Raw genomic sequence first — 184,964 nt, 5'->3', positions numbered from 1 at the left:
TTTGTTTAGTTAAACAATGGCTTTTCTTAACTATTTTTAATCTTTTTTATAAGTGGCTGGTATATCGGTTTTTAACTTTTGAAGTTTTCTACCCTTTGTGGGAATTTGGATGTTTTCCGGGGTTTTATGTGGTTTTGCCGCCAAGGCGCTAAGGTTGCTCTTTCTTTTTTTATCAGAGTTATTGGGGTTTGAAAAGTCTCTGAGCTCGTTTCTTTGCTGGTTTTTATCTCGCGCAAAGACGCAAAGGCGCTAAGTTTTCTCTTTTGACGGGTTTGTTTCTTATGAAAACTACTGCCCTAGCCCCGATAGTAACGGAAATCCTTTTGCTTTTTAAAGGAAAAAGCAAAAGATTGTAGTGCATAGCGGGAAATAGCTCCTAATCTTTATTAAATTCCAAAATGCTTCTCCCGAAGCCTCGGGACGCTCAGCTAGACAAATTACTTCTCCTTATATATAGGTGCAAAAATAAACCCGACAGCTTTGGAAAACTGTCGGGTTGTGTGAATTATTTTACTCTTATATATAGTATGCAAAACACACCTTATATATAGGTATAGATAATTAGTTTAAAGCGTCGATTACTTCTTTGGTGATTTGGATGCTTTTTAGTTTTTTCTGATGATCAAAAATTGGACTAGTGACCATTAACTCATCTATTCTTGCGTAATCAATGAACTTTTTAAGATCGACTATTAATTGTTCTTTGTTTCTAGTAAAAGTACAAGCTGTCATTTGATTGACATGAAAACGTTCTTCTTCGCTCATAATATCATCCAGAGACGGAACTGGCGGCTGTAAACCTTTACGATCGTTACGAATCAGGTTAAGGAACATTTGATATAAACTAGTCGATAGAAATTCGGCTTCTTCATTCGTGTCTGCGGCAACGATATTGACACACGCCATTGTTTTTGGCTTGTCTAAAACTGCGGAAGCCTGGAAATTTTCGCGATAAAACTCAAATGCCTGAATCATTTGGCGTGGCGCAAAATGTCCGGCGAATGCATAAGGCAAGCCATAAGCTGCAGCAAGGGCAGCACTTTCCATACTTGAACCTAAAATCCAGATGGGAATATTTGTTCCTTCGGCTGGGAAAGCACGAACTTTTGCTGTGGCATTTTCTACTGAGAAATAATCCTGAAGCTTGGTTACATTTTGTGGAAATCGCTGCGCTTGCTCAAAAAAGTCTTTTCGGATTGCTTCGGCTGTTGGCTGATCTGTTCCCGGTGCTCTACCTAATCCTAAATCAATTCGGTTTGGGTAAAGTGTTTCTAAGGTTCCGAATTGTTCGGCTACTATTAAAGGAGAATGGTTCGGCAACATGATTCCGCCTGAACCTACGCGGATGTTTTTTGTCTGACTGGCGATGTAACCTATCAAGACTACCGTTGCCGAACTGGCCACATGTGCCATATTATGATGTTCAGCCAGCCAAAAACGCTTGTATCCTAATTGATCTGCGAGTTGCGCTATGTCTTTTGTTTTTTGAAATGTTTCGGTAGCATTACTATCTTGTGTAATAATTGCTAGTTCTAATATAGAGACTGAAATTGGGTTTTTCATGAAATTTTTTGATTTGCACAAAATTAATTCATTTATAGAGATGTCTTTTCTTTTCTAGTGTTAATAGAATTATAATGTTTTATTTTATCACTAAAACTATAAGTAATAAGCACTTCTCAATAATTAATTATTGTTTTACGATAATTAATTATACATTTGCAATAACAAAACTAAAATTAAGCGCAAATGAAAACCACTTACTTTGTTTCGAAAATACTATTTTACGTTACGCGATTTCTGTCTATTGTATATTTTACATTATCACTTTATTCTTTGCTAACTTTAAGTACAGGATGGTTTTTGAATTTTCAAGATAATGGAAAGTATTTTCAGATTTATTACCCTTTTACAGAACATCCATTAATGTTGGGCGATTACAATCTTCCTTATATTATTTTTGAATTTCTGTCGCCTTTGAGTCTTTATGGGCTTTTCTTTTTACTGATTAGTAATGTGTTTAAAGTGTTTTTTCAGCCTAAATTATTTACTCAAAATGGTATTAATCACTTAAGGCGATTTTATTTGGTTAATTTATTCTTACCCAGCATTGTTATTTTTCTAGCTTCTATTTTTGTTTCGCTGGATAATGAGGTTTCTATTTTTATTGTTTTACATTTTATGCTTGCAATATTTGCTTATTTTTTAGCCGCTATTTTTAAACAGGGATTAAACCTTCAAAACGAACAAGACTTATTTATATAATCATGCCAATAATTGTAAACGTTGATGTCATGCTTGCCAAACGCAAGATGCAAAGTAAAGAGTTGGCTGAAAAACTAGGAATCACGCCTGCCAATTTATCGATACTTAAAACCGGAAAAGCCAAAGGTATCCGATTTGATACTCTGGAAGCTATTTGTAAAATATTAGATTGCCAGCCTGGTGATATTTTAGAGTACATAACCGAATAAGCCTTTTTTAAATCTCAATTAAAAAAACCGACTCTTTGATGTCGACAGGAATTCTATTGCCTATTTTTTTTCAAAATAATCATTACAATCAATCATTAAATCAATCAAAAAATGAACAGTTTATCAATCAAAAACCTCAGCAAAACGTATGAGAACGGCACACAAGCTCTAAGCAATGTGTCACTGGAAATCACTAACGGAATGTTTGGCTTGTTGGGCCCAAATGGTGCCGGAAAATCAACTTTAATGCGAACAATTGCTGCTTTGCAGGAACCAACTTCCGGAAGCATTGCCTTTAACGGGGTTAATATTCTTGAAAACCCAATGTTTATCAGAGAAAATCTGGGCTATCTGCCTCAGGAATTTGGCGTTTATCCTAAAATTTCGGCGTATCGTTTGTTAGATCATTTGGCGGTTTTAAAGGGAATCGTGAATAAACAGGAAAGATACGATCAGATTATGGCTTTGTTACAGCAAACCAATTTATTGCAACACAAGGATAAAGCGGTTCACTCCTTCTCTGGCGGAATGCGTCAGCGCTTTGGTATTGCACAGGCTTTGCTTGGAAATCCGAAGATTATTATTGTCGACGAACCTACAGCCGGGCTCGATCCTGAAGAACGAAATAGGTTCAACAATCTTTTGAGTGAAATTGGCGAGAGTATTATTGTGCTTTTATCGACTCATATTGTTGAAGATGTTCGCGATCTGTGCACTAGAATGGCTATTATATCGGATGGAAAATTGATTTTGGAAGGGAATCCGAATGAAGCCATTGATTTATTGAAGGGAAAAATTTGGGTGAAAGCGATTTTTAAAACTGAATTAGCAGAATATCAAACCAATTTTAATATTATTTCCTCTAGCTTAAATTCTGGTAAATTGAATATTCATGTTTTTTCAGATCAGCAGCCTGATTCTGATTTCAACTTGATTTCGCCTGATTTAAGCGATGTATACTTTAGTGTTTTGTCTAATCAACTTAAAAGATAACGTTATGCTTTCAAAATTAATTCAATTTGAATGGCATAACAGTACCAGAAACTGGAGCTTTTATGCCACATTTTTAGTTTATTTAGTTTTAGGATTTTTTATGAGTGCTTTTGCCAATTTTTCGTTTTCAGGCGCTTACAAAAACAGTCCCTATGTGCTGACTTACGCCATTGGTTTGATTTCTTTGACCACGATATTCTCAATAACACTTCAAGTTGCTCAGAATTTTATCAAAGAATATGAAACCAAATTCGACACAATTATCTTTACCACTCCTATTTCTAAGTTCCATTATTTAAGCAGTAAATTTATTATTGCTCTTGGAATTGCTGTTGTTTCTTTTGGCGTATTTATCGTTGGAATGCTGATTGGACATTTAATGCCTTGGCTTTCTCAGAATGAAATTGGTCCGTTTTATATCATCAATTATTTATGGCCGTATTTGGTTTTGGTGATTCCGAATATACTTTTATGCCTTTCTATTTTAACAACTTTGGCTTGGTTAACGCGAAGTAAACTTTTAATTTACGTTGGTGGTTTCCTGATTTATATTTTATATATCGCAGGTTCGCTGTTCTCCAACTCTCCTATTTTTGCCAATGCCTCTCCTTCGTCTGCAGCAGCGATGTCTTTTGCAGCCAAAATAGATCCGTTTGGGTTGGCGGCATTTTTAGAGCAAACAAGATATTGGACTTCAATTCAAAAGAATACTAATCTTCTAGAATTATCAGGCAATTTTTTATTGAATAGAATTCTCTGGTTATGCATTTCTTTTCTGTTATTATTTCTTTCTTATAAATTGTTTTCTTTCCGAAAAACGAAAACTAAAAAGCTAAAACCAATTAAGATTAATAAAACTGAACCTCTTTCATTTTCTACAGAAACTCCAAAAAACATCGAATTTAAAACTTTCAGACATAATTTTCTGGTTTTAAAAAGCTTCATTAAAATGGATGTTTCTTTGATTTTAAAAGGAATTCCGTTTCTATTGATTGTTCTTTTATTTTCAGGATTGCTTTTAATTGAAATTTCTGATGAGATTGATGGAGGAATCAGATTGGCACAAAACATTACCAATACAGCTTTGATGATTACTACAATTATGGATCGTTTGCCGTTTATTCTCATTATCATCTTGCTTTTTTATAGCAATGAATTGATAAACCGAAGCGAAACGTCACGATTTGAAATGCTGGAAAACACAACTCCTTATCAACAAACGGTCGTTTTGGTTTCTAAAATCATTTCGCTTTTTACAATTCCGCTTATTATAATTGCTTTGAGTATTTTAATTGGTTGTAGTTTTCAAATCCTTCATGCAAATGCTCCTATAGAATTTGGACTTTATCTTTCGCTATTTTATTATTTGGGTTTACCGATTTTATTGATTTCGATTTTGATCATTTTTATTCAGACTGTTATTCCAAATAAATATTTAGGTCTTTCGGCAGCGACTATTATTATTGTTTTAATAAGTACAGGAATTGGGGAGCAACTCGGGATTTCTCATCCATTATTTAGATTTGGAGGTGCTTTTAAAAGGGAATATTTTGATTTGAATGGTTTCGGAAAATATACTATTCCGTTTCATGTTTCGATGTTATACAATTGCGGATTAGCTTTAATTCTATTAATCTTGACTGGAATATTATGGAAAAGAAATGCTTCTATTCTAAAATCTTTCCGAAGACATTCGTTTAATTCAATTCAGAAAGCGATTTTTACTTTTGGAACTGTTCTTTTTATTGGTTTTGGAAGTTATCTCTTTTATAAAACTAATATTGAATATCCTTATATTACTGAAGTAGATCAAAACAATTGGAGCGAACAATATGAGTTGAAATTTAAAAAATATACCCATTTACCTCAACCTACAATAACTTCCGTTAAAAGTAATGTTGCTTTATTTCCATCTGAAAATCGTTATGAGGTGTCTGGGACGTATGAACTAATCAATAATTCTGAAAAACCAATTGATAGTTTACTCTTATATATAGATCGAAATTCGAAACTAACGTCAATTGAAATTCTGAATGTTAAAAAATTAAGCGATGTTTCTGAATTTAATCATTATTGGTTTCTTTTAGCAAAACCGCTTTTACCAAAGCAAAAAATGGAAATTTCCTTTTCGTTTGAATCAAGTTGGTCACCGTTTAAAGGGCATACTTCTTTTAATTCGATTATAGAAAATGGTTCTTTTATGCGAATGAGTCGTTATTATCCCTCTTTTGGTTATCAGGATTCTAATGAAATTGAAAGTAAAAAAGAACGTTTAAAAAGACAATTGAAGCCTCAAAGTCCGCTAAAAAAATTGGAAGACAAATCGCAAATTCCATACAATTTTATTAATTATGATGCTATTGTTTCTACTTCTCAAAATCAAACTGCAATTGGAGTTGGAGATTTAATTGGAAAATGGACCAAAAACAATCGCAATTATTTTCATTATAAATCACATGGAAAGATTCCGTTTCGGTTTGCATTTTCTTCTGCCGAATATCAAATTCAAAAAACAAGTTATAAAGGAATTGCAATTGAAGTGTATTACGACAAAAGGCATTTTAGAAATGTTCCGAAACTGATAAAAGATCTACAAAATACTTTGGATTATTGTCAAACCAACTTTGGCAAATATCCCTATAAAACGATTCGTTATGCCGAAGTTTCTGCTTTTTCCGATGGTTTTGCTGCAACTTCTTATCCTTCGACGGTTTATATGAAAGAGAATTTCGGTTTTTACAGTGATTTAAATCATCGTGACAAGGAAGATGTTATCAATCAATTAACGGCGCATGAATTGTCGCATGAATGGTGGGGAAATGCACAAATTAGTCCGGAGCAAAAAGAAGGAAGCTGGATTTTGACCGAAACTTTAGCACAATATACTGAGCTGATGCTTTATGAAAAAGAACATGGTTTAGAGAAAGGTCTGGAAACTTTAAAAATTCATCTCGACTTGTATTTAAGCAGCCGAAGTTATGATCCTGAAACGCCTCTTTATAAAACAAATTATGACACTCCGCATTTACCATATGATAAAGGAATGCTTGTAATGCATCAATTGCGAATGTTAACAGGAGAGAAAACGGTGAATTTAGCTTTACAGCATTTCTTAACTCATTATAAGTATCCAAATCAAATTCCGGATTCTGAAGATTTACTGAATGAGATTTATTTGGTAACGGATCAAAAACTACATTATAAACTAGATGAAATGTTCAAACAAATTATTACATATTCGTCTAATGTTGTTTCGGTTGAAAGCAATAAAAAGAATGGTTTTTATGAAGTTTCGTTTAAAGTCAATTCTGAAAAATATGCTGAGAATTCGACCGGAAAACGAAAGCTGATCAAAAACGATTCTGTAATAGATATTGGTGTTTATGATGAAAACGGAAAATTATTTTCTTATCCGTTTCCGATAAAAGATAATTCAGTTAAAGGAAAAATTAAACTCAAAACCAAACCTCAACTTATTGTTATTGATCCTTATTTGAAGAATATCGATACTTTTTATAAAGACAACCAAAAGGAAATTAATTAAAAGTTTTTTTGCCAGGAATTTCAAGAATTTTCCCGAATTATTTTTTGCCACAGATTAGAATGATTCTCACAGATTTATTATTAATTTTATTAAATCTGTCGAATGCTGCTAAACAGAAATTAGATAAAATTCTTGAAATTCCTGGCAAAAAAACTATTCTTACTTCAACTGAATCGTAATTAATTTATGATTGGTTTTTCCGTCGCTTGAAACTTTAAAATCTGGTGAATTAGATTCTATTTTAAGATTTGAATTGTTTGCTGAGCCAAAAAAATTCCGTTGATAAGGAGAAAAGAAATCAATAAAAACGTTTTCATTTGGGCTTGCGGTATTTTCATTTGAAATATCTGATTTAGAGTCTCTAAAGATACATTTCTTTGAAAAATTATGTTCCAAAAAATGATATTTCAATAGTTTAAAATTGCATTTAACGATATATAATAATTCTTATTGTACAAAATGCAAGGAGTTCTTTTATAATCAATACTTTACAAATAAGGCATGTAGTTTGTTATTTTCTAAATATTCAAAAAATCTCAAACCACTTATTATGTACCTATCTAATACAAAAACCATTGTGTTTATTACGGGAGCATTTGTGAGCCATTCTTGCTGGCAGGAATGGATAGTTTTTTTTGAAAATAAGGGCTATAAAACTGTTGCGCCACCATGGCCGTACAAAAATGAATTGGCAGAAACTTTAAGAAGTGATCATCCAAATTCTAAAATTGCTCAACTGCGATTAAAAATCTTAATTGATTACTATACTGAAATTATCGAAAAACTGTCTGAAAAACCCATCCTAATTGGGCATTCTTACGGAGGTCTTTTGACCCAATTATTAATTCACAAAAAATTAGCCGCCACAGGAGTATGCATTCATTCTTTTCCTCCAAGAGGTGTTATCACAACAAGATTCTCTTTTTATAAAGCAATATGGAAACCTTTGAGCTTTTTTTCTTCTACAAAAAAGACGCATTTAATGTCCTTTAAAGAATGGCAATATGCTTTTACAAACGGAATGTCTTTTGAGGAACAAAAAGAATCTTATGAAAAATTGATGATTCCGGAATCTAAACAAGTAATACGTGATGTATTATCAAATTCAGCTAAAATTAATTTTAAAAAAGCCCACGTTCCAATACTTTTTTTATCGGGATCTAATGACAATATTATACCATCATCACTCAATTATTCTAATTTTAAGAAATACAAAAACGTGCATTCTATAACGTGTTATAAAGAATTTGAAAATAGGAACCATTTTGTTCTAGGACAATTGGACTGGAAAGAAACTGCTGATTTTATTGTCAATTGGCTGGAGAAAATCAGTTTAATTTAATTCTCTTTTGATTTCCAGTTTTTTGATTTTTGAATTTAATGTTGAAGGATGTATGTCCAGAATTTCTGCTGCACCACCAGTTCCTGATATTTTTCCGTTGCACTTTTTCAGGATGTACAAAATATAATCTCTTTCGTTTTCCAGAATAGTTTTGATCGAAAATGACTCGTTTACCTGATCAGGATGCATTTTTGAAGATGACGAAAATTCGATTTCTTTAATTGTGTTCCCGTCCGTCAATAAAATTGCGCGTTGTATCACATGTTCTAATTCTCTAATATTTCCCGGCCAGTTGTAATTCATGATTTGCTGTAAAGCATCTTCTGAAAATACAGGAGCTTTTCGCCCCATTTTCTCACTATAAACCTGAGTAAAATAGTTTGCTAATTCCGGAATATCTTCTTTTCGTTTTTTTAATGGCGGAACTAAGATTGGAAAAACATGCAGACGATAATACAAATCCATTCTAAATCGTCCGGCAGCAACTTCCTCTTCTAAGTTTTTATTGGTGGCGGCAATAATTCTAACATCAACTTTTAGAGGTGCTTTTCCACCAATACGTTCGATTTCTCTTTCCTGCAAAACGCGCAATAGTTTAACCTGAAGTTCTAATGGCATTTCTCCTATTTCATCTAAAAAAATAGTTCCACGATCGGCCAATTCAAATTTACCAATTCGTCTGTCTAAAGCTCCGGTAAAAGCACCTCTTTCGTGTCCGAAAAGCAATGATTCTGCAAGATTTTCAGGAATGGCCCCACAATTTATAATGACCAAGGGTTTGTCTTTTCGAGGAGAAAGTGCATGAATACTTTGAGCGATTTTCTCTTTTCCTGTTCCGCTTTCGCCCAAAACTAAAACGGAAGTATCTGAAGGAGCTACTTTTCTAATATGGTCAAAAACAGTTATCATCTGACTGCTGTTTCCTATTATTCCCTCAAAGCCAATTATTCTTTTTTCAGAAGCTGAACTTTTACTTATTGTTTCTTTTTTTACTTTTTCACCCATATTCAAAACTTCTCCTGAATTGGCTTTATTGATAAACTGGATTAAATTATTCTCTAAATTTGATAGCAGTTTTAAATTTTCACCTGAATATATATTAAAATTTCTACTGTAAAAAGTAAAATAAAATTTTTGAGCTGATGCGATTGTAATTGGGAAAACCAAATACGATTTGATTCCGAAATTATGAGCAATTAAACTTTTTATTGGTGCTTCCTGAAAATTATTAATCAAAGATTCTTCGCTATATATAATAGGCTTTGCATCAGGTTTTGATTTTTTATAAGTCTCATTTAATTCTTTTACCGAAACATCTGCTATTTTAGATAGTTTTTCGGGACTTATAATCTGGTAATCGTCTATGTTTTTACGTATAATACCCAAATTGTCATAACTTTTCGTATTCAGAAAACCAACTTCTAAGTAATCAAACGAAATAAAGGATTGTATTTTTTTTGCCAACAATAACAATGCATCTTCCCATTTCAAATCAGAATTTACAATTTCATTGATACCATTCTGAAGTTGTAATTGCTGCATCAACTGCGATTCTAAACTATATTCCTGACGATAAAAAGCAATCTCAAGCGTGGTTAAAACATCTTGCTCTCTAAAAGGTTTTACGATAAATCCGTATGGTTGTGTCGTTTTTGCCTGATCTAAAATACTTTTGCTGGAATTGGCCGAAATAAAAATGAATCCAATATGCTTTTCTTTTAAAATCTGAGCCAATTCGATTCCGTTTCGGGTTCCTTTTAGCATAATATCCAAAAAGACCAAATCAGGTTTTTCGCTTTCAATTTGTTCTAATGCCTTATCAACAGAACGTGCAATTCCAGTCACTTCATAATTTGCTTTTTCGAGTATTAATTGCAAATCATGCGCTTCAATAAATTGATCTTCAACAATTAAAATTCGCTTTTTAAATGTTGTTTTAGATACATTATTTATTCCGCCGGAATTCGTTTTCATAATTATAGCGTTTTGGCATTATATTAATCTTATATATTGGCATAAAATTAGTTAATTTTATGAAGCAAAACCTTAATTTCTTTAAATTTAAATCATAAAAAAACGCTTTTATGTGGATTTTACTGATATTGTTCAAAACACTTAAAAGCCTTTATTTTATATTTGTTTACCACAAGACCTTAACAAATTTAATCCTGAGCAAAATATGAAACAATTCTATTTTTTATATTTTTTATTCTTTCTCATATTTCAATCCTGGGCACAAACTTCGCCTTCAGTAACTAAATATGACTTAAAGAAAAAAAGGCTTTTGATTCAGGCTTCTTCCATCTATTTATACAACTCAAATCAGGGTGCAATTGATGTAGACAGTTCTGTTGTTTTGGCTTGCAAAGCTTATAAATTACCGGTTTCTTTAGCTTACGACGAAGGATTTAATGATGGTTCTTATTTAATTGGAAAGGATTTAATCGAAAAAGGAGATACTAATTCGGTAAAACGTCTTCTGGCAAAATCAAAAGGTGAGGATCAAATTAAACTATTGATGCAATTAGGTAACTTTTACCTTTTTAAGCCGGGAACAAAACCAGAAGATTTACAAAATGCCTTCTTATATATCAAAAAAGCAGTTGATGCAAGTAATTTCCTTAAACTAAAAAATTGGCAACATCAAAGTTTATTGTTGTTAGGCAAGTATTATTTTCAAGCAAATAATCAACCCGAAGGAAAAAAATACTTCTCTCAAGTTATTAATGAATGTCGAAAACAGAATGATAAACTTGGCCTTGCAGATGCTCTCGATGCATATGGAACTCTATTGTCTAATTTCGATCCTGAAAAAGAGAAAACACTTCAGGAAGCCATTTCTCTTTATGCCACATTGGGATTAGAAGAAAAAAGAATAGAAAACTACATGAAAATTACCACCATCTATTTTTGGACGGGAAGAATCGATGAGGCTAAAAAAAGATTGTATCAAAATTTAATCGATTTGAAAAAAATTGGTTTCACACACCAGCAATTTGCAGAAACAACCATTGTATTTATCGAATTGAATCAGCGTAACTTAAAAAGCGCTTTGTACTATGCCCTAAAAACTATAAAAAGGATGGATGCTGAAAAAGATTATACTTTAGGCGATATTTTTTACATGCGTTTGGGAGATGTATACAATACAATGGGACATAGTGAGGAAGCATTGGAACTGTATAAAAAAAGTATCGAAATAGGGCAGCAAACTTTAAATAGCGGTACCTGGTATAAAAGCTTTTTTAGTGCTGTTACAGCTCTATCCTTAAAGGGAAAAAATAAAGAAGCTCTTGATTATATTAATTCAATGACTGCACAATATCCGCCAAAAATTGTTTTTGATAAAATGTCTGTTGCTTTCATTAAAGCTAATTGTTATAATGGTCTGAAGAATAACGCACAAACCGAAAAATATTTTAAGGAAATGGACTATTATGCACAACAGTTAACTGCTCCTGAAACCTTTAGAGAAATTGTTTATGAATATACTTTGATGGCTTTGTTTTATGCTAATACAAATCGCCCACAAAAGGCCAAATTCTATACTGATAAAGTCTATACACTTTGTAAAGCCAATAATAAAACCTACAATTCAGAAGTGTTTCAGATTTTATTGTTCAAAACAGATTCTATTAACGGGAATTATAAAGGTGCTTTAACACATTTCCAAAATTACAAAAAGCTGAGTGACTCAATTATTGGCAACACTAAGAATAAACAAATCGAAGAGTTAAAAATTGAATATGAGACTAAAAATAAAGAAGAAAAAATCAAGCTTTTAAACGATCAGTCGAAATTGCAGGAGAGTGAATTACAAAAATCAAAACTCTTGAATACTTTATCGATTTGGAGTTTGATTTTACTGCTAATTACGATTGGTTTGCTGTATAATCGATATCGTCTAAAACAACGAAATCATGCTAAACTTGAAATAAAAGAAAAAGAAATCAAACATAAAAATGCTAATCTTAGACATTTACTCCATGAAAAAGAATGGCTTTTGAAAGAAATTCATCATCGTGTAAAAAATAATCTTCAAACCGTAATAAGTTTATTAAACTCACAATCGGCTTATTTGGATAATGATGTGGCGTTATCAGCGATAAAAAACAGTCAGCATCGAATTCATTCCATGTCTCTGATTCATCAAAAATTGTATAATTCTGAGAATATTTCGACGATAAATATGCCAAATTATATCAGAGAATTGATCGAATATTTGAAAGAATCCTTCAATCTTGGGCAAAGAATTCGGTTCGAAATAAAAATAGATCCTTTAGAGTTAGATGTTGCACAAGCAGTTCCGCTTGGACTTATTTTGAACGAAGCTATTACCAATTCAATCAAATATGCTTTTCCAGAGGATCGAAGCGGAATGATTTTTATTACTCTTGAAGCAACTACAGAAAATCGATATTTATTGACAATATCTGATAACGGAATTGGTATTGATGCAGATTTTAGCAGTAAGAAAATCAATTCGTTCGGGATGAGTTTAATAAAAGGTTTGAGTGATGATCTGGATGCTGAATTTTCAATGGAAAACAATAACGGAACGATTTTGAAAATTGAATTTTCACAAGAATTTCCAATCAATCAAAAAAGTTGAATGATTTAAAACCTAAATTTGTATCTCGAAAACAAATTTCGATTCAAGACTTTCCCTCAAATGACACATAAAATTTTAATTATAGACGACGAAGAAAAGCTCAGAAGTCTGTTGGCACGAATTATAAAATCAGAAGGATTTGAAGTTTTTGAAGCCAAAGATTTGAAATCTGGTTTTAAGAAACTCGAACAAACAGATATTGATGTTGTTTTATGTGATGTAAAATTGCCTGACGGAAATGGTGTAGATTTTCTGCAGAATATAAAAGGAAGTTTTCCATTAATTGAAGTTATTTTATTGACTGCTTTTGGGAATATTCCGGATGGTGTTCAAGCCATGAAAAATGGTGCTTTTGATTATATCGTAAAAGGCGATGATAACGACAAAATTATTCCGCTTTTATACAAAGCCGTCGAAAAAGCGCATTTGCAGAAAAAAGTGCAGCAATTAGAAAAACGTATTGGCGATAAATATTCCTTCAATACTATTATTGGAAAATCAAAAGGAATCGAACAAGTTATTGATCTTGCCAAAAAAGTCGCCAAAACCGATTCAACTGTTTTGCTTACCGGCGAAACCGGAACCGGAAAAGAAGTTTTTGCTCAAGCTATTCACGAGAACAGCAATCGTGTTGGAAAATCCTTCGTGGCTTTAAACTGCAGTACTTTCAGTAAAGAAATTCTCGAAAGTGAACTATTCGGACACAAACAAGGTGCTTTTACCGGAGCCTTAAAAGATAAAAAAGGTTTTATTGAAGAAGCCAATGGCGGAACTTTATTCCTTGATGAAATTGGAGAAATGCCAATAGAGTTACAGGCAAAATTACTCCGTGTTTTAGAAACCAGCGAATATATCCCGATTGGTGATACAACTCCAAAAAAATCAAATTTCAGATTAATTGCCGCAACAAACAGAGATTTAAAAATAGAAAGTGAGGAACACCGTTTTCGTTCTGACTTATATTTTCGTTTGAATATTTTCGAAATTACACTTCCGCCTTTACGCGAAAGAATAAAAGATATTGGTCCACTTACTCATTCATTTGTCAAACAATTTTCTGAAAAAACGAATAAAAAAACCTTAGATATTGCTGATGATTTTCTTCAGAAACTAGAAAATTATTCATGGCCGGGAAACATCCGTGAACTTAAAAATGTTATCGAAAGATCTGTAATATTAAGCAACGGCACGATTTTAACTTCAGATGTTTTGCCTTACGAAATGCAGCATCAACCTGAAAAACCAACAAAGTCTATGTCGGCTTTCTCTATGCAAAGTGTGGAAAAACTTCATATTCAGAAGGTTTTAAACTATACGAAAGGTAATAAAGCAGAAACGGCCAGATTGTTGGAAATTGGTATTGCTACTTTATATCGAAAGTTAGAAGAATATAACTTATAGCACGATCCTGCAAGGTTTTGAAAACCTTGCAGGTATTCTAATTCCTCAAAACTGTTCGTATATAGATTATTTAAAATTTAAACCTGCAAGGTTTTGAAAACCTTGCAGGATCGTTAATAGCTGAGACAACCTTATCATTTCAATAAAAGCTTATCATTTTGATAGGCTTTTTTTATGCCTGATTTTTGGCATAAAACTACATTCCTTTTATTTACAACACTTTAGCACCACTCTTATTTTTTCGGAACATATTTTGGCATAAGTGAGATGAACAAAAAAATTCATTCTCATGAAAAATCAAGTCACCTCAATCTACAAACAAGCTGAACGCTTTGCCGAAATTACCAAAAAATCTATCATTTCCGGTAATATCGTAAGAGCAAAAAAATGTCTGGCACTTGCTGAACGTTTATTTATTACCGGAAGTATCGAAACTAAAAATGCCATTTCTAATGTGTACGTTTTCTCGGTTTCTTCTTTTATGGAAGTACGTCACTGTAATATTTCACATCTGTTTCCTCAAACGCTTAAAGCGGAATATATCAAACAAATTAATACATCAGGCGTATAAAAGTTTAATCGGTTAAATGTTTAATTGTTTAATCGGCTAGCAATCTGAAATCGTAAGTCTAAAATCTAAAATAAAAATCCATGTTAATCACTTTCCTTTTACTCGCATTGGCAGTTTTGCTTTTTGCCATTTGTTTTAAATCAGTTGAATTTTTTGAAAAAATCTAAATCATGACTGCACTATTTATTATTTCGATCGCCGTTTTTGGCTATTTGGTTTATGTATTAATCAAACCTGAAAAATTTTAAAAAATGAAAAAGTCACAATCAAGAAAAATGCAAATAGTATATGCGTGTGTGGCTTGGTCATTAGCCTTTATAATACTTATTATGTTTTTATAAAAGCTCCAATTTTATTTAATTTCTAACAAACAAAATATGAACACAGAGTTATTTGGCGTCATCAGTATTTTTATCATTACGATAGTTTTAGCCATTCCAATAGGAAAATATATTGCTAAAGTTTATTTGGGTGATAAAACATTGTTTGACCCAATTTTCAATCCAATTGAAAAATTTATTTTTAAAATCAGCGGCATCAATTCCACTGAAGAAATGAACTGGAAACAACACTTAAAAGCACTTTTAGGTATAAATATGGTTTGGTTCTTTCTTTGCTTTTTTGTTTTACTGTTTCAAGGATCATTGTTTTTAAATCCCGATAACAACCCGTCTATGAGTCCTGATTTGGCTTTTAATACTGCCATTTCATTTGTCGTAAATTGTAATTTACAGCATTACTCAGGCGAAAGCGGCGTTTCTTACTTGTCACAAATGTTCTTAATGTTCCTGCAATTTGTTTCTGCTGGTGTTGGAATGGCAGCTGCAGCAATGATTTTTACTGCAATGAAAGAAAGAACTACGGATAAACTGGGTAACTTTTACAATTATTTCATCAAAAGCTGTACACGTATTTTATTACCACTTTCTACTATTGTAGCAGTTGCTCTATTATTTAGCGGAACTCCTATGACGTTTGAAGGAAAAGATGCTATCACAACTTTACAAGGTGATCATGTAGAAGTTTCTCGCGGACCCGCAGCGGCATTTATCGCTATTAAACATATTGGTACAAATGGTGGTGGTTTTTTTGGAGCCAACTCGGCGCATCCTTTAGAGAACCCAACTTATTTTACTAACGCGGTTGAATTATGGGCGCAATTAATTGTTCCGTTTGCCATGATTTTTGCTTTAGGTTTTTATCTAAAGAAAAAGAAATTATCCTATGTGATTTTTGGAGTCATGACGCTTGGATTTCTATTACTGGTCATTCCAACAGTTATTAGCGAAATCAACGGAAATCCTGCTATTGAAAAAATGGGAATCTCCCAAGCAACCGGAGCCATGGAAGGAAAAGAGGTTCGGTTTGGTCCAGCGATTTCAGGTTTTTGGAGTATTGCCACAACCGTAATTTCTACAGGTTCTGTAAATAGTATGCACGATAGTTCAATGCCAGTTTCCGGTGCTATGGAATTGCTTGCCATGATGGTCAATGCCTTTTATGGCGGCTGCGGAGTTGGTATTCTTAACTTCTATGTTTTCATTATTCTGGCTGTATTTATCTCTGGATTAATGGTAGGTCGAACACCTGAGTTTTTAGGTAAGAAAATCGAAGCGCGGGAAGTTAAAATTGCTGCTTTTATTGCTATCCTTCACCCTTTATTAATATTAGCAGGAACAGCTTTCGCTTCTTATTTTGCTGCAAATGATACCGCAATGGGTTACTGGTTTAGCGGAAATGCGACTGGCTGGTTAAACAATCCCGGTCATCATGGATTCTCAGAAATGTTATATGAATATACTTCAAGCGCTGCTAATAACGGTTCTGGTTTTGAAGGTTTAGGAGATAACAATCCGTTCTGGAATATCACTACAGGAATTGTGTTACTATTGAGCCGTTTCATTCCTATCGTTGGGCCGTTGGCAATCGCAGGATTATTGGCTAATAAAAAATACATTCCGGAAAGTGCCGGAACTTTAAAAACTGACACTTCTATTTTTGGAGTAATGGTGTTTGCTGTAATTGCAATTATTGCTGCCTTATCATTCTTCCCAGCGTTGGCTTTAGGTCCATTGGCAGAATATTTTACCTTAAAATAATATAAAAGAAAATGACTAATAATAAATCCAATTCATTATTTGAAAGCAAACAGGTAAAAGAAGCTTTAGTGCAATCTTTTGTGAAGCTTAATCCAAAAATGATGATCAAAAATCCGGTAATGTTTACCGTAGAAATAGGAACTGCCATTATGTTTGCCGTTTGTATTTCCATTTTAATGGGAGCAAGTGATCAAGGCAGTTTTATCTATAATTTAATTGTATTTCTAATTTTACTTGCAACACTTTTGTTTGCCAATTTTGCCGAAGCAATCGCCGAAGCAAGAGGGAAAGCTCAAGCGGATAGTTTAAGAAAAACACGTGAAGAAACTCCGGCAAGACAAATTTTACCTAACGGAGAAATCAAAAACATCAGTTCATCTGAATTGAAGAAAGGAGATATTTTCGTTTGTGAATCAGGAGATCTAATTGCAACAGATGGTGAAATTATCGAAGGTTTAGCCACTATTGACGAAAGTGCGATTACTGGAGAAAGTGCTCCTGTAATTCGGGAAGCCGGAGGTGATAAATCATCTGTAACCGGAGGAACAAAAGTGCTATCTGACAAAATTAAAGTAATTGTAACTTCTGAGCCTGGCGAAAGTTTCTTGGATAAAATGATTGCTTTGGTTGAAGGTGCAAGCCGTCAGAAAACACCAAACGAAATTGCCTTGACTATTTTATTAGCCGCGTTTACTTTAATCTTCGTGATTGTGTGCGTTACGCTAAAACCGTTTGCCGACTATGCAAATGCACCCATCACGATCGCGGCTTTTATCTCATTATTTGTTTGTTTGATTCCAACTACAATTGGAGGTTTACTTTCAGCAATTGGTATTGCAGGAATGGACAGAGCGTTGCGTGCCAACGTAATTACAAAATCCGGAAAAGCAGTAGAAACTGCCGGAGATATTGATGTATTGCTTTTGGATAAAACTGGAACAATCACAATTGGAAACCGAAAAGCAACAAATTTCTACCCTGCAAAAGGAGTTTCTGAAGAAGATTTTATAAAATCTGCTGTATTGAGTTCATTAGCAGATGATACTCCGGAAGGGAAAAGTATCGTGGAATTGGCTGGAGCCGAAACTGCCAATAAATTATCAATTGAAGGTGCTACTTTAATAAAATTTACCGCAGAAACCAGAACTTCCGGAGTTATTTTAAAAGACGGAACCAATATTAGAAAAGGGGCTCAGGATGCTGCAAAAAATATTGCACTTCAAGCCGGAAACTCTTTCCCTGAAGATATTGCCCAAAAAGTAATTGATATTTCGTCTAAAGGAGGAACGCCATTAGTGGTTATTAAAAACAATCAGGTTCAAGGTGTTATCGAATTACAGGATATCATTAAAACAGGAATGAAAGAACGTTTTGACCGTTTGAGAAAAATGGGTGTAAAAACGGTGATGGTTACAGGAGATAACCCTCTAACAGCTAAGTTTATTGCCGAAGCTGCCGGTGTTGATGATTTTATTGCCGAAGCAAAACCTGAGGACAAAATGAATTACATCAAAAACGAGCAAAACCTTGGTAAACTTGTTGCTATGATGGGTGACGGAACGAATGATGCTCCTGCCCTAGCTCAAGCAAATGTGGGTGTTGCCATGAACAGCGGAACTCAAGCTGCTAAAGAAGCCGGAAACATGGTCGATCTTGACAATGATCCAACGAAATTAATTGAGATTATCGAAATTGGTAAACAGCTTTTAATGACTCGCGGAACTTTAACTACTTTTTCTATTGCAAATGACGTTGCGAAATATTTTGCTATTGTTCCTGCTCTTTTTATTACTGCGATTCCTGCGCTTGAAGGATTGAATATCATGCGTTTGCATAGCCCTGAAAGTGCTATTTTATCAGCAGTAATTTTCAACGCTATTATCATTCCTATCCTGATTCCGCTTGCGCTGAGAGGTGTTGATTATAAACCAATCGGAGCTAGTGCAATCCTTAAAAGAAACCTGTTGATTTATGGTTTAGGCGGATTGATTGTCCCTTTTATCGGAATTAAATTAATTGATTTACTGGTTACCTTATTTATGTAAATATTAAGCTTCTGAGGTTCTAAGTCGCTATCCCGAAACTTCGGGACTAAGTTTTTTTCTTAGTCTTAGCCACTTAGTAACTCAGCAACTTAGAAACTCAAAAAACAATGAAAACTATATTTTCACTATTAAAATTGACACTGCTTACCGTAATTCTGTTTGCAGTTATTTACCCTCTTGCAATTTATGGAATTGCTCAGTTTGCTCCTAATCAAGGAAAAGGAGAAACTATTTCGGTTAACGGAAAAGTGGTTGGTTATCAAAAAATCGGTCAGAAATTCGATAAGTCGAATTATTTCTGGGGAAGACCTTCGGCTGTAGATTATAATGCTGCCGGAAGTGCGGGAAGCAATAAAGGACCAAGCAATGCTGAATATTTGGCTTTGGTTCAAAAAAGAATCGATACGTTTTTAGTTGTTCATCCTTACTTGAAAAAATCTGAAATTCCGGCAGATATGGTTACGGCTTCCGGTAGTGGTTTAGATCCTAATATTTCTCCGGAAGGTGCTTTGATTCAGGTAAAACGTGTTGCCAAAGAAAGAAAATTAGCTGAAGATAAAGTAAAAGCTTTGGTTGAAGCAAATATCAATACGCCAAAAGTTATGGGAACTCCAACGGTTAATGTGTTGGAATTGAATGTGGCGCTTGATGGATTGAAGTAGTACGTTTTTAAACCCGACAGATTTTAAAAACCTGTTGGGTTTGACAAAGATTTTTGCCTGTTTTATCATTTCGACGGAGGGGAAATCGCACTCGTAACTCGACAAAGTTTGACGACATACTGTATGGAATTTCTAGTGTGATTTCTCCTTGCGTCGAAATGACAAACTCTTAGGGAAAAACTAAAACGTACAACTAATACCTAACAGGTTTTGGAAACCTGTTAGGATAATAAATGCCCTTTTTTTTCCAAAATGCCCTAGCCCCGATAGTAGTGGAAATCCTTTTACTTTTTTCTTTAAAAAGTAAAAGATTGAAACGGATAGCGGGAAATAGCTCCAAAAAAACTTGTTCAGATTGTGTATTTCTGTACGGAGATTTCTCCTTCGTCGAAATAACAAACTGGATGTAAGACCTACTTAAAAATACCACATTAAAAAAATGAAAAAAATTATACTTACCGCTTTAATCGCATTTGGTTTTAGCAATTTACATGCACAGGAAGAATCAAAAAGTCCGCTTACGTTTTCAGGATATGTAGACGTTTATTATAGTTATGATTTCGGGAAACCGGATAATCATACTCGCCCAAGCTTTTTTTATAACTATAACAAAAGCAACGAAGTGAACCTAAATTTAGGATTGGCAAAAGTGAATTACTCTAAAGATAATATTCGTGGAAATTTTGCCTTGATGGCGGGAACTTATGCCGAATATAATATGGCTGCGGAACAAGGTTTATTGAAGAATGTATACGAGGCAAATGTGGGTGTGAAGATTTCGCAAAGCCATAATTTATGGATTGATGCAGGAATTATGCCGGCGCACATAGGTTTTGAAAGTGCAATTGGAAAAGATTGTCCCACTTTAACAAGAAGTATTCTCGCTGAAAACTCTCCGTATTATGAAACGGGAGTAAAAATTGGTTACACCTCTGAGTCCGGAAAATGGTATTTGGCAGGAATGTATCTAAATGGCTGGCAACGTATTGAGAAAGTAAAAGGCAATCAAACGCCTGCTTTTGGAACACAAGTTACTTATAAACCATCAGACAGAGTGGTTTTGAATTGGAGTACTTATGTTGGAAATGAACAACCAGATATCGACAAAAAATGGCGTTATTTTAATAACTTTTACGGACAATTTAAAGTAACGGATAAAACAAATGTTACGGCTGGTTTTGATGTTGGATCCCAACAAGCGGCTAAAAACAGTAATAAATACGACACTTGGTTTTCGCCAGTTTTGATCGTGCAATACAAACCAACTGATAAAATTCAGCTTGCAGCTCGTGGCGAATATTATAGTGATGAAAAAGGTGTTATTATCGCAACGGAAACTCCAAATGGTTTTAAAACTTACGGATTTTCAGCTAACTTTGATTACTTAGTTACTGATAATGTAATGTTTAGATTAGAAGCAAGAAATCTTTCGAGTAAAGATGAAATATTTACAAAAGACAATCTTCCAACGAATACAAATACGTTTGTAACAACTTCGCTGGCGATTAGTTTTTAAACATTAAAAATTATTTTTTTACCATTAAGATATTAAGAAAGTTAAGCTTTGTCTTTATTAACTTAATGTCTTAATGGTTAAATAAAAATAAAAAACTTTGTGTCTTAGTGCCTTCGTGGCAAATATTATGAAACAGGAAAAAGAAAATAATGCACAGCACTTTCTCGATTTAATTCAGAAATCACGAAAAGGAAAGTTTAAAGTCTATATTGGGATGAGCGCCGGTGTGGGCAAAACTTATCGTATGCTGCAAGAAGCGCATTCGCTGTTGAAAAACGGAATTGACGTGAAAATTGGTTACATCGAAACACACATGCGCAAGGAAACGCATGAACTTTTATCTGGTTTGCCCGTAATTCCGCGGCGAACCATTTTCTATAAAGGGAAAGAGCTCGAAGAACTCGATGTACAAGCGATTATCAACCTTAGACCTGAAGTGGTAATTGTTGATGAACTGGCACACACGAATGTTGAAGGAAGCAAAAATGAGAAACGCTGGCAAGATGTTCTTGAGATTCTGGAAGCGGGAATCAATGTGATTTCGGCAGTGAATATTCAGCATATTGAGAGTCTTAATGAAGATGTAAAACGTATTACCAATATTGACGTTCAGGAACGAATTCCGGACAATGTTTTGCGATTGGCAGATGAAGTCGTGAATATCGATTTGACTTCTGAAGATTTGATTGCACGTTTGAAGGAAGGAAAAATTTATACGGCTGATAAAATTCAAACAGCTTTGACGAACTTTTTTAAATCGGATCAAATTCTACAATTACGTGAATTGGCTTTGAAAGAAGTGGCAAGTCAAGTCGTTCGAAAAGTTGAAAATGAGGTACCTCAACTTCATGCTTTACGTCACGAAAAACTTTTGGCTTGCATTAGCAGTAATGATAAAACGGCTAAAATTGTAATTAGAAAAGCAGCACGTTTGGCAAGTTATTACAATGGATCGTGGTATGTTTTGTATGTGGAAACACCCAGAGAAAGCAGCACAAAAATTGCATTGGACAAACAACGTCATTTGATTAATAATTTTAAACTGGCTGTACAATTAGGAGCAGAAGTGATTAAAATAGAAAATAAAAATATTGCAGATGCTATTTTAATAGCCGTTGAAGAAAAACATATTACAACTGTCTGCATTGGGAAACCACATTTGAATTTATTTAAAGTAATTTTGTCTACAACGATTTTCAGACGCTTATTAAATAGCTTGTCTTTATCGAATGTAGACCTTGTTATTTTGTCGTAATTTTTTTTACCATTAAGAAATTAAGAAAGATTAAGCTTTGGCTTTATGAAATTTAATAACTTAATGGTTCATATATAAAAAAACTTGTTTTTAAAACAAACGTCATGAGAATTAAAACTAAATTGAATCTGGGAGTTGGATTATTATTTTTAATGATTATCATACTTTCGCTAGTGAGTGGATATTCTGTTTTTTTGATAAAAGCAGACACTGAAAATATTCTGAAAGCAAATTATAATACGCTTGAATATTCCCGTAATATGATTTTGTCTTTGGATGAAATTAAAATGAATACCGATAATAAGATCCTTACTTTTAAAGAATATCTTGAAAAACAAACTCAGAATGTTACTGAGCCCGGTGAAAAAGAAGCAACAGCTAAACTTGAACAAGATTTTTTGCTTCTGCAAAAAAACAGCACAAATGAAACTGTAAAAACACAAATCAGGCAAGATATTTTCGCAATTATGAAACTCAATCTCGATGCCATAAAACAGAAAAGCGATATTGCAAAACATACCGCCGAAAATGCCAATTTATGGATTGCTATTGTGGGAAGTTTGTGTTTTTTGATTGCTTTTAACTTATTGGTTAATTTACCGAATAATATCGCCAATCCAATTAAGGAACTAACTCAGAGTATTAAAGAAATTGCTAATAAAAATTATTCAGAGCGTGTGCATTTTACCAATCACAATGAATATGGCGATTTGGCAAAATCGTTTAATACAATGGCACAAAAACTACAGGAATATAATAACAGTAATTTGTATAAATTATTCTTTGAGAAAAAACGACTCGAGACGCTTATCAATAATATGAACGATCCTATTATTGGACTGGATAATGAAGGAATTATTTTGTTTGTGAACGACGAAGCCTTGAAAATTATTGGAATGAAATCTGAGGATGTTATCGGAAAATCAGCTTCAGATTTGGCATTATCCAATGATTTAATACGCTCTTTAATTTTAAAAGACAATACTGATTCTTCTAAAAAACAGCCTCTTAAAATTTATGCTCATGGAAAAGAAAGTTATTTCGAGAAAGAAATCCTAAATATTACCATAATTCCAACTGGCGAAGAAAAAGAAATCAATATTGGCGATGTGATTATTCTTCGAAATATTACTCTTTTTAAGGAACTTGATTTTGCGAAAACTAATTTTATTGCCACCGTTTCGCACGAATTAAAAACACCAATTGCTTCTATAAAACTGAGTCTCCAATTGCTTCAAAACAACAAAACTGGTGACATGAATGACGACCAGAAACAATTGGTTGAAAGTATAAAAGATGATAGTCAGAGGTTATTGAAAATCACTGGTGAACTACTGAATTTATCGCAACTCGAAACTGGAAATATTCAGCTGAATATTGAAAAAAGCAATCCGTATAACATTGTAAACTATGCTGTTGAAGCAGTAAAAGTTCAGGCAGAACAAAAGCAAATAAAATTAGTAATTGATGCCAATGAAAACCTTCAAGATGTAAAAGCGGACAGTGAAAAAACAGGCTGGGTTTTGATTAATTATTTGTCGAATGCAATCCGATATTCTTCTGAAAAAAGTACAATTGTCATTCAATTAAAGAAGGAAAACAGTCAGATCATATTTCAGGTTATCGACACCGGAAAAGGAATTGACGCAAGATATAAAGACAAAGTTTTTGATAAATATTTTCAGGTTCCTGGAAGTCAAAAATCCGGAACCGGATTAGGATTAGCAATCAGCAAGGAATTTATTGAAGCTCAAAACGGAAACGTTGGTGTAGAAAGTAATTTAGGGCTGGGAAGTACGTTTTGGTTTTCGTTGAAAGTATAAAAAAGAGCCATCGGCTCAGCCAATTTTGTAGGGCTGTCCCGAAGCTTCGGTATTAATCCAGTTCAGCAAAAAGCATAAAATGTTATACATTTATATTTTCAACGGATTAAAAAATGATATAATATTTAGCCAATCTTAATCGAACTATCTCATTTAAAGCCAAGAAATTAATATTCGCTTAAGGTTAGATTAAGCCTAAAATAGTTGATTTGAACATACGTTATTATTGCAACTTATAACAATAACGAAAGATGTTTTACAAAGCGATTTCTCTGATGTTTTTATTTGTTTTTTTGAGTGCTAATGCACAACAAAACGACTCCATAACAAAAATTGACAGTACTTCACATAACCTGAAATTTAATTACAAACAATTAATTATTCCGGGTGTATTAATTGGATATGGTGTAATTGGTATTGGAAATGATCAACTCTTAAGTTTCAACCATCAAATCAAAGATGAAGTTACCGAAGATATTGACAAAAAAATCACTATTGATGATTTCTCTCAATATGCACCTGCAGCATCCGTTTATGCTTTGAATGCTTTTGGTGTAAAAGGCAAAAATAACATGCGTGATCGTTCTGTAATTTTTGTGACTTCGTATGTTATTATGGCTTCGACTGTTTTAGGTTTAAAATCACTCGTACATGAAGAACGTCCTGATGGAAGTTCTAACAATTCATTTCCTTCCGGGCACACAGCCACTGCTTTTGCCGGAGCCGAATTTTTATGGCAGGAGTACAAAGACAAATCCATTTGGTACGGAATTGCCGGTTATGCCGTAGCAACAGGAACCGGGCTTTTTAGAATTTACAACAATCGTCATTGGTTAACAGATGTTGCTGCCGGAGCCGGAATTGGTATTTTGAGTACTAAACTGGCGTATTGGATGAATCCATATATCACCAAAAAACTTTTTAAATCGTCTTCTGAAAACAAATCAACTTCTATGGTAATGCCTTTTTATAACGGGCAGCAATATGGGTTGGGTTTTGTGAAGGTTTTTTAGTTTTTTTTCGCCACGAATTCACGAATTTTGATTTAAAATAATTCGTGAATTCGTGGCGAAAAAAATAATCCTTCAAATCGGTGCATCCCGATAGCTATCGGGAGTGGCAAAAACTTCTACGTATTCGAAGTATTATTCTTAATCTCCATTACTTCTCTTTTTACCTCCAAAAGTAAGTCTTTCATGCTTTGTGATTCGGTTGCTTCGTGACGTTTATCACTACGTCCAATGCTGCATTCGTATTCCCAGATTTCAAGAATATCAGATGCTTTCACTTCATAATTCGGGTAAAAACGATTGTCTGATTCTAAAACCAAGGCATTCTTTTTATTCTTATTCAAACGTTTATAAACCATTCCTTCATTTTTGGTAATCAATATATAGGTCTTACCATCCATCACCTCTCCCAGTCTTTCTACATAACGACCAATAATAATGGATCCGTCTTCGTGTGGTGGCATCGAATCACCTTCTACCGGAAATCCGCGGTGTTTACCAGGTCCTAAAAACGGAAGAGAAACTTGTTGCAGACTTTCAATATATTCCGGATCGGCATAACCGTTTAGGTAACCTGCTTTTGCTTTTTGGGATACAATTTCGATGTAATTCTCCCCAAAACTATCTACTTGTATCGGTAAAATAAGTCGGTTGCCTTCTAATTTTATCAAGTTTTCTATGTTTATCTTTCGTATATCGACAGACAATAATAAATCAATGCTCATATGAAAGTATAAAGCAATTTGCTTTAAGATATCATATGGTGCTTCTGAAGTTCCGTCTTCGTATTTAACATATCTTCCTCGGGTAATTCTAAGGTTTTCAGCTAATTTCTCCTGCGATATTTTATGCTTAACCCTCAATGCTCTGATATTATCTGAAAATAAGGACATAATTTAATTTGTTATAATTTAGAACAACAAATATACAAAAAAATGTTATTATCTGTACTAATTTTGTTTCATACAAAACAAGGAAATGGCAAGGGCAATTGTACACATGGATTTGGATACTTTTTTTGTATCCTGCGAAAGGTTAACTAACTCAGAATTAAACGGAATTCCGTTGATTATTGGAGGTGGTGATCGTGGCGTTGTGGCCTCTTGTTCGTACGAAGCCCGCTATTTTGGAGTCCGTTCTGCGATGCCTATTCACATGGCGATGAAACTTTGTCCGCAAGCCAAAATTATCAAAGGTGATATGGAATTATACTCTCAATTATCACATGATGTAACACAGGTTATTCAGGAAAAAGCGCCAATTATGGAGAAAGCCAGCATTGACGAATTCTATCTTGACATTACCGGAATGGACCGTTTTCACGGAAGTTACAAATGGACTGATGAATTGGCAAAGTCAGTCATTAAAGAAACCGGACTTCCTATTAGTTTTTCCTTATCCATCAATAAAACCGTTTCTAAAATCGCTACTGGCGAAGGAAAACCAAGAGGAAATTTAGAAATTCCCGAAAATGATGTACAGGCTTTTTTAAACCCGTTATCGATTCAAAAAATACCAATGGTTGGAAATGTAACTTTTCAGCTATTATCTAGAATAGGCATTCGAACCATACAAACTTTATCTGAAATGCCTGCTGAAGTATTGCAACGCATGATTGGTAAAAACGGCTTGGATATCTGGAAAAAAGCTAACGGAATCGATAACACGCCTGTTGAACCTTATACCGAAAGGAAATCTATTTCTACCGAAACTACTTTTTCTCAAGATACAATTGATATTGAAAAACTCAAAAGAAAGCTTGTTGGAATGGTCGAAAAACTGGCTTTCCAACTTCGGTCTGAGCAATGGCTAACTTCAACAATTACGGTCAAAATACGTTACGCCAATTTTGATACCGAAACCAAACAATGCAAAATCGCTTATACCTCGGCAGATCATATTCTGACCAAAAATGTAATGGAATTATTTGATAAAGTTTACCAGCGTCGTATGCGATTGCGTTTAATTGGTATTCGCTTTAGCGGACTGGTTCGTGGTACGTATCAAATTGATCTTTTTGAAGATACTCAGGAAATGTTATCCCTTTATGCCGCAATGGATAAAATGAAAAGCCGTTACGGTTTTGACGCTGTTATGCGTTGCGCCGGAGCTCATTTTAAACCAAATAATAAAGATGAAATTTTAAAACGTATTAAATAAAATCATGTATCTCAATTGTCATTCTTTTCACTCGCTGCGCTATGGCACAATTTCTCTCGATAAACTCGTTGAGCAGGCTGTTTCGTGTGGTGTAAAAGCTGTGGCACTTACAGATATTAATACCGTTACCGGAATTTATGATTTTATAAGAGATTGCAAATCCAAAGGCATAAAACCTCTTGTGGGAATAGAATTTCGCTGCAATCATCAATTCCGGTATATTGGCTTAGCCAAAAATGCAGATGGACTTGGTGAAATGAATCGGTTTTTAACAGATCATAATTTCAGCGGAGAAACTTTGCCGTTGATTGCTCCTGAATTCAAGTCGGTTTTTATTATTTATACTTTAGAAAATGCTCCGAAAACCCTTCGTGAAAATGAATTTATCGGAATCCGATCAGATGAAATTTCTAAGCTTTTTACTTCGGGACATAATAATAAGATAGATAAAATGGTTGTGTTTCAACCGGTAACTTTTAGCAATAAAAGAGAATTTAATCTGCATAAAATTCTTCGTGCCATTGATACTAATATTATTTTATCAAAATTGACAGAAGCTGATTATTGCAGAACTTCTGAAAAAATGTTGCCTCTGGAATCGCTCTTGCCTTTTTATGAAAAATATCCTGAAATTATAACCAATACTCAGCAAATAATCGATTCTTGTAATTTTGAATATGATTTTACTCCAAAAAGAAACAAGAAACATTTTACTAAAAATCGTGAAGGTGATATCGCATTACTAACTGAATTAGCCTATGAAGGGTTATTATGGCGCTACGGCAAAGATCATAAAGAAGCAAAAGCACGTATCGAAAAAGAACTTAAAGTAATTGATGAATTACAATTCAGCGGTTATTTTTTAATCACCTGGGACATTATTCAATATAGTAATAGTCAGGGATTCATGCACATTGGCCGAGGCAGCGGCGCCAATAGCATTATTGCGTATTGTTTGGGTATCACTGATATCTGTCCGATAGAACTGGATTTATATTTTGAACGTTTTTTGAATTTAAATCGAAAAAGCCCTCCCGATTTTGATATCGATTGGAGTTGGAAAGAACGCAATACCATTTTAGAATATATCTTTAATAAATATGGTCGTGACCATGTTGCTTTTTGTGGAACTAATGTCGAGTTCAAGCATCGATCTATTTTTAGGGAAGTCGGAAAAGTTTTTGGTCTTCCGAAAGAAGAATTGGACATGCTTGCCAAAAATCCGATGGCATTACACGAAACTAATTCTATCGTAAAACTGGTACAGGAATACAGTATTATGATGAATAAATATCCCAATCAGCGTAGTATGCATGCTTGCGGAATTATCATTTCTGAAGAACCCATTACCAATTATACACCACTTGAAGTGCCTCCAAAAGGATTTCCTATTGTACTTTTTGATATGCATATTGCTGAAGAAATTGGTTTTGACAAATTCGATATTCTAAGCCAGCGTGGGATTGGTCATATTGATGATAGCGTAAAATTGATTGAGAAAAATCGAGGTATTAAAGTCGACATTCGTAACACTTCGATTTCTAAAGATGAAGCCATATGTAATATTTATTTGGCGCAAGGCCAAACTATTGGTTGTTTTTATATCGAAAGTCCTGCCATGCGCGGATTATTACGCCGACTCAATTGTGATAATTATAAAATTCTGGTTGCGGCTTCGTCAATTATTCGCCCGGGAGTTGCACAATCCGGAATGATGAAAGAGTATATTTTTCGCCATAACAATCCGGAACAGTTTCAATATTTTCATGATGTTTTCAAAGAACATCTTGGAGAAACTTACGGCATTATGGTGTATCAGGAGGATGTTATTAAAATCGCCCAACATTACGGAGGACTTGCCGCTGCTGACGGAGATATTCTGCGTCGCGCCATGTCCGGGAAAGGAAGGTCATTAGACGCTTTGCAAAAAGTAAAAGATAATTTCTTTGCTTCTTGCGCTCAACAAGGGCATCCAGAAGGACTTAGTCAGGAAATTTATCGCCAGATTGAATCCTTTGCCGGATTTTCATTTTGCAAAGCACACTCGGCTTCTTATGCTGTAGAAAGCTATCAAAGTTTATATCTCAAGATTAATTATCCTGTGGAGTTTATGACGGCGGTAATCAACAATCAAGGCGGATTTTACAGAACCGAGGTTTATGTACACGAAGCACGTATGTCTGGCGGAACGATTCTTAATCCTTGTGTGAATAAAAGTGAATATCAAACTACCGTTTACGGAACCGATATTTATTTAGGTTTTATGCATTTGCAGAGTTTAGAATCAAAAACCGCTCATTTAATCGAATCGGAAAGGGAGAAAAATGGTGATTATCTTTCTTTAGAAGATTTTATTCAACGCATTCCAATTGGAATTGAAAGCATGAAAATTTTGATTTTTATAGATGCTTTTCGTTTTACAGGAAAAACTAAAAATCAGCTTTTAGTTGTTGCTAGTTTGCTTCTAAACAATTTTAAACCCGAAAACAGAAGTTTAATGCTTATGCAGGAACCCGTTAAAGAATACAAGCTCCCTACGTTGGAACGTTCTTTATATGAAGATGCTTTTGATGAAATTGAACTTTTAAGTTTCCCAGTTTCCTGTACTGTTTTTGATCTCTTGCAAACCAAATATCGTGGAGATATTATGGCTAAAGATTTAGTAGTTCATCATAAAAAACAGGTTCGAATGCTGGCGTATTTAATCTCCAGAAAACACGTTCCTACTAAAAAAGGAACTATGTATTTTGGAACCTGGATCGATCACGAAGGTACTTATTTTGATACCGCACATTTTCCGGATTCTCTGGCACAATATCCTTTTCAGGGCGGCGGTTGTTACCTTTTGTTAGGAAATGTTGAAGTTGATTATCATTTCCCGACAATCACTATCATCAAAATGGCGAAAATGCCTTTTATTCCTGATCCGCGCTATATGGATGCAAAAGATCAATTTAAAACACAACGTCAAATTAAGGAAGATGTCAGTCCTACGCATCGTGCACCATATCCGCAAGGACATGAAATCAACTTGCCAAGACACCGAATGAAATTTCAAAATTAAAACCGTGATTTTAAAACCTATACTTCTATGTGTTAAAGTTTTAAATAACAAAAGAAGGATTTACGTTATATACAAATGAAAAAACAGGAATATGCTATAGTCGATATCGAAACCACAGGTGGAAACGCCAGTGGCAGCCGCATTACAGAAATTGCGATCATCATTCATGACGGAGAAAACGTGATTGAACGATATGAAACACTTGTTAATCCGGAAAAAGAGATCCCAATTTCGATTTTTGCCCTGACTGGTATTAACAATGAAATGGTGGCTAATGCACCAATCTTTGATGATATTTCAGATAAAGTTTTGGAAATGCTTACTGATCGTATTTTCGTCGCACATAATGTCAACTTTGATTATTCATTTGTTCGCCATCAACTGGAACAAGCAGGATTTAAATGGACGGCGAAAAAACTATGTACCGTTCGCGCAGCAAGAAAAATCAGACCTGGTTTTGCATCATACAGTTTGGGTAAACTTTGCAGTTCATTAGATATACCTTTAGAAAACCAGCACCGAGCCGGCGGAGATGCAGCTGCTACTGCAATTTTATTTTCCCGATTACTCGAATGGGACGATGAAGGTCATATAGAACAAATGATCAAAAACACGTCACAAGATCAGCGTTTACCGCCCAATTTACCTCCTGAAGATTTCAACAACTTACCGGAAAAACCAGGCGTGTATTATTTTTATAATGAAGTTAAAAAGGTAATTTATGTTGGTAAAGCAATCAACTTAAAAAAACGTGTAGCTTCTCATTTTAGCGGACATAAAATAAATCCGCAAAGACAACATTTCCTGCGGGATATCTACAGTATTTCCTTTGAGGTTTGTGGTAACGAATTGATGGCACTCTTGTTAGAATGCACAGAAATCAAGCACCTTTGGCCAACATACAATAGAGCACTAAAACGTTTTGAACCAAGATTTGGGTTATATCAATATGAAGCCCGCAATGGATACAAATATCTGGCAATTGGAAAACTCAATAAATTTCAGTCATGCATTGAACATTTCAGCAGTATACATGAAGGAACAAATATACTGCGGGGTTTGGCAGAACAATTTGAAATTGATTATAGATTTTGCAAATATTCAAGACCTGAAGAAGGAGAAATATTTAAAAATAATGATGTAAAAGAATTACCGGATGTTTCGCTGCATAATGAACAAGTCGACAATGCTATTGATTTTTTATTAAGTAACAGACCCACTTTTGCAATTATAGAAAAAGGAAGAACAGCACACGAACGAAGCTGTATCTGGATAGAAAATGGACATTTTTATGGTATGGGATATATTCCGTTAGATGTTGCAATTACTGATCCATCAGAAGTAAAAAATTATGCTACACCTTATAAAAGCAATCAATACATTGTGCAATTGATTTTTGCTTACGCAGAAAAAAATCCACGTAAAGTTTTTTTCAACAAGAACTTATTAAAATAGAGCTATAAACTTAAAGTATTGACTTATGACACTATTTAGCGATACCGAATTATTTGCGACAGGTTTAAAAGGAAAAAAAATATTTGACCTCCCTGATGCAGAACTTATTTTGATTGATAACTTCTTTACCAAAGAAGAATCTGATCGTTTTTATGAAAAATTACTTCGTCAGACTAAATGGAGGGAATATGAAATGGAAATGTATGATAAAATTGTTACAGCTCCCCGAATGATTTCCTGGTATGAAGACAAAGATAATATCGGAGCAGATCAAAATGGTCCGGACTGGACTTATGAATTATTAACTATTAGAGGCCGTGTTGAAAGAGAAACTCAACTTGAATTTAATAGTCTGTTGCTAAATCTATACCGAAACGGCAGCGATGGTGTTGCGTGGCACAGCGATAAAGAACATAATTCAGGACCAAACCCAATTATTGCTTCGGTGACTTTTGGAGAAACGAGAATGTTTAGATTACGTCATAAATTCCGAAAAGATATTCCGCAAGTTGAGATCCCTTTACATCACGGTTCTTTTTTATTAATGGCGGGTACAACCAATAGTTTCTGGCAACATCAGGTTCCTAAAACTGCCAAAAATGTGTTACCCAGAATAAATTTAACCTTTAGAAGAACTAAACGAAGTGAATGATTATAAATAACTATAAATGAGTTTATAACGACGAGGAAAATTCCTCCTCAAAAAGTTAAAATACTCAGTGTATGCACCTTTTATTAGGCAGACCCTATCTTTTTTACTACTTTTGCAACCTTTTTTTATATATACATTACCAAAATGGCTCACTCAAACAATGATTTATTGCGTTTCTTAGATGCGCAAAACAAACTTTATCTTACTGCTTTTTCTGAAATCAAAAAAGGTAAAAAAGAAACACACTGGATGTGGTTCATTTTTCCTCAGATTAAAGGATTAGGCAAAAGCGATACTGCAAATTATTATGCCATTAACGACCTGAAAGAAGCAACCGAATATTTAGAACATCCTATTTTAGGAAAACACCTTATAGAGATTTCTGAGTTATTTTTGACTTTCAAAAGAAAATCGGCCGACGGAATTTTAGGTGATTTAGATGCACGTAAATTGCGTTCGTCTATGACGCTTTTCTCTTTGGTCGAAAATACAAATCCTGTATTTCAAGAAATACTAGAAGCATTTTTCTCCGGAGAATCAGACCCTCTTACCTTGTCTATTATTAATTCAACTATAAAATCATCTGTTGAAACTGAAATGGTGTAATTTACACCAACAGCTTTTTAGATTATTTAAATTAAAAGACACTACATTTTTTGCTTTTGCAAATTGGGTAGTGTCTTTTTTTTACTCACAGATTTAACGGATTAAACGGGTTTATGCTGATTTTTATAATTCAAAAAAAATACAAAAAATGCCTTGCTAAAAGCAAGGCATTTATATTTTGAAGCATAATTAAAAGTAAAAAAATAAAACCTGTGTAAATCCGCGGGTAAATTCATGTCGTATTTAAACTTTGAACCTTTGCACCTCTGAGCCTCTGCACCTCTCTTATTCTTTCGGTTTTGTTAAGTAATATACCGGAATTCCAGTTAGCATAATTAATACTCCCCAACCACATGTTGAGAATTTTGTGATTAATAATGAGATACAAATTGCTGTTGCAACTACGATATAAAACATTGGTAAAAAAGGATACCCAAATGCTCTGTAAGGTCTTTCAAGATCCGGCATTTTTTTTCGTAAGATGAAAATTCCGTAAATTGTAAGTATGTAAAAAATCAATACAATGATGATTACAAAATCTAATAAATCTCCATATTTACCAGTCAAACACAAAGCCGAAGCCCAAATACATTGTGCCCAAAGCGCCCATGCCGGAACTCCTGATTCGTTTAAAACTGCCGCTTTTTTAAAGAACAAACCATCTTGCGCCATTGTATAATAAACTCTTGCTCCAGCCATAATTAATCCGTTATTGCAGGCAAAAGTCGAAATCATAATCATAATTGCAATGATTAACGTCCCGATGTCTCCAAAAATATAATCAGAAGCTACAACTGCCACTCTATCTGATTTTGCCGTTGCAATTTCGTTTAACGGAACTACTGCCAAATACATCAAATTTGTCAAGACATAAATAATCGTCACAATAAAGGTTCCTAAAAACAAACTGAAACCTACATTTCGCTTTGGATTTTTGATTTCTCCCGCGATAAAAGTCACACCATTCCAAGCGTCACTTGAGAATAATGATCCAACCATTGCAGCAGATATTCCAGTAATCAAAGCCGTTCCACCTATTGGCAGCCAAGAACCATTATCAGCATTATACATACGTGGTGTCCAGGCATCAGTCCAGTTAGCGTCCCAAATTGAAGCCTTTGCTCCTAATGTTAATCCAAAAACGATTAAACCTAACAAGGATAATATTTTGATAATTGTTAGAACCGTCTGAAGAATTTTTCCGTTTTTTACCCCTCGGCTGTTAATAAAAGTCAGTAGGATTATCGTAACAATTGATACTAACTGTGCAGCATTGAGTTTAAAAGAACCTAATTCATAAAGTATATTTTCGTCGCTTAAAGGTTCATAGAGATAAGCAGCAAACTTCGAAAATGCTACACCAACGGCAGCAATAGTCCCTGTTTGAATCACGGCGAAAAAACTCCAACCGTATAAAAATGCGATTAGTTTATTATATGCCTCTTTAAGATATACATACTGTCCTCCTGCTTTTGGGAACATCGCACTCAACTCGCCGTAACTTACTGCGGCTATAATAGTGATCAATCCAGAGATTAACCATATTAATGTTAGCCATCCCGCAGATCCTACTTGTCTGGCAATATCAGCACTTACAATAAATATCCCGGATCCAATCATAGAACCCACAACAAGCATGGTTCCGTCTAATAATCCGAGTTCTCTTTTAAAATTTTCCTGGTCGTTTTCTTGCATTTTTTTGCTTTTTGGGTTGGTTAAAGATATACTTTTTTTAGAAATTTTAGATTTTAGACTGCAGATTTTAGATTCTTTAGAAATATTGTGGGCGTGCCCCTCCGGGTCGGGCTTTCGGCTAAATTCCCGATTAACAAAACTACGGCTAAAAAGCCTTGTTTTTCTAAATCAGGAGATACCGCCTCAAACAAGTTCACTGAACTCCGATAAAAAAATAGATTCAAGTGAAGCAATCCCTCACGCAAATCTCATTTCCATTATAAATTTTAAATAGTAATTACATTGATAGTTTTCAATAAAATTATACTTTTTCATCTTTTTGCATTTGGTATCATATAAAAATAGATTCAAACAAAAAATAAGTTTTAATGGTAATGTATGGTAAGCAAAAAAGCTGTAGCCTTAAAAAAAGCTGCAGTTTTTTCACTTAAAAAAATTTATATCTTCGAATTGAATTTATTTCAAAAATAAATTTCACAAAAAAACTCATGTTTTAAATGTATCAACACGAAGAAATAATCAACAAAATTGCACAAGACAAAATAAATTTTGAACTTGGTACAAAGCTTTTAGAAGAAGAAAAATATAATTTTGAAATACTCTTTGCATTCTTAAAAAATTATATATTCAACTCTATTCCAGATAAAACAGACTATAATACTGAAACTTATCAAAACGCGATAAATACAATTCCCTTAAAACCAACTTATACTTCAATTGTAATTCTAAAAAGTTTTACCCCAAAAATTGCCTTTAATAAATTGGCTAAACTTCCTAAAAATGAAAATACAAAAACGATAATCTCATTAGTTTGGATTTTTAAAGTCACTGATACTGAAAGACGAAATACAGAGTGTAAGAATGGTTGTGGACATTTCTGGCATCAAAATTTGAAGCATGAGAATTGACAACCTTCGCAGATACCTATACTACACCATAATGTTTTATGAGAAATTTATTTATTGGGTAAATCTATCTGAAATTTCAGAATAATATATTTCAATTTGAGATTGTAAAACTGACAAACTAAAGGTTATTACAAAAAAGGCTTTTGAAAAAATCAGCAAATAAAACATTCATTAGACGAAATTCAATTGTTAAACAAAACAGACTCTCTACCTTTATTTCTATTTCCCTTGAAGTACTGAGATTTAATCCTATTCTGATTAGACCAAAGCTCAAGCACCATTTATTCTTTTCAAAAAATAATATTCAATTATTTCATTATCAGTATTTTAAACTATAAAAATAAATTTAACAAGAAAAAATAAATCATCCGTTAAACTCCACCCTTTTTTTGCTAAATTTGATACTGGACTTAATCAGTCCTAAAATTTCAAACATTTCATTAACAATTGTTTACCTTTTTAGACTAATTAAATAATCACCCAAAAAGATTATAAAAACAGAGAAAAACAGCTTACAAAGCAACCTTTGCAAGACAGAAGAACTAAATTATTAACGTACAAATTCAAAAATTATGTCTAAGGTCCAATTTTTAAAAAAACTACGTTTTCCTAATGTCTTTATTCTTTTATTGATAGTGTTTATATCTTGCGCTTTATTAATTTGCATTAACTTTTTTACAATCAAAATCTTATCTGCAAACAGGGCATATGTCAATGGCGAATCACATTATTCAAAAGGTCAAAAAGATGCTTCACGCCATCTTATAACTTATCTTTTTACCAAAGACAAAAATCAATGGAAATTGTATCAGGAAGAATTAAAAGTTCCGCAAGGAGATGGCATTGCCCGAGAAACACTTTTAAAAGCTGGTGACAATGCAGTAGCCCGAAAAGCTTTACTTGTAGGCAGAAATCATCAAGACGATCTGGATGATTTGATTTGGTTATTTGTCAACTTCAAACAAATTTCATACTTGTCAAAAGCTATACACGAATGGGGTCAGGGTGATCAGTTAATCTTTAAATTATTTGTTATTGGCGAACAAATCAATGCCAAAATAAGCCACGACATTTTGAGTATTGATGATCAAAAAAAATTCCTTCAGGAAATTAGTGTCATAAGTGACAAGCTTACCATTAACGAACGAAATTTCTCGAATACGCTGGGAGAAGGAACCCGAAAAATAAAATTTTTACTTACCATTTTCAATATCACCTTCATACTTATTATAGTTTGCAGCGTTTGTCTTTATTATTCGATAATGGTAAAACGTTTAATTGTTTCTAAAAAAGAAACTGAAACTAAAAATGAGAATCTAATTCTTGTTAATCATGAGCTTGATCGTTTTGTTTATAGTGCCTCACATGATTTGAGATCTCCCATAACTTCTTTGAAAGGTTTGATAGAAATTACCCAACTGGAAGATGACGTTACTCAAATTAAAAACTACCTGAGTTTGATGTATCAAAGTCTTGCCAAACAAGATCAGTTTCTAAGTGACATTATTGATTATTCAAAAAATAAGCGAATACAAATCATAATGGAACCGGTTAGCTTGCAAAACTTGTTCAACGAATCAATTTCGCAATTAATGCACATCGAAAATGCCAACAGAATAACTTTTAGACAAGAATTATTGGTTGATCAAATTCAGAGTGATGGTTTGCGCCTAAAAATTATTATCAGCAATTTACTTTCTAATGCTATAAAATATGCTGACAACACTAAACAGGAAATGTTTATTTCTATAAAAACTTATATTCAGGAGGGTTTTAATAAAATTGAAGTTGCTGATAACGGAATTGGCATCAACGACGAATTTAAAGACTATATTTTTGAGATGTATTATGGTACAAATAAAAACAAAGGATCTGGTTTAGGTCTTTATATTGTAAAAGAAGCTGTTGAGAATATCAAAGGAAACATTTCTGTGTTTTCGGAAAGTAAGATTGGCAGTAAGTTTATTGTAGCAATCCCTAACGCTTATGGAACTTAAACCTTTATTTTTGTTGATTGAAGACAACCTAATCGACCAGCTTGTTACGACGCAATTACTAAAAAAAATACTTAGTGTTGACCAAGTAGCTATTGCAAATAATGGCAAAGAAGGTCTTCAATGGCTCAACGCTAATAAAAGGAATAAACAATCCCTTATCATCTTACTAGATATTCAGATGCCAATTATGAATGGTTTTGAATTTTTGGAAGAATTCCACAGACTTAGTAACGAAGTAAAAAAAGGAATTCAAATTTATGTTCTTTCGTCGACTTTAGATTCTGACGAAATTAGACTGATTGAAGAAAATCCGTATGTAACTGATTTTTTAAATAAGCCTTTTCCAATTGAAGAATTAAAAAGGAAGCTTTTATAATTGAAAAGCTATTGTAAAACACGATTTACCTGAGAAAAGGTTCTTCCGTAATATGGCTCTTTTGTTGACGAAATCATTACTCCGCCGTGTGTTGACGAGTGAACAAATTTAATTTCTCCATCCAGCACTTCAACTACCATTCCAACATGGTTAATATGCCGCCTTCCATTTGTTCTAAAGAAAATTAAATCACCTTTCTGAGCCTCTTCTGAGTTGACTTTGAAACCAATTCGAGATTGTTCGATAGAACTTCTTGGCAGCTTAATATCAAAACTATTAAAAGTACAAATCATTAATCCTGAACAATCAAAACCTGCTCTTGTGGTTCCGCCCGATCGATATCTTACTCCAATATTTTCAGTCGCATTTACAATCAATTGATCTACTAATTCTGAGTGATTACTTACTCTTATTACTGTCGATGAATCTTCTTTAATTTCTGAATTTTCTGCAACCTGAACAGGAGGAGCTAAAGTATCTTTTGCAACCACCGCAGCGTTTGAAGCTTCTAAAGCAGCAGCTTTTTCTTTTGAAGTACGAATTTTCAACACATAACCAACTGGTAATTTCCCTTTTATAAACGGGTTTTGGCGCTCTAGTTCTGCAACTGTTATTCCGTATCTTTTTGCAATTGCATATTTTGTTTCTTTAGGCAAAACCTCAACAGCAACTTCAACATCTGATGTTGAAGGAATAACTTCTGGTTTTCCAGCTTCTGTAACCTGAGTTGCATTTTCTAAAGTTACAACAGTATTTTCTGCAACCTGGGTTTGAGATGTTATAGAAGTATCTTTTATTTGCTGATTGGCTTTTTCTTTTGAAGTTCTAATTTTTAAAAGATAACCAACTGGCAATTTTTTCTTAATAGATGGGTTTTGTCGCTCCAGTTCTGCAACTGTTATTCCATATTTTTTGGCAATAACATATTTTGTCTCTTTCGGCTTTACCTCAACAAAGACTTCTACATCTGTTGAAGGGATTATTTCCTGATTTTCTGGTTTCTGATTTTTACTTGTATTTTCTCTCGATACAATAGCTTTAGACGGGATATTAAGCTTCTGCCCTATTTTCAGATCATCACTTTCCAATGTCGGATTTGCCTTTTTTAAATCATCAACAGAGATATTATATTTTTTTGAGATTACCCAAAGATTTTCTTTTTCTTGTACTTCGTGCAGATTTGAATTTAAAATTATTGCAGGAGCTGTATTGGCAATAGTTTCCGTTTTTTTTGTCGCGACCTTTTTATTATTATTCGGAATTAATAGAACCGAATTTAACTTCAAAATTTTAGGCGCATCAGGATTTGCCTCTGCAATATCTTTTGGTTTTACTCCATATTTCTTAGCAATTGTAGTAAGGTTGTCTCCTTTTGAAATGGTGTGTTTAATGTATTTTTCCTGAGAAAAAGCACCGACACTGAAAAAAAACAATACTATTACTAATCTAAAAACCATTATCTATTGAAATTTATTTGTCACTCTACTTTTGAGATTAAAATGTCTAACTTTAAACTCAAAAACATCAATTATATTACTCGTAAGGCGAATTTAACTTTTTAAAGTAAAAAAAACACGTTTTTTAACAACTTATTTGGTTGAAATTAACAAAATCGGCATAGAAATTGAGCCAACATTTTGAAACAGTACACTTTATAAAAATCAGCATTTTTAAGTCTAAAACTAACTCAAAACCTGAAAACCTTGTGAAAAAACTAATCTTAACACTCTTTTTCCTGCCTTTAGTATCAATTGCTCAAAACATAAAAGGTATTGTTGTTTCTGAAAAAAACAATCTTCCTATTGAAGACACCAATATTTTCGCTTTATCCAGCCATGTTGGAACTTTAACAAGTACAAAAGGCGAATTTTCTTTGAAACTTCTCACAGAATTTAAAGACTCTGACACGTTACAATTTTCTCATGTTGGTTTTATAACTACAAAAATTACCGTTACAGATTTAAAGAAACTAAATTTCAAAGTTTCACTTCCCGAAGATGTCGAAAACCTAAAAGGCTTAACGATTTCTTCCAATCAAAAAATAAGATTAAAATCAAAACTACATTCTACCAAATTAGAACCTTTAAAATACGGAATCTACGCTTTCGGTTCTATTTTGAAAGAGGACAAAATTTATGTTATAGGCGGGGATGCAAGTTACAAAACAGATCCATGGGAAAAAGTTAAACGCGAAAGACCTGATTTTACCATGGCAGATTACCTGAGAGAAGTTATGTTTCAATCTAATGGGGAATTCTACAAAGACAAATTATTGATTTATGATATTAAAAATGATTCATGGGAAAACTCCGAACTAAAATTCAAAAAAAGAGCGTATCATAACCTTAATTATTACGACAATAAAATCTATATTATAGGAGGAAAAAGAATATCTGCAAATGGAAAATTTCAGTATCTACAAGATGAAATTGAGGTATTTGACACCAAAAAGCAAAGCATTACCGTTGACAAAACAAATCCGCATCAGGCTTCTGACGCCGCTTCTTTTACCTACAGTGACAATATTATAGTAATTGGCGGTTCTATAAAAATGAACACAGAAAACAATAAAAAAGTCTTTACAAACAAGGTACATCTTTATAATATTACTTCTGGTTATTGGTACGAACTTGCAAGTATGCCAACTGCCAAAGAAGCTTCGGGAGTATTGGTTAATGACAAAATTTATCTTATTGGAGGAAATAACGGAAATCCTTTGTCTGAGATTGAAACTTTTGATTTGGCTACTGAAAAATGGCAAACCGAAGGGGAATTATTTGATGGATTAGAAAAACCTGCTGTAACTTATCATGATAACACCATTTACTTTTTTGAAAATGATAAAATGTATGTTTACGATATTAAATCAAAACAGTTAAAACAATATCTTACAGATCTTAGCTTAAAACAATCGAGCATGCACTACTATAATGGTAAATTGTATATTTTAGGAGGAAGCACTGAAAACTCTTATTCAAGCACACCTTCGGCAAATGTTTATAGTATTAATGTTGATGAATTTGAAACGACTCAACTGAATAAGATTAAGGTTTTGTCATCCGGATCAAATTTAGCTAAAGCAAATGATTGATATTGTTTGAATTTAGTTTATTATTTGAAAAATGTCTTTTCTTATAAAAAACAAGCCATGTAAATAACTCAACAAAGAAAATTTTACCGCAAGGTTTTGTGAATTGCGCTTTGCTTTGAGATCACAAAGGGATTGTGTTTAAAATTGATTTATAATATTTGTGCCCTAGCCCAGATAGAAGCGGCATCCTTTTTTATGGCTTTTTCTGCCATAAAAAAGATATAGCGAATAGCTGGAAATAGCTCCTAATAAAAAAACGCCCTGTTTTCACAGAGCGTTTTTAGTATAATTGAATCTTAAAGATTATGCTTTTCCGGCAGCAATTAAGTTTAATGCTGAACCTGCAACGAACCAGCCAATTTGACCAGCGTTGTAAGTATGGTTTGCCAGGATAATATCTTTTGTACCATTTGCGTGAACGAATTCTAACGTTAATGGTTTTCCCGGAGCGAACTCCGTTAAATCAGTAAAGTTAATAGTATCATCTTCCTGGATTTTATCATAATCTGCTTCATTAGCAAATGTCAATCCTAAAAGTCCTTGTTTTTTAAGGTTTGTTTCGTGAATACGAGCAAACGATTTTACTAATACAGCTTTAACTCCTAAGAAACGTGGCTCCATAGCCGCATGCTCACGAGATGAACCTTCGCCATAATTGTGATCTCCCACAACGATAGACGGAACTCCTGCTGCTTTGTATGCACGAGCTACAGCTGGAACTGCATCATAAGTACCCGTTAATTGATTTTTAACTGAATTTGTTTTTTGGTTAAATGCATTTACTGCACCAATCAACATATTGTTAGAAATATTATCTAAATGTCCACGGAAACGTAACCATGGTCCTGCCATAGAAATATGATCCGTCGTACATTTTCCAAATGCTTTGATTAATAATTTTGCTCCCGTAATATTTTTACCATCCCAGGCATCAAACGGAGCTAATAATTGTAAACGCTCTGATGTTGGGCTTACAACAACCTGAACTCCTGAACCGTCTTCAGCCGGAACCTGGAAGCCCGGATCTTTAACATCAAATCCTTTCGGAGGCAATTCGTCTCCTGTTGGAGCTTCAAGCATTACTTCTTCACCGTCTTCGTTAATTAAAGTATCTGTTAATGGGTTAAAACCTAAATCTCCTGCAATTGCCATAGCGGTAACCAATTCTGGCGAACCTACGAAGGCTAAAGTATTTGGGTTACCATCTGCACGTTTTGAGAAGTTACGGTTGAAAGAGTGAACAATAGTGTTTCTTTCTTCTTTCTCTGCTCCTTCTCTGTCCCACATACCAATACATGGTCCGCAGGCGTTAGCAAAAACGGTTGCTCCGATTTTCTCGAAAGTATCTATAAATCCATCTCTTTCGATTGTATAACGAACTACTTCTGAACCCGGAGTAATTGTAAATTGAGATTTAGTTTTTAAGTTTTTAGCACTTACTTGTCTTGCCAAAGAAGCTGCACGAGAAATATCTTCGTAAGAAGAGTTCGTACAAGAACCTATTAAACCTACCTGAATTTGTAATGGCCAGTTATTTTTGATCGCTGCTTCTTTCATTTTAGAAATTGGAGTCGCTAAATCCGGCGTAAATGGTCCGTTTAAGTGCGGCTCTAATTCTGTTAAGTTGATTTCGATAACCTGATCAAAATATTTCTCAGGATTAGCATAAACTTCCGGATCTCCGGTTAAGTAAGAAGCCACTTTATCTGCAGCATCAGCAACATCTGCTCTGTTTGTAGAACGCAGGTAACGACTCATAGAATCATCATAACCAAAAGTTGAAGTTGTTGCTCCAATTTCAGCACCCATATTACAAATAGTACCTTTACCAGTACATGACATAGAAGTTGCACCTTCTCCAAAATATTCAACGATTGCTCCTGTACCACCTTTTACAGTAAGAATACCGGCAACTTTAAGGATAACATCTTTAGGAGCAGTCCATCCTGATAATTTACCCGTTAGTTTTACTCCAATTAATTTAGGAAATTTTAATTCCCAAGCCATACCGGACATTACGTCTACGGCATCTGCTCCACCAACACCAATAGCTACCATTCCTAAACCGCCTGCATTTACAGTGTGCGAATCGGTACCAATCATCATTCCTCCAGGGAAAGCATAATTTTCAAGTACTACCTGGTGAATAATTCCAGCTCCTGGTTTCCAGAAACCAATTCCGTATTTATTTGAAACTGACGATAAGAAATCGAAAACTTCGTTACTTTGTGTTTTTGCTCTGGCCAAATCGGTTGCAGCATCTACTTTTGCCTGAATCAAGTGATCACAATGCACCGTTGTAGGTACTGCAACTTTAGGTTTACCAGCGTGCATAAATTGTAATAATGCCATTTGCGCCGTTGCATCCTGACACGCTACACGATCCGGAGCAAAATCAACATAATCTACTCCTCTTCCAAACGCCTTCGTTGGATTTCCATCCCAAAGGTGATTGTACAAAATTTTCTCCGTTAAAGTAAGTGGACGACCAACAATCTCGCGTGCTTTGTCAACACGCCCTGGCATGTTCTCATACACTTTTTTAATCATTTCAATATCAAAAGCCATAAGTATAATTGTTTTTGTTTTTTTATTTTGAACATGACAAGTTACGAAAAATAGAGTAGGTAGAAAAGAAAAAGCCCGAGTTTATACTCGGGCTTTTGAATTATAATTAACAATCATGTGATTACATAACTAACAACTTGTGAGACGGTGCAAACCTAGTCAGGCTAATACCATCTACCGCTGCTGTATACTCTTCTAATGTAGGAGTTCTACCAAGAATTGTAGACAAAACAACAACAGGTGTAGAAGAAAGTAATGATTCTCCTTTTTTACCTTCAGAATCTTCTACAACTCTTCCTTGGAAAAGACGTGTAGAAGTTGCCATTACAGTATCTCCTTTTGCAGCTTTTTCCTGGTTACCCATACAAAGGTTACAACCCGGACGCTCTAAGTATAACATGTTTTCATATTCAGTACGAGCCGCACCTTTTGGAGCATTATCGTTGAATTCGAAACCAGAATATTTTTGTAAAACTTCCCAATCACCTTCGGCTTTAAGTTCATCTACGATATTGTAAGTAGGAGGCGCTACTACAAGAGGCGCTTTAAACTCAACTTTACCATGTATATCTTCAATATTTTTAAGCATTTGAGCCAAAATCTTCATGTCTCCTTTGTGAACCATACAAGAACCGATAAATCCAAGATCTACTTTTTTCTCTCCACCATAGAAAGATAAAGGTCTGATTGTATCGTGTGTGTATCGCTTAGAAACATCAACATTGTTTACGTCTGGATCAGCAATCATTGGTTCGATAATCTGATCAAGATCTACAACAACTTCAGCATAATATTTAGCATTAGAATCCGGAGTCAATGCTGGTTTCTCAGCTGATTTAATCTCTGTAATTCTCTTATCTGCTTTGTTGATTAATCCTTGAAGAACTTGTTTTTCATTGTCCATTCCTTTATCAATCATAATCTGGATTCTGCTTTTTGCAATCTCCAATGATTCGATTAAGGTATCATCTTCAGAAATACAGATAGAAGCTTTTGCTTTCATCTCTGCAGTCCAATCTGTAAATGTAAACGCTTGGTCAGCAGTAAGAGTCCCAAGATGAACTTCAATAATTCTTCCTTGGAATACATTCTCTCCACCAAACTTTTTAAGCATTTGAGCTTGTGTTGAATGAACTACATCACGGAAGTCCATATAATCTTTCATTTCTCCAATAAATGTCACTTTTACAGATTCTGGGATTGGCATTGAAGCTTCACCGGTAGCAAGTGCAAGAGCAACTGTTCCTGAGTCAGCACCAAAAGCAACACCTTTTGACATTCTTGTATGTGAGTCACCACCAATAATGATAGCCCACTCATCGATTGTAATATCGTTTAGAACTTTGTGAATTACATCAGTCATTGCATGATAAACACCTTTTGGATCACGAGCTGTGATTAATCCAAAATCGTTCATGAATTTCATCAATTTAGGAATGTTTGCCTGAGCTTTTTTATCCCATACTGAAGCTGTATGACAACCAGATTGGTATGCACCGTCAACGATTGGCGAAATTACTGTAGCCGCCATAGATTCTAATTCCTGAGCAGTCATAAGACCAGTCGTATCTTGTGAACCTACGATATTAACTTCTACACGAACATCTGAACCTGCATGTAATACTTTACCTGGAGCTATTCCAACAGCATTTTTGTTGAAGATTTTTTCTACTGCTGTAAGTCCTTGTCCTTCAATAGAAATTTCTTTTGATGGAGCAAATACAAGAGGAGCTTCGATATCTAAAACTTTCGCCGCTAATGTTTGAAGTTTTTTACCAAATACAATTGCGTATGATCCTCCAGCTTTTATAAATTCCATTTTCTGAGGTGTGAATGCCTTAGAAATATCAATTAATTCTTTATCGCCGTTATATAGCTTTTTAGTTTTTGTATTTATTGTAAGTACGGTTCCTGTAGCAACAGAATAAGCTTCTTCTAAAATAGGCTCATTATTCTCATTACGAATAATATTACCCTCTGCATCAAGCTTTTTTACCCAGTTTTTAAGGTCCAAACCAATACCACCAGTAACGTCAACTGTTGTTAGGAAAATTGGAGAAATACCATTTGTTCCTGCTACGATTGGAGCAATATTAATAAATGGAACATAAGGACTTGCTTGTTTACCTGTCCAAAGTGCCACGTTGTTTACACCTGACATTCTTGATGAACCAACTCCCATTGTACCTTTTTCAGCAATCAACATAACGCTTGCGTCAGGATGTTTTGCCTGTAATGCTTTTATTTCGTCTTGTGCCTGAGGCGTAATCATACATTTACCATGAAGCTCACGATCAGAACGAGAGTGCGCCTGGTTACCCGGAGAGAGTAAATCTGTTGAAATATCTCCTTCTCCAGCGATGTACGTCACTACTTTAATTTCTTCAACTACTTCTGGAAGTGTTGTAAAAAACTCTGCCTTTGCATAGCTTTCAAGAATTTCTTTAGCAATTGGATTATCATTTTTAAATGCTTCTTTTAAACGATCTGTGTCTGCCTCATAAAGGTAAACTTGTGACTTTAAAACATTTGCAGCTTCTTTTGCAATAGATGCATCATTACCAAGTGCTAAATCTAATAATACTTCGATTGAGGGTCCACCTTTCATGTGTGATAATAACTCAAAAGCAAAAGCTGGAGTTATCTCTTTTACTTCAGATTGACCGAGAATAATTTCTTTTAAAAACTTAGCTTTCGTACCAGCAGCACTTGTAGTTCCAGGTACAACATTATAAATAAAGAATTTAAGAGAATCTTCTCTGTACTCATTATTCAAATCTTTAATTTGTTCAATGATTTCGCTTAATAATTCAGCACCATCAATTGGTTTCGGGTGAAGTCCCTGACCTTTTCGTTCTTCAATTTCTTGAATGTAATCCTGATAAATATTCATAATAAAAGTCTTTTCTAGGTATTTTATTTTTTTTGTACGCAAATTTAGGTATTAAAGCCGACAATTAAAAAAAATATAATAGAACTCGCCTTTTCAAAAATTATTATTGTTAAAAAACGATTTTCACTGCTTGTTTTTGTCAAAACATCAATTTTGTATTAAAAAAATGAATTATTGGTATTTTAAAATCTTTTCTTTAACAAAGTCGAAATTCATTGTTATAAACGATGTGAGATTTTACCTCGTTTTTAGCTAAGAATCTTTCTAAATTAATATTTACAACGTTATAGTAACGCCTTTTTCTCTCCGTACCCATTTCTTTTCACACAAATTTTTTACCATTTCTTCATGCTAAAAAAAATGAATAAAAAAAACTGTAATTCAATTTTTCTTATAACTTTGCAACTCAAAGTACTTTTAAATAAATACAACTATGAAACACAAATTAGAGATTTTAGAATTTTACAATAAGCCGGGAGTAACCACGAGCTTAGTTGTAACCAATTTTAGCACAGTTTTATTAATCCTGAGTCTTTTTTGCAAGGAATTTGGTTTTCGCAATTTTGAAACGATTGCGATATTAAGTTTGATTGTAGAATTTGTGTTCGGCGCAACTTTTTCATTCATGATTCTTGGAAAAAAAGAGAAATACATTCATATCATACCTTTCTTAATATTGAATTGGCTTATCGGCTGTTTCTGTTTAAATACTTTTATTCCCGTTTTTCATGATCTTCCAATATGGATTTATCTAACAACTCTAGCTTTTTGTTTGTCTAATTTTTTAATTTATCGACATACAGGAGAAAATCAAACTATTTCTATTTCCTTTTTTATAAATGGCCTGTCAATTGGAATCATCCTATATTTTGCACTCTATCTTATACCTCTTATGCCTGTTTCTTTTATCGGAATTCTGGCTTTAGGATTGGGCTTTTATGGTTTAGTTCCTGCACTGGTCCTCATCATTCATATAGCAACCATATCTGGATATTTAAACCGAAATAAAAATTATTTGATCTCTTTTTGCATCGGTTTTTTGATTGTACTAATTGGCATAACTGCTTTCACCGCAGGATTAAGTATCGAAAGCAGAAAAATAGCGCAATCTATTACAATGAAATCATTTGATAAAGATGAAGATCTGCCAAATTATATTTCAGTTTCTCAGAACTTAAAGCCAAATTTCTTCAATGAAATATTACTTAAAAAAGATATCGTTTACATCCCACTTCACGATATATTTTCTTTTGGAAGCTTTGATTCGTTTGGTACTAAACAATATAATGAACGAAAAATTCATAATCCATTTATATCTATCGCTTACTTGTTTTGTGAAGATCTGGATTTAAGCAATGATGACAGAATTAATATCCTGAAATCAAACTTTGACAAACGATTAGAAACAGAGGAACAATTGTGGAGCGGTGAAGATCTTTTTACCAAAAACATTAAAGAAGATGTAAAAGTATATCCTGAGGCACGTTTGGCTTACACCGAAATTACAATGAAGATTGCCAGTGATGAAGGTTCATGGAGAAATCAGGAAGCAATTTACTCATTTCAGCTACCGGAAGGTTCTGTTGCGACTTCACTTTCTTTATGGGTAAATGGAATTGAACGAAAAGGTGTTCTGACCACAAAAGAGAAAGCTCAAAAGGCCTATAAACAAATTGTTGGTGTAGAAAATCGCGATCCGTCATTAATGCAATGGAAAGAAGGAAACAAAGTTGTAGTTAGAGTTTTTCCAATTAATAATACAAATCCAAGGGAATTTAAATGTGGTTTTACAACTCCTCTAAAAGTTGAAGATAATGAAATGAAATATCAAAGTCTTTCTATAAAAGGTCCAAATATTTCGAATGCTCAAACTATTTCACGAATTCAGGTTGTGGGAAATCAAAAAATAGAAACGAGTAAAGATTTCGAACTAAAAAATCATTTTTATATCAATCAATCAAAAGGTTTAGACAATTGGGAAGCCAATATGCCGATAATCAAAAACTCGCAATCGAGCTCATTTGCATGGAAAAATAAAATTTATGAAGTAAAAGATATTCAGAAAACAGTCATTACATTCAAACCTTCAGAAATTATATTGGATTTAAACAGCAGCTGGACTACCAAACAAATAGAATCTTTTGTAAATCTGGATAAAAAGAATTTGTTTGTCTATATAAATGGAGAAAAGAAAGCTATTAGTAAAGAAAACTTCAAAGCTATTGAATTAGACTTCGAAGATTTACACTATTCTTTATTACCACTTTATAAAATTACTTCAAACAGTTTAATCATTACAAAATCTGGCACTTTCTCTGCTAATTTTGAAGAACTTGAAGAATCTGATTATTTAAAGAAAATAAGAACGGGAACAAAAGATAGAAATTTAAAAGTAATCAATATCTCTTCTGACATTAATCCATTTTGGCAGACTGTAAAAGAGCAGAAATACGTTGATTATTTCCAAACCAGTTCTGAAAATTGTTTGAAACTAATTGAGCAAAATCAGTTTGTTTTATACAAAACCGAAAAAAACACAGTCAATATTGAACCTGCACACATTTCAATTACAGAAAATGCAAAAACCGATTCTGTAAAGAGCAATGGACCAAATCATATTTACAGAATGTACGCTTTTGGAAAGGTTCTCGAAGAACAAGTTAAAATTCAAAACGATTCTTTAGCCAACAATCAATATGTTGACTTAGCCAAAGACGCCAATATTGTTACTCCAATATCCTCGTTAATTGTTCTTGAAACCGACGAAGACTATAAAAATAATGGAATCGAAAAAAATGTTGATACTCTCGAAAATGCTTCTATCAATAATGATGGCGCCGTTCCTGAGCCACACGAATGGTTATTGATCATTATTGGATCAGCAGCACTTTTCTTTTATTACAGAAAAACCCAAAAGCAAACTATCTAATGAATCCTTTTTTAGTTCAATACAAAAAAACAATTGTCCTTTTTATTTTAGTTTTCCTTTTTGGGATAAACTATACCATTGTATTAAATGGTCTTGACAGTAATCTTTTTGGGATTGTTTTTTCCATTGCATTATTTCTTATCGGGGGTAGAAAAACTTCATTTAATATGAATTACCCCCTTTTAGGATTAATTTTTCTATTAGAATTTATAAGCTATCGTTTGCATGCCAAATCATTGCACTTTCTAGCTTTATCTTTATTTGCGTGTTTTATCTATTATAGTTTTACACGCAAATTTTCGTTCATCGCTTTTATTTGCATCATATTATTTTCTTCGCTTTTTAATACTTTTTTTGATTATCTAACAGTCGAAATCAAACAAACACTTTGTTATGGTGTATATCTAACTTTAAAAAACTTCATTTCAATAGATAAGATTGAAGGCGTTAATTTTTACATCAACCATGCAAAAATAACCATTGACACAGCTTGTATGGGTTTGTCAATGTTTAAAACAGGTTTGCTTGCCGGAGCTTTTTTATTAACCATAGAAGAAAGAAAACAGCAAAAATACTTTAATATCAAACAAATTTTCTTGTTCTGTTTTCTTCTGATTTTACTCAATATTGTTTCGAATTATTTCAGAATCATAACGCTAATTCTATTTAATTGTACTCAAGAGAATATACAGCATTACACTATTGGATTGCTTTGCTTCGTGTTTTATCAAATTATTCCGATGTTATTTTTAATTCGTTTTTTTAAACCTAAAAAAGCAGCAGTCATAAACAACAAAACCAAAAATTTCAATTTAATACCAATTGCAGCTGGAATGTTAGTTCTTTTCGCTACTAGTTTAGAAATCAAAAAAGAACAAGATTATAAATTACTAGACAATATAAACTCGGACTATAATATTAGTAAAGGTGTTTGGGTAAATAAGGAAGTTTTTAAGATTGCGACTCCTGAAAAGCTCATTTACATTAAAACACCAGCACACAATCCTTTGATTTGCTGGACAGGAAATGGTTATAAAGTAATAGAATCAAAAGTGATAAAGAAAAATAATGATGAAATATGCTTTGTTCGAATGGAGAAAAATAACATTCAATATTTTTCATACTGGTGGTACGAATGCGGCAATACAAAATACACTTCGCTTGTTGAAGTATTACTAATCAAACTCTTTTACAATAAATCAATTCGCCTTGTAAATGAAACCAGTAAAACTCCTCTATAAAAAAAGCCTAACAGACTTTGTATTTCTGTTAGGCTTTTTTAAGTTTTTATATTCTCTTACATCAACTTCTGAATAATAACTTCTTCAGTTATTCCCTCTGCATCTGCTTTATAATTTTTAATAATTCTGTGTCTTAAAATTCCGGTTGCAACTGCTTTTACATCTTCGATATCCGGTGAGAACTTTCCGTTGAAAGCTGCATGTGCTTTTGCGGCCAAAATTAAGTTTTGTGACGCTCTTGGTCCTGCTCCCCAATCTAAATAATTCTTCACAAAATCATTTGACAAAGCATTATCCGGACGTGTTTTACTTACCAAAGTTACAGCATATTCAATAACATTATCAGCAACTGGAATTCTACGAATCAGATGTTGAAAATCAATAATTTCCTGAGCTGTAAATAATGGATTGATTGTCGTTTTTGCATCAGATGTTGTACGTTTTACAACTTGTACTTCTTCTTCAAAACTTGGATACTCTAATTTTATAGCAAACATAAAACGGTCTAATTGTGCTTCCGGCAAAGGATAAGTTCCCTCCTGCTCAATTGGGTTTTGCGTTGCTAATACAAAATAAGGTAAATCTAATTTATAATTCTGTCCCGCAATTGTTACAGAACGCTCTTGCATTGCTTCAAGTAAAGCGGCTTGTGTTTTAGGTGGTGTTCTGTTAATCTCATCGGCTAAAATGATATTCGAAAAAATTGGCCCTTTAATAAATTTAAAATGTCTGTTTTCATCCAGGATTTCGCTTCCCAAAATATCTGATGGCATCAAATCTGGTGTAAACTGAATTCTTTTAAAATCTAATCCTAGAGCCAGAGCCAGAGTATTGATCATTAAAGTTTTTGCCAATCCGGGAACACCAATCAAAAGTGCGTGTCCTCCAGAAAATATACAAAGTAAAATTTGATCTACAACGTCATCTTGCCCTACAATGATTTTGGCTATCTCGGTTTTTAATTCGTTTCGTTTTTGAACTAAATTATGAATTGCTGTTACGTCCGACATTTATGAATATATTTTAAATTAAAAAGAGTTAGCACTATGGATTCATAAAACTAACTCTTTTTCTTTATTTAATAAAAATTATTTTTTCAACCAATTGTATACAAAATTACAATCTCTGTACTCTCCAATAATTTTAATGTAAGTATCTTTTATTTTTGTATCAAACCATTTTGAAATTGTCGTGATTTGCTTTTCTTTTAATGCCAATTCTTTAATTTTAGTATAATCCTTAGCATAATCAGCAACGTGTTCGTCAATTCTATTAGTAACGGTAATCAACTTGTATGTTTTTTTACCTTTATCATCTGTATTTAAAAGTGGTTGTGAAACTTCGTCATCTTTTAAATTAGAAACCTGACTGTATAATGTCGGATCCATTTTTGTCAACTCAAAACGTGTATCCTGAGTATTCGGATTTACCAAAGTTCCTCCGTTTGCTCTTGTTTCTTTTTCGTCAGATTCTGTTCTGGCAGCATCAGCAAAAGAAATTTCTTTGCTTACAATCTTATTTCTAATAGTAGTAATTCTTTCTTTAGCTTCTTTTAAAGCGTCTTCAGAAACCGTTGGCGCAATTAAAATATGACGTAATTCAACTTCTTGCCCTTTTATTTTTTCTACCAAAATAATATGATAACCAAAAGTAGTTTTAAAAGGTTCTGAGATTTCGCCTTCTCCTAAACTAAAAGCAACATCTTTAAATTCCTTTACAAAAGGGGTTTTCCTTGTCATTTTATAAAAACCTCCCGTTGGTGATGATCCTGGATCTTGTGAATATAAAACTGCTTTTGTAGCAAAACTAGATCCTTCAAGAACGTCTTTACGGATTGCATTTAATCTGTCAATTACTTTTTGTTCGTCTTCTTTTGAAACTTTAGGTTCTACCACAATTTGCGCTACTTCCATCTCTGCTCCAAAAGTTGGCAATTCTTCTTTAGGTATTTTTTTAAAAAAATTACGAACTTCTTCAGGAGTTATTTCTACTGCATCAACGATTTTCTTAGTCATTTCCTGAGCTAATTTTTGCTCTTTTAAGATATCAGCAAAATAAGTTTTAAATTCTTCTACAGAATTCTTCTTATAATAAGCAACTACTTTATTGATGTCTCCAACTTGTTGAACCATATAATTCAATCGATCGTCCATCATGCTTCTAACTTCGGCATCACTAACCACGATACTATCCTGAATAGCCTGATGCGCGTATAATTTATCTTCTAAAAGCTTACCAAGCATTTGACATCTTGTAATATCTTTTATAGAACCACCTTGAGCAGTAATCTCTAAATATCCTTTATCAATATCAGAATCTAAAACAATATAATCTCCAACAGTAGCAATAATACCATCAACTTTTAGCTTTTGACCAGAAGGAACTTCAACTGGTTTCTTAAGGATAGTATCCTTTATAATTTCCTGAGCCGAAATAATTGAATTGAAAAAAAGTAAAAAACACATTGTCAACACTAGCTTGTAATCAATTGTTTTTAGCTGTAATTTTTTTAATAACATTATTTTAAATTTAATTTGAATGTAAAGATCTTGTTTTTAGAATTTCGTTTTAAACTAAAATCACCTTAACCTATATTTTCAGAAATGACTCTAAAAACACTAAATATTTAAGATCTAGTTCTTTTAACTTATGCCGAACAAAAATAACAATTCAATTACATAATACAACTATCAGCTATACTATTAACAAAAAATTATATGGAGTGCACTCAAATTTCATAATTGAAAGGCTGGTTATACGAGATTAATCTTTAAAAAAACACAAAATCATTGCTTTAATATCCTCCAAAAACTCGCATTTATATAAATCATCACAAACTCCAAACACTTAATTTACAATTCAATAAAAAAAGTTTTCAACACTACAACGTTTTCGTTGTATAACTATTTTCTTGTAAAAACTGACCGAACCAAAAAACACATACTTTAGATGCGTAATTTACAATTTATAAAGGCTAAAATTACGAATAGTTTTATTTTAAGCCCATATAAATATATAATTACGACTTTATCAATCTAACTTTAACCAAATCTCGATTATGAAAAAACCTAATGCAAAGATTTATTTTCTTGCAGCAATTACAGCACTCTTCTGTTCTTGCTCGCAAAATGAAACAAACGAAGTCGATTCAAAAGCTGAAAGTCAGAAATTTGAAATCATTAATGTTACTCATCATGACGGAAAACCCTTCAGTACAGGATCTTCCAGCTCATCTTCAACAGGAAAATATGTAGATAACCCTGGTGGCGGAGTCATGATGCAGGCCTTTTATTGGGATGTTCCTGCTGGTGGAACCTGGTGGAATACTGTAAGCGGCAAAGTAGCTGCTTGGGGTAATGCAGGAATTGGATCTATTTGGTTACCACCTGCTTCAAAAGCTCAAAACGGAGCTTTCTCTATGGGATACGATCCTACAGATTATTTTGATTTTGGAGATTACAACCAAAATGGCTCTACTGAAACCAGATTCGGATCTAAAACTGAGCTTGTAAGCTTAATCACAAATGCTCATACTGAAAACCTTAAAGTGTATGCTGATATCGTAATTAATCACAATAGTGGAGGGCAATCTGAAGCTAATCCGTTTACTGGAACAAATACCTGGACTAATTTTACCGGAATAGCTTCCGGAAAATTCCCACGTACTTACAATGACTTTTACAAAAACAGCTATGGTAATAATGACGAAGGTGCTTTTGGTGGTTTTCCGGATTTATGCCATGCTGCACCAAATGTTCAAAATTGGTTGTGGCTTAGAACTGACGGAGTTGGTAAATACTACAAAAACACCATGAAATTTGATGGCTGGAGATTTGATTACGTAAAAGGTTTTGCTCCATGGGTTGTACACGATTGGAATGCTAATGTTGGTGGATTTTCAGTTGGAGAATATTGGGATGCAAACGTAAATACTCTTGAATGGTGGGCTAATAATGCTAATAGTTCTGTATTTGATTTTGCTTGTTATTACAAAATGAATGATGCATTTGACGGAAATAATCTTGCATTATTAAACGACGACATGATGTGGAAAAGAAATCCATACAAAGCTGTTACGTTTGTGACTAATCACGATACAGATGAAATTTCGAATAAATTATTAGCGTATTCTTATATATTAACACATGAAGGATATCCAACAATTTTCTACAGAGATTATGAGGAGTGGTTAGACAAAAACAAATTAAACAACCTGATTTGGATTCATAATAACAAAGCAACCGGAACAACTTCGATTTTATATTCAGATAATGATGAATATGTTGCCAGAAGAAATGGTTACAACGGAAACCCTGGATTGGTTGTATATATCAATAACTCAGATTCCTGGCAAGAAAGATGGATTCAGACTAATTGGGCAAATACTCAAATTAAGGATTTCACAGGAAATTCGACTTGGTATCCTACAACTCAGGCAGACAAATGGGTAAAAATACAATGTCCTCCAAAAGGATATTCAGTTTGGTCTATTAATCAGTAATTTTAAATTTAGACTTTTATAAGGCTGCTCCCAAAAAGCAGCCTTATTTTTTTGCTTGTATATTATCTTTAATAAAATGAAAGAGTTCCTAATTTAGGAAGTGAATATTTTTATTAAGCCGTAATTAATAGTACTTTTGCAACCTATTTATACGAAATATGAGCTTTTTAAAAGAAATACAACGCAGAAGAACATTTGGAATTATATCGCATCCCGATGCCGGTAAAACAACTTTAACTGAAAAATTATTGCTGTTTGGAGGAGCTATTCAGGAAGCAGGTGCTGTAAAAAACAATAAAATTAAAAAAGGAGCAACGAGTGATTTCATGGAAATCGAACGCCAAAGAGGTATTTCGGTTTCAACCTCTGTACTTGCTTTTAATTATAAAGACAAAAAAATCAACATTCTTGATACTCCGGGACACAAGGATTTTGCCGAAGATACTTTTAGAACTTTAACTGCTGTTGACAGCGTTATTGTTGTAATTGACGTTGCAAAAGGGGTTGAGGAACAAACTGAAAAATTAGTTGCAGTTTGTAGAATGAGAAACATCCCGATGATTGTTTTCATCAATAAATTAGACCGTGAAGGAAAAGATGCTTTTGACTTAATGGATGAAGTGGAACAAAAACTTGGATTAAAAGTTACACCTTTAAGTTTCCCAATTGGTATGGGTTACGATTTTCAGGGAATTTACAATCTTTGGGAACAAAACATCAACCTTTTTAGTGGTGACAGCCGTAAAAATATCGAAGAAACGATCGCTTTCTCTGATGTTCAAAACAACCCTGAATTAGATAAAATTGTAGGTCAAAAAGCAGCTGAAAAACTTCGTGAAGAATTAGAATTAATTGATGAAGTTTATCCAAAATTTGAGCGTCAGGATTATTTAGATGGAAAAATTCAACCAGTATTTTTTGGTTCGGCTTTGAACAATTTTGGAGTTCGTGAATTGTTGGATTGTTTCGTTTCGATTGCTCCATCTCCAAGACCAAAAGATTCTGAAACTCGTTTAGTTGATCCTAAAGAAGAGAAAATGACCGGTTTTGTTTTTAAAATCCATGCCAACATGGACCCAAAACACCGTGATCGTTTAGCATTTATAAAAATTGTTTCCGGAACTTTTGAAAGAAACAAACCTTACTACCACGTACGTCAGAAGAAAAATCTAAAGTTTTCTAGCCCGAATGCTTTCTTTGCTGAGAAAAAAGAAATTGTAGACATTTCATATCCTGGTGATATTGTTGGTTTACATGATACAGGAAATTTTAAAATTGGAGATACCTTAACAGAAGGTGAAATAATGAGTTTCAAAGGAATTCCGAGTTTCTCTCCTGAGCACTTTAGATACATTAATAATGCTGATCCTATGAAAGCCAAGCAATTGGATAAAGGTGTAGATCAATTAATGGATGAAGGTGTTGCACAGTTGTTTACCTTAGAAATGAACAACCGTAAAGTAATTGGAACTGTTGGAGCACTTCAATACGAAGTTATTCAATATCGTTTAGAGCATGAATATGGTGCAAAATGTACTTACGAGAATTTCCCTGTTCATAAAGCTTGCTGGGTAAAACCTGATGATGCTAAGAATGATGAATTTAAAGAATTTAAACGTATCAAACAGAAATTCCTTGCTCATGATAAATACGGTCAATTGGTATTTCTAGCCGATTCTGATTTCACAATTCAAATGACACAAAACAAATATCCAAGTGTAAAATTATTTTTCACTTCTGAATTTGATTAAATTTCATTTTATAAATACCATAAAAAAAGCGCTAATTTACATTAGCGCTTTTTTTTAATTTGAATTAAACCAACCTTATACTAAGTCATTATATTCCAAAAATTAATTTCTTTTATTAAGAATATCTAAATTAAACCAATACGACAACATAAAGAAATTTAGTCGACGAAAGTAGAATTAAATCGGGTAAACTACATCTAATTTTAACTATCACGCAAAAAAAAGCCCCATTACTGGGGCTTTTATTAATTTATGCTTGTCCTGCCGGACCAAAATTAAGCGGTATTGGTGCTTGTTCTGTCTCTTTGATTTCGCCATGAGCGGCTTCAAAGCGATGAATATTTTCACCAATTGCTTTCAATAATCTTTTAGCATGTTGTGGTGTCAAGACAATTCTTGACTTTACCTTGGCTTTAGGAATACCGGGCATAATGCTCACAAAATCTAAAACAAATTCTGATGATGAGTGATTGATAATTGCAAGATTAGAATAAATTCCTTCTGCAATAGTTTCGTCTAACTCAATATTAATCTGCTCTTGTTGTTGTTTCGGATTACTCATAGTTTCCCTAATTAATAAATATATTCTTCTTTATTAGCCATCATTTCATTGTAATCGTCTTTAGATCCTACGATAGTATTATCGTATTCTCTCATACCAGTTCCTGCAGGAATTCTGTGTCCAACAATTACATTTTCTTTTAATCCTTCTAAATCATCTACTTTACCAGCTACAGCAGCTTCGTTAAGTACTTTTGTTGTTTCTTGGAAAGAAGCAGCAGAGATGAATGATTTAGTTTGTAGCGAAGCTCTTGTAATACCTTGTAGAACTGGCGTAGCAGTTGCAGTAATTACGTCTCTTGCTACAACAAGATTCTTATCATTTCGTTTCAACAATGAGTTTTCATCACGTAAATCACGAGGAGAAATAATCTGACCCGGTTTCAATACAGCAGAATCTCCAGCGTCTTCAACTACTTTCATACCATATAATTTATCATTTTGAACGATAAAATCTTTAGTGTGAATCAATTGATCTTCTAGGAATAATGTATCTCCTGGATCTTGAACTCTTACTTTACGCATCATTTGACGAATAACTACCTCAAAGTGCTTGTCATTAATTTTTACCCCTTGTAAACGGTATACCTCTTGAATTTCATTTACTAAGTACTGTTGAACAGCAGCTGGTCCTTGAATTCTTAAAATATCATCTGGTGTAATTGCACCGTCAGACAATGGTACTCCTGCTCTTACGAAGTCATTTTCTTGTACTAAGATTTGGCTAGAAAGTTTAACTAAATACTTTTTAATCTCACCAAATTTAGATTCGATAACAATTTCACGGTTACCTCTTTTGATTTTTCCAAAAGAAACAACACCGTCAATTTCAGAAACAACCGCTGGGTTAGAAGGGTTACGAGCCTCAAGCAACTCAGTAATTCTTGGTAAACCTCCTGTGATATCTCCTGCTTTAGAAGAACGACGTGGAATTTTAACCAATACTTTACCTGCTTTAATTTTCTCTCCATTCTCAACCATAAGGTGGGCTCCTACTGGTAAGTTATACGAACGAATCAATTCACCTTCTTTACCGTAAACCAATAAAGTTGGAATTAATTTTTTATTTCTAGCTTCAGAAATTACTTTTTCCTGGAATCCTGTTTGCTCATCGATTTCAACCATGAACGATTGTCCTTGCTCTAAATCTTCGTAAGCAATCTTACCAGTAAATTCAGAAACAATTACACCATTATATGGATCCCACTTACAGATCACAGATCCTTTAGTAACTACTTCACCATCCTTAACGAAGATACTAGATCCGTAAGGAATATTGTGTGTATTTAAAACGATTCCAGTTTTCTCGTCAACTAATTTTAATTCAGTTGAACGTGATACTACGATATCAACCGCATTACCTTCACTGTCCTCACCTTTTACAGTTTTTAAATCTTCAATCTCAAGTCTACCGTTAAATCTTGTAACAATACTAGATTCTTCAGAAATACCTCCTGCAACCCCTCCAACGTGGAACGTACGAAGTGTTAACTGTGTACCTGGTTCTCCAATAGACTGAGCTGCAATAACTCCTACAGCTTCACCTCTTTGTGTCATCTTACCAGTAGCTAAGTTTCTACCGTAACATTTAGCACAAATACCTTTTAAAGCCTCACAAGTTAATGGAGATCTAACTTCTACTCTTTCAATCGGAGAAGCTTCGATAGTTCTCATGATTGCCTCAGTAATTTGTTGACCTGATTGAACCATTACTTCATTAGTAAGTGGATTTATAACATCTTGTAATGCAACACGTCCTAAAATTCTTTCTCCTAACGATTCAACGATTTCCTCATTTTTCTTCAAAGCAGAAACTTCAACACCTCTTAAAGTTCCACAATCTTCGATGTTTACAATAACATCTTGTGAAACGTCATGAAGCCTTCTTGTCAAGTATCCGGCATCGGCAGTTTTAAGAGCCGTATCCGCAAGTCCTTTACGAGCACCGTGAGTAGAAATAAAGTACTCAAGGATCGACAGACCTTCCTTAAAGTTAGAAAGAATCGGGTTTTCAATAATCTCACCACCACCAGCAGTAGATTTTTTAGGCTTAGCCATCAATCCACGCATACCAGTTAACTGACGAATCTGTTCCTTAGAACCCCTCGCCCCAGAGTCAAGCATCATATATACAGAGTTGAAACCTTGTTGGTCTTCTCTAATATTTTTCATTGCTAACTCCGTTAATTGAGCATTTGCAGAAGTCCAAACATCAATAACTTGGTTGTAACGTTCGTTATTGGTAATAAGACCCATGTTATAATTCACAGAAATACCTTCAACTTGCTCTCTGGCATCTGCAATTAATTTTGTTTTTTGTTCTGGAATTCTAATATCACCTAAAGAGAATGATAAACCTCCTCTAAATGCGAATTTATACCCCATATCTTTCATATTGTCCAAGAAAGCTGCCGTTGTAGGTACATCAGTCACACTTAAAATGTGTCCGATAATATCTCTAAGGTTTTTCTTAGTCAATACATCATTGATATATCCAGCTGCTTCAGGTACTACTTCATTAAATAATACACGTCCCGCAGTTGTTTGAATAATTTTGAACACTAATTCTCCAGCCTCATTAAAATCTTTTGCTCTGATTCTTACACGAGCATTCAATTCTAATCTTCCTTCGTTTAATGCAATGTTTACTTCTTCAGCAGAATAGAAAGTTAAGTCTTGACCTAAAATTACATGTTCTGGTGTCGAGATACGTTCTTTGGTCATATAATATAGACCCAAGACCATATCCTGAGAAGGTACAGTAATTGGAGCACCGTTTGCAGGATTCAGAATGTTATGAGAAGCCAACATTAATAATTGTGCCTCTAAAATAGCCTCTGGTCCTAATGGCAAGTGAACTGCCATCTGATCCCCATCAAAATCGGCGTTGAAAGCCGTACATACTAATGGGTGCAATTGGATTGCTTTTCCTTCAATTAATTTTGGTTGGAAAGCTTGAATACCAAGTCTGTGTAACGTAGGAGCACGGTTAAGTAATACTGGGTGACCTTTAATTACATTTTCAAGGATATCCCAAACTACAGGCTCTTTTTTGTCTATGATTTTCTTAGCAGATTTTACTGTCTTAACAATACCTCTTTCAATCAATTTACGGATAACGAAAGGTTTGTATAATTCAGATGCCATATCTTTTGGCAATCCACATTCGAATAATTTTAATTCAGGACCAACAACAATTACCGAACGAGCAGAATAATCCACACGTTTTCCAAGTAAGTTTTGACGGAAACGTCCTTGCTTACCTTTTAAGGAATCAGATAATGATTTTAATGGTCTGTTAGATTCTGTTTTAACAGCAGAAGCTTTACGAGTGTTATCAAATAATGAATCTACAGATTCCTGTAACATACGTTTTTCGTTTCTTAAGATAACTTCTGGAGCTTTAATCTCCATTAATCTTTTCAAACGGTTGTTACGGATGATTACACGACGGTATAAGTCATTTAAATCTGAAGTTGCAAAACGACCTCCATCAAGTGGCACAAGCGGACGTAATTCTGGTGGAATAACAGGAACCACTTTCATGATCATCCACTCAGGACGATTTTCACGGTTTAAGTTAGACTCACGAAAAGACTCAACAACTTGTAATCTTTTTAAAGCTTCAGTTTTACGTTGTTTAGAAGTTTCGTTGTTAGCGCTGTGTCTTAATTCATAAGATAAAGCATCTAAATCAATACGAGCCAATAAATCCATAATACATTCTGCTCCCATTTTGGCAACAAATTTATTAGGATCCATATCATCTAAATATTGGTTCTCTTGTGGAAGAGTATCTAAAATATTCAAATATTCTTCTTCAGTTAAGAAATCTAATCTTTGTAATGATTCTCCATCAGCATTTTTAGCAATACCAGCTTGAATTACTACGTATCTTTCATAGTAAATGATCATATCTAATTTCTTAGATGGAAGACCAAGGATATAACCAATTTTGTTTGGAAGAGAACGGAAATACCAGATGTGAGCAATTGGCACAACAAGGTTGATGTGTCCTACTCTGTCACGACGTACTTTTTTCTCTGTAACTTCAACACCACAACGGTCACAGATGATCCCTTTGTAACGAATTCTTTTATATTTACCACAAGCACACTCAAAATCCTTAACAGGTCCAAAGATTCTTTCGCAGAAAAGTCCGTCACGCTCTGGTTTGTGAGTTCTGTAGTTAATTGTTTCAGGTTTCAACACCTCTCCTCTTGATTCTTTCAAGATAGATTCTGGTGAAGCTAATCCTATCGAGATTTTATTAAATCTTTTTATAGGATTCTTATCTTTATTGTTATTTCTATTATTCATCATAGTTTTTACTATTGATTTATCTGCAATTAAAAAATTGATTTTAGATTTCTGATTTTTTTCCGCTTTAAGCGAAACTAAATCAGTAAACTACTACCTCGGGTTACTTCTCTAAACTTCAAACCTTAATTATTTTGAAGCGCTAATTATAAAACTCTTAGGGTTTATATAAAAAATCGGAACGGGTTACGGGTATAAATCCTAAAAACTTCTATAAATGAGTAATCAGCCCCGACAAAAATCGGGACTGACAACTACCTAATACTTATTATTCTTCTAAACGAATGTCAAGTCCAAGACCTTTCAATTCATGCATTAATACATTGAATGATTCAGGTAATCCTGGTTCTGGCATAGACTCTCCCTTAACGATAGCCTCGTAAGTTTTAGCTCTACCAATAACGTCATCCGATTTAACTGTTAAGATTTCACGTAGTGTACTTGATGCTCCATAAGCCTCAAGTGCCCAAACCTCCATCTCTCCAAAACGCTGACCTCCAAATTGAGCTTTACCTCCAAGTGGCTGTTGAGTGATCAACGAGTATGGTCCGATAGAACGTGCGTGCATCTTATCATCAACCATGTGTCCTAATTTAAGCATGTAAATTACACCCACAGTTGCAGCTTGATGGAAACGCTCTCCAGTACCACCATCATAAAGATGTGTATGTCCGAAACGTGGTACTCCAGCTTCATCAGTTAATTCATTAATTTGATCTAAAGAAGCACCATCAAAAATTGGAGTAGCAAATTTTCTACCTAAATTTTGACCAGCCCATCCAAGAACAGTCTCATAAATCTGACCAATGTTCATACGTGAAGGTACCCCAAGTGGATTCAATACGATATCAACCGGTGTTCCGTCTTCAAGGAAAGGCATATCTTCATGACGAACGATTCTTGCAACAATACCTTTGTTACCGTGACGTCCCGCCATTTTATCCCCTACTTTCAGTTTACGTTTTTTAGCGATATAGATTTTCGCTAATTTCAAGATTCCAGATGGTAATTCATCTCCAACTGTAATAGTAAATTTTTCTCTTCTTAAAGACCCCTGTAAGTCATTCAGCTTAATTTTATAGTTATGAATTAAATCATTAACCATTTTATTAGTAGCATCATCAGCAACCCATTGACCTTTGCTTAAGTGAGCAAAATCTTCTACTGCGTAAAGCATTTTTTGAGTATATTTTTTACCCTTTGGTAAAACTTCTTCACCCAAATCATTCATTACACCTTGAGATGTTTTTCCGTTAACGATCAAGAATAATTTCTCAACTAATCTGTCTTTTAATTCAACAAATTTAGTTTCAAACTCCATTTCTAAAGCGCCTAAAGCATCTTTATCCTGAGTACGTTTACGTTTATCTTTTACGGCTCTTGCAAATAATTTTTTGTCAAGAACTACACCGTGTAAAGATGGAGACGCTTTTAATGAAGCATCTTTTACATCACCTGCTTTATCCCCGAAGATTGCACGAAGCAATTTCTCTTCCGGAGTAGGATCTGATTCTCCTTTTGGTGTAATTTTTCCGATCAAAATGTCGCCAGGTTTAACCTCTGCTCCAATTCTAATCATACCGTTTTCATCTAAATCTTTAGTAGCTTCTTCAGAAACGTTAGGAATATCGTTTGTTAACTCTTCATTTCCTAACTTAGTATCTCTAACCTCTAATGAATAATCATCAACGTGGATAGAAGTAAAAATATCATCACGAACTACTTTTTCAGAAATTACAATCGCATCCTCAAAGTTATACCCTTTCCATGGCATGAACGCAACTTTTAAGTTTCTACCTAAAGCTAATTCACCATTTTGAGTAGCATATCCTTCTGATAATACTTGTCCAAGAACAACTCTGTCACCTTTTCTTACGATTGGTTTCAAGTTGATACTTGTACCTTGATTGGTTTTTCTAAATTTAATTAAGTTGTATGTTTTTTCATCAGCATCAAAACTAACCATTCTTTCATCTTCAGTACGGTCGTATTTAATAGTAATGATGTTTGCATCAACATATTCTACAGTTCCATCTCCTTCAGCATTAATCAATACTCTAGAATCTGAAGCCACTTGACGCTCTAAACCTGTACCAACAATTGGTGCTTCCGGACGGATCAAAGGAACCGCCTGACGCATCATGTTAGATCCCATCAAAGCTCTATTCGCATCATCATGCTCCAAGAAAGGAATCAATGAAGCCGAAATCGAAGCGATCTGGTTAGGAGCAACGTCTGTATAATGTACTGCAGATGGTTCAACAACCGGGAAGTCACCTTCCTCACGAGCAATTACATTGCTTGCTGTAATTCTACCAGTAGCGTCCATTTCAATGTTTGCCTGAGCAATCATTTTTCCTTCTTCTTCTTCTGCACTTAAGTAAATAGGTGTACTTTCTAAATCAACTACACCATCAGTTACTTTACGGTATGGAGTCTCGATGAATCCCATTCCGTTAACTTTTGCATAAACACCAAGAGATGAAATCAAACCAATGTTTGGTCCCTCTGGAGTTTCAATCGGACATAAACGACCATAGTGTGTATAGTGAACGTCACGAACCTCAAATCCAGCTCTTTCTCTCGAAAGTCCACCAGGTCCAAGGGCAGAAAGTCTTCTTTTGTGTGTAATCTCAGCTAATGGATTCGTTTGATCCATAAATTGAGATAACTGGTTAGTACCAAAGAAAGAGTTGATAACTGACGACAATGTTTTAGCATTAATCAAATCAATTGGTGTAAACACCTCGTTATCTCTAACGTTCATTCTCTCACGGATAGTTCTAGCCATACGTGCTAAACCAACACCGAATTGTTGAGACAATTGTTCTCCAACTGTTCTAACACGACGGTTTGATAAGTGATCAATATCATCAATCTCTGCTTTAGAGTTGATCAATTCGATCAAATATTTTACAATGGTAATGATATCTTCTTTGGTAAGCACTTGCTTTTCCATTGGGATATCTAAACCAAGTTTTTTGTTCATTCTATAACGACCAACTTCACCTAAGTTATAACGTTGATCAGAGAAGAACAATTTATCTATAATACCACGAGCAGTTTCCTCATCAGGCGGTTCAGCGTTACGCAACTGACGGTAAATGTGCTCTACAGCTTCTTTTTCAGAGTTTGTTGGATCTTTTTGTAACGTGTTGTGGATAATAGCATAATCTGCTTGGTTATTATCCTCTTTGTGTAACAAAATAGATTTAACGTTAGAATCGATGATTTCTTCAACATTATCTTTGTCGATAATAGTATCTCTATCAAGGATGATTTCGTTACGTTCGATAGAAACTACCTCACCGGTATCTTCATCAACGAAATCCTCGTGCCAAGTGTTCAATACACGCGCAGCAAGTCTTCTTCCAATATATTTCTTAATACCAGTTTTAGAAACTTTAATTTCTTCTGCAAGGTCAAAAATTTCAAGGATATCCTTGTCTCTTTCGAATCCAATTGCACGGAATAAAGTTGTAACCGGTAATTTTTTCTTTCTATCGATATAAGCATACATTACGCTGTTGATATCTGTAGAAAATTCTATCCAAGAACCTTTAAAAGGAATTACTCTGGCAGAATATAGTTTTGTTCCATTTGCGTGGAATGACTGTCCAAAGAAAACCCCAGGAGAACGGTGTAGTTGAGATACTACTACACGCTCAGCACCATTGATTACAAAAGTACCGCTAGGAGTCATATAAGGTATTGTTCCAAGGTAAACATCTTGTACAATAGTTTCAAAATCTTCGTGTTCCGGATCTGTACAGTATAGTTTTAACCTAGCTTTTAAAGGCACACTATAAGTAAGACCTCTCTCTATACATTCTTGAATTGTATAACGTGGTGGATCAACAAAATAATCTAGGAACTCCAATACAAAGTTGTTTCTTGTATCTGTGATTGGAAAGTTTTCCATGAAGGTGTTGTACAACCCTTCGTTGCCTCTTTCGTCAGATTTCGTTTCTAATTGAAAGAAATCTTTAAAAGATTTAACCTGAACATCAAGAAAATCTGGATAGTCAGGGATATTTTTTGTAGAGGCAAAATTCAATCTTTCAGTCTGATTTGTTATCATCAATGGACAAAATTTTGATTAAAAAAAAGTAATTTTTTTGTGTAAAAACACACTGTTTAATCTATACTTTCTTATTATAATCAATACATCTTTAAAAATAAACCGGTAAAGATTCAGTTCAATTTTTTTTCTTCGTATTGATCAAAAACTTTTTCGTATTTTAAACTATTTGATAATAAAACTTGATATATTTTATTATACGAAAAATGGTTTAGGTCATTGAGTTAACTCAAGACCTAAACCTAGTTCTTAAAACTGAGTTGAATTATTTAAGCTCAACTACAGCTCCAGCTTCTTCTAATGATTTTTTAAGACCTTCAGCCTCTTCTTTAGAAACACCTTCTTTAACGTTACTTGGAGCTCCGTCAACTACATCTTTAGCTTCTTTCAAACCTAAACCTGTAAGTTCTTTTACTAATTTCACAACTGCTAATTTAGAAGCACCTGCTTCTTTTAATACAACTGTAAATTCAGTTTGTGCTTCTTCAGCAGCACCTTCTCCACCACCAGCAGCAACTACTACAGCTGCAGCAGCAGGCTCGATACCATACTCGTCTTTTAATATTGTTGCTAATTCGTTAACTTCTTTAACTGTTAAGTTAACTAATTGTTCTGCGAATTGTTTCAAATCTGCCATTTTTTCTATCGTTTAAAATGATTTGTAAAATATAATTTATTTATTGTGCGCTAATTAAGCAGCAAGGAAATAATATTCCCCGCATTTGTTATTATGCTTCTGTCTCTTCGCTGTTTGCGAATTGATTTTGTAAAGCAGAGATAACTCTTTGTGCTGGTGATTGCAATAATCCAATAAGTTCTCCAAGAAGTTCTTCTTTAGATTTAATAGTTGCTAATGCATCTAATTGATCATCTCCAATATAAATTTCAGAGTTAATATAAGCTCCCTTCAATAAAGGCTTCGCTGATTTTTTTCTGAAATCTTTAATTATTTTTCCAGGTGCATTTGCAACATCTGAAATAAATATAGCACTATTACCAGTCAATACTGAAGGTAAATCACCATAGTCATTAGCAGAAGCTTCCATTGCTTTTGCAAGCAAAGTATTTTTTACAACCTCTAATTTAATACCTGCTTTAAAGCAAGCTCTTCTCAAGTTTGAAGTTGTTTCTGCATTTAATCCAGAAATATCAGATACATAAATAATATTTGTACCAGCTAACTGTGCAGTTAAATCTTCAATCGCGATTGATTTTTCTTCTCTAGTCATACTAAAAATTATTAACTACCAATTATACTGCTTTAGGGTCCAATGCAATTGCAGGACTCATAGTGCTTGTAAGGTGAATACCTTTAATGTAGGTACCTTTAGCAGCAGTTGGTTTAAGTTTGATTAATGTTTGAATAATTTCGTGTGCATTGTCATAAATTTGCTCAGCTCCGAAAGAAACTTTACCAATTCCTGCATGTACGATACCAGTTTTATCAACTTTAAAGTCAATTTTACCAGCTTTAACCTCTGCAACAGCTTTTGCAACATCCATAGTTACAGTACCTGTTTTAGGGTTAGGCATTAAACCTCTAGGTCCTAAAATACGACCTAATGGACCTAATTTACCCATAACAGCTGGCATAGTGATGATAACATCAACATCTGTCCAACCATCTTTAATTTTTTGTAAATAATCGTCAAGACCTACATAATCAGCCCCAGCTTCTTTAGCTTCCGCTTCTTTATCTGGAGTAACCAATGCTAATACTTTAACGTCTTTACCAGTTCCATGAGGTAATGTAACTACACCTCTAACCATTTGATTCGCTTTTCTTGGATCTACACCCAAACGAACTGCGATATCAACAGACTCATCAAATTTTGCAGAAGCTATAACTTTAATTAATGCAGCTGCATCTTTTAAAGAGTATAGTTTGTTCTTTTCAATTTTTGAAGCAGCCTCTTTTTGCTTTTTTGTTAATTTTGCCATTTCTTTCTCTTAATTAAAAAGGAGCATCTCCTGATACAGTTATACCCATAGATCTAGCAGTTCCAGCGATCATGCTCATTGCAGATTCGATTGTGAATGCATTTAAATCTACCATTTTATCTTCAGCAATTGCTTTGATAACGTCCCAAGTAACACTAGCTACTTTTTTACGATTTGGTTCACCTGATCCAGACTTTAGCTTTGCAGCTTCCAATAATTGGACAGCAGCTGGAGGAGTTTTTACAACAAAATCAAATGATTTGTCTTTATACACAGTAATTTGTACTGGGCATATTTTGCCAGGTTTATCTTGTGTTCTAGCATTGAACTGCTTACAGAACTCCATGATATTAACCCCAGCAGCTCCTAAAGCAGGTCCAACCGGTGGCGACGGATTCGCAGCACCTCCCTTAACTTGTAGTTTAACTACCTTACTAATTTCTTTAGCCATTTTTTAAAAAATTTAACACCCTAATCATTGGAAGCGATTACGGTGGTTATTATAGATGTAACAAAAATTATACTTTTTCAACTTGCATAAAACTCAACTCTAATGGAGTTTTTCTTCCGAAAATTTTCACCATTACTTCAAGTTTACGCTTTTCTTCATTGATTTTTTCAACCGTACCGTTAAATCCGTTAAAAGGACCGTCGATCACTTTTACAGTTTCTCCTAAGTTGAAAGGAATAGCACGAGTATCTGTATTAACAGCCAACTCATCTACCTTACCTAACATTCTATTTACTTCAGATAATCTCAAAGGAACAGGTTCTCCGCCTTTGATCTCTCCTAAAAATCCAATTACACTAGTAATAGACTTAATAATATGAGGTATCTCACCAACTAAATTGGCTTCGATCATAACATATCCAGGAAAATAAACTTTATCCTTAGACATTTTCTTTCCTTCTTTTACAGTAACTACTTTTTCTGTAGGCACTAAAACTTGGGAAACATAATCACCCATACCTAATCTGGCAATTTCAGTTTCGATATAAGCTTTGACTTTATTTTCTTGTCCGCTTACAGCTCTAACTACGTACCATTTTTTCACATTATTATCTGCCATCACAAAAAAATTATCCTTTTAACCAGTTAAAAAATCCAGCCAAAGCTTTTGCAAAAAATTCGTCTACTCCCCATGTTGCCAAAGCAAATAGAACTGAAAATACAGCTACAACAATTGTCAATTTTTGAACCTCAGCCCAAGCAGGCCAAGAAACATTTGACTTTAACTCTTCGAAAGCCTCTGATAAATAATTCGTAACTTTTGTCATTTGATATATTTTTTATTGCACGGGCGGAGGGATTCGAACCCCCATCAACGGTTTTGGAGACCGCTATTCTACCCTTGAACTACGCCCGTAATTAAAAGCCAGTGATTTCAGTTAAGAAAACCAACTGGCTTTTTATAGTTTTTATAGGATTATCCTACGATTTCAGTCACCTGACCTGCACCTACAGTTCTACCACCTTCACGGATAGCGAAACGTAAACCTACGCTCATCGCGATTGGGCTTAATAAAGATACATTGATAGTCAAGTTGTCTCCTGGCATTACCATCTCTACTCCTTCTGGTAAAGTAATAACTCCTGTTACGTCAGTTGTACGTACGTAGAACTGTGGACGGTAGTTATTATGGAATGGAGTATGACGTCCACCTTCTTCTTTTTTCAAGATATAAACCTCAGCTTTGAAAGTAGCGTGTGGTTTTACTGATCCTGGCTTAATGATAACCATTCCTCTTTTGATAGATTCTTTATCAACACCTCTTAACAATAAACCTACGTTATCTCCAGCTTCACCTCTGTCAAGGATTTTACGGAACATCTCAACTCCTGTAATAGTAGAAGTTAATTTATCAGCTCCCATACCAATGATTTCAACAGCATCTCCTGTATTAGCAATACCAGTTTCGATACGACCTGTAGCAACAGTTCCACGTCCAGTAATTGTAAATACATCTTCAACCGGCATCAAGAATGGTTTTGCAGTATCACGAATTGGCTCTTCGATCCAATTATCAACAGCTTCCATTAATTCAATGATTTTAGGAACCCAAGCAGGATCATTATTCAATCCTCCTAAAGCAGAACCTTGAACAACAGGACCATTATCTCCATCATATTCGTAGAAAGACAATAAATCTCTAATTTCCATTTCAACAAGCTCTAACAACTCAGCGTCGTCAACCATATCTACTTTGTTCATGAAAACTACCATTCTAGGAATACCAACCTGGCGACCTAAAAGGATGTGCTCACGAGTTTGTGGCATTGGACCATCTGTAGCAGCAACCACTAAGATAGCTCCGTCCATTTGAGCAGCACCAGTAACCATGTTCTTTACGTAATCCGCGTGACCTGGACAGTCAACGTGAGCGTAGTGACGATTAGCTGTTTCATACTCTACGTGTGATGTATTAATAGTAATACCTCTTTCTTTCTCCTCTGGAGCGTTATCGATTTGATCAAACGATTTTGCTTGACAGTAACCAGCATCAGACAATACTTTTGTAATTGCTGCAGTTAATGTAGTTTTTCCGTGATCCACGTGTCCAATTGTACCTATGTTTAAGTGCGGTTTGGAACGATTAAAATTCTCCTTTGCCATTTTACTTAATTTTTAATCTTAGTTATATATTAATTTTCAATTTCCTACTTACTTGAGCCAATGTCGGGAATTGAACCCGAGACCTCTTCCTTACCAAGGAAGCACTCTACCCCTGAGCTACACCGGCAGAGTCCTAATTTTAGATTTTAGATCCTTGATTTAGATTAAAAAAAAGCAAAACCGAATCAAATTCAATTTTTTATCTCTATAAATCTAAATTCTGAAATCATTAAATCTAAAATCAAAATTGTGGGGAGAGCAGGATTCGAACCTGCGAAGTTCACACAGCAGATTTACAGTCTGCCCTCGTTGGCCGCTTGAGTATCTCCCCTTTATTTTATCAATAATTGCATGAACAATTTCAAATCGCATTTGAAATATTTAGAGCCGGCGGAGGGACTCGAACCCACGACCTGCTGATTACAAATCAGCTGCTCTAGCCAACTGAGCTACGCTGGCAATATCAATAAAAAAGTCCGCTATTTCTAACGGACTGCAAATGTAGCTATTTTATCTTTGTATCAAAACATTTTTTGAAAATTTTTTTCAATTATATTCAATTATATATGTGCTCTTATTTTTTCTTTCCTTTTTACCAGTACACGCTCTAAAGATTCTGCTGAAAGCTCAATAGCCTCTTCGAATGTTTTACATTGCTTTTTAACCAAAAAATCATCTCCAGGAACATTAATCTTAATCTCTACTGCCTTATTCTCCTTATCACTTGTTCTTTCAACTTTCAAAAAAACATCGGCCGAAACCACGCGATCATAATATTTTTCTAATTTATCCATTCTTTCCTGAATAAAATCTACCAACTTTCTGTCAACAGTAAAGTTAACTGCATGAACATCTACCTTCATAATACTAATTTTAGGGTTAAACATTTCAGAACTACTATTTGTTCCGAGGATGCGCATCAGTATACACCTTTTTAAGCTCTGCTAAACTATTATGAGTATAAACCTGCGTAGACGCCAAACTCGAATGCCCTAATAATTCCTTAACTGAATTTAAATCCGCTCCGTTATTTAATAAATGAGTCGCAAAAGTATGCCGAAGCACATGTGGACTTTTTTTTACCTTTTCAGAGACTTTACTAAAGTAAGAATTTATTAATCGATACACAAAAGATTCACTCAATTTTAACCCTTTTCGAGAAATAAAAAAATAATCCTCATCGACTATCTTTTCAAGCTGAGATCTTTCCTTCAAATACACACCAAATTGCTCCACTATAATAGGTAAAATCGGAATAATGCGTTCTTTATTTCTCTTTCCTAAAACCTTTACCACATTAGAAGACAAATCAACATTACTCTTCATTAAATATATCAACTCCGCTCTTCGCATTCCGGTCGTATAAAACAAATCAACAACAAGCTTATCTCTTACTTCTTCAAAGCCAACAGGATTATCAATAGCAGACATTAAGTCCGTCAATTCTTTTTCTGAAAAAGGAATCTGAATAATTTTCGGTGTTTTCAAAGCCTTATGCTTCAACATTGGACTAACTTCTATTTGCTTTGTTTTTAAAAGAAACTTATAAAATGCTTTTAAAGAAGCCATTTTTCGATTTACAGAAACATTTGAAATATCCGCATCGACCAAAAAAACAATCCAACTTCTAATCTGACTGTAATTCACCCGCTCAATACTTTCTTGCTCAAAATTATCCTTATTAAACATTTCAAAGAACAAAATATCATTCAGATATGCATTGACCGTATGTGGAGAATATTTTTTCTCCAACTGAAGATAATCCCGAAATGCTTCTTTATTTGACTTCATAAGAATAAACACTTTTCCATATTATACAAACCCAAACCCTACACCTATATATAGAATACTATTTATCTCAAAATTAAGCATAAAAAAACCGTTAGCATCAAAATTTTGACAGCTAACGGTAATTATTTTTATAAAGCTATATACTAACTCTCTAAACCATCTCTCATGTTTTGGATGTAAGCAGCTTTTTGAATTTGTGCTCTTTTGATAACAGAAGGCTTAATAAAAGCAGTACGTGCTCTTAGTTGACGAACAGTTCCTGTTTTATCAAATTTTCTTTTATAGCGCTTTAATGCTCTATCGATATTTTCTCCGTCTTTAATTGGTATAATTAACATAATATTGACACCTCCTCTCGTTAAGGGTGCAAAAGTATATATTAATTATGAATTATGAGGTATAAATTCCAAATTATTTTTTAAAAGAAAAAAGAAGATAGAAAAAAGAGAACAGACTTAAAAATATATCGCTTATAATTAGACAATTAAGTAAAGCTTATTTCTTATTCTTTATTCTTTTAATAAGTTTCTTGAAATAACAACTTTTTGAATTTCAGTAGTTCCTTCTCCAATTGTACATAATTTAGAATCTCTATAGAATTTCTCTACAGGAAAATCTTTTGTATAACCGTAACCCCCGTGAATCTGAACCGCTTCGTTTGCGATTTTCACACAAGCTTCTGAAGCATACATCTTTGCCATTGCACCAAGAGTTGTAACTGGTTTGTGCTGTTGTTTTAAGAAAGCAGCTTTATGCAGTAACAATTCCGAAGCTTCGATTTCTGTTGCCATATCTGCCAACTTAAACGAAATTCCCTGAAAATTACTGATAGGTTGTCCAAACTGATACCTCTCTTTAGAATATTTAAGAGCAGCTTCATAAGCACCTTTTGCAATTCCTAAGGACAAAGCCCCGATTGAGATTCTTCCACCGTCTAATATTTTCATAGCCTGAACAAATCCCTGACCAACTTCTCCTAATCTATTTGTGTCAGGTACTCGGCAACCATCAAAAACAAGTTCTGCGGTTTCACTAGCACGCATTCCTAATTTATTCTCTTTTTTACCTGATGTAAATCCTTTCATTCCTTTTTCAAAAACAAAAGCCGTCATTCCTTTAGAATCGCCTTTTTCACCAGTACGAACAATTACTACTGCAATATCTCCAGAAATAGCGTGTGTAATAAAGTTCTTAGCTCCACTTACAATCCAATCATCACCATCTCTTACTGCCGTTGTATTCATTCCGCCAGCATCAGAACCTGTATTATGTTCTGTCAATCCCCAAGCTCCTATATATTCAGCAGTCGCTAATTTTGGCAACCATTTTTTCTTTTGCTCTTCATTTCCAAAAGTCAAAATATGATTTGTACATAACGAATTATGTGCTGCAACAGATAAACCAATTGAAGGATCTACTTTTGAAATCTCTTCAACAACTGTAATATATTCATGATATCCTAAACCGGAACCTCCATATTCTTCGGGTACTAAAACTCCCATAAATCCCATTTCGCCTAATTTTTTAAATAAAGGAACTGGGAAAATTTGAGCCTCGTCCCACTCCATTATATAAGGTCTTATATTTTTATCGGCAAAATCTTTTATTGACTGAGCAATCATTGATTGCGTTTCATTGTAATCAAAATTCATTGTGTGTTATTTTTTTTAGAACTCCAAATATAAACTAATTATTTTTGCTTTTTCAACAGGAAAACCTTTAATTTTTGATAAATCCTCAATATTATTAAAATTTCCGTTCATACTTCGAGCTGTTACGATCTGTCTCGCCAAAGCATATCTGAAATAAGGAAACTGAGATAATTCTTTTAGAGAAGCATCATTTATTGCTATTTTCTTCAAATCTGAAGGTATCACAACTTTAAAATGCGAATTCAATTCTGCAATTACTTCCGGCGAAAGTCCCCAAACATCACTCATTTGTTCCATAGAAACAAAACAGCCTAAAATCTCCTTTTGTTTTAATATTCGTAAAGATAAAGCTTCACCTATTCCATACACTTTAATTAAATCGTCCTGAGTTGCTTGATTAATATCTAAAACTATAATTTTATTTTCTTTTTTCGAATAAGATTTCGCCACATACTCTTTCTTTTCTGTTTTAAAATTAGATTTATTCTGAGTCCAGTCCGGAAATTTAAACAATGGCGAAATAATCCTTAATAAAGAATCTGAAACTTTTGTGACTTGCTGAAATTCTTCAGTAGAATTTACATATTTATTTTCTTTTCTAAAAGTCAATAAACGATCGATTTCTTCAATCGACATCCCAAGCTTATAACCTTTATAGTCTGAGATAAAATTTGGATTAAAAGTATAAACTTTAGACTTCTCATTATACTTTATAGATTTCAACGAATCAATCTCAGTTTGCAAAAAGGTCCATTGTTCTTTTTCAGGAAAAGACTTTTCAGGAACACTAAAGTCTACAAAAAAATAAACCGCCTGCAATACTATTATAAGTATAAAAAGCAAAAGAATCCCTGTACGTTGTTGGCTTGTAAATTTAAAATGTCTTAATAATACTTTAAAATTCATTATCTAATAAATTTTCATTTTCAAACTGAAATATGATTTGTGCGAAAATAAATCATTTTATTAAGAAAAGTATTAAATAAATGACTAATTTGCGAATTGATTAATCCGCTATAAAACACTAATAATTTTAATGAATATAAAAATTAAAAGAGTGTTTCCTGTGGGTATTATCACATAATTAAATATTTTATAACTTAAAACATGATTATTGTTTTTATTTTTTACAAAAAACAATACATTTGGAGCTTAATAACAATAAACCAATATAATAATATGTCAATTTGGAAAAGAAAACCATTAGCACAGCTTTTAGCAGAAGCTGCTGATTCTGAAAAAGGGTTAAAAAGAACCTTGACCGCTTGGTCATTAATCGCCTTAGGTATTGGCGCCATCATTGGTGCAGGATTATTTGTTAGAACTGCTACCGCCGCCGCGCAAAATGCTGGCCCATCAGTTACCATTGCATTTATTATAGCTGCTATTGGCTGTGCATTAGCAGGATTGTGCTATGCAGAACTCTCTTCTTCTATTCCAATTTCTGGTAGTGCTTATACGTATACCTACGCAACCATGGGTGAATTTCTTGCCTGGATAATTGGATGGGATTTAATACTTGAATATGCCGTAGGAGCAGCAACAGTTGGAATTGCCTGGAGTGAATACCTCAATAACCTACTGGTCAATGTCTTCCATATGAGTCCAATTCCTTTTGAATTTTCTCACTCTCCATTTCAAAAAATAGTTGATCCGGTAACGCAACAAGTGACACATGGAATTATAAATCTTCCAGCGCTTTTTATTGTTAGTGTCATTAGTTTATTATTGATAAAAGGTATCCAAGAATCAGCTTTTGTTAACGGAATTATCGTAATCGTTAAAGTAGCTATTGTTATATTAATAATTGTAATTGGCTGGAACTTTGTAAACCCAGCAAATCACACACCATACATTCCGCCAGCATCAATTTTTACTGATGAACATGGAGTTGGACACAGTTATGGTGGTATTATGGGAATATTAGGAGCTGCAGGAACTGTTTTCTTTGCATTTATTGGTTTCGATGCTGTAAGTACAGCCGCTCAAGAAACAAAAAATCCTAAAAAAGCAATGCCTATCGGTATCCTAGGATCATTAGCTGTATGTACTCTTTTATACATTCTTTTTGCACAAGTATTAACAGGGGTTGCAACAGTTGAAGATTTCAGAACAGGTGGTAAAGAAGCTTCTGTTGCATTCGCTATCAATAAATATATGATTGGATACGAATGGCTAGGACAATTAGTTACTGTTGCTATTCTTGCAGGTTTTTCTTCTGTAATTCTAGTAATGTTATTAGGACAGTCAAGAGTATTTTACGCAATGGGTAAAGACGGTCTACTTCCAAAAGCTTTTAGTGATGTTCACCCTAAATACAAAACTCCATACAAAGCTAATCTTGCAATTTTAGTAATTGTTGGTGCATTTGCTGCTTTTATTCCTGGAGACATTGTAGGTGATATGACTAGTATTGGAACCTTATTTGCTTTTGTTCTTGTATGTATCTCTGTTATTATTTTACGTAAAAAAGAGCCAAATATGGTTAGAGAATTCAAAACTCCATTTGTACCATTAGTACCTTTATTAGGTGTTGCTGTATGTTGCGCTATGATGTACGGTTTAGGATGGACAAACTGGTTAAGACTTTTTGCATGGATGGCCCTTGGAGTTATTTTCTATTTTACTTATGGTAGGAAAAACAGTAAATTAAACAATCCAGAAAAATAATTTTCTATATCTTCTATATAAAATTAAAAGGATCATGAAGTAAAATCATTCATGATCCTTTTTTTATGCATTAAAATTGATTTATAAATCAAAAACTGATGTTCTTTTTGAGCGAATTAAATCTTTTAAACGAATCCAAAATGCAAAGGTAAGATAAACTCCAAAGCCTAAACCAGCCGTAACAAACGAAATATAAATAAAAAATAATCTAACACTCGTTACACGCATTCCTAGCTTGTCAGCCAATCTTGAGGAAACATGAAATCCATATTTCTCGAAAAAGAATTTTAATTTTAAAATAGCAGACATAGTTAGTTTTAGATTTATCCTTCGACTCCACTCAGGATGACATTTGACATTATTAAGAATGACAAATGTACAAAATTATCTAATCGACACATTTTCTAATTAACTAATTACTCTTCAATAGCTCCATTCCTAACGCGCATTGTAAACACGCTTTTTTATTACAATATTCGTTTTTAAGTTCTAATAAAGTTTGGGTTTCAAAAGCATTTCCAGAAAGAACTCCAAAAGATTTAAACTTAGTTATAATTGCGTTATTCTCAGGAGCAACTTCATTCATAAACACAATTAAATCTTCAGAAATTGTCTCTCCCATTATAGTAGAATAAGCAAATTGCATTGGAATTATAGTGTTTATAATTACTAAATCTAAAAACGATTTTGACAATTGTTTTGCTTTCTTCGGACTTTCTTTATCAAACTGATAGTGGTTTTGCCAATATAGACTTGCCGAAACTCCAAGCAATTCATATACTTCTGTGACTGATTTTAAACTTATTATTTTAGAAAATAAGTTTTGATGCTTTTTATACAAATTTGCCAATTGCGAAAGCCGTATGGTTGGAAAATTATCCGGTCGATGCTTAAAAAACTGAACCGAATCTATATGGCATCTCTCAAATTGGTATTTATGCAGAAGATAAAAATATCTGATTTTTAAATCTGTAAAATAAACATCTTCTCCATCCTTATCTAATAAACCAGCTGTACCTAAAAGCAATGCTTCTAAATTTTCGACTTCAAAGCTTTCTTTTCGAATAACTGAAAACGGAATCGCTTTGGCCATCTGTAAGAACGAAGCTCCATTTGTATTTAGTCCAAAATTCTTCGCCAATAAACAGAAAAAAACGGCTTCCCAATCCTGATTTGTCTCTTCGAGTAAATCATAGATAAATTTTGATTTGCGTTCTAAACGTTCAAAAAAGAGCCTTTCCCTCCAATTTTTAAACACAAAATCATCTATTTTTGAAATTTGTCTTTCGCAGAATATCCATGATTTTGGCGCAAGGAGCGATTTGTAACAAGCTATAACATCAGATGAAACATAATCCTTTAAAACTAAAACTGGAATTTCAATGTTGTTTTCTCGAAATATTTCTGCATCATGTTCCCAAACAACATGCAAAATTACATTTTCGTAGGCTATATCTTTTTCGTGATGATGCACATACCAATCAGAAGATTTTATATGAATTTCGATATTTCCGGCCCACTTTTGATTTCCGATTTTGATTTGGCCATTAAAAAAATCAGGTCCTGAAAGCTCTAAATAATCTCCCGTTTTAATAATAGTGACAGATTCATTTTGCGTGGTTTTTAAATTCAATGTTTCAAACTTCTTGAATTTCCAGAGGTAATGAAGAAAATCTTCTTTCATTTTTTGGCTTTTATGATGGTTTATAAAAGCTCAAATTTAATTAAAAATAATACTAATCTTACAAAATAATCTTTTTATCTCAACATATATAACTTAGCACATGCGCGCGCATCAGATAATGCTTCGTGATGACTTAGCTGGATCTTCATTTCTTTGCAACAATCACTAAGTTTCGTTGGTTTTAAACCTTTAGCTTTATAAATCTTAAGGGTGCATTCCCATTTTGAAGCGATATTTAAATCTTCATAATTTAACCCATGAAGTACCATCGATTTAAACAAAACATTGCGGTCAAAACTTTCGTTATGTGCTACTATTATTCTATTTTTTAATCTTTTCTCTATTTCAGGATAAACCTGTAGAAATGATTTAGCATTTACTGTGTCCTTTGGATAAATACCATGAACCCGAATCGTAAACGGATTATACTCGTTATTGGGTGGTTTTATCAAAGTAACAAACTCATCTACAATTATTCCGTTTTGAACCGTAACAATCCCCACAGAACACGGATGATGTCCTGTCGCAGTTTCAAAATCTATCGCGGTAAAGTTCATTTTAAAATCTATTTAAGCTAAAAAACCATAAATCTAACTCAATAATTAGATTTATGGTCTTATAAAATTATTAAAAAATGCTTTATTTTATCGATCCAATGATATCATACTTCGTTATAATATGATGGTTTCCATTTTCAAGATCTACTAAAACAGCATCATTTTCTTTGGTAAACAACTTAGAAACTTCTTCGATTGGAGTTCCTAATTTCACAATCGGGAAAGGTTTTCCCATTACTTCTTTAATTGGTTTTTCGGCTACATTTTTATCAGCAACATAACTTCTAAACAAATCTGTTTCATCCACAGAACCAACAAAACCATTAATGTCTACAACCGGAATTTGAGATATTTTATATTTTCTCATACGTTCAATTGCATGTGAAACCAATTCTTCAGTACGAACAACAATCAATTGTTTATCGATATGATCCTTAATTACATCTTCGGCTTTTGTTACGTTTTCTTCTAAGAATCCACGCTCACGCATCCAATCGTCATTAAACATTTTACCAACATAACGGCTTCCAGAATCATGAAAAAGAACCACAACAACATCATCAGGCTTAAAATGTTCTTTTAATTGCAACAAACCTTTAATACAAGCTCCAGCAGAGTTTCCTACAAAAATAGCTTCTTCAAGAGCAATTTTTCTGGTATAAACCGCAGCATCTTTATCGGTCACTTTTGTAAAACCGTCAATTAATGAAAAGTCAACATTTTTTGGTAAAATATCTTCTCCAATTCCTTCAGTAATATAAGAATAAATCTCATTTTCATCAAAAATTCCCGTTTCGTGGTATTTCTTAAAAACAGATCCGTAAGTATCAATTCCCCAAATTTTAATATTTGGATTTTTCTCTTTCAGGAATCTTCCAACTCCGGAAATAGTTCCTCCAGTTCCTACTCCAACCACAAAATGAGTTATTTTACCATCCGTTTGTTTCCAGATTTCCGGTCCTGTTTGCTCATAATGTGCCAATGAATTAGACATATTATCATATTGGTTTACATACCATGAATTTGGTGTTTCAGAAGCTAAACGCTTAGAAACCGAATAGTAAGATCGAGGATCAGTAGGCTCAACATCAGTAGGACAAACTACTACTTTTGCGCCAACTGCACGCAAAATGTCCATTTTTTCTTTAGACTGTTTATCTGATATTACACAGATTAATTTGTATCCCTTTATGATTGCCACAAGTGCCAACCCCATTCCTGTATTTCCAGAAGTTCCTTCAATAATAGTTCCTCCGGGTTTTAATCTTCCATCTGCCTCTGCGTCTTCAATCATTTTCACGGCCATTCTGTCTTTTACAGAATTTCCCGGATTAAAAGTTTCGACTTTTGCCAATACCAAGGCATCAATTTCAGCAACAATTTTGTTGAGTTTTACCAATGGTGTATTACCAATTGTTTCTAAAATGTTTTTTGAAAAGTCCATTTTTATTTAAATTTAATATTTGGTTTTTAATGTAATTAGAGCCCAATTTTATTGGAAGAAATTCCAAACTAAACCAAATCGGATAACAAAATCACGATAAGGATTATTAGGCGCTGAATAATAATCACTTTTAGAAAACAGAGCATTGATATGTTCTGCTTTTAAATAAAATCGCGTCTGGCGAATTCTCGCGTTTAGGAATAAATCGAATAATGGATATCCTCCGATTTTTTTATTTTGCTGAATAAAAAATTCTCCAACCACCGGATTGTAATCATTACCATAATATTTGGTAAAATAATTAAAAACGACTCCGGTCTGCATATATAAAGCTTTCTTAAAAAAATAACCTGAGTAATAAAATGTGTTTCTGGTTACAAAATCAGGCACATTTAAAATCAAATCCGATTGATCTACTTTTTGATACAAAAGTGTATTATCAAAACCAAAAGGTCCAAATTTAAACTCTCTACTCGCTTTTATTGTCAAATAATTAATCGCATTTCCGTATTGAGCCGGCTCAATGATCTGAATCTGATTAGCAATTTCTGTTGGTGACGAGGCATCTCTAAAATACAAATGATCTTTTAAAACTGAATATTCAACCTCAGCATTCAACCAAGGCGTAAAAACATTTGCGCTAAGAGAATTTATTTTTTCGTTCTTAAAATTGTTCGACCAATTGTATTTTACGTAACTGCTTTGATATAAATTGTAATTGTTATTTGCTAATTTATTGACGTTTCTATATCTAAAATCAAACTGTATTTTATCATTCAAATTGTATCTCAACTTAGCATCTAAATCAGAAAGCGACACATCTGTAATCGATCTTGAATATAAAAAACGACCATTCCATTTGTTTTTTTGATATTCATATTGTCCTCCAAAATTGTTAATCTGTTGATATAAGTTATTCGGAATAACTTTTCCATCCTTAGAAACTATAATTCTGTTATAACTATAATTTGATCTATAATCGTCAACAAAGAAGTTAAATTTCCCTAATAAGGAATTTTCATAAGCAGCTCCAACTTTGTTGTATAATTTTTCATAGCGAGTATGATCGTTAATATTACTTGTTACATAAGACTCTCCAAAACGCTGAACAGGCTCATCATCTACCGTTGAAACTACAGTTGGCTGATTGTATTCGAAGAATTTATACTCATAATTAAATTGATGCGTTACATACAAATTATTACTTCCATTTGTTGGATTTATTCTAAAAGCATGATCAAAAAACAAACGTCTCCCTTTTAGAAATGACTTCGCATCAGTTAGATAAACTTGTAAACGCTGACGGTTTTTATAGTCCTTATTATCACTTTCAAAATCTATTGGTGTTGTTATTCCGCCGTTTTCTTCATTCGAAAGATCCTGAGAAACAAAATGAGCATTTAAAGCATATCTTCTACTTGTGGTTGCATAACTTGTGGTAAACCTAAAATTTCCGGCACTAACCAATTGATTTATATAATCTCCTTCTGAACGTAAGCCTCTGTAAGCAATAGAAAAGTTAAGATTTTTAGACGTATTTAATGTAATAAACGAATCTACGTTTTGTCCTTTATTTATTGTTGTATTAAAAAATAATTCGGTTAACGGAGTTGCAGCCGAGTAATATTTAATTTCATTAGCTTCCATATAATTAAAGTGTTTGCCTTTGAAACCAATTTCAGGATACGGTGAAAAACTTGTTAAATTATATTGCAATGTATTATACGTTTGTCCAATGTTTGAAAAAGGCAAAAGTCCAAATGTGTCTTTTCTAAGATAGTTTTGTTTATAAGCACTTTTTAATGTTAATGAAGTGTCTACATAGGTTGTATCATGTTCTAATGTAATAATTTGATACTGATCAATAGTCGCAACTAATGACTTTTTCTTCTTTACAGTATCTGTTATACTTGAATATTTAGTGTTCATATCTAAACCATTGTTAGGAACGATTTTTTCTTGAGAAAACAATAAAGTTGGTACAACTAATAGGTATAGAAAAATGAATATTCTCATTTGATGGCTTTATATGTAATTATTTCGACAAAATTTGATGAAGCAAAGGTAAAAGATAAAAACGTATAAATAAAAAAACATAATAGATAATATAAAATCTCAACCGATGCGATTTTAAGCAAGAACCCCGATTACAAAAATTGCAATCGGGGTTCTAAAAAATTCAAAATAATTATTATCTATTATTCTAAGTCAATGTCTATTTTATGCGATTATGTTTAATAATCATCATAAAAAAACACTAGAACTTGTCCCAGAATAATTTAGTATTCAGTAAGTCACCACCAATAGCACTAGCAGCTTTTGCATAATTTGTTCCATTAACAGATTGCTCAAGACCAGGATATGTATATCTTACCGGAACTGTCAAAATGTTTTTATTTATGGCCGCTGTAGGTGATTTTAATACAGGGAAATCTAATCTTCTATAAGACGTCCATGCCTCAAATCCTCTGTTATAAAGAGCATACCAAGCTTGCATACCAATTTTTTCTTTCCAGGTTGCTCCACTTAATGAATTTAAATAATCTACTTTAGGTTGCGCTAAGTAAGCAGTAATACTTGCTGGTGCAACTCCCCAATCTGCCATTGAAGCAGTTATTCCAGCATCATAATATGTTTTAGCCATAGCTGAACCTCCAGGGATTAAATTTTTCTCAGCAGCTTCTGCCAATAAAAAATTCAATTCAGAAAAATCAAATATTGTAGCAGGGTAAGTAGGATTGTTTAATGTTGCAGTTATATGCGAATATGTTGCAAAAACGTTAGCTTCACCATAAGTACCACCTACATAAGTTCTGCCCGCAGGAATAACCGGAACTGGCTTAGTAGCATTAACAAAATACTTCGGCATTCTTGGGTCACCACCCGGAACAACAGCATCCATTGCTGCAACAAAAGTTTCAGCTGGAATAAAATCATCTCTCTTACTAACAACTAAATCAGCATACAATGGGTTTTGATTCCCTGAAGTAGTTAAGTAAATTAATTTAGTATTATCTGTATTAGCCGTCATTACTCCGGAAGCAATAGCAGCCTGAACCTGAGTAGCAGCATACGTTGCATCTACATCTGAAATGTTTACTGCTAATCTTACGATTAATGAATTAGCAAATTTTACCCATTTTCCATTACTTGCTGCATCTCCCGCATAAATAATATCAGCACCACCAAAGTTAGGACTTGCAGCATTTTTTTTCAATACAGCAACATCTGCCGTCAATCTTGCTATAAGATCTTTATAAATGGTTTTAGCATCATCATAAGCCGGCAAAGGGTATTTTACAATATCTGATACCTGAGAATACGGAACATTTCCAAAAGTGTCAACCAAGATACTATAGGTATAAGCTTCTAAAATATCAATAAGAGCCAATTTATTTTGGTTAATGGTAGCTGCTTCTTCTGTTTCAGTAACCTGACTTTTAATCATCCCTTTTGCATCATAAAAATCCGCTAATACATCTCTGTACAAAACACGAAAATGAGCATCAGGAATTTTTCTGGCCGTAAGGTCGTATTGACTTTCGTTTGGATAAGTAGTCTCTGCCCATTGTTGAGCAAATAATCTAAAAACGTTAATATTTACGTTGGTACTTGCCATCTGATCTACTAATTTTTTTTCTGCATTAGTAAACATGTATTCCGGCTTGGTTACAGTTGGTTTTTTAGGATCAACATTCATATCTGTAATATCAGTACTGCATGACATAGCAACACTAACAAAAGATATTAATAAAAGTATTTTTTTCATGGTTTAGAATTTTAATGTTAGGTTACAACCAATATTTCTTGTTGTAGGAAGTGAACCTCCTGAATAACCTGCAGACAAGTTACCTGAACTAAGTCCACTCTCCGGATCTGCATCTGGAAGGTTTTTATGGATAATCCATAAGTTAGAACCTACTAAAGAAAGCCTTAAATCAGTCAATTTTAATTTAGAAACCATTGCCGAAGGAAAACTATAGGTAATGTTTACTTCTCTTAATTTCACATAACTTGCATCATAAACAAAAGCTTTTTGTGGATTTTTAGTATATCCATAAATACCACCGGCAACTTCTGGAGCTGGCGTTCTGGTAGTATTAGGTGTACCATCTTGGTTTACTCCCGGAAGGATTACTCCACCACCATTTGCAAGTGTATTTCTTACCGGATTTCCTAACTCATTATACCCTGCAGTTGAAGCATATAAACCTGAGTTTTGTCCGTAGTATTGATCCAGAGAGAAAATATCTCCTCCTTTTTGCATATCAATTAAGAAACCTAATGAAACTTGTTTGTATGTAAATTTATTACGGATTCCGCCAATCCAATCCGGAGTAACATTTCCAATAACATTGGTAACTGACTCAGTCATTAAGTAAGTTCCTCCTTTAGTCACTTTTTGTCCATCAGCAGCATACACATAATCTTTACCAATAATATCTCCATAAGCGTGACCTGCTTTTGCAATTATGCTTACACCACCTTGAAAAGTTCCTAACGTTAATGTTTCAATTCCCGGAGCTAAAGCAACAACAGTATTTTCATTTTTAGACCAGTTTACAAAAACATCCCATTGAAAATCTTTCGTTCTTATTGGAGTCAAATTAAGCTGTACCTCTATACCTTTATTCTCAACCGATCCTGCATTTGCATATCTTGAAGAATACCCTGTTGATGTAGAATAGTCTACAGGGAAGATTTGATCAGAACTCAAACTTTTGTAAATACTTGTCTCTAAACCAATTCTTTTATCAAGGAATTGCATTTCCAAACCTATCTCTTGAGTTTTAGTTTTTACAGTACGCAAATCAGGATTAGCACTAATATCTGGTTTAGAATACAATGGATTTGCTCCAAAGTTATTGAATTTACTAAAAACACCTTGTAATGCATACAAATCAATATTTCCTTGAGGGTTCTCAGCATAACTCGCTCTTAGTTTTCCAAAAGTCAACCAATCCTGATCAATAAGCTTAGTGAAAACATAACTAGCCGAAGTAGAGAATGTATTTACTTTGTTATTTCCTTTTGGCAATGTAGAGAACGCATCATTACGCACTGTACCATCCAAGTATAAAAAGTCTTTGTACCCTAAAGAAACAGATGCATACGCACTATTCACTCCTGAATTATCTTCATTCTCTACTGGATATGGTGCGGGATTTACTGAGTTTGATAACGCATAAATTCCTGGTATAATAAGTCCTCCATCTGTAGAAGCAAGTGTAGAAGTACGTCTTGTTCTTAAAGAGTTAAGACCAACTAAACCATTTAACGAAATACTTTCTGTAAGTTTTTTATTAAAATTCAATGTTAACTGATAATTTTGCTCAGAAAACATACCACTATATTTTTGGTATCCAGAACCAACAGCTAATCTGTTTAATCCAAATGTAGCATTCAAAGAACCTGTTGCTTTTCTTTCTTCACGTAATTCAGAATAACTATCTGTACTTGCTTTTCCTGTTACAGATAACCAATCAGCTACTTTATAATCTAATTGAGCATAACCTAAAAAACGATTTCTCTCATCAGATTGGTAATTTTTATATCTTGTAAAATAAGGGTTATCCCAGTATTTAGCACTTGTATTACCGTTAGCAGGATCTGCCATATTCCAAGAGATGTTTTGTCCTCCTGAATTTCTAAAAACTTGCTCTTGTGCTTTTAAATCAACGTTAGTTGCCCACCATTGACGGAATAATCCAGCAACGTTATCACCACCATAACCAGTAGTATTTCTACCAACAGTTGTTTGTGCCATATAATTTGCAAATGCACTTGCAGATAATTTATCACTAAACTTGTGGTTAATTTTAAAACTGATATTGTTTTTCTTTAATTCACTATTTGGTAATATTCCGTTTTCTTTATAGTTGTTATAATTCAAAACAAAATTAGTTTTGTCAGTACCATCCTCTATAGAGACAGAATTATTGAATGTAGTCGCTGTTTGAAAAAAGGTAATAGGACCATTTTCAGCTGCTTTCCAAGTTGTTTTTTTTCCGAAATTCGGAGAGTATTTAGAGTATGCGTCCCATTGATAAACAGATAGATTTGGGTCAAAGGCAACACCATAAGAAGCATCATCTGTAGTAGTTGCAACTTGGTTTCCGTTACTATCAATAGTAAAAAAAGCTCCTGTTGGTCCAACTGGAATACCTTTAGGATTGCCTGCAGCGTCGTAAGTTGGTCCGTAACCCTGACCGTATTTATCCTGATAAACCGGAAAAGTTTTTTTATCGACACTACCCACTGTAAACTCACTAGAAATAGTTACTCCCATTCCTTTTTTTGCTCTTCCTTTTTTGGTTGTAATCATAATTACTCCATTACCGGCTTGCCATCCGTACAATGCTGCAGCAGCTGCACCTTTCAAAACGTTTAATGTTTCAATATCATCTGGATTAATATCCATAGCAGCGTTACCATAATCGTATGTATTACGGGCACCTGTAGATTGATTAGCACTATTTCCCTGAGAAACGTTAGTATTTGTATTAGAGTTATTAATAGGCATACCGTCAATAACAATAAGCATTTGGTTATCTCCAGTAAGATTTTTAACACCTCTTGACACTACGTTTGTAGAACCACCAAAGTTGGTATTTTTTCTAATATTTACTCCGGCTGCTTTTCCAGAAAGTTCATTAAGAAAGTTTCCACTTGCAACGCCTGAATTTAAATCAGCACCTTTGATCTCTTGCGAAGCATAACCTAAGGATTTTTTCTCTCTTTTAATCCCTAATGCAGTTACTACTACACCTTCCAGTTCAACTGATGAGCTTATTAACTTCACATTTACTGAAGTTGAACCAGCTGATAATTCTTGAGATCTCATCCCAATATAAGTAAATACCAAGGTTTGACTTGGTAATGCTTTGATAGAATATTTTCCATCAAAATCTGTTTGCGTTCCTGCTTTTGTCCCTTTAACTAACACACTTACACCTGGCAAAGGCATTCCTGCGTTGTCAGAAACAATTCCTGAAACAGCTCTTTCTTGCGCAAAGGTAAGTTGCGCCATAAGTACTACAAGTAGCACTAAGAATCCATTAAACTTTAGTTTCATTTTTTTAATTTTGAATTAGTATCCGGCAAACATCATAATATTTTCTTAAAAGAACAATATCTTTTTAAACTTTTGTTAGTGTTTTTTTAATACTACTTTAACAAATATTTTACGTTTTGCATCTAATTAGCACTAAATTAGCGTTATCTACAATTTTAAACACAAAACACTGAATTTTTATCAATACATATTTTAACATTTAATTAACACATAAAGGAAGAATAAGCTTAAAAAAATGAATTAAAAAACAAAATAAACATAGTAATTACCTTCCAAAAAAGAGGTTAAATAAAACAATTTCAGCTAGGAATGTTTTATTTAACCTCTTTTAAAATTATTTGCCACTATCTGACTATTTCAATTTTTGATTCAATTGTCCTAAATTTCACATATTCAACTGATTACACTTTTAGTGTTATTTTTAAAAAAATCATCCAAATTATTTTATAAAAAAACCCTCAATCAAAAGTGATTGAGGGTTCTGTAAATTAAAGTTCGTTTTGTTTAATCAACGGATTTGCATCAATTTCGGCTCGTGGAATTAACCATTGCCATCTTTTATCTGTAGGTGGCACAGCCATCACTCCATTTGTAATTGCAGAATCATGATTTGCACCTGTTCGGTCTAAAGGAGAATTAGTTCTTTTTAAATCAAAAAACCTAAATCCTTCTCCCCATAATTCTATTCGTCTTTGTATTAAGATTTCGTCAACCAAAGCCTGTCCTGTATTAGTAGATAAAATATAGTCCGGATTTCTTGCTTTCTCAAAATCAAAAAGAATTATAGCTGCATCTGCTTGCCCTAATCTTGCTTTTGCTTCTGCTTCTATAAGATACATCTCGGCTGCGCGCATATAAGGTACATCACATCTACTATCTCCAGTACTTTTAGATAGAAATTTTTGACTTGTATAAGGAAACTTAACAAAATTACTTGCAAGCGAAAGATTAGGATGGTTACCATCTTTACTAAAAATAGTTGAGCGTACATCTGATGCTGGAATCATGTTATACAGTTTACTATTTATTGCTCGTGGACAAGTACGTATTACAGTAGAATTATAATTCCTTGACATAAAAGCTCCAAAATTCCCAAAATAATCAGTTTGAACTTCATTAATATGGCTGCCCCACATCCATTCTTTATTGTTAAAATCATTAAAACCTGCACCATAATCTACAACAGACATTAAATTCATTCCTGTTCTGGCTTTATTAGCATAGTCTGCAGCTATAGCCCACTCCCCCTGCGTTAAAGCTACACGTGCTTTTAATCCTTGTGCAACTTTTAAGTTTAAATGAGAATTATTCAATCTTACGTAGCCTACTAATAGAATATTAGCTTCATCTAAATCTTTATTAATTTGTGTATACACTTCTTCTACGGTAGAACGAGGTAAATTATCATTCCCAACAGTTAGAATAATAGGAATCCCTAACTGAGAGTTAGCTTCACCACTTACATATCGCTTACCGTATAATTGCACTAATTGAAAGTGACAAAAAGCTCTATAAAGCAAAGCTTGTCCCTTTACAATATTTTTATCTGCCATTGACCCAATCGCACCATCTGTTGCATTTATTATTGTATTGGCATTTCTTATTATTCGATAATACGTTCTATAAGGGTAACGCACATCCTGCGAGTTTTCATTTCTTAAACCATTCCAGTTGTATACTTGCAAAAAATACCCATTTATAACTGGAAAAACAACATCTTCCCCTGCAAGATCCGTTTGTTGCATTAATCCCCCTAAACCATTTTCATTCTGATTCAATTCATATCTAACATACAAAGATCTGTGAATACCATTTAAGAAAGTCATAAGATTTTCTGTCGTTTTGGTCGCTCCTTCGTAGTCTACAAATTCTGTAGGCTTTTTTTCTGAAAAATCTTCTGAACAAGACCCCAGAACTACAATTACGATTATAAAAAGTATTTGTTTTATAATATTTGATTTCATATTGTTAAAAATTTAAATTAAAACCTAACGTTATTACTCGTGACGGAATATATCTGTTTTGAGTTGTTCCGTTAAAAGTTTGAGTAGGATCCAATCCCTGACGTTTAGTAAACAGTAATACATTTTCACCATTTACATATACAGTTGCATTATCAATAGCTAATTTGGATATTAAATCAGAAGGCAATTTATAAGATAAATTAATTTGTCTTAATGCTAAATAATCTGACCCTATTAACCATCTATCTGAAGCAGAAGTAGACTGCGTATTTCTGTTAATATCTAATCTGGGAACATCGGTAATGTCTCCAGGTTTTTGCCATCTATCAAGAATATCTGTACTTAACGCAGACCCGTAATTATTACCCGTATGCATTAATGCGGCATAATTTGAATCATACATTTTACCCCCTATTTGATAAGAGAACATAACATCCAGTTGAATCCCTTTATATTTAAATGCACTACCAAAAGTTCCAAACAAATCAGGTATTGCAGAGCCTGCATAATGATAAAGTGCTTTATTTTGATCTGTAGTCACATTAACTCCATTTACAAGTCTTCCTGTAGGATCATTGGCAACCATTTTTTCAGGATCAGCTACATATAATGCATATCCGTCAGCAGGATCTACACCATACCAATCTCTTAACCAATAATCATAGATCGATTGTCCCACTTTAAGTTTCTTAGTTCCATCAATAATTTCCTCTTGTGGTAACTTGGTAAGTTTATTACTAATCGTTGAAGCATTTACATTTAAACTCCAAGAAAAATCTTTTGTTTTAAGGATTATACCGTCAAGTGAAATCTCAAAACCTTTATTCACCATTGATCCAATATTTTCAACTCTATAATCTAGACCTGAGGATAATGCATTTGGCACTTCAAAAATAAGTCCATCTGTATTTCTATTATAATACTCAATACTTCCTTTTAGCCTGTTCTTAAACAACCCAAACTCTACCGCAATATCTTTTTGAGTATTAACCTCCCATTTCAAATCTGGTGCTGCTGCTCCGTATGTTATCACTCCTCCTTCACTACCGTTATCATAACCTAAACTATAAGTAGATTGACCTATATAGTAATTTAAACCTTTTGTAACTGTACCATCTTCATCTCTATCTGAAGCAATATGAGAATCATTACCTACCTGTCCAATTGATGCTCTTAATTTCAAATCGTTTACCCAAGAAACATCCTTGAGAAAGTCTTCCTTAGAAACTACCCAAGCACCACTAAAAGACCAAAAATTACCCCACTGGTTATCCTTAGCAAACTTTGACGATGAATCTCTACGTAATGATCCTGAAACAATATATTTATCCATGTAATCATATCCAACTCTTGAAAAATAAGATTCTGTTGAATAATTTCTTGTTTTACTCTCTAAAGTAGTCGTTGTCGCATAATTGATAAATTCTATATCATCTGGAGAAACCTGACCTGTTTTTACTCCTACAGTCCAATTTCTCTCATAATCGAAACTTTCATGACCTAACAATGCAGTAATAGAATGACTTCCTATTTTTTTTGAATAATTTAATAATTGATTATAAGTGATACCCGTAAATATCCTATCTTCTTTAGACATTAATCCAGTAGGAGATCCATCACCTATAAGAGTATTATAAGAATAGATTCTATTAGAATAAGTCTTATCAATAGAAGCGTTAGTTGTGAATTTAAAATCTTTTAGGAAACTTATTTCAAAAAAAGTTCTCCCTGAAAGAGCTAGTCCCTTTTTAACATCTGTATTATTTAATATTTCATATACTATATTTCGACCATTAGACGCGCCTGAGCCTCGAAGAGTAGAATATACTTTATTACCATTATCATCTAAAATATAATCCCCATTTTCTGTATGATCAAAAACAGGATAAATTGGTCCCATATACCTTATTGTTCTAAAAGGATTATTGAAAGAGTTTGTATTAGCTACCCCATCAGTTCCTAATTTAGAATTAGTTAAAGTTCCCGCAATGTTAACTCCTGTTTTAAACCAGTTATTTAAACTTGTATTTAAATTTAGTCGACCAGTTGTTCTTTCAAAACCTGAATTACGTACATATCCCTCTTCATTCAAATGCCCCAGTGAAGCAAAATAATTTGATTTTTCTGATTTTCCCTGATAAGAAAAATCTACATTTTGACGAACTCCCGCTCTTTCCAATTGTTTTTCCCAGTTTAAATCTTCGGGATATAACAATTGTGCGTTAGGGTTTAATTTTCCGTCAGTACCTACAACACTACCAATTGGAACATTAAACGGATTTGTAACCAATACAGTACCAACTCTGTCAGACGCATAAGTATTAGCCACATCAATTTGTGCTTGTGTAGTCATTGGACGGCTATTTCTTATTGCTTCCCATTCTAAAGGATAATATTGATACGCATCTACCCTCTTATAATCTTTAATAGATCGTGAAGTCATACCAGTACTCACATTTAATGAGAATTTATCTTTAAGTGATTTTCCTATTTTAGTGGTAATTATAATTACTCCATTTGCTGCTTTTGATCCATAAAGCGATGTTGAAGAGGCATCTTTTAAAACTGTCAAACTCTCAATATCATTCGAATTTATATTACTAATATCGCCTGCAAAAGGAACTCCATCTACAATATACAAGGGTGTATTTGAGCCATTAACAGAACTAAAACCTCTTATCCTTATTGCTGGTGCTGAACCTGGTTGACCAGCTGAACTCTGAACCTGAACCCCTGAGGTGCTGCCTTCTAAAACTGAAAGTGCATTAGTTAAAGGTCTATTCTCAAGTTGTTCTGATTTAATCTGAGTCGCTGATCCTGTGTAAGAAGATTTTTTTGCCTTACCATAAGCAACAACCACAACTTCATCCAATTCCTTTCCATCTTCTTTCATCTTGGTATTAACTGTTGATGAAGCTCCAATAGTAACTACAGCATCCTGCATTCCCATATAAGAAAATACCAATACATCACCAGTTTTTGCTTTAACAACATATTTACCATCCAAATCTGTTTGGGCGCTATTTTTTGTCCCTTTTACATTGACGTTTACACCAGGAATTGGCCCGCCATTTTCTGAAACAACTCCAGAAATCACTCTTTCCTGTGCAAAAGAAAACTGCATAATAAACAGGATCAAAAATGTTAAAATACATATAAACTTTAATCTCATGCTAAATTATTTTGAGTTAATAATTTAACAAAAATGAATTTATTTTCTTACAATAACAATTTCAAATGTGTTAAAGTTTGTAATTTTTCTTACTTTTTTCAATAACAAATAGACAATAGTCTATACTAAATATTCATAATACACAGAGCACCTGTACAATACGTAAAATCTTACTATCTTTAAAAAAAACAAAAAAGAGCATCTAAAAAGTTAAAAATTAACATAAAGCTTCTTTTTCTCTACACAAAAACAGAGGCATTTATCTATATTTCATTTGTATCTACATAATTATTCCAGAAAAAAAATATAATATTTGCTTTTTAAAACTAAAAAAATGCTTGCAAAAAATTTCTCCGGATTTGTTTTCGAAACTGGTACTGATGAAGCTGGTCGTGGTTGTTTGGCAGGGCCTGTAACTGCCGCTGCCATAATTTTACCAACTGATTTTGAACATGAAATATTGAATGACAGTAAACAATTGTCAGAGAAAACAAGATTTTTTTTAAAACCTATCCTTGAGGAACAAGCCGTTTGTTTTGCAGTTACACATTTATTTCCGGATGAAATTGACGAAATAAATATTTTAAACGCTTCAATGAAAGGAATGCAGGAATGCATTTTAAAACTAAGTCAGCTTCCTGAATTTGTTATTGTAGATGGAAATCGTTCTATAAATGCAAAATTAGGATTGAAAAATACTACCGGAAAACAATTTTCTAAAGCCGAAATAGAGCTTCTAAAATCTATTCCAAATCAAAGCATTATAAAAGGTGATGCTAAGTTTTTAAGTATTGCGGCTGCTTCTGTTTTGGCAAAAACTTATCGAGACGAATATATGGATCAAATCCATGAAGAATTCCCGATGTACAACTGGAAAAAAAACAAAGGTTATCCAACTAAGGAACATCGCGAAGCTATTAAAAAATATGGCCCAACAAAATACCACCGCATGAGCTTCAGGCTTTTGCCGGATCAATTAGAGTTTGACTTTTAGCGCTATTACAAATCAAAAATACCAGCACAAACTTATAGCTTATGCTGGTATTTATTTTAAATTGATAAATGCTTATTGGGTTTTAGCTTTCACATCCGAAATTCCTATAGAAAAACGGTAACCAAATTGCAGTTGGTAAAAAGCTTCGTTGGTTTCGGCATTATTGAATGTTCTAAACCTTAAGAAAATAGCTTGCTTCTTATCTTTATCGGGATGATAATAAACTTCTGCTTCATTTCTAAAAACATTAAAAGCTTCTGGTGCTTCAAAAGTTGGAATTTTATTAAAATTTATATATTTATAGCTAGAATATTCTAGAGAATAACTAAATCCGAAATTATTAAACCTTTTAAACTCGAATGTTACCCCTCCACCTAATCCAAGTCCTTGGACATTTGTAAGTTCATTGCTTATTTTTACATCTGAAATTTGATAGCGTATCGGGAAATAAAAAATGGTACGAAATGGATATTCTTTACCAAATTTAAAATTAACCACATTCACTTTAGTTCCCATTTCTAAATAGGCTTTTTGCAATAAATCTAAACTATTCTTAATTCCATTTTTTGAGTCTGGAAGTACAGTTGTTTCAACCGCTCTTGAATCGGCATCAATCCTTGAGAAATTAACATATGGTGATATTTTGTCTAGAAGTTTTAAATCCCATCCCCAAAAAGGCATACTAAAAGGAAACACATAAAAATCTCCTTTCCCTTGAAGCTGTACAACGCCATTAGGAGAATCTGCAAATAATCCTAGAAAATCAGTGTAAGCTCTTAACTCTACAACATTTTGCAAACTAGTATCTTCTTTTATTTCATATTTAATTGAACTTTCTTTATTCAAATAAACACCATTTTCTTTGGTAGGAAAATCAAAAGTAACATCATTGGGGATAAAGTTGTAGCAGGTCTTGATACATACATTAATACATCAGATAATCGAATTCTTAAATTTTCAGTTTTCTTAAAATCAACAATACCATTTTGATTAGTAGCATGCTTAAAAAACAAGAAATTTTTAGGCGCTTGGGTTGAATATCTTAATATACTTATTGGAACCATATTCTCAAATATCAACTCAGAACCATTTTCATCAAATACAAAGACTTTTATATCTGTAAAAAAACCTTCCTGCATTTCGAAGGTGACTCTTTTAAATTTATAATACCTCCCTTGTTCTACATCAAAATTATCATCATAAAATGCAAACTGTTGGTTTTCTTTCGGAATTATGATATCACCCAAATACGATTCGCTCTTTTCTTTTAGAACAGTTTTAAGAATTTCATTTACTTCTTCATTATTCGTTAATTTAGATTCCTGCAAAATCTGATCTTTTCCAAAATACAAATATGTTTCAGGCTCATCTACATTATTCGTACTTACTATTGGATCTGAAACAGTATATTGATATTTGAAGAGATTATTAATTGTTTTTTCAGGGATCCCTTTATCCATATATACTTTTTTATAAGTCTCAAATAAAAGATAACTTTCATTAAGTTCTTTTCTTTTATTCTGAACTTCAACGACTTTAGTAGAAAGTTCACCTGTTTTAGCTGGGTCCATACTCGCAGATATATTAGCTATATAGTTATTCAGATCTTTTTCTTTCGCTAAGAAATCTGTATTTTTTGTATTAAAATCTTTAGATAGTTTGGTAATATCTATTGTAGCCTGAGCTAAGTCTTGTGGTGTCGGTGTCGCCTGACCAAAACAAGTTATGCCAAATAGTAAGAATGTAATAAGTAGAATTTTCTTCATAGGTTGTATTTATTAGGTTCTAAAAATGATTTAATCTCGAAATAGAGCCTCGTAAAGAAAAACAATTACCCATCCATTTTAACAAGTATAAATACCCGATTTAATATTAAATGCTACATCATTAATACTATTTTTCAAACACATTAAAACAATCAAAAACTGAATATTAGCAACACAACTAAAATGAATTTAAAAATAAAAACAAGAAAGGCTTATCAAATCTGATAAGCCTTTCTTGTCTTCTATCTATATTCGATCATTTAAGATCGTTTCAATTACAATCTTATTTCTTGCTTTTTAAGAATTCAGCAAACTGTTTTGTATCAAAATAGAAAGCTCTGACAGCAGTAATTTTTCCGTTTTTTAAATCGAAATGTTCCGAAATTGGCATCGAAAGTGTTTTACCGGATTTCTTTGCCTTGCACTTTATTGTAAAATAAATAATTACTTCATTTTTCGTCGCATCGCTAAAATAGACTGGTTCTTTTTCTATTTCTAAATCAAAAAATTCAGCTGATTTGGTATACATTTTTGTCCATTCATCAAACCCTTTATATATTCCTCCGTATGGCAAACCTTCTGCCTGACTATAAATCGCACCATCTTCTATTAAGGCCGACATTTCTGCAAAATTTCTGGTTTTAAAAAGCCTTTCATAATATTGAGCAACAACTTTGTAATTGTCAGTTTCCAGATTTTTTAAAATTTCTGACTCTGACAAAGTAACTTCTGAATCCCAAAATCCAATAATTTTACTTACCTGACCTTTTCCATTTAGTCTGGCAAAATCGCGACCGCCCATTATAAGTTTATTTTTTGAATCCAGAATTTTCCAATCCCAGCTTACATAATTGTCTTTTACGACTTTTGGACCGGATGTTATTACTGCATCCGGGTATTTTTTATAAAACTCATTTATAACATTATTTAATGCTACTGAACCTTTTATAGATGCCGACGGATCCTCAAAAGTACTATCATCTAACCAGATTGTTTTTATTAATTTTAACCGTGTTTCACTATTATGTTCTAACCATGCTTTCTCATAAACTGCAATTGGATTTAATTTATCTTTCTTTTGAGCAAAAAGACCATTAAGCATAAAAAGGAAGCACACAAAGTAGATTTTTCTCATTAGTTTTTAAATTTAGTTAAACCTTTTTAGAAGTATAAATCCAAATTTACCATAAAAACATCAATGAATTACAACACTTCCATAATTTAGCATCAATTCAAAATTAAGGTTCTAATCCAATCATTTTTGCATTTTTTTTAGCTTTTTTTTCAAAAATAAACTCCTATCTCAAAACAGGAACTTCATTAATATTCTTGAAAGTAGTTTTAATTTGATTTTCCCACCCTGAAATACTTTCGGCAGAAGCCTTATCCGCCTTATCAAAGTAAAAATGCTTCTGAATTTCAAGTCCGCAATAATTGAAAATTCCGGTATCAGAAGTTAATGTCAGAGCCTTATCCATTCCGATAGCTTCATATTCTGAATTCGATTTTCCGTGTGAATTAATAATGACTGCTTTTTTCCCTGTTAGTAATCCTTTTTGAACACCCTGATCGTATCGATAAGCAAATCCGTAACTAAAAACGCGATCAATAAAACCTTTCATAATCGCCGGCATTCCCGTCCACCAAATTGGGTAAACAAAAATAATCTGATCTGCCCAGGTTATAAAATCCTGTTCTGTTTTTATATCCTCTGCAACTTGTCCCATTCTTTGTCCTTGCATATCTTCGAGAGATAAAACCGGATTAAAATTGATTTGATTTAAATCCCGAACAATAACTTCTTCTCCTGAATTTTCTAAACTCTCGACAACGGTTTGCTTGAAAAAATGGTTTAAACTTGCTGAATTTGGATGCGCATAAATAATTAAATTTTTCATATTTTCTATTTTTAAAGATTGAACATCACAAATGTAAAACGGAAAATTTGGCGACAATTGTAAGAAAACGAAATCCTATACCACAAAAAATCCCGTTAGAAATATAACGGGATTTTTGAAAGAAGTTGACGTAGATTAATACGCAGTAGAAATTGTTAGCGTTTTCCAGTTTGTTAAATCTGCTTTCACGTTTTCTATTTTACTATTTGCCATATCATAAGCATCTTGCCCTAAAAACAAATGAAGCGGCGGATTTTTCTCCTTACTAATCTGAATCAAAGCTTCAACCGCTTTTTCAGGATCTCCAGGCTGATTTCCGTTAATTTCATTTTGATGCGCCAAAACAGATTGACGTGCTTCTTCATAATCCGCAATTGGATTTTTAGGCAATCCCATAGAACCTTCTGATAAAAAGTTAGTTCTAAAATATCCCGGATAAACCAAAGTCACATTTACACCAAAAGCCTTCGCTTCTGCCTGTAAACCTTCTGTTAATCCTGAAACGGCAAATTTTGTCGAACAATAAATTCCCCAACCCGGAAAACCACCATGATATCCGCCAATCGATGAAATATTAAAGAAATGTCCCGATTTATTTGCTCTAAAATGCGACATAGTATTGCGAATCACATTCAATAAACCAAATACATTTACATCAAAATTACGTCTTGATTCCTCGTCAGAAAGTTCCTCCAGAGTACCAATTTGTCCATAACCAGCATTATTTACCACTACATCGATAGTTTTAAAATGAGTGATTGTATTTTGAACCGCTTTTTGAACACTGCTTTCCGTCACAATATCCATTGCAATTGGCAAAAACTGCTCTGATGTTGTGCCAATTTCAGTAATTAGTGCGTTTACATCTCTTGAAGTTGCAGCAACTTTATATCCGTTTGCCAATAATTTTTTAACCAAAGTTAACCCTAAACCTTTTGAGGCTCCAGTTACGAACCACACTTTATTTGTATCCATTTTAATAGTATTTTAATTAGGATACAAATGTAAGACGCTAACGGTTCTTTGCGCTAACGCGATTCAAACCATAAACTACAAAAATCAAACAGTTCGAAATTGTCGTGGAGTAAGCTGAATGTTTTTCTTGAAGAAGTTATTAAAGTGAGTTGGCTCCTCGAATCCCAAACTATATGCGATTTCTGAAATATTCCAATCCGTGTGTTTTAAAAGGATTTTTGCTTCCTGTAAAATGCGTTCTGCAATAATCTCTGAAGTTGTTTTTTGTGTGGTTTCTTTTAAAGCTCTATTAAGATGATTCACATGAATTGTCAATTGATTGGCAAAATCAGCAGCAGAACGTAATCCAAAACGTTGTCTTGCGTTTTCAATAGGAAATTGTCTTTCGAGCAATTCCAGAAACAAAGACGAAATTCTGCTTGAAGCATTAGAATGCTGAGTAACAGAAATATTAGCAGGCTGCATTTTCATTGCACTGTGAATCAAGTCAAAAACTAAATTCCGCAATACATCATATTTATATGTATAATCAGAATTTATTTCGGTCATCATTTGCTCAAAAATGCCTTTAATTTTTTCTACCTGATCATCGTCAATAGCAAAAACAGGAGATCCGTTTGGCTTAAAAACCGGATATTCCTTTAGATTTCCAAACTGATGAAAAAAAGCTTCCGTAAACACGCAAAAAAAGCCAGTTTGCTGTTCCTCTAATTGTTCCCAATTATAAGGTACTTGCGGATTAGCGAAGAAAAGTACCTGTTTGTCAATCTCTACAATCTTGTCTGCATAATGCACTCTGTTCTTCCCGATAATCAGACTTATCTTAAAATAATCTCTCCTGCTATACGGAATAGGTTTTGCGCTGCAACCCATAAAATCATCCAATACAAAAACATTAAAATGACCGATTTCTTTTTTGAGATTATCGGGCATAAAAAGGAGTTTTTTTTGGTAAAAATCTTCTATACTTTCTAGCTTTTCCATTTTACAAAACTACAAAATTCAAACAATCTATTCAGATTTAGAACTGCAAATATCATTTTGGAATTTCAGAAACTTAGTTGGAGAAATATTCATATAATATTTAAAATCGTGTATCAACTGACTCTGATCATAATAACCACATTGATCAACGATAGAGAGCCAATCGGTTTTTGAATCGTTTTGAATATCTTTTTGAATCGCTTCAACTGCTTTTAAAAATCTTTCGTAACGGCTGATTTCTTTAATGGTATAACCAAAAAACTTCTTTTGATTGAGCTGAATATTTCGTTCAGATTGATTGGTTCTGGAAGCAATTGCTTTTATACGATTTAAATTTTCCTCTTTAAAATCTGCCAGAAGTGTTGTTAAAGCATTTTGCTCTCTTAAATAAGGTCTACAGAACTCTAATATGTAATCGACACGTTCTTTTGTATCAGAGAAACTATGGAGTTCTTCCCATAAAACCGAAAAGCAATTCTCAGCAATTAAAACGTCCGGATGAATTGGCAGTGAATGCGTTAAAAGTGCATTGCCGAAGAATCTGTAAAAGGCATCTTCTTTAAAATTGGCTACTAATATCTCAGAATTGGGTTCTAATGTATAATCAAACGCTTGTTTTATTGGACCTAAAACAATGCATTTTTCGACTTCGAGAGTAGAATTTTTTTCTGATTTTAAAGACGATTTTGTTCCGAAATTAAAAACAAGAATCGTTTGAAAACTAGGCAATAAAGTTTTCGTTATAGGAAATGCTGTTTTATTCTCGGCAAAATAAAAATGAGAAAAAACAGTTTCAAATGCTGAAGGAACCGCAATTCTATGATTGTTATTTTCTTCAGCATTTTTCATACTTTTTATATTTTAGAAGCATTACGAAACAAATTCGGCTTCAAACAATTGAGTCAAATGTTTTACAATTTTGGCTTTTACTTCGGCTTCATCAACTTTTTCTACACCAAGTTCTACTTGTAATGAAGTAACAGCTTTACCACGAATTCCACACGGAATAATATTATCAAAATAACCTAAATCTACATTTACATTCAAGGCAAATCCATGCATGGTTACCCAGCGTGACGCGCGTACGCCAAGTGCGCAGATTTTGCGTGCAAACGGAGTTCCAACATCCAGCCAAACACCGGTTTCGCCATCACTTCGTCCGCTTTTTACACCATATTCTTCTAAGGTCAGAATAATCGACTCTTCGAGAAAACGTAAATATTTATGGATATCTGTAAAGAAATTTTCTAAATCCAAAATCGGATAACCTACAATTTGTCCCGGTCCGTGATATGTAATATCTCCGCCTCGATTGATTTTGTAGAAAGTAGCTCCTTTGGCTTCCAGCTGCTTTTCGTTCAATAATAAATTTTCGATATCACCACTTTTCCCTAAGGTATAAACATGTGGATGTTCTACAAACAGCAAATAATTTGGTGTTGGTAAATCAAGTTCTTCTCTTCTGTTTTTGATTTTTAAGTCGACTATATCCTTAAAAAGTTCTTCCTGATATTCCCAGGTCGATTTATAATCTTTACTTCCTAAATCTTGAAGTTGAATTTTTTTATTCATTTTAATTATTTTTCAAACTCTACTTCAAAGTTGAGTTTGTCAGGATTCTCCATATAATCCGTGAAAGGGTATTGAATTGTAATTGATTTGCGATCTTCACTAAACAAAGCATTTGGGTTTGATACTTTTTTAATTCGCTTAGGAAAATGATATTTTACAATATAGTTGGATGATGCAAAAATCATCTTAGACATATCTGCCGCAGAATCTTTTACTTTTTCGACAACTTGTTTGTCTATAATTGCTTTACGCGTAAATTTCTTTCCGTCGTAAGTATAATTTAATTTACTTTTATTATCTCCTAAACCACCGCCAAATGCTGCTGGAGGATTTCCGCTTCCTCCTTCTAATTTCTGAAGCGCACCAGCCGTTTGCAATATATCCTGTAACTCATTTACGTTCTTGAAATCAGTAGAAAGCGTCATTAAAAACTCTTTTTTCTCTGCATTCATCTTAGTATTTACTATAAAATTTTCCAGTTTTTTAAGTTCCTTCTGAGTCTCTGGTGATAGTTTTGCAATGCTGTCTTTTTTTTCTTCAAATAATTGCTTGAAAGTAAAAGTCGTATCGATATTTTTTTTAGCGCCAGCTCCCATTTGATCACCTACTTGATCTCCAGCCATTGCCATCAGTGAAGAACCATCCATGTCAACAGAAAACTTACCGGCTCCATTGTCGTTTATATACATGTTTTCAGTAAATGTGCAACTTGTTAATGTTGCTAATAAAAAAGAAAAACTAAGTAGTTTATATAATTTCATAGGGTTAATTTTTATCAAAGATACGAAGTCTATTTTTAATTGTTTAATCGTTTCCCGTTGATTTGTTTAATCGTATAATTGTTTTTATTTATGATTTCGCTTCTATATTTTCAGGAGCTAATCCCGCACCCGAGCCTGAAAGTGCGAACTGGCGAAGCAATACATTGCAATCTTTTATGGCTCCCGAAGCCTCGGGACCGTCATAAAAGGATTTTCTCCCGACACTTCGGGACTATCAAGGCTAGGGCAATGGTTATCATGAGAGTGTTTTCGCAATCTTGTCATTTCCACGAAGGAGACTCGAGCGATAACGAACAGACGAAGTAAATCACACGAGAAGTTCCGCAGGAACAAAATATATTGTAGGGATGTCCCGAGGCTTCGGGATTAATCCATCATTCGCAATCAGAACCCAATCTTGTCATTCCTGAGGCACGAGGAATCTCCACAAGAAACTCCGTAAAGATTGGCGACTTTGATTGTGTCCCGAAGCTTCGGGATAGTGTGATTTCTCTTCCGTCGAAATGATAAAAAAATCAGCCTTATTCCAAAACCACTTCCAAATTTGTCATTTCAGGATTTTGCAAACAATCTGAAAGTTGAAATTCTAACGTTAATGATTTTTTATCTGCACTGATAATTGCCTTTTCATTTGAAACCGATTTTATCTTTTTAGGGAAGTGATATTTTAGAATATAAGATTGGGTCAATTTTAAAGAGGCATATTTAGGATCTGCGTTCTTAAATTGATCTTTTGTTTTTTGAAGTTCCCCTGGATTTGTGATAGAAATAGATCGTTTAAAAACTGTTCCGTCAAAATGGTATTCTATGTTAAAATAATGATTTTCGGCCGTTAAAGCATAATTATACTTAATATCATTTGCATAATCTTCTGTCTTGTATAAATCCGGGATATCAGAAACTTTATTGAAATCAAACATCAATACGGTTCTGAATTCTTTTTCGAAAGAGCTCTTTTTTATGTGCGCTTTTACATTCGAATATTTTTGAAATAATTGCTGTTCAGCAGGTGTATACTTCACGAATGTCTCGTTGTATTTTTTAATATATTCCTGAAAAACATAAGTGGTATCCTTAAAAACTTCCTCGTGTGCATATTGATCTCCTGCCAATTGCATATAACTATTTTCGTTGCGAAGCTGGACAACTTCAATCGTTCCGTTTCCATCCGGATTAATTTGAATGGTTTCGGTAATTTGGCAACTTACAAGAAGAAACAGGATTATTAAGGCTGATATGTATTTCATTTTTTCTGAAGGTTCTGAGAAGCTAAGATAGGGAGGTTTATATTTAATTTCGTATGGAAATTAACATTACTATTTGTTTTGTCATTCCTCGTACCTCGGAATGAAGATTGGGTTCCGATTGCGAATGATGGATTAATCCCGAAGCCTCGGGACATCTCTACAATATATTTTGTTCCTTCGGAATTTCTCCAAAAAAAATCCGAAGGAATGTTTTAAATCCGTTGAAACAAAGATTGGCGAATTTCTTTGCAGAGTTTCTTGCGAGGCTTCGACTTCGCTCTGCCTGACAAAAAAACATAAATTATTACAAAACACTCCAACCAAAAGGTCTTTTTAAAACCATAATTTCTAATCTAGCCCCGATAGCAGCGGTATCCTTTTTTGCTTTTTCGGCAAAAAAGATACAAGTCAATAGCGGGACTAAAGGCGATTGAAAACCTGAAATTACTGCTTCAAAAAATCTAAAAACTGCATTCTGAAATCTACATTCTTTTCTTTATCTTTGCACACTTAAAAAAGAGCACAAAATGGCATTATCAGAACAAGAAATCATTAGAAGAGAGAAACTTCAAAACTTACGCAACTTAGGAATCAATCCTTACCCAGCTAATCTTTTTCCTGTAAATCATACTTCGAAGCAGATTAAGGAATCTTTTGAAGAAGGTAAGAAGGTGATTGTTGCCGGACGTTTAATGAGTGTGAGAGATCAGGGAAAAGCTTGTTTTGCCGAATTGCAGGATAGTGAAGGACGTTTGCAATTGTACGTGAATCGCGATGTTTTGTGCGAAGGTGATGATAAAACATTATACAACACGGTTTTTAAAAAATTAACTGATTTAGGTGACTTTATTGGTATCGAAGGCGAATTGTTTACTACAAAAGTTGGTGCACAATGTATTCGCGTTGACGGATTTACTTTTTTAAGTAAAACTTTACGTCCGCTTCCTTTACCAAAAGTTGACGAAGACGGAAACATACATGATGCATTTAATGATCCTGAGTTACGTTACAGAATGCGTTATGTAGATTTAACTGTGAATCCACAGGTTAAAGAAAACTTTATCAAACGTACGAAGTTGTATACTGCAATGCGTGGTTATTTTAACGATGCTGGATATCTTGAGGTTGAAACTCCGGTTTTACAGTCCATTCCTGGTGGTGCTGCGGCGCGTCCGTTTATTACGCACCATAATTCGCTTGATATTCCGCTTTATATGCGTATTGCAAACGAATTGTATTTGAAAAGATTAATTGTTGGTGGTTTTGAAGGTGTTTATGAGTTCTCTAAAAACTTTAGAAATGAAGGTATGGACAGAACGCATAATCCTGAATTTACCGCTATGGAAATATATGTAGCCTACAAAGACTACAACTGGATGATGGAATTTGCTGAAGGTTTGCTTGAGCATTGTGCGATTGCCGTAAACGGAACCAGCGAAGTAACTTTTGGCGAACACCAAATTAACTTTAAAGCGCCTTACGCTCGTGTTACAATGACAGATTCTATCAAGCATTTTACAGGATTTGATATCTCAGGAAAAAGCGAAGAAGAATTGTTTGACGCTGCAAGGGGAATGGGAATCGATGTTGATAAAACAATGGGTAAAGGAAAATTGATTGATGAAATTTTTGGAGCTAAATGCGAAGGAAATTATATTCAGCCAACTTTCATTACGGATTATCCTAAAGAAATGTCACCTCTTTGTAAAGAACACCGTGACAATCCGGAACTTACTGAGCGTTTTGAATTAATGGTTTGTGGTAAAGAAATCGCAAATGCTTATTCTGAATTAAATGACCCAATTGATCAGCGTGAGCGTTTTGAAGATCAAATGCGTTTGGCTGCAAAAGGTGATGATGAAGCAAACGGAATCATCGACGAGGATTTCTTAAGAGCACTTGAATACGGTATGCCTCCAACTTCTGGAATGGGAATTGGTATGGATCGTTTGATTATGTACTTAACGAATAATGCATCGATTCAGGAAGTTTTATTGTTCCCGCAAATGCGTCCGGAGAAAAAACAATCAATTGAATTGTCTGACGAAGAGAAAGCAATTATCCTTTTACTAAAAGGAAACGAAAATAAAATGGATCTTGCGCAACTAAAAGTTACTGCCAATTTAAGCGGTAAAAAATGGGATGTCTCAATGAAAAACTTATCTAAACACGGTTTGACTAAAGTTGTTGTTGACGGTGAGTTTAAATTTGTAGAATTGACAGAGTAGATTCTTTTAAAAACATATTAAATATAAAAAGGAGCTTTTATTGAAGCTCCTTTTTCTTATATAAAAATTTTCCTTAATTTTGAAAACATGGAAAGAGCAAAACTTATTGTTAAAAATTTCGGACCTCTAAAAGATATCAATATCGAAGTTAGAGAAATGGTCACTTTTATTGGCACGCAGGCTTCCGGCAAAAGTACTTTGGCTAAGTTAATTTCTATATTAGAAGATGAAAATTTTAGAAGAAATAGTAAAATTACATTTGAAGAAGAGCTGAATAAGTATAATATGAAATCATTTCCCAATGATGGAACTATTATCACTTATTCCAAAGGAGATTATAGTTTTAAATTTAGAAATCACAAATATTCAAAGACAAATCCTAGAGAGTTAATTAAAGAACAATTTGTAGATTTTTTAAAAAATAGTAAGTCCAATAAAGACAAAAATGACGAATTCAAAAATCTTCTTAAACATGATTTGATATCTAATTGGGAAAATCAATTTACTCCACAAATAGTTAACGATATTTTTAAAAAATTAAATGCTTATTTCAATAATGGTACTAAACCATATGAAATTTCAATCGTAGATTTTTTTCTCCATTATGAAAATATATTAACAGAATATGGAATAAATATTAAATTTGATTCATTATATATTCCTTCTGAAAGAAACTTCCTTCACTTGATTATCGAAAATACCTTAGGATTGATTAATAATAATATTCAAATTCCAAAACATCTTTTAGAGATTGGACAAGAATACGAAAAAGCAATTCATACAATAAAAGAATTATCATTAAATATTATTAATAAAAAATTCAAATATAAAAGAGAAGGAAAAACATCTTACATATATCATAATGAAAATGAAAAAGTAGATTTATTAGAGTCTGCTTCGGGATTACAATCTATTATTCCAATTTTGCTTTTAGTAGAGTATTCAAAATCATTGAAGGAAAAATATAATTTTAATTTTGTTGTTGAAGAACCTGAATTAAATTTATACCCAAAAGCACAGCATGAATTGATAAAATACTTAGTTAAAAATTGTTTATTTGATAGAAAAAATTTAATTCTCACAACACATAGCCCATTTGTTTTAGCATCTATCAATAACTTATTATTAGCTTATGATAAAGGGCAAAAAAAACCTAAAGAAGTAGCTAAAATTATAAAAAAAGAATCTTGGCTAAATCCTAAAAATTTTATTGCTTATGAGTTAAAAAATGGGAAAGCAAAAAAAATAATGAATGATAAATTAGGGCAAATTGCTGAAAATATGATTGATTCTGTTTCGGATACTTTTGCTGACGAATTTGATAAACTTTTAGATTTATGAGTTTTGAAGAATTATTAGCCAATTTTCCTGATTTAAAAAAAGATATTTGCTATAAAACATTAGAAGATTCCGTCTACTATCTTGAAGAAATTAAAGACTCTGTTGTTCAATTCAAAACTGAAGAAGAATATTGGAATCTTTGTTTAGAAAATGAAAATTCGAAAGAGATTTTATTTCTAGAAAACGAATACTCAATTATGAAAAATGAAGATTCAAAAAAATGTGATTGGGCAATATTCGAAAACAATAACATTTATTTTATTGAATCAAAAGATGTTAAACCAAGAAGTAGAAATAAGGAAAGAAAAGATGCAACAAAACAATTGATCGCAACAATCGAATTTTATAATTCTAAGATAGAACTAGATTCAGTTAAAATTTTCTCTCAAATTTGTTTTCAATCCAAATCAAAAATAGTTAAAGCCGGAGATCAAGCGCGGAAAGTTTTATTTAAACAATATAACTCGGAATTCTCAGAAGGCAATCTTATTAAATTTGAGTAATAATTCAAACCCGACAGTCCCGAAGCCTCGGGATAAAAACCTGTCGGGTTTGTGTTTTAAAACGAATACTTCTCCAACTTTTTCCCATCAATATCCAAAACCTTTGCGCTATCTCTTGAAGCTTCTTCTTTGACTACTTCTTGAACAGATGGATTTGAAGGATATTTTCCGTTTTTAAATTTTAGAAGATGAAATTTCCCTCCACTTACCGCTATTATATCATAAAATTTTTCACTTACTGAAGTTGTTACATAAATAGGAAAATCAGTTACGGTGAAAGCATTGATTAAACTTCCATCGTTATTGAAAATATATCCGGAACAACCGCCGCTTCCGCAGAAATAAGGATTCGAGAAACCTACAAAATATTCGTCCTTTTTATCATTATTCAAATCGAAAGCACTGTAATAAAAGAATCTATCTTCTTTTGTCATCGCAGGTAAATCTCTCTTTAGTAAAACCAAAAGCTGTTTTCTAATTAATTCAACTGCTTTATCATCTTTTGGAGCAGCATCGCTTACATCTGCAGTTCCTGCCGCGGTTTTTGTTATTGTATCGGTTGCAACTGCTTCAACGACATTTTCTTTTTCTGTTTTTTCTTTATTCTGACAAGAAAACATTGCCAAAACTGCAAAAGCTATTAAAAATCTATTTTTCATAATTTCTCTTATTTTAAATTCTTATGATTATGTTTCTAAACCAACAAAGCAGCTTTATTCTCGATATCATTTTGATCCAATAAAGACTTTATATTATTGAAAGTAACTAAAGCAATTTGCGTTAAAGCTTCATTGGTAAAAAATGCCTGATGTGCCGTTACCAAAACATTCGGAAAACTCATTAAACGCTGAATCGCATCATCCTGAATAATATCTGCCGAAAGATCTCTGAAGAATAGTTTTTCTTCCTGCTCATAAACATCGATTCCCAGATATCCAATTTTACCCTCTTTAAGGCCTTCAATAACAGAAGCTGTTTCGATCAATCCGCCTCGACTTGTGTTGATAATCATCACACTGTCTTTCATCAAAGCAATTGATTTTTTATTGATTACATGTTTGGTCTGCTCATTTAATGGACAATGCAACGAAATAATATCACTTGATTTGAAGATTTCTTCTAAAGAAACAAACTTTACACCGTCTTTTTTCATTTCAGGATTCGTGACAATATCATATGCCAAAACTTTGCATCCAAAACCTAAAGCAATTTTGGCAAAAGCTTTTCCGATATTTCCTGTTCCAATGATTCCAATTGTTTTTCCAAATAAATCAAAACCTAATAATCCGTTTAAAGAAAAGTTTTGCTCTCTAACTCTGTTATAAGCTTTATGTGTTTTTCTATTTAAAGTAAGAATCATTGCAATGGCATGTTCTGCAACTGCCTGAGGTGAATATGCCGGAACTCGACAAACTCTTAAATTATTTTTTTTTGCCGCTTCCAGATCGACATTATTAAAACCTGCACAACGTAAAGCGATAATTTTCACTCCTTTTTCTGCTAGTTGTTTTATAACCGCTTCGTTTACAATATCGTTTACAAAAACACAAACAATTGAAGTATTTTCGATTAAAATAACGGTTTGCGGATTTAGCTGCGTTTCAAAAAAATCTAACTCAAAACCAAAATCAGTATTGTATTTATTGAAGAAAGCTTTGTCATAAGGCTGGGTCGAAAAAAAGGCGATTTTATTACTATTTGATGAAGTCGATAAACTCATGATATATATTTTTTGATTCTTAAGTAATGGTTTTACTAAGTTAAGCAATTAAATCTGAAGCAAATTTCTGATCATAAAAAATCACCTTATTTTAAATATTCTTTGCCATGTGCTATAATAAAACCCTCTTTTGGATGCAGGCAAGAAACATCAAACCCTAAACTCATCAGTATCTTTAAACCATCAATAGATTCAACTTTGTTTTGACCATTCCAACCCATTTTTATACTATATAAAATACACTCTCTAATATATTTAGGCCTATTCAAGTTTACAAATTCTGTTTCTTGAGTAGATAATCTAGTCAGTTTTACACCTGTTTTTAATGGGTTTCCAGCATACAAATCTTCCCAGGTAATAAAATTAATTTTTAATGGGGTTTGCTTATGATTCTCTAAAAATATTGTTATTTCAAATGTTGCTATCTCTGTGCCACCTCCAAATCCTGTGACGGATTTATATAGGTAGACATTTTCTTCAACAATAATTTTTCTTAATGTCATGAGTTATTATGCTCTAAATTTTAAATGATCTGTACTAAAAAGCAATCCAATACCACTATAAGGATCTCGTTTTAAATCATAGAAATTATTTACGCCTGCCAAATCTTTATACAAATCATACATTATAGAAGATTCCTGAAATCCATCAATTGTATGATTGATAATAGTATCAGACAAACATGTCAGTTCTTTTGTGGTATTTGTAATTCCGATATTATTTCCCGTTTCCCAATCCCAAATAATCCAATCCCAATTATGCTTTTTATGCACACAATCCATCCATAAATACGAAAGATTCTTGATTTTTATCTTTCCTAAATCTTTCTCTTTCCAATATTCAACACTTTCAATTATTGCTTTGATTGCATTTTCAGGTTCATCATAAAGAAAATCAGCTTTTGAGATTTGAATAATCTTTATAGCATCCGCAATTTTGGTATTAATTGTTTTTAATTCCTTTTCGTTGGGCTTTCTTAAAAAAGCAAATTCAATGTCTTGACGTTCAAAAACAGTTCCAGACGATTTCAGCAACATTTCTGACGGAATGCATTTTGTATTAGAATGTTCATCAAGAAATTCTTCTTTTGGATCAAATGAAAAATTTTCATCTTGATAATAACCGGAAACATATCTCTTTTCGATTTCTTTTATTAAAAGATACGATTCATAATTTATATCTTCTTTTATTTCATCTTCATTTTTAAACCTGCAAAAATAATCCGGCTGCAGCATCCAATACAAACCAAGCGCTGTTCCTTTATCCAGATGCTTTTGCTTTACAATCCAATTAAAAGGTTCAAGTCCGTCATCATAATTCCAATGCTGAACAAATTGATGTAATTCGGCAGCAGTCAATTTTTGATAAGACATCTCATTATTTACCGCTTTGAGAACACGATTTTTACTTTTCTTATTAAATAATTCTTCCATTTTTATTTTCTGATGCTCGGTTTTAAATCTTAAATATTCTAAGCAAATTTAAAAACCAATTCTTACAAAAACATCACAAATAACAAAATAACTCTTTAGATCTAAGCTAAAGTCCTCTGTATCAATAAAATTATTTTATTTTTTGTGTTTAAATTTGTTAAATAATCTATAATTCTGATTATCAGATTAAACCTATTGAATTTGATAATGTCTAACTCCTATAACAATTAAAAAACTTATATCATGAAAAAATTATTTATCGCAGCTTTGTTATTCATCGGAATATCAAGTTTTGCACAAGAAGCGGATCAAAAGCCAACTCGCGAACAAAGAGAAAAATTAACTCCGGAACAACGCAATGACAAACAATTAAAAAAACTTACTTCTGAATTAAATTTAGATACCAATCAACAAGGACAAGTAAAACAACTTCTAGCTGACAGAAGTGCTAAAGCAGAAAAATTCAAAGAAGCCCGTAAAGCAAAAAAAGACAGCGATGTAAAACCTACTGCAGCTGACAGAGAAGCTTTCAAAAAAGAAGTAATGGATGAAAGAGATGCAAACGATGCAAAAATGAAAGCGATCTTAAATGCAGATCAATACACAAAATGGAAAGCTATTCAGGAACAGAATAAAGACAAAGCAAGAGAAAAAATGAAAGAATACAAAAAAGACAATAACTAATTCTTTTTATAAAAAAAGAGGCTCAATTTAGCCTCTTTTTTGTTTTCTATAAAATTATTTCGGGTTAAGAATCAAATCAATTCTTTTGACACAATCTTCATAATGATATTTTGTTTCTGCATTTACAGGTCTTGCCTTTGCTGCTAAAAGTGTACTTCTTAGAGCTGTCAATTCTCCTCGAACCAAAGCTCTCACATCAGATTGTGCCACATTATAATATGTTGTCGATTTATCTGTTGGTTTAATTTCCTCGGTCATCAAACCTCCCATTCTATCAATATATCCTCTTTGTAAATTTCTTCGGTATATCGTTACATTCGCTGGCGTAGCGGCTTCCTTCCAGATTCCTTTTCTTGTATCCCTCAATAAGTCTAAAGCTTTATAAGTATCGGCACCAAGAATTTCATTATCCATTAATCTGCCAATTCTTGATATGCTTAGCAAATTATTTAAATGTCTTACCTGCAAGCTTCTAAACTTTTCTGAATATCCTCCAAAATCAGTATTTTTTAAAGTATTTACATTTACAATCCATGTTGGCGAAGCAAAAGCATTTGTCTGAAGCCAATTTATTGCTTCTATTTGTTTGGCTTTAGGAACTACTTCATAAACATTTCCGGCTTGATTTGGATTTTTAGTATTTTCATAAACTCCTCCAACATTGGTTACAACATGACCAACATATCTGCTCCAAACGTCTAACATTTCTTTATACAACTCGTCTAAATCTTCATAGTTATTGGTCACATTACTAGTCCATTCGTTTAAATGGCTTGCCACATATTCCAAGTTTTTCATTCCGTATGAACTCGCTTTCATCGAATTATTTCCAATGTCCTCAGTTTGAGAAGTCGGATCAAAAGTGCTGCTTTGCTTTCCGAATTTATACAATGAATTTCCGGCTTTATCCAAAATCCATTTATCTAAAGTTGCTAATTCATCCTTAGGTAATTTCGCATTTGGGATTACTCTATATCCCCAATTTAAGGCATAATGATCATAAGCGCCCATTTTACGAATAAAACGAATATTTTTATCGCCCGGTTGTGCGATATAATTAAATCGTGCATAATCCATTATACTTGCAGAAATTCCGTTTTGTTGTGTAAAATCACCATTTCTGTAACTTTCTACATCATAAGCACAACTTGCGCCCATATTATGAGGAAATCCCAAAGCATGTCCAACTTCATGAGCAATAACCATTCGCATCATTTCTCCCATTTCTTCATCACTGGTTTGCAATGTTCTCGCAGACGGATTTGCCGCTCCGGTTTCTAACAAATACCTATTTCTATACGAACGCAAATGATTGTGATACCATATTACATCGCTTTCGATAATTTCTCCGGTTCTGGGATCAGAAACACTTGGACCAACTGCATTTCGGGTTGTACTTGCTACATAACGAATAACAGAATATCGAACATCTTCCGGACTAAAATCAGGATCTTCCTCTTTTGTAGGAGCATCTTTGGCAATAATGGCATTTTTAAATCCCGCAGTTTCAAAAGGTTTTTGCCATTCTTCGATTCCCTGTTTTATATATTTTTTTAATTTTTCCGGCGTTGCAGGATCTAAATAATACACAATAGGTTTTATTGGTTCAACCAATTCTCCTCTGTTATAAGCTTCTGGATCTTTTGGTTCTAATCTCCATCGACGAATATAGGTTTTCAGGTCTGATTTTAATTCATTACTGCCATAATCATATTGACTTACCGTAAACCAACCAACGCGCGAGTCTGCAAGTCTTGGTTTCATTGGTACTTCCGGCAATAAAATCATCGATTGATTCATTTGAATACTTATCGATTCTGTTTCTTCAAGCATCGAAGGTTTCGAAGCATTATACGTCATATCCTGAATTACTTCGATATTCATCGGAAAACTTTTGATCGTATTAATAAAACTTCTCGAATCATCGAGTCCTTTTACTTTATAAGTATCACGCATTTCTGCAGATATTCCGCTGATTGCTTTGACATCTGTGCTGTAAAATTTCGTTACATCAATAACCGTATTTGCAGAATCTTTACTAAAAGCTACAATATCAAATGCGAATAATGTAGGCTCATAATTATTTGATTTTACCGAAATACTAATCGGTAAAGTATCATTTGCAACTGCATTATATGATTTTGATTTAATTAGTATTTTATCCTGAAAACGCTGCCAAACTATTAATTGTTCATTGGTTTCAGAACCAGCATTTACATATCCTCCACCAAGATTAGAAGGCAGCTTAGAAAGTCTGCTTACCAGAAGCATATCCTTGTTTAAGTATTTATTCGGGATTTCGAAATAGTATTTTTTATCGACTTTATGAACTTTAAAAAGTCCGTCATCAGACACAGCATCTTTAGTAATTACTTTGCCATATTCCTTAATTGTAGATTCTGATTTTTTTTCTGGTGGCACAACAACAGCTTCGTCTTTTTTTGATTTCTTTTTGTTTGATTGTGCAAATTGATTAGTAGAAAACAGCATAAAAAATGCCATTGCAATAAAAATGAAAAGTCTATTCATTTATTATAGGTTTAATGGTTATTTGATGAACAAAAATAATTTTTATTCCAATTACATCAGAAGAAACCATCTTATTAACTTTTCATTAACTAAAATAATCAAAACCTAAATCATAAAAAAAGGTTCAGTTTTACGAATAAAACTGAACCTTAAATTGAAAAAAAAATATATACTCTTTTTTAAACTTAAAACGTCTTTGAAACCTTATCAATTGCATTAATCGTAAAGTCAAGATCTTCGTAAGTTAATGCATCTGTAATAAACCAGGTTTCATATGCCGACGGTGCGATATAAACACCTTCGTTTAATAAACCGTGGAAGAATTTCTTGAACGTTTCATTATCTCCTTTTGCAGCAGTTTGAAAATCTACAACCGGATTTGCATCAAAATGTACCGAAATCATCGATCCCACTCTATTGATGGTAAAAACAACATTGTTTGCTTTTAAAACTCTATCGATTCCAGCTTCTAAATAAGCCGTTTTTTCGTCTAAACGATCAAAAATTGCACGATCATTATCTAATGATTGTAGCATAGCTAATCCTGCAGCCATTGCCAATGGATTCCCGGACAATGTTCCTGCCTGATAAACTGGTCCAAGAGGTGCAAGATAATTCATGATTTCAGCACGTGCAGCAAAAGCTCCAACCGGCAAACCTCCACCAATTACTTTACCGAAAGTAACAATATCAGCATTGATATTGAATAACTCCTGAACTCCACCACGAGCCAAACGGAAACCAGTCATTACCTCATCAAAAATTAGTAAAATTCCGTTTGCAGTACACAAATCTCTTAAACCTTGCAAGAAACCTTTTTGAGGAGGAATACATCCCATATTTCCTGCAACCGGTTCTATAATTATCGCTGCGATTTCGTTTTTATTAGCTTCAATTAAAGTCTTTACATTCTCTAAATCATTGTATTTTGCCAATAAAGTATCTTTTGCAGTTCCTTCTGTAACTCCGGGACTATTTGGAGATCCAAAAGTTACGGCTCCACTTCCCGCCTGAATCAAAAATGAATCTGAATGTCCGTGATAGCAACCCGCAAATTTGATTATTTTATCTCTTTTTGTAAATCCGCGAGCCAAACGAATCGCACTCATACAAGCTTCTGTACCTGAATTTACAAATCTGATTTTATCAATATTCGGAACCATAGAAACCGCCAAAGCTGCAATTTCAGTTTCTAATTCTGTTGGCATTCCAAATGAAGTTCCCAATTTTGCTTTTTCGATCACCGCATCCACAACTGGCTGATATGCATGACCCAAAACCATTGGTCCCCAAGAATTGATATAATCTATTAATTTGTTTCCGTCTTCGTCATACAAATAAGCACCTTTGGCACTTTTTACAAAAATAGGAGTTCCGCCAACCGCTTTAAACGCTCTAACTGGTGAATTTACTCCTCCCGGAATTACTTTTTCTGCTTCAGCAAAAAGCTGACTACTTCTTTTATATATCATTATTTATTTTAGATTTTTGAGTTTAGACTTTAGATTTATCAACTTAAACATCTTATAAACTCATTAAAACATTTTTGTTCAATTTATTTTTGCTGCAGAGTTTGCATATCCATGATGCGTATCAAACTCTTCTTTCAAGATCCACTTATTTTCACATTTGTTGCATTTATATATTTCCTCCTTAATATTGTAACAACCAGCATCTCCTTCCATAATTTTCTCCACAAAATTTAAGTTTTTTGGAGAACAAGTTAGTCCAGAATATTTTTCACATTCCTTTGGATTCCCACATTGTAAAGAGTTGTCATAAAAATAAGCCTCTGCAAATTCAAAATATTCAATTGGATAGTAATTTGGAGAGTCAAATGAAATATATTCTTTTGATGTAACTTCATTTACCTGCAACCATTTTTCAACATTTTGGTATTCAGTCATTTTCCACAAACCACTACATTTTGAGCATTTGTAAATTAAAACTCTAACTTTTCCTTCTCTTAAAAAATAAAAATCTAATTCTGTTAGGTTATCCTTTTCACAATTAAGTTCCAGGTTAGATCTCTCAAAATTTTCACAATATTTATAAATCATTATTTGTATTAGATTTTGAATTCAGGTCTGGTTAAAAAATTATACGTTGATCTAATATAAACTCATTAAAATATTTTTGTTCTATTTGTTCTTCTTCACTAAGTTCTCCAAGTTTTTTATCAGACATACCAATAGGAGAATAAAATAACCATTTCCATGTTGGACGATGTTTTATAAAAAAATGCCTTTCGGCAAATTCATCATGAACATAAACTCCACAAAAAACTCTAATACTTAAAACTACTGCAAAAGCAAAAACTCCCCACAAAATTCTCTTCTTCATAAATCACTCAAAACTTATAATCCACAATTCATAACTAAAAAACTATTGAACTTTCAACTTCTGCCCGATAGAAAGCGCATTGTCAGAAAGATTATTTTTCTGTTTTAAATCGTCAACCATTAAATTGAATTTTTTTGAAATCGAATATAAGGTATCTCCTTTTTGAACTTCGTATAAATTTGGATCGTTTGGATTTATGTTTGTGTTAGAAGTTGGTGCGCTTTTAACAGCGACAGATTTCTCAAAAGGTTTATAGTTTCTACCTGTAACCTGACAATCATATTGATGCAGATTATAACGCTCAATATAACTTATTAATTTATCCGGATAATTAGGATCTGTAGCATAACCACAAGCTCTTAATCCTTTTGCCCAGGCTTTATAATCATCTTTTTCATAAGTGAATAAACTTGCATATCTCTTTTTTCCAACCAAAAATAAGGCATGATCCCTATAAGATTCTGAAGCTTCTGTATATTTTCTAAAACATTCCTGTGCCGAATCATCATCATGACGAACACTTTCGCCAAGCCAGTCACTATGACATTTTATCCCAAAATGATTATTTGCATCTAAGGCCAAATCTCCTCTTCCTGCACCGGATTCCAGAATTCCCTGCGCCAGAATAATACTTGCAGGAATACCATATTTCGTCATATTACCCATTGCAATATCTTTAAATTGCAATATATAATTATTAACTAAATCGCTGGTTACAACTGTTTTTGAAGTAGACTGAATAACCTCAGTTGTATTATTTGTAGAAGGGTAATTTTTGCCAATTGGCTTAGAATAAGCCGGCTTTTTGGTCGTTGCCACTCTTGGCCTCTGTACTGCTGCTTTCTTAGTCGTCGCAATAGTAGGTTTACTAGAGGAACAACTCACTAAAGTTGCCAGAATTAAGAATGTTATTATTTTTTTAACCATTGCTTTTGAGTATTGGTAATTTTTTCTGCTTCAATTTCATATTCATTCCCTCAATTCCTTGTAATCCGCCAGTATGAATGAGTAAAATTTTTGAACCTGCAGGAAAATAGTTTTTATGTATTAAGTCTATAACGCCAAAAACCATCTTTCCTGTATAAATTGGATCTAAAGGCACTTTATTTTCTTCAAAAAAAGCATTGATGAATTCAATTAATTCTAAATTTATCTTCCCATAACCTCCAAAATGATAGTCAGAAATTAAATTCCAGTTATCTTTTTTTGCAAAAATACGAATTTCATCCGTTAAAAAGTCACCTTTTAACGCCGGAAACCCTAAAATTTTCTGATGTGGCAAAGCACTATTGATCAATCCCGATATGGTTCCGCCCGTTCCTACTGCACAACAAACGTAATTAAAAACAGCATCTTCATCGGTCAAAATCTCTTCGCACCCTTTTACCGCCAATTCATTTGTACCTCCTTCGGGCACGAAATAAAAATCGCCAAATTTCTCTTTCAACTTTTCTATAAAGGAATTTTCGCTTTTAAGCCGATACTCTTCTCTGGAAACAAACTCAAATTCCATTCCGTTTTCCTGAGCAAATTTCAGTGTTGGATTTTCTTCAATTTTATCAGAAAGTTCATCACCACGAATAATTCCAATAGTTTTAAAACCTTCTTCTTTTCCCGCAAAAGCAACTGCCGCAATATGATTCGAAAAAGCGCCGCCAAAAGTTAATAAGGTAGTTTTATTTTCGGCTTTCGCCTGAAGTAAGTTGTATTTGAGTTTTCTAAATTTATTTCCTGAAACAAAAGGATGAATCAAGTCTTCTCTTTTAATAGTCAGAGAGATATCATTCGGAAAGTTAATATGAATTTCCTGGTTCAAAATCTATTTTTCTTTTAAAGTTAAGTAATTTAAAAAGCCAAAAAAAGATCGGTTTTTCAAATAATCAGAATCTGCTTCATTCGTATACGCTTCTCTTTCAAAGCTTATATTTCGGTACGCCAAATCCTTATTTTTATATTGTATCAGCCTAATTATATATTCTAAAACATAAAAGATATAAAAAGGAAGAACCAGCAATTCTAATTGTTGTCGGAGATGGATTTTTTCGTGATTGACAAAAACGGGATTTTCTTTGTCCTGATTGTATTTTAAAAACACAAACGGAAAGACAGCCATTCCTCGATATCCTTTCGGAATTAAATATTTAGCAACAATCAGAAACATTAGCTGTAAAATTTATAAATTTGTAGATAAAAAATGTTCGATTTCGCTAAAATCACAATCAAGACTATAATTTTAATTTTGGCAGAATAAGAACAAGAATTCAAAGCAGATTTATGAAAGAGCAAAGTAATGAAAATAAACTAATCGAAGGTGAAGATTTTTACTATACACCCGAAGGTTATAAATGCTTTACTGAAAAACACCATCTAAAACGTGGTTATTGCTGCAAAAGTGGTTGCCGTCATTGTCCGTATGGGTTTGATAAAAGAACGGGGGAAATAAGAAAAAAAACTAATTAGAAAATGTGGCAATTTGATAATTAGATAATTTTGTCATCCTGAGCGAAGTCGAAGGACAAATCTAAAATCAACAATATAAACTCTAAAATTATATATGGATATTCTCTTGCGAAAATTTAGGATTACGATCCACAAATCCTATCACAGGTCGGATATTCGTTATCCCTAGTTTAATTAGAAAATGTGCCAATTTGAAAATGAGATAATTTAAATAAATTCCAAATTTTAAATTCCAAATTCCAATTGCATCAATTAACCGTCGGTCACATTTGAGCCCCTGCAGGGCGACATAATCTAAAAAACAAAAAATTAATCTGTTGTTAATCTGGCTAAATTATCTTAGCCACTTAGAATCTTAGCAACTAAGCACCTTTTCAAAAAAATGACTTTTAAAGAAGAAATACAACAAGGAATTCCAAGCATATTACCAGCAAAAAAAGAATATGATTTAGCGATTAATCATGCACCAAAACGAAAAGAAATCCTTTCGGCAGAAGAAAAAAAACTGGCTTTAAAAAATGCTTTACGTTATTTTGACGCCAAACATCACGCAGAATTAATTATCGAATTCTCTGAAGAATTAGAAAAATACGGACGTATATATATGTATCGCCTTCGTCCGGATTACAGAATGTACGCGAGACCTATCGACGAATATCCAGGGAAATCATTGCAGGCAAAAGCGATTATGCACATGATTCAGAACAATCTGGATTATGCTGTGGCGCAACATCCGCACGAATTGATTACGTATGGTGGTAACGGAGCTGTTTTCCAAAATTGGGCGCAATATTTATTGACAATGCAATATTTGTCTGAAATGACAGATGAGCAAACGTTGACGATGTATTCAGGACATCCAATGGGGTTATTCCCTTCGCATGCTGAAGCTCCAAGAGTTGTCGTTACAAACGGAATGGTAATCCCAAATTATTCGAAACCGGACGATTGGGAAAAAATGAATGCCTTGGGCGTTTCGCAATACGGACAAATGACGGCAGGAAGTTATATGTACATTGGACCACAAGGAATTGTTCACGGAACGACGATTACGGTTTTGAACGGTTTTAGAAAAATTAAACTTAATCCGGAAGGAAACTTATTTGTGACTTCTGGATTAGGCGGAATGTCCGGTGCACAACCAAAAGCCGGAAATATCGCAGGATGTATTACGGTCTGCGCCGAAGTAAATCCTAAAATCACTAAAATCCGTCATGAACAAGGATGGATTAATGAAATCGTAACCTCAACAGAAGAATTGGTAAAAAGAGTCACTTTGGCGAAAGCCAATAAAGAAGTGGTTTCGATTGCTTATTTAGGAAATGTGGTTGATGTTTGGGAATGTTTTGACAAAGAAAACATCAAAATTGATTTAGGTTCAGATCAAACTTCGCTTCACAATCCTTGGGCTGGAGGTTATTATCCAGTTGGAATTTCGTTTGAAGAAGCCAATGAAATGATGGCAAACAATCCTGAATTATTCAAAGAAAAAGTACAGGAATCTTTACGTCGTCAAGCGAAAGCAATTAACAAACATACCGCAAAAGGAACTTACTTTTTTGATTACGGAAATGCATTTTTATTAGAAGCTTCCCGCGCTGGTGCAGATGTTATGGCAGAAAACAATATCGATTTTAAATATCCAAGTTACGTTCAGGATATTATGGGACCAATGTGTTTTGATTATGGTTTTGGTCCATTTAGATGGGTTTGTACTTCTGGAAAACCCGAAGATTTACAAAAAACCGACAACATCGCAAGTCAGGTTTTAGAGGAATTGGCAAAAACTTCTCCTGATGAAATTCAGCAACAAATGCAGGATAACATCAAATGGATTAAAGGCGCGCAGGAAAATAAATTGGTTGTGGGTTCTCAAGCCAGAATTTTGTACGCTGACGCTGAAGGCCGAATTAAAATTGCTGAAGCTTTTAATCAGGCAATTGCAAAAGGCGAAATTGGAACTGTTGTTTTAGGGCGCGATCATCACGACGTTTCCGGAACAGACTCTCCTTACAGAGAGACTTCTAACATCTATGACGGATCTCGTTTTACGGCTGATATGGCAATTCAAAACGTGATTGGAGACAGCTTTAGAGGTGCAACCTGGGTTTCTATTCATAATGGCGGCGGAGTTGGCTGGGGAGAGGTTATAAACGGCGGATTTGGTATGGTTCTTGATGGTTCTAAGGAGGCTTCAAAACGCTTAGCATCAATGCTTTTTTGGGATGTTAACAACGGAATTTCAAGAAGAAGCTGGGCTCGAAATGACGAAGCTATTTTTGCTATAAAAAGAGCGATGGAAGTTCAGCCTTTATTAAAAGTAACTTTACCTAATATTGTAGACGAAAGTCTATTTTAATACAATTGTCATCCTGAGCGAAGTCGAAGGCTAACATGAAAGAAAGGGCTTCGACTTCGCTTAGCCTGACAAAAAAGGTAAAGTATCTTAAACTGAGAACAAATAAATTCTTATAAAAATGAAAAAATTCAAATTAGTGCCCGTTTTTTTGCTTTTGATACTCGCCTCCTGCAGTACTGTTAGTGTTTATTCTGATTATGATAAAAACGTAGATTTTGCCCCTTATAAGACTTATGCTTTTTTTAAGCCCGGAATTGATAAGGTCGAAATTTCTGATTTGGATAAAAGACGTATCCTACGTGCCATTGATGATCAAATGCAAGCCAAAGGTTTTACCAAAAGTGAAAACCCGGATTTATTAGTAAACATTTTTACCAAATCAAGAGAACAAGTTGATGTAAACCAATTTAATGCCGGATGGGGTTACGGCTGGGGATATGGATGGAATCCTTACATGATGTATGGTTATGGAGGACAAACCACTGTTTCAACTTCAACACAAGGAACTTTGTTTATCGATTTGATAGATGCCAAAAAGAAAGAAATGATCTGGCAAGGTGAAGGCTTTGGTACTTTAACTAAAAACGTGGATAAAAAAGACGAAAAAGTTGCTGAATTTGTAACTAAAATTTTAGCTCAATATCCTCCAGTTAAAAAATAATTAATACATTTGCGATTCAATTATCTGAAATGAAAAACTTAAATATCATTATTATCTCTATTAGTATTATTGCTATTCAGCAATAATGGTGAGGTATTATATAAATAAGTAAACAAAATACAATTTATAAAACCTCCCAAATCGGGAGGTTTTTTTATTTAATGAAATTTTAAAATAGCCACGAATTACACAAATTAGCACGAATTAATATTTTAGCGTCAAGCAAATAAAAATTAGAGAAAATTTGTGCAATTCGTGGCAAAAAAACAAATACAATGAATCTATTTAACGAAGTACTTGCTGCCAAAAAACAGCTTGAAAATGTAGTTGCCGCTACTCCGCTCACACAAAATTTAAATCTTTCGGAAGAATTTAAATCTACTATTTTATTAAAAAGAGAAGATTTACAAATTGTGCGGTCATACAAAATTAGAGGCGCTTACAACAAAATTTCTTCGTTAAATGATGCCGAAAAAGCTATCGGAATTGTTTGTGCAAGTGCCGGAAATCACGCTCAGGGCGTAGCATATTCCTGTCACCTTTTGCAGATAAAAGGTAAAATTTACATGCCAAAAACAACTCCAAAGCAAAAAGTAAAACAAGTACAATTATTCGGGAAATCTTTTGTTGAAATCGTTCTTATCGGAGATACTTTTGATGATGCTTATGCTTCGGCTACAGCCGATGCCATTGAAAATCATAAAATCTTCATTCATCCTTTTGACGATGAGAAAGTGATTGCCGGTCAGGGAACTGTTGGATTAGAAATTCTGGAAAACTACAAAGAACCTATCGATTATGTTTTTGTCCCAATTGGCGGTGGCGGACTGGCTTCTGGTTTATCCGAAGTCTTTAAACATTTAAGTCCAAATACAAAGATTATTGGAGTTGAACCAAAAGGCGCTCCTTCGATGAAAACTTCGATCGAAGAAAATAAAAACACCCCATTAACCACAATCGATAAATTTGTAGATGGTGCGGCTGTAAAACAAGTTGGTGATAAAACTTTTGAAATTTGCCGTTATAATTTAGAAGATATCGTTCTGGTTCCCGAAGGAAAAGTTTGTACCACGATCTTGCGTTTATATAACGAAGAAGCAATGGTTGTAGAACCTGCAGGTGCATTGACAATTGCAGCTTTAGATTTTTATAAGGATAAAATAAAAGGTAAAACGGTCGTTTGCGTTGTAAGCGGAAGTAATAACGACATTGAAAGAACTGCCGAAATAAAAGAACGTTCTTTATTATATGAAGGCTTAATGCATTATTTCATGATTCAGTTTCCGCAGCGTCCGGGAGCTTTAAAAGAGTTTGTAAACAATATTTTAGGTCCTGATGATGATATTACTTATTTTCAATTTGCCAAGAAAAACAGTCGCGAAGTAGGTTCTGTAGTTGTGGGATTAGAATTGAAAAACAAAAAAGATATTCTGGCTATTAAAATGAATATGACCAAAAATGGTTTTGAGTTTCAATACTTAAATGACAATCAGGATTTGTTCACGCAATTAATTGGATAAAAAGCAAAAGGCTGTCTGATACAGAATCAGACAGCCTTTAAATTCAAATATAAAATTACTAATTGAATTCTAAATTTGTAAACTATTGTTTCAGGATTTTTTTAGAATAAGAACCTTTACTATCGTTTATTCTAACAATATAAAGTCCTTTTGGCAATCTTGAAATTTCAATTTCAGACTGACTTCCTTTTTGAAAATTCACGGCTTTTTTCAAAACAGTTTGTCCTGTCACAGAAAATAATTCAACCATTCCAGCTCCTTGATGATTTGTGTCAATTTTTAAATATTCATTGGTAGCATTTATATAAACAAGCATATCATTTTGACTCTCAGTTTCAGTTGGAACAGCTTTTACTGATGCGCTTTTTCCAGCAACTGTTTCAACTTGTACAAATTGCCATTGCTGATTTAATCCGCCGGTATATGCCCAAACCTGAATATTAGCTCCGTTTGCAGTCGAAACATTTTCAACATCCAGAGATTTGCCGCTATTTAAATTTATGATTTTATAATAGCCACCGCCCAAACTTGTAACCGTCCATTTGAAGTCATTTGTAGCTGCGAATGTTTTTTGCTGCACTTTTAATCCATCAGCAGTTCCATTATTTTCCGGAGCAAGATACATTCCGGTTGATTTTACAATGATGTAAAAGTTACCACTTCCGTCAGGAACAAATTTCCAACGCTGATTACTTCCTCCACCACTTGTAATATCGTATTGCTGAATACGTCCTCCGCTTGTAGTTGAATTATCTGCAACGTCTAATCCTTTATTACTGTTTCTTGAAATAATATTGTAATAACCCGGATAAGTTGATGATGAAGCTGTAACCGTTATAGCACTTGTTGCTGTTTTCGATCCGTCAACTGTTGTAACTGTAATAGTTGCTGTGCCGGCAGAAATTCCAGATACTAATCCTGAAGCATTTACTGAGGCTACAGCCGAGTTACTTGAGCTCCATGTTACGTTTTTATTTGTTGCATTACTTGGTGCAACTGTCGCTGTTAATTGTGTTGAACCTCCCACTGAAATTGAAACTGAACTTGGACTAACACTTACTCCCGTTACAGCAACCGGAGCAGTTGTAGCCCAATTGAATGTAACTGCTGATGAAGCCGGAACAGTATAATTAAAGGCTGATGATCCCGAAACAACTTTAATAGTATTTGCTGATCCTGAATTATAAATCACAAGCGAAATAGATCCGTCAGGGTTTTTAAATCCAGCAGAAACAATTGAACCGTTTGTACTTGAAGACGAAATTCTTAAAGCTCCTGGTTTTACAAATTTTGAGATTTGACCAATAATATAATACGCTACATTTTTAGTATAACTTGTACTATTGTTAACCGTTATAGCACCCAAACAAGTATTGCATCCGCCGGGAGTACGCGGTCCTAAACCTGAGTTGTTTGCAGCATTCCACTCCATAACTGTTTTTGCCCAATTATTGGTACTTCCAATAACGACGTTTTGCATGTGCCAGCCAAAATCTCCGCTAAAGCTTCCACCCGATCCTGTGTATTGTTCTGTAAAATAAACATTTTTATTGGTTGCATTTCGTACGGTTGACATCGCCGAGATATTTCCTAAATACAAGTGAAATGCTGCGCCATCAACATAACTGCTATTGTTTAAAACATCAATAGGATAAGCTGTATTATCGCAATTGTGATCAAAAGCTATAATTTTAGTTCCGCCATATCCTGCTGCAGCCATTTGTGGTCCAAGTTGTTGATTGATAAAGTTCTTTTGTTCTGTTGAATTCATCAACATACTTGGCTCATTATTTGGATTTTCAGGCTCATTTTGAGGTGTGATTCCCCAAATCGAAATTCCCTGCGCTGCCATAGCATCAAAATACTTCACAAAATATTTGGCGTAAGCCGCATAATATTGTGTTTGTAAACTTCCGCCAACCCAAGAATTGTTGGTTTTCATCCAACGTGGTGCTGACCAGGGCGTTGCTAATATTTTTATATTCGGATTAATTAACTGAATCTTTTTTATAATCGGAATCAAATAGGTTAAATCTGGTCCGTTTAAACTAAAGTTATTCATGTTTACGTCTCCCGAAGTTTCGTTATAACTATAAGAAGAACTGCTTAAATCTGAAGCTCCAATACTAATTCGAATAACACTTGCATTTAAACCTGTAGTAGGATTGTATAAATCATTTAATAACTGATTTTGCTGTGTTGTGGCCATTCCGCTAATCACTTCGCAACTTCCTTCGGTAAGCGTATAACCAAATCCGTCTATGGTTTGATAAGTTGTTCCGGCATTAACAGTTACCGTTGAAGGATTCGATCCTGAATTAGCAATAAAGCTCACAGTACCTTGCTGTTGCAATAGTTTCGTCTGATCTCCCGAGGTTATCCACGGAGTAACGGTTTGAGCATTTACACTAGTAATAAACAAAAGCAGTACAATGACCTTTATCATTATTGTAGCTTTCATTCGGTTTTTAGGTTTTTGGGTAGTTTTGTGCATAGTTTTTTAGTTTTTTGATAATTTAATTTTTCTCATTTTTTAAGATTAATTTTATTAATACATATCAATATTATGTTAATTTTAATTAAAATGACAATATTCTAACTTTACAAATACACATCAAATTGAAAATCCTCCTTTACAAAAACTTATCTATTAATTTTTCAAATACCTAATAATCAACAAACTAAAAACATAAAACTAAACAAAATCTTACTTTATTATTTCAAAAACATAAAACAACCTACAATTCAGTCTTTGATTGTGGAAATCGAGCTGAAAAATTAACCGTTGAAGATAATTTACTTCTGATAAAATAATCCTAAAATGATAAATATCACAAAACATACGCCATCATATATCGTATTTTTGCAATTCATTATACAGACAAAAACATGGCAACTCTTAAAGATATTTCAAACCTCGAGGATATAAAATTAATGGTCAATACCTTTTATGACAATGTTAGAAAAGACGATCTTCTTGGTCCAATTTTCAATGATAAACTACAAGATCGCTGGCCAGTACATTTAGAAAAAATGTACGGCTTTTGGCAAACTATTTTGTTCGATGTTCGTGCTTATTCGGGAAGTCCATTTCCGCCACACAAGCAATTACCGGTAGATAAATCTCATTTTGATCGTTGGATTGAAATTTTTAATACTACAATTGACACCATATTTTCAGGACCTATTACAGAAGAAGCTAAAATGCGTGCCACAAATATGGCTTTTATGTTCAATCATAAAATTGAATATTTTAGAAATGCCGAAAACGATCTTCGAAATGCATCAGGTAAATCTTAAAAAATATTGAGCAATTAAATTGGATACTATTTTTAATTAAATAAATTTGATTGAATAAATACAGCTAAAAGCCTCAATCAAAACCACCCCATTTAAGATGAAAAAAGTTATCCTGTTCTTTGCAATCTGTTTCTCTTTTTTAAACCATTTAAACGCACAATCTCAAACTCCGGTTTCTAATTTATACAAAGGAACTATTGACGGAAAAACACCAATAACTGTTTATATTAAAACAGAAGAAAGCCCTTGTACGGCTGAGTTAATGTTTACTTCAATGTATCGCTACAATAAATCAAACAAATGGATTCAAATTTACCCTACGCAGAACAAAAAGGTTGAAAATGAATTTGTAATGGTCGAACATGGTTTCAGCGGTGTTTTAATTTTAAAGAAAACCGGAAATACTTTTACAGGATTATGGATTAGTCCTGACACTCAAAAGCAATTAAAAGTTGATTTAAAAGAAGTTTCAATGACAAAAAAAGAGATTGAAAGCTTCGAGAAGACAATGGAAAAAGTCAATTACGAGAATAATGACTGCTAAAATTTTCTCTTTTACTGCCTGTTCTTTAAAATCTATAAAAACGCAATAAAAATTCATTTCGAACAAAAAAATTGTTACGAATAGCAAAAAATAGCATCATAAATTCGTAATTTTACATTCTAATCTACAACGTTTTCGAAATGAATGCAAGTATTGAAACAAACCCGTTATTAGAGCGATTGCCTAAACATTTAAAGCAATTTATTAAACCTCAGGATTATAGTGATTATACTCCGATTAATCAGGCGGTTTGGCGCTACGTAATGCGTAAAAATGTAGATTATTTATCAAAAGTAGCACATCACTCCTATTTGGATGGTTTGAAAAAAACCGGAATCGAAATTGATTCTATTCCAAGTATGTATGGTATGAATCGTATTCTGACTGAAATTGGCTGGGCTGCAGTTGCTGTTGACGGCTTTATTCCGCCAAATGCTTTTATGGAATTTCAGGCTTATAATGTCTTAGTTATTGCATCAGATATTCGTCAATTAGAACATATTGAATATACACCTGCACCGGATATTATCCACGAAGGTGCCGGTCACGCTCCTATTATTGCGAATCCTGAATATGCTGAATATTTGCGTCGTTTTGGAGAAATTGGCTGTAAAGCGATTTCATCTCACAAAGATTATCAGATGTACGAAGCGATTCGATTACTTTCGATTTTGAAAGAAGCAGAAGATACTCCACAGGAAAAAATAGACGAAGCAGAAAAAGCGGTTGCTGATTTGCAAAACAATATGGGCGAATTGTCTGAGATGGCTCAAATTCGAAATCTACATTGGTGGACGGTTGAATATGGCTTGATTGGAACGGTTGAAAATCCAAAAATTTATGGAGCCGGATTACTTTCTTCTATTGGTGAAAGTGCCTGGTGCATGACGGATAATGTGAAGAAAATACCTTATGATATCTCGGCAGCAAATCAAAATTTTGATATTACGAAGTTACAACCTCAACTTTATGTTACGCCAAACTTTTCTTATTTGAGTTTAATTCTGGAAGAGTTTGCTAATAAAATGGCATTGAGAACAGGAGGACTTTCGGGAATTCAGAAACTGATTCACTCGAATGCTTTAGGAACTATTGAATTGAGTACAGGTTTGCAAGTTTCAGGAGTTTTTACTAATGTAATTGAAGACGAGGGAAAACCTGTTTATATTCAAACTACTGGGAAAACGGCTTTATCGTATCGTGAAAAAGAATTGGTTGGACACGGAACTCTAACACATCCGCATGGATTTGGAAGTCCGATTGGGAAACTGAAAGGCTTTAATTTGGCAATTGAAGATATGAGTCCGAAGGATTTACAAGCGTATTCTATTGTGGAGAACGAAACCGTAAAACTGGAGTTTGAAGGTAATATTATTGTTGAAGGTGAAATCATTACAGGTTCAAGAAACCTGCATGGAGAAATTATCCTGATCAGTTTTAGAAATTGTACAGTTACTCATGGCGAAACGATTTTGTTTCAGCCTGAATGGGGAAATTATGATATGGCAATTGGTAAAAAAGTGGTTTCTGCTTTTTCCGGTCCAGCCGATGTGAATAGTTTTGATCTGATTAATACTGTTCCTAAAACTACTACTATCAAAGCAAAACATACAACTGAACGTGACGATTTAGAAGTTCTATATCAAACCGTTCGTATGATTAGAGAGAACAAAGATTCCAAATCTGAATTGCAAACTGTCTTTACTAAACTGAAAGAAAATCATTCTAACGATTGGTTGCTAACTATCGAAATTGCTGAACTTTTGAAGGGTTCAAATGAAGATCAACTTTTACAGGAAGTCTTGGTTCACTTAGATCAATTGAAGGTTAAACGTCCTGAAGTTGCGCATTTAATTGCCGGCGGATTGGATTTGATTTTTGATAAGGAAGCAGTTTAATGATGTTTACCCCGAAGGCGCTAAGACGCTAATTTTTTTCTTGCTTTTGTGTTTAAAAATAATCTCGCGCAAATACGCAGAGTCGCAAAGTTTTTTATTATTTCACGCAGATTTTGCTGATTTAAGCTGATCTGTGTGGATCTTTTAATCTTGTAAAGTCGCAAAGTTTGTCATTTCGACGGAGGAGAAATCACACACGTAACTCGACAAAGATTAGCGACATTCTACACGGAATTTCTTGTGCGATTTCTCCTCCGTCGAAATGACAAGATTGTGAAAACCTTTGAACCTTTGCCTCTCTGAACCTCTGAACCTTCCTCAATTTACAACTTCAAATCCTGATTCAGCTCTTTCTCTGATTCGATAGTTTTTCCGTTGTATTGCAGTTTCCAACCCATTGAATTTGTCAGAATTAGAATTTTAGACAATTCACTTATTAAACGGTTTTGAGCGTTTGTTTTTAAAGTAGAAGCTTCGATTTTCTTAGCCAGATTCGCTTTAACCGATTTGTTGATTTTATTGTAATCGTCTCCCGTAAACGGATTCAGTTTGCTTTGTTCGACATCATAAAACTGAATATCAGGATTGATCGTGATTTCTTCTTTTGGAATATTTAATATTGTGATCGTTTTGTTTTTTTCGTCGATATCATATTTCATTTTATGCAAATCGTAAGCAACGGTAACATTCGCATTTACGACAACAAGCGCTTTCTTTTCGAAAGAAACCATGTCCATCAAATATTTCTGCTGATTTTTATAAGTGATCACTTCTGAAAAATGACCTTCGGTAACAACCAATTTCCCAACATTTAGGATTTGCTGCTGGATCAAATTGGTGTTATAATCGATTGTAGAATCGTCTTCTTTTTTGAACTGACAATATTTGAAAGCCAAAACAACCAAAAGTACAACCGAACCTAAAACTATAATCCTTTTTATTAAATTTTGCATTCCATATATTTATTAGACCAATTTACAAAATGTGAATTAAAGTTTGCCACGAATTTCACTAATTTTCACTAATTCTTTACGTATATAAAAATCAATTTCTCGAATTAAAATTTGTGAAATTGAATATTATACACAAAGTATGTATTAGTGCAAATTTGTGAAATTCGTGCCGAAAAAAATCGTGGCAAACTTCCCCTAAAATGGATATCCAATCGCGATATTCAGAATCAGATTGTCTTTTCTCCATGGACCGCTTCCAAAATCAATATCCTTGATTACCCATCTATCACCTTCAGGCAAGTACGGTTTTCTGAGCGGGAATGCTAAATCGGTTCTTAAAATCAGGAAAGATAGATCAAAACGTAATCCGGCTCCTGCCCCAACAGCAATATCTTTCATGAAATCTTTGGTAATTTCTCCGCCCGGTTTATTAGGATCAGGATTTAATAACCAAACATTTCCTGCATCAATGAATAACGCTCCGCGAACAATGCTAAAAAGTTTTGCTCTATATTCGGTACTAAATTCTAATTTTAAATCTCCCGATTGATCCGGCAAATAATTATTTGTTGTCTCTGTATTGAGGAAACTTCCCGGTCCAAGCGATCTTGCCCTAAAAGCACGAATACTATTGGTTCCTCCCACAACAAATTGTTTTGAGGTTGGCAAAGCACTTGAATTTCCGTACGGAAGTCCAACTCCAACAATAATTCTACTTGCCAATTCGCTTTCTTTTCCAAGTTTTAAATAATGTCTGAAATCGCCTCTCATCTTTACATATTGGCTAAACGGAACATCAAAAATATTCTTCTGATTCCCTTCTTTCACATTTGCTCCAGATACTAAACCCGTTATGTTTCCCGCCAAATCTAAATCTCCGCTAAAATAAAACGTATTCTTTTTACGCTTCTGCATTGTATTGGTATAAGTAAACGTATAAGTCGGACCAAAAATCAATTGTTTTTCGATTACTTTCTTCAATGACTCATCTGTTTCCGCATCAGCTAAATACTCAGCCGTAACATGATTCGGACTTACGTACGTAACATCAATCACGTTTAACTGATGTTCTTTTCGAATATTTTCTTTCCACTGATAACCAAACGAGGTTTTAAATGAATTTAAAGCATATAATTGTGTTCTGTTTTGATATTCGTATCTCAAAGTAGCTTTGGTTCTTGGAACAAATTCACTTGAACCTTCAACATGAAAAAACGGAACAATAAATCTTGGCCATGTCAAACTAGTTTCGGTTCCGAGTTTATAGATATTTTTACCGTTATTGGCACCCGAAAGCTGAAAATCGGCTCCGCCAAAAATTGAAACTGTTAGCAATTCGGCTCCTCTAAATAAGTTTCTATTGTTCCAGTTTACATTAATTTCTGTACCGGTATAACTAGCCGAATTTGTTTTTCCCAGAACCTCAACACGAATAAATTTCTTTGGCAAAAGCGTTAGATAATAATATGAATCTAAGGTATTTGGCAAACTGTCTGAAGGCTTAAATTCATTTTTCACAAAACTAAAAGTTCCCAGATTCACAAAACGGTTCAATGTTAAATTATGATCTTTTCTATTGTATAAATCGCCTTTTTTGAAATAGATTGCTCTGTCAAAAACTCGTGGCTTAAAAGTGTCTGCGGTATCAATAATCGTGAAATCTTTGTACTGAACAACATCCTCTGGTTTGTATTTAATGCTGTCTTTCGAAATTATAAAATTTGGATACACTACAATTTTATTGATCTTATAGGATGTAAGTGCTTTTGGCGGTGTATCGGCTTTTATTACCAGTCTTATTTTTACTTCGTGATCGCCTTTACTACTGTCTACCTGAGCCAAAATATAATCAGGATTAAAGTAGTAATATCCCTTTTCTTTGAGTCTTGCGTCTATACGTTCACGTTCTGCTTTAATGATATCGAGGTCATAAGGTTTACCCACTTTTAACAAACTTCTTCGGCTAGATCTTGCAATTAATCTTGACATTGCCAGTGAATCATCCGGAAAAGTCACACTCTTAATGATATACTGCCTTTTGGGTACAACTGTATATTCCGCAGTAACTCTTTTGTTGTTTACTGTAGAATCTGCACTTACACGGGTTTTAAAATAACCACGGTTTTCCGTGAAATTTCGTAAAACCGAAGCATTATAATCCAAGTCTACTTTACTAAAAAGTACGGGCGGTTCACCTACTTTATTACGCAGCCAATATCGAATTCCTTTATCTTTTTTAGGTTCTCCGGCAATGTTATAAAACCATAATTTAGGACGTAAACCCAGGAATTGTTTATTGGGTTTTGGGCGTAACAAATCTTCCAATTCGCTTTCCAGTGCTTTACGTTCTTTCTTTTTTAAAATAGTATCTTTTACAGTCACAGAACCTCCTGTGTACAACAATTCTCCTTCAGGCAAATATTTTGTATTGCTGCATCCAAAAACAAAAAATAAGGATAGCGCAATAAAATATCTAATATATCTTGTTTTCATATTGCTATGTTTTTTGCTCATTTCCTTCAATTTGATTTTCTTCTTTTTCCTTGTCTTCCTTCTTTTTCTGTTTTTCTTTTTCCTTACGCAGTTTTTCTTCTCTGATCATTTCTTTTTCTGCAGCAGTGCGATGAAAAAGTTCTCGGAATTTATTGTAACTCATCGTAATAATAAAAGCAACTCCTGTCTCAATAACTTGTCCTTCTACTGCAACCTGATATTCATTTTTTCGATAGGCACGAACCATATATCTACCGTCTTTTGTCAATTGATAATCCAGCGCTACATCTCCCGCAATATTGGTACTTTGTTCGTTGGCGCGTTCCTGACCTTCGACAGCAAAACTGCTTCCTACAGTAACTTTTAATCGATCATCCAGAAGTTTCTTAGAAACACCAACATTCAAATCCGTTCTGTTTTCTCTGGTTCCTGTCGTATAATCATCAGTAGATTCCAAATCGAATTCTAACTGAACTCCGGTAATTAATTCTCCGGCAAGATCATTTAATTGTTGTGAAAGTATTTTGCTCACACTTTGTCTTGCCAAAGATTCTGCACTAGTTCCGCCACTTTCACTCGCAAATGGATTTTCACCAATAAATCTATTCAATAATAAAAGGGCAAAAACCTGTTTGTTTAATTCGGCTGGCTCTTGTCTTAATTGTTGCAATTTCGTTTGTGTAAGAGATACAACATCTGTAGAAACGCCATAATTACCATCCGGAAGTACAATATCAAAAGTGATTTCGGGTTTCAATAATTCGTCTTTCATTTTCAAATGAGTCTGAAATGGTATTTTCTGTTTGTACGTGTTTTTTTCTGTTGGACTCATTGTTCCCAACTGATTTCCAAGTAAATCAATTGGTGCTGCATCAACCTTATAAATCGCTGTAATATTCAAAGTAGCCATGGTTGGTTCTCCATTCCAGGTAATTGAACTTCCTTTTTGAATGTCAAATTTTCGTCGGATCATGTTGAAATTCATTTCATACGCTCCATCTGAAAATTCGTATTTACCCGTCAAAGTTGTTTTTCCTGAAGGATCAATTCCGCCTATAAGCTCAGCTTCTCCTTTTAGATTCAAATAATCACCATTTCCTTTGTCGATCACCAAAGTAAGTTCAGCTTCTTTATCGATAGAAATAGCAACACTAACATCCATACCAATTAACTGCGATTGATTCAGCTTTTGCTCCATCGCTGCCGTTTGTTTTAGATACTGATTATCTTCATCAACAAACTCTACAATTCCCTCACGATCCGCAATCGAAGGATCTGACTGTGGTAAAACAACAGTAAATTTAGTCTCTTTATTTATTTTGATATTTCCGCCAATAACAGGATTTGCAAGAGTTCCTTTGATATTTAATTTACTATCTAAAATCAAATCTCCATAGAATAAGTCATTGTCTTTTTCTTTAGAATGTATCGCTCTAAAATCGTCTGCAACAACAGTTAATCCAAAATCAAAATTGGTATAATCTGTCGATTTAATTGTTCCGTTTATCGTTAATTCATTGTCATTTTCGTCATGAAAAGTGAAACTATCAAATGTAATTACATCGTTTTGAAGTGTTATTTTTTCTTCTTCGGTTTTAAAATACGAATTGAATTTAGTAACTCTGAAACCTGTATTTTTAAAATCTAATTCTCCGTTTACTTTTGGCGCATCCGAAGTTCCTGTAATTTTAAAATTTCCGGCTAAATACCCTGTTCCTTCAGTAAGATTTCCCATACTGAAACCCTGAATACTTTTGATATTCAACTTATTTACATCGAGATTAAAATCCAGATTTCCATCGTCAATTTTATAATTCCCTGTAAGGTTTACGTCATTTTCTTCTCCGCTTAGCGTAACATTTGCTGCCAATAAATTGTCTGTTTTATTATCGACTTTTATAGCAATATCTCCAACAGGTTCACCTTTAAATGCAAATTGATCAATTTTTATGTCTGATGTAAAAGTTGGTTTCGTCATTACATTTTCAACTACCGCATTTCCATTAATCAAACCTTGCATTAATAGCTGATCTTTTTTGACTATGTTCATAATAGTCTCGATCTTGAAGTTTACAAAATCAACTTGTAATGGTGCATTGTCCTGAATTCCTTGTGATTGTATTTTAAGTTCATTGCCTGAATGTTCTAAAAAGAATTTATTGACGTACAATCTCTTTCCTCCAAATTCAATTGTGTTTTCCGGGTCGACATTCCATTTATCGTAATTCAGAACAAAGTTTTCTGCATCAATTTTAAAAATGTTTTTAGAATCTTCTGTTTTAAATTCTCCGGCAATGAAATATTGTTGTTTGTCTTTTGCATCTTTCACTTCAAGTGCATAAGTCAGAATATTATTTTCGACTTTTCCGGATAAACTAGTAAACGGAATCTTTAAAGAACTGCTTTCTATTGTGGCAACAGAAATTTGATATTCTAAAGCATTTTCTTTGGCTTCGATATTTATTTTTCCGTCGGCGATTGTATTATTTGCGTAAACAATTCTCGGAATCGTTCCTTTTATTTCTAAAGAATCGGTTACGTTATTGTATTTCCCTGTAATTTTTAACGGTTCCAAACCTGTCAATTCCGGAACCAATTTAAACAGAATCGGGTCGTTATCAACTGTTAGCGTAAAAGCCAATCTTTGTTCGTCTGATTCCCCTTTTTCTTTCGGGCTTTTTAAATCAATATATTTAGATAATGATTTTTTTATTGCAGCCTCTAATGTTGTTAGCTTGTATTTTCCGTCAACTTCTGCTTTTAAAAACTGAGATGAGATTTTGATATTATTTCGGTTATTATCCGCAAAAGCAATTACACGAACCGAATCTAAAACAATTGGTTCTGCGTCCTGCAAAATCTGAATATTTGAAAGGAACACTTTTCCGTTTAAAAAATCAGGATTACTATTGGCAATATCCGCATCTACATTTCCACGCAATTTCATTGGTCCGGCGTGAAGATTCAGCTTTTCTAAATCGGCAATATCTAAGTTTAATTTTAGTTGAATCGTTGGATATTTGTCTTTTGTGTTTCCGCTTGCAACAAGATCAAAATTTAGATTTGGGTCTTTCATTCCGGATTTAACTGCAAAAGATCCATTTTCGATATTTCCCTTTAAAGCCAAATCTTTATAGGTATATTTATTAAAAACTGCTTTCTGAACCAAACCATCAAATCGTGCCTGAGCCGTTTTTGGATCTAAACCTTTGCCTTTTACTTTCGCTTTAAGCGTAATTTTTCCAATCGAATCGTTTTTGATTAATCTTCCTAAATCAAAATCTAACAAATAGACGGTCGCATCGTATTTCTCTTTTTTCTTAACACGCTGATCAAATAAAGCATCGATTTTTGCATTTCCGAAACTGCTGTTTAAAGCCAAATTAGTTTTAAAATTCTGAACAGAACCTTTAAATTTTCCACTTAAATTAAGTTGCGAAGGCAATTGAATGTTTTTCGGAATTGTTCCCGCCGGTACAAACGAATAAATATCTTTTGAGGTACTTGAAAGCTTTTTAATATCTAAATCATAATAGGCTTTTTGAGCATCTGGCAAGCCTTTTATTTTCCCCGAAAGGGCGACTTTTGTCGTTCCAATTCCGCTCATTTCAAATTGTGGAATATTCAGGTCTTTTACTTTTCCGCTCAAGCGTGTATTCAAATACAAAACCGCATTTGGATTACTCTTAAATGGATTTGTTTTTTGTAAATCGGGAGTAAAAAGCAAAATGTCTTTAAATCCAATTTTTGATTGCTTTAAATTGGCGTCTAAAGAAAGATTCCCCAGATCTTTAGAAATTGCGGCAATTGAAGAATAACTAACTTTTATTTTATCTTGAAGAAGTGTTTGCGGCGTTTTCAAATACAAACCATTCAAATACGCATTTTTAGGTCCGTAAAAGAAATCTGTTTTTAGAGACTGAATCTGTAATCCGCTTTTATCATTTGCCGTTAACGCTTTTATATTTCCCGAAATGGTATCATTCCCGTAATATAATTTCTCTGCTTTAAAATTGAATTTATCCAAATTCATGTGGCTGTAGTCAATTCCTTTTGAAAGTGGTTTTGATTGCATATCATCAAATTTGAAAGCAATGTTTTCTAAATTAACATCTGTCAGTTTTACTTTCCAACCTGTTTGTTTTATTGCTGTTGTATCTAAATTTGGTGCTTGAATTTGTTTGTCTTTTGCCCCCAAACGCAAATTCCCTTTTAGATCTTTTAATTCAAAAGAATCAAAGTCCAAAAGCTGATTATTCAAATCTATTTTATTGACGGATAAATCCAGATTCCCCAGTTTTATTCCAGAATCTAGTTTGGAATCTTTATTATCATAGGCAATATCAATTTTTGCTAATTTGATTTTGCCTAATTTTAAACTGAAATCTTTTCTTTTCGAAATTGTATCAACAGTTTTCACCGAAACTTCGGCAATTTTCTCCACAACATCCTGATTCAAAACTACTTTTAATCCGTTTAAATCAATATTCGGAATATCGAAATTCATTTTATCTAAATCGAATTCTTTGAACTTAGTATCAAAATGTGTGAGTTTCACTCTGATATCATTTTTAGAAAAATTGTCTTTAAAATTAAAGTTTACATTGTCCAGATTTACTTTTACAACTGATATTTTAAAAGGTTTACTATTTGGTTCTTCTACTTTTGGTTCTTTTGATTCGAAAGCTTTTATGATGTAATCAAAATTGAAAACACCTTCTCTATTTCGTGAAATATTGGCTTTGACATTTTCCAGCGAAACTGAATTAATTTCTAATTCACTGCTTACCAATTTAAACAAATCGACATCGAGTTCAAGACGTTTTCCTGCCAGTAAAGTGTCTTTTTTTTGATCTTCAAAATAAAAACCTTCGAGAACTACATCTTTAGGGAATTTTATCGAAATATGATCTAAGGAAACTTTGGTTTTAATTTTATCATGTAAATAGGTAATCGCTTTATCCTTTACATAATTTTGAATAGACGGAACCTGAATTAAAATAATCAGAAGTAATAAAAGCACAATAACCGAAGCCACGCACCAAAGCAGCACACGAAGTGTTTTTTTAAGAAAATGAATTGGTTTCTTATTCATACGTCAATAAAACACATTAGATTATAGTTGCGTTATTATAAGGCTGTATTACTACAGTTTACAAAATTGAAAAAATTAAACTTTAACAATTTACACAATTACCTGCAATTATTCTAAAATTTTAGTGGCAAATAATTATTTTCTTACTTTTTATTTTGCCACGAAGGCGCGAAGGCACAAAGATCGTTTTGAATAGCCTCCAGCTTTAGCTGGAGTTTACATAAAAATCAAATTGGATGGCTTTAGCCAAAGTTATGCATTTTGGCTAAAGCCATTTATTAACATATTTAATTAACTCCAGCTAAAGCTGGAGGCTAGTCAATAAATTGTAAACATTAAAAACCTAATAAAAAAATACATTATGACTTTTAAAGATTAAAATATTTTTCTAAAAAAAACTCAAAGAATGTTGTTTAAAATTTAATATGTGACCATTTCTCTTCTATGGCTTTTATTTTTTGCTGAAGTTTAGCTAAGAATTTCTGATGTTGTTCTGATTCTGGATTAAAGCTTCGATGACGCAGGCTTTTTTGTATTTCTTCGACTTCCTGCATCGTCGAAATACTGTTTTCAGAAATATAGTTTTCGCTGAATTTGTGCCAGATATAATCAATTGCAACCTGGTTTGGATGCAGCATATCTTCGGCGTAAAAGCGATAATCCCGAAGTTCGTCCATCATGATTTCGTATGACGGAAAATATTCTAATTTTAGATTGTTGATTTTAGATTGCAGATTATAATGAAGTCCCGCAAATAAGTGTGATTTACTTAATTGATTTTCGGCAAAACCGTCTTTAATATGACGTACCGGCGAAACGGTAAAAATGAAATTTATCTGAGGATTTAAAACCTGAATAAGTTCGATTGTGTTTTGAATGCTTTTCTGAGTTATGTCAACCGATAATAATTCTTTAGAAAATTGCTTCTGTGGAACTTTATGGCAATTGGCAACAATCTCGTCACTTTCTATACTTCTATAAATCCAGGAAGTTCCGTAGGTAATAATAATATGTGTGGCTTCTTGTAATTGTTTATTGGTTTCTGAAATAGCTTTATTCAGCGTTTCGAGTAATTCCTGCCTGTCTGAATTGCTTAAATCCGAATGGACTTCGTAACAATGCCAACGTTCGTTATAAAAGAAAACATCTTTTTCTGTATAAAACTCTTCCTTAACAACCCGGCTAAATAATTTCTCGATTGAAACCGAATTAAAGATAATCCCAAACGGATTTGTAGTATTTTGAAATTTAAAATAGTCGAATTTCTCCGCCATATTTTCTGCAAAGCAAGAACCAAAAGATACTACTTTCGAATTATAATCAATTGGATTACTCGTTTTAGAAATTGGTATTTGGGTTCTGAATTGCATGTGATTTAATTTAAACACGAATTTCACCAATTTCTACCAATAAAAAAACCAAATACAGAAGTATTTGGTTTTTGATATTTTCAAATTGTAATTAGTTAGTATGTATATTCAATTTCGTATTCTATTGATTTTCCGTCACCCGCTAATGATGTTTGCTTCGTTGGGAAATCTTTATCATTATAAATATAGTTTGTTAAATAAATAGATGAATCAGGCAATTCACTATCTACTCTTCTAATTTTCAATATGTTATTACTCGAAATTTCTGTTTCTTTTAATAATAGATCTAAACCTAAAATGTTTTTTAGAGGATTGTTTTTAGTATCATATTCATAAGTTCTTGTCGAGGAAGAAACTCCTCTAACATTTTTGTCTTCAATAAGATTACTGTCTTTATAAATAAAAGTTCCTTCGCTAATTTTTGTCTCAATTTTAGTATCTGCATCAACAGTATAATCTATATATGAAATCAAATTATTAGAAACATGAGTGTAAACTGTTTTGCCTACGTATTGTCCATTAGGATATTGAGTTGTGAAATATTGTCTTGTAATTCTGGTTTTTAATTTGCCATTTTCATAAGCATATTCAGTTTCCATATCTTTAGTTTCCAAACCTTTGGAATCAACATCAAATAACTGTTGCTTGGTAATAACATTTCCTGTGTATGTAAAAATTACTTTTGAAATTGCTGATATACTGCTTACTATTTTGTTCCCATCATAAGTCAAAGTATTTTTAGTATTTGTCCCCAAATCTGCCGAAGGATAAATATAAGAAATGGTTTTAGGTAAAATCGATGTATCTTCTGTAGAAGAATCATTATCATCATTAGAACAAGATGTTAGCAATAAAGTTAAAGCGCTAAAAAGTAATAAAAGGTTTTTCATTTTTTGTGGTATTTGTTTTCGGCCAGCAAATATAATTGATTAAATTATTGATATTTGGATTCTGAATTCTATAAAATTGATTTGTATAAATTTTGACTATTTTTTACAAAAAAAGCCATCAGCAAATGCTTCTGGCTTTTAGTTTCAAATTTGCCCCCGCTATGTATTAATAAAAATATTCTGAAGTATATTTTAGTCCTTCTACATCATCTACACTTTTTTCAGGATATCCCGCTGAATTGTAAGTATAACTATAAGTTGACCAAACAGTTTCTCCTGAAGTATCAGAAACTTCGTTATGAAAAACACCAGTTCCTTCTCCATCTACAAAAGAAATTTTATCTAAACCTAAAACATTTTTTGCTGCATTATTTTTTGCATCATAAACATATTTATGATTTGGTGAATTAGTACTTGTAACTTCACTTACATCTCCATTAATAAATGTAATTGTAGCAGTTCCTGAAGCATCAGTTTGAGTTTTATCATCTCCTCCATATGATTTTACTGAAACCGTACCATTTGCATTATAAGTATAAACTTCTTTATATCCTCTTAATTCATCATTATCAAGTTCAACTCTTAAGAAGGTTGCTAATTTCCCATCAGTACCATATGCAAATGTGTTTGTTTGCTCTACAGATCCATCAGGAAGTTTAAATTCTATTTTAGTAATTAAATCTCCAGTATAAGTATAATGCATGTTTATCTCTCCAGAATCATCAATTACACTTACGAGTTTATTTCCATCGTATTTATAATTTACTGTTGATTTTCCCTCTGTTCCTGTTAAAACTACTTTTTTCACCAAAACTGAATCTGAAGCATTTGAAGAATCATCACTTGAACAAGAGCTCAATAAAAGGGTTAAAGCACCAAAAAGGCATAAAATTTTTTTCATTTTTGATTAGTTAAATTGGTTATTACCACAAACATAATACAACCCAAAATCAAAACCTTACGGGATTCCACATTAAAAGAAAATAATATCCAAATATTTATAACGTACTACATACGCAGAAATTAGCTTTAGTAAGTTTATATTAAACTTGTCTTTATTAATCAAAAAATCCCCAAACTCAACATTATTGAGTTTGGGGATTTTTAATACTATTAAAAAGAAAATTAATAAGTAACCTCTATTTTATAAGAATCTGTAGCGTCTCCAACAAATGCTTCTGTTAAGAAGTTGCTGTTATTGTATTTGTTTGTAGTTGCTACTGTTGCTGTTTGTTCAAGAACTCCTTCGTTATCATAAGTTTGAGTAACGCTTTTTACGTTATTATTCGCTGAATAAAAATCAAATTCTAAATTATTATCCAAGTCTAATAAAAGTTTCACACCTGTTACATTAACAAATGGACTTTTCTTATCATCAAATGTACTTGTTATTTTTTCTCTTAAAACTCCATCGATAATTTCAGAAGAAATCATATTACCATTAGCAAAAGTATAACGAGTTGTAGTATCGTATTTAACTTCTTTCCCATCAATTATTTCAGATTGATTTGCATTAACTGTTCCGTTTGCATTATAAACAAAAGTCAATTTTTGTGGAGGAGTACTACCAAAAGCTTTAGTTGTAATTTTTGATATTAGTTTTCCGTTTTCATAAGCATATACATCTGTGGATTGTAATTCACTTGAATAAAACAATTCAACTTTTGTAATAAGATCTCCAGTATAAGTAAACACAGATCTTGAAGCATCAGAAAGTGCAATGTCTTTTAACTTATTTCCATCATAAGTAACAGTATAAGTAACACTTCCAGATTTTCCGTTTTCAACACTTGTCTCAACAATTTTTTTCGGTAATAATGTTCCAGATGCTGCTTCTGATGAAGAATCATCACTTGAACAAGAAGTTAGCATTAAAGCTAAAGCACTAAAAAGGCATAAAATTTTTTTCATTTTGTTTTGTTAAATTTGTTATTGGCGCAAACCTAATACAACCCTAAAGCAAAACCTTACGGGATCCCACAGTAAAACAAATAATATAATTCAAACATTTCCTAATACGTTAATTGCGAGCAACATAAATAGGCAATTATCTTAGTAAAAAATTAGCAAAAGTAAAAAAAATCAAAAATACCAGGCTTTTTTCTTACTTTTTATTATTCCAGTGTTAAAAAAAATATGTTCCACAAAAAATTAAAACATTAAAGAATTAAAAAGACATATTGATAATTTCTGCTGTAATTAAAATTTAGATTTATAATAACTAAAAGCAACTTTACAGAGCCAAACTATTCACTACTTTTGCATCTCCAATAAATTTAAATCTACTTATGAAATTACTATATTCTTATATAATCAAACACAAAATGCTGTTGCTTTTTGCTTTGATTATGGCTTCTATCAACATTTGTTTCAGCTTATCAGACTCTGTAATTACGGGTAAATTAATGCAGGATTGCGGTGTTGGTTTGCATAAATATGCCGGAAACGAAATTGGTTTTATAAAATCTTTATCCTTCTGGCTCGGTCTTTCGCTTGGTGCCGCCATGATTTCCAGAATTACCAAAAACTTTCAGGATTACTTTACCAATGTTGTGATTCAACGAACCGGAGCCCAAATGTATACTGACGGAATTAAAAAATCTCTTGATTTACCGTTTGCAGAATTCGAGGATCAACGAAGCGGTGAAACTTTAAGTAAATTGACTAAAGTACGTTCTGACTCCGAAAAACTGATCACACTCTCAATTTCTTTAATTTTTCAAACTATTATTGGATTCATATTCGTAATTGTTTATGTTGCCCGAATCGATTATCGTATTTCGATTATCTTTTTGATTACAGCTCCAATTATCGCTTTGATTAGTTCTTATTTAGGAAAAAAGATCAAAATTGTTTCTAGAAAAATTGTCAATCAAACCAATGCTTTAGCGGGTTCTACAACCGAAAGTTTAAGAAATATTGAGCTTGTAAAAAGTCTTGGATTAACGTATCAGGAAGAAAAACGTCTGAACTTAAATACGTTTAAAATTCTACACCTTGAACTGGAGAAAATCCGTTTTATAAGAAGTTTGAGTTTTATTCAGGGAACAACGGTTCACTTTTTAAGAACCTGCGTTGTTTTTACGTTGTATTATTTCTTGTTTGGAAATAAAATTATTGTTGGTGATTTATTAACGATGGTATTTTTTACTTTCTTCATCTTTGGTCCTTTACAAGAATTAGGAAATTTCATTATTGCTTTGAATGAAACCAAAGTTTCAATGGAAAATTTCAAAACCTTATTAAGTGCTCCAAAAGAATTTCGTCCAAAGAATCCTAAACATGTTGGAGCAATTCAATCTTTGCTTTTTTCTAATGTGAGTTTTCAACATAAAACGGCAAAATTTAAAGCGGTTGAAAATATTAATTTCGACATTAAACAAGGTGAAACCGTTGCTTTTGTTGGTCCATCCGGTTCCGGAAAAACGACTTTAGTAAAACTACTTGTTGGTTTATATACTCCTGCCGAAGGAAAAGTTCTTTATAACGATATTGATTCTACCGAAATTGATTTACTGGATTTAAGAAAACAATTAGGTTTTGTAACTCAGGACGCACAATTATTCTCAGGAACAATTCGTGAAAATTTATTGTTCGTAAAACCAAATGCTACCGACGAAGATTTATACGACGCTTTAAAAAGAGCAAGTTGCGAAAAATTGCTACATCGGGCCGAAGACGGTTTAAACACAACAATTGGTGAAGGCGGAATCAAAGTTTCAGGTGGAGAAAAACAACGTTTATCAATTGCACGTGCTATTTTAAGAAATCCGAATTTATTGATTTTTGATGAAGCAACTTCTGCATTAGACTCTATTACTGAGGAAGAAATCAATGCTACAATCAGAAATATATCCGATCAAAACAGAATCACAGTTTTAATTGCACACAGATTATCTACTGTAATGCACGCAGATAAAATATTTGTACTTGAGCAAGGTAAAATTATTGAATCAGGTAAACATGAGGATTTGATTATTGAAAAAGGTTTGTATTACGCTATGTGGCGCCAGCAAATTGGGGAACGTAAGTAAGTTTTTTATTAGCTGCAAAAAATAATCGCGCAAAGACGCAGAGTCGCAAAGTTTTTTTTAATCCTTTGCGATTTTGCTTTTTCCGTAAGTTTTTTTCTATCATAATTCTAATAAATATTCTTACGGATAATCTAAAGATTATTAACAATCCTTGTAATACCAAACTTAATCAGTGGTACATTAAAATTTATCAGCAAACCTAATTTCATTTTTGTAATTTTTAAATATGTCATAATTTGTTTTGCATGAACTTCTGTTATTTTTTCAATTGATTTAATTTCTAAAATCAATTTATTTTCAATAATTAGATCTGTTCGAAAACCAATATCAAGTTTTAATTCATCCCAAATAACGGGAAGTGTTTTTTGCCTTTCGACAAATAATCCTTTCTTAGTTAATTCGTAATATAAAATTGCTTCATAAACAGATTCTAACAAACCTGGTCCAAGTTTCACATGCATCTTGTAACAGATATCAACTACAATAGCAGAAATTTCATTTTCGGTCATTTCAAAAATTTAAAGTAAAAACCTACAAATATACTTTTATAAAACAAAAAAAAGTCGCAAAGCATAAAAAGCTTTGCGACTTTGCGTCTTTGCGCGAAATAAAAAAATTTACTTCACAAAATCAATTGCGTGAGCCAAAGCCTCAGCAACTCCATTTGCATTTTTACCTTTTCCAGATGCGAAGAAAGGCTGACCTCCTCCGTTTCCTTCAATATATTTTCCTAATTCTTTGATAACTGCATTTGCATTTAAGCTTTTGCTCGCTACCAATTCTTTAGAGATATAACAGTGAATATTTGGTAAACCATCTTCTATAGAAGCTAAAAACACAAAAGAATCAACTTTTGAACTTCCTAAAGCCGAAGCCAAATCTTTTGTCGATGCCATGCTTAAATCTACTTGTTTCGTAAGGAAATTTACGCCGTTTACTTCTTGAAAATCTTTCTCTAATTCAGATTTTAATGCTCCTACTTTTTCTTTAAGTAATTGCTCCACTTGCTTTTTCAGTTTTGCATTATCATCCTGCAAAGAAGCCACTGATTTTAAAATATCTTGTGGATTTTTTAAGGTCTCTTTTATTTCAGATAATGTATTCTCCTGATTTTGATAGAAGTCTTTTACTGCATCCCCTGTAATCGCTTCAATACGACGAATTCCAGCCGCTACTGCACCTTCAGAAATGATTTTGAAATGCCAGATTTCTGCTGTATTTTTCACGTGAATTCCACCGCAAAGCTCTTTACTGTCACCAAATTCAATCATACGAACATTATCTCCGTATTTCTCTCCAAATAAAGCCATTGCACCTTTATCTAGTGCTTCTTTAATTGGAATATTTCTGTGTTCTACCAGTTGCAATTGTGCTTCAATTTGCGCATTTACACTTGCTTCAACCTGACGTAATTCATCCTCTGAAACTTTAGAAAAATGCGAAAAGTCAAAACGCAAATAATTCGGATTTACCAATGAACCTTTTTGCTCTACGTGAGTTCCAAGAAGGTTTCTTAAAGCCAAATGCATTAAATGCGTAGCCGAGTGATTTTTAGAAGTTGAACCTCTTAAATCGTTATTTACTTTTGCTACAAAACCAGCTTCAATATTTTCAGGCAATTGTTTTGCAAAATGCAAAATCAAATTGTTCTCTTTTTTAGTGTCGATGATTTCGATCGTTTCATTTGCAGAAACTAATGTTCCTTTATCACCAACTTGTCCTCCTCCTTCTGGATAGAACGGCGTATTATCAAGAACGATTTGGTATAAAATTCCGTCTTTCTTAGAATCCACTTTACGAATTCTGGTGATTTTCACTTCATTCTCTACTTTATCGTAACCAACGAAAGTTTCTACATTTCCAGGAATCAAAACAGTCCAGTCTTCTGTTGAAACTTCTGACGCTGCACGTGAACGTGTTTTTTGTTTTTGTAATTCAACTTCAAATTCTTCTTCATTATAGGAGAAACCTTTTTCCTTTAGAATTAGAGCTGTCAAATCTTTTGGAAAACCAAACGTATCATACAATTCAAAAACCTTAGCTCCCGAAACTTCTGAACCTTTAGTTTGTGCAATTACGTTATCTAATAGTTGTAATCCCTGATCAAGAGTTCTTAAGAAAGAAGCTTCTTCTTCGCGAATTACATTCGTAACCAATTGTTGCTGTGATTTGATTTCCGGGAAAAATTCTCCCATTTGGTTTGCCAGAACTTCAACCAATTTATTGATAAAAGGTTCTTTCGTACCCAAAAATGTAAATCCATAACGAATCGCACGACGCAAAATTCTACGAATTACATAACCAGCACCAGTGTTTGATGGTAATTGACCATCGGCAATTGCAAAAGCAACCGCACGAACGTGATCTACTACTACACGAATTGCAATATTGGTTTTATCTTGCTCCTCTGAAATGTTTTTTATCTCATTAGAAGTATATTTTAATCCTGTAATTTGTTCTACTTTCTCGATAAGCGGCGTAAAAACATCCGTATCATAATTAGACGTTTTTCCTTGTAAAGCCATACACAAACGCTCAAATCCCATTCCGGTATCTACGTGTTGTGCAGGAAGTTTTTCTAATGATCCATCAGCTTTACGGTTGAACTCCATGAATACGTTATTCCAGATTTCAACTACCTGAGGGTGATCATTGTTTACAAGACTTTTTCCTGAAACTTGCGCTTTTTCTTCCTCAGAACGTAAATCAACATGAATTTCAGAACAAGGTCCGCATGGTCCCTGATCTCCCATTTCCCAGAAATTGTCTTTTTTATTTCCAAGAATAATTCTATCCTCATCAATTAATTCCTTCCAAATATCCCATGCTTCCTGATCAAAAGGAACATTTTCTTCTTTATTTCCTTCAAAAACAGAAACGTAAATATTTTCTTTTGGAATTTTATAAACTTCCGTCAATAATTGCCATGAGAAATTAATCGCTTCTCTTTTAAAATAATCACCAAACGACCAGTTACCCAACATTTCGAACATGGTATGATGATACGTATCAATTCCAACTTCTTCAAGATCATTTTGCTTACCGGCCACACGAAGACATTTTTGCGTATCCGCTATTCTCTTACTTTTTGGAGTTGAATTTCCTAAAAAATATTCTTTAAACTGGGCCATTCCCGAGTTATTGAACATTAAGGTTGGATCGTCTTTAAGCACAATAGGAGCCGACGGAACGATTAAGTGCCCGTTGCTTTTAAAAAAATCTAGAAATTGTTTACGTACGTCTTGTGATTTCATGTTTATTAATGAGATAATTTGAAAATGTGTCAATTAGATAATTCATCAATCTGAAAATGTGATTATTAGAAAATTTCAATTAAAACTTAAAATTTAAAACAATAAATTTCGTTTTTAAAGCATTATCTAATTATCAAATTGACACATTATCTAATTATTTAATTCTTGAAAAAAAGCTTCGAACAACTGAAACATTTATTAAATTTGTTCGACTAACTTATTTTACAAGCTGCAAAAATAGGGTATTTTAAAATATGGCGAAAGTAAAATATTATTACGACTCAGAAAATCTGGCTTATACGAAAATAAAAACCAGAAAAAGAATCAAAATTGGTTACGCATTACTGTTTTTAGTGGCGTCTGCGCTGTTTGGTTTCTTTGTTTTTATACTTTTAATCAACACTCCTTATTTCGAAACACCAAAAGATCGCTTGCAAGCACGTGAAATTGAGAATTTGAAATTACAATATTCTATTCTGAATAAGAAAATGGACGAAATTGATGATGTTACAGAAGCATTAGAAAATAGAGACAATAATATATATCGGGTTTATTTTAATAAAACCGAAATTCCGGATTCTATTCGAAAAGCAGGTTTTAGAGATCCAGATCGATACAAAAAGTTAGAAGGTTATAATAACTCTCAGTTGGTATTAAATACGACAAAACGAATTGACAGATTGTCAAAAGAATTAGCGATTCAATCGAAATCATTAGATGAAATTTTGAAATTGGCAAGTCTAAAAGGTAATTTATTATTGGCAATTCCGGCGATTCAGCCAGTTAGTAACGAGAATTTGAAACGAATGGCTTCGGGTTTTGGATACAGAACTGACCCTTTCACAAAAGTGCGAAAAATGCATAACGGGATGGATTTTACTGCCAACACAGGTTCTCCTGTTTATGCCACCGGCGATGGTGTGGTAGAAAGAGCAGATGCCGCAGCATCAGGATTTGGAAATCATGTCGTGATCAGGCATGGTTTTGGATACGAAAGTTTATACGCCCATTTGAGCAAATACAACTGCAGACCCGGACAACATGTCAAACGCGGCGATGTAATTGGGTATGTGGGAAGTACCGGAAGATCTGAAGGTCCGCATTGCCATTATGAAGTTCATAAAGACGGAAAAGTCGTAAACCCCTTGAATTTTTATTACGGAAATATGTCAGCTGTCGAATATGTCGCAATTTCACAAATGGCAAATCAGGAAAATCAATCATTAGATTAATACTGCAAAAAGTAGTATTTTTGGAATAAATAAAGAAAAAAAACATGCATATTGAGCTTTCAAAAGATAAAAGATATTACAGCATTGGCGAAGTTGCCAAAGCCTTTAATGTCAATGCATCATTGATTCGTTTTTGGGACAGCGAATTTGACATTTTGAAACCTAAAAAAAATGCCAAAGGCAACAGAATGTTTACTCCTGACGATATTACCAACCTGCAATTGATCTATCATCTGGTCAAAGAAAGAGGTTTCACACTTGAAGGTGCAAAAACACATTTGAAGGAAGGACAAAAGAAAACATTAGATAAATTCGAAATAATACGTAAATTAGAGACCATAAAAACACAATTAAACGAAATTAAAAACGAATTATAGTATATTTATTAAATAAAATTTAGAAACAAACTTAAATTAAATACACATGAAAAGATTTTTGCCTTGGATTATTGGAGCAATTGTGATTATTGGAATATACAGCTGGGCTTCTGGGATTTATAATAAAGCAGTAACACTTGATCAAGAAGTGAAAGAAAGCTGGGGTAATGTTAACACAGCCTATCAAAGGAGAAATGATCTTATCCCAAATATAGTTAGCACTGTAAAGGGGTATGCTGAGCATGAAAAAAGTACTTTAACGGCTGTAATTGAAGCTCGTGCTAAAGCAACTGGAATTACAATTGATCCATCAAACGTTACTCCAGAACAATTAGCTGCATTCAATTCAGCACAATCAGGAGTTTCTTCTTCTTTATCCAAATTATTGGTAAGTGTTGAGCAATATCCAAACCTGAAAGCAAATGAAAACTTCTTGAAACTACAGGATGAATTAGCCAGTACAGAAAATCAAATCTTAACGGCTAGAACTCGTTTTAATGAAGCTGTTAAGCCTTACAACAACAACATTAATACTTTCCCAAGAAATATACTAGCAGGAATGTATGGTCTTAAAGAAAAACCATACTTTGAAGCATCTACAGGAGCTGATAAACCCGTTGAAGTAAAATTCTAAGAACAATTTATTATTTTTGATTAATGATTTTAGATTGCAATCCGGTCTAAAATCATTAATCTAATATCTAAAATAACTCCAATGTCACAAGTAGAAGATTTTTTATCCAAAGAAGATGAACAAGTAATTGTTGAAGCTATTCGCGTGGCCGAAAAAAATACTTCTGGCGAAATTAGAGTACATATAGAACAAACAACTTCTAAAGTTCCTTTTGACAGGGCTTTAGAAGTTTTTTATGAATTAAAAATGAATGAAACCCAACTTCAAAACGGGGTTTTATTTTACTTTGCTGTAGCAGATAAAACTTTTGCTATTTGCGGAGACAAAGGCATAAATGATGTTGTAGCATCAGATTTTTGGGATTGTACCAAAGATGCAATGGTAGCACAATTTAAATCAGGAAACTTTAAACAAGGTATTGTTGACGGTATTTTAAACGCCGGCGAACAATTAAAAAAATACTTTCCGTGGTCTGAAGGTGACACTAACGAATTATCAAACGAAATATCAAAAGGATAAACAATGAAAATTTTTAAAACTAAGATCTCAAATTCCAAAAGAATTTTTCAGTTTACCTTTTTGCTAGTAGCGTTTTTTACCTGTAATTGTATTTTTGCACAGTTTACAATTCCAGAGAAACCAAGTCTTCAAACTTCGGTATATGATTATGCAAATATTTTAAGTGCAAGCGAGAAAGCTCAACTTGAAGAAAAACTAATTCGTTATTCTGATTCTACTACAACTCAGATAGTAGTCATTACGATCGAAAGTTTAAAAGGCGAAGATGTTAGTCAGCTGGCTACCAAGTGGGGACAAACCTGGGGAATTGGAGGAACGGCAAAAGATGATAATGGTGTTGTTATTTTATTGGCAAAGAATGAGAAAAAAATTGCCATTAATCCAGGATATGGAGTTGAAGATCGTTTAACTGCCGGAATTGGCGGAACAATCATCCGAAATATTATTATACCGGAATTCAAAGCAGGAAGTTTTTATAATGGTCTTGATAAAGGTACAGATGCTATAATTGATGTCTTTAAAGGAAAATTTAAAGGCGAACGCAAGCAACAATCCAACGGAAAAAGTTTTCCTATATTACCTTTTATTGTAATTGTTGTAATTGTATTAATTTTACTGTCCCGAAATAAAGGCGGCGGAGGAAATAATGGCAATAATAGCGGTGGAGGTCCTAGCCTGCTCGATGTTATTATTCTAAGTAATCTTGGAAGAAGTGGCGGCGGATTTGGAGGTTTCGGCGGCGGATCATCCGGTGGAGGTTTTGGCGGTGGCGGAGGCTTCGGAGGAGGTTTTGGCGGCGGTGGATTCTCTGGAGGAGGTTCTAGCGGAGGCTGGTAAAAGAGTTTTTGTTTCAAGTTTTCCTTGTTTCAAGTTTTTTTGTTTCAGGTTTCAAGTTTTTTTAGTTTCAAGTTAAACTAAAACTCATAATTAATAATTCACAATTTATAATTAAATACAGATGTTATCACATAAAGCAAAATACGCCCTTAAGGCCTTACTTTATTTAGCAGAACAAGACGAAAATCACATTTCTAAAACAATAGAAATTGCTGATGGAGCCAATATTCCTAAAAAGTTTTTAGAACAAATCTTATTAGATCTAAAACGTGGACGTTTTGTGAGCAGTAAACAAGGAAAATTTGGTGGATATTATCTGATAAAATCTAAAAATGATATCACTTTGGCAGAAATTCACCGATTATTTGACGGTGCAATTGCACTTTTGCCTTGTGCTTCTTTAAATTTTTACGAACCATGCTCTGACTGCAAAACCGAAGAAGAATGCAGCCTAAGACACGGTTTAATGATCATTCGCGACGAAACTCTTAAAGCGATGCAAGGCATTACTATAGCCTCATTGATAAAAAAATAAAAAAATATTTTCTAAACCCTACCATATTTATAGAATTTATATATATTTGCAAAAAAATAATTAACAAATCATTTCCAAAACTTTAAACCATGAAAGTAGATTTCAGTAAATCAGGTATGACAAAAATTCTTTTGCAAAAAAAACAAAGTCAATTCACAACAGTGAAAAACAATTCATTTATGATGTGCATGTGTTGGTAAAAAAAATTTATTTTAAATTCTACTAATCACATATACTTAATATAAAAATGAAAAATTCTATAAAAAACACGCTTACAATACTATTCTTTTTAACCTTTTCAATTTCGTTTGCTCAAAACATTGAAGGTGTTGTTTTAACTAGCGAAAACATTCCATTAGAAGCAGCTAACATTGTCATTAAAGGAACAACTTCTAATACCACCACAGATTCTAAAGGAAAATTCTCCATAGATACCAGAGGAAAACTTCCTTTTACAATACTTGTACAATATGTTGGATATAAAACAACAGAGCTTGAATTTACAGCTTTACCAGCAGCTCCTATAAATGTAACCCTTAACGAAGAAAATGCACTAATCGAAGTGGTTGTTTCTTCAAGACGCCGAATAGAAAAAGTTCAGGATGTGCCAATTGCAATATCAGTAATCACTGGTAAACAAGCAGAGCAAACGGGAGCTTTTAATGTTAACCGTATTAAAGAACTTGTTCCGTCAGTACAACTATACTCTTCGAACCCAAGAAATACCGGAATCAATATTCGTAGTCTTGGTTCTCCTTTTGGACTTACAAACGACGGAATCGACCCTGGAGTTGGTTTCTACGTAGATGGTGTTTATTATGCACGTCCGGCTGCTACAACTTTAGATTTTATTGATATAGACCAAATCGAGGTTTTGCGTGGACCACAAGGATCATTGTTTGGAAAAAACACAACTTCGGGTGCGTTTAACATTACTACTCGCAAACCAAGTTTTACCTCTGGTGCTGACTTCGAAGTGAGCTACGGAAATTATAACTTTTTGCAAGCTAAAGCTTCAGTTACTGGAGCATTGGCTTCAAAATTGGCAGGTCGTTTGTCTTTTTCAGGCACGCAACGTGACGGTTTAATTGATAATGTGGTTACAGGAAGACCTACCAACACTTTAAACAATCAAGGAATTAGAGGGCAATTACTTTATACGCCTTCAGAAAATACTAATATTATATTGGCTGCAGATATCACAACACAACGTCCTGACGGATATGCACAAGTTGTTGCCGGTGTTGCTCCTACTCAAAGAGCTGGTTATCGTCAATTTGATGCCATCATAAAAGATTTAAATTATCAACTTCCAAGTCTTAACGCTTTTGATCGTAAAATTGACCACGATACTCCATGGCGTTCGGGGCAAGATATGGGAGGTATATCTTTGAATATTGATACAAAAATTGGAAACGGAACTCTTACCTCAACTACTGCTTGGAGATTCTGGAACTGGGATCCATCAAATGACAGAGATTTTACAGGATTGCAAGTATTGGCGAAATCTCAAAACCCAACAAGACAAACTCAATTTACACAAGAAGTTCGTTACGCAGGTCAGCTTACCTCTAAAATAAGCGGTGTTGTTGGTGTATTCTTCATCGACCAAACATCACAAACAAATGGTACTGAAGAATCCGGAAATGCGCAATGGAGATTTGCACAAAGCACGACTAGCTCTTTATGGAAAACTCCGGGTCTTTTTGAAGGATACGGAATCAAAACTGATGCTCGTATCAGATCATCAAGTGCTGCGGTATTTGGACAATTAGACTGGGCAATTACAGAACGTATACATATATTACCGGGTTTAAGATATAATTTTGATAAGAAAGATGCAGATTATGCCCGTACAACATACGGAGGTTTACAAACTACTGATCCGGCATTATTGGCATTGAAAAAATCAGTTTACTCAGATCAGTCTTTTACATCAAATACTGATAACACAGATTTTTCCGGAAACATAACCCTGACTTATAAAGCTTCAGACAAAATCAACGCTTATGCAACTTATGCAAAAAGTTACAAACCAGTTGGTGTAAACGTAGCCGGGCTTCCAACAGATTCAAAAGGTCAGCCTTTATTAGAACTTGCGGTAATTAAGCCCGAGAAAGTAAACCATTACGAAATTGGAGTAAAAACTTCTCCGTTTAGAAATTCAGTATTCAATCTTGCATTCTTTAATACAGAGATCAAAGATTTTCAAACAAACGTTCAGGCTGCTGAATTGGGTGTAAACCGTGGTTATCTTGCAAATGCAGATAAAGTGCGTGTAAGAGGTGCTGAACTGGATGCTAGTTTTGTAATTAACCGAAACCTGACCATAAATGGTGCTGCAACTTATACCGAAGGTACTTATGTTAAGTTTACCAATGCACCACTTCCGTTAGAAGAAACTGGAGCTCCGGTAGCATTCAAAGATGTTTCAGGAACTGATTTACCTGGTGCTTCAAGATGGGCGGGATCTTTAGGAGGTGAACTTTCTGATGATGCAAAATTCTTTGGAAATAAAGGAAAAATTTTCTTAGCTGTTGATTCTTATGCACGCTCTGAATTTTCATCAAGCCCTTCGGCTTCAAAATACTTAGTAGTTCCGGGGTATGCAATCTTTAATGCTCGTTTAGGTTTCCGTGCTTCCGAAGGTTTATCTATTCACTTCTGGGGACGTAACCTTTTGAATAAAGATTACTACGAACAATTATTGCCAGCTGGTGGAAATACAGGACAATATGCAGGTGTAATTGGAGATCAAAGAACATATGGAATCACTTTGAAATATAAATTGTAATCCCGTTAGTTAATTTTATATACATAAAACGAGGTAGGTTTTTAAACTTACCTCGTTTTTTGTTATCATGAAATCACAAAATAAAATCTAAAACGGATTTAAAAATCAATTGTTACCTCTATAATTCTATTCTCATTTGTATATATTCGCAGCTTGAATTATACAGATTTAATGAAACTTCTTCGTTTATTATTCTTATTTGGCTTTATAGGTCCTTTTTTATTGGCACAAAATATAAAAAAAACAGATCAGCAAACACTAACCTGGATTCGTTATTACAATATTTTGCCGTTAACTGAAAAATGGGCGCTTCATTCTGAATTTGACAATCGAAGCTTTTTAAATCCTGTTCACGAAAACTTATTTGTGATAAGAGTTCAGGGACGTTACAGGGTTCATAAAAATATAGATTTGGGTGCCGGTTTAGCTTATTTTAATGTAAACACTCAAAATCCTAATGTAGATCCTGATTACTCAATTCCGGAATATCGAATTCAGCAGGATGTTACTTTTATTAATGATATTGCCAAAATAACTTTTCATAACCGTTTTCAGCTCGAAGAACGTTTTACACAAAAAGCCAATAAAACCGACTTACTGGATGATTACTATTTTGCGTACCGATTTCGCTACAGATTACAATCGACTTTTGATCTTTGGAAAAAAGACAAACGAAGTATAAAAGCAACTATTTCTGATGAAGTTATGTTTAATTTCGGGAAAGAGAACAAAAGAAATACTTTCGATCAAAACCGCCTTTATGCTGCATTACGTTATCATTTTAATCCTAATGTTGGGTTAGAAATAGGCTATCTAAAAAGTTTTCAGCGACGTTCAAGCGGTGTTGATTTTTATGATCGTGATATTATCCGTTTTACGCTTTATCATAGAATTGAGAGGAGAATTAGGTAATTTGATAATTAGATAATTTGTCAATTTAGACAATTAGATAATGTCTGGAATAAATAAATCTCTTTGAAATTGATTTGATCTAAACAAAAAAAGATGCACTGCTGTGCATCTCTAGGGTAAAACCCTTTAAACCTTTGTTCCTCAAAACCTTTGAACCTTCTACTCTCTTCTTTTTTTAGATCCTTTTTGAGCTGCAAAATTTCCAATTTTATAAGCTAATGAAAACATTACATAGCGTTTTAGAACCGTGTTTTCTTCGTCACGAATTGAGGTTGCCGAGATTGTTCTTGTCGCACTTTGATTTTGATTCAGTACATCATAAACCTTGATTTTTGCATATAGCTTTTTATCAAAAAAGCCATACGATAAACTCGTGTTCCAAAGGAAGAAATCTTTCTTGAAATCGCCCGAGATATTAGAATTATAGGTATATCCAAAATCATTTCCGAAAATAAAATTTAACGGCCAATAATTCGTTGTCTGCAAATTGATTCTGTGCACCACATTTGAAGTCGCATCACGTGTATAATTCTCATACTTAGTTTCATTATATGTCATACTGTATGATGGTGAAATAGATAATAATTCTCCATATTCATATGTCAAATATACTCTTGGTGTAACAGCTATTCCTTTTGCGTTGTACAAAACGGCATTTGTAAAACCTTTATCAAACGAATAACTTCCATTGATTCCTAAACCGTATCTTAAAACGTGCGCATCTCTTTTTACCGATTGATTCCAGTTTCCACCAATCGTAGCGATATAAGTTCCTGATATATTGGCGTATGTTGTAGTTCTTTTTCCGCTATCGTCATAAATTGAAGTCGAAACCACATCATTATTATAATAATCTGCTTTGATAAACATACTATAACCGGAACGAGTTCTGAAATCAAAGTTTTTAAAATCGATACCCGCACTATTCTTTTCTATCGGATTAAGATTCGGATTTCCTATTACGGTATTCAGCGGATTCATTAAATTGAGAACCGGCAATAATTGAGCTGCACTTGGTAGCGAATTAGAATAATCGTATTTAAGAGTCAGATTTTTAGAACGGCTAAACTTATATCGTATTAAGGCATTTGCAAAAGGCAAAGCATAAGTTTTATTCAAATCAGTTGAATTTCCTAAGTATAACGAATGATTATCATAATTAATAATAGAAGTTTTAGTAGTAAGATTAACTACTAATTTACTTTTTTTCAAAGTAATTCCCACGTTCGGACTTATCGAATTTTGTTGTGAACTAATATAATTCGTTAACGATAAATTCAAATCTGAATACGATTCTGTAGCCCCATCAAAATCAAATGTTTTTTGATCGTTTATTGTTTTTGCCCAGTCAAAATCAGTACCAAATCTAACTTTTAACGAATCTGTAATAGGCTCTGTATATTCCAAATCCAGAGAATAAGAATCTGAGCTTGTATTATTTTTACTATTCTGATTTCTGTCGTCGTTTGGTTTACTGTCCTGATAAAAAATCGTTTGAGACAGATTCATTGCATTCGAATCGTTTCTACTGTTGTTGTTATTAAAAACCACACTTAGATTACGAGATTCTTTTTCGAAAGTTTTATTGAAATTAATAGTATTGACAAAATTATTATTTGTGCCTTCGCTTTTAGATTCTGATTTGCTTTCGTTCAACGCTTGTCCGTTTTCATCCTCAGAAGCCGTAGTTGATTTTGAATCACTATTTGTTCTGGTTTGGTTGAAAGACGGCGAAATATAAATATGCGTTGTTGGATTAATTCTGTAATCTAACTCTACATTAGCTTTATTTCCAGTATTTTCATTTCTTGTTTTCGAGTCTGATGCCGTTAGAATATTTCCTGTTGGCAAAAAGTTCTCCTGATTTGATTTGCTATCATTATTGTTAATCGAGTTCGAGAAATTATAACTGGTTGTAACATCTAATTTTTTAGACCATGCATCAGAATAATTAATTCCTGCCAAATTAGATTGCGTAATTCCTTTTCCGCCTCCGGAATTTTGATTGACACTTTTACTATTTCGTCCTCCTCCCATACTATCAAAAACATCATCCATAGAAAAACCCGTCGAATTGATATTATTAGAAGAGGCCAATACACTGATTTTTTGCTGATCTTTGAAAAAATTCAGCATCAAACTACTTTCATAACGATCATCAGAACCGTACCCGCCAAGTATTTTTCCAAAGAAACCTTTATTTTTCTTTTCGTCAATGGTCAAATTTATACTCGAATAATCCGAAGTTGATTCTTGTTTTGCCAGTTCTTCTTTCTTGGTTTTAAAATCCGAAACCTGAACTTTTTTAATAATATCTGCAGGTAAATTTTTAAGAATTAAAGCTCCGTCTTTATCAAAAAATGTCTTTCCGTTGACTAGAAACTGCGTTACTTCCCTTCCGTTTACGGTAACTTTTCCGTTATTATCCACATCAACTCCAGGCAATTGTTTCAGCAAAGCTTCGACATTGGCATCCGGACGAACTTTATACGAAGATGCATTAAATTCCAGAGTATCTTTTTTAACTGTAATTGGCGGTGCTTCTGTCTTAATAACCACATTGTTTAAAGCATTCACACTTTCGAGTAAATATAATTTCCCGAAATCTTTGCTTTCCAAAATCCCTTTTTGTTCCTCAACCAAAGGCTGATATCCCATATAATTCACTTTTAGAAAAACAGGTTTATCTATTTTTTTTGTATTAATTCTAAAAACGCCATTTTTATCTGTTGTGGCATATTCAATAACGGTCGAATCTTTAACGGTCGAGAAATAAACGGTAGCCATTTCCAGCGGAAGCTGCGTATTGATATCTATAATAGTTCCTTTAATTACAATATCATTTTGGGCAGTTGCCGAATAACAAAAAAGGAAAAACAGAAAATAAGTGAAAAATTTGGTCATAAGAAAAGGTTAGTTACAATCAATAAGACTAACAAAGAATTGAAAGGTTTAACGGCGTATTCAAAGTTTTATTAGGTTTTTTATCTCAAATACTTCAAAATCCTCTGATTCCGCCAGGGTTTTTAAAATTTGTTTTTTGATTCAAAAGCTAATTTTCAATTCTAAAGTTTACTTTGTTTTTGATTTCCACCTTAGAAAAACGGCTATAAAAAGGGTAAAATAGCCCTAATAAAAAGAGTACTTCGCCTTGCTTCTATCTTATAAAAATACAAAACCTTTGTGATGTAGAATTTAAAAAGCAAGGACATTTCAGAAAATCCTAAAAAGAGTATGACAGACAAGTCGAAAACTGATTAGAGTAGGCAATTTAAACCAAATTATCATGAAAAATATTTTTAAAGGTTCCTTAAAAGGATACGTATGTGAGGATTGTATTGAGTTTATATCTGGGGTTGAAATTTTAATATATCTTCCGTACAGAAAAGAAACCCGTACAGCAGATGTGGTGACGAATGCAAAAGAAGTATTTCATTTTGTATCGGAAGATGAAGCGAAACAAAGACAGGAACTGCTTATTGGCAAAGCCAAAACGGATGCTAAAGGTAATTTTGAATTTGCGATTGATGAAAGACATCTGAGTTCTGATATTGATATTGATTTTATTTGTGGAACGGTTCCTCCAAAATTTCCAAAACCAAAAAGAGATGAAATACCACAATTTCACCTTACCTCTTTGTCAATGCGCACAGAACTTGAGAAACAAAATCAAGACCAAAATTACAGATGGGAATATGCAATTGCATATAAATGGTGGTGTTATATTAGAGGTCATTATTTTGATGCGTGGGTTATTTGTGGTCATTTAATGAATTGCAAAACGGGTAAACCTATCGCCAATGCAAAAGTTACTGCAATGGATGCCGATTTTCTAACGGATGATAATCTGGGATCTGATACTACGGATGCTAACGGGCATTTTAGAATTGATTACACCTCTGTAGATTTCAAAAAAACCTTTTTATCACCGTGGATTAATGTAGAAACTGATCCTAATTTTCTATCCTTTCAAAGCGGCCCGGATGTATATTTCAAAGCCGAGTTAGGGGGAACAACTTTAATTAACGAGACAAAAGCAAATGCCCGCAAAAATGTAGGCTATTGTCTATGTGTTAATTTATGTTCAGAAATAGCTGTAATTGGTTCCGGAGAAACTATCCCAAGTGCATGGACAGGAATTGGACTTGCTTTTAGCTCTTCGTATGGTTTAAGTTCTAATGATTTTGATGCCGATGGTTTTGCAGGTTCCGGTAAACATGTATTGTTCTCAACTATACGTTTAACAGGGCAAGCTTCCTTAAAATCAGTCTCAGGAAACCCAGTCGAATATCGTTTTAGAGTAAGCAACACAACGGCACCCAATAATACGGCCAGTTTACCCGCAGCAAATTTTACCAAAATTGTTGGTGTAACACCCGGTTTATTTGTACCCAGTGTAGTTTCAAAACTTACCAAAAAAGTTTTCTCCTTTATACTAAATGACCTATCAGTTGTGAGTCATCAAAGCGATTTTGATGCTGAAGGCTGGTTCGATGTAAACCACGCCATCGAAAGAACGTTAATAGGCGTAGGATTAACTCCTGCAGATTTAGCGCTTTATAATGTTATCGAAGAAGATACTTTGATCTCAATGGATACAAGCAAACTAACAACCGCTGTAGGCATTACTCCAGACAGTATTAATCCGGGACAAAATATTCCTGCAGGAAGCAAAACTCCACTTGAAAAATTTGCCATCAGATTTGAAATCAGAGAAGTAATCGACAAACCTTCAAACAGTTTTGGCGTAATTGGCGGCGATGGCAAAACACTGAATTCAGTTGTAATGAACAACACGCCTATTTATAGACAATTATCTATTAAAGAATTAGAAGAAAGCACACTATGTTCTCCCGTAAACGGCACTTTACATGCCAAGTATACACTATACCATCCCTATTTATCCTCTTGCAAATTAAACATTAGAAAAAATAGTGAGATCACAGAAAGGGACATTTTAGACGGCATAATAAATACCGCTCCGGCTGTTGACGAAAGAACAAGTAGTAGCTCACAACTAAACAATCCGCCAAGTTTAACACGTTGTACCTATATTGTAAAACTTTATTCGTCTACCCGAAAACACAACGGAGACGACGGAGATTCTGATGGCGGTACACCACTGGAACAACTGTTCTTCTACGACGTTTAACTACCATTTCTATATAAACCAAAAAAAGCAACATTTCAAACTTCGAAATGTTGCTTTTTTAATATTGTAAAAGAGAATATTATTTCTCTCTGATATAAATATCGATTGGTACTCCAGAAAAGTCCCAATTCTCTCTAATTTTATTTTCAAGGTATCTCTTATATGGTTCCTTAACATATTGAGGCATATTGGCAAAAAATACAAACTGAGGTGTTAATGTTGGCAACTGCATACAATATTTAATTTTTACATATTTACCTTTTGTTGCCGGTGGCGGATAAGCTTCTATCACCTTCAACATAAATTCATTGAATTTAGAAGTTGGGATTCTTTGTTTTCTATTTTCGAAAACCTGAACTGTAGCTTCTAATGCTTTCAACAAACGTTGTTTCGTTAAAGCCGAAACGAACAAAATTGGCACATCAGTAAAAGGCATTAATTCCTTTTTGATTTTCTCTTCGTAATCACGAGTTGACATGGTATCCTTCTCAACTAAATCCCATTTGTTTACTAAGATTACCACACCTTTACGGTTTTTCTCTGCCAACCAGAAAATACTTTGATCCTGACCTTCAAATCCACGAGTTGCATCGATAACCAAAATACAAATATCAGCATGCTCAATTGCACGAACAGAACGCATTACCGAGTAAAACTCTAAATCTTCCTTCACCTTAGCTTTACGACGGATTCCCGCAGTATCAACCAAGTTGAATTCAAAACCAAAACGGTCAAATTTTGTATCAATTGCATCACGAGTTGTACCCGCAATATCTGTAACCATAAAACGTTCTTTACCAATAAGTGCATTGATAAAGCTTGATTTTCCTGCATTCGGGCGTCCTACAACAGCAAAACGAGGTAAAACCACTTCTTCCTGAACAGGTTCTGGTTTCTCTGGAAAAGACTCGATTAAGGCATCCAATAAATCTCCAGTTCCACTACCTGAAATACTTGCAAAAGTAAAATAATCTCCTAAACCAAGATTATAAAACTCAAGAGCATCTTTTTCACGCATTGCATTATCAACCTTGTTTACAGCCAATAAAACTGGCTTTGTCACCTTACGAAGTAAGCGAGCAACAACGTCATCCATTGGTGTAATTCCTTCTTCAACATCAACCACAAAAATAATAACATCAGCTTCGTCGATAGCAAGCTCTACTTGTTTGCGGATTTCACCTTCAAATACGTCATCAGATCCACGAACATATCCGCCGGTATCAATTACAGAAAACTCTTTTCCGTTCCACTCGCTTTTACCGTAGTTTCTATCTCTGGTAACTCCAGAAACCGAATCTACAATAGCTTCTCTTCTTTGTATCAGCCTATTAAAAAGGGTTGATTTCCCTACATTAGGTCTTCCTACTATCGCAACAATGTTATTCATTTTTTTGAATTTTAGACTTTAGACTTTAGATTTTAGATTTTTAGCTGCCTAAAAACCTAATCACTTGGAATCCAAAATGCTTTATTTTAATTTTTTGCAAAGGTAGTTAAAAAAGTGGCTAAGTCACTAAGTTTCTAAGTACCTAAGTTTTTTATTGTTTTTCCTGTTATATTCAGGAGTATTTTTAGAAGCTGTTTCCCGCTGTTCCTTCCAATCTTTTGTGCCTCCCGAAGCCTCGGGACCGGCACAAAAGGATTTTCCTTCCCATCGGGGCTAGGTTTTCAGTTTTCAGTATCAGTTTTCAATTCTATACTAAACGTTTCAATTTCTCATTTCAAACATGAAACTTGAAACTTCAAACCTGAAACAAAAAACTCCTATTGATTATACCCAAAACGTTTTAGCATATTAGCATTACTTCTCCAGTTTTTATTCACTTTTACAACAAGCTCAATGTGAATTTGTTTTCCAAAGAATTTTTCCAGATCAGCACGAGCTTCAGTACCTACTTTTTTCAAAGCTGCACCTTTATGTCCAATGATAATTCCTTTTTGAGTTTCGCGTTCCACCATAATAATCGAACGGATTCTGATAATATTTTCATCCTCAAAAAATTCTTCTGTAACGATTTCAACCGCATATGGAATCTCTTTGCTGTAATTCAACAAGATTTTCTCACGGATTGTTTCGTTAACGAAAAAACGTTCTGGTTTGTCTGTTAATTGATCTTTAGGATAATATGCTGGAGATTCCGGCAATAATTCGATAATTCTTCCAAAAACTTCCGGTACATTAAAATTCTGTAAAGCCGAGATTGGGAAAATTTCAGCATTTGGCACTTTTGCAGTCCAGAATGCTACTTGTTCCTCTAATTGCTCCTGATTTGAATTGTCGATTTTATTCAACAATAACAAAACCGGAATTTTAGCGTGGATAATTTTATTAAAGAAAGCTTCGTCTTTTAAGTCCTGCTCCCCTATTTCGACCATGTAAACCAAAATATCAGCATCTTCAAAAGCCGATTTTACAAAGTTCATCATCGATTCCTGCATTTCATAAGCCGGTTTGATGATTCCTGGAGTATCCGATAATATAAGTTGAAAATCTTCGCCATTCACGATTCCAAGAATACGGTGACGAGTTGTTTGTGCTTTTGATGTAATGATTGATAATCTTTCTCCAACAAAGGCGTTCATCAACGTTGATTTTCCAACGTTTGGATTCCCGATGATGTTTACAAAACCTGCTTTATGTGACATTTGTGTACTATTTATTTTGCAAAGGTAGTCATATCAACTCAATACAGAAAATAAAACATTTTTTAATCTTTTCGTTGGATTTCTCAAAAAACGGCGTATCTTTGCACCCGAAACATCGCGGGATAGAGCAGTAGGCAGCTCGTCGGGCTCATAACCCGAAGGTCACAGGTTCGAGTCCTGTTCCCGCTACTAGTAAAAATTAAAAGCCGAGAAATCTAAATTTCTCGGCTTTTTTTATGGTTCGATAAATATTGTTTCAATTTCTTAAAATTTTAAACTCCTGTATTTTCAGGTGAATTTGGTTCGAGTCCCATTAAGTTAACTGAAAAAAATCAAATTGAAAGTTTATCTTAGATATATCTAAAATGTGAAATCTATTATATTTTATATTAGAGCAAATAGTTCAAAAAAAAATCAATTCCATCCCAACCTTTTTCGATTTTATAACATCTATAGTATAAAGGGAAATTAACTCATCAAAATACTTTTTTTATTGTTAATTTGATGAAATCAATTCCTTTATTACTCCCTGATTAGTTCTCCGGTAAAGCAGAATTTATCTCAAATCAATTTAATAAATACCACATTACTATGAAATGGTTATTTACGCTTGTCTTTTCATTCCTATCATTAGGTATCTGCGCTCAGCAAAAAAATAACCATACAATAAAGATTTATCTGGAAGATGCTGAAAGAGGGAGAAATATTGATGATGCAAAAGTAACTCTTGAAGGTTTTGAAATTCCTGCCATTACGAGTCAATACGACAAAAAAGGTAAGTACTATTATTTTGACAAAATACCAACTGGGTATAATACGGTCATGGCTTATCATAAAAAATATAATGAAAAAGGGTTTCAGAATGTGGAAGGATTACCTGAAGAGTTGAAATTAAAGCTTTATAATCCTTTAAATGTTTCATATAGTTTTGAATCTGAAACATTTAAAAGTTCTACTCAGAATGTTTATGTTGAAGATTCATATAAAATAGCAATATTCCCAACTGACCAAGAAAATTACAATCTTTTTAAAGACTATATAAAAAAAGAAATCAGCAAATTAAATTTAGAAATAGAAATAATTAATCCCTATTTTGAATTAGAAAAAAATAAAAACATTCCATATATTTTTAGAAATGATTTTTCACCTCAAAAAGAAGCTTATCCTTTCATCAAAAATTTTAACATACTTCGAAGTACTGATTTTATTCTTCCACTAATAAAAGGGTACAGTACTTCCGAATATTATGAAGCCGATGATAGAGGTTATGAAATTAATTCAAAACAGATTGCTTTTTATATTAGAAAAACAAACTCCCAAAAATTCAAAAGGTTTAATGACCCTTTTTTAAAAAAAATTAATACCATTAAAGGAATAAAAGTAGCTTCTGTAATATACTACAAATATTATTTTAATGATAGAAATAAGAAAAAAACATACAAAAATCATTATACTAAAAATTTAGACCGACAAAACTATTTTACAAATATTGATTCTTCTAAAGTCTTCTTCTATTACAATTTTCACAATGTTGATATAATGAAAAAGCCAAATCGAGATCAATTTGGTATGTCGGTACTAAAATACTACCCCGTTCCAAATCAATTTCTAATATTCCCTTGGCCAGATATGTTTAATAAATACGAAGAACACATAAAAACTGATAAAACTCAACTTTCAATGAGTGCAAAACAAATAACTGATTTAGACAAAAGTATAGGATTAGGTATTCTAGATCAATATGAAAAAATAAGTGATTCTCTTAAACAAAAATTCTCAATGTCTGATATGGTAAACAATTATGAAATAAATTAAATGAATATGTATTATGAGAAATTGGCATCATAAAATAATTAAATTAGATGAGAAAAGTTCTTATGATTGTTTGATTAAAAAAACAAAACAATTTACTTGATTCGAAACAATAAAAGAAATTCATGAAAACAATAATTTTAATATTCTTAAGTCTTTTTTCAATTGCAAACGGTCAAAATCAAAAAACTAATACCGCAGTAAGAGATATTACTTTAAAAATTCCAGAAGGTTACACCAAACGTAAATGGGTGGAGCCATATTCGATTTGCGTACAGGATCTAATTCCTTACAATTACAATTTTGAAAAAAAGGTAAATCAAGTTTATCTCGAAGGTCAGCTGATACCCATTGATGGCGTTGACTTTCAAAATATTCAAGATGGTTATTTTAAAAATCGCAGCAGTGTTTATTATTACACTCGCGAATTTGGATTACAGAAGATTCCAGACATGGATGTGGCTTCAACAAAAACTTTTAATTCCTTTATAGCTGATAAAAACTTCTTATATATTAAAAATTCAAAAGTAATTGGAAGTGGGGGTCTAAAATTAGTATCAGACTATAAAAGTTATAAAGAAGCCGTTTCTTTAAAAAATACGAATAATAATTCATTTGCAGATTATTATCTATTTAAAAACAATAAAGGATATTGGATTATAAAAGTTTCTGATGTCGTATCCTATAATTTTTTAGGAAAAACATATGATCATAAATGGGATATCATTTATGAAAAAGATGAGGATGGTAAATTAGACGATACAATATATAATATTGTAGGTATAGATGTTAAGCCCGAATTTCCTGGCGGAATAGCTAAATTTTATGACTTTGCAAATAATAACTTTAAACTGGAAGAAAAAGATATAGTAGGAAGAGCTTATGCAACTTTCGTAGTTGAAAAAGATGGAAGTTTATCTGATATAAAAATCCTTAGAGATATAGGGTATGGAAGTGGAAAAGAGTTAATTAGAGTTTTAAAGTTATCTCCAAAATGGAGTCCTGGCATTAAAAATGGAAAAAAAATTAGATGTCTGTATTCGATACCTTATACAATAAATGCATCACTTGATTAAGTTGTATTTATCCTTTCCAAATCCTCATGAAAATGGTTCGAGAATTGTCCTGTTAGGGCTACTAATAAATTTAAAAGCCTGAAAAATCTAGATTTCTCAGGCTTTTTTTGGTTCGATAAATTTAACTTTCATTTATCGAAAATACTTCACCCCTGTAATTTCAATAAAACTTGGTTCGAGTCCCGTTTAGTTAATCATAGGCATAATACATTACCAAAAGCAAATTAATTGATCTTCTACAAATTTTATATTTCACATAATTTGTAAAAAATATCACTGGCTATTTTTTTTCTTTTTTTAGCTGAAGAACAAACAGTAGAAGAAATGACAGTAATTCCTCGTTTTGCATTTTAAATTACAGGAAATTAAATAACTTAGCTTTAAATAAAATTAACATGAAAATTATCTGTATTATATTATTGCTTTTTATTTTTTTGGGTTGCAAAAAAAATCTAATAGAAAAAGAAATGAATGCAATGAACGAAATGAATTTCGTTCCAACCAACAGCATGAAAATAAAAAATTTGTTACCCTTTAAAAACCACGAGGTTTGTATTGGTACCTATGTCTTAAAGAATGATTCAATTATCTCACAATATGAAATTGAATCAAAGTACTCATTAATGGTCATAAAACTTAAAAATATTTCTCAGAATTGTACCTTTAATAATCACCAATCAACTAATTATCCAACACCAGGTTATTTTTCTACTATTAACGAAGGTTTATTCGAAGTTAATTTGAGTCCGGAAATATTTAAAGATGACTATAAAATTAATCGCATAGATTTTTTTTCAGATAATGAGATAAATTACCAAGTAAATAATGACACTATAAAAAGCTTTAATCTAAATTTCAGTAACTATATCATCAAAATTAACAATCAAGATTCAAAGGTAATATATAGCAAAATAGAATATTATGGATTAAAAAACATAAATGCTAACATAGTACTTTATAATAATGAAGATAAGCTATATATCTTCATCATGACACCTCTGAAGAAAAACGCTCCTATAGATAAAAATAAATTGTACGATCATCTTTTTGGAAATAATTTATTAAAATAAAATATCTAATTTGTAATTAATTCTAAATAGCTCGAGAATGACTAGTTCAACTTATTAGTAAAAGCTTCAGCGAAATCTGTAGCTTTTCGCAAGGCAAAGTCTAAATTGGATTTAAGTTTTTTAAATCATCTGTAAAATGGTTCGAGAATTGTCCCGTTAGGGCTACTAAGAAAAACACCACTTGAAAAAGTTGGTGTTTTTTCGTTTATAGCACTTTATATTTATGGACGAATTTGGGATCAACACGAAAACCTGGGAGCAACACGAAAACCTGTGGAGCAGCAAAAATTAAGCATAAATATGGATCATGCGCAAAAGTTGGGGATTAAGCAAAAATATTAGTTAATCTGAATAATAAATTTATCTTTCTTAAATTTGCTTCACAGCTGTAATGTTTTAATTTCTAACTTTTAACAAAAATGGATTTTCAGAATAATGAATTTTCAAAAATAGAATCATTAAAATCAACAAAAACAACTTTTATAGTAAAGGCTCTAGGAGCATTTATTTTTATGAGTATAATTTTAGCAATAATTAATTTAGAGATAGTTATTATTGAATCTGCAAGGCAATCTGTTGAATTTAAAATTTCTTCTGCCATACTATCCCTAATTCTTTTATCTTTTTTGATATATGTCGTATTAAAGGGTACAATTACTATCAGAAAAAACAAAATCACCAAAGTAATAGTTGATCAAAATGGTTTACACCATTATAAAGATGAAACAATTATTGAATCCTTAACTTTTGAGTCTTTATATCCAAATCCCGATCAGAAAAATTATGATGTAGTTTTATCTGAGGGTGAAGATGTAGGTTATGATATTTGTGTATATTATTTCGACAACTCCAAAAACACAATAATCTATAAAGCCATTACATTTAATACTCCATTTTCAATATGCAATGCAAAAGAATTAAAAAGACATTTCATAAAGGGCATTTTAAAATTCCGATCCGATTTGAAAGTTTCACCAAAGGTTTTAGATTTATTAATTTAAAGAGTTCATAAAATTCAAAATTGTCTCGTACTGAATTTACCTGATAGGATTTAACTTTAATTCTATTTTTACTTTACAGCAATGTTCAATTAGGGTAGTCAACGAAAAATAAATTTCGCATATAAAGTGGTTAGATTTTTCGATACTTCCCGCTATTAAGAAAAACATCACTTGAAAAAGTTCGTGTTTTTTTTTTCGTTTATAGCTCGTCTGGCTCATATCCGCCGCGGCGGACACAGGTTCAAGTCTTCGCTGTGGAGAACTATTAAGACAAAGCTTCAGAGAAATCTAGAGTTTTTTTTGTTTTAAGTCCTTTTTGATTTTTTCAAGAACACAAATTGCAAATCTGTTTTATCGGGATTATTTATCCTTTAATTCAACCATATCTTTTATTTTTAGATTTATAAAGTATAAAAAATGTTTTCACATTAAAATAATACATATCTTTATGATATCAATTTAATATCATTTAAATATTACTCATTATGAAAACAGAAAAAGTTTTAATACCCTTTAATGGCTATTTGGTTGTTGTCATTCTATTACTATCAATAGCAGTAGCGCTTTATGGTTTTATCTCAAACAATATGATATTAGCAGTAACTTCACTTCTAATATTTATTCTTTTAACCAAGGGGTTTATCGTAATAGGCCCGAACAGCTCAAAAGTTCTATTATTGTTTGGAGATTATAAGGGAAGTATTAAACAAAGCGGTTTGTTTTGGGTAAACCCTTTTTATAATAAAACGAGTTTATCCTTGCGTGCAAGAAACTTTGAAAGCGAAAAAATTAAGGTTAATGATAAAATGGGGAACCCTATTTTGATTAGTGTTATATTAGTCTGGAAAGTTAAAGATACATTTAAGTCTACGTTTGAAGTTGATAACTATGAGGGCTTCATTAGAATTCAAACAGATTCGGCTGTTAGAAAACTTGCAGGTTCTTTTCCATATGACCATTTTGAAGATGAGAGAGCAACCGTAACATTAAGTACTAATTTTGACGATGTTAACAAAGCGCTTGAACATGAAGTTACACAACGATTAGAAATTGCCGGAATAGAAGTAATAGAGTCTAGGATTGGATATCTAGCCTATGCTCCTGAAATTGCTCATTCGATGTTACGACGACAACAAGCATCGGCTGTTGTTGCTGCACGTCATAAAATTGTAGAAGGAGCTGTTGGCATGGTTGAAAGTGCTTTAAAACTATTAGCAGATAAAGAAATTATAGAATTTGATGAAGATAGAAAGGCAACAATGGTAAGCAACTTAATGGTAGTACTTTGTGGCGATAGTGAAACTAAACCTGTAATAAATACTGGTACTTTAAATCAATAAAAAGATGTCTGAAAAAAAGTCATTTGCATTAAGAATTGATTCAGAAACGATGAAAGCAATTGAAAAATGGGCTAATGATGAATTTCGTAGTGTCAATGGTCAGATTGAGTGGATGCTTAATAATAGCCTAAAGAATGCAAAAAGATTAAAGGAAAAAAATGAACAAAAAAAATAAAGCATAAAATAATTATGTAAACTAGGACTGCAGTTAAGTTCTTTTTCTAATAATCATTTACTAAATATCTCATTTTTTTTAAATCATCTGTAAAATGGTTTGAGAATTGTCCCGTTAGGCTACTAGTAAAAATTAAAAGCCTGTATTTTCAAAGAAATTTGGTTTGAGTTCCCTGTTCCTGCTACTAAGTAAAAGCTTCAGAAAAATCTGGAGCTTTTTTTGTTTATATTTACTTTTATAAAACAATCAGTATCGTTTATTATACTTTGATCCAGATTGCGAGTGCGAAGTTAGGAAACATTAATAGCTTTTCATAAAGAACTCCAAGAGAACAAAAAATTAATAAACCAATACTTTGATTTCTTTTTAAATACTTTAAAAATCAAAAAAATGGGATATTGGCGTACTTTACATTTATTTGACGACAAGAAATTCTACAAGGAGGTAGTTCCAGAACTCAAAGGAAAAACTGGTGATTTAACTCAATCCTGTCTGGAATTTTTAAAGCATTATACTACTGGAGGTATTTCTCATTTATCTACTGAAAAACTAAATAGTCTTGTTGAACAAAATATTCAAAGAATTATTTCAATTTCGAACTCACTTGACGAAACTTTCAAAATTCACCATGAATTTCATAAAATTACTAGTTATGATAATCAAAATCTTTTTTTAAGCAGTTTAGACGGTCATTATGAGTTCTGTAAATTTTTGGAATACTATTTATTTAAGACTTGTGCTGACTTCAATCCGCATTTAGGACTAGGTAAAGGTGGCGTATCCCGAAATTTTAATATCCATATAAAAACACTCTCTTATAATATTATTGAGGAACTTGATGATTGGAATGATTTTTTATCTCAAGATAGTATGGGTATTACAAATTGGATAACAAATGAAGATATTCAACTTCTTTTTCTTGATAAAGAAAATTTACACTTTGAAGACAATGACCTGGCAAAAGCTTTTCTGACATTACTGGATGTTGCACATAAGAACAAACTTGGTTTTATTATGGGAGTAGATATGAGAGAAAGCGAATTGGAATTACTATCAAAAAACAAATTATTAGTTAACGATTTATAGTTGCACAAACCCAATTTTAGATGATATATTTTTATCTTTGAAATTCAAAATTTTTAAGCCAAATGGCTTTATCTTTGAGCCTTTAGAAAATTGATAATCATTATGGAACAGAAAATACATCAGGGAAGAAACGTTAAACGTTTTAGAGAAATGCTTGGAATCAAACAAGAAGCATTGGCTTTTGATCTGGGAAATGACTGGAATCAAAAGAAAATTTCTATGCTGGAGCAAAAAGATATAATTGAAGATGATATTCTTAATCAAATCTCGGAGGCATTAAAAATTCCCGTTGAAGCTTTTCAGAAATTTGATGAAGAACACGCCGTGAATATTATTTCTAATACCTTTAATATCGAAAAAGATGCCTATATAGGAAACGCTAAGCCTGTATTCAACATTAATTCTGTTGAAGAATTAAAAAAACTTCACGAAGAAAAGATTGCTTTGTTTGAGCGCATGCTGAAAGAGAAAGATGAAATGATGGCAAGACTTGAAAAATTAATCAATAAATAATCATTAATAAAAAACATTAAAATAAAGCTTCAGAGAAATCTGGAGCTTTTTTCGTTTATAGCAATTTGCATTATGGAAATTTTGCAAATAATTAATGTACTTTTGGTTTAACCAAAATATTATTTATAAAAGTAAAATATGAAAAAAATAATTGCAAGTATTTTTGTTCTAAGTCAATGTTTTAATGTACATGGACAATCAATTGATAAAATTATTACGAACAAAGAAGTAACTCGTGTAGAAAAAATACTTTCGGCTGATGACATGCAAGGCAGGAGAACTTTTACTCCCGGTATTGACAAAGCATCAGCTTTTATAGAATCAGAGTTTGCAGCAATTGGTTTGAAAACTTTCAATTCAGCAACGAATTATAGACAAGAATTTTCACTGACTGCCTCTAAAGCAGTTTCTTCAAAAATTACTATTGATGGCAAAGAAATAAATAATAATCAAGTTGTAACATTCTCCTACCTTCCTCAAGTTTCTTTAACTGAAAAAAACGATATTTCTATTGTAAAAATCAATAAGGGCGATAACTTTGGCGTGAAATTTAATGAATATTATAAAAGTCCAAAAAATCTTTTAGTACTAGTTGACCCTTCATTTGATAATATTTTACCAAATATTCAACATATTGATCGAATAAATGCTACTCCTGGAAACAATACGATTGTGTTTGTTTTTGGTACCATAGAAGCGACCTCTTTTTCTGTTGAATTAACGAATACAATCTCCAAAAAAACATTGAATAATGTTGTTGGAATATTACCCGGAAAAACTAAACCAAATGAGTATGTGATTTTTTCAGGACATTATGATCATTTAGGAGTAGGCTCTCCTGAAGAAGGTGCTCCGCATCCGGCAACAGATTCTATTTATAATGGTGCCAATGATGATGCCGCCGGAACAACAGCAGTAATTATGCTCGCGAAATATTTTAAAAAACAAAATAACAACGAGCGCACTATTATTTTTACCACATTTGTAGCTGAAGAAATAGGTGGTTATGGAGCCAAATATTTTTCTAAACAGCTTGCACCAGAAAAAGTGATTGCAATGTTCAATATTGAAATGATAGGAACAGAATCTAAATGGGGTAAAAACTCTGCTTACATTACAGGCTTCGAAAAGTCTAATATGGGGCAGATTTTACAAACTAATTTAACAGGAACAAATTTTACATTTTATTCAGATCCTTATCCAGACCAACAATTATTTTACCGCTCAGACAACGCTACGTTAGCCAAGCTTGGAGTTCCTGCTCATACCATTTCTACTTCAAAAATGGATAATGAGTTAACGTACCACACAGCCGATGATGAATTTGAAACGTTGGATATTGATAACATGACCCAAATAATAAAATCAATTGCATTAAGTTCTTCTTCGATTATTAGCGGAAAAGATACGCCAACAAGAGTAAATACTACTCAACTGAAATAATATAAGTAAATTATAAAGAATCGAAAAAGCACTAAAAATGATTGGTTTTCAGTGCTTTTTTATTATTTGTCTTGTTCTTTACGCTACGTAAAGTCAGCGACATTTTTGCAGCTTTTCATGAAACCTGATCAATTCCAGACTCAAAAAAATCATTTTTTTGAAGTTAAACCTGAGGGAATCATTAAACTGTCTTTATCATACATATTGATGTAAATCTTTAAAGTATCTGTTATATCTTCCCAATATATTTTATAGATGTCAAGCGAGCCCTTAAAGCCCTTTTCCACATTTGGAGTTTCAAAAAGGCAACAGCTTCCTTGTCTATAAAATCTCACTGTTTCGCCATTTGGTCCTTTCAATGCACTCAAAAATCTCCGTTCGTTTTTTGGTCCCATACTTTCGGAACGACCTCCAACCTTAATTGGATTTGATTCCGTAAAGCCATAACTTTTGTCAGAACTTTGGGTAGTTATATGAAAGTAATCCAGTTCAACCGGTCCTTCTTTTTCTAAAAGTATTTTTTCTAGTCGTTCTTGTTTATTATTACAGGAAAGAAATAACAACAAAATTAAGGGAAGATATATTTTCATTAGTGTATGTGTTTAAAATGCTATCTAATGTTCTAATACTATAGCGATTTTGGAACTAAATCAAGTTTATTCTTCACATTTGCCACCCGAGCTATAGCGAATAGGTGAAGCAAATCATTCCAAATACAAAACCAAATTTCCATTAACTCAATTGCCTAAATCTGTTGTAGCTGTTATGAACAGTTTTACTTTATTTCAAATTGCCTTACCATCCAGTACTTTTAATGATTGTTAATCAAGTTATTCATTTTTTCTAAATATACTTTTGTCGATACTTTCTACCGAATTTGTCCAAGAATAAGGAATCTTTAAATCATCTGATGACATTATAGACATTCCACCTACCATTGCACAAATAGTATCTCTGTCACCTAAAATAGATACTGCTTTCCAAAGTCCTTCTTCAAAATTTTGTAAATTATATGCCGTACACCAAATTGCAAAAGGTACTGTATCTTGTGCAGTCATATTTATACCATTACCTAAAATGCTTTTTACAGTCTCAATATGATAATTGTAGGGTACGCTTTTAGATTTTGAAATCTTCGACTTTGTGTCACTATCTGGTAATTCTTTTAAAATTTTATCTATAAAATCAATTGGTGTTAATACACACCTGTCAAATTTCATTTGAGTTGTCAATGCAGTACCAATTGCAATCGCAATAGCGCCTGTAATCGCTTCAATATTTGAATGAGTAATTTCAGCTGATTTTATTGATAATTCTTTCACTTTTTGAAAATTGTCGAAATGGAAAGCACCAATTGGACAAACTCTCATTGCAGCTCCATTTCCCATTGAACCTTGTCCGTCAAATGCTCTTTTTGATACTTCCTGCCAATTCTCACCGTTTTGAACTTCTCTTAACAGCCTTCTCAAAGTTGCACCATAACCTCTGTTTGTATCTAAATCGTGATTTATACAAAACTGTTTTAGTAAGTTTTCCTGGTCTATATCGCCATTTCTTTCTAATTCATCAAAAACAGCAATTGACATTACTGTGTCGTCCGTAAATTCCCATGTAGTTTCAGGTATCTGTCTTAAATAAATACTTTCTGAAATTTTATCTAAATCGCCAAAAAAACTATCCCCAAACGCATCTCCAATTGACACTCCTAATAATGATTTCTTTGCATTTTCAATTCGATATGTATTATCAATGTGGTCCATAATTGTCTTGTTGTTATAATATGAGGTAACGTTCTGGCGCTACAAGCAGACTTGGGACTAAACTAATCCTATTATTCGAATTTGCCAAATCATTCCAAATACAAAACCAACTTTCCTTTAATCCAATTATCAAATCAATTGTAAAAAGTGCTAACATTCGGTTTTATTTATCAATTTCTAATTCATCCTTTGCTAAATAGAAGATTAACTGTTTCCATTGCCACCCATATATTTGTCATTCGCAATATTTAATTTCAGCTCATTGAAAAAATAATTTCCATCATCATTTTCTGAGTATGGATATTCTAATGTTCCAATTGCTTTATTTATATCTTCTCCTATCTCAATTTTTATGTTTTCAATAGTTAATTCAATTCCCATTTGAAATTCTATTTCGCTAAGTCTATTTTCACTACTATAATTAAAGAAAAATAAGTTTTTCTCATTTTCAAAGTCTTGAAAGAGAAAGATGAAATGATGACAAGACCTGAAAAATTAATCAATAAATAATTTCCGAATAATTTTCATTCATATCTGAAAATATTAAATTTAAGAAATAATCATTTATAAAAACATCAAAATAAAAGCTTCAGAGAAATCTGGAGCTTTTTCGTTTTACCCCTCTTTTTCAACATCCTGTTGCGTTCACAAGCGGGCTAATTTTTTATTAGAATACCAATTCAAAAGAAAACACTTTGATTTGTATATATTTGTTTATTTTATCATTCTCAAAAAACATCAAACACATATATGTATTATTTTTTTTAATGGATCAACTAATCAGCTTCTTTGTTGCAGGAACGACTTTATTACTGGCATTTTTAATCTTTGCTAATATTAATCAAGTAAACAGTAAGGTTAATCGATGGTTTGGTTCTTTTATTTTGTGCATATTCCTTATTCAGTTTAATGACTTATTAGAAAAAACTGAGTTTTTAAAAATACGAATGCCCATAAATGATTTTTTGGCATTAACGGATTATATAGTAGCCCCGGTTTTTTATTTTACTGTTGCTTATTTTGTTAATCCTAACAGAAAATGGCGAACGAAAGATAATTTGCATTTTGCATTTGCTTTTATAATGCTATTTTTACTTTTAGTTTCAGCCCTCATTAATCTAGAGCAACCTTCGACTGATGCTGATAAAAAAAATGCTGTTGTAATCATTACAGTTTTTAATTTAATTTTTTGTTTTCAGGTTATTACTTATGCTATTATGGCGTACAGAGAAATAACTACTTATCAAAAAAAATTGTTTCTGTACACTTCTAACATGAATACTATCAACTTAAAATGGCTACAAAAAGTAGTGATATGCGTGTTGATAATTACTGGTCTTTGGTTAATTGATATTTTTTTTAAATTAGCAAAAACGAGTGTTTTATTTGACAATTTTGCTGGTCTGGTTTATCTTGTCTGCATTTTTATTATAGCCTATTTTTCTTTAAAACAAAAAGAAATTATACCGCTTAATAATGAAGAAAAAAAAGAAATTGACATCCTTATAAATGAAACTTCCGGATTGAAAAGCAATCAGAAAAAATTGATTTCTGATGATGAATTAAAAGAAATGAAATCAATTTTACTTCAGGTAATGGATCATAAAAAACCTTTTTTGGATCCGGAGTTAAGCTTATTTAAATTGGCTTCACAATTGAATATTTCAACTCATCTGCTGTCTTATATAATAAATAAAGGCTGTAATGAAAATTTTTATCAATTTATTAATACGTATCGAATCGAGGAAGCAAAAAAAATGATTCAGGATTCTAATATGGAGTATTTGAGTTTAATGGGAATTGCTTTTGAAGTTGGTTTTAATTCTAAAACAGTCTTTAATACTACTTTTAAGAAAATGACGAATCAAACTCCATCTGAATTTAAAAAAGCAATCCTCGCTGTGGTATGATTTTTTACAAACAGGAAATTTCTAGTTGTTTTAAATAGGTTCGGATTCATAAATCAGAACTTTTTCATGGTAAATAATACTAATATTTGTATCGATTTTACTTTCAATAAAAACTAAAAATTACAAATGACCTTAAGAAAAAAACACCGCGAATCAAAGCTACACAAAGCTATTATTAGATTATTATGTCTTTTAACTTTTATAATTTATACGTTCTCTTTTGTCTCTTGCTCAGATGATGATAAAAAAGATTCTCCCGAATATCCGGGAACTGTAATCGATTTAGGAACACATAAACTGATGACCTACATTGTATCAAAAAAATCAAAATATTTAGTTGTTTTTGAATCTGGTCATGGAAACGATCATACGTCGTGGTACAGCACCGGAAAATCTTCGGAGATCTTGTCCATATCTAATTTTTTAGATTCTGACGTTTTATTATATGATAGAGCTGGTTACGGAAAATCAGAATCTGACACTGAACCTAGAAATATCAATAAGTTAAGAAGTGAACTTGAAAAGGTCATAGATAAATTTGCAAACGACAGAAAAGTAATCCTGGTAGGACATTCATTAGGTGGATTGATTATTAGAGATTTTGCTATAAAAAATCCTAAAAAAGTTGCCGGCTTAGTATTTGTTGATGCTTCTCACGAAAAGTACAACCATTTTTCACAGAGTCAAATAGACTCATTTTATAATACTTATAAAGCTGCTTATGGTGAAAATTCGGGAATAGCATTAGAAACTCTTCAATTAATAGAAGATTTTAAATATATGGAAGGATTACCTAATTTGCCTGACGTTCCGGTTATCGCAATAACAAGTATGAAAATTGATGCCGAACATGATTCAGCCGATAGACAATTATGGTACGACTCTAAGGAATCACTTAAGACAGGAGTAAAAGATTTTACACATATAAAAACAATAAAGTCAGGACATTTTATTCAACTTGATGAACCTAAACTTGTTTTAGGTAACATCAGGTTATTGTTATCAAAACTACCTTAAGATCACCTATTCGGCATCAAATCCTTATCCCCAGGCGATGATGAAAATTTTTAGATGTTTCTTTTATATTAGTTTTCATTTGAAGTATAAGGCCCGCCTGTTTCTCCCCAACCCCATTTAGGCATAGGCTCATTTGATGCCATTGAATTTTCTGTAAGTTGTGAGTTGATAACTGCAAGCCGTGTTCCCCATTCAATGTAACCTACAAATGCAGAACGAAACTCCGGGTCGCTTTTTAAACCTACTTCATCTGCTGTCTGCAATAAAAGATGTACCCAACGCTGGCGTTTTTCTTCGGTCAGCATTTTGCCAATATGTTTGCCAATCATAATAGAATGACTTCCTTTATCTTCGGTTGTATAAAGTTTGTCACCACCAAATACTTCCGCGACAAAATGTGAAACCTGTTTTATATGCTCTTGTGACATATTTATAAAAACTTCGCCTAATAAATCATCTTTCAAGACCTTGTCATAAAACTTTGTAAACAAAGTTTCAAAAGTTTTCATATCACCTGCCCATTCATAAAGTGTCGGTATATTTTTCATTTCTTAAAAATTTTAGAGTGTCTCACTAAAAATGAACGCTAACGTTCTCGCGCTTTGCCGTGTTTGGAAATTTTGAAACCGAATATTTTCGACTAAACAAAAATACAAATTAAAACGATAATTCTCGCAAAACCCAAATACGGCAAAACGTATGTTATAGGCTAAAAAACACCTCTTTTTCTCATAATTTTTTTTTAAATAACCTTGATGGGATTTGAACCAGAAAACTTAATACTGAAAATTATAAGTTTTTTTCTTCAAACAAAATATTACAAATCTGCAAAATCAAATTTTACGATGCACATGCTATAATTCTAATATAATATTCAATAAACTGGTTAGATATTTAAATACTTCCCGCTACTAAGAAAAAGCCTCAAAGAAATCTGGAGCTTTTTTGTTTTGGATTACTTTGAAGTAACTTTGCGTTCATAACTGAGACGCTCGCACCACAGGAGGAGTTTTTTTGTTTATATTTATAAATCCTAAGAGATACAACTAATTAATATTATGAATACCGTAATACTTCCAGACGAATTGGGTTTAGAAAATTCTCAGCTTGTTGAAATTTTTAATTATAGCACTTCACAAGAGATATCTAAGCAGCAAATCATTTTAAATCAAAATATCTTTAGTTTTTTACTTGAAGGAACAAAGGAAGTTTTTTTTGATAATTCGGCTATAGCCATAAACGATTCTAAATTTCTGGTAATGAAATCAGGAAATTGTTTGATGACTGAAAAACGTTCCGGCAATTCTAATTATAGAAGTGTCGTTTTATTTTTTAAAAATGAAATTGTATCAAAATTTATTCAAAAAAATGAATTGCATAAAATCGAATCAAAAGTATGTAAATCAGTTTATGCTTTTGAGTATGATGAATTTATAAAGCGTTTTGTATACAGTTTACTGGATATCTCAAAACTTTCAAAAGATTTACAAAAGAAAATGCTGGAAGTTAAGTTTGAAGAAATCATGTTCTATCTAATAGAAAAGTACGGAACTGATTTTCTTTACTCCTTGGCTATAAACAGCGACAATGCTACACAAAAATTTACTACGATTATTGAAAGCAGCCACCTGAATAAATTGACTTTGAAAGAATTGGCCTTTTTGTGTAATATGAGTGTGTCAACATTCAAGAGAGAATTTGAAAAACATTATTCAGAATCGCCCATAAAATGGTTTCAAAATAAAAGACTTGAATTTGCACAATATTTACTGCAACAGGAACAAAAAAATCCATCTGAAGTTTATTTCGAAGTAGGTTACGAAAACTTATCGAGCTTTACACAGGCTTACAAATTAAAGTATGGCGTAACGCCAAAACACCACCAGAAAATCTGAGCTTCTGGCTATACTTTTTGAACCTTTCCCTATAGTTTCTTTTACCTTACTGAATCTAAATTTGTTTAAAATTTTAATTCAAGATAAAATGAAAAAAGCAAATCTAATTTTGGTGTTATCCTTAATTTTTACAAGCACAATTTTTGGTCAAAAAACTTTTACATTAACCAGTAAAGATCTGGGAGGAGAAGCCTCTAAAACACAGGAATTCAACGGATTTGGTTGTTCAGGTGAAAATCAATCGCCGGAATTGCTATGGAAAAATGCTCCCGAGGGAACAAAAAGTTTTGCCATAACGATGTATGATCCTGATGCACCAACTGGTAGCGGATTTTGGCATTGGGTTGTCTTTGATATTCCCGCAAACGTAAATGAATTGGTAACCAATGCAGGAACAAAGAATAATTTAATTCCTAAAGGAGCTATTCAAAGTATTACAGATTACGGTATTAAAGGATTTGGCGGACCTTGCCCACCAATAGGCCACGGATTTCATGAGTACATAATAACAGTTTATGCACTTAAAACGGATAAACTTGGAACCAACGAAAATACAAATCCCGCTGTTGTAGGTTTTAATCTTTGGAATCAAACAATAGCAAAAGCAAGTATTGTTGCTTATTACAAGCGATAAAATTTAAATATTATAGTTTCAGCATGACCCTGTTCCCGCTACTAAAAAAAAACACCACTTGAAAAAGATGGTGTTTTTTTAAATTTAGCTCGTGGGTGGGTCTCATATCCATCGCCTCGACGAACTACTAAGTAAAGTTTCAGAGAAATCCAGACCTTTTGTCGTTTGTATGACTTTGTATTTTTGTCTACCTGAGCGGAGTCAAAGAAAAACAACGATTGTCAAACAAGAAATTTAGACACTCGTATCATTTTGTAAAATCTCTTTTTTACATGCTTTAGATGAATTACGCAAACTCATAGCACACTTTGGAGAGTGGGGAGGTTTGTTCTGGTTATTTATTTTCTGTAAATTCGTCTGCATTTACAAAAGAAAAATTGGCTATTAATTTTAGCAAAGAACTTCTAAATTATTATCACACTATTAACTATAATCGATGTCTACTCTTTACCAAAGCCCAAGAATAATTATTCGTGAATTTTTACCTCAGGAAAAACAAACATTTTTAGATCTTTTTAAAGACAATCAAGTTACGCAATACCTTCCTAATGCTTCACCAGAAAGATATTTGGAGATGTTTGATGAATTGCTTGAAAATTATGAAAAGAAAAATCTTAGCCGCTGGGCAATATTCGATGCTACAAATAATAATTTTATAGGAATATGTGTTGCTCGTATCTTTGTACATAATACAAGCCAAATAGAAATAGGATATGTACTTAGTAGGGAATATTGGGGAAAAGGCATTGCGACAGAAGTATGTAAGGCTATAACTCAATATAGTTTTGCAAATACAAATACGAAAGAAGTTGTAGCTATAACAGATCTCAGCAACAGCGGATCACAAAATGTATTGCAAAAAGCTGGTTTTAAACGATTAGATAATTTAATACGAAATCAAGAAGAACTAGCTTATTTTAAGATAGAAAGAGTGTAATATACATTCTCCATAAACCATTCATTGCAAATATCTCTAACTTTCATTCGATTTAAGGTTTTAAAAACAAAAACGCAAAGTCAAAGACATTTGTGCTGCTTTTCACGATGAACTCTTTTGAAAGGGAGTTATAAATTTTATCGAAAATCCATAATAACTTATAGCTAGAAAAACATCCCGCAAAATCTGATTATTGTTTACTATCGAATATTGCTAAAACTTCTTCCTTAAAAGATGCTTCATGAGCATAAAGAGAATCATTTCCCAAAACATATATCTCTTTTTTTGTGAAGCCCGCTTTCATAATCTCTGTGGTATCTGTTACTTCTTCATCAAAAAAAGCTTTTATAGATCCTTTAAATTTTTCAGAATAACGAATCTTGTAAAATTTTCCAATATTTTTAGAAAAAGCAACAGGAGGATGTCCGCCTTCCCCTTTATATCTTACGCCACCTATATTAAAACTCAAATAATTAACTTGACCTTTTTTAAATCGGCGGTGTGAGATATATTTTCCAACGGTAATTTTACCATTTAGCTCAATATCTTTTCTTATAACATGTCCTTCAAAAAGTAGAAATAAAAAAAATAAAAAAAACAAGATTATAGAAACTATAGAAATCACACCAAATATTTTAATTCCTATTGCTTTCATAATTATTCTTTTTCCTAATTTTTCGAGTATAATATTGAATAAATATCTTTAGTTGTTTCAAACTTGAGATTTAAAAAACTCACTTATAAACCATCCCAACGCTAATCAAATGCCGTTGACTTTACGTCATTTCAAACAAATATAATTCAAAAATGGAAACTTCATAAAATCTCTGACTTTAAAACTGATTTTCTGAGAATTTGAAATAGTATTCCCTAAATGAAATAAATTTGAAACAACATTAATTAAAATTAAGGATTAAAAACATAAGGAATATTCTTTCAAAAAAAAATATTTTTCAATTTAAATATTTTTTTTTCATTTTAATAAAAGAAGAAAAAAAGAGGTTTTACTCCTATTTAAACGTAAAATAATCAATTATTAATCAAATAAATACACTATACTTAACTCCATTTATTTGTGATTGATTATTCTTAAATGTGATATTTTTAGAATATTTAAATTAAAAATTTTCAAAAATCATTTTGTGTATCTCAAAAATAGTTGCACTTTTGCACCCGCATTACAAAAGTAGGCCCGTTCGTCTATCGGTTAGGACGCATGGTTTTCATCCATGTAAGAGCGGTTCGATTCCGCTACGGGCTACTAGCACAAAGCTTCAGAGAAATCTGGAGCTTTTTTTATTTTAATTATTTTATGATCTTTTTTGGAACATATCAAAAACCTGTGGAGCAGTAAAAAGATGGACGATTTCAGGATTCTTTATTATTATCTACAATAAGCAACTCGTTAATTTAGCTTAGTAACTCAAATTTATCCACAGGAAACAACTGAAGAACAACTTCTAAAATAAGAGCCACATCGATTGTTGGATTCTTGATCGTCTTTGAGATTTTTTGCGATTCAGTATCTAATCCAAGAATGCATAATTTAAGCATGTTGGAAATAACACAACCAAGTTCTCCATAATTTAATAATTTGATTTCGGCAGTATAATACTCTGTATTATCAACTGGCATCATTAAAGTATTTAGATACCTGCTCATTAATTTTTTAAGATATTCTAAGTCTTTACTTTCTTTAGTTTCCATTACTTTATTTTAAATTATTTTTTCATTTTATGATAATTCAAAGGTTGTACTATTTTTATTCAAAATGGTTATCTTATATGATAACCAGCAAAATAGATTAAAAATAGTTGAAAGATTTTAATTTTCTATTTTATAAGAAAGTATGCGATATTGAACTTTTTAAGTTTTAAAAACCAAAAAAAGTCACAATACTATAATCTTAGTTTACGATTCATAAAAGCAAAAAAAAAAATGCGCAAAGTCTAAAAAGACATTTGCGCAACATTTATTATAATCCTCCAATGGCGGAGAATTTTAAGACTCTTACTTAAAAACAGCCTTGTCCATTTAATCTGCAGATTCCTTCAGGGCTTCCGGCAAAACAGCAGTAAGCACCTGGTTTTGGACAAACACCATCAACACAAGCCAAACCGCCTGTGATACTTCTTTTTTCATTTTTGGTCAATTCTGTTACTCCTTTTAGGTTTAAAATGTTTTTTATCATAACATAAAGTTTTAAAAAATTAGTTAATACCTCAAATCAATTAAAGACAATTGGGGCTTTTGTCTATCCTTGCGCAAGAATTTTTTATATATTTTTACTATTAGATTAATTACTTTTTATGCTCTTCATTTTCTAAAAAATCACTTAAAAATTATTCTACATTATCTTAACCTACCCAAAGATATACAATTATTTCTTACAAAGAAAAAATAAAAAAACATCTTTTACATTCATAATGAGAGCAATATACACCTTCAGGTAAATTACTTTATTGGTTTTTAATATGGAATATGATTCTCAAAAATCCAGAAAAAATCTCACCGTTTTATATTCAAAAGTTGTGAAAATAAATGATTTATTGCTTCTTCTTTACTAAGTTATTCTTTTTCAATACGTTATAAATTATCATTAACTTAAAAAAATGGTAACAATAATTTAATCCCATGTTTTCTTAATAACTGCGTTTATGTTAGTAAATGTTTTTATAAATTTGCAATCTTATACGGAAAACCGTTATTTTCAATTTAAAATTATGACTTTCACACAAATACCACAACCTACTACTTTAAAGTCTTATTCAAAATAAATAATACCCTAACTACAATTAAACACAATGCTTAAAAAAAACAAACCCCAAATTTTATTTTTTATTCTTTTAAATTTATTTTTTTCCATTAATTCATTTTCACAAAAAAATGTTTATGCCGGAATTGAAATCGGACGCAGAGCAATTAAAGTTTCTGTTCTGGAAGTAAATAATATCAAAAAAGCTGATTATGATATTCTTTATTTCGCAAATGAAAGAATTAGTCTTGCTGATCATATTGGTTCTTTGGGAGAACTTCCTCAAGAAGATATCAATAAAGTTAGTGTTATAATTGTTGATCAATTGAAGAAAATAAAAGAGGATTTTAAACTTCGCGATGAAAACATTTTTATAGTTGCAGCTCCTGTTTTTTCGTCTGCTCGTAATATTGATGTTTTAAAGAATAAAATTAGTTCTTTAACCAGTAAAAGTTTTGATATTATTAATGTCAACGAAGAAGCTAAAATGCTAGTTAAAGGTGCTATACCTCCTGTTGATTATTCTAACGCTTCACTACTTGATATTGGTGCTCAAACTACTAAAGGCGGATACATTGACGAGCTTGAAGATAATAAATTGGAGTTTGTACCTTTGGAGCTTGATTTTGGTACAATGACACTTACTGATGCGGTAAAGAAAACGGTTGTAAATCCAAACCAGGCAAATGATATGTCAACATTTCAGGAAAAATCTTTTGATTTTAACCCTGTTCTACGCAAAAAGATTAAAGAAATGCTGGATGCAAATCCTCTTTTGCTAAAAAAGGAAAAAATCTATTTATCGGGTGGAGCTGTATGGGCTTTTGCAACGCTTTATTATGATGAAGATATTAAAAATCATTATATTACACTAACTCTTGAAGATGTTATCAATTATGATGCAATCCTGAAAAATAATTTTGTAAAGTTTACAAACCTTGCTAAAACTAATAAGGAAATTGCAAGAGTTTTAAGCACATATGACCAGAAATACCTTATTTCGGCAAACAATATTCTTCAGAACTTCTTGGAAAGCATTCCAAATTTAGAAACAAAGAAAGTATACTTTGTTAAGGACGGACAAGTAACATGGCTTATGTCATACATTGCAGATCGTTCTAAAAAAGTAAATACCAATTTTTAAGTATTCTACTTTACAACATTACTAAACAAAGCTTCAGAGAAATCTGGAGCTTTGTTTGTATATAATAAACTTCTACTTTCTCCCATCCTAAATTCTACAAAATAGTTTTTTATAACTTTGTTTCATAATCTTACAAAAAAGCCTTTATCTTCATGACTAACACATTCAAAATATGCGATCTCTAAATACTTTACATCAAGAATTTGAAGTTCCCGAAGAATTGCAGGATATGATTAAATGCTTTTGGTATGACAAAAGTGATTTTGGAGAAACAGAATCAAGTTTTGAAATAATGCCGGATGGTTATGCTGAGATTGTTTTTCATTTCGGAAATCCTTGCAGTATTTCTATCCATGGAGATTTTCAGCCGTTACCATCGCCTTTTATAATGGGATTACTCAATCAGCCTGCGGTTTTAAGAACAAAAGGTTATTTAGAAATTATCGGAATCAGATGTTTTCCGTGGACGGTTTTTGATTTACTCGATTTGCCTTCTGAGAAAAATGCTGCCTCTATATTAAAACATCCAATCCCCGCTCCCCGAAGTCTCCCCTTTACACATGCTGCGCAAATGTCTCTGACTTTGCGCCATTTATTAAAATTTAATCAGAAAAACGAAAACCTCTCAAAGTCTCCGACTTTAAAACTAAACTTAATATAAATTATAAAGAGTTATTGATCTCGGATCTAAAACATTTACTATTGGATTATCAACTTTTTCAATTTCCAATAATCCTGAGTCATTAACATAATTACATGCACTAGAATAGATATATTCTGAAGCTTTTGCAACCAATCCGGCTCTCACAGGATTCAAATGTATGTAATGCAACTTAGACCACATAAATTCTGTTGAATAAATTTCTTCCGCATGATTGCCATATTGCCAAAATTGATATTCTTTATTTCTCTGATGAGTTTGCGCTGCCAATTTAAAACGTTCCAAAATCCATTCTCGTCTGCTTTCTGGACTATTTTGAATTTTTTCTAAAATATTCTTCGCCATAAACTTTTTAAAATCTCTTATCAAATCTGATAATTTCCCATCTTCAGATTGTACAATCATATGAATATGATTACTCATAATTACATAACCGTACAAAATCATTCCTTTATTTTTAATACAATAATCTAAGCTTTCAATTACAATGTCTCTATAAGTCT

144 protein-coding genes and 6 tRNA genes are annotated in these 184,964 nt (G+C 33.0%); 70 read left to right on the top strand and 80 right to left on the bottom strand.

The genetic code is table 11. The annotated features are described in order from the left end of the window. Positions 1-561: 561 nt before the first annotated feature. The gene (locus tag CHB81_RS12190) at positions 562-1,563 is read right to left on the bottom strand and encodes an LLM class flavin-dependent oxidoreductase (RefSeq protein ID WP_089352141.1); all 1,002 of its coding nucleotides are present in this window, start codon (positions 1,561-1,563) and stop codon (positions 562-564) included. A gap of 186 nt (positions 1,564-1,749) precedes the next feature. On the opposite strand from CHB81_RS12190, the gene CHB81_RS12185 reads away from it, so the two are divergent. The 4 genes from CHB81_RS12185 (at position 1,750) to CHB81_RS12170 (ending at position 7,011) form a co-directional block, all read left to right on the top strand. Next, complete coding sequence (locus tag CHB81_RS12185) at positions 1,750-2,265, top strand: DUF2975 domain-containing protein (RefSeq protein WP_089352140.1); 516 nt, start codon at positions 1,750-1,752, stop codon at positions 2,263-2,265. A gap of 2 nt (positions 2,266-2,267) precedes the next feature. Next, positions 2,268-2,474, top strand: coding sequence for a helix-turn-helix transcriptional regulator (locus CHB81_RS12180; protein WP_089352139.1), 207 nt, complete (start codon positions 2,268-2,270; stop codon positions 2,472-2,474). Between the two features lie 111 nt (positions 2,475-2,585). Beyond that, complete coding sequence (locus CHB81_RS12175; RefSeq protein WP_089352138.1) at positions 2,586-3,467, top strand: ABC transporter ATP-binding protein; 882 nt, start codon at positions 2,586-2,588, stop codon at positions 3,465-3,467. 4 nt (positions 3,468-3,471) lie between these two features. After that, positions 3,472-7,011: a M1 family aminopeptidase gene (locus tag CHB81_RS12170; RefSeq protein ID WP_141130392.1), complete on the top strand. Its 3,540-nt coding sequence runs from the start codon at positions 3,472-3,474 to the stop codon at positions 7,009-7,011. Between the two features lie 159 nt (positions 7,012-7,170). On the opposite strand, the gene CHB81_RS12165 is transcribed toward CHB81_RS12170, so the two are convergent. Then, positions 7,171-7,407 carry a hypothetical protein gene (locus tag CHB81_RS12165; protein WP_089352136.1) on the bottom strand — a complete coding sequence of 79 codons (237 nt, stop codon included), beginning with the start codon at positions 7,405-7,407 and terminating at the stop codon, positions 7,171-7,173. Positions 7,408-7,561: 154 nt separating this feature from the next. Between CHB81_RS12165 and CHB81_RS12160 the strand changes: the two genes are divergently transcribed. After that, a complete protein-coding gene (locus tag CHB81_RS12160; protein ID WP_089352135.1) occupies positions 7,562-8,353 on the top strand; it encodes an alpha/beta hydrolase in 792 nt (263 codons plus the stop codon). On the opposite strand, the gene CHB81_RS12155 is transcribed toward CHB81_RS12160, so the two are convergent. Beyond that, the gene (locus CHB81_RS12155; protein ID WP_089352134.1) at positions 8,345-10,327 is read right to left on the bottom strand and encodes a sigma 54-interacting response regulator; all 1,983 of its coding nucleotides are present in this window, start codon (positions 10,325-10,327) and stop codon (positions 8,345-8,347) included. The genes CHB81_RS12160 and CHB81_RS12155 overlap by 9 nt on opposite strands. Positions 10,328-10,532: 205 nt before the next feature. Between CHB81_RS12155 and CHB81_RS12150 the strand changes: the two genes are divergently transcribed. The 11 genes from CHB81_RS12150 (at position 10,533) to CHB81_RS12100 (ending at position 25,350) form a co-directional block, all read left to right on the top strand. Beyond that, positions 10,533-12,965, top strand: a complete 2,433-nt coding sequence (locus CHB81_RS12150; RefSeq protein ID WP_089352133.1) for a sensor histidine kinase — start codon at positions 10,533-10,535, stop codon at positions 12,963-12,965. A 60-nt stretch (positions 12,966-13,025) separates the two neighbouring features. Continuing rightward, positions 13,026-14,366, top strand: coding sequence for a sigma-54 dependent transcriptional regulator (locus tag CHB81_RS12145; RefSeq protein ID WP_089352132.1), 1,341 nt, complete (start codon positions 13,026-13,028; stop codon positions 14,364-14,366). 289 nt (positions 14,367-14,655) lie between these two features. Then, the gene (locus CHB81_RS12140; RefSeq protein WP_089352131.1) at positions 14,656-14,937 is read left to right on the top strand and encodes a hypothetical protein; all 282 of its coding nucleotides are present in this window, start codon (positions 14,656-14,658) and stop codon (positions 14,935-14,937) included. A 170-nt stretch (positions 14,938-15,107) separates the two neighbouring features. After that, positions 15,108-15,185 carry a K(+)-transporting ATPase subunit F gene (kdpF, locus tag CHB81_RS12135; RefSeq protein WP_072975519.1) on the top strand — a complete coding sequence of 26 codons (78 nt, stop codon included), beginning with the start codon at positions 15,108-15,110 and terminating at the stop codon, positions 15,183-15,185. Positions 15,186-15,314: 129 nt separating this feature from the next. Continuing rightward, a complete protein-coding gene (gene kdpA / locus CHB81_RS12130) occupies positions 15,315-17,036 on the top strand; it encodes a potassium-transporting ATPase subunit KdpA (protein WP_089352130.1) in 1,722 nt (573 codons plus the stop codon). An 11-nt stretch (positions 17,037-17,047) separates the two neighbouring features. Further along, complete coding sequence (kdpB, locus tag CHB81_RS12125; protein ID WP_089352129.1) at positions 17,048-19,081, top strand: potassium-transporting ATPase subunit KdpB; 2,034 nt, start codon at positions 17,048-17,050, stop codon at positions 19,079-19,081. A 107-nt stretch (positions 19,082-19,188) separates the two neighbouring features. Continuing rightward, positions 19,189-19,743: a K(+)-transporting ATPase subunit C gene (locus CHB81_RS12120; protein WP_089352128.1), complete on the top strand. Its 555-nt coding sequence runs from the start codon at positions 19,189-19,191 to the stop codon at positions 19,741-19,743. 439 nt (positions 19,744-20,182) lie between these two features. Beyond that, positions 20,183-21,259 carry a porin gene (locus CHB81_RS12115; RefSeq protein ID WP_089352127.1) on the top strand — a complete coding sequence of 359 codons (1,077 nt, stop codon included), beginning with the start codon at positions 20,183-20,185 and terminating at the stop codon, positions 21,257-21,259. A 127-nt stretch (positions 21,260-21,386) separates the two neighbouring features. Then, positions 21,387-22,514, top strand: a complete 1,128-nt coding sequence (locus tag CHB81_RS12110; protein ID WP_089352126.1) for a histidine kinase — start codon at positions 21,387-21,389, stop codon at positions 22,512-22,514. Between the two features lie 104 nt (positions 22,515-22,618). After that, a complete protein-coding gene (locus CHB81_RS12105) occupies positions 22,619-24,337 on the top strand; it encodes an ATP-binding protein (RefSeq protein ID WP_089352125.1) in 1,719 nt (572 codons plus the stop codon). Positions 24,338-24,588: 251 nt separating this feature from the next. After that, on the top strand, positions 24,589-25,350 hold the full coding sequence (locus CHB81_RS12100; protein ID WP_089352124.1) for a phosphatase PAP2 family protein: 762 nt from the start codon (positions 24,589-24,591) through the stop codon (positions 25,348-25,350). Positions 25,351-25,466: 116 nt separating this feature from the next. On the opposite strand, the gene CHB81_RS12095 is transcribed toward CHB81_RS12100, so the two are convergent. Continuing rightward, positions 25,467-26,240: a LexA family transcriptional regulator gene (locus CHB81_RS12095; RefSeq protein ID WP_089352123.1), complete on the bottom strand. Its 774-nt coding sequence runs from the start codon at positions 26,238-26,240 to the stop codon at positions 25,467-25,469. 85 nt (positions 26,241-26,325) lie between these two features. Between CHB81_RS12095 and dinB the strand changes: the two genes are divergently transcribed. The 5 genes from dinB to CHB81_RS12070 all read left to right on the top strand — a co-directional run bounded on the left by dinB (position 26,326) and on the right by CHB81_RS12070 (position 33,284). Then, the gene (gene dinB, locus CHB81_RS12090) at positions 26,326-27,507 is read left to right on the top strand and encodes a DNA polymerase IV (RefSeq protein ID WP_089352122.1); all 1,182 of its coding nucleotides are present in this window, start codon (positions 26,326-26,328) and stop codon (positions 27,505-27,507) included. Positions 27,508-27,511: 4 nt separating this feature from the next. Beyond that, complete coding sequence (locus CHB81_RS12085) at positions 27,512-30,571, top strand: DNA polymerase III subunit alpha (RefSeq protein WP_089352121.1); 3,060 nt, start codon at positions 27,512-27,514, stop codon at positions 30,569-30,571. Positions 30,572-30,646: 75 nt separating this feature from the next. Then, complete coding sequence (locus CHB81_RS12080; protein ID WP_089352120.1) at positions 30,647-32,026, top strand: exonuclease domain-containing protein; 1,380 nt, start codon at positions 30,647-30,649, stop codon at positions 32,024-32,026. 25 nt (positions 32,027-32,051) lie between these two features. Further along, a complete protein-coding gene (locus CHB81_RS12075) occupies positions 32,052-32,678 on the top strand; it encodes an alpha-ketoglutarate-dependent dioxygenase AlkB (RefSeq protein ID WP_089352119.1) in 627 nt (208 codons plus the stop codon). Positions 32,679-32,822: 144 nt separating this feature from the next. After that, positions 32,823-33,284 (top strand): DUF1810 domain-containing protein, encoded by a 462-nt coding sequence (locus tag CHB81_RS12070; protein ID WP_089352118.1) that lies wholly within the window; start codon positions 32,823-32,825, stop codon positions 33,282-33,284. A gap of 285 nt (positions 33,285-33,569) precedes the next feature. Here the strand turns inward: CHB81_RS12070 and CHB81_RS12065 are convergent, their stop codons facing one another. Next, complete coding sequence (locus tag CHB81_RS12065; protein WP_089352117.1) at positions 33,570-34,979, bottom strand: APC family permease; 1,410 nt, start codon at positions 34,977-34,979, stop codon at positions 33,570-33,572. Between the two features lie 497 nt (positions 34,980-35,476). Here CHB81_RS12065 and CHB81_RS12060 point away from each other — a divergent pair, with 497 nt between their 5' ends. The 3 genes from CHB81_RS12060 to CHB81_RS12050 all read left to right on the top strand — a co-directional run bounded on the left by CHB81_RS12060 (position 35,477) and on the right by CHB81_RS12050 (position 38,260). Beyond that, positions 35,477-35,887 carry a DUF5958 family protein gene (locus CHB81_RS12060; RefSeq protein ID WP_089352116.1) on the top strand — a complete coding sequence of 137 codons (411 nt, stop codon included), beginning with the start codon at positions 35,477-35,479 and terminating at the stop codon, positions 35,885-35,887. 572 nt (positions 35,888-36,459) lie between these two features. Continuing rightward, positions 36,460-37,884, top strand: coding sequence for a HAMP domain-containing sensor histidine kinase (locus CHB81_RS12055; protein ID WP_089352115.1), 1,425 nt, complete (start codon positions 36,460-36,462; stop codon positions 37,882-37,884). Next, positions 37,874-38,260 carry a response regulator gene (locus CHB81_RS12050; protein ID WP_089352114.1) on the top strand — a complete coding sequence of 129 codons (387 nt, stop codon included), beginning with the start codon at positions 37,874-37,876 and terminating at the stop codon, positions 38,258-38,260. The genes CHB81_RS12055 and CHB81_RS12050 overlap by 11 nt, the downstream gene beginning before the upstream one ends. 8 nt (positions 38,261-38,268) lie before the next feature. On the opposite strand, the gene CHB81_RS12045 is transcribed toward CHB81_RS12050, so the two are convergent. Then, complete coding sequence (locus tag CHB81_RS12045) at positions 38,269-39,717, bottom strand: LysM peptidoglycan-binding domain-containing protein (protein ID WP_089352113.1); 1,449 nt, start codon at positions 39,715-39,717, stop codon at positions 38,269-38,271. A gap of 248 nt (positions 39,718-39,965) precedes the next feature. Here CHB81_RS12045 and CHB81_RS12040 point away from each other — a divergent pair, with 248 nt between their 5' ends. Continuing rightward, positions 39,966-41,351 (top strand): carboxypeptidase-like regulatory domain-containing protein, encoded by a 1,386-nt coding sequence (locus CHB81_RS12040; RefSeq protein WP_089352144.1) that lies wholly within the window; start codon positions 39,966-39,968, stop codon positions 41,349-41,351. Positions 41,352-41,654: 303 nt separating this feature from the next. Here the strand turns inward: CHB81_RS12040 and CHB81_RS12035 are convergent, their stop codons facing one another. Continuing rightward, positions 41,655-43,919, bottom strand: a complete 2,265-nt coding sequence (locus CHB81_RS12035; protein WP_089352112.1) for an aconitate hydratase — start codon at positions 43,917-43,919, stop codon at positions 41,655-41,657. Between the two features lie 121 nt (positions 43,920-44,040). After that, the gene (locus CHB81_RS12030) at positions 44,041-46,812 is read right to left on the bottom strand and encodes a bifunctional aconitate hydratase 2/2-methylisocitrate dehydratase (RefSeq protein WP_089352111.1); all 2,772 of its coding nucleotides are present in this window, start codon (positions 46,810-46,812) and stop codon (positions 44,041-44,043) included. A 433-nt stretch (positions 46,813-47,245) separates the two neighbouring features. Here CHB81_RS12030 and CHB81_RS12025 point away from each other — a divergent pair, with 433 nt between their 5' ends. Together CHB81_RS12025 and xrtN are read left to right on the top strand one after the other, a co-directional pair. Further along, the gene (locus CHB81_RS12025) at positions 47,246-49,741 is read left to right on the top strand and encodes an XrtN system VIT domain-containing protein (protein ID WP_089352110.1); all 2,496 of its coding nucleotides are present in this window, start codon (positions 47,246-47,248) and stop codon (positions 49,739-49,741) included. Then, positions 49,669-50,982 carry an exosortase N gene (gene xrtN, locus CHB81_RS12020; protein ID WP_089352109.1) on the top strand — a complete coding sequence of 438 codons (1,314 nt, stop codon included), beginning with the start codon at positions 49,669-49,671 and terminating at the stop codon, positions 50,980-50,982. Before CHB81_RS12025 ends, xrtN begins: the two co-directional genes overlap by 73 nt. A gap of 56 nt (positions 50,983-51,038) precedes the next feature. Here the strand turns inward: xrtN and CHB81_RS12015 are convergent, their stop codons facing one another. Both CHB81_RS12015 and CHB81_RS12010 read right to left on the bottom strand, forming a co-directional pair. Continuing rightward, positions 51,039-51,992, bottom strand: a complete 954-nt coding sequence (locus tag CHB81_RS12015; RefSeq protein WP_089352108.1) for a MoxR family ATPase — start codon at positions 51,990-51,992, stop codon at positions 51,039-51,041. A 78-nt stretch (positions 51,993-52,070) separates the two neighbouring features. Then, positions 52,071-53,501, bottom strand: a complete 1,431-nt coding sequence (locus CHB81_RS12010) for a peptidylprolyl isomerase (RefSeq protein WP_089352107.1) — start codon at positions 53,499-53,501, stop codon at positions 52,071-52,073. A gap of 539 nt (positions 53,502-54,040) precedes the next feature. Between CHB81_RS12010 and CHB81_RS12005 the strand changes: the two genes are divergently transcribed. After that, positions 54,041-55,483 (top strand): alpha-amylase, encoded by a 1,443-nt coding sequence (locus tag CHB81_RS12005; protein WP_089352106.1) that lies wholly within the window; start codon positions 54,041-54,043, stop codon positions 55,481-55,483. Between the two features lie 158 nt (positions 55,484-55,641). After that, positions 55,642-57,234: a peptide chain release factor 3 gene (locus CHB81_RS12000; RefSeq protein WP_089352105.1), complete on the top strand. Its 1,593-nt coding sequence runs from the start codon at positions 55,642-55,644 to the stop codon at positions 57,232-57,234. Positions 57,235-57,484: 250 nt separating this feature from the next. Here CHB81_RS12000 and CHB81_RS11995 read toward each other — a convergent pair whose 3' ends face one another. From CHB81_RS11995 to CHB81_RS11905, 19 genes are all read right to left on the bottom strand, one after another. After that, complete coding sequence (locus CHB81_RS11995; protein ID WP_072959407.1) at positions 57,485-57,796, bottom strand: DUF3467 domain-containing protein; 312 nt, start codon at positions 57,794-57,796, stop codon at positions 57,485-57,487. A gap of 11 nt (positions 57,797-57,807) precedes the next feature. After that, on the bottom strand, positions 57,808-62,118 hold the full coding sequence (gene rpoC, locus CHB81_RS11990) for a DNA-directed RNA polymerase subunit beta' (RefSeq protein ID WP_089352104.1): 4,311 nt from the start codon (positions 62,116-62,118) through the stop codon (positions 57,808-57,810). A gap of 265 nt (positions 62,119-62,383) precedes the next feature. Beyond that, positions 62,384-66,196 (bottom strand): DNA-directed RNA polymerase subunit beta, encoded by a 3,813-nt coding sequence (gene rpoB, locus CHB81_RS11985; RefSeq protein ID WP_089352103.1) that lies wholly within the window; start codon positions 66,194-66,196, stop codon positions 62,384-62,386. 265 nt (positions 66,197-66,461) lie between these two features. Next, positions 66,462-66,833 carry a 50S ribosomal protein L7/L12 gene (gene rplL, locus CHB81_RS11980; protein WP_007807437.1) on the bottom strand — a complete coding sequence of 124 codons (372 nt, stop codon included), beginning with the start codon at positions 66,831-66,833 and terminating at the stop codon, positions 66,462-66,464. Between the two features lie 91 nt (positions 66,834-66,924). Continuing rightward, positions 66,925-67,425 carry a 50S ribosomal protein L10 gene (gene rplJ, locus CHB81_RS11975; protein ID WP_059116014.1) on the bottom strand — a complete coding sequence of 167 codons (501 nt, stop codon included), beginning with the start codon at positions 67,423-67,425 and terminating at the stop codon, positions 66,925-66,927. 22 nt (positions 67,426-67,447) lie between these two features. Further along, entirely contained in the window at positions 67,448-68,137 is a 690-nt protein-coding gene (gene rplA, locus CHB81_RS11970; protein WP_007807440.1) for a 50S ribosomal protein L1, read from the bottom strand. 13 nt (positions 68,138-68,150) lie between these two features. Beyond that, positions 68,151-68,588 carry a 50S ribosomal protein L11 gene (rplK, locus tag CHB81_RS11965; RefSeq protein WP_007807442.1) on the bottom strand — a complete coding sequence of 146 codons (438 nt, stop codon included), beginning with the start codon at positions 68,586-68,588 and terminating at the stop codon, positions 68,151-68,153. Between the two features lie 67 nt (positions 68,589-68,655). Beyond that, complete coding sequence (nusG, locus tag CHB81_RS11960; RefSeq protein WP_029273444.1) at positions 68,656-69,207, bottom strand: transcription termination/antitermination protein NusG; 552 nt, start codon at positions 69,205-69,207, stop codon at positions 68,656-68,658. 10 nt (positions 69,208-69,217) lie between these two features. Further along, positions 69,218-69,415, bottom strand: coding sequence for a preprotein translocase subunit SecE (secE, locus tag CHB81_RS11955; RefSeq protein WP_089352102.1), 198 nt, complete (start codon positions 69,413-69,415; stop codon positions 69,218-69,220). A gap of 18 nt (positions 69,416-69,433) precedes the next feature. Further along, a tRNA-Trp gene (locus CHB81_RS11950) sits at positions 69,434-69,504 on the bottom strand. A 60-nt stretch (positions 69,505-69,564) separates the two neighbouring features. Then, the gene (gene tuf, locus CHB81_RS11945) at positions 69,565-70,752 is read right to left on the bottom strand and encodes an elongation factor Tu (RefSeq protein WP_059116012.1); all 1,188 of its coding nucleotides are present in this window, start codon (positions 70,750-70,752) and stop codon (positions 69,565-69,567) included. Positions 70,753-70,807: 55 nt separating this feature from the next. Further along, positions 70,808-70,879 (bottom strand) — tRNA-Thr (locus CHB81_RS11940). A gap of 123 nt (positions 70,880-71,002) precedes the next feature. Next, positions 71,003-71,083: transfer RNA gene (locus CHB81_RS11935), tRNA-Tyr, on the bottom strand. A gap of 54 nt (positions 71,084-71,137) precedes the next feature. Beyond that, positions 71,138-71,211, bottom strand: a tRNA-Thr gene (locus CHB81_RS11930). Between the two features lie 101 nt (positions 71,212-71,312). Continuing rightward, the gene (raiA, locus tag CHB81_RS11925; protein ID WP_089352101.1) at positions 71,313-71,615 is read right to left on the bottom strand and encodes a ribosome-associated translation inhibitor RaiA; all 303 of its coding nucleotides are present in this window, start codon (positions 71,613-71,615) and stop codon (positions 71,313-71,315) included. 34 nt (positions 71,616-71,649) lie between these two features. Beyond that, positions 71,650-72,543 (bottom strand): tyrosine-type recombinase/integrase, encoded by an 894-nt coding sequence (locus CHB81_RS11920; protein WP_089352100.1) that lies wholly within the window; start codon positions 72,541-72,543, stop codon positions 71,650-71,652. Between the two features lie 143 nt (positions 72,544-72,686). Beyond that, complete coding sequence (gene rpsU, locus CHB81_RS11915; protein ID WP_026985791.1) at positions 72,687-72,881, bottom strand: 30S ribosomal protein S21; 195 nt, start codon at positions 72,879-72,881, stop codon at positions 72,687-72,689. 171 nt (positions 72,882-73,052) lie between these two features. Then, positions 73,053-74,195 (bottom strand): acyl-CoA dehydrogenase family protein, encoded by a 1,143-nt coding sequence (locus CHB81_RS11910; RefSeq protein WP_089352099.1) that lies wholly within the window; start codon positions 74,193-74,195, stop codon positions 73,053-73,055. Positions 74,196-74,210: 15 nt separating this feature from the next. After that, positions 74,211-75,101, bottom strand: coding sequence for a helix-hairpin-helix domain-containing protein (locus tag CHB81_RS11905; protein ID WP_089352098.1), 891 nt, complete (start codon positions 75,099-75,101; stop codon positions 74,211-74,213). Between the two features lie 273 nt (positions 75,102-75,374). Here CHB81_RS11905 and CHB81_RS11900 point away from each other — a divergent pair, with 273 nt between their 5' ends. Continuing rightward, positions 75,375-76,865 carry an amino acid permease gene (locus CHB81_RS11900; protein ID WP_089352143.1) on the top strand — a complete coding sequence of 497 codons (1,491 nt, stop codon included), beginning with the start codon at positions 75,375-75,377 and terminating at the stop codon, positions 76,863-76,865. Positions 76,866-76,946: 81 nt separating this feature from the next. On the opposite strand, the gene CHB81_RS11895 is transcribed toward CHB81_RS11900, so the two are convergent. The 9 genes from CHB81_RS11895 to CHB81_RS11855 form a co-directional block, all read right to left on the bottom strand. After that, positions 76,947-77,174 carry a PspC family transcriptional regulator gene (locus tag CHB81_RS11895; RefSeq protein WP_089352097.1) on the bottom strand — a complete coding sequence of 76 codons (228 nt, stop codon included), beginning with the start codon at positions 77,172-77,174 and terminating at the stop codon, positions 76,947-76,949. Positions 77,175-77,277: 103 nt separating this feature from the next. Then, positions 77,278-78,549: a DUF2851 family protein gene (locus CHB81_RS11890; protein ID WP_089352096.1), complete on the bottom strand. Its 1,272-nt coding sequence runs from the start codon at positions 78,547-78,549 to the stop codon at positions 77,278-77,280. Positions 78,550-78,623: 74 nt separating this feature from the next. Further along, the gene (locus tag CHB81_RS11885; protein ID WP_089352095.1) at positions 78,624-79,106 is read right to left on the bottom strand and encodes a 3'-5' exonuclease; all 483 of its coding nucleotides are present in this window, start codon (positions 79,104-79,106) and stop codon (positions 78,624-78,626) included. 82 nt (positions 79,107-79,188) lie between these two features. After that, positions 79,189-80,550 (bottom strand): pyridoxal-phosphate dependent enzyme, encoded by a 1,362-nt coding sequence (locus CHB81_RS11880; protein ID WP_089352094.1) that lies wholly within the window; start codon positions 80,548-80,550, stop codon positions 79,189-79,191. A gap of 48 nt (positions 80,551-80,598) precedes the next feature. Next, positions 80,599-82,566, bottom strand: a complete 1,968-nt coding sequence (locus CHB81_RS11875; protein WP_089352093.1) for a putative porin — start codon at positions 82,564-82,566, stop codon at positions 80,599-80,601. A gap of 241 nt (positions 82,567-82,807) precedes the next feature. Next, positions 82,808-84,319: a SusD/RagB family nutrient-binding outer membrane lipoprotein gene (locus CHB81_RS11870; protein ID WP_089352092.1), complete on the bottom strand. Its 1,512-nt coding sequence runs from the start codon at positions 84,317-84,319 to the stop codon at positions 82,808-82,810. Positions 84,320-84,322: 3 nt separating this feature from the next. Continuing rightward, positions 84,323-87,625, bottom strand: a complete 3,303-nt coding sequence (locus tag CHB81_RS11865) for a SusC/RagA family TonB-linked outer membrane protein (RefSeq protein ID WP_089352091.1) — start codon at positions 87,623-87,625, stop codon at positions 84,323-84,325. Between the two features lie 488 nt (positions 87,626-88,113). Beyond that, positions 88,114-89,589, bottom strand: a complete 1,476-nt coding sequence (locus CHB81_RS11860; protein ID WP_089352090.1) for a RagB/SusD family nutrient uptake outer membrane protein — start codon at positions 89,587-89,589, stop codon at positions 88,114-88,116. A 4-nt stretch (positions 89,590-89,593) separates the two neighbouring features. Continuing rightward, entirely contained in the window at positions 89,594-92,761 is a 3,168-nt protein-coding gene (locus CHB81_RS11855; protein WP_089352089.1) for a TonB-dependent receptor, read from the bottom strand. A gap of 334 nt (positions 92,762-93,095) precedes the next feature. On the opposite strand from CHB81_RS11855, the gene CHB81_RS11850 reads away from it, so the two are divergent. Further along, entirely contained in the window at positions 93,096-93,755 is a 660-nt protein-coding gene (locus CHB81_RS11850) for a ribonuclease HII (RefSeq protein WP_089352088.1), read from the top strand. A 72-nt stretch (positions 93,756-93,827) separates the two neighbouring features. Here the strand turns inward: CHB81_RS11850 and CHB81_RS11845 are convergent, their stop codons facing one another. From CHB81_RS11845 to CHB81_RS11800, 10 genes are all read right to left on the bottom strand, one after another. Next, positions 93,828-94,601 carry a hypothetical protein gene (locus CHB81_RS11845; protein ID WP_089352087.1) on the bottom strand — a complete coding sequence of 258 codons (774 nt, stop codon included), beginning with the start codon at positions 94,599-94,601 and terminating at the stop codon, positions 93,828-93,830. Further along, the gene (locus CHB81_RS11840; protein WP_089352086.1) at positions 94,598-95,521 is read right to left on the bottom strand and encodes a hypothetical protein; all 924 of its coding nucleotides are present in this window, start codon (positions 95,519-95,521) and stop codon (positions 94,598-94,600) included. Before CHB81_RS11840 ends, CHB81_RS11845 begins: the two co-directional genes overlap by 4 nt. Before the next feature lie 283 nt (positions 95,522-95,804). Then, entirely contained in the window at positions 95,805-96,656 is an 852-nt protein-coding gene (locus CHB81_RS11835; RefSeq protein WP_089352085.1) for a nuclear transport factor 2 family protein, read from the bottom strand. A 163-nt stretch (positions 96,657-96,819) separates the two neighbouring features. Next, positions 96,820-97,419, bottom strand: a complete 600-nt coding sequence (locus CHB81_RS11830) for an NAD(P)H-dependent oxidoreductase (protein ID WP_089352084.1) — start codon at positions 97,417-97,419, stop codon at positions 96,820-96,822. Positions 97,420-97,554: 135 nt separating this feature from the next. After that, positions 97,555-98,394 carry an SDR family NAD(P)-dependent oxidoreductase gene (locus CHB81_RS11825; RefSeq protein ID WP_089352083.1) on the bottom strand — a complete coding sequence of 280 codons (840 nt, stop codon included), beginning with the start codon at positions 98,392-98,394 and terminating at the stop codon, positions 97,555-97,557. Positions 98,395-98,478: 84 nt separating this feature from the next. Next, complete coding sequence (locus tag CHB81_RS11820; protein WP_089352082.1) at positions 98,479-99,378, bottom strand: AraC family transcriptional regulator; 900 nt, start codon at positions 99,376-99,378, stop codon at positions 98,479-98,481. 27 nt (positions 99,379-99,405) lie between these two features. Beyond that, a complete protein-coding gene (locus CHB81_RS11815; RefSeq protein WP_089352081.1) occupies positions 99,406-100,227 on the bottom strand; it encodes an AraC family transcriptional regulator in 822 nt (273 codons plus the stop codon). A gap of 21 nt (positions 100,228-100,248) precedes the next feature. Beyond that, positions 100,249-100,950 (bottom strand): lipoyl(octanoyl) transferase LipB, encoded by a 702-nt coding sequence (gene lipB / locus CHB81_RS11810; RefSeq protein ID WP_089352080.1) that lies wholly within the window; start codon positions 100,948-100,950, stop codon positions 100,249-100,251. Between the two features lie 5 nt (positions 100,951-100,955). After that, the gene (locus CHB81_RS11805) at positions 100,956-101,711 is read right to left on the bottom strand and encodes a hypothetical protein (RefSeq protein ID WP_089352079.1); all 756 of its coding nucleotides are present in this window, start codon (positions 101,709-101,711) and stop codon (positions 100,956-100,958) included. 542 nt (positions 101,712-102,253) lie between these two features. Beyond that, positions 102,254-102,979 (bottom strand): hypothetical protein, encoded by a 726-nt coding sequence (locus tag CHB81_RS11800; protein ID WP_089352078.1) that lies wholly within the window; start codon positions 102,977-102,979, stop codon positions 102,254-102,256. Positions 102,980-103,506: 527 nt separating this feature from the next. On the opposite strand from CHB81_RS11800, the gene lysS reads away from it, so the two are divergent. The 3 genes from lysS to CHB81_RS11785 all read left to right on the top strand — a co-directional run bounded on the left by lysS (position 103,507) and on the right by CHB81_RS11785 (position 107,051). Beyond that, on the top strand, positions 103,507-105,207 hold the full coding sequence (gene lysS / locus CHB81_RS11795; protein WP_089352077.1) for a lysine--tRNA ligase: 1,701 nt from the start codon (positions 103,507-103,509) through the stop codon (positions 105,205-105,207). Positions 105,208-105,294: 87 nt separating this feature from the next. Then, on the top strand, positions 105,295-106,548 hold the full coding sequence (locus CHB81_RS11790) for an AAA family ATPase (protein ID WP_089352076.1): 1,254 nt from the start codon (positions 105,295-105,297) through the stop codon (positions 106,546-106,548). Continuing rightward, complete coding sequence (locus CHB81_RS11785; RefSeq protein ID WP_089352075.1) at positions 106,545-107,051, top strand: hypothetical protein; 507 nt, start codon at positions 106,545-106,547, stop codon at positions 107,049-107,051. Before CHB81_RS11790 ends, CHB81_RS11785 begins: the two co-directional genes overlap by 4 nt. Before the next feature lie 56 nt (positions 107,052-107,107). On the opposite strand, the gene CHB81_RS11780 is transcribed toward CHB81_RS11785, so the two are convergent. From CHB81_RS11780 to CHB81_RS11765, 4 genes are all read right to left on the bottom strand, one after another. Further along, positions 107,108-107,710: a hypothetical protein gene (locus CHB81_RS11780; protein WP_089352074.1), complete on the bottom strand. Its 603-nt coding sequence runs from the start codon at positions 107,708-107,710 to the stop codon at positions 107,108-107,110. A gap of 35 nt (positions 107,711-107,745) precedes the next feature. After that, complete coding sequence (locus CHB81_RS11775) at positions 107,746-108,771, bottom strand: 2-hydroxyacid dehydrogenase (protein ID WP_089352073.1); 1,026 nt, start codon at positions 108,769-108,771, stop codon at positions 107,746-107,748. Positions 108,772-108,857: 86 nt separating this feature from the next. Further along, the gene (locus CHB81_RS11770) at positions 108,858-109,274 is read right to left on the bottom strand and encodes a hypothetical protein (RefSeq protein ID WP_089352072.1); all 417 of its coding nucleotides are present in this window, start codon (positions 109,272-109,274) and stop codon (positions 108,858-108,860) included. A gap of 6 nt (positions 109,275-109,280) precedes the next feature. After that, positions 109,281-110,204, bottom strand: coding sequence for a DUF4274 domain-containing protein (locus CHB81_RS11765; RefSeq protein WP_089352071.1), 924 nt, complete (start codon positions 110,202-110,204; stop codon positions 109,281-109,283). 243 nt (positions 110,205-110,447) lie between these two features. Here CHB81_RS11765 and CHB81_RS11760 point away from each other — a divergent pair, with 243 nt between their 5' ends. Continuing rightward, entirely contained in the window at positions 110,448-110,888 is a 441-nt protein-coding gene (locus CHB81_RS11760; protein ID WP_089352070.1) for a hypothetical protein, read from the top strand. Between the two features lie 54 nt (positions 110,889-110,942). Here the strand turns inward: CHB81_RS11760 and CHB81_RS11755 are convergent, their stop codons facing one another. From CHB81_RS11755 to CHB81_RS11725, 7 genes are all read right to left on the bottom strand, one after another. After that, positions 110,943-113,417 carry a zinc-dependent metalloprotease gene (locus CHB81_RS11755; RefSeq protein ID WP_089352069.1) on the bottom strand — a complete coding sequence of 825 codons (2,475 nt, stop codon included), beginning with the start codon at positions 113,415-113,417 and terminating at the stop codon, positions 110,943-110,945. A gap of 185 nt (positions 113,418-113,602) precedes the next feature. Further along, positions 113,603-114,889: a glutamate-1-semialdehyde 2,1-aminomutase gene (hemL, locus tag CHB81_RS11750; RefSeq protein WP_089352068.1), complete on the bottom strand. Its 1,287-nt coding sequence runs from the start codon at positions 114,887-114,889 to the stop codon at positions 113,603-113,605. A gap of 78 nt (positions 114,890-114,967) precedes the next feature. After that, a complete protein-coding gene (locus tag CHB81_RS11745) occupies positions 114,968-115,477 on the bottom strand; it encodes a hypothetical protein (RefSeq protein WP_089352067.1) in 510 nt (169 codons plus the stop codon). A gap of 31 nt (positions 115,478-115,508) precedes the next feature. After that, positions 115,509-115,760, bottom strand: coding sequence for a hypothetical protein (locus tag CHB81_RS11740; RefSeq protein WP_089352066.1), 252 nt, complete (start codon positions 115,758-115,760; stop codon positions 115,509-115,511). Between the two features lie 42 nt (positions 115,761-115,802). Next, positions 115,803-116,687 (bottom strand): glucosaminidase domain-containing protein, encoded by an 885-nt coding sequence (locus tag CHB81_RS11735; RefSeq protein ID WP_089352065.1) that lies wholly within the window; start codon positions 116,685-116,687, stop codon positions 115,803-115,805. Continuing rightward, positions 116,680-117,576: a 1-aminocyclopropane-1-carboxylate deaminase/D-cysteine desulfhydrase gene (locus tag CHB81_RS11730; protein WP_089352064.1), complete on the bottom strand. Its 897-nt coding sequence runs from the start codon at positions 117,574-117,576 to the stop codon at positions 116,680-116,682. Before CHB81_RS11730 ends, CHB81_RS11735 begins: the two co-directional genes overlap by 8 nt. A gap of 3 nt (positions 117,577-117,579) precedes the next feature. After that, the gene (locus CHB81_RS11725) at positions 117,580-117,921 is read right to left on the bottom strand and encodes a hypothetical protein (RefSeq protein WP_089352063.1); all 342 of its coding nucleotides are present in this window, start codon (positions 117,919-117,921) and stop codon (positions 117,580-117,582) included. Positions 117,922-118,034: 113 nt separating this feature from the next. Here CHB81_RS11725 and CHB81_RS11720 point away from each other — a divergent pair, with 113 nt between their 5' ends. From CHB81_RS11720 to ilvA, 4 genes are all read left to right on the top strand, one after another. Then, positions 118,035-118,220, top strand: a complete 186-nt coding sequence (locus CHB81_RS11720) for a DUF5522 domain-containing protein (RefSeq protein ID WP_071636586.1) — start codon at positions 118,035-118,037, stop codon at positions 118,218-118,220. 382 nt (positions 118,221-118,602) lie between these two features. Continuing rightward, positions 118,603-120,579 carry a urocanate hydratase gene (locus CHB81_RS11715; protein WP_089352062.1) on the top strand — a complete coding sequence of 659 codons (1,977 nt, stop codon included), beginning with the start codon at positions 118,603-118,605 and terminating at the stop codon, positions 120,577-120,579. Between the two features lie 118 nt (positions 120,580-120,697). After that, on the top strand, positions 120,698-121,240 hold the full coding sequence (locus CHB81_RS11710; RefSeq protein ID WP_089352061.1) for a DUF4136 domain-containing protein: 543 nt from the start codon (positions 120,698-120,700) through the stop codon (positions 121,238-121,240). A gap of 275 nt (positions 121,241-121,515) precedes the next feature. Continuing rightward, the gene (gene ilvA, locus CHB81_RS11705; RefSeq protein WP_089352060.1) at positions 121,516-122,760 is read left to right on the top strand and encodes a threonine ammonia-lyase IlvA; all 1,245 of its coding nucleotides are present in this window, start codon (positions 121,516-121,518) and stop codon (positions 122,758-122,760) included. 82 nt (positions 122,761-122,842) lie between these two features. Here the strand turns inward: ilvA and CHB81_RS11700 are convergent, their stop codons facing one another. Continuing rightward, entirely contained in the window at positions 122,843-125,254 is a 2,412-nt protein-coding gene (locus CHB81_RS11700; protein WP_089352059.1) for an RICIN domain-containing protein, read from the bottom strand. A 395-nt stretch (positions 125,255-125,649) separates the two neighbouring features. On the opposite strand from CHB81_RS11700, the gene CHB81_RS11695 reads away from it, so the two are divergent. From CHB81_RS11695 to CHB81_RS11685, 3 genes are all read left to right on the top strand, one after another. Then, positions 125,650-126,060: a group III truncated hemoglobin gene (locus tag CHB81_RS11695; protein ID WP_089352058.1), complete on the top strand. Its 411-nt coding sequence runs from the start codon at positions 125,650-125,652 to the stop codon at positions 126,058-126,060. Between the two features lie 97 nt (positions 126,061-126,157). Then, positions 126,158-126,604 carry a hypothetical protein gene (locus tag CHB81_RS11690; RefSeq protein ID WP_089352057.1) on the top strand — a complete coding sequence of 149 codons (447 nt, stop codon included), beginning with the start codon at positions 126,158-126,160 and terminating at the stop codon, positions 126,602-126,604. A gap of 140 nt (positions 126,605-126,744) precedes the next feature. Beyond that, positions 126,745-128,502, top strand: a complete 1,758-nt coding sequence (locus CHB81_RS11685) for an aromatic amino acid hydroxylase (RefSeq protein WP_089352056.1) — start codon at positions 126,745-126,747, stop codon at positions 128,500-128,502. 323 nt (positions 128,503-128,825) lie between these two features. Here CHB81_RS11685 and CHB81_RS11680 read toward each other — a convergent pair whose 3' ends face one another. The 7 genes from CHB81_RS11680 to CHB81_RS11650 form a co-directional block, all read right to left on the bottom strand. Beyond that, positions 128,826-129,455, bottom strand: coding sequence for a DUF4230 domain-containing protein (locus CHB81_RS11680; protein WP_089352055.1), 630 nt, complete (start codon positions 129,453-129,455; stop codon positions 128,826-128,828). A gap of 195 nt (positions 129,456-129,650) precedes the next feature. Beyond that, positions 129,651-131,969 (bottom strand): BamA/TamA family outer membrane protein, encoded by a 2,319-nt coding sequence (locus CHB81_RS11675; RefSeq protein WP_089352054.1) that lies wholly within the window; start codon positions 131,967-131,969, stop codon positions 129,651-129,653. Further along, complete coding sequence (locus tag CHB81_RS11670; protein WP_089352053.1) at positions 131,953-137,043, bottom strand: translocation/assembly module TamB; 5,091 nt, start codon at positions 137,041-137,043, stop codon at positions 131,953-131,955. The genes CHB81_RS11675 and CHB81_RS11670 overlap by 17 nt, the downstream gene beginning before the upstream one ends. Positions 137,044-137,456: 413 nt before the next feature. Next, complete coding sequence (locus CHB81_RS11665; RefSeq protein ID WP_089352052.1) at positions 137,457-138,413, bottom strand: GSCFA domain-containing protein; 957 nt, start codon at positions 138,411-138,413, stop codon at positions 137,457-137,459. A gap of 95 nt (positions 138,414-138,508) precedes the next feature. Next, a complete protein-coding gene (locus tag CHB81_RS11660) occupies positions 138,509-139,303 on the bottom strand; it encodes a hypothetical protein (RefSeq protein ID WP_089352051.1) in 795 nt (264 codons plus the stop codon). Positions 139,304-139,469: 166 nt separating this feature from the next. After that, a complete protein-coding gene (locus CHB81_RS11655) occupies positions 139,470-140,204 on the bottom strand; it encodes a hypothetical protein (protein WP_089352050.1) in 735 nt (244 codons plus the stop codon). A 224-nt stretch (positions 140,205-140,428) separates the two neighbouring features. Continuing rightward, positions 140,429-141,214 carry a hypothetical protein gene (locus CHB81_RS11650; RefSeq protein WP_089352049.1) on the bottom strand — a complete coding sequence of 262 codons (786 nt, stop codon included), beginning with the start codon at positions 141,212-141,214 and terminating at the stop codon, positions 140,429-140,431. Between the two features lie 377 nt (positions 141,215-141,591). Between CHB81_RS11650 and CHB81_RS11645 the strand changes: the two genes are divergently transcribed. Further along, entirely contained in the window at positions 141,592-143,337 is a 1,746-nt protein-coding gene (locus CHB81_RS11645) for an ABC transporter ATP-binding protein (RefSeq protein ID WP_089352048.1), read from the top strand. A gap of 131 nt (positions 143,338-143,468) precedes the next feature. Here CHB81_RS11645 and CHB81_RS11640 read toward each other — a convergent pair whose 3' ends face one another. Next, the gene (locus CHB81_RS11640) at positions 143,469-143,846 is read right to left on the bottom strand and encodes a GxxExxY protein (protein WP_089352047.1); all 378 of its coding nucleotides are present in this window, start codon (positions 143,844-143,846) and stop codon (positions 143,469-143,471) included. 108 nt (positions 143,847-143,954) lie between these two features. After that, positions 143,955-146,591 (bottom strand): alanine--tRNA ligase, encoded by a 2,637-nt coding sequence (gene alaS / locus CHB81_RS11635; protein ID WP_089352046.1) that lies wholly within the window; start codon positions 146,589-146,591, stop codon positions 143,955-143,957. 254 nt (positions 146,592-146,845) lie between these two features. Here alaS and CHB81_RS11630 point away from each other — a divergent pair, with 254 nt between their 5' ends. The 8 genes from CHB81_RS11630 to CHB81_RS11595 all read left to right on the top strand — a co-directional run bounded on the left by CHB81_RS11630 (position 146,846) and on the right by CHB81_RS11595 (position 154,431). After that, positions 146,846-147,823, top strand: coding sequence for a peptidoglycan DD-metalloendopeptidase family protein (locus CHB81_RS11630; protein ID WP_089352045.1), 978 nt, complete (start codon positions 146,846-146,848; stop codon positions 147,821-147,823). A gap of 44 nt (positions 147,824-147,867) precedes the next feature. Continuing rightward, complete coding sequence (locus CHB81_RS11625; RefSeq protein WP_089352044.1) at positions 147,868-148,200, top strand: MerR family transcriptional regulator; 333 nt, start codon at positions 147,868-147,870, stop codon at positions 148,198-148,200. 46 nt (positions 148,201-148,246) lie between these two features. Then, on the top strand, positions 148,247-148,834 hold the full coding sequence (locus tag CHB81_RS11620; RefSeq protein WP_089352043.1) for a LemA family protein: 588 nt from the start codon (positions 148,247-148,249) through the stop codon (positions 148,832-148,834). An 81-nt stretch (positions 148,835-148,915) separates the two neighbouring features. Further along, positions 148,916-149,353: a TPM domain-containing protein gene (locus tag CHB81_RS11615; protein WP_089352042.1), complete on the top strand. Its 438-nt coding sequence runs from the start codon at positions 148,916-148,918 to the stop codon at positions 149,351-149,353. Positions 149,354-149,356: 3 nt separating this feature from the next. Next, positions 149,357-150,190, top strand: a complete 834-nt coding sequence (locus tag CHB81_RS11610) for a YgcG family protein (protein ID WP_089352041.1) — start codon at positions 149,357-149,359, stop codon at positions 150,188-150,190. Between the two features lie 121 nt (positions 150,191-150,311). Further along, positions 150,312-150,725, top strand: coding sequence for an Rrf2 family transcriptional regulator (locus CHB81_RS11605; protein ID WP_089352040.1), 414 nt, complete (start codon positions 150,312-150,314; stop codon positions 150,723-150,725). A gap of 247 nt (positions 150,726-150,972) precedes the next feature. After that, positions 150,973-153,519, top strand: a complete 2,547-nt coding sequence (locus CHB81_RS11600) for a TonB-dependent receptor (protein ID WP_089352039.1) — start codon at positions 150,973-150,975, stop codon at positions 153,517-153,519. A gap of 171 nt (positions 153,520-153,690) precedes the next feature. Next, entirely contained in the window at positions 153,691-154,431 is a 741-nt protein-coding gene (locus CHB81_RS11595; RefSeq protein ID WP_089352038.1) for a DUF2490 domain-containing protein, read from the top strand. 159 nt (positions 154,432-154,590) lie between these two features. Here the strand turns inward: CHB81_RS11595 and CHB81_RS11590 are convergent, their stop codons facing one another. Continuing rightward, positions 154,591-157,335: an outer membrane beta-barrel protein gene (locus tag CHB81_RS11590; protein WP_089352037.1), complete on the bottom strand. Its 2,745-nt coding sequence runs from the start codon at positions 157,333-157,335 to the stop codon at positions 154,591-154,593. A gap of 382 nt (positions 157,336-157,717) precedes the next feature. Between CHB81_RS11590 and CHB81_RS11585 the strand changes: the two genes are divergently transcribed. Further along, positions 157,718-159,583, top strand: a complete 1,866-nt coding sequence (locus CHB81_RS11585; protein ID WP_089352036.1) for a hypothetical protein — start codon at positions 157,718-157,720, stop codon at positions 159,581-159,583. A gap of 79 nt (positions 159,584-159,662) precedes the next feature. Here CHB81_RS11585 and der read toward each other — a convergent pair whose 3' ends face one another. Together der and era are read right to left on the bottom strand one after the other, a co-directional pair. Then, positions 159,663-160,973, bottom strand: a complete 1,311-nt coding sequence (der, locus tag CHB81_RS11580; protein WP_055094723.1) for a ribosome biogenesis GTPase Der — start codon at positions 160,971-160,973, stop codon at positions 159,663-159,665. Between the two features lie 377 nt (positions 160,974-161,350). After that, a complete protein-coding gene (era, locus tag CHB81_RS11575) occupies positions 161,351-162,232 on the bottom strand; it encodes a GTPase Era (RefSeq protein ID WP_041517423.1) in 882 nt (293 codons plus the stop codon). Positions 162,233-162,348: 116 nt separating this feature from the next. Between era and CHB81_RS11570 the strand changes: the two genes are divergently transcribed. The 10 genes from CHB81_RS11570 to CHB81_RS11525 all read left to right on the top strand — a co-directional run bounded on the left by CHB81_RS11570 (position 162,349) and on the right by CHB81_RS11525 (position 171,748). Continuing rightward, positions 162,349-162,421, top strand: a tRNA-Met gene (locus tag CHB81_RS11570). Positions 162,422-162,823: 402 nt separating this feature from the next. Beyond that, positions 162,824-164,047 carry a hypothetical protein gene (locus tag CHB81_RS11565; protein ID WP_089352035.1) on the top strand — a complete coding sequence of 408 codons (1,224 nt, stop codon included), beginning with the start codon at positions 162,824-162,826 and terminating at the stop codon, positions 164,045-164,047. Between the two features lie 122 nt (positions 164,048-164,169). Then, positions 164,170-165,120 carry an energy transducer TonB gene (locus CHB81_RS11560; protein ID WP_089352034.1) on the top strand — a complete coding sequence of 317 codons (951 nt, stop codon included), beginning with the start codon at positions 164,170-164,172 and terminating at the stop codon, positions 165,118-165,120. 395 nt (positions 165,121-165,515) lie between these two features. Then, a complete protein-coding gene (locus CHB81_RS11555) occupies positions 165,516-166,190 on the top strand; it encodes a hypothetical protein (RefSeq protein WP_089352033.1) in 675 nt (224 codons plus the stop codon). A gap of 419 nt (positions 166,191-166,609) precedes the next feature. Further along, a complete protein-coding gene (locus tag CHB81_RS11550; protein ID WP_089352032.1) occupies positions 166,610-167,191 on the top strand; it encodes a hypothetical protein in 582 nt (193 codons plus the stop codon). A gap of 485 nt (positions 167,192-167,676) precedes the next feature. Further along, entirely contained in the window at positions 167,677-168,531 is an 855-nt protein-coding gene (locus CHB81_RS11545) for an SPFH domain-containing protein (RefSeq protein ID WP_089352031.1), read from the top strand. Positions 168,532-168,535: 4 nt separating this feature from the next. Then, positions 168,536-168,706 (top strand): Arc family DNA binding domain-containing protein, encoded by a 171-nt coding sequence (locus CHB81_RS11540; RefSeq protein ID WP_089352030.1) that lies wholly within the window; start codon positions 168,536-168,538, stop codon positions 168,704-168,706. A 390-nt stretch (positions 168,707-169,096) separates the two neighbouring features. Then, positions 169,097-169,792: a hypothetical protein gene (locus CHB81_RS11535; protein ID WP_089352029.1), complete on the top strand. Its 696-nt coding sequence runs from the start codon at positions 169,097-169,099 to the stop codon at positions 169,790-169,792. A gap of 102 nt (positions 169,793-169,894) precedes the next feature. Then, positions 169,895-170,305 carry a helix-turn-helix transcriptional regulator gene (locus CHB81_RS11530; protein ID WP_089352028.1) on the top strand — a complete coding sequence of 137 codons (411 nt, stop codon included), beginning with the start codon at positions 169,895-169,897 and terminating at the stop codon, positions 170,303-170,305. Between the two features lie 138 nt (positions 170,306-170,443). Further along, the gene (locus CHB81_RS11525; RefSeq protein ID WP_089352027.1) at positions 170,444-171,748 is read left to right on the top strand and encodes a M20/M25/M40 family metallo-hydrolase; all 1,305 of its coding nucleotides are present in this window, start codon (positions 170,444-170,446) and stop codon (positions 171,746-171,748) included. Positions 171,749-171,897: 149 nt separating this feature from the next. On the opposite strand, the gene CHB81_RS11520 is transcribed toward CHB81_RS11525, so the two are convergent. The 3 genes from CHB81_RS11520 to CHB81_RS26860 all read right to left on the bottom strand — a co-directional run bounded on the left by CHB81_RS11520 (position 171,898) and on the right by CHB81_RS26860 (position 173,889). Further along, on the bottom strand, positions 171,898-172,338 hold the full coding sequence (locus CHB81_RS11520) for a 2-dehydro-3-deoxyphosphooctonate aldolase (RefSeq protein ID WP_254921066.1): 441 nt from the start codon (positions 172,336-172,338) through the stop codon (positions 171,898-171,900). A 240-nt stretch (positions 172,339-172,578) separates the two neighbouring features. Next, positions 172,579-173,508 carry an ADP-ribosylglycohydrolase family protein gene (locus CHB81_RS11515; RefSeq protein ID WP_089352026.1) on the bottom strand — a complete coding sequence of 310 codons (930 nt, stop codon included), beginning with the start codon at positions 173,506-173,508 and terminating at the stop codon, positions 172,579-172,581. A gap of 204 nt (positions 173,509-173,712) precedes the next feature. After that, on the bottom strand, positions 173,713-173,889 hold the full coding sequence (locus tag CHB81_RS26860; RefSeq protein WP_158283898.1) for a hypothetical protein: 177 nt from the start codon (positions 173,887-173,889) through the stop codon (positions 173,713-173,715). Between the two features lie 386 nt (positions 173,890-174,275). Between CHB81_RS26860 and CHB81_RS11510 the strand changes: the two genes are divergently transcribed. Both CHB81_RS11510 and CHB81_RS11505 read left to right on the top strand, forming a co-directional pair. Continuing rightward, the gene (locus CHB81_RS11510; protein WP_089352025.1) at positions 174,276-175,418 is read left to right on the top strand and encodes an AraC family transcriptional regulator; all 1,143 of its coding nucleotides are present in this window, start codon (positions 174,276-174,278) and stop codon (positions 175,416-175,418) included. A gap of 126 nt (positions 175,419-175,544) precedes the next feature. Further along, on the top strand, positions 175,545-176,435 hold the full coding sequence (locus tag CHB81_RS11505) for an alpha/beta fold hydrolase (RefSeq protein WP_089352024.1): 891 nt from the start codon (positions 175,545-175,547) through the stop codon (positions 176,433-176,435). Between the two features lie 68 nt (positions 176,436-176,503). Here the strand turns inward: CHB81_RS11505 and CHB81_RS11500 are convergent, their stop codons facing one another. Beyond that, the gene (locus tag CHB81_RS11500; protein ID WP_089352023.1) at positions 176,504-176,983 is read right to left on the bottom strand and encodes a group II truncated hemoglobin; all 480 of its coding nucleotides are present in this window, start codon (positions 176,981-176,983) and stop codon (positions 176,504-176,506) included. A 510-nt stretch (positions 176,984-177,493) separates the two neighbouring features. Between CHB81_RS11500 and CHB81_RS11495 the strand changes: the two genes are divergently transcribed. The 3 genes from CHB81_RS11495 (at position 177,494) to CHB81_RS11485 (ending at position 179,901) form a co-directional block, all read left to right on the top strand. Beyond that, positions 177,494-178,330: an AraC family transcriptional regulator gene (locus tag CHB81_RS11495; RefSeq protein ID WP_089352022.1), complete on the top strand. Its 837-nt coding sequence runs from the start codon at positions 177,494-177,496 to the stop codon at positions 178,328-178,330. An 88-nt stretch (positions 178,331-178,418) separates the two neighbouring features. Further along, a complete protein-coding gene (locus tag CHB81_RS11490; protein ID WP_089352021.1) occupies positions 178,419-178,964 on the top strand; it encodes a YbhB/YbcL family Raf kinase inhibitor-like protein in 546 nt (181 codons plus the stop codon). Between the two features lie 436 nt (positions 178,965-179,400). Next, entirely contained in the window at positions 179,401-179,901 is a 501-nt protein-coding gene (locus tag CHB81_RS11485; RefSeq protein WP_089352020.1) for a GNAT family N-acetyltransferase, read from the top strand. A gap of 190 nt (positions 179,902-180,091) precedes the next feature. Here CHB81_RS11485 and CHB81_RS11480 read toward each other — a convergent pair whose 3' ends face one another. Then, the gene (locus CHB81_RS11480) at positions 180,092-180,556 is read right to left on the bottom strand and encodes a hypothetical protein (protein WP_089352019.1); all 465 of its coding nucleotides are present in this window, start codon (positions 180,554-180,556) and stop codon (positions 180,092-180,094) included. Between the two features lie 534 nt (positions 180,557-181,090). Here CHB81_RS11480 and CHB81_RS11475 point away from each other — a divergent pair. Further along, a tRNA-Glu gene (locus CHB81_RS11475) sits at positions 181,091-181,162 on the top strand. Positions 181,163-181,311: 149 nt separating this feature from the next. Here CHB81_RS11475 and CHB81_RS11470 read toward each other — a convergent pair. Together CHB81_RS11470 and CHB81_RS26855 are read right to left on the bottom strand one after the other, a co-directional pair. Further along, positions 181,312-181,608 carry a hypothetical protein gene (locus tag CHB81_RS11470; RefSeq protein WP_089352018.1) on the bottom strand — a complete coding sequence of 99 codons (297 nt, stop codon included), beginning with the start codon at positions 181,606-181,608 and terminating at the stop codon, positions 181,312-181,314. 307 nt (positions 181,609-181,915) lie between these two features. Next, positions 181,916-182,092 (bottom strand): hypothetical protein, encoded by a 177-nt coding sequence (locus CHB81_RS26855; RefSeq protein ID WP_158283899.1) that lies wholly within the window; start codon positions 182,090-182,092, stop codon positions 181,916-181,918. 613 nt (positions 182,093-182,705) lie between these two features. Between CHB81_RS26855 and CHB81_RS11465 the strand changes: the two genes are divergently transcribed. Both CHB81_RS11465 and CHB81_RS11460 read left to right on the top strand, forming a co-directional pair. Continuing rightward, complete coding sequence (locus CHB81_RS11465; protein ID WP_089352017.1) at positions 182,706-183,800, top strand: exopolyphosphatase; 1,095 nt, start codon at positions 182,706-182,708, stop codon at positions 183,798-183,800. Between the two features lie 172 nt (positions 183,801-183,972). Beyond that, positions 183,973-184,461 carry a DUF6597 domain-containing transcriptional factor gene (locus tag CHB81_RS11460; RefSeq protein WP_089352016.1) on the top strand — a complete coding sequence of 163 codons (489 nt, stop codon included), beginning with the start codon at positions 183,973-183,975 and terminating at the stop codon, positions 184,459-184,461. Here the strand turns inward: CHB81_RS11460 and CHB81_RS11455 are convergent. After that, on the bottom strand, positions 184,453-184,964 hold a 512-nt coding region (locus CHB81_RS11455), incomplete at its 5' end, for a transposase (protein ID WP_089352015.1). The genes CHB81_RS11460 and CHB81_RS11455 overlap by 9 nt on opposite strands.

Source organism: Flavobacterium sp. ov086, from assembly GCF_900187965.1.
Taxonomy (GTDB): domain Bacteria; phylum Bacteroidota; class Bacteroidia; order Flavobacteriales; family Flavobacteriaceae; genus Flavobacterium.
The sequence above is the reverse complement of the archived record's forward strand: the minus strand, read 5'-3'. Positions and strand labels throughout refer to the sequence as shown.

Bases quoted from the DNA above. Each gene is read 5' to 3' on its own strand.
- CHB81_RS11605 (WP_089352040.1), top strand. From the start codon at position 150,312: ATGTTATCACATAAAGCAAAATACGCCCTTAAGGCCTTACTTTATTTA.
- CHB81_RS11640 (WP_089352047.1), bottom strand. From the start codon at position 143,846: ATGACCGAAAATGAAATTTCTGCTATTGTAGTTGATATCTGTTACAAG.
- CHB81_RS12080 (WP_089352120.1), top strand. From the start codon at position 30,647: ATGAAAAAACAGGAATATGCTATAGTCGATATCGAAACCACAGGTGGA.
- tuf (WP_059116012.1), bottom strand. From the start codon at position 70,752: ATGGCAAAGGAGAATTTTAATCGTTCCAAACCGCACTTAAACATAGGT.
- CHB81_RS11910 (WP_089352099.1), bottom strand. From the start codon at position 74,195: ATGAATTTTGATTACAATGAAACGCAATCAATGATTGCTCAGTCAATA.
- CHB81_RS11725 (WP_089352063.1), bottom strand. From the start codon at position 117,921: ATGTTTCTGATTGTTGCTAAATATTTAATTCCGAAAGGATATCGAGGA.
- rplJ (WP_059116014.1), bottom strand. From the start codon at position 67,425: ATGACTAGAGAAGAAAAATCAATCGCGATTGAAGATTTAACTGCACAG.
- CHB81_RS12150 (WP_089352133.1), top strand. From the start codon at position 10,533: ATGAAACAATTCTATTTTTTATATTTTTTATTCTTTCTCATATTTCAA.
- CHB81_RS11780 (WP_089352074.1), bottom strand. From the start codon at position 107,710: ATGAAAAATAGATTTTTAATAGCTTTTGCAGTTTTGGCAATGTTTTCT.
- kdpB (WP_089352129.1), top strand. From the start codon at position 17,048: ATGACTAATAATAAATCCAATTCATTATTTGAAAGCAAACAGGTAAAA.
- CHB81_RS12005 (WP_089352106.1), top strand. From the start codon at position 54,041: ATGAAAAAACCTAATGCAAAGATTTATTTTCTTGCAGCAATTACAGCA.
- CHB81_RS11835 (WP_089352085.1), bottom strand. From the start codon at position 96,656: ATGAGAAAAATCTACTTTGTGTGCTTCCTTTTTATGCTTAATGGTCTT.
- CHB81_RS11700 (WP_089352059.1), bottom strand. From the start codon at position 125,254: ATGCACAAAACTACCCAAAAACCTAAAAACCGAATGAAAGCTACAATA.
- CHB81_RS11665 (WP_089352052.1), bottom strand. From the start codon at position 138,413: ATGCAATTCAGAACCCAAATACCAATTTCTAAAACGAGTAATCCAATT.
- CHB81_RS11670 (WP_089352053.1), bottom strand. From the start codon at position 137,043: ATGAATAAGAAACCAATTCATTTTCTTAAAAAAACACTTCGTGTGCTG.
- CHB81_RS12035 (WP_089352112.1), bottom strand. From the start codon at position 43,919: ATGGCTTTTGATATTGAAATGATTAAAAAAGTGTATGAGAACATGCCA.
- CHB81_RS11550 (WP_089352032.1), top strand. From the start codon at position 166,610: ATGGATTTTCAGAATAATGAATTTTCAAAAATAGAATCATTAAAATCA.
- CHB81_RS12155 (WP_089352134.1), bottom strand. From the start codon at position 10,327: ATGAAAACGAATTCCGGCGGAATAAATAATGTATCTAAAACAACATTT.
- nusG (WP_029273444.1), bottom strand. From the start codon at position 69,207: ATGGCAGATAATAATGTGAAAAAATGGTACGTAGTTAGAGCTGTAAGC.
- ilvA (WP_089352060.1), top strand. From the start codon at position 121,516: ATGAATCTATTTAACGAAGTACTTGCTGCCAAAAAACAGCTTGAAAAT.
- CHB81_RS11510 (WP_089352025.1), top strand. From the start codon at position 174,276: ATGGATCAACTAATCAGCTTCTTTGTTGCAGGAACGACTTTATTACTG.
- rpoB (WP_089352103.1), bottom strand. From the start codon at position 66,196: ATGATAACAAATCAGACTGAAAGATTGAATTTTGCCTCTACAAAAAAT.
- CHB81_RS11675 (WP_089352054.1), bottom strand. From the start codon at position 131,969: ATGAGCAAAAAACATAGCAATATGAAAACAAGATATATTAGATATTTT.
- CHB81_RS12060 (WP_089352116.1), top strand. From the start codon at position 35,477: ATGTATCAACACGAAGAAATAATCAACAAAATTGCACAAGACAAAATA.
- rplA (WP_007807440.1), bottom strand. From the start codon at position 68,137: ATGGCAAAATTAACAAAAAAGCAAAAAGAGGCTGCTTCAAAAATTGAA.
- CHB81_RS12025 (WP_089352110.1), top strand. From the start codon at position 47,246: ATGAAACACAAATTAGAGATTTTAGAATTTTACAATAAGCCGGGAGTA.
- CHB81_RS11710 (WP_089352061.1), top strand. From the start codon at position 120,698: ATGAAAAAATTCAAATTAGTGCCCGTTTTTTTGCTTTTGATACTCGCC.
- CHB81_RS12145 (WP_089352132.1), top strand. From the start codon at position 13,026: ATGACACATAAAATTTTAATTATAGACGACGAAGAAAAGCTCAGAAGT.
- CHB81_RS11690 (WP_089352057.1), top strand. From the start codon at position 126,158: ATGAAAAAAGTTATCCTGTTCTTTGCAATCTGTTTCTCTTTTTTAAAC.
- CHB81_RS12070 (WP_089352118.1), top strand. From the start codon at position 32,823: ATGGCTCACTCAAACAATGATTTATTGCGTTTCTTAGATGCGCAAAAC.
- CHB81_RS12185 (WP_089352140.1), top strand. From the start codon at position 1,750: ATGAAAACCACTTACTTTGTTTCGAAAATACTATTTTACGTTACGCGA.
- CHB81_RS11720 (WP_071636586.1), top strand. From the start codon at position 118,035: ATGAAAGAGCAAAGTAATGAAAATAAACTAATCGAAGGTGAAGATTTT.
- CHB81_RS12085 (WP_089352121.1), top strand. From the start codon at position 27,512: ATGTATCTCAATTGTCATTCTTTTCACTCGCTGCGCTATGGCACAATT.
- CHB81_RS11545 (WP_089352031.1), top strand. From the start codon at position 167,677: ATGAAAACAGAAAAAGTTTTAATACCCTTTAATGGCTATTTGGTTGTT.
- CHB81_RS11890 (WP_089352096.1), bottom strand. From the start codon at position 78,549: ATGAAAGAAGATTTTCTTCATTACCTCTGGAAATTCAAGAAGTTTGAA.
- CHB81_RS12180 (WP_089352139.1), top strand. From the start codon at position 2,268: ATGCCAATAATTGTAAACGTTGATGTCATGCTTGCCAAACGCAAGATG.
- raiA (WP_089352101.1), bottom strand. From the start codon at position 71,615: ATGAAGGTAGATGTTCATGCAGTTAACTTTACTGTTGACAGAAAGTTG.
- CHB81_RS11490 (WP_089352021.1), top strand. From the start codon at position 178,419: ATGAAAAAAGCAAATCTAATTTTGGTGTTATCCTTAATTTTTACAAGC.
- CHB81_RS11855 (WP_089352089.1), bottom strand. From the start codon at position 92,761: ATGAGATTAAAGTTTATATGTATTTTAACATTTTTGATCCTGTTTATT.
- der (WP_055094723.1), bottom strand. From the start codon at position 160,973: ATGAATAACATTGTTGCGATAGTAGGAAGACCTAATGTAGGGAAATCA.
- CHB81_RS12095 (WP_089352123.1), bottom strand. From the start codon at position 26,240: ATGTCCTTATTTTCAGATAATATCAGAGCATTGAGGGTTAAGCATAAA.
- CHB81_RS12105 (WP_089352125.1), top strand. From the start codon at position 22,619: ATGAGAATTAAAACTAAATTGAATCTGGGAGTTGGATTATTATTTTTA.
- CHB81_RS11920 (WP_089352100.1), bottom strand. From the start codon at position 72,543: ATGAAGTCAAATAAAGAAGCATTTCGGGATTATCTTCAGTTGGAGAAA.
- CHB81_RS12075 (WP_089352119.1), top strand. From the start codon at position 32,052: ATGACACTATTTAGCGATACCGAATTATTTGCGACAGGTTTAAAAGGA.
- CHB81_RS12050 (WP_089352114.1), top strand. From the start codon at position 37,874: ATGGAACTTAAACCTTTATTTTTGTTGATTGAAGACAACCTAATCGAC.
- era (WP_041517423.1), bottom strand. From the start codon at position 162,232: ATGTCACATAAAGCAGGTTTTGTAAACATCATCGGGAATCCAAACGTT.
- CHB81_RS11695 (WP_089352058.1), top strand. From the start codon at position 125,650: ATGGCAACTCTTAAAGATATTTCAAACCTCGAGGATATAAAATTAATG.
- alaS (WP_089352046.1), bottom strand. From the start codon at position 146,591: ATGAAATCACAAGACGTACGTAAACAATTTCTAGATTTTTTTAAAAGC.
- CHB81_RS12065 (WP_089352117.1), bottom strand. From the start codon at position 34,979: ATGCAAGAAAACGACCAGGAAAATTTTAAAAGAGAACTCGGATTATTA.
- CHB81_RS11465 (WP_089352017.1), top strand. From the start codon at position 182,706: ATGCTTAAAAAAAACAAACCCCAAATTTTATTTTTTATTCTTTTAAAT.
- CHB81_RS11755 (WP_089352069.1), bottom strand. From the start codon at position 113,417: ATGAATAGACTTTTCATTTTTATTGCAATGGCATTTTTTATGCTGTTT.
- CHB81_RS11530 (WP_089352028.1), top strand. From the start codon at position 169,895: ATGGAACAGAAAATACATCAGGGAAGAAACGTTAAACGTTTTAGAGAA.
- CHB81_RS11595 (WP_089352038.1), top strand. From the start codon at position 153,691: ATGAAACTTCTTCGTTTATTATTCTTATTTGGCTTTATAGGTCCTTTT.
- CHB81_RS11885 (WP_089352095.1), bottom strand. From the start codon at position 79,106: ATGAACTTTACCGCGATAGATTTTGAAACTGCGACAGGACATCATCCG.
- CHB81_RS12115 (WP_089352127.1), top strand. From the start codon at position 20,183: ATGAAAAAAATTATACTTACCGCTTTAATCGCATTTGGTTTTAGCAAT.
- CHB81_RS11620 (WP_089352043.1), top strand. From the start codon at position 148,247: ATGAAAAGATTTTTGCCTTGGATTATTGGAGCAATTGTGATTATTGGA.
- CHB81_RS11625 (WP_089352044.1), top strand. From the start codon at position 147,868: ATGCATATTGAGCTTTCAAAAGATAAAAGATATTACAGCATTGGCGAA.
- CHB81_RS11615 (WP_089352042.1), top strand. From the start codon at position 148,916: ATGTCACAAGTAGAAGATTTTTTATCCAAAGAAGATGAACAAGTAATT.
- CHB81_RS11765 (WP_089352071.1), bottom strand. From the start codon at position 110,204: ATGGAAGAATTATTTAATAAGAAAAGTAAAAATCGTGTTCTCAAAGCG.
- CHB81_RS11850 (WP_089352088.1), top strand. From the start codon at position 93,096: ATGCTTGCAAAAAATTTCTCCGGATTTGTTTTCGAAACTGGTACTGAT.
- CHB81_RS11865 (WP_089352091.1), bottom strand. From the start codon at position 87,625: ATGAAACTAAAGTTTAATGGATTCTTAGTGCTACTTGTAGTACTTATG.
- CHB81_RS11880 (WP_089352094.1), bottom strand. From the start codon at position 80,550: ATGGACTTTTCAAAAAACATTTTAGAAACAATTGGTAATACACCATTG.
- CHB81_RS11685 (WP_089352056.1), top strand. From the start codon at position 126,745: ATGAATGCAAGTATTGAAACAAACCCGTTATTAGAGCGATTGCCTAAA.
- secE (WP_089352102.1), bottom strand. From the start codon at position 69,415: ATGACAAAAGTTACGAATTATTTATCAGAGGCTTTCGAAGAGTTAAAG.
- CHB81_RS11825 (WP_089352083.1), bottom strand. From the start codon at position 98,394: ATGGATACAAATAAAGTGTGGTTCGTAACTGGAGCCTCAAAAGGTTTA.
- lysS (WP_089352077.1), top strand. From the start codon at position 103,507: ATGGCATTATCAGAACAAGAAATCATTAGAAGAGAGAAACTTCAAAAC.
- rpsU (WP_026985791.1), bottom strand. From the start codon at position 72,881: ATGTTAATTATACCAATTAAAGACGGAGAAAATATCGATAGAGCATTA.
- CHB81_RS12190 (WP_089352141.1), bottom strand. From the start codon at position 1,563: ATGAAAAACCCAATTTCAGTCTCTATATTAGAACTAGCAATTATTACA.
- CHB81_RS11770 (WP_089352072.1), bottom strand. From the start codon at position 109,274: ATGACATTAAGAAAAATTATTGTTGAAGAAAATGTCTACCTATATAAA.
- CHB81_RS11900 (WP_089352143.1), top strand. From the start codon at position 75,375: ATGTCAATTTGGAAAAGAAAACCATTAGCACAGCTTTTAGCAGAAGCT.
- CHB81_RS12100 (WP_089352124.1), top strand. From the start codon at position 24,589: ATGTTTTACAAAGCGATTTCTCTGATGTTTTTATTTGTTTTTTTGAGT.
- CHB81_RS11830 (WP_089352084.1), bottom strand. From the start codon at position 97,419: ATGAAAAATTTAATTATTTATGCGCATCCAAATTCAGCAAGTTTAAAC.
- CHB81_RS11790 (WP_089352076.1), top strand. From the start codon at position 105,295: ATGGAAAGAGCAAAACTTATTGTTAAAAATTTCGGACCTCTAAAAGAT.
- CHB81_RS12120 (WP_089352128.1), top strand. From the start codon at position 19,189: ATGAAAACTATATTTTCACTATTAAAATTGACACTGCTTACCGTAATT.
- hemL (WP_089352068.1), bottom strand. From the start codon at position 114,889: ATGATATATAAAAGAAGTAGTCAGCTTTTTGCTGAAGCAGAAAAAGTA.
- CHB81_RS11655 (WP_089352050.1), bottom strand. From the start codon at position 140,204: ATGAAAAAAATTTTATGCCTTTTTGGTGCTTTAACCCTTTTATTGAGC.
- CHB81_RS11680 (WP_089352055.1), bottom strand. From the start codon at position 129,455: ATGCAAAATTTAATAAAAAGGATTATAGTTTTAGGTTCGGTTGTACTT.
- CHB81_RS11805 (WP_089352079.1), bottom strand. From the start codon at position 101,711: ATGAAATTATATAAACTACTTAGTTTTTCTTTTTTATTAGCAACATTA.
- CHB81_RS11485 (WP_089352020.1), top strand. From the start codon at position 179,401: ATGTCTACTCTTTACCAAAGCCCAAGAATAATTATTCGTGAATTTTTA.
- CHB81_RS12140 (WP_089352131.1), top strand. From the start codon at position 14,656: ATGAAAAATCAAGTCACCTCAATCTACAAACAAGCTGAACGCTTTGCC.
- CHB81_RS11905 (WP_089352098.1), bottom strand. From the start codon at position 75,101: ATGAATTTTAAAGTATTATTAAGACATTTTAAATTTACAAGCCAACAA.
- CHB81_RS11600 (WP_089352039.1), top strand. From the start codon at position 150,973: ATGAAAAATTCTATAAAAAACACGCTTACAATACTATTCTTTTTAACC.
- CHB81_RS11525 (WP_089352027.1), top strand. From the start codon at position 170,444: ATGAAAAAAATAATTGCAAGTATTTTTGTTCTAAGTCAATGTTTTAAT.
- CHB81_RS12030 (WP_089352111.1), bottom strand. From the start codon at position 46,812: ATGAATATTTATCAGGATTACATTCAAGAAATTGAAGAACGAAAAGGT.
- CHB81_RS11785 (WP_089352075.1), top strand. From the start codon at position 106,545: ATGAGTTTTGAAGAATTATTAGCCAATTTTCCTGATTTAAAAAAAGAT.
- CHB81_RS11735 (WP_089352065.1), bottom strand. From the start codon at position 116,687: ATGGTTAAAAAAATAATAACATTCTTAATTCTGGCAACTTTAGTGAGT.
- CHB81_RS11660 (WP_089352051.1), bottom strand. From the start codon at position 139,303: ATGAAAAACCTTTTATTACTTTTTAGCGCTTTAACTTTATTGCTAACA.
- CHB81_RS12175 (WP_089352138.1), top strand. From the start codon at position 2,586: ATGAACAGTTTATCAATCAAAAACCTCAGCAAAACGTATGAGAACGGC.
- CHB81_RS11515 (WP_089352026.1), bottom strand. From the start codon at position 173,508: ATGGACCACATTGATAATACATATCGAATTGAAAATGCAAAGAAATCA.
- CHB81_RS11480 (WP_089352019.1), bottom strand. From the start codon at position 180,556: ATGAAAGCAATAGGAATTAAAATATTTGGTGTGATTTCTATAGTTTCT.
- CHB81_RS11555 (WP_089352033.1), top strand. From the start codon at position 165,516: ATGAAAATTATCTGTATTATATTATTGCTTTTTATTTTTTTGGGTTGC.
- CHB81_RS11500 (WP_089352023.1), bottom strand. From the start codon at position 176,983: ATGAAAAATATACCGACACTTTATGAATGGGCAGGTGATATGAAAACT.
- CHB81_RS11540 (WP_089352030.1), top strand. From the start codon at position 168,536: ATGTCTGAAAAAAAGTCATTTGCATTAAGAATTGATTCAGAAACGATG.
- rpoC (WP_089352104.1), bottom strand. From the start codon at position 62,118: ATGATGAATAATAGAAATAACAATAAAGATAAGAATCCTATAAAAAGA.
- CHB81_RS11470 (WP_089352018.1), bottom strand. From the start codon at position 181,608: ATGGAAACTAAAGAAAGTAAAGACTTAGAATATCTTAAAAAATTAATG.
- CHB81_RS11775 (WP_089352073.1), bottom strand. From the start codon at position 108,771: ATGAGTTTATCGACTTCATCAAATAGTAATAAAATCGCCTTTTTTTCG.
- CHB81_RS11560 (WP_089352034.1), top strand. From the start codon at position 164,170: ATGAAAACAATAATTTTAATATTCTTAAGTCTTTTTTCAATTGCAAAC.
- CHB81_RS11535 (WP_089352029.1), top strand. From the start codon at position 169,097: ATGGGATATTGGCGTACTTTACATTTATTTGACGACAAGAAATTCTAC.
- CHB81_RS11800 (WP_089352078.1), bottom strand. From the start codon at position 102,979: ATGAAATACATATCAGCCTTAATAATCCTGTTTCTTCTTGTAAGTTGC.
- CHB81_RS26860 (WP_158283898.1), bottom strand. From the start codon at position 173,889: ATGGGAATTGAATTAACTATTGAAAACATAAAAATTGAGATAGGAGAA.
- CHB81_RS11860 (WP_089352090.1), bottom strand. From the start codon at position 89,589: ATGAAATCAAATATTATAAAACAAATACTTTTTATAATCGTAATTGTA.
- CHB81_RS12015 (WP_089352108.1), bottom strand. From the start codon at position 51,992: ATGTCGGACGTAACAGCAATTCATAATTTAGTTCAAAAACGAAACGAA.
- CHB81_RS12000 (WP_089352105.1), top strand. From the start codon at position 55,642: ATGAGCTTTTTAAAAGAAATACAACGCAGAAGAACATTTGGAATTATA.
- CHB81_RS11650 (WP_089352049.1), bottom strand. From the start codon at position 141,214: ATGAAAAAAATTTTATGCCTTTTTAGTGCTTTAGCTTTAATGCTAACT.
- CHB81_RS11590 (WP_089352037.1), bottom strand. From the start codon at position 157,335: ATGACCAAATTTTTCACTTATTTTCTGTTTTTCCTTTTTTGTTATTCG.
- CHB81_RS11745 (WP_089352067.1), bottom strand. From the start codon at position 115,477: ATGATTTATAAATATTGTGAAAATTTTGAGAGATCTAACCTGGAACTT.
- dinB (WP_089352122.1), top strand. From the start codon at position 26,326: ATGGCAAGGGCAATTGTACACATGGATTTGGATACTTTTTTTGTATCC.
- CHB81_RS12010 (WP_089352107.1), bottom strand. From the start codon at position 53,501: ATGTTATTAAAAAAATTACAGCTAAAAACAATTGATTACAAGCTAGTG.
- CHB81_RS11815 (WP_089352081.1), bottom strand. From the start codon at position 100,227: ATGAAAAATGCTGAAGAAAATAACAATCATAGAATTGCGGTTCCTTCA.
- CHB81_RS11875 (WP_089352093.1), bottom strand. From the start codon at position 82,566: ATGAGAATATTCATTTTTCTATACCTATTAGTTGTACCAACTTTATTG.
- CHB81_RS11740 (WP_089352066.1), bottom strand. From the start codon at position 115,760: ATGAAGAAGAGAATTTTGTGGGGAGTTTTTGCTTTTGCAGTAGTTTTA.
- CHB81_RS11460 (WP_089352016.1), top strand. From the start codon at position 183,973: ATGCGATCTCTAAATACTTTACATCAAGAATTTGAAGTTCCCGAAGAA.
- CHB81_RS11585 (WP_089352036.1), top strand. From the start codon at position 157,718: ATGAAAAATATTTTTAAAGGTTCCTTAAAAGGATACGTATGTGAGGAT.
- CHB81_RS11760 (WP_089352070.1), top strand. From the start codon at position 110,448: ATGAAAAAATTATTTATCGCAGCTTTGTTATTCATCGGAATATCAAGT.
- CHB81_RS12055 (WP_089352115.1), top strand. From the start codon at position 36,460: ATGTCTAAGGTCCAATTTTTAAAAAAACTACGTTTTCCTAATGTCTTT.
- CHB81_RS11630 (WP_089352045.1), top strand. From the start codon at position 146,846: ATGGCGAAAGTAAAATATTATTACGACTCAGAAAATCTGGCTTATACG.
- CHB81_RS11840 (WP_089352086.1), bottom strand. From the start codon at position 95,521: ATGAAGAAAATTCTACTTATTACATTCTTACTATTTGGCATAACTTGT.
- kdpF (WP_072975519.1), top strand. From the start codon at position 15,108: ATGACTGCACTATTTATTATTTCGATCGCCGTTTTTGGCTATTTGGTT.
- CHB81_RS26855 (WP_158283899.1), bottom strand. From the start codon at position 182,092: ATGATAAAAAACATTTTAAACCTAAAAGGAGTAACAGAATTGACCAAA.
- CHB81_RS12045 (WP_089352113.1), bottom strand. From the start codon at position 39,717: ATGGTTTTTAGATTAGTAATAGTATTGTTTTTTTTCAGTGTCGGTGCT.
- CHB81_RS11995 (WP_072959407.1), bottom strand. From the start codon at position 57,796: ATGAGTAATCCGAAACAACAACAAGAGCAGATTAATATTGAGTTAGAC.
- CHB81_RS11895 (WP_089352097.1), bottom strand. From the start codon at position 77,174: ATGTCTGCTATTTTAAAATTAAAATTCTTTTTCGAGAAATATGGATTT.
- CHB81_RS12160 (WP_089352135.1), top strand. From the start codon at position 7,562: ATGTACCTATCTAATACAAAAACCATTGTGTTTATTACGGGAGCATTT.
- CHB81_RS11715 (WP_089352062.1), top strand. From the start codon at position 118,603: ATGACTTTTAAAGAAGAAATACAACAAGGAATTCCAAGCATATTACCA.
- rplL (WP_007807437.1), bottom strand. From the start codon at position 66,833: ATGGCAGATTTGAAACAATTCGCAGAACAATTAGTTAACTTAACAGTT.
- CHB81_RS11645 (WP_089352048.1), top strand. From the start codon at position 141,592: ATGAAATTACTATATTCTTATATAATCAAACACAAAATGCTGTTGCTT.
- rplK (WP_007807442.1), bottom strand. From the start codon at position 68,588: ATGGCTAAAGAAATTAGTAAGGTAGTTAAACTACAAGTTAAGGGAGGT.
- CHB81_RS12110 (WP_089352126.1), top strand. From the start codon at position 21,387: ATGAAACAGGAAAAAGAAAATAATGCACAGCACTTTCTCGATTTAATT.
- CHB81_RS12170 (WP_141130392.1), top strand. From the start codon at position 3,472: ATGCTTTCAAAATTAATTCAATTTGAATGGCATAACAGTACCAGAAAC.
- CHB81_RS11565 (WP_089352035.1), top strand. From the start codon at position 162,824: ATGAAATGGTTATTTACGCTTGTCTTTTCATTCCTATCATTAGGTATC.
- CHB81_RS11610 (WP_089352041.1), top strand. From the start codon at position 149,357: ATGAAAATTTTTAAAACTAAGATCTCAAATTCCAAAAGAATTTTTCAG.
- lipB (WP_089352080.1), bottom strand. From the start codon at position 100,950: ATGAATAAAAAAATTCAACTTCAAGATTTAGGAAGTAAAGATTATAAA.
- kdpA (WP_089352130.1), top strand. From the start codon at position 15,315: ATGAACACAGAGTTATTTGGCGTCATCAGTATTTTTATCATTACGATA.
- CHB81_RS11870 (WP_089352092.1), bottom strand. From the start codon at position 84,319: ATGAAAAAAATACTTTTATTAATATCTTTTGTTAGTGTTGCTATGTCA.
- CHB81_RS11505 (WP_089352024.1), top strand. From the start codon at position 175,545: ATGACCTTAAGAAAAAAACACCGCGAATCAAAGCTACACAAAGCTATT.
- CHB81_RS11495 (WP_089352022.1), top strand. From the start codon at position 177,494: ATGAATACCGTAATACTTCCAGACGAATTGGGTTTAGAAAATTCTCAG.
- CHB81_RS11820 (WP_089352082.1), bottom strand. From the start codon at position 99,378: ATGGAAAAGCTAGAAAGTATAGAAGATTTTTACCAAAAAAAACTCCTT.
- CHB81_RS11520 (WP_254921066.1), bottom strand. From the start codon at position 172,338: ATGAAAATATATCTTCCCTTAATTTTGTTGTTATTTCTTTCCTGTAAT.
- xrtN (WP_089352109.1), top strand. From the start codon at position 49,669: ATGGTTATTGATCATTATTGGATCAGCAGCACTTTTCTTTTATTACAG.